This window comes from Niallia taxi (assembly GCF_032818155.1).
Lineage (GTDB): Bacteria > Bacillota > Bacilli > Bacillales > Cytobacillaceae > Niallia > Niallia taxi_A.
Window position 1 is genome coordinate 921889 of sequence record NZ_CP102590.1, and the last position, 230686, is coordinate 1152574.

208 protein-coding genes, 1 pseudogene, 3 riboswitches and 2 other annotated features (2 of these 214 running past the window's edge) are annotated in these 230686 nt (G+C 37.3%); of the genes and pseudogenes, 144 read left to right on the forward strand and 65 right to left on the reverse strand.

Going from position 1 to position 230686, the window contains the following annotated elements:
* The 18 genes from NQZ71_RS23705 to NQZ71_RS23790 form a co-directional block, all read right to left on the reverse strand.
* A protein-coding gene (locus tag NQZ71_RS23705) for a sugar O-acetyltransferase (RefSeq protein WP_144457952.1) crosses the window boundary here: on the reverse strand, positions 1-318 show its 5' portion. It extends 273 nt beyond the left edge of the window; the window shows 318 of its 591 coding nt (coding positions 1-318); its start codon is at positions 316-318; the stop codon falls past the left edge of the window.
* A 93-nt stretch (positions 319-411) separates the two neighbouring features.
* Complete coding sequence (locus tag NQZ71_RS23710) at positions 412-972, reverse strand: sugar O-acetyltransferase (protein WP_275008590.1); 561 nt, start codon at positions 970-972, stop codon at positions 412-414.
* Positions 973-1128: 156 nt separating this feature from the next.
* Complete coding sequence (locus NQZ71_RS23715) at positions 1129-2553, reverse strand: sensor histidine kinase (protein ID WP_275008591.1); 1425 nt, start codon at positions 2551-2553, stop codon at positions 1129-1131.
* Positions 2543-3217 carry a response regulator transcription factor gene (locus tag NQZ71_RS23720; protein ID WP_144457956.1) on the reverse strand — a complete coding sequence of 225 codons (675 nt, stop codon included), beginning with the start codon at positions 3215-3217 and terminating at the stop codon, positions 2543-2545. Before NQZ71_RS23720 ends, NQZ71_RS23715 begins: the two co-directional genes overlap by 11 nt.
* 128 nt (positions 3218-3345) lie before the next feature.
* Entirely contained in the window at positions 3346-4038 is a 693-nt protein-coding gene (locus NQZ71_RS23725; RefSeq protein ID WP_275008592.1) for a hypothetical protein, read from the reverse strand.
* 81 nt (positions 4039-4119) lie between these two features.
* Positions 4120-4788: a PspA/IM30 family protein gene (locus NQZ71_RS23730; protein WP_317011870.1), complete on the reverse strand. Its 669-nt coding sequence runs from the start codon at positions 4786-4788 to the stop codon at positions 4120-4122.
* Positions 4789-5217, reverse strand: a complete 429-nt coding sequence (locus NQZ71_RS23735) for a hypothetical protein (RefSeq protein WP_275008594.1) — start codon at positions 5215-5217, stop codon at positions 4789-4791.
* Between the two features lie 134 nt (positions 5218-5351).
* Complete coding sequence (locus NQZ71_RS23740) at positions 5352-7181, reverse strand: ABC transporter ATP-binding protein (RefSeq protein WP_394374139.1); 1830 nt, start codon at positions 7179-7181, stop codon at positions 5352-5354.
* A complete protein-coding gene (locus NQZ71_RS23745; RefSeq protein WP_317011871.1) occupies positions 7174-8901 on the reverse strand; it encodes an ABC transporter ATP-binding protein in 1728 nt (575 codons plus the stop codon). The genes NQZ71_RS23740 and NQZ71_RS23745 overlap by 8 nt, the downstream gene beginning before the upstream one ends.
* A gap of 33 nt (positions 8902-8934) precedes the next feature.
* Positions 8935-9300, reverse strand: coding sequence for a hypothetical protein (locus NQZ71_RS23750; RefSeq protein ID WP_260055041.1), 366 nt, complete (start codon positions 9298-9300; stop codon positions 8935-8937).
* A 734-nt stretch (positions 9301-10034) separates the two neighbouring features.
* Complete coding sequence (locus NQZ71_RS23755; protein ID WP_260055040.1) at positions 10035-10709, reverse strand: SOS response-associated peptidase; 675 nt, start codon at positions 10707-10709, stop codon at positions 10035-10037.
* A gap of 109 nt (positions 10710-10818) precedes the next feature.
* Positions 10819-12036 (reverse strand): pyridoxal phosphate-dependent aminotransferase, encoded by a 1218-nt coding sequence (locus NQZ71_RS23760; protein WP_222118291.1) that lies wholly within the window; start codon positions 12034-12036, stop codon positions 10819-10821.
* A 153-nt stretch (positions 12037-12189) separates the two neighbouring features.
* Positions 12190-12867 carry a zinc metallopeptidase gene (locus NQZ71_RS23765; protein ID WP_144457972.1) on the reverse strand — a complete coding sequence of 226 codons (678 nt, stop codon included), beginning with the start codon at positions 12865-12867 and terminating at the stop codon, positions 12190-12192.
* A gap of 19 nt (positions 12868-12886) precedes the next feature.
* Positions 12887-13936, reverse strand: a complete 1050-nt coding sequence (locus NQZ71_RS23770; RefSeq protein WP_144457974.1) for a hemolysin family protein — start codon at positions 13934-13936, stop codon at positions 12887-12889.
* A gap of 44 nt (positions 13937-13980) precedes the next feature.
* Entirely contained in the window at positions 13981-15312 is a 1332-nt protein-coding gene (locus tag NQZ71_RS23775) for a hemolysin family protein (protein ID WP_144457976.1), read from the reverse strand.
* 43 nt (positions 15313-15355) lie between these two features.
* A complete protein-coding gene (locus NQZ71_RS23780; protein WP_275008603.1) occupies positions 15356-15742 on the reverse strand; it encodes a MerR family transcriptional regulator in 387 nt (128 codons plus the stop codon).
* Positions 15743-16335: 593 nt separating this feature from the next.
* Positions 16336-16785, reverse strand: a complete 450-nt coding sequence (locus NQZ71_RS23785; RefSeq protein ID WP_317011872.1) for a helix-turn-helix domain-containing protein — start codon at positions 16783-16785, stop codon at positions 16336-16338.
* A 158-nt stretch (positions 16786-16943) separates the two neighbouring features.
* Positions 16944-18371: a right-handed parallel beta-helix repeat-containing protein gene (locus NQZ71_RS23790; protein WP_317011873.1), complete on the reverse strand. Its 1428-nt coding sequence runs from the start codon at positions 18369-18371 to the stop codon at positions 16944-16946.
* A gap of 391 nt (positions 18372-18762) precedes the next feature.
* On the opposite strand from NQZ71_RS23790, the gene NQZ71_RS23795 reads away from it, so the two are divergent.
* The 3 genes from NQZ71_RS23795 to NQZ71_RS23805 all read left to right on the forward strand — a co-directional run bounded on the left by NQZ71_RS23795 (position 18763) and on the right by NQZ71_RS23805 (position 21857).
* On the forward strand, positions 18763-19245 hold the full coding sequence (locus NQZ71_RS23795) for a hypothetical protein (protein ID WP_144457984.1): 483 nt from the start codon (positions 18763-18765) through the stop codon (positions 19243-19245).
* 343 nt (positions 19246-19588) lie between these two features.
* Complete coding sequence (locus NQZ71_RS23800) at positions 19589-21010, forward strand: NAD-dependent malic enzyme (RefSeq protein WP_317011874.1); 1422 nt, start codon at positions 19589-19591, stop codon at positions 21008-21010.
* Positions 21011-21128: 118 nt separating this feature from the next.
* Positions 21129-21857, forward strand: a complete 729-nt coding sequence (locus NQZ71_RS23805) for a YwmB family TATA-box binding protein (RefSeq protein ID WP_317011875.1) — start codon at positions 21129-21131, stop codon at positions 21855-21857.
* A gap of 347 nt (positions 21858-22204) precedes the next feature.
* Here the strand turns inward: NQZ71_RS23805 and NQZ71_RS23810 are convergent, their stop codons facing one another.
* From NQZ71_RS23810 to NQZ71_RS23825, 4 genes are all read right to left on the reverse strand, one after another.
* Positions 22205-23152, reverse strand: a complete 948-nt coding sequence (locus tag NQZ71_RS23810; protein ID WP_317011877.1) for a cation diffusion facilitator family transporter — start codon at positions 23150-23152, stop codon at positions 22205-22207.
* A 157-nt stretch (positions 23153-23309) separates the two neighbouring features.
* Complete coding sequence (locus tag NQZ71_RS23815; RefSeq protein ID WP_317011878.1) at positions 23310-23732, reverse strand: YhfM domain-containing protein; 423 nt, start codon at positions 23730-23732, stop codon at positions 23310-23312.
* Between the two features lie 109 nt (positions 23733-23841).
* Positions 23842-25089 (reverse strand): tyrosine--tRNA ligase, encoded by a 1248-nt coding sequence (gene tyrS / locus NQZ71_RS23820; RefSeq protein WP_144457749.1) that lies wholly within the window; start codon positions 25087-25089, stop codon positions 23842-23844.
* Positions 25090-25134: 45 nt separating this feature from the next.
* Positions 25135-25347 (reverse strand) — a binding site (T-box leader).
* 3 nt (positions 25348-25350) lie between these two features.
* Positions 25351-25836 (reverse strand): MarR family transcriptional regulator, encoded by a 486-nt coding sequence (locus NQZ71_RS23825; protein WP_311201009.1) that lies wholly within the window; start codon positions 25834-25836, stop codon positions 25351-25353.
* Positions 25837-26090: 254 nt separating this feature from the next.
* On the opposite strand from NQZ71_RS23825, the gene NQZ71_RS23830 reads away from it, so the two are divergent.
* The gene (locus NQZ71_RS23830) at positions 26091-26861 is read left to right on the forward strand and encodes an SDR family NAD(P)-dependent oxidoreductase (RefSeq protein WP_317011879.1); all 771 of its coding nucleotides are present in this window, start codon (positions 26091-26093) and stop codon (positions 26859-26861) included.
* 83 nt (positions 26862-26944) lie between these two features.
* Here NQZ71_RS23830 and NQZ71_RS23835 read toward each other — a convergent pair whose 3' ends face one another.
* Positions 26945-27910, reverse strand: a complete 966-nt coding sequence (locus NQZ71_RS23835; protein WP_317011880.1) for an NAD(P)H-dependent flavin oxidoreductase — start codon at positions 27908-27910, stop codon at positions 26945-26947.
* 208 nt (positions 27911-28118) lie between these two features.
* Here NQZ71_RS23835 and NQZ71_RS23840 point away from each other — a divergent pair, with 208 nt between their 5' ends.
* On the forward strand, positions 28119-28442 hold the full coding sequence (locus NQZ71_RS23840) for an iron-sulfur cluster biosynthesis family protein (RefSeq protein WP_144457741.1): 324 nt from the start codon (positions 28119-28121) through the stop codon (positions 28440-28442).
* Between the two features lie 54 nt (positions 28443-28496).
* Here NQZ71_RS23840 and NQZ71_RS23845 read toward each other — a convergent pair whose 3' ends face one another.
* Entirely contained in the window at positions 28497-29258 is a 762-nt protein-coding gene (locus NQZ71_RS23845) for a MerR family transcriptional regulator (RefSeq protein WP_317011881.1), read from the reverse strand.
* A gap of 331 nt (positions 29259-29589) precedes the next feature.
* Between NQZ71_RS23845 and NQZ71_RS23850 the strand changes: the two genes are divergently transcribed.
* From NQZ71_RS23850 to NQZ71_RS23865, 4 genes are all read left to right on the forward strand, one after another.
* Positions 29590-31005, forward strand: coding sequence for a hypothetical protein (locus NQZ71_RS23850; protein WP_317011882.1), 1416 nt, complete (start codon positions 29590-29592; stop codon positions 31003-31005).
* Between the two features lie 1206 nt (positions 31006-32211).
* Complete coding sequence (locus NQZ71_RS23855) at positions 32212-33651, forward strand: hypothetical protein (protein ID WP_260054963.1); 1440 nt, start codon at positions 32212-32214, stop codon at positions 33649-33651.
* A gap of 783 nt (positions 33652-34434) precedes the next feature.
* Positions 34435-34779: a hypothetical protein gene (locus NQZ71_RS23860; protein ID WP_317011883.1), complete on the forward strand. Its 345-nt coding sequence runs from the start codon at positions 34435-34437 to the stop codon at positions 34777-34779.
* Between the two features lie 58 nt (positions 34780-34837).
* On the forward strand, positions 34838-35155 hold the full coding sequence (locus NQZ71_RS23865) for a hypothetical protein (protein ID WP_317011884.1): 318 nt from the start codon (positions 34838-34840) through the stop codon (positions 35153-35155).
* Between the two features lie 437 nt (positions 35156-35592).
* Here NQZ71_RS23865 and NQZ71_RS23870 read toward each other — a convergent pair whose 3' ends face one another.
* Together NQZ71_RS23870 and NQZ71_RS23875 are read right to left on the reverse strand one after the other, a co-directional pair.
* On the reverse strand, positions 35593-36180 hold the full coding sequence (locus tag NQZ71_RS23870) for a hypothetical protein (protein ID WP_144457729.1): 588 nt from the start codon (positions 36178-36180) through the stop codon (positions 35593-35595).
* Entirely contained in the window at positions 36177-36602 is a 426-nt protein-coding gene (locus NQZ71_RS23875; RefSeq protein WP_260054966.1) for a hypothetical protein, read from the reverse strand. Before NQZ71_RS23875 ends, NQZ71_RS23870 begins: the two co-directional genes overlap by 4 nt.
* Before the next feature lie 1121 nt (positions 36603-37723).
* Here NQZ71_RS23875 and NQZ71_RS23880 point away from each other — a divergent pair.
* The 6 genes from NQZ71_RS23880 (at position 37724) to NQZ71_RS23905 (ending at position 43508) form a co-directional block, all read left to right on the forward strand.
* Positions 37724-38140: a hypothetical protein gene (locus NQZ71_RS23880; protein ID WP_127738405.1), complete on the forward strand. Its 417-nt coding sequence runs from the start codon at positions 37724-37726 to the stop codon at positions 38138-38140.
* Positions 38140-39576 (forward strand): cell division protein FtsZ, encoded by a 1437-nt coding sequence (locus NQZ71_RS23885; protein WP_144457727.1) that lies wholly within the window; start codon positions 38140-38142, stop codon positions 39574-39576. Before NQZ71_RS23880 ends, NQZ71_RS23885 begins: the two co-directional genes overlap by 1 nt.
* Positions 39577-40720: 1144 nt before the next feature.
* The gene (locus NQZ71_RS23890) at positions 40721-41671 is read left to right on the forward strand and encodes a PH domain-containing protein (protein ID WP_144457725.1); all 951 of its coding nucleotides are present in this window, start codon (positions 40721-40723) and stop codon (positions 41669-41671) included.
* Between the two features lie 210 nt (positions 41672-41881).
* Positions 41882-42307: a DMT family transporter gene (locus NQZ71_RS23895; RefSeq protein ID WP_144457724.1), complete on the forward strand. Its 426-nt coding sequence runs from the start codon at positions 41882-41884 to the stop codon at positions 42305-42307.
* Positions 42308-42320: 13 nt separating this feature from the next.
* On the forward strand, positions 42321-43022 hold the full coding sequence (locus NQZ71_RS23900; protein ID WP_317011885.1) for a Crp/Fnr family transcriptional regulator: 702 nt from the start codon (positions 42321-42323) through the stop codon (positions 43020-43022).
* 12 nt (positions 43023-43034) lie between these two features.
* Complete coding sequence (locus tag NQZ71_RS23905) at positions 43035-43508, forward strand: DMT family transporter (RefSeq protein WP_144457720.1); 474 nt, start codon at positions 43035-43037, stop codon at positions 43506-43508.
* Positions 43509-43538: 30 nt separating this feature from the next.
* On the opposite strand, the gene NQZ71_RS23910 is transcribed toward NQZ71_RS23905, so the two are convergent.
* Positions 43539-44447, reverse strand: coding sequence for a LysR family transcriptional regulator (locus NQZ71_RS23910; protein ID WP_317011886.1), 909 nt, complete (start codon positions 44445-44447; stop codon positions 43539-43541).
* A gap of 151 nt (positions 44448-44598) precedes the next feature.
* On the opposite strand from NQZ71_RS23910, the gene ssuE reads away from it, so the two are divergent.
* From ssuE to NQZ71_RS23980, 14 genes are all read left to right on the forward strand, one after another.
* Positions 44599-45129, forward strand: a complete 531-nt coding sequence (gene ssuE, locus NQZ71_RS23915) for an NADPH-dependent FMN reductase (protein ID WP_144457716.1) — start codon at positions 44599-44601, stop codon at positions 45127-45129.
* 5 nt (positions 45130-45134) lie between these two features.
* Positions 45135-46163 (forward strand): LLM class flavin-dependent oxidoreductase, encoded by a 1029-nt coding sequence (locus NQZ71_RS23920; protein ID WP_144457714.1) that lies wholly within the window; start codon positions 45135-45137, stop codon positions 46161-46163.
* A complete protein-coding gene (locus NQZ71_RS23925; RefSeq protein WP_127738396.1) occupies positions 46163-46420 on the forward strand; it encodes a glutaredoxin family protein in 258 nt (85 codons plus the stop codon). The genes NQZ71_RS23920 and NQZ71_RS23925 overlap by 1 nt, the downstream gene beginning before the upstream one ends.
* 71 nt (positions 46421-46491) lie before the next feature.
* Positions 46492-47823: an LLM class flavin-dependent oxidoreductase gene (locus tag NQZ71_RS23930; protein WP_317012528.1), complete on the forward strand. Its 1332-nt coding sequence runs from the start codon at positions 46492-46494 to the stop codon at positions 47821-47823.
* Between the two features lie 13 nt (positions 47824-47836).
* Positions 47837-48763 carry an ABC transporter permease gene (locus NQZ71_RS23935; RefSeq protein ID WP_127738394.1) on the forward strand — a complete coding sequence of 309 codons (927 nt, stop codon included), beginning with the start codon at positions 47837-47839 and terminating at the stop codon, positions 48761-48763.
* Positions 48764-48777: 14 nt separating this feature from the next.
* A complete protein-coding gene (locus tag NQZ71_RS23940; RefSeq protein WP_394374140.1) occupies positions 48778-49671 on the forward strand; it encodes an ABC transporter permease in 894 nt (297 codons plus the stop codon).
* Complete coding sequence (locus tag NQZ71_RS23945; protein ID WP_317011887.1) at positions 49671-51677, forward strand: ABC transporter ATP-binding protein; 2007 nt, start codon at positions 49671-49673, stop codon at positions 51675-51677. The genes NQZ71_RS23940 and NQZ71_RS23945 overlap by 1 nt, the downstream gene beginning before the upstream one ends.
* Before the next feature lie 39 nt (positions 51678-51716).
* Positions 51717-53351, forward strand: coding sequence for an ABC transporter substrate-binding protein (locus NQZ71_RS23950; RefSeq protein ID WP_317011888.1), 1635 nt, complete (start codon positions 51717-51719; stop codon positions 53349-53351).
* Between the two features lie 38 nt (positions 53352-53389).
* Entirely contained in the window at positions 53390-54454 is a 1065-nt protein-coding gene (locus tag NQZ71_RS23955) for an LLM class flavin-dependent oxidoreductase (protein WP_317011889.1), read from the forward strand.
* A gap of 242 nt (positions 54455-54696) precedes the next feature.
* A complete protein-coding gene (locus NQZ71_RS23960) occupies positions 54697-55260 on the forward strand; it encodes a GNAT family N-acetyltransferase (protein WP_317011891.1) in 564 nt (187 codons plus the stop codon).
* A gap of 18 nt (positions 55261-55278) precedes the next feature.
* The gene (locus NQZ71_RS23965) at positions 55279-56046 is read left to right on the forward strand and encodes an amino acid ABC transporter permease (protein WP_144457704.1); all 768 of its coding nucleotides are present in this window, start codon (positions 55279-55281) and stop codon (positions 56044-56046) included.
* A 23-nt stretch (positions 56047-56069) separates the two neighbouring features.
* Positions 56070-56903 carry a transporter substrate-binding domain-containing protein gene (locus tag NQZ71_RS23970; protein WP_317011892.1) on the forward strand — a complete coding sequence of 278 codons (834 nt, stop codon included), beginning with the start codon at positions 56070-56072 and terminating at the stop codon, positions 56901-56903.
* Positions 56904-56920: 17 nt separating this feature from the next.
* Positions 56921-57631, forward strand: a complete 711-nt coding sequence (locus tag NQZ71_RS23975; protein WP_260054974.1) for an amino acid ABC transporter permease — start codon at positions 56921-56923, stop codon at positions 57629-57631.
* Complete coding sequence (locus tag NQZ71_RS23980) at positions 57628-58368, forward strand: amino acid ABC transporter ATP-binding protein (RefSeq protein WP_144457698.1); 741 nt, start codon at positions 57628-57630, stop codon at positions 58366-58368. Before NQZ71_RS23975 ends, NQZ71_RS23980 begins: the two co-directional genes overlap by 4 nt.
* 61 nt (positions 58369-58429) lie before the next feature.
* Here the strand turns inward: NQZ71_RS23980 and NQZ71_RS23985 are convergent, their stop codons facing one another.
* Positions 58430-59143 (reverse strand): CPBP family intramembrane glutamic endopeptidase, encoded by a 714-nt coding sequence (locus tag NQZ71_RS23985; protein WP_275008618.1) that lies wholly within the window; start codon positions 59141-59143, stop codon positions 58430-58432.
* Between the two features lie 227 nt (positions 59144-59370).
* Here NQZ71_RS23985 and NQZ71_RS23990 point away from each other — a divergent pair.
* From NQZ71_RS23990 to NQZ71_RS24010, 5 genes and pseudogenes are all read left to right on the forward strand, one after another.
* Positions 59371-59454 (forward strand): annotated as a pseudogene (locus NQZ71_RS23990) (excalibur calcium-binding domain-containing protein); the annotation flags it as partial.
* Between the two features lie 439 nt (positions 59455-59893).
* Positions 59894-61483 (forward strand): catalase, encoded by a 1590-nt coding sequence (locus tag NQZ71_RS23995; protein ID WP_317011893.1) that lies wholly within the window; start codon positions 59894-59896, stop codon positions 61481-61483.
* Between the two features lie 140 nt (positions 61484-61623).
* Entirely contained in the window at positions 61624-63066 is a 1443-nt protein-coding gene (pdxR, locus tag NQZ71_RS24000) for a MocR-like pyridoxine biosynthesis transcription factor PdxR (protein ID WP_317011894.1), read from the forward strand.
* Positions 63067-63566: 500 nt separating this feature from the next.
* Positions 63567-63884, forward strand: coding sequence for a DUF975 family protein (locus tag NQZ71_RS24005; RefSeq protein WP_317011895.1), 318 nt, complete (start codon positions 63567-63569; stop codon positions 63882-63884).
* Positions 63885-64064: 180 nt separating this feature from the next.
* Positions 64065-64976 carry an ROK family protein gene (locus tag NQZ71_RS24010; RefSeq protein ID WP_144457688.1) on the forward strand — a complete coding sequence of 304 codons (912 nt, stop codon included), beginning with the start codon at positions 64065-64067 and terminating at the stop codon, positions 64974-64976.
* 73 nt (positions 64977-65049) lie between these two features.
* Here NQZ71_RS24010 and NQZ71_RS24015 read toward each other — a convergent pair whose 3' ends face one another.
* Entirely contained in the window at positions 65050-65703 is a 654-nt protein-coding gene (locus NQZ71_RS24015) for an HAD family hydrolase (RefSeq protein WP_144457686.1), read from the reverse strand.
* Positions 65704-65842: 139 nt separating this feature from the next.
* Positions 65843-67543, reverse strand: a complete 1701-nt coding sequence (locus tag NQZ71_RS24020; RefSeq protein WP_144457684.1) for a 2-isopropylmalate synthase — start codon at positions 67541-67543, stop codon at positions 65843-65845.
* A 76-nt stretch (positions 67544-67619) separates the two neighbouring features.
* Positions 67620-67846, reverse strand: a binding site (T-box leader).
* Between the two features lie 190 nt (positions 67847-68036).
* Here NQZ71_RS24020 and NQZ71_RS24025 point away from each other — a divergent pair.
* A complete protein-coding gene (locus NQZ71_RS24025; RefSeq protein ID WP_127738377.1) occupies positions 68037-68891 on the forward strand; it encodes a YitT family protein in 855 nt (284 codons plus the stop codon).
* 766 nt (positions 68892-69657) lie between these two features.
* Entirely contained in the window at positions 69658-71043 is a 1386-nt protein-coding gene (locus tag NQZ71_RS24030; protein WP_260054979.1) for a branched-chain amino acid transporter BcaP, read from the forward strand.
* A 91-nt stretch (positions 71044-71134) separates the two neighbouring features.
* Here NQZ71_RS24030 and NQZ71_RS24035 read toward each other — a convergent pair whose 3' ends face one another.
* Complete coding sequence (locus NQZ71_RS24035) at positions 71135-71611, reverse strand: GNAT family N-acetyltransferase (protein ID WP_317011896.1); 477 nt, start codon at positions 71609-71611, stop codon at positions 71135-71137.
* 443 nt (positions 71612-72054) lie between these two features.
* On the opposite strand from NQZ71_RS24035, the gene NQZ71_RS24040 reads away from it, so the two are divergent.
* From NQZ71_RS24040 to NQZ71_RS24055, 4 genes are all read left to right on the forward strand, one after another.
* Positions 72055-74391: a sensor domain-containing protein gene (locus NQZ71_RS24040; protein WP_317011897.1), complete on the forward strand. Its 2337-nt coding sequence runs from the start codon at positions 72055-72057 to the stop codon at positions 74389-74391.
* A gap of 252 nt (positions 74392-74643) precedes the next feature.
* On the forward strand, positions 74644-76032 hold the full coding sequence (locus NQZ71_RS24045) for a glycoside hydrolase family 1 protein (protein ID WP_317011898.1): 1389 nt from the start codon (positions 74644-74646) through the stop codon (positions 76030-76032).
* A gap of 36 nt (positions 76033-76068) precedes the next feature.
* Complete coding sequence (locus tag NQZ71_RS24050; protein ID WP_317011899.1) at positions 76069-76815, forward strand: MurR/RpiR family transcriptional regulator; 747 nt, start codon at positions 76069-76071, stop codon at positions 76813-76815.
* Positions 76805-78103, forward strand: coding sequence for a PTS sugar transporter subunit IIC (locus tag NQZ71_RS24055; protein ID WP_317011900.1), 1299 nt, complete (start codon positions 76805-76807; stop codon positions 78101-78103). The genes NQZ71_RS24050 and NQZ71_RS24055 overlap by 11 nt, the downstream gene beginning before the upstream one ends.
* Before the next feature lie 65 nt (positions 78104-78168).
* Here the strand turns inward: NQZ71_RS24055 and NQZ71_RS24060 are convergent, their stop codons facing one another.
* The 6 genes from NQZ71_RS24060 to NQZ71_RS24085 all read right to left on the reverse strand — a co-directional run bounded on the left by NQZ71_RS24060 (position 78169) and on the right by NQZ71_RS24085 (position 84409).
* Entirely contained in the window at positions 78169-79080 is a 912-nt protein-coding gene (locus tag NQZ71_RS24060; protein ID WP_275008623.1) for an ABC transporter substrate-binding protein, read from the reverse strand.
* An 18-nt stretch (positions 79081-79098) separates the two neighbouring features.
* Positions 79099-80109 carry a FecCD family ABC transporter permease gene (locus tag NQZ71_RS24065; RefSeq protein ID WP_275008624.1) on the reverse strand — a complete coding sequence of 337 codons (1011 nt, stop codon included), beginning with the start codon at positions 80107-80109 and terminating at the stop codon, positions 79099-79101.
* On the reverse strand, positions 80110-81144 hold the full coding sequence (locus NQZ71_RS24070; protein ID WP_394374141.1) for a FecCD family ABC transporter permease: 1035 nt from the start codon (positions 81142-81144) through the stop codon (positions 80110-80112).
* 184 nt (positions 81145-81328) lie between these two features.
* On the reverse strand, positions 81329-81805 hold the full coding sequence (locus NQZ71_RS24075) for a FixH family protein (protein ID WP_317011902.1): 477 nt from the start codon (positions 81803-81805) through the stop codon (positions 81329-81331).
* A 15-nt stretch (positions 81806-81820) separates the two neighbouring features.
* Positions 81821-83194, reverse strand: coding sequence for a PepSY-associated TM helix domain-containing protein (locus NQZ71_RS24080; RefSeq protein WP_317011903.1), 1374 nt, complete (start codon positions 83192-83194; stop codon positions 81821-81823).
* A 294-nt stretch (positions 83195-83488) separates the two neighbouring features.
* Complete coding sequence (locus NQZ71_RS24085; RefSeq protein WP_144457666.1) at positions 83489-84409, reverse strand: Ppx/GppA phosphatase family protein; 921 nt, start codon at positions 84407-84409, stop codon at positions 83489-83491.
* A 240-nt stretch (positions 84410-84649) separates the two neighbouring features.
* Between NQZ71_RS24085 and NQZ71_RS24090 the strand changes: the two genes are divergently transcribed.
* From NQZ71_RS24090 to NQZ71_RS24115, 6 genes are all read left to right on the forward strand, one after another.
* Positions 84650-86872, forward strand: a complete 2223-nt coding sequence (locus tag NQZ71_RS24090; protein ID WP_275008627.1) for an RNA degradosome polyphosphate kinase — start codon at positions 84650-84652, stop codon at positions 86870-86872.
* A 147-nt stretch (positions 86873-87019) separates the two neighbouring features.
* Positions 87020-87502 (forward strand): DUF2975 domain-containing protein, encoded by a 483-nt coding sequence (locus NQZ71_RS24095; protein ID WP_260054986.1) that lies wholly within the window; start codon positions 87020-87022, stop codon positions 87500-87502.
* A gap of 10 nt (positions 87503-87512) precedes the next feature.
* Positions 87513-87734: a helix-turn-helix domain-containing protein gene (locus NQZ71_RS24100; RefSeq protein ID WP_144457660.1), complete on the forward strand. Its 222-nt coding sequence runs from the start codon at positions 87513-87515 to the stop codon at positions 87732-87734.
* 34 nt (positions 87735-87768) lie between these two features.
* Positions 87769-88569, forward strand: a complete 801-nt coding sequence (locus tag NQZ71_RS24105) for a DUF817 domain-containing protein (protein ID WP_317011905.1) — start codon at positions 87769-87771, stop codon at positions 88567-88569.
* 176 nt (positions 88570-88745) lie between these two features.
* Positions 88746-89324, forward strand: a complete 579-nt coding sequence (locus tag NQZ71_RS24110; RefSeq protein ID WP_317011906.1) for a CBO0543 family protein — start codon at positions 88746-88748, stop codon at positions 89322-89324.
* 318 nt (positions 89325-89642) lie between these two features.
* Positions 89643-90863 (forward strand): MFS transporter, encoded by a 1221-nt coding sequence (locus NQZ71_RS24115; protein WP_144457655.1) that lies wholly within the window; start codon positions 89643-89645, stop codon positions 90861-90863.
* Positions 90864-90911: 48 nt separating this feature from the next.
* Here the strand turns inward: NQZ71_RS24115 and NQZ71_RS24120 are convergent, their stop codons facing one another.
* Positions 90912-91892: an aldo/keto reductase gene (locus tag NQZ71_RS24120; protein ID WP_144457653.1), complete on the reverse strand. Its 981-nt coding sequence runs from the start codon at positions 91890-91892 to the stop codon at positions 90912-90914.
* Positions 91893-92323: 431 nt separating this feature from the next.
* Between NQZ71_RS24120 and NQZ71_RS24125 the strand changes: the two genes are divergently transcribed.
* The 4 genes from NQZ71_RS24125 to NQZ71_RS24140 all read left to right on the forward strand — a co-directional run bounded on the left by NQZ71_RS24125 (position 92324) and on the right by NQZ71_RS24140 (position 97234).
* Positions 92324-93235 (forward strand): AraC family transcriptional regulator, encoded by a 912-nt coding sequence (locus NQZ71_RS24125; protein WP_260054989.1) that lies wholly within the window; start codon positions 92324-92326, stop codon positions 93233-93235.
* 207 nt (positions 93236-93442) lie between these two features.
* Positions 93443-94384, forward strand: a complete 942-nt coding sequence (locus tag NQZ71_RS24130) for a sugar phosphate isomerase/epimerase family protein (RefSeq protein WP_317011907.1) — start codon at positions 93443-93445, stop codon at positions 94382-94384.
* Between the two features lie 61 nt (positions 94385-94445).
* Positions 94446-95651, forward strand: coding sequence for a Gfo/Idh/MocA family protein (locus tag NQZ71_RS24135; RefSeq protein WP_275008630.1), 1206 nt, complete (start codon positions 94446-94448; stop codon positions 95649-95651).
* 155 nt (positions 95652-95806) lie between these two features.
* Positions 95807-97234: a sugar porter family MFS transporter gene (locus tag NQZ71_RS24140; protein ID WP_317011908.1), complete on the forward strand. Its 1428-nt coding sequence runs from the start codon at positions 95807-95809 to the stop codon at positions 97232-97234.
* A 59-nt stretch (positions 97235-97293) separates the two neighbouring features.
* Here NQZ71_RS24140 and NQZ71_RS24145 read toward each other — a convergent pair whose 3' ends face one another.
* The gene (locus NQZ71_RS24145; RefSeq protein WP_144457643.1) at positions 97294-97491 is read right to left on the reverse strand and encodes a MerR family transcriptional regulator; all 198 of its coding nucleotides are present in this window, start codon (positions 97489-97491) and stop codon (positions 97294-97296) included.
* A gap of 336 nt (positions 97492-97827) precedes the next feature.
* Positions 97828-97936: riboswitch (SAM riboswitch) on the forward strand.
* Between the two features lie 98 nt (positions 97937-98034).
* Between NQZ71_RS24145 and NQZ71_RS24150 the strand changes: the two genes are divergently transcribed.
* Genes NQZ71_RS24150 through NQZ71_RS24165 form a run of 4 tightly spaced genes read left to right on the forward strand, consistent with a single transcriptional unit; the run spans position 98035 to position 101818 of the window.
* On the forward strand, positions 98035-99054 hold the full coding sequence (locus tag NQZ71_RS24150) for a methionine ABC transporter ATP-binding protein (RefSeq protein ID WP_144457641.1): 1020 nt from the start codon (positions 98035-98037) through the stop codon (positions 99052-99054).
* A complete protein-coding gene (locus NQZ71_RS24155; RefSeq protein WP_144457639.1) occupies positions 99051-99713 on the forward strand; it encodes a methionine ABC transporter permease in 663 nt (220 codons plus the stop codon). Before NQZ71_RS24150 ends, NQZ71_RS24155 begins: the two co-directional genes overlap by 4 nt.
* Positions 99714-99745: 32 nt before the next feature.
* Positions 99746-100603 (forward strand): MetQ/NlpA family ABC transporter substrate-binding protein, encoded by an 858-nt coding sequence (locus NQZ71_RS24160; protein WP_317011909.1) that lies wholly within the window; start codon positions 99746-99748, stop codon positions 100601-100603.
* Between the two features lie 12 nt (positions 100604-100615).
* Positions 100616-101818, forward strand: coding sequence for a M20 family metallopeptidase (locus NQZ71_RS24165; protein ID WP_317011911.1), 1203 nt, complete (start codon positions 100616-100618; stop codon positions 101816-101818).
* 179 nt (positions 101819-101997) lie between these two features.
* Here NQZ71_RS24165 and NQZ71_RS24170 read toward each other — a convergent pair whose 3' ends face one another.
* Positions 101998-102882, reverse strand: a complete 885-nt coding sequence (locus tag NQZ71_RS24170; RefSeq protein ID WP_317011912.1) for a LysR family transcriptional regulator — start codon at positions 102880-102882, stop codon at positions 101998-102000.
* 118 nt (positions 102883-103000) lie between these two features.
* Here NQZ71_RS24170 and NQZ71_RS24175 point away from each other — a divergent pair, with 118 nt between their 5' ends.
* Complete coding sequence (locus NQZ71_RS24175) at positions 103001-104227, forward strand: MFS transporter (protein ID WP_317011913.1); 1227 nt, start codon at positions 103001-103003, stop codon at positions 104225-104227.
* 245 nt (positions 104228-104472) lie between these two features.
* Positions 104473-104652, forward strand: coding sequence for a hypothetical protein (locus tag NQZ71_RS24180; RefSeq protein ID WP_317011914.1), 180 nt, complete (start codon positions 104473-104475; stop codon positions 104650-104652).
* 105 nt (positions 104653-104757) lie between these two features.
* Here the strand turns inward: NQZ71_RS24180 and NQZ71_RS24185 are convergent, their stop codons facing one another.
* Entirely contained in the window at positions 104758-106146 is a 1389-nt protein-coding gene (locus tag NQZ71_RS24185; RefSeq protein ID WP_394374142.1) for a catalase, read from the reverse strand.
* A 253-nt stretch (positions 106147-106399) separates the two neighbouring features.
* On the opposite strand from NQZ71_RS24185, the gene NQZ71_RS24190 reads away from it, so the two are divergent.
* The 3 genes from NQZ71_RS24190 to NQZ71_RS24200 all read left to right on the forward strand — a co-directional run bounded on the left by NQZ71_RS24190 (position 106400) and on the right by NQZ71_RS24200 (position 109240).
* The gene (locus NQZ71_RS24190) at positions 106400-106645 is read left to right on the forward strand and encodes a hypothetical protein (RefSeq protein ID WP_317011915.1); all 246 of its coding nucleotides are present in this window, start codon (positions 106400-106402) and stop codon (positions 106643-106645) included.
* Between the two features lie 355 nt (positions 106646-107000).
* Complete coding sequence (locus NQZ71_RS24195) at positions 107001-108410, forward strand: GH1 family beta-glucosidase (protein WP_317011916.1); 1410 nt, start codon at positions 107001-107003, stop codon at positions 108408-108410.
* 122 nt (positions 108411-108532) lie between these two features.
* Positions 108533-109240, forward strand: a complete 708-nt coding sequence (locus NQZ71_RS24200; protein WP_260054998.1) for a GntR family transcriptional regulator — start codon at positions 108533-108535, stop codon at positions 109238-109240.
* Positions 109241-109352: 112 nt separating this feature from the next.
* Here the strand turns inward: NQZ71_RS24200 and NQZ71_RS24205 are convergent, their stop codons facing one another.
* Positions 109353-111047 (reverse strand): methyl-accepting chemotaxis protein, encoded by a 1695-nt coding sequence (locus NQZ71_RS24205; protein WP_317011917.1) that lies wholly within the window; start codon positions 111045-111047, stop codon positions 109353-109355.
* On the reverse strand, positions 111031-112680 hold the full coding sequence (locus tag NQZ71_RS24210) for a pyridoxal phosphate-dependent decarboxylase family protein (RefSeq protein ID WP_317011918.1): 1650 nt from the start codon (positions 112678-112680) through the stop codon (positions 111031-111033). Before NQZ71_RS24210 ends, NQZ71_RS24205 begins: the two co-directional genes overlap by 17 nt.
* Positions 112681-112800: 120 nt before the next feature.
* Positions 112801-112888: riboswitch (cyclic di-GMP riboswitch) on the reverse strand.
* Between the two features lie 464 nt (positions 112889-113352).
* Here NQZ71_RS24210 and NQZ71_RS24215 point away from each other — a divergent pair.
* Positions 113353-114009 carry a PspA/IM30 family protein gene (locus NQZ71_RS24215; RefSeq protein WP_260055001.1) on the forward strand — a complete coding sequence of 219 codons (657 nt, stop codon included), beginning with the start codon at positions 113353-113355 and terminating at the stop codon, positions 114007-114009.
* Positions 114010-114984: 975 nt separating this feature from the next.
* Entirely contained in the window at positions 114985-115365 is a 381-nt protein-coding gene (locus NQZ71_RS24220) for a hypothetical protein (protein ID WP_275008637.1), read from the forward strand.
* A gap of 51 nt (positions 115366-115416) precedes the next feature.
* Here the strand turns inward: NQZ71_RS24220 and NQZ71_RS24225 are convergent, their stop codons facing one another.
* Positions 115417-116034 carry a GntR family transcriptional regulator gene (locus NQZ71_RS24225; protein WP_144457617.1) on the reverse strand — a complete coding sequence of 206 codons (618 nt, stop codon included), beginning with the start codon at positions 116032-116034 and terminating at the stop codon, positions 115417-115419.
* Positions 116035-116277: 243 nt separating this feature from the next.
* Between NQZ71_RS24225 and garR the strand changes: the two genes are divergently transcribed.
* The 4 genes from garR to NQZ71_RS24245 all read left to right on the forward strand — a co-directional run bounded on the left by garR (position 116278) and on the right by NQZ71_RS24245 (position 120748).
* Positions 116278-117177: a 2-hydroxy-3-oxopropionate reductase gene (garR, locus tag NQZ71_RS24230; RefSeq protein ID WP_144457615.1), complete on the forward strand. Its 900-nt coding sequence runs from the start codon at positions 116278-116280 to the stop codon at positions 117175-117177.
* Between the two features lie 8 nt (positions 117178-117185).
* Positions 117186-118613, forward strand: coding sequence for a four-carbon acid sugar kinase family protein (locus NQZ71_RS24235; protein WP_260055031.1), 1428 nt, complete (start codon positions 117186-117188; stop codon positions 118611-118613).
* A 64-nt stretch (positions 118614-118677) separates the two neighbouring features.
* Entirely contained in the window at positions 118678-120000 is a 1323-nt protein-coding gene (locus tag NQZ71_RS24240; protein ID WP_144457613.1) for a gluconate:H+ symporter, read from the forward strand.
* 205 nt (positions 120001-120205) lie between these two features.
* On the forward strand, positions 120206-120748 hold the full coding sequence (locus NQZ71_RS24245) for a cysteine hydrolase family protein (RefSeq protein ID WP_275008745.1): 543 nt from the start codon (positions 120206-120208) through the stop codon (positions 120746-120748).
* An 81-nt stretch (positions 120749-120829) separates the two neighbouring features.
* On the opposite strand, the gene NQZ71_RS24250 is transcribed toward NQZ71_RS24245, so the two are convergent.
* Positions 120830-121723 (reverse strand): glycine betaine ABC transporter substrate-binding protein, encoded by an 894-nt coding sequence (locus tag NQZ71_RS24250; RefSeq protein WP_144457611.1) that lies wholly within the window; start codon positions 121721-121723, stop codon positions 120830-120832.
* A gap of 437 nt (positions 121724-122160) precedes the next feature.
* Between NQZ71_RS24250 and NQZ71_RS24255 the strand changes: the two genes are divergently transcribed.
* Together NQZ71_RS24255 and NQZ71_RS24260 are read left to right on the forward strand one after the other, a co-directional pair.
* Complete coding sequence (locus NQZ71_RS24255) at positions 122161-122994, forward strand: HAD-IIB family hydrolase (protein ID WP_260055005.1); 834 nt, start codon at positions 122161-122163, stop codon at positions 122992-122994.
* A gap of 84 nt (positions 122995-123078) precedes the next feature.
* On the forward strand, positions 123079-124074 hold the full coding sequence (locus tag NQZ71_RS24260; RefSeq protein WP_260055006.1) for an ROK family transcriptional regulator: 996 nt from the start codon (positions 123079-123081) through the stop codon (positions 124072-124074).
* A gap of 253 nt (positions 124075-124327) precedes the next feature.
* On the opposite strand, the gene NQZ71_RS24265 is transcribed toward NQZ71_RS24260, so the two are convergent.
* On the reverse strand, positions 124328-125716 hold the full coding sequence (locus tag NQZ71_RS24265; RefSeq protein WP_394374163.1) for a Na+/H+ antiporter NhaC family protein: 1389 nt from the start codon (positions 125714-125716) through the stop codon (positions 124328-124330).
* A gap of 271 nt (positions 125717-125987) precedes the next feature.
* Positions 125988-126809 carry a mechanosensitive ion channel family protein gene (locus tag NQZ71_RS24270; RefSeq protein WP_260055007.1) on the reverse strand — a complete coding sequence of 274 codons (822 nt, stop codon included), beginning with the start codon at positions 126807-126809 and terminating at the stop codon, positions 125988-125990.
* A 162-nt stretch (positions 126810-126971) separates the two neighbouring features.
* On the opposite strand from NQZ71_RS24270, the gene NQZ71_RS24275 reads away from it, so the two are divergent.
* From NQZ71_RS24275 to spoIIP, 10 genes are all read left to right on the forward strand, one after another.
* Entirely contained in the window at positions 126972-127961 is a 990-nt protein-coding gene (locus NQZ71_RS24275; protein ID WP_394374143.1) for an alpha/beta fold hydrolase, read from the forward strand.
* A 133-nt stretch (positions 127962-128094) separates the two neighbouring features.
* On the forward strand, positions 128095-130158 hold the full coding sequence (locus NQZ71_RS24280; RefSeq protein WP_317011921.1) for a methyl-accepting chemotaxis protein: 2064 nt from the start codon (positions 128095-128097) through the stop codon (positions 130156-130158).
* A gap of 385 nt (positions 130159-130543) precedes the next feature.
* Positions 130544-132397, forward strand: a complete 1854-nt coding sequence (locus tag NQZ71_RS24285) for a bifunctional homocysteine S-methyltransferase/methylenetetrahydrofolate reductase (RefSeq protein WP_317011922.1) — start codon at positions 130544-130546, stop codon at positions 132395-132397.
* Positions 132398-132484: 87 nt separating this feature from the next.
* Positions 132485-134776: a 5-methyltetrahydropteroyltriglutamate--homocysteine S-methyltransferase gene (gene metE / locus NQZ71_RS24290; RefSeq protein WP_317011923.1), complete on the forward strand. Its 2292-nt coding sequence runs from the start codon at positions 132485-132487 to the stop codon at positions 134774-134776.
* A gap of 377 nt (positions 134777-135153) precedes the next feature.
* The gene (locus NQZ71_RS24295) at positions 135154-136410 is read left to right on the forward strand and encodes a hypothetical protein (RefSeq protein ID WP_144457597.1); all 1257 of its coding nucleotides are present in this window, start codon (positions 135154-135156) and stop codon (positions 136408-136410) included.
* Positions 136411-136592: 182 nt separating this feature from the next.
* Complete coding sequence (locus NQZ71_RS24300; protein WP_186304153.1) at positions 136593-136766, forward strand: hypothetical protein; 174 nt, start codon at positions 136593-136595, stop codon at positions 136764-136766.
* Between the two features lie 15 nt (positions 136767-136781).
* The gene (locus tag NQZ71_RS24305; protein WP_317011924.1) at positions 136782-137639 is read left to right on the forward strand and encodes a MurR/RpiR family transcriptional regulator; all 858 of its coding nucleotides are present in this window, start codon (positions 136782-136784) and stop codon (positions 137637-137639) included.
* 27 nt (positions 137640-137666) lie between these two features.
* Entirely contained in the window at positions 137667-138179 is a 513-nt protein-coding gene (locus NQZ71_RS24310) for a kinase (RefSeq protein WP_317011925.1), read from the forward strand.
* Between the two features lie 162 nt (positions 138180-138341).
* Positions 138342-138881, forward strand: a complete 540-nt coding sequence (locus NQZ71_RS24315) for an RNA polymerase sigma factor (protein ID WP_317011926.1) — start codon at positions 138342-138344, stop codon at positions 138879-138881.
* On the forward strand, positions 138871-139788 hold the full coding sequence (spoIIP, locus tag NQZ71_RS24320) for a stage II sporulation protein P (RefSeq protein WP_186304152.1): 918 nt from the start codon (positions 138871-138873) through the stop codon (positions 139786-139788). Before NQZ71_RS24315 ends, spoIIP begins: the two co-directional genes overlap by 11 nt.
* Before the next feature lie 102 nt (positions 139789-139890).
* Here the strand turns inward: spoIIP and NQZ71_RS24325 are convergent, their stop codons facing one another.
* A complete protein-coding gene (locus NQZ71_RS24325) occupies positions 139891-140301 on the reverse strand; it encodes a MerR family transcriptional regulator (RefSeq protein ID WP_144457589.1) in 411 nt (136 codons plus the stop codon).
* A 328-nt stretch (positions 140302-140629) separates the two neighbouring features.
* Here NQZ71_RS24325 and NQZ71_RS24330 point away from each other — a divergent pair, with 328 nt between their 5' ends.
* Both NQZ71_RS24330 and NQZ71_RS24335 read left to right on the forward strand, forming a co-directional pair.
* On the forward strand, positions 140630-140887 hold the full coding sequence (locus tag NQZ71_RS24330; RefSeq protein ID WP_317011927.1) for an HPr family phosphocarrier protein: 258 nt from the start codon (positions 140630-140632) through the stop codon (positions 140885-140887).
* A 30-nt stretch (positions 140888-140917) separates the two neighbouring features.
* Positions 140918-141865, forward strand: coding sequence for an alpha/beta hydrolase (locus NQZ71_RS24335; RefSeq protein WP_317011928.1), 948 nt, complete (start codon positions 140918-140920; stop codon positions 141863-141865).
* An 81-nt stretch (positions 141866-141946) separates the two neighbouring features.
* Here the strand turns inward: NQZ71_RS24335 and NQZ71_RS24340 are convergent, their stop codons facing one another.
* The 3 genes from NQZ71_RS24340 to NQZ71_RS24350 form a co-directional block, all read right to left on the reverse strand.
* The gene (locus NQZ71_RS24340) at positions 141947-142258 is read right to left on the reverse strand and encodes a DMT family transporter (protein WP_317011929.1); all 312 of its coding nucleotides are present in this window, start codon (positions 142256-142258) and stop codon (positions 141947-141949) included.
* Between the two features lie 3 nt (positions 142259-142261).
* Positions 142262-142612 (reverse strand): DMT family transporter, encoded by a 351-nt coding sequence (locus tag NQZ71_RS24345; protein ID WP_275008747.1) that lies wholly within the window; start codon positions 142610-142612, stop codon positions 142262-142264.
* Between the two features lie 126 nt (positions 142613-142738).
* Positions 142739-143308, reverse strand: a complete 570-nt coding sequence (locus tag NQZ71_RS24350; RefSeq protein ID WP_144457583.1) for a TetR/AcrR family transcriptional regulator — start codon at positions 143306-143308, stop codon at positions 142739-142741.
* Between the two features lie 309 nt (positions 143309-143617).
* Between NQZ71_RS24350 and NQZ71_RS24355 the strand changes: the two genes are divergently transcribed.
* The 3 genes from NQZ71_RS24355 (at position 143618) to NQZ71_RS24365 (ending at position 148120) form a co-directional block, all read left to right on the forward strand.
* A complete protein-coding gene (locus NQZ71_RS24355; protein WP_144457579.1) occupies positions 143618-144121 on the forward strand; it encodes a MarR family winged helix-turn-helix transcriptional regulator in 504 nt (167 codons plus the stop codon).
* A gap of 413 nt (positions 144122-144534) precedes the next feature.
* Complete coding sequence (locus NQZ71_RS24360; protein WP_317011930.1) at positions 144535-146292, forward strand: ABC transporter ATP-binding protein; 1758 nt, start codon at positions 144535-144537, stop codon at positions 146290-146292.
* An 85-nt stretch (positions 146293-146377) separates the two neighbouring features.
* Complete coding sequence (locus tag NQZ71_RS24365) at positions 146378-148120, forward strand: ABC transporter ATP-binding protein (RefSeq protein ID WP_317012531.1); 1743 nt, start codon at positions 146378-146380, stop codon at positions 148118-148120.
* 347 nt (positions 148121-148467) lie between these two features.
* On the opposite strand, the gene NQZ71_RS24370 is transcribed toward NQZ71_RS24365, so the two are convergent.
* Positions 148468-148839: a VOC family protein gene (locus NQZ71_RS24370; RefSeq protein WP_127739522.1), complete on the reverse strand. Its 372-nt coding sequence runs from the start codon at positions 148837-148839 to the stop codon at positions 148468-148470.
* Between the two features lie 216 nt (positions 148840-149055).
* On the opposite strand from NQZ71_RS24370, the gene NQZ71_RS24375 reads away from it, so the two are divergent.
* The 5 genes from NQZ71_RS24375 to NQZ71_RS24395 all read left to right on the forward strand — a co-directional run bounded on the left by NQZ71_RS24375 (position 149056) and on the right by NQZ71_RS24395 (position 153404).
* The gene (locus NQZ71_RS24375) at positions 149056-149346 is read left to right on the forward strand and encodes a hypothetical protein (RefSeq protein WP_127739521.1); all 291 of its coding nucleotides are present in this window, start codon (positions 149056-149058) and stop codon (positions 149344-149346) included.
* A gap of 200 nt (positions 149347-149546) precedes the next feature.
* Positions 149547-149948, forward strand: coding sequence for a hypothetical protein (locus tag NQZ71_RS24380; protein ID WP_144457575.1), 402 nt, complete (start codon positions 149547-149549; stop codon positions 149946-149948).
* Positions 149949-150108: 160 nt separating this feature from the next.
* On the forward strand, positions 150109-150990 hold the full coding sequence (locus NQZ71_RS24385; protein WP_144457573.1) for a MurR/RpiR family transcriptional regulator: 882 nt from the start codon (positions 150109-150111) through the stop codon (positions 150988-150990).
* A 140-nt stretch (positions 150991-151130) separates the two neighbouring features.
* Positions 151131-152081, forward strand: a complete 951-nt coding sequence (locus NQZ71_RS24390) for an NAD-dependent epimerase/dehydratase family protein (protein WP_317011931.1) — start codon at positions 151131-151133, stop codon at positions 152079-152081.
* A 354-nt stretch (positions 152082-152435) separates the two neighbouring features.
* Positions 152436-153404 carry an alpha/beta hydrolase gene (locus NQZ71_RS24395; protein WP_317011933.1) on the forward strand — a complete coding sequence of 323 codons (969 nt, stop codon included), beginning with the start codon at positions 152436-152438 and terminating at the stop codon, positions 153402-153404.
* 113 nt (positions 153405-153517) lie between these two features.
* Here the strand turns inward: NQZ71_RS24395 and NQZ71_RS24400 are convergent, their stop codons facing one another.
* Positions 153518-154732, reverse strand: coding sequence for an ROK family protein (locus NQZ71_RS24400; RefSeq protein WP_144457569.1), 1215 nt, complete (start codon positions 154730-154732; stop codon positions 153518-153520).
* Positions 154733-155014: 282 nt separating this feature from the next.
* On the opposite strand from NQZ71_RS24400, the gene NQZ71_RS24405 reads away from it, so the two are divergent.
* The 6 genes from NQZ71_RS24405 to NQZ71_RS24430 all read left to right on the forward strand — a co-directional run bounded on the left by NQZ71_RS24405 (position 155015) and on the right by NQZ71_RS24430 (position 161119).
* Positions 155015-155833 carry a purine-nucleoside phosphorylase gene (locus tag NQZ71_RS24405; protein ID WP_260055019.1) on the forward strand — a complete coding sequence of 273 codons (819 nt, stop codon included), beginning with the start codon at positions 155015-155017 and terminating at the stop codon, positions 155831-155833.
* 41 nt (positions 155834-155874) lie between these two features.
* Complete coding sequence (locus NQZ71_RS24410; protein WP_317011934.1) at positions 155875-156330, forward strand: nucleoside deaminase; 456 nt, start codon at positions 155875-155877, stop codon at positions 156328-156330.
* Between the two features lie 268 nt (positions 156331-156598).
* Positions 156599-158131, forward strand: coding sequence for a PTS transporter subunit EIIC (locus NQZ71_RS24415; RefSeq protein ID WP_127739514.1), 1533 nt, complete (start codon positions 156599-156601; stop codon positions 158129-158131).
* A 21-nt stretch (positions 158132-158152) separates the two neighbouring features.
* Positions 158153-158845 carry an N-acetylmannosamine-6-phosphate 2-epimerase gene (locus NQZ71_RS24420; protein WP_144457561.1) on the forward strand — a complete coding sequence of 231 codons (693 nt, stop codon included), beginning with the start codon at positions 158153-158155 and terminating at the stop codon, positions 158843-158845.
* A 390-nt stretch (positions 158846-159235) separates the two neighbouring features.
* On the forward strand, positions 159236-160075 hold the full coding sequence (locus NQZ71_RS24425) for a MurR/RpiR family transcriptional regulator (RefSeq protein WP_317011936.1): 840 nt from the start codon (positions 159236-159238) through the stop codon (positions 160073-160075).
* A gap of 687 nt (positions 160076-160762) precedes the next feature.
* The gene (locus tag NQZ71_RS24430; RefSeq protein WP_144457755.1) at positions 160763-161119 is read left to right on the forward strand and encodes a VOC family protein; all 357 of its coding nucleotides are present in this window, start codon (positions 160763-160765) and stop codon (positions 161117-161119) included.
* Between the two features lie 250 nt (positions 161120-161369).
* On the opposite strand, the gene NQZ71_RS24435 is transcribed toward NQZ71_RS24430, so the two are convergent.
* Both NQZ71_RS24435 and NQZ71_RS24440 read right to left on the reverse strand, forming a co-directional pair.
* On the reverse strand, positions 161370-162293 hold the full coding sequence (locus NQZ71_RS24435) for an MBL fold metallo-hydrolase (RefSeq protein WP_144457557.1): 924 nt from the start codon (positions 162291-162293) through the stop codon (positions 161370-161372).
* Positions 162294-162338: 45 nt separating this feature from the next.
* A complete protein-coding gene (locus tag NQZ71_RS24440; protein WP_144457555.1) occupies positions 162339-162956 on the reverse strand; it encodes a TetR/AcrR family transcriptional regulator in 618 nt (205 codons plus the stop codon).
* A gap of 169 nt (positions 162957-163125) precedes the next feature.
* Here NQZ71_RS24440 and NQZ71_RS24445 point away from each other — a divergent pair, with 169 nt between their 5' ends.
* From NQZ71_RS24445 to NQZ71_RS24455, 3 genes are all read left to right on the forward strand, one after another.
* Positions 163126-164322: a YhgE/Pip domain-containing protein gene (locus NQZ71_RS24445; RefSeq protein ID WP_275008654.1), complete on the forward strand. Its 1197-nt coding sequence runs from the start codon at positions 163126-163128 to the stop codon at positions 164320-164322.
* Between the two features lie 636 nt (positions 164323-164958).
* Complete coding sequence (locus NQZ71_RS24450) at positions 164959-166002, forward strand: bifunctional transcriptional activator/DNA repair enzyme AdaA (RefSeq protein ID WP_375545223.1); 1044 nt, start codon at positions 164959-164961, stop codon at positions 166000-166002.
* A gap of 104 nt (positions 166003-166106) precedes the next feature.
* Positions 166107-166421, forward strand: a complete 315-nt coding sequence (locus NQZ71_RS24455; protein ID WP_144455486.1) for a DUF3892 domain-containing protein — start codon at positions 166107-166109, stop codon at positions 166419-166421.
* 54 nt (positions 166422-166475) lie between these two features.
* On the opposite strand, the gene NQZ71_RS24460 is transcribed toward NQZ71_RS24455, so the two are convergent.
* Positions 166476-167342: a LysR family transcriptional regulator gene (locus NQZ71_RS24460; RefSeq protein ID WP_144455484.1), complete on the reverse strand. Its 867-nt coding sequence runs from the start codon at positions 167340-167342 to the stop codon at positions 166476-166478.
* A gap of 124 nt (positions 167343-167466) precedes the next feature.
* Between NQZ71_RS24460 and NQZ71_RS24465 the strand changes: the two genes are divergently transcribed.
* The 9 genes from NQZ71_RS24465 to NQZ71_RS24505 all read left to right on the forward strand — a co-directional run bounded on the left by NQZ71_RS24465 (position 167467) and on the right by NQZ71_RS24505 (position 174236).
* Positions 167467-168375, forward strand: coding sequence for a DMT family transporter (locus NQZ71_RS24465; RefSeq protein ID WP_144455482.1), 909 nt, complete (start codon positions 167467-167469; stop codon positions 168373-168375).
* 109 nt (positions 168376-168484) lie between these two features.
* Positions 168485-169393: a DMT family transporter gene (locus tag NQZ71_RS24470; protein ID WP_317011938.1), complete on the forward strand. Its 909-nt coding sequence runs from the start codon at positions 168485-168487 to the stop codon at positions 169391-169393.
* A 228-nt stretch (positions 169394-169621) separates the two neighbouring features.
* Positions 169622-169870, forward strand: coding sequence for a hypothetical protein (locus NQZ71_RS24475; RefSeq protein WP_144455478.1), 249 nt, complete (start codon positions 169622-169624; stop codon positions 169868-169870).
* 124 nt (positions 169871-169994) lie between these two features.
* Positions 169995-170279: a hypothetical protein gene (locus NQZ71_RS24480; RefSeq protein WP_317011939.1), complete on the forward strand. Its 285-nt coding sequence runs from the start codon at positions 169995-169997 to the stop codon at positions 170277-170279.
* A gap of 13 nt (positions 170280-170292) precedes the next feature.
* Positions 170293-170913 carry an NUDIX hydrolase gene (locus NQZ71_RS24485; RefSeq protein ID WP_317011940.1) on the forward strand — a complete coding sequence of 207 codons (621 nt, stop codon included), beginning with the start codon at positions 170293-170295 and terminating at the stop codon, positions 170911-170913.
* A 164-nt stretch (positions 170914-171077) separates the two neighbouring features.
* Positions 171078-172016, forward strand: a complete 939-nt coding sequence (locus NQZ71_RS24490) for a ring-cleaving dioxygenase (protein ID WP_317011941.1) — start codon at positions 171078-171080, stop codon at positions 172014-172016.
* 89 nt (positions 172017-172105) lie between these two features.
* Positions 172106-172495: a DoxX family protein gene (locus tag NQZ71_RS24495; RefSeq protein ID WP_144455472.1), complete on the forward strand. Its 390-nt coding sequence runs from the start codon at positions 172106-172108 to the stop codon at positions 172493-172495.
* Positions 172496-172637: 142 nt separating this feature from the next.
* A complete protein-coding gene (locus NQZ71_RS24500; protein ID WP_317011942.1) occupies positions 172638-173621 on the forward strand; it encodes a ring-cleaving dioxygenase in 984 nt (327 codons plus the stop codon).
* A gap of 18 nt (positions 173622-173639) precedes the next feature.
* Positions 173640-174236 carry an NADPH-dependent FMN reductase gene (locus tag NQZ71_RS24505; RefSeq protein ID WP_260054365.1) on the forward strand — a complete coding sequence of 199 codons (597 nt, stop codon included), beginning with the start codon at positions 173640-173642 and terminating at the stop codon, positions 174234-174236.
* A 134-nt stretch (positions 174237-174370) separates the two neighbouring features.
* Here NQZ71_RS24505 and guaD read toward each other — a convergent pair whose 3' ends face one another.
* On the reverse strand, positions 174371-175738 hold the full coding sequence (gene guaD, locus NQZ71_RS24510) for a guanine deaminase (protein WP_317012532.1): 1368 nt from the start codon (positions 175736-175738) through the stop codon (positions 174371-174373).
* A 168-nt stretch (positions 175739-175906) separates the two neighbouring features.
* Positions 175907-176008: riboswitch (purine riboswitch) on the forward strand.
* 155 nt (positions 176009-176163) lie between these two features.
* Between guaD and NQZ71_RS24515 the strand changes: the two genes are divergently transcribed.
* The 10 genes from NQZ71_RS24515 to NQZ71_RS24560 all read left to right on the forward strand — a co-directional run bounded on the left by NQZ71_RS24515 (position 176164) and on the right by NQZ71_RS24560 (position 187326).
* Positions 176164-177507, forward strand: a complete 1344-nt coding sequence (locus NQZ71_RS24515) for a nucleobase:cation symporter-2 family protein (protein WP_144455468.1) — start codon at positions 176164-176166, stop codon at positions 177505-177507.
* Positions 177508-177534: 27 nt separating this feature from the next.
* Complete coding sequence (locus NQZ71_RS24520) at positions 177535-178524, forward strand: aromatic ring-hydroxylating dioxygenase subunit alpha (protein WP_127739581.1); 990 nt, start codon at positions 177535-177537, stop codon at positions 178522-178524.
* 118 nt (positions 178525-178642) lie between these two features.
* Positions 178643-179104 carry a hypothetical protein gene (locus tag NQZ71_RS24525; protein ID WP_317011944.1) on the forward strand — a complete coding sequence of 154 codons (462 nt, stop codon included), beginning with the start codon at positions 178643-178645 and terminating at the stop codon, positions 179102-179104.
* A 331-nt stretch (positions 179105-179435) separates the two neighbouring features.
* Complete coding sequence (locus NQZ71_RS24530) at positions 179436-180284, forward strand: hypothetical protein (protein ID WP_317011945.1); 849 nt, start codon at positions 179436-179438, stop codon at positions 180282-180284.
* A 182-nt stretch (positions 180285-180466) separates the two neighbouring features.
* Entirely contained in the window at positions 180467-181309 is an 843-nt protein-coding gene (gene licT / locus NQZ71_RS24535; RefSeq protein WP_144455462.1) for a BglG family transcription antiterminator LicT, read from the forward strand.
* Positions 181310-181432: 123 nt separating this feature from the next.
* Complete coding sequence (locus tag NQZ71_RS24540) at positions 181433-183298, forward strand: beta-glucoside-specific PTS transporter subunit IIABC (protein ID WP_260054369.1); 1866 nt, start codon at positions 181433-181435, stop codon at positions 183296-183298.
* 64 nt (positions 183299-183362) lie between these two features.
* Complete coding sequence (locus NQZ71_RS24545; protein ID WP_275008662.1) at positions 183363-184802, forward strand: glycoside hydrolase family 1 protein; 1440 nt, start codon at positions 183363-183365, stop codon at positions 184800-184802.
* A 102-nt stretch (positions 184803-184904) separates the two neighbouring features.
* A complete protein-coding gene (locus NQZ71_RS24550; RefSeq protein WP_317011946.1) occupies positions 184905-185639 on the forward strand; it encodes a polysaccharide deacetylase family protein in 735 nt (244 codons plus the stop codon).
* A 163-nt stretch (positions 185640-185802) separates the two neighbouring features.
* Positions 185803-186687: an anti sigma factor C-terminal domain-containing protein gene (locus tag NQZ71_RS24555; protein ID WP_317011947.1), complete on the forward strand. Its 885-nt coding sequence runs from the start codon at positions 185803-185805 to the stop codon at positions 186685-186687.
* Between the two features lie 15 nt (positions 186688-186702).
* On the forward strand, positions 186703-187326 hold the full coding sequence (locus tag NQZ71_RS24560) for a GyrI-like domain-containing protein (protein WP_275008665.1): 624 nt from the start codon (positions 186703-186705) through the stop codon (positions 187324-187326).
* A 43-nt stretch (positions 187327-187369) separates the two neighbouring features.
* On the opposite strand, the gene NQZ71_RS24565 is transcribed toward NQZ71_RS24560, so the two are convergent.
* Entirely contained in the window at positions 187370-187675 is a 306-nt protein-coding gene (locus NQZ71_RS24565; RefSeq protein ID WP_260054374.1) for a hypothetical protein, read from the reverse strand.
* Positions 187676-187828: 153 nt separating this feature from the next.
* Here NQZ71_RS24565 and NQZ71_RS24570 point away from each other — a divergent pair, with 153 nt between their 5' ends.
* From NQZ71_RS24570 to NQZ71_RS24580, 3 genes are all read left to right on the forward strand, one after another.
* Positions 187829-188026, forward strand: a complete 198-nt coding sequence (locus NQZ71_RS24570) for an acetyltransferase (RefSeq protein WP_317011948.1) — start codon at positions 187829-187831, stop codon at positions 188024-188026.
* A gap of 46 nt (positions 188027-188072) precedes the next feature.
* Positions 188073-188402 carry a nucleoside/nucleotide kinase family protein gene (locus NQZ71_RS24575; RefSeq protein ID WP_317011949.1) on the forward strand — a complete coding sequence of 110 codons (330 nt, stop codon included), beginning with the start codon at positions 188073-188075 and terminating at the stop codon, positions 188400-188402.
* 224 nt (positions 188403-188626) lie between these two features.
* On the forward strand, positions 188627-189085 hold the full coding sequence (locus NQZ71_RS24580; RefSeq protein ID WP_275008667.1) for an NUDIX domain-containing protein: 459 nt from the start codon (positions 188627-188629) through the stop codon (positions 189083-189085).
* A 47-nt stretch (positions 189086-189132) separates the two neighbouring features.
* Here the strand turns inward: NQZ71_RS24580 and NQZ71_RS24585 are convergent, their stop codons facing one another.
* The 4 genes from NQZ71_RS24585 to NQZ71_RS24600 form a co-directional block, all read right to left on the reverse strand.
* Positions 189133-189549 (reverse strand): DUF1284 domain-containing protein, encoded by a 417-nt coding sequence (locus tag NQZ71_RS24585; protein ID WP_144455445.1) that lies wholly within the window; start codon positions 189547-189549, stop codon positions 189133-189135.
* 329 nt (positions 189550-189878) lie between these two features.
* Positions 189879-191237 (reverse strand): MFS transporter, encoded by a 1359-nt coding sequence (locus NQZ71_RS24590; RefSeq protein ID WP_144455443.1) that lies wholly within the window; start codon positions 191235-191237, stop codon positions 189879-189881.
* Positions 191238-191269: 32 nt separating this feature from the next.
* Positions 191270-192799, reverse strand: coding sequence for an FGGY-family carbohydrate kinase (locus NQZ71_RS24595; protein ID WP_144455441.1), 1530 nt, complete (start codon positions 192797-192799; stop codon positions 191270-191272).
* A gap of 24 nt (positions 192800-192823) precedes the next feature.
* Positions 192824-193600 carry an SDR family oxidoreductase gene (locus tag NQZ71_RS24600; RefSeq protein ID WP_275008752.1) on the reverse strand — a complete coding sequence of 259 codons (777 nt, stop codon included), beginning with the start codon at positions 193598-193600 and terminating at the stop codon, positions 192824-192826.
* 215 nt (positions 193601-193815) lie between these two features.
* Here NQZ71_RS24600 and NQZ71_RS24605 point away from each other — a divergent pair, with 215 nt between their 5' ends.
* The 6 genes from NQZ71_RS24605 (at position 193816) to NQZ71_RS24630 (ending at position 200187) form a co-directional block, all read left to right on the forward strand.
* Positions 193816-194940 carry an ROK family transcriptional regulator gene (locus NQZ71_RS24605; protein WP_275008671.1) on the forward strand — a complete coding sequence of 375 codons (1125 nt, stop codon included), beginning with the start codon at positions 193816-193818 and terminating at the stop codon, positions 194938-194940.
* 398 nt (positions 194941-195338) lie between these two features.
* Complete coding sequence (locus NQZ71_RS24610; RefSeq protein ID WP_127739478.1) at positions 195339-196391, forward strand: sulfate ABC transporter substrate-binding protein; 1053 nt, start codon at positions 195339-195341, stop codon at positions 196389-196391.
* An 80-nt stretch (positions 196392-196471) separates the two neighbouring features.
* Positions 196472-197314 (forward strand): sulfate ABC transporter permease subunit CysT, encoded by an 843-nt coding sequence (gene cysT, locus NQZ71_RS24615; RefSeq protein WP_317011950.1) that lies wholly within the window; start codon positions 196472-196474, stop codon positions 197312-197314.
* A 16-nt stretch (positions 197315-197330) separates the two neighbouring features.
* A complete protein-coding gene (gene cysW, locus NQZ71_RS24620; RefSeq protein WP_144455433.1) occupies positions 197331-198206 on the forward strand; it encodes a sulfate ABC transporter permease subunit CysW in 876 nt (291 codons plus the stop codon).
* A gap of 25 nt (positions 198207-198231) precedes the next feature.
* Positions 198232-199305 (forward strand): sulfate/molybdate ABC transporter ATP-binding protein, encoded by a 1074-nt coding sequence (locus NQZ71_RS24625; RefSeq protein ID WP_260054380.1) that lies wholly within the window; start codon positions 198232-198234, stop codon positions 199303-199305.
* A gap of 120 nt (positions 199306-199425) precedes the next feature.
* The gene (locus tag NQZ71_RS24630) at positions 199426-200187 is read left to right on the forward strand and encodes a class I SAM-dependent methyltransferase (protein ID WP_317011951.1); all 762 of its coding nucleotides are present in this window, start codon (positions 199426-199428) and stop codon (positions 200185-200187) included.
* An 11-nt stretch (positions 200188-200198) separates the two neighbouring features.
* Here NQZ71_RS24630 and NQZ71_RS24635 read toward each other — a convergent pair whose 3' ends face one another.
* A complete protein-coding gene (locus tag NQZ71_RS24635) occupies positions 200199-200465 on the reverse strand; it encodes an HPr family phosphocarrier protein (RefSeq protein WP_144455521.1) in 267 nt (88 codons plus the stop codon).
* 176 nt (positions 200466-200641) lie between these two features.
* Here NQZ71_RS24635 and NQZ71_RS24640 point away from each other — a divergent pair, with 176 nt between their 5' ends.
* The 15 genes from NQZ71_RS24640 (at position 200642) to NQZ71_RS24710 (ending at position 224035) form a co-directional block, all read left to right on the forward strand.
* Positions 200642-201559: an AraC family transcriptional regulator gene (locus NQZ71_RS24640; RefSeq protein WP_317011952.1), complete on the forward strand. Its 918-nt coding sequence runs from the start codon at positions 200642-200644 to the stop codon at positions 201557-201559.
* 174 nt (positions 201560-201733) lie between these two features.
* Positions 201734-202951 (forward strand): MFS transporter, encoded by a 1218-nt coding sequence (locus tag NQZ71_RS24645; protein WP_144455425.1) that lies wholly within the window; start codon positions 201734-201736, stop codon positions 202949-202951.
* Positions 202952-203246: 295 nt separating this feature from the next.
* Entirely contained in the window at positions 203247-205952 is a 2706-nt protein-coding gene (locus NQZ71_RS24650; protein WP_317011953.1) for an alpha-mannosidase, read from the forward strand.
* Positions 205949-207280 carry a glycoside hydrolase family 125 protein gene (locus tag NQZ71_RS24655; RefSeq protein WP_317011954.1) on the forward strand — a complete coding sequence of 444 codons (1332 nt, stop codon included), beginning with the start codon at positions 205949-205951 and terminating at the stop codon, positions 207278-207280. Before NQZ71_RS24650 ends, NQZ71_RS24655 begins: the two co-directional genes overlap by 4 nt.
* A gap of 27 nt (positions 207281-207307) precedes the next feature.
* Complete coding sequence (locus tag NQZ71_RS24660; protein WP_127739469.1) at positions 207308-207931, forward strand: YesL family protein; 624 nt, start codon at positions 207308-207310, stop codon at positions 207929-207931.
* Between the two features lie 35 nt (positions 207932-207966).
* Positions 207967-209847, forward strand: a complete 1881-nt coding sequence (locus NQZ71_RS24665) for a beta-N-acetylhexosaminidase (RefSeq protein WP_317011955.1) — start codon at positions 207967-207969, stop codon at positions 209845-209847.
* Between the two features lie 24 nt (positions 209848-209871).
* Entirely contained in the window at positions 209872-212979 is a 3108-nt protein-coding gene (locus NQZ71_RS24670) for an alpha-mannosidase (RefSeq protein WP_317011956.1), read from the forward strand.
* Between the two features lie 192 nt (positions 212980-213171).
* A complete protein-coding gene (locus NQZ71_RS24675; RefSeq protein ID WP_144455416.1) occupies positions 213172-214101 on the forward strand; it encodes an ABC transporter permease in 930 nt (309 codons plus the stop codon).
* A gap of 48 nt (positions 214102-214149) precedes the next feature.
* The gene (locus NQZ71_RS24680; protein ID WP_275008685.1) at positions 214150-215133 is read left to right on the forward strand and encodes a carbohydrate ABC transporter permease; all 984 of its coding nucleotides are present in this window, start codon (positions 214150-214152) and stop codon (positions 215131-215133) included.
* A 21-nt stretch (positions 215134-215154) separates the two neighbouring features.
* Complete coding sequence (locus NQZ71_RS24685; protein WP_144455412.1) at positions 215155-216609, forward strand: ABC transporter substrate-binding protein; 1455 nt, start codon at positions 215155-215157, stop codon at positions 216607-216609.
* A gap of 213 nt (positions 216610-216822) precedes the next feature.
* Positions 216823-218277: an ABC transporter substrate-binding protein gene (locus NQZ71_RS24690; RefSeq protein WP_317011957.1), complete on the forward strand. Its 1455-nt coding sequence runs from the start codon at positions 216823-216825 to the stop codon at positions 218275-218277.
* 141 nt (positions 218278-218418) lie between these two features.
* Positions 218419-220209: a sensor histidine kinase gene (locus NQZ71_RS24695; RefSeq protein ID WP_317011958.1), complete on the forward strand. Its 1791-nt coding sequence runs from the start codon at positions 218419-218421 to the stop codon at positions 220207-220209.
* On the forward strand, positions 220202-221707 hold the full coding sequence (locus NQZ71_RS24700) for a response regulator transcription factor (protein ID WP_275008687.1): 1506 nt from the start codon (positions 220202-220204) through the stop codon (positions 221705-221707). Before NQZ71_RS24695 ends, NQZ71_RS24700 begins: the two co-directional genes overlap by 8 nt.
* 22 nt (positions 221708-221729) lie before the next feature.
* Complete coding sequence (locus NQZ71_RS24705) at positions 221730-223115, forward strand: glycoside hydrolase family 1 protein (protein WP_275008753.1); 1386 nt, start codon at positions 221730-221732, stop codon at positions 223113-223115.
* A gap of 23 nt (positions 223116-223138) precedes the next feature.
* The gene (locus NQZ71_RS24710; protein WP_317011959.1) at positions 223139-224035 is read left to right on the forward strand and encodes an ROK family protein; all 897 of its coding nucleotides are present in this window, start codon (positions 223139-223141) and stop codon (positions 224033-224035) included.
* Positions 224036-224236: 201 nt separating this feature from the next.
* Here NQZ71_RS24710 and NQZ71_RS24715 read toward each other — a convergent pair whose 3' ends face one another.
* Together NQZ71_RS24715 and NQZ71_RS24720 are read right to left on the reverse strand one after the other, a co-directional pair.
* Complete coding sequence (locus NQZ71_RS24715) at positions 224237-225532, reverse strand: GHKL domain-containing protein (protein WP_144455402.1); 1296 nt, start codon at positions 225530-225532, stop codon at positions 224237-224239.
* Positions 225529-226239, reverse strand: a complete 711-nt coding sequence (locus NQZ71_RS24720) for a LytR/AlgR family response regulator transcription factor (RefSeq protein ID WP_144455400.1) — start codon at positions 226237-226239, stop codon at positions 225529-225531. Before NQZ71_RS24720 ends, NQZ71_RS24715 begins: the two co-directional genes overlap by 4 nt.
* 482 nt (positions 226240-226721) lie before the next feature.
* Between NQZ71_RS24720 and NQZ71_RS24725 the strand changes: the two genes are divergently transcribed.
* The 5 genes in view from NQZ71_RS24725 to NQZ71_RS24745 are tightly spaced (at most 33 nt apart) and all read left to right on the forward strand, a layout consistent with a single transcriptional unit that may run on beyond the window.
* Positions 226722-227858 carry a ThiF family adenylyltransferase gene (locus tag NQZ71_RS24725; protein ID WP_144455398.1) on the forward strand — a complete coding sequence of 379 codons (1137 nt, stop codon included), beginning with the start codon at positions 226722-226724 and terminating at the stop codon, positions 227856-227858.
* A gap of 17 nt (positions 227859-227875) precedes the next feature.
* The gene (locus tag NQZ71_RS24730) at positions 227876-228799 is read left to right on the forward strand and encodes a hypothetical protein (protein ID WP_144455396.1); all 924 of its coding nucleotides are present in this window, start codon (positions 227876-227878) and stop codon (positions 228797-228799) included.
* Positions 228800-228832: 33 nt separating this feature from the next.
* Complete coding sequence (locus NQZ71_RS24735) at positions 228833-229756, forward strand: ATP-binding cassette domain-containing protein (protein ID WP_144455394.1); 924 nt, start codon at positions 228833-228835, stop codon at positions 229754-229756.
* 11 nt (positions 229757-229767) lie between these two features.
* Entirely contained in the window at positions 229768-230505 is a 738-nt protein-coding gene (locus NQZ71_RS24740) for an ABC transporter permease (protein WP_275008688.1), read from the forward strand.
* A 3-nt stretch (positions 230506-230508) separates the two neighbouring features.
* On the forward strand, positions 230509-230686 hold the 5' portion of the coding sequence (locus NQZ71_RS24745; protein ID WP_260054393.1) for an ABC transporter ATP-binding protein. 560 nt of this gene lie beyond the right edge of the window; the window shows 178 of its 738 coding nt (coding positions 1-178); it begins with the start codon at positions 230509-230511; its stop codon lies off the right edge, out of view.

A 230686-nucleotide genomic window follows, 5' to 3' on the forward strand; every position in this document is an offset into this window, starting at 1 on the left:
ATTTGGACCAATTAAGACATTATCTCCAATCGTAACTTTGGCGCAGTCCAAAATTGTACAGTTTGTGTTTGCATAGAAATTATCACCAACTGTAATGTTATATCCATAATCACAATTAAAAGGTGACTCAACCCATGCGTTTTCTCCTACAGAATGAAACAGTTTTTGAATGATTTGGTTTCTTTCCATGCGTTCAGATGGTTTTCTACTATTAAATTCATATACCAAATCTTTTGCTTTTTCTCTTTCTGCTGTTAACTCTTCGTCCCAACAAATGTAATATTCTTGATTTAACATTTTGTGTTTTTCCGTTTTCATTCTTTTCATCTCCTAGTTAGTTCATTACACGCATCTACAAGTTATTCCAAGCAAAATGGTTGCCCCGGAATATATACTAATGGTTTTGGTTTTCTATATTTCAATATGTTTAATGATTCTTGCCGGATTCCCGCCTACCAATACATTTTCTGGTACATCTTTAGTAACTACTGCACCTGATGCGATTACAACATTATCTCCTACTGTTACTCCTGGATTTATTATTGCACTGCCCCCAATCCATACATTGTTTCCAAACGTAATCGGTTTTGCATATTCCTTACCTGAATTACGTTCATCTGGATGAAGTGGATGTGTAACTGTATAGATTTGCACCCCAGGTCCAAGCATACAATTGTCCCCAAATCGCACTTCAGCAACATCTAAAATGGTAGAGTCATAGTTGGCAAAGAAGTTTTCTCCTACATATGTGTTATATCCATAATCAAATCGTATATTAGGACGCATATGTACATTTTCTCCAGTAGAACCGAGTAATTCTTTTAATAATGCAGTCCGTTTTTCACCTTCTGTTTCCAATGTTTTATTAAACATACTAACCATCGTTCTTGCTTTCCTTCGTTCCTTAGATAAATCTGGGTCAGCAGGATTGAACATTTCGCCAGCCAACATTTTTTCTTTCTCTGTTTTCATATGAATCTCCCTTTTATCCTGTGTATGATAGCGCATACATGTAGTATACTTGTATATACAAGTTAATTCAACAGTAAATTTCCTTTACCAACTAGAATTTCTTTTTTGGCAAATAAAAAAGGGACTCCTTATTAAAGAAAGTCCGATCCTTAAGCTCTATTCATACCCTTTTTGCATGGGGATTCTGATTGTAAATATGCTGCCTTTTCCTACTTCACTTGATACACGAATGGTTCCTTTATAGCTGTCGACAATCCATTTGGCAATGGATAATCCAAGACCGTGACCTCCGATTTGTCTTGTTCGTGATTTATCTGTCCGATAAAAGCGGTCAAAGATACGTTGCTGGTCTTCCGGTTCAATTCCGATGCCGGTATCTCTAACTTCCACAATAAGCTCCTTATCACCTGCTTTTAGTGCAAGCAGCACCTCTCCGCCGTTTGGAGTGTACTTAATAGCATTTTCAACCAAAATGTACAAAAGCTGTGTAAATCTTTGAGGATCACCACGAACAATCAAACCTTCTGGTGCATGGAAATTCAGTTTGATTTGTTTCGAACCGGCTAGTGTCTTTAATGAATCAATTGTTTTGCTTGCTAACGGACAGTAATCAAAGGTTTCATTTACCAGTTCAATGTTTTCCAAGTCAGAGCGCGCAATTGTCAATAAATCACCAACTAAGCCTGCCATTCTTTTCACTTCGTTTTTCATATTAACAAGTAGCTTATGGGAATAGTCTTCTTCCTTAAATTCCGCGGTCATTTCCATTGCATTAATGGAGGACAGCATAACACTTAAAGGTGTTCGCAATTCATGGGATGCATCTGCGACGAATTCCTTTTGTCTTGCAAAAGTCTTTGAAATAGGAATCATTGCTTTTTTGGACATATAGTAGCTAATATAAATCGCAACTCCCATAAACAATATAGCTATTCCAAGCAAAATAAAAGGCAGCATCTTAAAGAGCTGGTATGCAAAGGAGATTTCCTTTCCGATATAAAGAATGCCAATTTCTTCACCATGCTGATAGATAGGCTGTGCGGCAACAAGTAATCTGACTGTCTCCTTTGTTTGCGAAGAATGAAATTCCTCTCCTCTGTCTCTGTTTTTAAACCGTCTTTCTGTTGATATATTAGCTACCTTTATTGATTCAGTACGGATCTCATTTTCAACCGGGTCCCAGCCGGCAAGCTTGCTTAGTATAGCAGAGCGAGAGTCAGAAATCGTTTCATCCCCTAGAACAAGAGAACCAGATGTGTTAACAACATAAAAGAAAAATTGGTCTACATCCTTTTCAAGGGATTTCTGGTACTGAAATTCAACAAGGCTTGTTTGGTTTGTCTGGGTCAAATATGTCTCAATGTTTGCTGCTTCCTGCACTGCACTCGCTTTCAGCTCACGCTCTTGCTCCTTGAAAATAGTAAAATATAATAACAAATACACAACAACAATAAAAAGGAGCAAAAACAGCATAAGCAAGCCGCTGTAAAGCACTGTTAACCGATATTGAGTGCTTTTGAAGACATCCAGATTTTTACGGTCTTTCCATATAGAGAAAAGTGACAGCATTTTAGCTTTCAAATTTGTAACCAACCCCTCTAATGCTCTGAAGAAACCCCTGCTGACCGATCAAATCTAATTTTTTACGGAGAAGCTTAATTGTTGCATCGATTATTTTCATCGATACATCAGCGTCAAGACCCCAAATGCGATCAAGGATTACTTCCCTTGGCAAAACTTGTCCGCGGTTTTGAACAAGCAAGTCCAGCATCTGAAATTCGCGAGGGCTTAGCTGGATTTCTTCCGCTCCATTACTGATCGTCTGGCTGAGTCTATTTAAGTGCATTTCATGAATGGACAGCTTTTCTTCGAGGATAGGTGCATAATTGCGGCGGGAAAGAGCTCGCAAACGGGCAAGCAGCTCGTCAATTTCAAAGGGCTTTACAAGATAATCATCTGCTCCTGCATCTAATCCGATGATCCGGTCACCCACTGCATCCTTGGCTGTAAGGATAAGAATTGCTCCTGAGTAACCACCGCTTCTCAGTCGTCTGCAAACGGACACACCGTCCTCATGAGGCATCATCCAATCCAATATCAATATATCATAATGGGAGGCTTTCGCGTAATCGTATGCGTCCTCTCCATCCATGACCCAATCAATATTATAGCTGCCCTTCTTTTTCAGCATAAATTCCACTAGCTCACCAAGCTGCAAATCATCTTCTGCTAAGAGTATGTTCATGTAAAGCTCCTCCATTTCCATTGGCTTTAATCTAAATTTAAGTTAATAAGCTTTCATTTCTACTTATTTCGTCCTTGTATCTCCAACTGCTTATCCACTGTTTGCATACTACCTGTTCTTTCTTAACATTAGCTTAAGAAGGCTGTTACGATATAAAATCCTGCGTACAGAGATTGGCTAAGCAGTACTAAACTAAAAATCATTGCCTGAATCCATTTGAATTTACCGAAAAATCCTTTACCTCTGTTCATCTTTCTATCTGAAACACTACTCTTCAGTTCACCAAATGCCCGAAGAACAGACTGAACGAGAATGATAGAGCTGAGGAAAATCGCAACATGCATAATAATAATGCCATTACCATAATAAAGCGGTGCGGCAAGAAACGTGATTGAAGCTATTGCCCAGAAAAAACCTATAAACGTTCGAATCCAGAACAGCAAGGATAAAGCAAGCAGAGCAATTAACACGAATAGAATTAGCTCGTACTGCTGTCTCGAAACGAAGTAAAATAACCCGATTGCTGCCAATAAAGCTCCTGTATGCCCAACATATCTAGAAAAGGCATCCTTAAAAGCACTCCCTTCTGCCCCAGCCTCGAGCATTTTCTTATTCCGTAGCCCACGTATTTTCCTGCCTGCCGCTAGATCACTAAAAATGTTTAACAGCAGTGTATTCCATATGGATAAACAAGCCTTCACTAATGGAAAGATAGAAACAGCTAGTGCTAATGCTAGATAGACAAAAATAGGCAGTGATCTATCATAATCTAGAAATACACTTGGATCTGTGTGAAGTAGATTTTGGATTGTCTCTTTCATTTTTATACTCCTCTCTCTTTATATTAAAAAAGAAGCACCTTCTCTTAAATCCTGGTGCTTCCCACTCTTATCACCCAATCATTATAGGGTTTCTTTTTCAGCCACTAGCTTTACTATTTCTGTTGTGATTTCATCTTCACTCACATAGGAAAAGCTTGTCCTTTCATAGCCGCTGTAATGGGTGGATGTATAGCTGCCAGCCTGAACTTCTGCTTCCATATAGAGAATTTTCTCCTCTTGCTTTGCAATACCTCTAACGATATTATCAGCATTGAAATTTATGGAAACCTTTTGGATTTGTTTGATTGATTTTGCTACATTTACACGGGAAGCAAGCAAAATCTTCTTATGCTGAAGCTCATTATATGTCACTTGAAGTTCATTGAACCTTTCCTTCAGGACATTTTTTTGATCTTTAAGGACAAGCTGCTGCTGTTCATACAAATGCAGCTGCTGCTCAAGATTGATTTTTTCCTGAACTGCTAATTTAGCGATACCTTCGTCCCCTTTTTCAAGAGCCAGCTTTGCTTGGCGCGCTCTTAATCCGATAAGCTCCTTTGTTTGCGCAATAAGTGCTGCTTGTTTGTTTTCCACAAATATCTGTCTCGATAACGCTGCCTGTGCACTGGTCAGGCCCTGCTCCATTTTCCTGGTATACTCATTCAGCATGGCAATTGGATCTTCCATACTGTCCAATAAACTGTTGATATCTGCCTTTGCGATTGTTTTTATTCTTTTAAAAATGCCCATTTAAATTCTCTCCTTTTGCTCTGCTGTATTCTTTTCCCATTCGTCTAAAATCGCTGCATTGCTATAGTTAACAGATGGCTTTGGTGTATTCATAATCGAAGTGTCGATAAACTGCTGCATTGATGAAGCATGAGATTTCTTCCTGAAGAATTTAACTGCAAGAACAATCACAGTAACCAGGAAGAGAATAAAGAATAATGTCCAAATCCATGAAAATGATGGTTCATTATGATAGCTGACCATTACTTTTTCATGGACCACCATATCCTGGTGATGCATCACGGCTTCTCCTGGACCTCCTCTGTCGTGAAAGCCTGCAGCCATTGCAGTTGAAGCACCTCCAATCTGATTAAAGATAAAGCTAATCACAAGCGTCATAGAAGCAACCATAGCTCCCCAGAAAATACCTTTTTTTAAGCTAGCATTCACTGTTCTTATTCCTCCTTTCCTTTTCATATTCGTAGTTTAGTAGTCTTTGGTGAAAAGACGGTGAAAGCAAACTATCTTTTAACTCTATTAAAAAAATAAAAAAGACAGCACGATCTTTGTGCTGTCCTAAACGATTAAATCACCCTTTTAAATTGACTAGTATACAAACCATAATAGAAGCCCTTTTGTACAACCAATTCCTCATGGCTGCCACGCTCGATGATTTCCCCGCCATTCAGTACAAGTATCGTGTCTGCCTCTCTGATTGTGCTTAGTCTGTGGGCAATAACGAAGCTTGTTCTTCCTTTCATGAGCTGCCCCATTGCTGCTTGTATTTGCATTTCCGTCCTTGTATCAATACTGCTTGTTGCTTCATCCAGTATTAACACAGAAGGATCCGCAAGTATTGCTCGGGCAATTGTCAGCAATTGCCGCTGTCCTTGACTTAAGTTTCCTCCCTCTGCAGTCAAGACCGTATCATAGCCTTTTGGCAGCTTACGAATGAAGCTGTCAGCATTAGCAAGCTGTGCTACGTATTCTACTTCTTCGTCTGTCGCATCCAAACGGCCGTAACGGATATTCTCCCGGATAGTATCTGAGAACACATAAGCGTCCTGCAAAACAATCCCTAGCCGTTGACGAAGACTATCCTTACTGATAGATTGTAATTCGTTACCGTCAATCGTAATTCTTCCGCTGCTTATCTCGTAAAATCTCGTTAAAAGATTAACAATCGTTGTTTTCCCAGCCCCTGTTGGCCCCACAAGAGCAATCGTCTCGCCAGGTTTGGCAGTCAACGTGATATCCTTTAAGATAGAATGACCTTCCTGATAACCAAATGAAACATTCTCAAATATCACTTCGCCCTTTATTCCCTGCACATCATGAACTGCTTGCTTTTCATCATACTCTGATTCCTTATCCATTATTTCAAACACACGCTCTGCTCCTGCCACGGCAGACTGGAGCATATTAAATTGATTGGCAACTTGATTGATGGGATCATTAAATTGTCTAGAGTATGATAAGAAACTAACGACAACACCTATTGTGACCATATCTTCAAGAGCCATCCAGCCACCTGCTGCTGCAATAATTGCAAAGCTTGAATTCTTCATGACATTCATAACAGGACCAATAAATCCTGAGTAAATTTGGGCCCGGATAGACGCCTCCCGCAACTTTACATTGATGTCTTGAAATTCCGCCTTAACCTTTTCCTCACGGTGGAAAACCTTCACTGCCTTCTGTCCAGAAATGGTTTCTTCGATATAACCATTCAGTTCGCCAAGGTGCTGTTGCTGGCTTGTGAAGTATTTTCTAGTAAACTTCGCAATTTTCGAAGTCAGGAACATAACAAACGGGATTGTCACAAAACTCAACAATGTTAGCCATATATTCAGACTTACCATAAAGCATAATGCTCCGATAAGTGTGACTATGCTTGAAATAAGAGTTGTAAAGCTCTGGTTTAATGTGTTGGAGACACTCTCCATATCATTTGTAGTCCTGCTCATTAATTCTCCATGTGACTGTCTATCAAAAAAATTCAAGGGCAGCTTCTGAAGCCTAGCAAATAAGTCCTTGCGCATCCCTTGCACAGTATTCTGAGAAACTGCTGCCATGAAATAGGATTGAAGCCATGTTGTAACAGAACTGCATATATAAACTCCAAGCAAGCCTGCACAAAACAAGACAAGACCATTTGCGTTACGAGTAATAATATACTTATCTATGGAAGCACCTATTAAATAAGGACCTAAAAGGTTTAAAATAGCTGTCGCCATTGTCAGGACTACTACAAGCAATAATCCTTTACGCTGATTGCCAATATAGCGCCATATCCGCAAGCATGTTTCCTTCGTGTTATTTGCTCGTTGTACAGGCATATTGCCGCGGAAATGTTTGGGTCCTCCTCCTAATCCCATCTGTTGTGGAGGAATGTTGGTTTTTCTTTCACTCATAGACTACATCCTCCTTTCCAAGCTGGGAGCGGTATATTTCCTGATATACTTCACTATCCTTCATTAACTGTTCGTGTGTGCCTTCAGCACAAATCCGGCCATCCTCAAGCACCATAATTTTATCTGCTTCCAGCACAGAAGATATCCGCTGAGCGATGATAAATGCAGTGCTTTTTTCCAGCAATTCTCCAAGGGCCTTTTGAATGCGAGACTCGGTTCCCAAGTCTACCGCGCTTGTGCTGTCATCCAATATTAAGATGCTTGGCCGCACTAATAATGCTCTTGCAATGGAAATACGCTGTTTTTGACCACCAGACAAATTTATGCCCCGCTGACCAAGCATCGTATCATACCCATCTGGCATACTCATTATAAATTCATGAGCACAAGCTGCTTTCGCTGCTAATTCCACCTCTTCCTGTGCTGCATCAGAATTTCCATAAGTGATATTATCACGAATTGTGCCACTGAATAGTATGGTCTGCTGTAAAACCACACTAATAGATGTGCGTATATGCCCTAAAGAAATGTCACGGACATCTACGCCATCAATAGAAACACTACCTGCAGTTACATCATATAGTCTCGGAATTAATTGCACGAGTGACGATTTTCCAGAACCCGTTGCTCCTAAAATGGCAACCGTTTGCCCTGGACTAGCTACAAAACTGATATCCTTTAGTACGTCCGATTGTCCATCATAGCTGAAAGAGACACGATCAAACACAACTTCCCCACTTGTAACCGCCTGATGGTCTGCTTGCAGCTTGTCAGTTAGAGTAGAGTCTGTAGTAAGTACTTCCTGAATTCGGTCTGCTGATACTTTAGATCGGGAAATGGTAATCATCATCATGCCTATCATCATTACTGCAAACAATACTTGTGTCACATAGTTGATAAATGCAATCAAATCGCCAACTGGTAAGGCACCATTCCATGTCTCGTTTGCTCCAAACCACAAAATGGCAACTAAGCTGAAGTTAAGAATAAGCATTAAAACAGGCATATTTAACGCAACAATACGGGCTGCCTTAATCGCATAATTTGTGTAATCACCATTCACCCTCCCAAACCGGTCATTTTCAAAATCTGTCCGCACAAACGCCTTGACTACTCGTATCCCTATCAAGTTTTCTTGAAGAACTGTATTCACCTTATCCAGCTTTTCCTGGACAACTGTATATGTAGGAAATGCGTGACGAATAAGGAAATAGAGGACAATAAACAATATTGGAATTGTTACTGCGAATATGATTGCAAGTTTAAAGCTGATTGTAAAAGCCATGATGACACTTCCAATTGTCAAAAGTGGCGAACGAATGCTGCGAAGAACTGTCATGATAAACATTTGCAACTGGACTATATCTGCTGTCAGCCGAGTAATTAAACTTCCGCCCTTAAATTGGTCCAAATTTTGAAAAGAGAAGGTCTGAACTTTGTCAAACACACTCTGCCGCAAATCAGTCGCAAAATTTAAGGAAGCAGTACTTGAAAACACCGTACAACCAGCACCGCCAATTAAGCCAATAAAGGCTACAAGTATCATAAGCCCTCCTGTTCGCTTAATCGTCTCCAAATCCCCTGCTATAACTCCTTCATTAACGATTTTCGCCATTAATATTGGCTGAAGTAAATCCATCGAAACCTCAAGCACCATAAACAGTGGTGCAAGCAATGTGATTTTCCAATAAGGCTTAAGATAAACCATTAATTTCTTCATATAACTCCCCCCTTACCAAGAAAACGGATTGGATTACTCCAATCCGCCCCCATCCTCCAAATCCTGAGATTCCACCTTCTTTTGTAAAGGAAGTTCCTCTGCTACTATATCTTCTTGTACAGTTTCCGACATTTCATCCTCTTGAATTTCAAACAATTGAATAAACTCGTTTATTACCATATCAATAGCCTTCAATTCTCCAACTAAAATCGGCTGAATTGTTTGAAATTCAGGTGCCTCCAGCTGCTGTTTGATTGTGGAGCGCTTAAGATTCATCATCTCTAGAAAGGCAATTGCCCTGCCACGACGAAATGTTTTTGCGCCTTTATGCCCTCTGTCCTTCCGCTTATGATGGTCCCTCCCGTGATGCTTTTCTTTTCTGAATTCCTCATGCTTCATTTTCATCCCTCTTATCTGTATACATTTGTATACGGTTTTTATAATTATAATGTATACGTTTGTATACATTGTGTCAATAACCTTTTTGTTCAACCATTTTTCCAACAAAAAAACAGCTCCCAAAATAGGAAACTGTTAAAAGGAGGAAGACATGATCTAATTCCTAAACATAATTAAGGGTGTAAGGGGATGGAGAGATAAGCATTTATAACCTTTGCTTATTGGGAATTGCCAACCTTTAAGGCCTTATACTTAACGTTCGTAAAACAGAGCATTATTATAGACAAAATTTTATACCTACCGTTCTTACAGCCGTTGTCACAAAACATTTACAACGTCCTTTCCCAGGCACTTAGGGGTATGCTAGGAGTTATGTTTTTTCTCGGTCTGTTTAACGCAGCAAAGCGCCCAAAAGGCTAACAATCTCAATGCCTTTATTTTCCCAGAAACCCTTTGGCAATTAGTCCTGTTTCATTATAAATACTTCCCATTTCCAAAGCTAAAAACAGGAATCAAATCTTTAACAGACTTTCTGAGAATTAGTGATTACTAGCTACTTTATCACTTCTATTACAAATGCTTATCTCATACTTCCCCTGACAAACTTACCTTATCAATTCATCGCAAAAATTCCTATACCTTTAGCGGTTTGTTGCGATTATTGTCAATCTTTTTAGGACTTTTACTTTAAATGCTCCTAGTATTTTTTACTTAAAAGGTAATTTTTTTTGCGCTTACTTACTATTAAGTGGAGCAGTTAATATCTCACCATCATTTTTGGAAGAGTTAACAAGTGTTGAAACTTCATATTTTATCATTGCTTCTGTGTCATATGGAACGAGTAGCTGTTTTAGTTGTTTATAATCCACATTCTTCGGATTAAGCCACTGATTGTAGTCCTCCTTCTTTAAAATTACTGGCATTCTGTCATGAATATCCTTTGTTATGTCGTTAGCGTTCGTGGTAATAATAGTGCATGTCGCAAGCGACTGTGTATCGTCTTCTTTTTTCCACACCTCATATAATCCTGCAAAGGCAAATGGCTTTCTGTCTTTCATAACAAACCGAAAAGGCCTTTTTCCGCCCTCTGTCTTTTTCCATTCGTAATATCCATCAGAAACAATTAAACATCTTCTACTTTGAAAGGCTTGCCTGAAGGATGGTTTTTCATCAATACTTTCCATTCGAGCATTAATCAGCTTGAAGCCTACTTTTTCATCCTTCGCCCAAAATGGGACTAGTCCCCATCGCAAATAACTCCCAACCCTGCGTCCATTGTTATAACCTACTGCAAGAATATCCTGTCCTGGTGATATATTGTATCTTGGCGAAATTTCCTCGTAAAATTCGAAATCGATTTCAGCTTGTAGAAAGGCTAGCTCACTTATTAAGGAATATCTGCCGCACATTTTCACTTCTCCTTTTTTCTTTTTTAATAGTTTCGCCGAATTTAATAATAAACAAGCAAAAAATAAATAAAAGCTAGGAGCAAATTCAAATTGTCCCTAGCTTAGTACATTAAACTTTGGCAGTTAAATCTTGAATAAATCTTGCAATCCTATCAAAGCCTTTATGGATATTATCAACAGAGGAAGCATATGAGAGCCTCACATATCCTTCTCCCATCGATCCAAAGCAGTCACCAGGTGAAACGACTACATGCTGTTCGTGTAAAAGCTTAAGGGCGAATTCATCAGAGGTTAAACCAGTTTCCTTTATATTCATGAATACGTAAAACGCTCCCTTTGGCATAAGACACGAAATCTTATCAATCTGATTGATTCGTTCCACCATAATGCTTCTGCGCTCTTTATATTGCTCATTCATGTAGGTATAGGCATCTGTTGGACCTGTTAATGCCTCTATCGCAGCATATTGTGCTGGTGTGTTCACACAGGATAACATGAATTCTTGGATTTTTTGCATTTGTGCAATGATTGGTTTAGGAGCCAAACAATAGCCAACCCGCCACCCTGTCATTGCAAAGGATTTAGATACGGAATCAATAATAATCGTCCTATCTCTCATACCTGAAATCCTTGCAATATTAAAGAAAGGCTCATCATACGTCAAATATTTATATACCTCATCAAAAATGACATATATATCATGTTCAATCGCAAGCCGAGCAATCATTTCCATTGTGTCCGTGCTAGCGACTGCACCTGTCGGATTCGAGGGAGAGTTAAGTATAATAGCCTTTGTTTTAGGCGTTATTGCCTTCCTCAGACGCTCCTCTGTGAAATTGAAGCCTTCCTCCTCAAATACAGGAACCGTTACTGGCACAGCATTATTCATTTCAATCATGCCAAAGTAATTCGTATAACAAGGATCACTTACAATCACTTCATCACCTGGATTTGTGAGGATTAACAAGGATAAAGATAACCCCTGCATTCCACCAACTGTGATAAAAATTTCATTCTCTGGATTGTAGCTGACCTTATCGAATTCTTGAAAATGTTTGCTAACTGCAACGCGTAAAGGAAGTATACCTGCATTTGGCGTATAGTGAGTTTCTCCATTGTCCATCGCCTTCTTCGCGGCATCGATAATGTTTTTCGGCGTGTCAAACTCAGGTTCCCCTATTACAAAGCTGACTACATCATCCAAACCCTGTGATAACTCATACATCTGTCTAACTTTAGCAGCTTTAATTCCTTGAATTTTACTTGATAAATCCTTCATTGCCTTTCCTTTCCGAATGGAATCATTCTGCTTGTTTAATTTTTTCAATATTCAATCTTATATTTATTAGATTCTACCATATTCACTGTTATTAATTAATAATTATTTTTATAGTCAAAAGGTATGTCCCTTTATATTGCGTCTAATTCTTGTTACATAACAAAAAAGCACCTATCCAGTTAAGGATAGGTGCTTCACTTGTTAATCTTCGCTTCTTTGCATTCCTGTATATATAAGGATCAAACGAAGTAATTCAAGGACTGCAACAGCTGCTGCTGCTACATATGTTAACGCTGCTGCGTTTAGAACTTTTTTTGTTTCTCTTTCCTCGTCATTGCGTATAATTCCGAGGCCAACTACTTCGTCCATGGCTCTGCTGGAGGCATTAAACTCTACTGGCAATGTCACAAACTGAAATAGTACGGCTGCTGCCATAAATACGATTCCAAGTAATACGAAGTTGCTTAAGCCAGCAAACATCCCGATCAAAATTAAAATCCAAGAGAAGTTGCTGCCGATGTTTGCAACTGGAACAAGTGCATGTCGGAAACGCAGGAAGGCATATTCTTGCTGATCCTGAATAGCGTGGCCTACCTCATGGGCAGCAATTGCAGCTGCTGCCACAGAATGACCATGATAGTTGTCAGAAGATAGACGAACTACCTTTGAACGTGGATCATAATGGTCAGATAGTACTCCTCTTGTTTCTTCAATTGAAACATCATACAAACCATTTGAATCTAGTATTCTTCTGGCAACCTCTCTGCCAGACATATGTGAAGATGTGTTAACTTTTGAGTATTTCTTATATGCACTTCTCACTCGAAGCTGTGCAAATATAGGAACAATCAAGATTATCAAAAAATAGATAAGAAACATATTCCCTCTCCCTTTCCTTTTATTTAGCCGGTACAGCATCCATCAGGTCATCCCCGATTTCACCGACGATTTCTTCCAGAATATCTTCCATCGATACAATACCAACTGTTTGCCCGTTGTTATTTTTCACAATTGCTAAATGTGTGCTGCTTTGCTGCATTTTCAAAAGAGCATCCTTAATAGGAGCTGTCTCCATAAAGGTTGGTAGTTTATGGATAAATTCCCCCAACTTAATTTCTCTTCCTGCAACAATATTTGTCAGCATTTCTTTTGTGTTAATAAACCCGATAAATACTCCGTTTTCGGTAACAGGATATCTTGTGTATTCATGCTCATCCAAAATTGTAATTAATTCCGCAAATGGCATGCCTTTTTCTACAGAGACAATTCGCTCTTTCGGTATCATAATATCCTTCAAAATTCGCTCATCGAAAGCAAAGATATTTTCCAAGTATTCCAGCTCTGTTCTGTTGATTTCGCCACTTTCATAACTTTGTGTGACAATCAGCTTTAATTCTTCCTCAGAATGGACTGATTCATGACCAGCTGGTTTTACCCCGAACATTCGAAGAAGAGCACGGGAAGAGCCGTTTAAAGCAGCTATGAAGGGCTTTGTTATTTTACCAAACCAATATAATGGCGGCGCAAGCATAAGCGTCATTCTTTCAGCATATTGAATTGCCAATGTTTTAGGTGCTAGCTCTCCAAGAACCACATGGAGAAATGTAACGACTGATAAGGCAATCGCATAAGACAGCACTGTTGCTAAAGCTTCTGGAACATCAAACCTTTCGAATAAAGGATGAAGCATTTTCTCTACTGTAGGTTCGCCTAATGCACCAAGTACTAGTGCAGTTATGGTGATTCCCAGCTGACAGGCAGACAGGTAAAAGTCGAGATTTTGCGCAACCTTTTTTGCTATCAAAGCCTTCTTATTACCTTCTGCTATTAATTGATCGATCCGTGACATCCTTACCTTCAATATCGCAAACTCAGCACCTACAAAAAATGCAGTCAACCCGATAAATACGGCTACTAAAAACAAATTTAACACTATAAATCCGTCCAATTCATGCGCTCCTATTAATAAAGTTTTTCTTGCTAATTAACTGATTAGTTAAGAACCTCAATAGCATCCTCACTTGATTCCAAACGTGTCAATGCAACTTGTTTAATCTGATAATTATCCATTTCGGTGACTGTCCATACATACTTTCCATATTCGACTTGATCATCCAGCTGAACATTATCCACTAACTGAAACTGCATCCATCCTCCGATTGTATCAATCGTTTCCTTTTCATCAAAGCTGATGCCAAATTGCTCTTCCAAGTCTTCCAGTAATACTCGGCCATTTACTAGGTAACGATATTCTCCGATGCTTTGAATATCTTCCACTTCATCTGCATCAAATTCGTCCCTAATCTCGCCAACGAGTTCCTCCAGAATATCTTCCATTGTCAAGATTCCAGATGTACCTCCGTACTCATCAATGACCAATACCATATGAATTCTTTCTTTTTGCATTTTATACAAAATATCCTGAATTCGGGTAACTTCTAATACAATTGGTAAGTCACGGATAAATTCCTTGAGCTGACGGTTTCTACCTGTTGCCATATTGGATAACATTTTTTTGATGTTGACCATTCCGACGATATTGTCTTTATCACCATCTATTGTTACTGGATAACGTGTATAATTAAACTCATCCAATACTTTAATGATATCTTCTCTTTTCATATCTTGATCCAATGTAATTAAAGATGTCCTCGGCACCATAATATCCTTTGCAACACGCTCATCAAAGGCGAAGACGTTCTCCATATATTCTAGCTCTGTCTCGTTTAATTCTCCGCCTTGATAGCTTTGTGCCATGACTATCTTCAACTCTTCTTCTGAGTAGGCATGCTCATGTCCTGCTGGTTTTACACCAAAGATTCGCAGAATTCTCCCGGACGCACCGTTTAATGCCCAAATGAATGGGTACATAATTTTACCAAACCAATACAACGGTCCTGATAACATCAATGTCAGCTTCTCTGGAAACTCAATTGCTAATGTTTTAGGCGCCATTTCACCGACGACAACATGCAGGAAGGTTACCAGAATAAACGCAATTGCATAGGAAGCGATTGAAGATACAGACCCAGGCACATTCAACAAATCAAAAACCGGGTAAAGAATACGTTCTATTGCAGGTTTTCCGAGTGCTCCAAGTCCTAATGCTGTCACGGTAATACCTAGCTGACAGGCTGAGAGGTAATAATCGAGATTACCGGCCACTTTTTTTGCCATTACTGCTTTTTTGTTCCCTTCTGCAATCAGCTGATCGATTCGCGACATTCGAATTTTAACGACCGCAAACTCAGAGCCGACGAAAAATGCCGTAAGTACGATCAAGATTACAAGTATGAACAGATTTGTAAGAGTAATTATGTCCAATCAGTTCCCTCAAGTTGAGGGATTCACCTCCGTAAATAAATAGTTATAACAATGCTAACAGCGTCATAATTGCTGTCATTTTTGGTTCAATTCGTTTATATACCTTCAGTTTTTCTTCTGGTGGTACATTTTTAAGTTTTTCTTCAAGAAGAGACAGCTTTTTTTGTAAGCAGTTTATTTCATCCTGTACATCGCAAATAATCGGTTCGATGTCCCCTGAAACATCTGATTGGAGCACTTCCTTAATCTCCTCCATGGACATCCTTTGCTGTTTTAGTATCTTAATTCTTTTCAGTGTTTCTAGAACGTCCACTGGATATAGGCGGTAATTAGAGGAAGACCGCTGTACCTCCAGCAACCCAATTTGAGTATAGTAATCAATTGTCCTTGATGATAAACCACTTAATTCCGCCACTTTTCCGATACGCAATAACGCCTCCCCAAATTACTCACCCTTTCTATACATTATTATTTATATATAATGATAACATACTTTACAAAAACTGTACAGTATAACGTTACGGTTTTCGTTTTGGTTATTTACTTCTTATATTATATTTACCGACATATGCTGTAATAATGTATTTTTAGAGGCTGGGAGAAAACAACATTAGTAACAATGGCGCTTGGGATTATAATTAAAAAAGTTCGTTTCATTGCGCGAGGAGGTATGGTGTCTTTTCCTTTTGGGCTAATTCGTCTCTATTCCCTTAGTAGTCGAGTGTCTTGCTCCATTCCACTAAGATTTTTAATTATTGTATTCAAACCGAACCACAAAAAAAACTGAACTGGCATCGATAATCGATAAAATAGTTCAGTTAACCAAATCTTAAATACTTATGATACAACCTCCTACTCCTAGGTTGTTAATGTGCGTTTCTGAAATGAATCGAAATTTACTTTCTTCTTTCCAATATCCCATTATCCAACACAACATTTGGTTGAAAAATGATTGTTTCCATCCTTTCGAATTCGGTAGCTAATAATGATGTTGTCTGTTCAGAGATTGAACCATTAAACCAGTTAATCTATATATTTATTTTTCAGCTGATCTGCTCCAATTCCGCCAACAAGCATTAAAATTAATGGCAGGAAAGAAGTTCCCTTTGGAAACCCTTCTGAACTAATGTCTGTCAAACCAAAATGATTTAACAGCATGATTATTATTTTTCCTATTATCATCAGAACACCAATTGTAAATATGCTCTCAAAGAATACCTTCCATTTCGGATATGCGAGCTTCTTACTATCATTAATCACTTTGTCCTTCAATTCTTTATCACTCCTTAGCATTTCATCGATTGTAACACCAAATAAATCACTCAAATGAATGATTATTTCAATACTGGGATAGTTTTTGCCAGTTTCCCATTTTGAAACAGACTGACGGCTAACATGAATCTTCTCTGAGAGATCTAGCTGAGACCACCCCTTTTTTTCCCGTTCTTGTTTCAAACGTTCACCAAAAATCATCTTCTTGTTCGCCTGCCTTTACACTTTTTATATTATGAAAATTAGTTTAAAAGTAAAGATAGTTCTATGCGCATCAAGGCGCAACCTATGGTTGCACCTTGATATACTGACAAAAAAAGCTAATGCATAACAGTACTATGCATTAACTTTAATAGGATTTATTCAATCATGTCCTTCACAGGAGAGTCAGCGTTAAGCGTAAAATCACCATTTTCTGCATCTACAAAATCTGGATCTATATACTTGGAATTACTGTCACTATCTGTTGCTTCTTGGAAGTCAGTAATGCTTGTATATTCTTCATTTTTCCAAACCCAAAGCGGCTCCTTCTCCTCTTCCTTATCATAGATATTACTAGAGAGACTATTTTTTGTATTAGCAGTGAAATAATTAACAATGAATATTCCGTTATCACTTGACGAAAGGATATTTTGTTCGATTTTATTGCCGCTCGTATCATGCTGCAGCATTAATTGTCCGCCATCCAGTCCTTTGATATCATTTTTGTACAATATGTTATTAGAAATAGTTGAGTCCTTTGTGCCTCCTCGATCCGTATCATACCCACCAATAGAAATCCCCGTATAATTATTTTCATATACAGTATTATTGGTAATATCAATATTAATGGCATATTTCTTAAGATGTTCAGACGTTGCTTCAATCCCAAGGTCATTATTGTAGATAGTATTTTGGTCTATCGCAATATCCCTGCCACCATCAATATAAATCCCCCCTGCACTGTAGTCCTCTCCATAAGCAGGGTTTCCAAATGATGTATTGTTGTACACAATATTGTGATCAACCGTTCCATTTCGGACATAATCATTCTCTTTACTTGTGCCCTCATATCCAATCATATCAATTCCAATATTGTCATTGTTGCGGACAGTATTATGCGAAATTACAAATCCATCAATATTTCCGTTTAAAACAAGCGCTTCGCTCGCTCCAAGCTTTAAGTCTTCAACAAGATTATTTTCTATCCTTATGTCTTTCATAGCTTTTGTCGCATAAAAGGCAATTCCATGACCATTTCCATCATCATGAAGTATTTTAATATTTCGGACCGTATTATCTTTAATCGTAATATGACTACTGTTTCCTGCAACATATATTCCCATGACCGTTTCATCTGCTAGCCTCGTAGATAAGTCTGAAAACATTAGACCTTTTATAGTTATATAGCTTTTATCGATAATAGATGCGAGAGCAGTGTCCTCCTCTGCATCCTCCATATTTTCACCACTAATAATAACTTTTTCCCCCTTATAAGCTTCAAAAGTAATTGGGTCTGCTTTCGTTCCACTATGGTTCACATTTAAAGCCTCATAATAGGTTCCTTCCCGTATATACACAGTAGTTCCAGGGGTAGCTTCTTCACTAGACTTTTCCAATGTCTTGAATGGTTCTTCGATGGTCCCGGCATTTTCGTCGTCCCCATCTTCTGCTACATAAAGTATCTGTTTAGCTGCTGCTACCTTTATTTCTTGTTCTTCTGTGTCTGTATCATCCTGTTGTAAATAAACAACAAGACAGATAGCAGCGATAACGATCGCCAGTAGTAATAATATTTTTTTCATCATAACGTCCTTTTCCTTTTATATGCTTCTCTTTTTTATCTTGCAGGAAAACCTCCTGTTTGGCAAGGTAGGTTATATTTACAAATGACGAGTAACTCTTTGTTAATTACGCCACATACAGCATTAACAATGGTGGATAAGGTGGACCAAAAATTCCCCGTCTCTAAAGACAGTTTATTAGTCGTATATCCCAGCCTGTAATAATGTTCAAATCAGTACTAAAATGACAGCTCTCCGCATAAAAATATTTTTGTTCTATTTACCATATTTGTATAGCTAGCGATTTTTCAATTTACGAAAACATTTGTTTCTTCTGAGGCAACTATATAGGTTTTTTCATCACATAAGTATAATGTTTTTTCAATTAGTTTTATATGAAATGGAGGTAGTAATCATGATTAAATTTTATTCCTATCAAGGCATAGTCAGAAGTATAGATGATTATCATACTGGAGAAAATGATGGCTGTTATAAAATCTTTGCATTAGAGGACAGTTCAGGCGGTATTGTTAATTTTATCATTAGTCCCTCCACCTTCTTTGTAGATCAATTAATCGTGCAGCCTGGCGATCGCGTAACAGGATTTTATGATGGAAATGCCCCTGTTCCACTTATTTATCCCCCACAATATCAAGCATTGGCAATCGCTAAGGAGGTTCCTTATCAAAATGTTAAAGCTGACTATTTTAATAGTCATTTAGTAAGCAGTGATGGCAGTCTGAAACTAAATTTATCACCAAGCACCCTAATACTTTTGAAAAATGGCCAGCCCTTTTCCAAGCTGCCGATAAACCGCAATCTTATCGTTCTTTATGGTCCAGCCACAAAAAGTATCCCAGCACAAACTACCCCTTATCGAATTATCGTTTGGTGCTAAGTACTATTTTTCCATTTTAATAATTTTATAGACATACTTATCACCTTCTTTATAGGAATATTATTTGCGTTTTTTAAGCGCTTACATTATTATTTTTAATGAAGTGTACAGTTAAATTTCTCGTTCTTATTTTTAGCTTCTATTTCATAGCTAGAAAGACTCTTTGCTATTTTTTTAGCAAAAGGATTGTTTGGAAGGGAGCTGATTTACGAACTGGTTTGATAAGCAGCTTTTTTATGTAAAGCCTTATTGCTGGAACAAACACACTCTATTGATTACTTCTGCTATTGCCTGTTTCCAATGTTTGGCTTATAACACCTAATACTTAATGGGAGTGGATTTGATGTCGATACCGAGCGGAGCTAGCATGAATATTATTATTCGCATACAATTGGAGACTAATATCATTTCTTTAGGGGAAATCGTAAATGTAATCGGAGATGAAGCTGGAGATATTATTGGGCTTGACGTTATATCATCTAGCAAAACCAGTACGGTTCGTGATATAACCGTCCGTGTTCACAATAACAATCATGGACAACAGGTAGTGAGTGCCATTTCCAAATTGGCTGGAGTTAAAGTTGTCAATGTATCTGATAGTACTTTCCTTCTTCACTTAGGCGGCAAGATTGAAATGAAGCCAAAGGTTCGGATTAAAAACCGTGATGACCTGTCAAGGGTTTATACACCTGGAGTCGCTGCCATCAGTGAAGCGATACATGCCGACCCAAGCAAGGTTTATTCTCTCACCATGAAAAGCAATACGGTAGCGATTGTCACGGATGGAACAGCAGTGCTTGGACTTGGTGATATTGGTCCAGAAGCGGCCATGCCAGTTATGGAAGGGAAAGCAATGCTGTTTAAGCAGTTGGCAAATGTCGATGCATTTCCGATTTGCCTTGATACAAAGGATACAGAGGAAATCATTCGCATTGTCAAATCGATTTCCCCTACATTTGGAGGAATAAATCTTGAAGACATTGCCTCTCCCCGCTGCTTTGAAATAGAACAGCGACTGAAGAGTGAATTGAATATCCCTGTATTCCATGATGATCAGCACGGAACAGCTGTGGCCATTTATGCCGGTTTGCTTAATGCTTTGAAAATCGTCCAAAAAAACGTCAAAGATATTAAAGTTGTCATTAATGGAATTGGAGCAGCAGGAATTGCCTGCACGAAAATCCTTTTAGCAGCAGGTGTCAAGAATGTTATCGGTGTTGATCGAAATGGTGCCATTTATCGCGGCGGATCATACAGTAACCCACATTGGCAGGCGTATGCAGAAATGACTAATCCAGAGAACCTCCAAGGCAGCCTTTCAGACGTAATAGGTGAAGCCGATGTATTTATTGGTGTTTCTGCCCCAGGTACTTTAAAAGTGGAGGATGTCCAGAAAATGGCAACAGATGCCATTGTTTTTGCTATGGCAAATCCAGTTCCTGAAATTGATCCTGACTTGGCATCCCCTCATGTACGAGTAATGGCAACAGGACGCTCCGATTACCCTAACCAAATCAATAATGTGCTCTGCTTTCCAGGCATTTTCCGCGGTGCATTAGATTGCCGGGCAAGTGAAATAAATGAAGCGATGAAATTAGCTGCCGCAGTAGCAATTGCTTCGACCGTCTCTGACGAGGAATTAAGCGAATCCTATATTATCCCTTCTGTATTCAACAATAAAGTAGTAGATAAAATTCGCGATGCAGTTGTCAAGGCCGCTGTTGAAACAGGTGTAGCAAGGAAAATACCAAACTCAAATAAATAAACTGTACTAGTTTCAGGCTGTCAGGACTTCCTTTACAGCCTTTTATATATAATATATTAATCTAGTATAAATACTCTCCCATATGGTTATCCTTCTTTTATAAGGGAGAGTTGAGACGATGAAAAAAACAATATTAATGGTTATATGCTTTTTACTATTAGTTACGATAACAACAAAAGAAACAAAGGCTTTTTATGAGGATAATGAATTAAGTCAAATAACAAAAATCGCTGTTCAAAACAATATCCAAGTTAACACATGGTCTATGTATATTAAAGAACCAATTAAACAATTTACGAAGATAAGCGACCTTGATAAAGCAGTAGCAGTTTATATGGAAACGGAAAAAGAATTTACATGGTCTAAAGAGCAAGCAGAGAAAGGTTATTATAAGATTGAAGGACAAAAGAAGTCATCTAAATTAGGATTGAAAGAAGAAAAGGTTTTAATTACTATTTACTCTCAAAACAACAAATACAATTTAAGTATTACATATGATATAAAAGGAAAGTGGAATGAAAGTAAATGGCCTGCCATTTACAACTTATATAAGCAAAAAATAGAGGATTATTCCGTATTTTATACTATTCAAGGAACTGCCAATATAGATCAATCCTTGTATATAGAAGCATCCAAAGTTATGGCTAGCTTTTCAGGAGAGGAAGTTCAAAGCCTAAAGGAAGAAAACTTCATTTCCTTATCTGCTTACACGAAAAGATGGGAAAATAAACTATCTATTGGGAACAATGAATATATGAATCTTCATATTGCATACAGAGCGACTAGTCAGTCGACAGATCAAGTCGATGTTACAATTGGAACTCCTATTATTACTTCTGAGTATTAGGATTAGTAAGAGGCTGGGACAAAACAAAAGATAACCTTTCTAAACACGAATAATAAAATTACATCTAAATTGGAAAAATGAAGCACGTGACTAAATAGAATATGGGTTTAAAATTAGTTCGTTTCATTGCGCGCTCGTCCTCGCGCTTTCTGCGGGGTCTAAAGCGTCCTCTATTTCCCTTAGTAGTCGAGTGTCCTCCACTCCACTCCACTCCACTAAGATTTCTAATCATTTGTATCAAACCTAAATAAACCAAAAAAACCGAACTATTTAATCATTAGTAGATTAAATAGTTCGGTTTTTACGTAGATTCACATACTTTTGTCCCAGCCTCTTTTACATTCTTATCAATGATGATGATTGGCATGCACTTGCTTTGTCTTCGTCTGGCAAAGTATAGTATTCTCATGATTATGAGTGCCTGTTTCCAATTGAATGGTCATATGTGTAATGCCTTTATGTTCGAGTTCATGCTCTAGATGGCGCAGTATTTTTTCACTTTCGGCAACTGTTAAATCATTGGCCACGACAGCATGACAGGAAAGGGCATTTAGCTCACTCGTAATGGACCAAATATGCAAATCATGAATACCTTGTATTCCTTCTGCCTTTTCCATTATTTCAATGACTTCCTTTACATTTACGTTCTGTGGTGTTCCTTCCATCAATATATGCAGGGCATCCTTCATAACGAAATAACCGCTTCTCAAAATAAGGATAGCCACGATAACGCTGGCAAGGGGATCTGCCCAGCCCCATCCAAACACCATAATTAAAATGGCAGCTATAATTGCTCCGACAGACCCGAGCATGTCACTTATTACATGGAGAAAGGCTCCTCTCATATTTAAGTTATGCTCTGTATCGCCGCCGCGCAGCATAATCCAGGCAACAATCACGTTAACCAATAATCCAATAATGCTGATTATCAGCATCCCTGTTGTTGCAACCTCTGGAGGATTAGCAAAGCGGCCTATTGCCTCATAAATGATATATAGCGAAATGAGTATCAATGTCACACCATTAATCATAGCTGCGATAATTTCAAAGCGCTTAAAACCATACGTATTGTTAAAACTTGCCGCCTTCTCACCTAACTGGAAGGCAAGGAGCGCAATCACTAAAGAGATGGAGTCGCTTAACATATGGCCTGCATCGGACAAAAGTGCAAGACTATTTGTAATAAAGCCTCCTATAGCCTCAATAAGCATATAACTCGTAATAATGATAAAAGAGAGCAGCAGTACCTTCTTATTTGAACTATGACCATGGCTATGACTGTGATTATGTCCCATTTTAAATCCCCCCTAATTACATTATGCCGCTTATCTCTAATAACATAAGCGAACAACCCTGATTGAGAATCTTATATTTGTTTATATGAGCATCTATTCATATATAGAATACAGCTAATAAAGCTGTTAGTCAAAATAATTTCTTAGTACTTTCCCCCTAATTACTTCTATTTAAACTTATTGCCAATAAATCATTTAAAGTAGCTGTTACTTTTGCTGAAACAGTAAATATTGTGTGCGTATCATCTTCTACCATCAAGGAGCTAGTTTCTCCTGTTTCCCCTATCCAAAAATATATTTGCTCAACATCCGCTTTCGTATACAGCTTAACCATATATTCTGGGGACGACATATTTACGATGCCTTCTTGCTTTATTGCATGGTGAGATATAACTTCGATTAGCTTTTTAGCATCTTGACCATTTAATTCAGCAAGACTTCCACTGTCTTCTATCCTTGAAACAGCAATTTTTTCAACGTCTTTTTCCATGGCAAGTTTAGATGAGATTGTGTCCTTTTGATAACAACTTGTTAAAAGGAAAAGGATAAAGGCTACTGACAACACGAGACTTTTTCTCATTTTGAATTCCCCTCCTCTTTATATTCCTTTAGACGATTTCTTACAAATAATGTTTCATTTAGAAAAAAAAGAAAGAAGTGCATCTAACATCACACCTCTTTCCTTCACACTAAACTGTTTTAATTTCTACGAATTTACGTTTACCAACTTGAAGAATTAAACCATTACTTATCGTCACCTCAAGTTTTGTATCGGTTGCCTTTACTCCGTTTATTTTGACCCCTCTGTTTTCAATCATTCTGCGAGCTTCACTTTTAGAGCTTAATAATTTCAATTCCACAAGTAAGTCAATGAGAGATATTTCTGTATTTCCTTCCCATTGAACTGCTGGAATTTCCTCTGGCATGGTGCCCTTCTGGAAAACAGAAATAAAATGCTGTTCTGCTTTCTCTGCTGCCTCAACTCCGTGGTACATCCTTACAATTGTCTTGGCAAGGAGCATTTTTGCATCTCTCGGATGAAGTGTGCCTGCTTCTAATCGGTCTTTCAACTCTTTAATCTCAGCTGGTTTCAGATCTGTTATTAATTCAAAGTATTTCGCCATCAATTCATCTGGAATAGACATTGCTTTACCGTACATTTCCTGTGGGCTTTCATCGATGCCAATGTAATTTTTCTTTGATTTGGACATCTTTTCAACACCATCAAGCCCCTCTAATAATGGCATTAACAGGGCTACCTGTTTTTCACTTCCGTACTTCTCTTGAAAATGTCTCCCCATTAAAATGTTGAAGTGCTGGTCTGTTCCACCAAGTTCAATATCACATTTTAAGACAACTGAATCATAGCCCTGCATTAACGGGTAGAAAAATTCATGTAAGGAAATAGGTTTATTAAATGCCATTCTTTCTTCAAAATCATCTCTTTCCAATAATCTTGCTACAGTGATTTTTCCTGCGAGTTGAATAACATCCTCAAAGTTTAGCTTAGAAAGCCATGTCGAGTTGTAATGAAGCTCGACCTTATCCATATCAATAACTTTGGCGAATTGTTCGAAATACGTTTTCGCATTATGCTTGACCTCTTCATCTGTTAATTGCTTTCTAGCAACCGATTTGCCTGTCGGATCTCCAATTTTCCCTGTGAAATCTCCGATAATTAATTGTATCGTATGACCATTTTCTTGGAATTGTCTCATTTTATTAAGAACCACCGTATGGCCCAAATGGACATCTGGTGCTGATGGATCAAGCCCCAGCTTAATTTTCAGTGGCTTATCTTCCAAAATAGACTTTGCTACTTTCCTTTCAAGCTCTTCTGTCGGAATAATCTCTTGCACTCCTTGGCTATAAAGGGTCATTTGTCGCTTTACTTCTATTCGTTGTTCCTCTGTCAATTGTTCCATTAACTTCTCCATCTCAAATTCCTCCTAAATGAAAATATAAAAAAACCACATCCCCAAAAAAGGGACGTGGTTTCTTGCACGCGGTACCACCCTTATTAAAGGACAAACTAGTCCTTCCACTCAAACGATTAACGGCTCGCCCGGTCTTTGCTTAAACAAAGACAGCTCCAGGAATGTAATTCGTGTTATCTTTGTGTCGATTTGCACCAACCATCGACTCTCTGTCAACAGGGAGATAACTACTACTGGGTTTCCTTTCATTGCATTTCTATATTAAAAATTATTTTCGCGAATTACATTTCTAAGCAATGCTGACATAGATTTTTGTTCATCCACTGACATACCAGCAACAAGCTCTACTTCCCCAATATGAAAGCGTGGATACAGTTCTTCCATCACTTGCTTGCCTTTATCTGTAATGGCAACATAAGTAATTCTTCTATCTCTCATGTCACTTTTCCTGTAGCATAGCTCTTTTTTCTCGAGTGTTTTTGTAATATTGCTTATCGTTGCTTTTGAAACACCGTTTGATTCGGCTAATTTCTTTGTCTCTATAGACTCCCATACCCATAAATCATAAAGCATGGAAAATGCTGTCCATGATAAGCCATATTCAGATAACACTTCCTGCTCCATTTTATTTCTCAACCCTTGTGCTACGCGGTAAATGTTCGTAACGACGGCTATCGCATCAAGGTTTAAAGACTCAATCGGAATATTAGTGATTCGATTGATTGTGTCCACTTCTTCAGGAAGCAAATCCCCTTTTTCATCAAATGAATAAATATCGAACCACCTCTTTGAATTTTCATAATCATTAGCTTTGAAACGATATTATCAGATTCAGTCAATGAATGCAATATTTTTTGTTTAAGTTATTTGTATTTGTGATAAAAGATAGAAAGCAAGAGAACAAGCTCTAGGCAAAATAAATGATTCGAAATGCGAAAAGTTTTATAATAAGATATGTCATAAAATCAAAAAATACTTTTTATTTTCTGGAGGGATTTGGGATGAGTTTTTCAGGAAAAGTTGTTTTAATTACAGGAGCTGCCGGGGGTATCGGTATCGCTGCTGCTAAAAAGTTTGCTAATGAAGGTGCAAAACTTGCGTTAGTTGATTTAAAAAAAGAAAATTTAACGAAGGTTGCAGCAGAGGTCACTAGTGATCATATTCTTTTGCTAGAAGGAAATGTTGCAGTTGAAGAAGATGTAAAAAGCTTTGTTGAAGCAACAAAAGAACATTATGGCCGAATTGATGTTTTCATTAATAATGCTGGAATTAACGGCAAATTTGCTAATCTAGTGGATCAAACAGCAGAAAATTTTGATGCGGTAATAAATGTTAATCTAAAAGGTGTTTTCTATGGTCTCAAGTATGTACTTAAGGTAATGAATGAACAGAAAAGCGGCGCGATTGTTAATACTGCTTCAAACGGCGGGCTTCTTGGAGCTCCAGGAATGGGACTTTATGTTGCATCAAAACACGGTGTTATTGGGTTAACGAAAACAGCAGCACTTGAAGGTGCTCCATACAATGTTCGTGTAAATGCAGTAGCTCCATCTGGTGTTGATACGCAAATGATGCGATCTATTGAGACAAATGCTATGCCAGGCAATGAAGATAATGCTAAAGAGCAATTTGAAGCTTCTGTCCCAATGAAACGTTATGCTACAGCAGAAGAAATCGTTAACTTGATGGCCTTTTTGGCATCAGAGGATGCATCGTTTATTTCCGGCTCTTATTACCGTATAGACGGTGGACAAGGTGCTACATCAGCTTAAATAAGAAGCAATAAAGGGGGTACCAGTTTATAATGGCATCCCCTTTTGTATACTTTTATGCCAGCCTATGTGGGTCGGCTCATTTATCCCTTACATATACTTTGAAGACGTACCGCTCCTTCTGTTGCATCCTTCATTATTTTATCCATTAAATGACTAACTGTGGGTACATCATTAATTAGCCCCATTACCTGTCCAGCCCATGCAAATCCATTTACTTGATCATCGTCATAAATAAATTTCAAATTGGATTTACCGCTTATCTTATCTTTTAAATCCTCATATTTGGCTCCTTGCCTTTCCTTCTCTATGATATCCAACGTATAATTTGATTTTAAAACCCTTCCTGGAGTACCAAATGTGCGTTTTATAACAACAGTGTCCATCTCTGTGCCTTCTACAAGTGCAGCTTTATATGTTTGAATAGCGTCGACACATTCAGCTGTCGCTATAAAACGGGTTCCCATTTCAATTCCTTGTGCACCAAGTGCTAATGTAGCGAGAAAACCTCTACCATCACCAATTCCACCGCTAGCAATAACAGGGATTGAGACAGACTCTGCAACTCGTGGAATCAGAACCATTGTGCCAATATCATCCTTGCCAATATGTCCCCCGCCTTCTTGCCCTACTGCAATGACAGCAGACGCTCCAAGCAGCTCTGCTTTAAGTGCTTGTCTAACAGTTGAAACAAGCACAAGTGATAAAATACCTTCCCCTTTAATTCGCTCTAAAATAGGCTGTGGATTACCGCCTGTGATGGAAATGACTTTCACTTTTTCTGCTATTGCCATTTCCAAAAGCTCCATATAAGCCCCATTATAAGAACCAATCGCAAAATTGACTCCAAAAGGCTTATCTGTCAGCTTCCTTACTTTTTGAATCTCTTCCTTCAGTCTTTCTGGTGTGTTTAGTGTCATTGCCGTAATCTGACCAAGTCCGCCAGCATTTGAAACTGCTGCAGCAAGCTCTGCATTTCCTAAATACGCTAAGCCACCTTGAATGATTGGACGCTCTATTTTCAGTAAATCCGTTATTCTCGTTTTCATTTTTCCCCTTTCTAACCTAAAATTCACTTCATTTTAGCATATTATTAATTCAGCCCGCTTCTTTATGGCACTTTATTATGTTTTAAAGATTCATTACTGGGAAAATTAATATAGAGCATATTCAGGCAGAATAATTTATTAAACAGTTCTGTTGAACTATAATTATTCTTATAATCCAATTACATGTTTCTCAGGTGAAGGAGCGATTATGATGAAGTTAACAATTACAGATAAAGCAGCTGAAAAACTGCGTTCATATGATCAGCCAGAGGATGCTGCATTCAAATTAACAAGTGTTTTCAGCGGCGGCTGCAGCTATACTTATAATTATGATCTTGCTATCGATCATAAAAAAGAAGAGGATACAAAATTCGAGGACAATGGGATTGTTCTATATCTAGATAAAATGACAATCAGTCACATTAACGAGGATTTAAAATTAGACTATAATGAAGGCCAAGGCTTCCGCCTTGTTGGCGCAAGCCAAATTTATACCTTCAGACTCGATGTGAAAAATAAAGTTAAAGCATAAAACAGTGGGATTTTTTAGTTCCCACTGTTTTTTTATGGACCCCTCTGTATCTGTCTAATCTTCAAGCCCCATATTATAAATGATGGCTTCATGCAGCCATTTTTCCTCCTCCTCTGTAAAGGGAGAATGCGTCAGCTCCTCAAGCTCATCAATATTTATGTTTTCCAGATCAACCTCAGCCAAATTTTCTAATATATCCTCCCCGAGAAAGGCAAACGATGCTTCTAAATAAGATGTGATCATTTTCTGTACTTCTGGGTCCTTTACCGGTCTACCATAGAGTAGCTTTAATTCCTTTGCCAATTGAATATAAGTTTTATCAAGATTCTGTATTTCTTTCTCTGTTTTTTGATACAGTTTTTCCCCTATATCTGCTAATTCATTTTTTGCCATCCAATATTTTTGAAGGGGTTCTGTTTTAATAGCATGTATTAAGGTAAATAAAACGCTGCTGTCAATTTCAGCCTCCATCTCCATTAAGGAGACAACTCTTTTTATGGCATGTATGGACTGCTCCACTTTTTCCTTCTCTTCCTCCAGCACTTGTAAATGAAGCTGCAAAGTATCATTTAAACTAACAGTAAAACTTTCTTCCCCTAATAAATTGGCGATTTTCTCTAAGCTATAACCTAAAAATTTCAAGCTTGTAATCTTTTGGAGCGTGATAATATCTTGATTTTTATATATACGATGTCCAGATATAGGATGTTTTTCTGGCTTCAATAAGCCAATCTCATCATAATAATGTAAGGTGCGAATAGATATACCAGATTTAGCTGAAATTTCTCCGATTGCAAAGCTTTCTTTTCCTTTCATTTACATACCTCCCATAATTAGTATGTTTCTATTATAAATCCTGACGTTACTGGAGGTTCAAGAGGTAAAAATGAAAAATCCACCTAAGCAAGGTAAGTTTTTGTGTTATATTTCTACCCTTGAGCCCATTCATAATTTTTGTGTATAATAAAATGGGTTAGACTATGGTATGCCTGTGTTTTTTTGCAGGGAATGTACTTCCCTATAACTATTTCATTTTTTATATCATTTACACAACAAGGATCTGACACATTATCTTTAATTTAAATGGAGGCAAGCAAACATTGCGGTTTATAATAGAGCTATGGGAGCAACAAAGGAGTTGGTATTATTGGCCTTACCAAAAAACTATCTAGTAGACGCAACACTTGAACGTTTGGGAACATCCTTTCTGGATTTATATAACAGCAAAATAGGCGATGATGTTAGAGAATTTTTAGCTGTCATCTTTTTTGAAGAACTAATTGAGCCAGAAACCGGCAGGCAAAGGAACTTAAAAGAGCTGCGCTCTCTCTATTATCGAGATAAGTTCAAACGAACGAAGAAAAACTGGCATTCTGCTCTAATTAAAAGCATAAACAAAACAAGCAAAAATCCAAAGGAATTGATGGCTGAAGTAAAATTCATCCGTGAAGGAATTGAGAAAGGATTTATTGACTTAGCAAATAATTACCATGTTACAGATATCAAGGACTTAATTGCTGATCGCTTAAGCGAAGTCGATAAATGGGTCAATGATGATACAAAGCTCTTGTCAGATTATAAATATATTAAAGACAAAACCAAAAACCAAATAAAAAACACTTTGAAGATTGACTCCATCATAACCGTAACAAGCCTTGTAATTGAAGAGTTCGGCGGTGATTTTAACCGAATTGTTAAAGAAGTGAATGATCTTTTCAGCGAGCTTCCCCTGCCAGGAAAAACAGGCAGAACCAAATTCATGGATTTTCACGAGGATCTAGCTGTTGAAAATAGTGTAACTGCTGAAATCTATGAAGATGGCAACTTGTCTATCCGGACACTTCTTGGCAAAACCTTGATTGAAGAAAAAAATTCAATCGCTTTGACTCCGATGGATTACGAGATATTTAACTTTATTCTTTCCAGAAGAGACTATGAATTTGTGGAAAAACAAAAAATCTATGTCGATATTGGCGACATTGTTAAAAACATGTATTCCTCAAGAGGTGTTAAGGAATATAAACGAATAAGAGAACGTCTTGAAAAACTAAAGCATCTTAGCTTTGACATTAAGGCCGATGACGGCAAAAAGTATATATTTGACCTTTTTGACCATATTACTTATTTAGATGAAGCAGAAACAAAAGCCGAAATAAAAATAAATGAATTCATGCATCAACGGTATATCGACAATCAAGTGACGAAAATCTATAGTGATAAAATCCAGAATTTCCAGCTTGAACTATCTGAGAATATTGTATTCATTCTGCAAAAAGAGCGATTTGCGAAAAACTCCCTTCTTGATGACTCCATTGATCGAAAGAAAGGTATTGCCTATCCTCTCGCCTTTTTTACTAGACGCCTACGATTACCTACAAGAAAAAAGGATGCTTTAACGAAAGTGGAAAACTCACTTCATGAATTAGTGAACAACCAGGTGACAATAAAAAGCTTCCGCCGTGTGAATGATGTGTTTCATATTGAGTTCCTTCCTATTACGGAGCATGAAGCCGAGGATTTAATCGATGCTAAGCATCAAAAGGTGTTATTCTTAGAAACATAAAACAAGAGCATCCCCAATGCCTAAACGCTTGGGGTGCTCTTTTTCTTTACGACTACCTAATTAAAGAAACATCTTATTGTTAGATAAAAAAAATTTACACCATTTCTTCGTGCTTTTTTCAGTGTTGACACCTTCATTTTTTTTCACCATTTCTTCGTGCTTTTTTAAAACATCTAAATGACCAAAAAACCTTCATTTTTTTTCACCATTTTGTCGTGCTTTTTTACCTTAGGAGCTTAATAGCCAAAACCACATTTTTTTTACACCATTTTATCGTGCTTTTTTAAAACCTATAAATTTTTTCACCATTTTATCGTGCTTTTTTTATTTCACTAAAATAAAACTGCTATTAAAGCTCTTTTTTTGCTATTTAATGGTTTATAAACAAGACTGTTATCGTCCAAACAGGTTCTAAGTAATATGCAAATCTCTTTTGATGAATGCTCTATACGGAATACTTTTTATTAAAACGCAAAATTTTTTCACCATTTCTTCGTGCTTTTCTTAAAATACAATAAATTTTCACCATTTCTTCGTGTTTTTCTCTATAAATGCGCCTAAATAATAAAAACAGCATTTTTTTTTCACTATATTATCGTGCTTTTTTTTTATATATTAGCCATTATAATGTCAATGTACTAGATGTCTGGGTTTATCCACTTCCAACCTCGAATTTTTACACCATTTCTTCGTGTTTTTTTGTTTTTTTCCCAATTATGTCGTGCTTTTTTTTCTCGCTTATCTAAAGTATAAAATTTTCACCGATTTTTCGTGCTTAAGAACGAAAATACTAATTTTGTTTTCGACAATATTCGACAAACATAATACCGTTCTTCGCTTTTTTTCACCATTTTATCGTGCTATTTCACTTTATTGTTTTTTACTTAGAGTGAATGTACTATCTTTTCACCATTTCTTCGTGCAAAAATTTTTTTCCATTATCAAAAAGACTTCAAAAACCTTGCTATTATAGTCTCCTTTAAAAATTTTCACCATTTCTTCGTGCTTCATTATTTGTTGTATTATAGCCTTCTACATCATTTTTTCACCATTTCTTCGTGCCATTTACACCTCTTTTTTTTGGTGTATATAATAAATGATATATAAATATAGATATTAATTTAAAGACTATGAAGTACATAATTGTTACACAGCTTTTATACTCTTATGATGATCCAATTTAATGGGAAAGGAGGTTACAATAAAGTGATTTACGAGGAAACGTATCAGTATTTATTACATAATGTATCATCTAAAGAATTTGATGTATGCCTGTATTCCCTTCTACACACTGATTGGGATGGTATAATCCAAGCACCAGATTCTGTCATTGCTGCAAAAGCAGGCACAAAAAAGAAATATTTACGGCAGATCATACATAAATTTACATCCTTTAAACGTGGAAACATCTATATTCCTGTTGAAACAACAGAAGGAACTAAATATAAATTTAAGCGTGGACTTACACGGAATTTAGGCTTTAACAGTAAAACAGATCGTTATTGCAAAAAGTATTCCTTCTTTTATGAAGATTCGTTTCAAAGGTTATCAATAAATTCTAAAAGATTGTTGTTAATGGCTGCATATCGTATGTCTGTTCAAAAAGCGGAATCTGTTATGTTTGATTATCACGATATTGTGCCTTCCAAATATACATATGGACATCCCTATTTTACAAAAGGCCGCCTTTATGAAGCCATTAGTGAACTCAATAACTCTGAACTTTCCAAAATAGTGAAGGTTCATTTAGTGAGCAATATTTACACTAGAAAACTAGCTGTCTCCTTTGAATTTAAACAAGGAACATTAGATGAATTCGCAAGCAATTATACAGAAAGGCAGCTTTTGCGCAAAAAGATGTTCGAATCTGGCTTCCATGGATATCTTAATGACAGTTTTTGTATGGAAATTGAAAGTGTCGGCAAGTATTTATACAACTCTCTCTTTAGCAATGAAAAAATAATGGCTAAACAGGGGGTTATTAGTGATGCAAAGGATGAAATACTTTCACTAGCCAGATTTATTTATGATACGGCAATCGAACAGCTGGCAGCCGTACTCCCTTCCAATATACATTTTTTGACTGAGCCTAAACAGGCTTCAGCTTATTTCAGCACGATTATTTATAATGTACTATTAGATGAAATGGGCAAATATGGTCATCAGGCAGAAAGCATCAAATCACTGTTAGATAACCATTACCTACATAAAACGATTGTAGAGAAAGAAACTGGCATCGATATTATGCATATAGGCATTGAAGATCATGTTAAACCGATAAAACAACGCTTTGAGAAAGCACAGCATATTTATCTTGTCCTGAAAAATTGGTCTGAAAACTGGGTTATTTCTCGTACTAAGTCAATAATTGAAGACTCAGAGACACTATTAACCTCAAGTAACGAAGATAAAAAACAGGCAATTCAACAAAAACGCGGCTGGAGTGATATAGAATCGGCGAAAAACCAATTACAACTATTAAAGGAGCAGTCATACGAGCAAATTAACAAGCTAATAAATCAATGTTTAACATATGGTAACAAAGCCATAGACATGAGTGAGCGCATCCAGTCTTTAACAAATGCAAAGGACTCATTAGCTTCATTTTTTGCCATACATACCGAAAAAATTTTCAAAACTCCATAATGACACGGGTTAACACTGGCTATTAGGCGAGTGGATCTTGTGCTACAAAAAAAAATCTTCTTTTATATTTTTGCTTGTTAAGACGTACTTTTTCCCCTTCTAACATTTTTCAACCATAGCGAAATAACCATATGCTGGAAAAGCATATTTTTTTTGACTTTTTTTTAGGCTGTGAATTGTAGTTTTATAGTTGTTAATAAATTTTTTTACTATGTTATTTGTAATCTAATAATTGTTATTAGTGGTGATTTAGTTGTTATTTACTTTTTATTACTTGTGAAAAAAAACTTTTTACTGTTAGCGTCTATTATTTACCTGTTTATTTTAAGCTTGTACATGTGATATGCCGACTTGAGCTTTTTTTTATTTTCGGAAACTTGATAAAATGAGGGTTTTTAGAGGTTTTTTGTTAAAGGTTCTAAATAAATGTTCTAAATAAAGATCTAAATATTATTCTAAATACTTATCTAAAATAAGGAAATAAAGCTTACCACCTATTTTATGTAAAAATAATAAAAAATATTATATTAAGTCAATTTCCATTCTTCGGCTAATTACTTAATAGTGAACACAAAAATACAAGCAGTTAAAATATGTCTCTATGTAGCATATTCGTCTACCAATTTATTTATTCCTTTTTTTAAAAAAATTATGTAATAGCAGAAAATTTGATTAGCCCAAATAAATTATCTAAAAATCCATGCTTGTCCTATTATATTAATCTAGTGCTCTTTTTCACCTGTGCATAGAATAAAAATAAATAAAGATTAGGAGGAAATAATAATGAGTAACGTATGGTTTCCAGGTGGAAGAAGTGACGATAACAATCAAAAAAATAACTCTAAATCCCGTTCAGGTGACAGCGATAGTCGTTCTAAATCAGATGTAGATTTTGATTCTGATAATGACTTAAGAAATGACACTAATGTCGATAACCAAAATGATTTAAAAAACGTCGATAAGAACACTAACATTGCGAAGGTAAAAGACTCTGGAAATGCTAAAATCGACTTAAATATCGATGTAGATTCAGATTCCAATGCACGTGTACGCTCTCGTTCTAGAGCTAATGCTGATACAGAACAAGATCAAGATAATAACCAAGAAAATGACCAAAACCAAGAATAAAAAAACAATGGCGAGCAGGATCAACTGTTTCGCCATTTTACTGTAAGGAGAATTGTTCATGTCTCCCCAAAGAAGGTTTACAGATAGGGAAAATAATATCTATCCGTTCCGTAATGACGAGAATTATGAAATTGATTTGAACAACGCAGAAATAAACAAAAGCGGTAATTCCGATGTGGATGTATATGTTAATGTAGAAATAGATACAAAACCAATAGCTCATGCTATGCTGTGTACTTTATTAGCAACAAAAAAAATCAGCAAAAAAGAATTTGAGGAAGCATTAATTAACTTAGAAGAAATCACCAAAAATCATAAAAACAGAATTCCTGGATTACGACTGTTTGGTCCATTAAGTAAAAATGACAATATTTAAATAAGATCTATAATACTATGTTACTTCTTGATTACAACTATAATTTAGCGGTATCATCATGCCCATTCTTTGGCTTATAGCACTTTTAATTCTCTCCATTAGATGATTTAAGAATCTAAACACTCCCTCTTACTCACCGTTTATACCTCATTTGCAAGCCCTTCGCCATTTCATAATCGGGAATCGAATACAGCAACATTCTATTTATGTTTACACTCTTACAAAATTTAAAATCCACACATCACATTACTAAGGGTCATTATAAGTCACTAAAGGGTGCTACATGCCTTCTAAATAGTTCTGAAGGAAAAGATACCATTAATAGTCACTGCTGCCGTTTTAAGAGGATTTGGTGTATTGGTTGGTGGAAAAAAGCCAAAAATAAAGGATAATAGCTGCCTATTTTAATAGCACTATTATCCTTTTTCACTCGTACATTATTGTGACAGCCTTTGTATGATATTATCCACCACATTGGACAAGTTACCATTTTTATATTGAAGAATGAAATCACTGTACAGCATTCTGAGCACATCCTTTACTTCAAAGCTATATTCTAAATCTAGCTCTGCAATATCACTCAGCATGACCTCTAATCTCAAAGCCTGCTTTCTATTTATAAGACATTTAATCATCTTCTTTTTTGGTGAATTTGCCGGGATTAAAATGGCATCCTCTTCCTCGTGATAAGAAGTGATTTTTATTGCCTTTTGACTTCTCGTTGTGAGCTCATGGTAAAGCTCAACTGGATTGCTTCTCCTTTTAGCCTGGTACAAAAAATCATCTAAAAGCAGTGTCACTAAATCTATATGTGTAAATTGTTCGTTAGCTGCTTCTGTAACATCATCACAAAACAGCTCACCACGTAAATACTCAGAAACAGGAACGTAAAAAGTATATGAAAGTAATGTAGGTGTTGTTAATTTCCTTGTAGCCTTCATAAACCATTTATCAAAGAAATTATATGGGCTATATGAGAGCTCCCTTATTTCATCATCGTAAATAGGAAATCTGCTTTTTTTCACCGGTTCCTTTTCACCTCTTCCTCCAGCATAAAGGCAAGAATCCGATATGCTGCTTCTTTTAAACTGCAATCCCATTTAACTTTCATTTCAAATAGTAAATCGTGATACACCCTCTCCAACTTTGCTGGATAAGGCTGTCCCTTTGGATCGTATATACGTATTGGGAAATCCTGATATTCCTCTAACCCCTTCTTCACCAATAAAGAGCAATACGGTGTGGGTTCAAGTCCTCTTTTTTTGGCTAAAATTTTTAGCAATCTCCTTTCTTGTGGTGTGAAAGGGATTTTCACATCCTTCTTTTTATCAACTCGTTCTTTACGTCCCTCTGTTTTGGTAATTGTTTTTTTCCGAACTATTTCCTTTTTCGTTTCTATTTTTGGTTTATCTATTTTGGTCGTAAATATAGGATTTATAGGTTCCATCTTCTCCCTCTCTCCTCCCTTTTGCCTCTTTTTTCTTTATTATCTCAGTGTCAAATTGTCAAAAAGTTATATTGCTAGATTATGAAGGAGGCTATGAAAATAGAACGTATAAACTTCAATTTTTTGGACAAACTATGTAACAACGAATATTGAATAAGTTGGAGGAGGAAAATATATGACTTCTGGAAAAGGAAAAAACACAGGAATAGAAAATGAGAAATTAAAAAAATTAGCAGAGTTAGCAAAAAAGTCAAAAACAATAAAAAAAAGCATCGTAAAATAACATAAGCTTTATGATTAACATTATCTTTACGATGTGAGAACTATTATAAATACGCGTCGGCTTTACGCCATTACAAGCATGTACGAACCAACTGAAAACATAAAAAAAGAACTAATAGAAAGAACAGAATAAACTAGTAATCTAGATCATAGTATTAAATTAAGTGCTGAAAATCAGTTCGTAAATGACTTGTAAAAAAGTGATTTACGTAAAAAACACAGCAGATAACATGTAATTTACGTACATACTTTTCGATTGTTATATTGATTTTTAATAAAGCAATGTCGTTTTTACGTAAAGGTTTGTAGTTTACTGATTTAATAATTTGAGATAGTAATTAATGGGGGAATTATTGACTAACTTTAAATTGGTCCGTGTATCTCTGAAAATCATATACATTTAAAATAGGCAGACACTATATAAGCCCACTATTAATAGTGGGCTTATATAGTGTCTATAGAAAAATATTTAATCAATATTACACTTAAACACCTATATAACAATATTTCTTTATAGACACTATATATAGTCACTATAAAGAAATTTCTTAGCATTTATTCTCTATTTTTACGTCGGAAAAATGATGAAAACCACCCGTTTTCCCCAAATTGAGCATTTTTAACCTAATAAGATATGTATTTTACATTGGATTCGTGCGCAAAATCGTAAATTACATATATAGTGTCTTTAAAGAGACACTATTAAAATCCCCCTTTGATAAAGGGTTTTACATAAAAATATAATTCTAAAAGTCATAAAAACTGCTATATAGACACTTGTATTAGAGACTATATTTAGTTATTATATAGTTTATAAGTATATGATAGGAGGAAGATTCTTGGATCATACCCTTCATGAGTTACATAAGCATGTTAAGTTTAGTGATGAGGTGCTGGAAATGTTCATTGATATTATTGGACAGGATCCCGGCTTGCTTAAGGTATTCCAGTACATAGCAATTGAAGAACAAAAGAATAAAGAACGAGGTGTTTCTATAAGCCATATCATTGAAAATGTTAAGGTGGAACGTCTTGTTAGAAAAAATGTTGGAAAAAACAAGTACGTATATGAAGAAGTATTTACGAACATTGAACGTAAAAACGTCGAAAAAATGGTCGATAAGCTTATGTTTATGTCGCTTATTTATCATGAAGCAATCAAACCTTATAAGTTTCTATTTCTAACAAATCGTGGAAAACAACTTATAGCCAAACTAGTAGAGAATAAATCGAAGAATAAGGAGCTGCGTAAATAATGGCAAAAACATTTACAAAGAACCAGCCTGCAATAAACATTACAATGGTAGGTTTTGGACAAGCTGGAACAAGAATGGCAGACCGCTTTGCTGCATTTAAAAAAGAAGATAATACATCAGTCTACAACTGTATCGCTTTAAACAGTAATGATGGTGATTTGGCTGGCTTAAAGAACATTTCAACAAATAACAGAGTAAGCTTGGAGCTTGGTGGATTGGGTAAAAACCCAGAAGAAGCTATACATATATTGGAGAGAAATGAAAAAGCGAAGGATAAGCTGAAGTCTTTTATACAAGAAAGAATTAGACCGCAAGATGATCTTGTTATGTTTTTCGCTGGCCTTGGCGGTGGAACAGGTACTTCTACTATTGTGAAGGCAATTGAGGAATTTTATGATTTCAATAATAAACCAAAAATCATTGAAGAATTTAACCTTATTCGCAAAGAGCTTGGTGAAGCTGAAGTTAAAACAAATCCAAAGAAATATTTAAAAGAAGCTTCTATCCGTGCAAGAAAAAAATTCATTAAGATTGGTATCGTTGTGACGATTCCTACACGTGCTGACGGTCCTGATGCCCTTCGACAAGTGAATAACTTTGCTCAGCAGATCTGGGATATTGCGAAAAACCCGAATAAAGGTGTTGCTTTCGTGGTATTTGCAGACAATCAGCATTTCTATGATGAGTTTAAACAGCTGCCAGAGAACAGCAGAAATGGCATTGATAACTACAGGGATTATGCTAACAATGAAATTGCAGAGATTTTCCATGAGCTTAATACAGCTACAACTGGTGGTGGAACTGCGGTTACCTTTGATAGTGCTGACTTTAGACGAGTTATCCTTGAGCACACAGGTTCACTTGTAATCAGCAGATTCTCAAAGTCTAGCAATACTGTTAGAAACGGCCATGATGTGACAGCAATGTTTAAGGAAGCAATTGATAGCAGTAATCTTCACCAGCCTATCCAGTTATTTGATAAAGAAACCAACACATCAGCTCGAATCCATCATATTGGACTACTTGCTATCCTTGATAAATCAAATGATATTGGCAGTTCTTTCATTGATGATGCGAGAGAAGAAATTATTGAAAAGCTTCCGTTAAATGGTACAGTGTTTAGCGGGTATTTAGAGGAAAAAAACAATTTTTCAACTAGTGTTTATACGTTCTTTAAGGCAGATGCCCTTCCAGAGCGTCTTGCTAAAGGTTTAGTAAAGGAATATGAAGATTTTAAAGCAAGACAGCAAGAAGTAAGCTACCAGCAATCTGTGATCAGTTCTATTGCTGCTGCAAGTGATGATGAGGAATTTGACCTTGATTTTGCTGAATTAGGCCTATCTGAGTACTTGGGGAATGATAAACCTGCAGAAAAAACAGAGCCAGAGAATGATATTGACTTAGATGATATCGATTTAAGCTTGCTTGATGATTAATTTAGGAGCAAAAAACTCATTTAATCCCCTTTTTTGGTTTAATTAAGAGTAAATTTGCTTTAAAAAATAGAAAAAGATGCTTTAGGAATGCTCCTGAAGCATCTTTTTTACGTGTAGTTTTATATAAATCCCACAATAATGTATTTTTCGTGAATGCCCGTATTAAGTGGTAATGAATTTTTGTCTATAGCTCCTATAAGTCTTCTTTAACAACCTTTTTTTGTGTTGTAAACGGTTCGTAAGCCCCCTCTTTTATGTAAATCCATAGATTTATACCAATAATATCCATAAAATAATATTATTCCTCGTATATCTACGTAAATCTTGCTTATATGTATATAATAATTACATTATTTCTATGATTTATGTACGTTAACTACGAGAAATACGTGTCGTAAATAAATAGTAAACCAGTAGTTTACGAAAAACACTATCAGATAAAAGGGTAAATATATGTAAAAGTTACGTTCAACTTACATAAATACAGTAAGTGTAACCGTAATTTTTACATAAAGATTGTATACAGTATTTATGTATATTTATAAATAAAGATTGTACATACTTCGTAAATACACAAAGTATGTAAAAGTCACATGACAATTTACGTAAATAGATAAAATATTTATCATAAACAAACACCGCAGTTACGTAAGCAATCCGTAAATTAATTCGTATTAACGTAAACAGAATGTATATTCACGAATGTTTATTATCGTAAAAGAGTCGTAAAAGTAAAATTTACGACTCTAATCAATAGATAAATGTAAGAATTACGTCAATTAACATAGGTTGTTTTTCATAAGATTATACATATTACGTAATTAGTACGTAAATATAAAGATACTTAATGAACTTTTCTTGTCGTAAGCGAGTTGTAAATAGATGTATTTACGAAGATTAGAACAGGATAAAAGTTTTTTCTGTGAACTAAACGGAAATTTACGTAAGAATACAATGTACTTTAACTATATTTTCAAGTACATTAAATTTGTTGAACGTAAATCTAACGTAGTAATTATATTAACAAGACAAAGGGATAGTCGTAAATGATTCGTAAAAATAGCCTTTACAAGCTTTGATTTTTTGCAGAACTAGGTGTAAAATCAAATAAAGTGTATTTTTTGAGCAACTGGAGGTGAGCAAGGTGGAAGACAAACATCAACGTGAAGAGTTGAGAGAATTATTATTAGAAGAATTTCAATATGATCAAATATATAATCTAGCATTATCGCATACTTCGGAAGAGGATATTTGGACAGATTCCATTTTATCCATAAATCCTGATACTCATTATGTAGCGATAAAAGCAAGTGAATTCATAGGCAGGGATGATGCTACGATTAGGCATTATTTACGGAGTGAGCTTTCTGATATATACATTAAACCACAAAAGCACGGCAGATATTACCGCCTTAATTACATAACAATTTTTAGAATACATCTTATTTCATTATTAATGGAAAAGGTAGGAATGACTACAAACCAGCTGTTAGTGGAATTAGGTGCTGAGCCGACATTTGAATCGAATAGGAAGAGTTCAAATGATGCTTTGATTGAACAAATCTCGAATTTTAAAGAAGCTGTTAACTATTTGTATAACAGCAATATGAATTATCAGAACCTGCTGCTTGAAATTTTAGCAATGGATCGTTCTGTTAATCAACTAAAATATGAAATTACTCAGCTCGAAAGGGAAATGAGTGAAAGCAATCAAGAAATTAAACAGTTAGAATCGGCTGCCTACCAGGATTATTTGCTAGACAGGCAGAATCATATTATGGTTGCAAGTTTAAGGAAAAAACAAAAAACTTCTATTTTTTCTTTGTTTAAAAAAGATACAGATGATGAGCCGCTTATTACAGAGGAAGTTGATAAGCAACTTAAGGATAAGCGCTTGGATGCCATTAAAGATCAAATTGCCCAGCTAAAATCAGATATTGAAGCATTTAGCGGCAAAAGAGAGAACCTTGTCAAGAAATTGACAGAGGATGAGAAGAAGCTGCTTGTACTTACGGAGCAGCAAAAGTATATGCTTTCTGACAGCAATAGTGGCAGAATGATCGAAGCTGCAGCCGATTTTGAAACAGTTGAATAAATAACTGCCAATTAATATGGACCCAGATGATGGATAAGAGACAGTAATTCTCTTTATATTCATTCTGGGTTTTTTATTTTCTCTAATTCCATAGTATGCTATAAGATTCTTGGTTATGATAAAATGAATCATTTTTTCAAAAAAGGGACATATGTCCTTTCTAACTTTTCCATTTTTCTTTTTAATAAGAAGAGAAGGGTGGAAGGATAAATGAAAGGCGTACTTTTTGCTTTACTTGGTGGAATGTTTATAACGATTCAAAATATAGCTAATGCCCATATTCGTGAGGATATTGGTATATGGCAAACGGCAAGCATAACCCAGTTTTCCGGCTTTTTATTAGCAGCGGTAATCCTTTATGCTTCTAGAGATATCAAATGGAAAAGTATCGGAAGTGTTAATCCAATCTATTGGTTTGGAGGTGCATTTGCAGCCTTTATTCTTTTCAGCAATATGGAAGCAATTCTGCAGATTGGGGTTACATTTACGGTTTCCTTTGTGTTAATTTCACAGCTAATAATAACCTTTATAATTGATATTAATGGATGGTTTGGGATAAAGAAACGGAACTTAAAAATTGCTGACATTCTAGGTATCGTGATGATGATTGGCGGTTTACTATTATTAAAACTTTGACTGGCGGGAGAATATGAAGGAAATCAAGGACGTAAGGGAGCTTCATTCCTATTTAGAGCAACATCAGTTAACAACTATTTTTAATGACCGCTTAAAAGAACATGCTGTATTATGTGAATTTGAGCAAGGAGAAAGAATTTGCACACAAGGTGAGTCTGCGCGCTCTCTTTACGTTCATGTTAGTGGGAAGATAAAAGTATATACAACCTCACAGGACGGAAAAATTCTGATCTTATCATTTAAGCAGCCTTTAGAGATAATTGGTGATGTAGAATACGTCAATGGTGCTGAACTCCTTAATACAGTAGAGGCTACCTCTACAAAAGTAAAAATGATCAGATTTGATTTTGAATGGTTAAAAAAGCACGGGAATGAGGATGCTGTATTTCTTCTATTTCTGCTGGACATAATTGCTCATAAATTTTATCGGAAATCGACAGCTATGAGTTTTAATTTAATGCATCCGGTTGAAGTGAGACTCGCAAGCTATTTGCTATCTGTTTCAGCACTGAAGGAGCATACATTTAGTGATAGGCTTGATTGGCTTGATTTAAAAGATGTAGCAAATTTTATCGGCACGAGCTATCGTCATGTGAACCGAGTAATAAAGCAATTCTGCATGGAGGGGCTAATTGAGAAGAATAAAGGAGTTATCGTCATTAAAGACAGAGCAGGACTTCAAATAATGGCAAAGGATAATATATATGAGCAGTAAGGGGGAAATGTAATGCTGGGAATTTTGTTGGCTATAATGGCTGGAGGATTAGTTGGGGTCCAAAATATATTTAATAATAAAGTGATGGAGAAAGCAGGCTCTTGGACAACGACAACACTTGTGCTTGGAATGGGGTTTTTGGCTTCTTTTATTACTGGACTTGTTGTCGAGGGCGGAAAGCTGTTTGTTTTCACAAACATGGAGCCGTGGTATTTGGTAAGCGGCTTTATCGGTGTAGGAGTAGTTTATTGTATAACCTCAGGTGTTAAGCTGCTTGGACCAACATATGCCATTGCAATAGTAATGTTTGCACAGCTTGGCTTTGCTTTAGTTTCTGATACTTTCGGCTGGTTCGGCACAGATCCAATCCCATTCACACTTAAACAAAAAATCGGAGTCTTTATCATTATTGGGGGGATTCTTATGTTTAAGTTAGGCAATTTAAAAGGACGTGAAACATCTTCAGTGTTAAAGAAAGCAAGCTAAAGGGCTATAAACAGCCCTTTTTTTGTTTTTTTATAAATACGTTTTTTCTTGCAGTGTGTGTTTTCTGGAAAAAGACTCTTCTATTAAAGCTAAAAGATGGGAAGAGGCCTTTCCATTTAAATTATTAGTCCTTCTTAACAATCCGATTACTGGAGCGGCATCTATTCCGTTGATTTCTAATACCTTTGTTCCAGAAAATGGGAAGGAATGGGCAGTGCGTGTAAAGAGAGAAATTCCCAGTCCTGCTTGAACATAGTGTTTATGCGCCATGCTACTGGATATCTCCAATTTTTTATAATTAGTGCCGATAGTCTCGACAATAGTTTGCTCTATTTTAATCCGAATTGGGCAATTATGAGGTGTAAACAAGATTGTTTCGTTTTCGAGATCCTTTAAGTCTACTATTGATTTTGTGGATAGAGGATGGGACTCGGAAACAAGAAGCACGATATCATCATAATAGAGTGGCTTAAAAACATTCTCCATGGAAACTTCCGGTGCGCCGCAGATAGCAAAGTCAATTTCATCTTGATAAAGCATTGTACTTAAAGTATTCGCGTCAGCAACATGAAGGGAAATTTCTATTTTAGGATATTTTTGGATGAAATCTGCCATTATTGTGGGCAGTTCAAGACTAGCTGTAGGCTCGGAAACCCCAATCCGAATCAAGCCTGCTAAGCCTCCCTCCAAGTCTTGTAATGTTTTATCTAAACGGTCGTATTCGCGTAACAGTGCGTTGGCTCTTTCATAGAACAGGCGGCCAGCCTCTGTCATCTTCAATGTTTTTCCTCTTTCCAACAGCTTCTCACCGACTTCTTCTTCCAGATGTTTAATATGAAGAGTGATGGTTGGCTGTGAATAGTTTAAAGCTTCGGCAGCCTTAAGGAAATTGCCGTATTTAACAATAGTTGTGAATGTGCGAATTGCACGAATCTCCATGTATAAACACCTCTTTTAAGTTTTAATTTAGTAATTCTGAATCCTGGCATTAATTTTACTGATTATACTTTCTGAATTATTTGCTTTATTATAATCTATATTATCAACTAATCCAAGTGGTTTAGAAGGAATTTTGGAAGGGGACGTAAAAATGCCAACAATTACGATTGTAGCTGGTGGAAATTCCATCCACTCTCGCCTAACGGGTGTATTAAATTATGCAAAAGAATTTTTAGAAAAGGAAAACATTAATCCAACTACTATACAAGTCCATCAGCTCCCAAGTGAGGCACTAATTAAAGCCGAATTTAATAATGAAAAAATTACAGAAGCAAACCAAATAATTGAAAATAGTGATGGGGTAATTTTCCTAACTCCAGTATATAAAGCTGCTTATTCAGGTATTCTCAAAACATATATTGACCTGCTTCCACAAAAGACGCTTAAGGATAAGGCAGTGTTGCCGCTGGTATTAGGTGGCACATATGGTCATTTATTGGTGATAGATTATGTCCTTAAACCTGTTCTTATTAACTTAGGAGCTTCCAATATTAATAGTGGCGTGTATATCCAAGACACCCAAGTAACAAAAAACGAGGATCATTCCTATAGTTTGGCGGATGAAACAAAAGCAAGGCTTAATGATGCATTAACTCAATTTATAAAATCAATCGTGAGGTGAGAAATTTGACAATTAAATTAAGCATTCTCGATCAGAGTCCAATTGGCGAAGGAGAAAAAGCAGAGCAAGGTCTCCAAAACACGGTGAAATTGGCTCAGGCTGCAGATTCTCTTGGATACAATCGTTTTTGGGTTTCGGAGCATCATAATAATGACCAATTAGCAGGTTCTGCCCCAGAAAGTTTGATTGGATTCCTGCTGGCATCGACAAAAAATATCCGCATCGGATCTGGCGGAGTTATGCTGCAGCATTATAGTCCATACAAGGTGGCAGAGGTATTTCATGTATTATCCGCACTGGCACCTGATAGAGTTGACCTAGGTGTTGGCAAAGCACCAGGGGGACTTAATCTTTCAACAAAGGCATTGCAGGAAGATAAACGAGAGGAACAAAAGTCGTTTGAAGAAAAACTGGCTGATCTTCATTCATACATAAATGAAGAAGAGAATGTACTTGAGTTAAAAGCAGCTCCTGCACCAAAAGTAAAACCAGATATATTCCTGTTAGGTGGTAGTGCAGAGAGCGCTGAGCTTGCAGCAAAGCTAGGAATTTCCTTTGTGTTCGCTTACTTCATTAACGGAGAAGAAAATATTCTGAAAGAAGCAAGAGCTAGGTTTAAACAGTTTTCACCAAATGGAGGAGGTGAATTTCTGCTGGCATTAACAGTTGCTGTCGCTGACAGTGATGAACAAGCAGATTCTTATATCAAGCAAAGAGAATCTGTCAAAGTCATTTTTGCTGATGGCAGGAAGTTGAATGTAGGGTCATTGGAGCAGGCAGAAAAAGTAATTAGTCAAGCAGGAGAATCAGAATATCAGCTGCTTGTTCAAAAAGCAGGCTATGTGGCTGGTTCAAAGGAAAATGTTGGAAAAGAACTAACTTTGCTTGCCGAAAAGTATGAAATCGATGAAATAATTTCGTTATCACCAATTGTAAATATTGAGGATAGAATTTATTCTTATAAGCTACTCAAAGAGGCATTTGCAGAAGATAGTAAGTTGAAACAAAAAAATAATCAAGGAGTGGGAATATAATGAGTCAAAATAAAAAAGTAGTTGTGTGGAGCAAAGTTGGATGCAGTTATTGTGAACAGGTCAAATCTTATCTATCCGAAAATAATTTTGAGTATTCTACGATTGATGTAACAGAAAATGATTCTTTAAGAGATGTACTTGAAGTGAAATATGGCATTCGTTATGTACCTGTAGTTGAAATCGGTGATGGTGTATCACCAGAGTATAAAGCAGTCTTTAAAGTAGACTTAGAAGCATTAAAAGAAGCACTAGTTTAATTTTTTAACTTAATACTGAGTATTTTTATAGGAATAATTAATTTTTAAAATAGAAGAAGGGTGGCTAAATGATGGCAAAGGATAAAAAAATAAAGTTTGGTGCAATGATTCACGGTATTGGCGGAACAACAGATGGATGGCGTCATCCATCTGTTCCTGCAGATGCTAGTGTCAGTCTACCATTTTACAAAGAAAGGGCAAAGCTTGCTGAATCAGCAAATTTTAGTTTTATCTTTGTTGCAGATGGACTCTCTATAAGTGAAAAATCTTTACCTCATTTCTTAAACAGATTCGAGCCTATTACGTTGCTTACTGCCATAGCGGGAGCAACAGAAAAGATCGGACTTGTCGGCACATTATCCACATCCTATAGCCAGCCTTTCAATGTTGCAAGACAATTCCTGTCATTAGATCATATTAGTTCAGGAAGGGCAGGCTGGAATGTTGTTACATCTCCATCAGCAGGAGCGGCTCAAAATTTCAATGGCAAGGACCTTCCATCACATGAGGACCGTTATAACAAAGCGGCTGAGCATCTGCAAGTCGTAAAGGGGCTTTGGGATTCATGGGAAGATGGCGCCTTCGTCAGAAATAAGGAAACAGGGGAGTTTTTTGACAAAGAAAAGATGCATGAATTAAATCACGAAGGGGAGTTCTTTTCTGTCAAAGGACCGCTGAATTTGGAAAGATCACAACAAGGCTATCCTGTCATATTTCAAGCAGGTTCATCAGAAAGAGGAAAATCCTTTGCTGCAGAGTCTGCTGACGCTATTTTTACAGGACACGAAACGTTGGAGGAAGCGATTGAATTTTATCGCGATGTAAAAGCAAAAGCAGCACAAACTGGACGCGGACATGAAGAGATTCTGATTTTTCCGGGAATTAGCCCGATAGTTGCAAGCACAGTTGAGGAAGCACACAAAATATATGAGGATTTTATCAGCTTAGTTCCAATCGCTAATGCCATTACCTATCTTGGCAGGTTTTTTGATCATTTCGATTTCAGTACTTTTCCACTAGATGAGCCATTCCCGGAAATTGGGGATGCAGGTAAAGAAGCTTTTCAGAGTACTACTGACAAAATCAAGAAAATGGCAAAGGAGCATAAGCTGACACTTCGTCAAGTAGCCCAGCAGGTTGCTGTACCGAGAAGTACATTTATCGGTACTCCGGAAATTGTTGCAGATAAGATTCAAACCTGGTTTGAAAGCGGTGGAGCAGATGGTTTTATTATAAACTCTGATATTCCAAGCCAATTTAGAGAGTTTGTGGAAAAGGTTGTGCCTATTTTACAGGAAAGAGGCATTTACGAGAAGGAATATACAGGCAGCACACTACGAGAGCATTTAGGAATTAAAAAGCCAAGCAATCAAAATAGTACAAATACGGCACTAGAAGTATAAGCGGGAATCGTCTATGGGGAAATTTATTGTAAATAGAATGATTGCTGCCGGTTTTGTACTGCTAGGGTCTTTGTTGTTAGTGTTCTTCATCAATTATTCCCTTCCAGGAGATGCGGTGGATCAAATGCTGGAGGGAACAGGTGCCACACCTGAAATGGCCGCTAATTTACGGGAAGAGCTAGGTTTAGACCTGCCTTTTCACACTCAGTTTTTGGAATATTTAAAAAATATTCTACAAGGAGATTTTGGGCACTCCATTGTTAACAACGCGCCAGTTTTAGACAAAATCATTACACAGTTTCCTGCCACCATTGCCCTAACCATCGTAAGTGCGATACTTTCCATTATTTTTGGTATTACATTAGGTGTTTTTTCAGCCATTCACCATAACAGTGTTATTGATTATGTTGCTAGATTAATAGGTTTATTTGGCATTTCAATGCCTACCTTTTGGTCAGGTATTTTATTAATTCTAATTTTTTCTGTCACACTCGGCTGGTTCCCTTCAATAGGGTCAGACGGCTGGATTACGCTTGTTCTGCCTTCTATTGCATTAGGACTTGTCGGTTCTGGGGCGATTGTCCGCATGGTAAGAAACAGCATGCTGGAGGTTATGAATGAGCAATATATCCTCACATTAAGATCAAAGGGGCTATCAGAAAAAACGGTTATGTATAAGCACGCATTAAGAAATGCGTTAATTCCATCGATTACGATTATCGGGATGATGATCGGGGATATGCTGGGCGGAGCAGTTGTTATTGAAACTGTATTTTCAAGACAAGGAATTGGGAGATTGGTTGCAGATGCGATAACTGCGAAGGATTTGCCAGTCGTCCAAGGAGTAGTGTTTTTTTCAGCCATCGTATATATAACCATCAATTTTTTAGTAGATATCTCTTATTCGGTTATTGATCCTCGTGTCCGAAAATCATTCTAGGAGGTGTAAATCACTTGAAAGAAACGGTATTAGCCGGCCAAATCAAAAAGTTTTCGGTTATTAAAAAGAGAAAAAGGATTTTTCTCCCTGAGCATGCTTTTATTTATGCGGCTTGCGGCATTATCCTTTTTTTAATGATTTGTGCAGTTTTTCCACAGTGGATAGCACCATACGCACCAACCAAAATGTTTACAGAAGAAATAATGCAAGCACCTTCAGGCATTCATTTCTTAGGAACAGACTATTTTGGCCGTGATGTTTTCAGTTTAATTGTCTATGGAAGCAGAACGTCGTTAATAATTGGTTTTCTATCAGTAATTGCTGCCGCTGCTACAGGGATGATAATCGGTTCTGTTGCTGGTTATGCAGGAGGAATAGTTGATCTTATTTTCATGCGGATTATTGATATATTAATGACAATCCCAGGAATGCTTCTATCCCTTGCTTTTGCAGCCGCATTGGGACCAAGTCTTAAGAATATAATACTTGCCATATCCATAGCAGCTGTACCGGGATATGCAAGATTGATGCGCGGCCAAATACTTACTTTAAAAAGCCGAAACTTTGTTATTGCGTCAAAATCAATTGGGGTAAGCAATTTCGTCATCTTTTTTCGCCATATCCTTCCTAATGCCTATTCTCCACTGCTAGTCATGGCAACAAATGGGTTAGGTTCTTCCATCCTACTTGGAGCAGGGTTGAGCTTTTTAGGCTTGGGCGTTGTCCAAGAGGTTCCTGATTGGGGCACATTATTGTCACAGGGTAGAGGCTATTTGGCAGCCGCATGGTGGATTGCTACATTTCCAGGTATTGCAATTACATCATTTGTGTTATCAGCAAATATCATCGGCGACAGTCTCCGTGACTTCCTTGATCCGAAGAAAAAGCAGAAAGGAGACAATGCTTAATGCTTGATATTAACAAGTTAAACATAGAGTTTAAGACGAAAACAGGCAGCATAACTGCTATATCTGACCTTAATTTGTCTATTAAAGCTGGTGAAACGGTCTGCTTAGTCGGCGAATCAGGAAGCGGAAAGACAATCACATCGAAAGCCATTATGAGATTAATAGAATATGAAAATGGAAGAATTTCCAATGGAGATATCTCTTTTCAAGGAACTAATCTAACTTCTATCGATGAAAAGATGCTCCAGCATATAAGAGGAAAGAAAATCGCGATGATTTTCCAGGAGCCGTTATCTGCCTTTGACCCAGTTTTTACAATTGGCTACCAAATAACGGAAATGATAAGAAAGCATCAAAAATCATCGAAACAGGCAGCTTGGCAAAAGGGAATCGACTTACTCAAAAAAGTAGGTATTTCTGAGCCAGAGCATCGGATGAAGCAATATCCTAATGAATTTTCAGGAGGAATGCTGCAAAGAGCCATGATTGCTATGGCCATTTCCTGTGAGCCTGATTTGCTAATTGCTGATGAGCCAACTACAGCATTGGATGTAACAATTCAACTGCAAATCATTGAGCTATTAAAGTCATTAAAGGATGAATTTAATATGGGCTTGCTTCTGATTACGCATGACTTAGGAATTGCAGCAGAGCTTGCCGACAGAATTGTCGTGATGTATGCAGGCGAGGTTGTGGAGAATGCAACTGTCTCTCAGTTATTTCACACACCACATCATCCTTATACAAGAGGACTGCTGAAATCTATTCCTAAGATGGACACTGCAAATAAAGGAAAGCTTTACTCAATTGAAGGCAGTATCCCAAGCCTAAATGAGCTGCCAGAAGGATGCCTATTTCATCCCCGCTGCCCATTTGCGAACACACAATGCAAACGAGTGAGACCAAATCTCGAGAAAGTTAATGACCGCTATGCTGCTTGTTTTTATTCTGAGGAATTAGTTACAAAGCCGGAATGGAGCTTGAGTTATTCAAAAGAGGAAACACTGGAGAAGATTAATGTCACCAAACCGGAGCCAGTCAGCACTGAAATATTGGTGGATGTTCAGCATGTCAGCAAGCATTTCCCAATTGGCAGAGGCCTTTCCTTAGCAAAAAAACAGGTGAAAGCTGTAGATGATGTGTCATTCGCTATCAATAAAGGCGAAACATTTGGGTTGGTTGGAGAATCTGGGAGTGGCAAATCGACACTAGGAAGAGCCATTCTGCAATTAGAAAAATTGACTGGGGGAGAAGTCTTATACGGTGGCAGTCCATTATCAGGCCTCAGCAGTAAAAAAATGGGCAAATACCGCAAAGAGATGCAAATGATCTTTCAAGACCCATATAGCTCTGTCAACTCTCGTCTTAAAATAGGTGAGATTATCGCAGAGCCCTTAAAGTGGCATTTAAAGCTGTCTAGAGAGGAAATACAATCAAGGGTGGAGGAGCTGCTTGAACAAGTCGGATTAAAGCGAGAATGGGTATCCAGATATCCTCATGAGTTTTCAGGTGGACAGCGACAAAGAATTGGAATTGCGAGAGCGATAGCGCTAAATCCAGCCTTTATATTGGCAGATGAGGCTGTTTCCGCCTTGGATGTTTCTGTACAGGCTCAAATAATCAACTTGCTTCAAGACCTACAAGCAAAAATGGGTTTAACTTATTTGTTCATCGGTCACGACTTAGGTGTCGTCCAGCACATATCTGACAGAGTAGGTGTGATGTATTTAGGCAAGCTTGTGGAGATTGCTCCAAGTAAAGCCATCTTTCAGGAGCCAGCCCATCCATATACAAGAGTGTTGATTGACTCTATTCCAAATGGAAAAAGGACAAATAAGCTAAAAGCAGAAGGAGAAATTCCGTCTCCTGCAAATCCGCCATCAGGCTGCCGATTCCGAACAAGATGCCCTTTTGCTACTGAGAAATGTGCAGAGGAAGAGCCGGCATTAAAGGAAATTCAAAAAGGTAGATTTACAGCTTGCCACTATCCTTTACCAATTAATTAGTGTTAAAAGCGAAAAAACAATTGTTCAAGGGGGAAGAAGATGATGAGAATAACTCGATTGCGAAGATCAATTTTATTTTATATGCTTGGAGTTTTGCTGCTGTTGACAGCATGCCAGCAATCAAATGAAAATACATCTGCCAGTGGAGATGCAGTACCTAAGGAAGGCGGAGAATTGGTTTATGGCTTAGCAACACCCCCTGATAGTCTTGATCCTCATACTAGCGGAATGGCTGTTTCAACAAGGGTGAATAACAGCATTTATGAAAAGCTTGTTTACCAGACAGAGGATAACAAGATAGAACCATGGCTTGCAACAAGCTGGGAGGTCTCTGATGATCAAAAAACCTTCACCTTTAAATTAAGAGATGATGTTACCTTCCATGATGGAAGCAAATTTAACGCAGAGGTTGTCAAATATAACTTTGACCGTATCGTAAATCCTGAAACAAAGGCTGCAAGTGCATATGCACTTATTGAAAATTATGAGTCATCTGAAGTGGTAGATGAATATAGCGTGAAAATTCATTTCTCTGAACCTGCAGCAACCTTCTTAAGTAATTTAAGTCAGCCTAAATTAGCGATTGTTTCCAAAGAAGGTGCTGAAAAGTATGGATTGTCTCTAGCGACAAATCCAGTTGGTTCTGGTCCCTTTAAGTTTGTCAGTCAGGATGAGAATAATGAAATTGTGTTGGAAAGATATGCTGATTACACAGGGAAAGCACCATTTGCTGAACATGAAGGAAAAGCATATTTAGATAAGCTCACATACAAAATTATCCCAGAAGAGGCAACAAGAATCGGCAGTGTACAAAGCAACCAATTGAATGCTGTTGAAACAGTACCACCTCAAGACTTGAAGTCTATTAAAGCAAATGGCAACCTGAAAATTTTTGAAACAGAAACAGCAGGCATGCCATATGGATTGTTTATTAACCCAGAAAATGCACCATGGAACGAGCTTGATGCCAGAATTGCATTGCAAAAAACAATTGATGTCGATAATATCGTCAATACGCTTTATTTAGGAACATATAAGCGGGCATGGTCTGTTATAACACCAACCATATTAGGGTATGACAAATCGCTTGAAAATACAGGCAAGGTTGACGTAGAGGATGCAAACAAACGATTAGAAAATCTTGGCTGGAAGAAAAACAGTGAAGGAGTAAGAGAAAAAGATGGTAAAGAGCTGGTACTTCGCTTAATAGACAGTAATGTCAACAGGGAGAAGCGTCACGATATTGCTACAATCATTCAGCAGCAAGTAAAGGAAATAGGGGTTAAGCTAGAGATTACTACATCAGCAGAATACTATAATATCACAAAAAACGGGAAGGATTATGATGTTATCGGCAACAGCAGGGTAGCGGGAGATCCGGATGTTCTTCGTCTATTCTTCCACTCTGAAAATCTTCCTGAAAATGGTGGATCGAGTCTAGCGAGACTTCATGACGATGAAATTGATCAGTGGCTAGAGGAAGGCGAGCTAGAAACAGATACAGAGAAAAGAGTGGAATTATACAAACAGGTCCAGCAAAAACTGATTGGGCAAGGATATTTTATTCCTATCTATGTATTCCCATATACTGTTGCAACCTCTAATGATGTGGAAGGTTTAGCATTTGATTCACAAGGATATCCACTTTTCAATGATGTTTTTATTAATAAGTAAGGATAAACCAAAACAAAAGATGAAAATGGGGGAGGATTATGAAGTTTATCTTATTTTCGTTAATTAGTAATAACACCAATCCAATCAGCAGGGAAACATTTACTACCCATCAGAAGCTGGAAAATGTCATTAATCAAGCTGTATTGGCTGAAAAGCAGGGCTTTGACGGCTTTGGGGTAGGGGAAAGGCATGGTTCGCCATTCCTTTCTTCTTCACCTGCTGTAATGCTTTCTAATATTGCCGCAAAAACAACGAAAATACGTTTGTTGACAACTGTTACTGTTTTAAGTGTGTTGGATCCAGTCCGAGTTGCCGAGGATTTTGCCACGGTAGATCAATTATCAAAAGGCAGACTAGATTTGATTATAGGAAAAGGAAATGATCCACGCCATTATCCTCTATTTGGAATTACTGAGGAAGAACAATGGGAGTCCCTTGCAGAAAGGTATGATTTGTTAAAAAGATTATGGGCAGAGGAGTCTGTCAATTGGAGTGGCAAGTACAGAGCTCCATTACAAAATGTCACAATTGAGCCAAGACCATACCAGAAGAGCATTCCTATTTGGCATGGAAGTGCATCAAGCACAGCTTCTACTGAATTAGCAGCCAAAAACGGCGAGCCGATATTTTCTTCCAATGTCTTTCATCCAATTGCAAAATATAAGCAGCTAATTGACCATTATAAAGAAAGATTGGCATTTTACGGTCATGACCCGCAAAAGGCCATTATCGGCTCTGGGGCAGGCAGTTTATATATTGCTGACACAAAGGAGGAGGCAATCAATAAATATCGGCCATATTATGATGCTTTTATGAATACGGATGCTTCTAAACATAATAATTCACCATTTAAGAATTTAGACGACTATGTTGAAAATGGGCCATCCTTAGTCGGATCAGCAGATGCTATTATCGAAAAAATTCTGTTATACCATGAAGCATATGGCCATCAAGTGCAAGGGTTGAGCGTTGACGGTCTTAGTGAAGCAGAACAGAAGGAGCAAATTCAGCGGTTTTCCGAGGAAGTACTGCCTGTCTTACGAAAGGAAATACCTAATTTTATCTGGGAAGAGCCAAAAAAAGTAGCTTCAAACGGACTATAAACCAAGTAAAAACATAGGTTTTAATTGATATTAGTTTTATTGAATTAACACTTTATTAATACTAATTAGTCAAGAAGCGAAAAACATATTATATTATATATATCCAATAAGAATACATGGATATAAACAAAGGCAAGGAAGGAGCGGAGGCTTAATCAAGGGATTGGCATTATGCTACTTGACTTTTAATAACTAGAAGTAAACCAATATCTTTTAAAAAATACACAGAATGGAGAATTTGTATGAGTGAAGATATCTTTCGAATCGCAACAAAAGAAGACGCCCCAGCATTTCTAGAATTATTGTCTAGTGCATTCAAGTCGGTTGGAGAACTTGGCATCAACTGGCCATCCACAAGAGCCACGCTAGAAATGGTAACAGAGAATATCGTCAATTCTACTGCTGTTGTTTTAGAACGGGACGGCAGACTTATCTCAACTTTAACGATCCGCTTTCCTTGGGAGAGTAAAGCACCAGTGTCAGGCTATCCATTTGTTTGGTGGTTTGCAACTGCACCAGACTTGAGCGGACAGGGAATCGGAAATAAATTATTGGAATATGTAGAAAACACATTGCTGCGAGACACATTTAAGGCACCTGCTTTTACGCTTGGAACTTCTGGCAAAAAGCATCCTTGGCTTTTGGATATGTATAAACGGAAAGGGTATAAGCAATATTTTCAGCATGAAAACGATGGCGACATTGGGATTCTGATGTATAAAGTATTGATTCCAGAACGCTTCGATGAAAATATTCTCGGGACACCGCCGTTTAGCGATGCTAAAGCGGAAAAGACTTCTGTATAACAAGAAAGGAGGCAGCCCATGGGAGAGTTTTTTAAATGGGAATACGTTATTACCCTCTTCCCGAAAGTGTTGAGTGCCCTTCCTACGACCCTTTTGATCGTATTATTCGCAACCTTAATTGGAGCTGCTATAGGTTTACTGATTGCTTATCTTCGGATAGAAAAGGTGCCTGTTTTAAGCCAATTATGTATTGTATATGTTTCCTTTGTAAGAGGTACACCGATACTTGTGCAAATGTTCATCGTTTTTTACGGTCTTCCCAGTTTGCTCGGTTCTATTGGGATTGACCTATCACAGTGGGAAAAAATCTATTTCATCTATATAACCTATGGCTTGAATGCAGCTGCGTTCTTTTCTGAAATTTTCCGTTCTTCCCTATTGAGTGTTCCTGCATCACAGTATGAAGCAGCAGCCTCAATAGGATTAACAAAAGGGCAGACATATCGAAGAGTGCTGATACCCCAAGCAAGTAAGATAGCAATGCCGAGCCTTGGAGCGTCTATTATCAACCTGCTGCAAGACACTTCTCTTGCCTTTTCTTTAGGTATATTAGATGTCATGGGCAAGGTTCAGACTTTAGGGGCTTTATACTATCGAGTCATGGAGGGATATTTCATTGCCGCTGTTATCTTTATCGTATTGAGTATTGGCTTAGAGCAGTTGTTTGGTTTGGTAGAAAAGAAATATCGGTACCCGAAAAGAAGCAAAAAAAGCATCAGAACACCAATCTTACCTAATGCTAAGAAGCTGCTGCTGTTGCCAAATGGAAAAAACAAAGTAAATTAAAACAGATGAAAGTGGGAAATAGCATGAGAATCGTGCCGAAACATAAGACTTGGAAGATTATTGGATTAACTGCTGCGCTTGGATTAGTACTTGCGGGCTGCGGTAACGGTGAAAGTACAGAAAGTGCCAGCGCAGGGAACAATGATTCTGATGCAAAAGAAATTATCGTCGGAACTGGAAATGCATATCAGCCTTTTGTCTATTTAGATGAAAACGGAAAACTGACAGGCTATGAAAAAGCTGTTCTTGATGCAGTTGATGAAAAGCTGCCACAATATAAATTTAAATATGAGTCATATGAATTTAAAAATATTTTACCAGCACTTGATGCAAATAAAATTGATTTGGCAGCACATCAGTATGAAATCAATGATGAAAGACAGGCCAAATACTTGTATGGGAAAGTAGGCTACACAGACTATACAAGTTATATCGTTGTTGACGCAAACTCAAAAAACAACTACCAGTCATTAGATGATTTGGCAGGAAAAACAGTTTACACATCAACAGGAAGCAATCATGCCTATATATTGGAGCAATACAACAAAGAGCATGATAATAAGATCGATATTGTGTACGGCAGCGGATCAAATGAAGTACTTGTCAAGGATCTTCAAACAGGAACAATAGATGCAACATTGCTGACTAAGTTCGATGTAAGCAAATTAAATGAGCAATTTAAAGCAGATTTAAAAACATTAGGAGAGCCTGCCTATGTTTCTAAAACATATTATCTTTACAGTAAAGACGATACAAAGCTTCAGGAAGATATAGACGGTGCCCTTGAAGAATTAATTGATGAAGGAAAGCTTTCCGAGATATCTCAAGAGGTACTTGGAGCAGATTATACGAAATAAGAAAGGAGGAGGTATAAATGGACTTCGATTTCCCATTTATGTTTAAGGCATTTTCAGCTGCATTGCATTATTTGCCAACAACGCTGCTGTTAGGGTTCGTGCCGCTCCTGCTAGGATCTGTTATTGGTCTTGTTATTGCACTTGTACGTTTTTATAAAATTCCTGTCCTTTCCACATTTTTCAAATGGTTTGTGACTGTTTTTAAAGCAATTCCCGTTATTCTTATCTTATTGGTCACGTATATTATCAGTTCAGATATGCTGGAGCAGCTAGCAAAGTCCATGTCCTGGGACATAAGCTTTAAGAATATTGATAGGAGGTGGGTTGCGATTTTTGCTTTAACCTTATACGCAACAAGCGGTCTGTCAGAGATATTCAGAGGGGCGCTAACAGCCATTCCGAAGGGCCAGTTCGATGCTGCCTATTCGGTAGGATTATCAAGAGTGCAGGTCATTAAGAGAGTAGTGATTCCACAAGTATTTCCTATTGCCTTCCCGATGATAAACAGCACATTAATTTCTCTTATTAAGGCTTCTTCACTAGTTTCCATGGTTTCCGTTGTGGATATATTAAACGGTGCTCTGATTGAGGCAAATGTTAACTACCGTTTCCTTGAAGCGTATGTGGCTGTATCGTTAATCTACTGGCCAATGTGTGCTGCACTTGAAGGAATATCATCCGGCTATGAGCGTTATTTCAGCCGCAGCAAAAGGAGAAGCTTCGCATGATTACAATTAAAAATATCTCCAAAAGTTTCGGGAAGAATGAAATTATTAAAGGTGTTGACTTGGAAATTAAAAAAGGTGAGGTTGTTGTCATTCTAGGTCCAAGCGGTTCAGGCAAAACCACTTTTTTAAGATGCTTGAACTTTCTTGAACGAGCAGATGACGGTGAGCTAACCATTAGTGATAAAAAAGTCCACTTTAAAAAGGCAAGCTCTAAGGATATCCTGGAAATTCGCCGAAAAACAGCAATGGTCTTTCAGCAATATGACCTTTTTCTTCATAGGACAGCAATAGAAAATATTATGGAGGGTCTTGTAATCGCAAGAAAGGTGTCAAAGGCGGCAGCATATAATAAGGGCTTAGAGCTATTAGAAAAGGTTGGTTTAAAGGGGAAGGAAGACGCCTATCCACACCAGCTTTCCGGGGGACAGCAGCAGCGTGTCGGAATTGCAAGAGCATTGGCTCTAAACCCGGAGGTTATCTTGTTTGATGAGCCTACATCGGCTCTTGATCCCGAACTTGTCGGAGAAACATTAGAGGTAATTAAAAAGGTTGCTGAAGAAGGAGTAACGATGGTGATCGTTACACATGAAATGAGCTTTGCCTATGATATCGCAGACAGAATCATTTTTATGGAGGATGGTGTCATCGTTGAACAGGGTACTCCAAAAGAAGTGTTCGAACAAACAAAAGAGGAACGGACAAAGCAGTTTCTAGCCCGTTTTGCTTATGAAAGATAATAAACAAAGCTTTATTTCATTGGAAATAAAGCTTTGTTTTGTTTGAAGAAAGGGAGTTCTTTCATCGAATTAACAGCACTAATAAGTACGATACCAGGTTATTGAAACCATGAGCAATAATTGACGTTTCAATACGGTTTGTTCTTATATAAACGAGTCCTAAGAAAAACCCTAAACCGCTATACAAAATCATTCCAGTTAAAGAGAAACCAGCCATCATATGCATTCCGCCAAACAAAAGGGAGCTGAAAATAAGGCCCACATATTTATATTTGGAAAAAACATGGCCAATTATCACTTTACGGAAGAAAAATTCTTCAATAATTGGAGCAAGTATGGTCACTTGAATAATCGTAATATAGCTAGTATGAATTAATACCTCTACAGCTTGTTGATTTTGGGGAGCTTCCTCCATATTTAGTCCAAACAACAAAGCAATAATGACCATCACAATGACGGTTACAAATTTCCCTCCGAAAAAAACAAAGATGGCATAAAGGAAATCCTTCCCCTTTACTTTCGGTTTTCTCCATTGAAATAAAGATGTTTTGAAATAAAGGAAAATGATAAAGCCTAGAATAATAAACAAAATGAGAAAGTTAAGGATAACGCTCAGCATTGCGGTACTGATTTGATAGTCTCCAAATGACATGCTTTTTGTTGTCCCCACTCCAAACAAGTCCAAAAGCAGTTGGATTCCGATAGGCAAGATTGTCATGATAAACAGGTATGTCACAAAAGTCCATATATATTTATTCTTGATGAGTTTCTTCAAAAGCATATCTCCTTCAATCTAGAATAATACAATTATACTAAATTGTTTTTTCAGATGATAGAAAATAGTATGTAATGACAGAATGCAACAGAAGTAAATAGTTTTATCGAAATAGTTTTTTGCCTTTCTGCCAAAAAATAGAATCGTAAAAATAGCAATAAAGTAACATGTAAGATAAATTTTACCATATTACTAAATTTTATTGGGATGCTTAATTTTGAGCAGTATATCTAAATGGAGTAGATTCCTCACATCCAGCGTATCAGTCTAAAATGGATAGAGACAAGGATAACTATGCTTGTGAGAGATAATAGTTAGGTAAAAAGAGGCTGGGACAAAACAAAAGATAATCTTTCTAAACACGAATAAAAATGAAGCACTTGCCTAAATAGAATATGGGTTTAAAATTAGTTCGTTTCATTGCGCTACAGTCACTCGCTTTCCGCGGGGAGGAAGCTGAGCCTCCTCGTCTTCGCCTGCGGGGTCTAAAGCGTCCTCTATTTCCCTTAGTAGTCGAGTGTCCTCCGCTCCATTCCACTAAGATTTCAATCATTGTATTAAACACAATAAACCGAACGATTTAATCATTTGTTGATTAAATCGTTCGGTTTTTAAACAGATTCACATACATATGTCCCAGCGTCTTTTTTATATTTATTATTAAATAAGGATTATTTTAATAAAGATAGGGTAGTAGTTTCGTAGTGACGAGTTATGTCCAAATAATGTTGGAGAATGGGAGGAAGAAAAATGGATAAAAAGCAGTCAAAACATGAAAAGAATCATGAAAAAGACAATACTTTGACAAACAGGCAGGGTCACCCTGTAACGAATAACCAAAATATTCGGACAGTAGGCAATAGAGGTCCAGCCACATTGGAAAACTATAATTTCATCGAAAAGATTAGTAATTTTGACAGAGAACGAGTTCCTGAACGGGTAGTTCATGCTCGCGGTGCCGGTGCTCATGGCTATTTTGAGGCATATGGAACAGCAGGAGATGAACATATTTCTAAATATACACGTGCAAAGCTTTTCCAGGAAAAAGGCAAGCGTACACCAGTATTTGTCCGTTTTTCTTCTGTAATCCATGGCGGTCACTCACCTGAGACACTTCGAGATCCACGGGGCTTTGCTGTTAAATTTTATACAGAAGACGGAAACTGGGATCTTGTCGGTAATAATCTGAAGATATTCTTTATTCGCGATGCTATGAAGTTTCCTGATATGATTCATGCCTTTAAGCCAGATCCGGTAACAAATATCCAAAGTCCAGAAAGGTTCTTTGATTTTTGTGCGAGCTCACCAGAAACATTTCATATGGTGACATTTGTTTATTCACCTTGGGGAATTCCTGCTAATTATCGCTTGATGCAGGGTTCTGGTGTTAATACATACAAATGGGTCAACAGTGAAGGTGAGGCTGTTTTGGTGAAGTATCATTGGGAACCAAAGCAAGGCATAAAGAATCTTACACAAAAGGAAGCTAATGAAATCCAGTCTACAAATTTCAATCATGCTACACTAGACTTATATAATGCGATTGAACAAGGAGATTACCCAGAATGGGAGCTGTTGGTGCAAATCATGAGCGATGATGAACATCCTGAGCTGGATTTCGATCCACTTGATGATACAAAGCTATGGCCAAATGACCAGTTTCCTTGGATTCCAGTCGGGAAGATGGTGTTAGACAAAAATCCAGAGGACTATTTTGCAGAAGTAGAGCAGGCAGCCTTCGGTACAGGTGTCCTTGTTGACGGATTAGAGTTCTCTGATGATAAAATGCTGCAAGGACGCACCTTCTCTTATTCCGATACACAGCGCCACCGTGTAGGAGCGAACTATCTGCAATTGCCGATTAATGCACCAAAAAAGCAGGTTGCCACTAATCAAAGCGGCGGTCAAATGCAATATCATGTAGATCGAAAGGACAAGCATATCAATTATGAACCATCTATTCTCGGCGGTTTAAAAGAAGCAGAACCTGCCGGCAAGGAATACACACCGACGGTTGCGGGCAAGCTTGTTCGCGAGTCGATTGACCGCAATGACAATACAAAACAAGCGGGCCAGACGTATAGAGAATTTGAACAATGGGAGAAGGATGAATTAATATCCAATCTTGTCGGAGATTTGTCTCAATGCGATCAAAGAATTCAGGATGCAATGATTGCTCTTGCAGTAGAGGCAGATGAGGATTACGGCCGCCGTCTGCGAGAAGGATTGATCAATGCCGCCAATGAAAATCAACAGAGCAGCCATCCATTAGGAAACAAAGATAGTGAAATAGCATCAGAAAAAGCAGTTGAAAAAGGTCATGAGGTAGATTCTTATTGATGATAAAAAGATCAGGTTATTGAAACCTGGTCTTTTTTTTAATTGGCGGGTCTATATTATCCTAAATTGGATGGTTAAAACAATGGGTGATATATTAAGATAAGTATATAAAAAAACTATTTAAGCTGGAGAATTAATTGATGGAATGGAAACCAGATAAAAATAACAGTAAGGCAGTATATAAACAAATTGCTGATTATATGGAAAAAGGCATCCAAAATGGACTGTTTCCGATTGATAAACCATTGCCGTCCGAGCGCAAGCTTGCAGAGGCTTTTAAGGTTAATCGTAGTACGATTGTTGCTGCATATGCGGAGCTTGAGGCAAATGGACTTGTAGAAAAAAGAAGAGGCAGTGGCACGGTTGTCAGCAAGGATATATGGGGACTGGCGAAAAAACGGATTCCGAGCTGGAATAAGTATATTGAAAGAGGGTCTTTTCAGGCTAATATGCCTGTTGCTCAGCGCATTAGGAATATTTCTGAAGAGGAAAGTCTTGTGAATTTTGCCAGTGGTGAGCTGTCCGATGAACTTATGCCAGATGAATATGTTCGTAAGATTATTAAATCTGGAGAATTTTCAGGGCATTTAGGCTATGATCATCCTCAAGGGAATATCGGCCTGAGAGAAACGATTGGAGAGCATGTGAAGCGATATAAAGGGATTAATGCCGAACCAGAATCTATTCTCGTTACCTCAGGAGCACAGCAGGCAATACACTTGATTATTGAGTGTTTGCTTAAGCCAGGAGATGCAGTTGTGATCGAAAATCCGTCTTATCATTACAGTCTCCCGATATTCAAGTCAGCAGGGCTGAATGTGTTCCATTTGGATATAAATAAAAATGGTATTAACCCAGAGGACCTAATTGACCTGCATAAAAAGCACCAAATAAAAATGATTTTTCTTAACCCTATTTTTCAAAATCCTACAGGAACATTGCTGTCTGTCGCAAAACGAAAAAAAATATTAGACCTGTCCTCTGAATTTGGCATACCGATTGTGGAGGATGATCCATACAGCCTCCTTAACTACACAGGGGAAGATACAGCAACATTGAAGTCTTTAGATGAAAATGGAAATGTATTGTACATAAGCTCCTTAACTAAAATTGCCGCATCAGGCTTTAGAATTGGCTGGGTAATCGGACCTCAGCCAGTTATTGAAAGACTTTCCGATGCTAAACAGCAATTTGATTTTGGACATTCTATCTTTTCACAGTGGTTAGGCAATGAATTTCTTCGTTCTGAATACTTTGAAACGCATATTCAATCCTTAAAAATTAGGCTCGAACAAAAAAGAGATAAAATGATAAAGAGCATAACAGAGTTATTGCAAGACCAAGTTGATTATTTCTTTCCACATGGCGGAATACACTTGTGGTGCAGGTTAAAGAAGGGCATTGATGAAATTAAACTATTGGAACAGTCAATAGAGGAAGGAGTTATATTTACACCAGGCTCTATCCTTGGCACAAAGTCAGGCTTTATGCGTCTTACATATGGAAAAGCTAGTGATGAGGAAATCCCTATTGGTATCAAAAGACTAGCGAAGGCATTGGGGAAAATAACCAGCCAAGCATGATTGGATGTTTAAATTATTGGTAATCGCTGAGTGACTAATTTAGGTCATTCGGCTTTTTTGTGTTCAATAATGCTTAGTATTAGTGAAATGGAACGTTTTAGAAAAGAAACTTTGTTGTAGGAGTGAAACAATAAAATTAACATAAAAGAATTTGAGGTGAATGATGCAGATAATGAAACAAGAAGCATTGGATGCATTGAAGAATAATTGGGGAGTGGCTGTGTTAGTTTGGTTTATTTTAGCTATAGGTTATGTGTTAGTATTGATTATTTTTTTTTACAATTAATTTATTTATACCATTCTATTTGATATACCCGTGAAAGAGAGACTTCTAATTTACCATTAACTACAGTACTTTCCTTTGCAGGGGGAGTGGTGTCTTTGCTGCTGATACCATTATCTATTACTATCACCTGGTTTTTTTTGATATAACAAGGCGAAATTCACCGCAGATTAGCGAAGTATTCAAACCGTACAATAATATAATTTTCGTTTTAAAGATGATAAAATTAGCGATTGCTCAAATAGTACTCATAATTCTATGGTCGTTCCTTTTCGTAATACCAGGTATTATTAAAGGAATCTCCTATTCTCAAGCGTTTTATTTGCTTAAAGGTCATCCCGAATACACGATATTTGAAGCACTTGCAGAAAGCAGGAGGCGGATGCACGGTTATAAGTGGAGGTACTTCATGTTGAATCTTAGGTTTATTGGATGGGGAATTGCTGTCAGCTTTATTTTAGGGATAGGCAGTCTTTGGCTTTGTCCTTATCTTTTCACAACACAAGGTGTTTTTTATGATAAATATATAGCTTAGGAGTTAGGGAACTAGGTTTATAAGTATGCTACTTTGAGGATAAGTAACCAAACTTTTTGGCAAGGATTGAATTCTATTCATTAAAAAAGGAAAAACCCATTTCTGCGGCGAAATATTATAGTACTTCAACTATTCAGATAAACACAATTAAAATCATCAAAAAGACTAGGAGAATTATATATGTATTTCGTACTTGATATCGGTGGAACGTTTATTAAATATGCATTAATGGATACTGCTGGGAACATTTCTTCAAAAGGAAAAATGCCCGCTCCTCGAACGAATTTGGACGATTTTGAAGAGGTTCTGTTTGGAATTTTAGATGAACACGATTTATCGGCCGTAAAAGGGATTGCTGTAAGCTGTCCAGGGACGGTAGATGTAGATACAGGTATGATTTATTATGGAGGGTCCTTTCCATTTCTTCATGAAGTGAATCTTGCGAAAAGAATTGGGGACAGGTATGAAAAAGATGTCTCCATTGAAAATGACGGGAAGTGTGCCGCTTTAGCTGAATTGTGGCTTGGAAGTATTAAGGGTGCCAAGGATGCAGTCGTATTAGTGCTTGGAAGCGGTGTAGGCGGTGGTATTGTTGTTGACGGCAAACTGCATCGTGGAGTGAATCTATCTGCTGGTGAAATGAGCTTTGTGATGGATAAAATAGACATGACAAGCAGGAAAGCACAGTTTTTTGGCTCCGATTGTTCGGCAGTCCGAATGGTGCGTCTTATCGGAGAAGCAAAGCAGCTTGATGATCCAACAGATGGCGAAGCCGTATTTGAATACATAAACAATCAGGATGAAGAAGCTAATGAAATATTCAATGAGTTTTGTTTTTATCTAGCTTCCCAAATATTGAACCTGCAATATATTTTAGATCCGGAGATATTTGCAATAGGCGGTGGAATCAGTGCCCAGCCTATCTTAATTGAAAGAACAAAATGGGCAATTGAGGAAATAAAGACAGCTAATCCTCCTCATATGGCTAATCCGAAAATAGAAGTTTGCAAGTTCCGAAATGATGCAAACCTTTACGGGGCACTTTATCATTTTTTTGTCAGCAAGGAAAAGGAAATAGTGACTAAACAGTAGGTAATGTAAGGCAAAATTAAATATAAAAAAGGAATAGCCTCATGTGAGGTTATTCCTTTTTGTGGTTCTTATATTACTTATATTTGGATATTAAATCAGCTAGTGGCATTGCCATCATGGAATCAAAGCGGTAATCCACATCGCAGAATTGCATAGCATTTGTCACTTCATTTGGGAAAATAACAACATTCAAGCCTGCTGTTTTAGCTGCTTGTGCACCGTGAGCAGAATCTTCAAATGCTATGCATTCATTTGGCTGAAGCTCCAGGCAGCGGGCTGCTTCTATGTATAAAGCTGGATCTGGTTTTACTTTTTCTACATCGTCAGAGGTTTTGATGCAGTCAAAATAATCAAATAAACCTAATCTCTTTAGATGCTTGGAAACCCAATCATAATTGGAGCTAGAAGCAAGACCAATTTTCAAACCTAATGATTTGGCTGTATCAAGATAATCTTTAACACCAGGTCTTTCTTTTTCCAGTTCGAGCTTGCGAAGAAAGTTTTCTTGAAAAGCTGTTTCTAAAATTTTTAAGTCGAGTTTTCTTTTAGCCTGTTCTTCCAGGTAAACAAATGGGGAGAAATCTGTGTGTGTGCCTATTTCTTTTTGCCATAATTCTAAAGGCAATTCACAGCTGTGTTCTGTAAATAGCTCTTGCAGTAAGTGATACTGATGTGTTTCTGTGTCAAAAATAAGCCCATCAAAGTCGAAAATGATTCCTTTTATCATATGTTCCTCCTTTAAGATACTGTTGCTGTTTAACATGTGGATTATTGGGAAGCAATGAGTTCCCCATCCACTTAATAATATTAACATAGTTTAATGAAACATAAAGAACCCTGCATAAACAGGGTTCTAAATTCCTTTATTATTTAGACAAGGAATATCCTTGCTCTGCAGCAGGCTGTTCACTTCTGACCATATTGTTAACGGCACTGAACAGGGCTTTAATGGAGGATGTCATAATGTCTGCATCGATTCCACATCCCCAGTAAATGGAGCCGTTTGCGGCTGTAAATCCAACGTAAGAAACGGCTTTTGACTCAGAACCTGTTTCAAGGGCATGCTCTGTATAAACTAAATCCTTGTATTGGATACCCAATGACGATTGCAGGGCATTACTGATAGCGTCAAGTCTTCCGTTCCCTTTGCCACTATATTCATGGACAGTATTGTCCTTTTTCACTGCCACTGTTGTGTCATAGCTGTTCTTTTGCGAGAATTGATATTCAATGAATTCAACTGGAGCATCTATATTGACATATTCATTCAGGAAGATATCATGAATTTCGTCAGGCATAAGCTCCTTATGAAGGTTATCGGATACTTTTTTAACAGCATATCCAAAGCTTTCACGCATTTTAGCAGGAAGATCAAGACCATAATTTTGTTTAAGGATATAACCGATGCCACCTTTACCGGATTGGCTGTTAATGCGGATAATATCTCCTTCATATTGTCTGCCAATATCCTTAGGATCAATTAATAGGTAAGGCACTGTCCAATAATCGCGATTCTTTTCCTCACGCCATTTCATGCCTTTAGCAATTGCATCCTGATGGGAGCCTGAGAATGCTGTAAAGACAAGCTCACCACCATACGGATGTCTTTCAGGAACCCTCATTCTTGTCAATTTTTCGTATTTTGCTAGGATGCCAGGAATATTATTGAAATTCAAATTCGGCTCTACGCCGTGTGAATACATATTCAGTGCAAGTGTGACAATGTCAACATTTCCTGTTCTTTCCCCATTTCCGAACAATGTTCCTTCCACCCTTTGTGCGCCTGCAAGGACTCCAAGCTCGGCATCTGCAACACCTGTACCTCTGTCATTATGTGGATGAAGCGATAGAATGACGTTGTCCCGAAAGCTTAAGTGCTCACTCATGTATTCGATTTGGCTTGCATAAACATGTGGCATTGACATGGATACTGTTGCTGGTAAGTTGATGATAACCTTGTTTTCCAAAGTTGGCTGCCAGATGTCTAGTACACTGTTACAGATGTTTAGTGCAAATTCCATTTCTGTTCCTGTGAAGCTTTCTGGAGAATATTGAAACTGGAAGTTGCCTTCTGTTTCTGCTGCGTATTTTTTCAATAGCTCAGCACCAGTAACGGCAATATCTATTATTTCTTGTTCTGACTTTTGGAAAACCTGTTCCCGCTGTGCAACAGATGTGGAGTTGTACAGATGGACGACTGCTTTATTAACACCTTTAAGAGATTCAAACGTCTTTTTAATAATATGCTCTCTTGATTGTGTCAGCACTTGGATTGTTACATCCTCTGGAATCAAGTTTTGTTCAATTAATGTCCGCAAAAAGGCATATTCTGTATCAGATGCTGCCGGAAAACCAACTTCAATTTCCTTGAAGCCTACTTCCAATAGCAATTGAAAATATTCCAGTTTTTCTTCTAGGCTCATTGGTACAATTAGCGCTTGGTTGCCATCACGAAGATCCACGCTGCACCATGTTGGAGCTGCTTCAATGTACTCCTTCTCTGTCCATTTCAAACTTTTTGCGGGAGGGGTAAAATAACCTCTGGAATATTTTTCGGTATTTTTCATCACTACTGACCACCTTTTTGGATTAATTTAATAGGGAGAATCTTTGTAAGGAAAATAAAAAAAGCCCGTTGTCTCTATAAGAGACGACAGGCTTTACCTTCGTGGTACCACTCTTTTTGATTCACCTTAAATAGAAATAAGATGAACCCACTTTACGACTTGATTACGGCAGTCAGCCGTTAAGACTTACATTTCAGCCTTACCACTCCTGGGCGAGTTGGGGGAGTTTATTGTCTGTCTTTCACCAGCCGACAGCTCTCTAAGCAATAAATATCCCTTAATACTCCCAATCCTAGCGTTTCGTTTTCTTAATTTTCTCCATTTTATAATTAATTTCGAATTCAGTCAACAGACGATTTTTGTCATTTTGAAACTTTTCTAAATTGTCTAGTAACTTGTTATATTTTCTGACATTATTTTTCTCTATTGTCGGAAATCTATTGTTCGGTTATTATTAAACCTTATATTCAGTATAAGAAAGGATTTTAACATAATGCAAAGTAAGCAAGAATTTCGTTCTTATAGTTTAATTATTCTTGGAACATTTTTAGTAGGGTTGGCATTTAATATTTTTCTATTGCCTGCATCTATCACGGCAGGAGGAGTAGCAGGAATAAGTATCATTTTGAACAAACTGAATGGCTGGAGCCCAGCAGTTGTGCAATGGGCAATCAATATTCCTACATTTGTATTAGGCTATTTTCTTCTTGGTAAAGATTTCAGCATCCGCACCTTTGTTGGAACTACGCTGCTGCCAACATTTATTTGGCTGACATCTTATTTGCCGTTTTCAGTAGAAGATCCATTGCTGGCTTCTATTTACGGGGGAATACTTAGCGGAATCGGGATTGGTCTTGTATTCCGTGGTAAAGGCTCTACTGGTGGGACAACAATATTTGGACAGCTCATTAAAAAATATACTCGTTTGTCGAGTGGTTATTCCCAATTTTTGATTGACGGCTGTATCGTTATAGTAGCCATGTTCGTTTTTGATTTTGAAAGAGCACTATATGGAATGATAGCCATGTTCATCATTGGAAAATCAATAGATGTCGTCCAACTTCGCTCATCCACTTCTAAGCTTGTCTTAATAGTGACTGAAAACGAACAGAAAATTACAGATTTAATTCGTAATGAAATTGATAGAGGCTTCACGAAGGTTTGGTCTGAAGGAGGGTACAGCAATCAGAAGAAAGCATTACTATTCAGTGTAGTAGAACAATCTGAGGCTGTATATTTAAAAGAACTAATTCAAAGAAGCGACAATAGTTCCTTTGTAATTTTCTTAAATGCTTCAGATATAATCGGCAGAGGATTTTCATTGCCGAGAGATTTTCCAAGAAGCTAATCGATATTGAGGCTGGGACATAAGTAAGTGAACCAGCGTAAAGACCGAACTACTTAATCGACCATGATTAAATAGTTCGGCTTTTTTTGTTTTTTAGTTTTAATACACTGATTAGAAAACTTAGTGGAATGGAGCGGAGGCCACTCGACTACTAAGGGAAATAGAGGAAAGGATGAGACCCCGCAGGCGAAGACGAGGAGGCTCAGCTTCCTCCCCGCGGAAAGCGCGAGGACGAGCGCGCAATGAAACGAACTAATTTTAACTCCATATTCTATTTAGTCACAAGCTTCATTTTTCCAATTTAGATGTAATTCTATTATGCGTGTTTAAAAAGCTTATCTTTTGTTTTGTCCCAGCCTCATCTTTTATTTAAAGATAAAAAAATAAAGAAAGTTTTTCGAAGGATAAGTTATAGAAGAATAACAAAGTCGAGGATGCTTATGAAACAGTTTTTCTGCTATAGGAAAGTATTAATTACTACTATTATAATGTGAAATCCCCAACAAGTTACTAGCACATAATCTAGTAGGACATATATAAGGTTAGTAAACATACGGAAATAATAGGAGAAAGTACTAATACTATTGTATTAAAGTAATGTTTTGGAGAAAGTGAAAAATACAAGAAAACTTCCATTGACATAATGTATTTATACCTTTTATAATCAGCGGAGTAAAAATTTCGAGCAATTAAGAGAGTATACCTAATTTAGAATAAATTGTTTGAAAATTTTAATTTTAATTAACATTCTGGGAGGATTACAGCTTTGAGTCAACTTTTTCGTAGAAAATCTGTGAATGTGATGATTTCGCAATCTCAAAATAAAACGCTGAGCCGATCGATGGGTATTATGGATCTCATCTTTTTGGGTGTCGGCTGTGTAATTGGTACAGGTATTTTCGTTGTAACAGGAGTTGTAGCAGCGGAAAGTGCAGGTCCAGCCATTATTCTTTCCTTTGTACTTGCAGGTATCGCTTGTGCACTTGCAGCATTTTGTTATGCAGAATTTTCGTCTGCAGTACCGCTGTCGGGTAGTGTGTACACATACACTTATGCAACACTAGGTGAGTTATTTGCCTTTTTAATTGGCTGGGATTTGATGATGGAATATGTTCTCGCCATAGCAGCAGTTGCAACAGGCTGGTCAGCTTACTTCCAGTCCTTGATCGCAGGCTTTAATATTAACTTGCCAGCAAGCATTACGTCAGCTCCAGGAGTAGGTAAAGGTGGGCTTGTCGACCTTCCGGCGATGCTTATTATTTTAGCCATCACTGCATTGGTCTCAAAAGGTGTAAAAGAAAGTATTAAGTTCAACAATATTATGGTTTTCGTTAAACTAGCAGTTATCCTATTATTCATTATTGTCGGTGTTTGGTATGTGAAGCCAGATAACTGGACTCCATTCATGCCATTTGGTTTCAATGGGGTAATTACCGGAGCGGCAACTGTTTTCTTTGCATATATCGGCTTTGATGTTATCGCAACAGCTTCTGAAGAAGTGAAAAACCCAGGCAAAACAATGCCTATTGGTATTATCGGGTCACTGGCAATTTGTACAGTATTATATATTGCGGTATCAGCTGTCTTAACTGGAATGATTCCATTCACACAACTTGGTGTAGGAGCGCCAGTGTCACTTGCATTAGAATCAGTAGGACAAGATGCGATTGCAGGGATTATATCGATTGGGGCAGTAATGGGGATTACAACAGTTATTCTAGCGTTGATTTACGCACAAGTGCGTTTAAGCTATGCAATGAGCCGTGATGGTCTTCTTCCGAAGATGCTTTCTTCTGTAAACAATAAGACAAAAACACCATTCAAAAATACATGGCTGACAGGAATTATTGCTGCATGTATCGCTGGTTTTGTAGATTTGTCTACACTGGCTCATTTAGTAAACATGGGGACATTGGCAGCCTTTACGTTAATTTCAATCGCGATTATTGTATTGCGTAAAAAATTCCCTGAGCTTAAAGGTTCCTTCCGGGTACCATTCGTACCTGCATTGCCAATCATCAGTGCCCTTCTTTGTATTGGTTTAGCAATCAGCTTGCCAGGAATTACTTGGATTGCTTTTGTTATTTGGCTGGCAGTTGGAACGGTCATTTACTTCGTATTTTCAAGGAAAAATAGTAAATTGAATAATTAATTGGAAAGCAGCCATTGGCTGCTTTTTTGTTTTGTATGAAGGCAAAATAAACGACAGCTGCTAATATTTGCAACTGTCGTGAGTGTTAAGCCTAATTAAGCTTCTTTATGTACCATGCATCCATCGCTGAGTGCTCTGACCCATCTAATGGCTTCGCTAATAGCTCAAATTCAAACTTTTCATAGAGAGCACACGCAGCCTTTAATTGTTGGCGTGTCTCCAAATAGCAATTATTATAATGCTTTGCAGCAAAGTCCAAGGCAGTTTCCATCAGAAGGTTAGCATAGCCTTTTCCTTGGGCTTTAGAGCTTAAATACAGCTTTTGTAATTCACAGGTCCTGCTTTCTTCATTGAAAGGGGCTATTCCTATGCCGCCGACCACTTCACCATCATGTATTGCCACCCAGTAGGCAGCAGATTCCAACGAATTGTAGTAAGAGGTCAAATTATCTAAAGATGGATCAAAATAAGCAGTGCCTTTAATATTTAAACCGACAGACTCAAGTGAATGACGGATGATGGCAGCTATTGTTTCATTGTCTTGATGTTCTATCTCTCTAACAATCATTTAATATTCCCCTTTGTTCTATGTGATAAGTAAATGTTACCTCATTTTTTTGAAAATACAAATAGTTTTACAGGTGGTTTATTGTAACACTAAGTTTAACTGAAGGAGGAAATGGGTAAATTGAACTATAATTTTTCTGGAATGAAGGAAGCTCTTTGTTATTTTTTATTACTTTGAAAGTAAGAAATTGGTGATAGAAAAATAAGATCTATACACAAATATACTCCTCTGAAGGTGTTAACTGATTGTCAAACATTAACAAATGCGTATATCTTCCTTTCTTGATTAGTTGCAATATATAATAGGTCTAAAGTAGTGTGTTCGGGTCTTTAGTGGGAGGTTAGTTATGATTAATCCAATTTTGTATTTTTCTATGTTGTATTATTTGTGTGCCGTTGCTAAATATAAATATGTTTGTAACTACAACAGTTGCAGGGAAGAAAATGCATGAAGCATTATATACTTTATTTTTAGCTATTATATGTGGTTTTATCATTTCTATTATTCCTTATATAGGTCTATTAAGTATAAGAGCTATGGAATTGTCGAAAGTAAGTTTACTGCTTACTTTTAAAAATACTGTATATACAATTTTATTCTGTTTTGTAAGTTTTTTGCTGCTGAGTACTATTGGAAAGGTTGCGGTTAAGCCATCTAGGTATAATACAAACAAAAAGAAGGGGATTATTCCTTATTTAGTATTGAGTGTTGTGGTTGCTGCATTTATCTTACTTTATATTGTTTATTTATTAGATAGAGTTTACTCCATTCCTTTATATTTAAATAATATTAATGTTTTTTATTCTGTTACACTTTTAACAACCTCTATTTATAATATAGCGCGAATTATTGAGCATCTTCATATAGATCAATTAATGATTAATAGGGGAATAACTTATACGAAGAGTTCCATTTTCTTTACGGTATTCAGTATTTCTTTTGGTTCAACCATCTACATGTTTATACAAAGTTTATTCCAAGCTGCAGGTTTCTCTATCGTTATGGTCTCTATTATCAGTTTACTTGTATTATTTATCATAACGATTAATTATATTGAAAACCAAATGATTTATCAGAATGGTACAGTAGAGAATCAAAATATGAAACTTAAAATAAATGAACAGCAATTCAGATCATTATTTCAGTATAATCCGGATGCGATTTTTATTTTAGATTTGGAAGGGAATTTCAAAGAAGTAAATCCTTCTGCTTTAACGTTAACTGGTTACACATTAAGAGAGGTTCTCCAGCTGAAAATAACAGACCTTGTGTTAAAAGAAGAAACGGAAGGATTAACGGCATTTCTTCATGAGGTTATAAAAGGAAGCAGTATCTGCTTTGAGACCTTTATCTACACTAAAGATGCTCAACGTGTAAATCTCAATATTACAGCAACACAGATTAAAATAGATGATTCTATCACAGGTATATATGTCATTGCCCAGGATGTAACAGAACAAAATCAAGTGCAAGATAAGGTAAACTTCTTAGCGTATCACGATGAGCTTACAGGACTGTTGAATCGTCGTGGGATTTATGGACAGGTAGATGAGCAAATAAATAAGGGGACTAATTTTGCGACAATTTTAATTGATGTTGATATGTTCAAGGACATTAATGACCATCTTGGTCATGCAGCTGGGGATACATTGCTTAGCCTTATTGCAAAAAGGTTCCAAAATACCATTAAGGATAGAGGGTTAATTGGAAGACTTGGTGGAGATGAATTTCTAATCTGCTTTACTGAGATGAAAAGCTCAGCAGAAGTTAAATGTTTGATAAAAGATATTCAAACAGATATGAAGCGCCCCTTTAAAATAGCAGGTGTGCAAAAAGAAATCACACTGAGTATCGGTGTTTCTTATTACCCAAATGATGGCGACGATTGTGAAACGTTAATAAAGCATGCCGATATGGCGATGTATGCTGCCAAAAAAGCTGGACGGAATAACTATTCAGAATATGAATCATGCTTAGAGCATGATATGCTTTCGAAAATTACGATGTACGAAGAAATCAAAAATTCTATACAGGAGGAACAGTTTGAACTCTATTATCAACCTAAACACAGTGTAAAAGATGAGAATATTGTTGGTGTTGAGGCTCTTATACGTTGGCCGCATCCCGAAAAGGGATTTATCAGCCCTGGAGAATTTATACCTTTAGCAGAGGATACAGATTTAATTATTCCGTTAGGTAACTGGGTAATTAGAAAAGCCTTTAGACAGTATAGAGAGTGGAATACAATTTCTCCAATTGACTTGCACTTGTCAATAAACATTTCACCAAAACAGTTTATTGACGATAATTTTATCCCGTTTTTATTAAGAAGCGTAAAAGAGTTTTCCGTTTCACCAAAAAAAATAGATTTAGAGATAACTGAAAGTTTAGCTATTGAAAATACCGAATTAACATTAGAAAAAATCAATCAATTAAAAAAGATTGGTTTTAAAATTACTATGGATGATTTTGGTACCGGATATACGTCATTAACGTACTTATCTAAATTTCCATTGGATAGAATTAAAATAGATCAATCCTTTATTAGAGATATTACAAGCAATAAGAACCATGCTGCTATCGTTCAATCATTAGTATCAGTTGCTAAGAATCTTGATATCAAAGTAACCGCAGAAGGTGTTGAAACAAAGGATCAACTACTGTATTTGCAAGAATGGGATTGTGATGAAATTCAAGGATATTATTATAGTAAACCAATACCTTCTAATTCTTTCGTTGAATATCATCATAAAAAAATGAAAAGGTACTTAATGACATAAGATTTTATTTATAATTAAAGCTAAAGAAGCTGCATTTTGCAGCTTCTTTGTTAGTTATTTGAGCTTGGCAGCAAAAAATTACATTAACGAAATTTTCCAGACCTATCATTTTCTGAGGATGGCGATTATCTGAGCAACAGAGCCAATATCTTCTAAAAAGAGTACAAAAAAGAATACGATAGTACAGTAAGCCTTATAGTCATTTACAAAACTCCTCCAGAAAAATATAGTGGTGATAGGAGGTGCAACAACATGAATAAAATACAATTTCCGAAAGATTTTTTATGGGGAACTGCTTCAAGTGGTCCTCAAAGTGAAGGATATAAACATAAGACAAATGACTCTATATGGGATTATTGGTATAAAAAAGAACCAGAAAGGTTTTACAACCAGGTTGGGCCGGAAATGACTTCCAATGTGTACGAACAATATACGGAGGATGTAAGCATAATGAAAGAGCTAAACCTGAATTCCTTCCGTACGTCAATTCAATGGTCGAGGTTAATTAAGGACTTTGAAACAGGTGAAGTCGATCAAGAGGCTGCTCAATTTTACAACCGTTATATTGACGAAATGATTGCAAATGGCATTGAACCGATGATGAATCTGTTTCATTTCGACATGCCATATGAGCTGGAACAAAAGTACGGTGGTTTCAAAAGCAGACATGTTGTGGATCTGTATGTAAAGTTTGCAGAGGCAGCGTTTGCGTTGTTTGGGGATCGCGTTAAGTATTGGATTTCTTTTAATGAACCTGTAGCTTATACAAAGGGAGCGTATTGGCATAATCTTATTTATCCAAATGAAATGAGTATGCAATCATATGTTCAAGCAAACTATCATATATTGCTTGCCCATTCATTAATTGTAAGCGCATACCGTAAGGGTAACTATAGTGGTGAATTTGGTATTGTTGTTGATTTGCTGCCACCAATACCTCGAAGTGAAAACCCTGCAGACGTGGAAGCAGGCAGGATTGCTGATTTGTTTATTAACTTAATTTTTATGGATCCATGTGTAAGAGGGGAATATGATCAAGATTATTTGAACATCTTGAAAAAGCATGACTGTATGTTTCATTATCATATAGAGGATTTAGAGGCAATTAAAGAAAATACAGTAGACTTTATCGGCATCAATTACTATCAGCCGATGCGCGTTAAAGCTAGGGATAGTATGCCGAACCCATTTTCACCCTTCACACCAGAATGGTATTATGATCCATATGAAATGCCGAACAGAAGAATGAATGAATATAGAGGTTGGGAAATATATCCGAAAGCCTTATACGATATTGCCATGCGTGTGAAAAATGAATATGGCAATATTAAGTGGTATGTTTCGGAAAACGGCATGGGTGTGCAAGGTGAGGAAAGATTTAAAAACAAGGATGGCTTCATTGAAGATGATTATCGAATTGATTTCATCAAGGAGCATTTGGGATGGCTGGCAAAGGCTATTGATGAAGGATCTAATTGCTTTGGCTATCACCTATGGACATTTGTCGATAACTGGTCATGGACGAATGCTTATAAAAACAGATATGGTCTTGTATCATTAAATCTTGATAATACGGAGAGAACGATTAAAAAGTCTGGTAACTGGATAAAAGAAGCTATAAAAAACAATGATTTCTCTTAAAATAATTTAAAAGACCTTTTAAAGGAATGATTAACTTTGTCTATCAAAGTGAACTTAGCAGAGTTTAGCGAAATTGAAAAACAGGCCTATGAATTTATGGTCAAGCATCCAGACAAAGTGATCCAGCTTTCAGCAGATACTTTAGCAAAAGAGATGTTTGTCAGCAAACCGACAATATTTAGGGTGTGCAAAAAATTAGGATTTACTGGCATTGTGGAATATAAGCATTTTTTGATAAAAAGCAAACAAGAAAAAATGAAGGAGTTGAATCCTACCTTGCAAATGGTCGAACTGCTTCTTAAGGAATTTGACAATGATTTCACTCCTGGAAACATTACAGTATTTGAGCAGTCAAACATAGTGATTTTATATGCAACACAAGCAAGTACGATTGCGGCAAGCTTTCTGTCGAGACAGCTTACTAATCTAGGGTATTTTACAAGAATTGTTGAAGATGAATATGAATTTATCCAAGTTGCAGAAACGATTCCTGACAAATCAATTATTATTGCCATAAGCAATACAGGCGAAAATCATCTGCTTACACAGCATTTGTTAAAGGTCACTAATAAGGTCCCAATCTTTGCGATAACAAAAAAGAATTCATCTCTGGCAAGAATTGCAGATTATGGTCTTTTTCATAATCTTGATATTAAAACGGCATCAAAAACGGTTGATAGGGAGAACCAGCTGCCATTAATGATTCTTATTCATGAGCTTGTTGAAAGATTATGGTCATCAATGCAGGAAAGAAATTTACCAAGGGGAGATTATGATGAATAATTTGCTTTCCAAACTAGAAAGTAAACTAGTTCCACTAGCAACGAGAATTAGCAGCAATAAGCCTTTAAATGCCATAAAGGATTCAATGATAACAATCATGCCATTTTTGATTGTCGGTTCCTTATTCCTCTTGGTTGCTTATTTGCCTATTCCTGGATATAGTGAATGGATGATTGGCATATTCGGGGAAAAATTCCAATCAACATTAACGAAGGTAACAGATGCTACATTTGGTATTATAGGTCTTTTTACGCTTATTAATGTTGCATATCAATATGCAAAACAACTGGACATGGAACCGATTTTTCCAATTATGTCCTCAGTTATGTCCTTTATTATTTTAACAACTGTGACAGATGGAAGCTTTGGATTGGAATGGCTAGGAACAAAAGGTATGTTTGTTTCAATTTTAATTGCACTAGTTGCAACTCGTTTATATAAGAAATTTTACGAGTTTGGTATCGGGCCAAAAATGCCTGAAGGAGTTCCGCCAGGCGTTATCAGATCATTTTCATCCTTAATTCCTGTAGGGCTGATTGCTGCGATTGTTCTTGCATCGCAAATTGGATTCAGCTTTACACCATACAAGGATATTCATCAATTTATATACCATATTGTACAAATGCCGTTATTAGGTTTAGGAGATAGTCTTATTTCCATTATTATCGCTGAGGTAATCGGCCAGCTGCTTTGGTTCTTCGGACTTCATGGTAATGCAATTGTAAACGCTATTATGGATCCGATTTGGCTTGGTTTATCTGCAGAGAACTTGAACGCTTTCCAGCAAGGACATGAATTGCCTCATATCATCACGAAGCAGTTTAAAGAGATATACATGCAAATAGGTGGCTCTGGTTCTACCATTGCATTAGCATTGTGTATGACACTATTTTCCAAATCAAAGCATTTAAAAACACTTGGTTTGCTTGCATTGCCTGCCAGCATCTTTAATATCAATGAGCCAATCATCTTTGGTTTATCTATTGTATTGAACCCAATCATGTTTATCCCTTGGTTGATTATGACACCAATCTCTGCTGTTATTTCATTCACTGCAATGAGCACAGGGCTTGTATCAGCAACAAGCGGTGTCATCATCCCATGGACTACACCATTGTTCATCAGTGGTTACTTAGTTTCGGGTGTAAGTGGAATGGTTCTGCAAATTGTCCTGCTTCTTGTTGGCTTCCTAATCTACATGCCATTCTTCAAGCTGCTGGATAAACAGCTGTTGGCTCGAGAGCTGGAGGAGGCTAATGGTTCCGGGGGCTTAAAAATGTTTAAGTAATTCCCAAAAATATTTATACAAAAGCAAAAAAAAATCCTATGGATATCCATAGGATTTTTTACTGTTTACTTCGAAAACAGCTTCTTAGCTTCCTCCATTGCAAGCTTGTTACCGAGTGCTGAGTAGTCAAGCCAAGGCTGATCGGAAACAACATAAACATGCTTGTTTTTGACAGCATTTAAACCTTGATAAATTGGGGATTCTTCGAGCTGCTTGAAGGCTGTTTGGGCTTTGTCGTCACTGTTTACAACGACAAAAATAGCATCAGCATCGAAATCAGGTAAAACTTCCTGGGAAATGACTTCATATGGCTGTGTGGAATCTAATTCTTCTATTCCTGCTGCTGGCTTAAATCCTAAATCATCAAATAGTATTGGGCCAAGTGGACGTTTTGTCGTAAATACACGAAGCTCTTTAGCAGTTACACGGATAGCCATAACTTTACTGTTTTCCCCAAGTTCATCAGTAGCCAATGTTTTCACTTCACTTGTCAGGCTTTCATAGTCTGCAATGAAATCTTCCGCTTCCTGGGTGCGGTCGACGAGCTTGCCGATTGCCTTCAAATGATCGCGCCAAGTTCCCTCATCAAGGTTAAAGCTTTCTGTTGGAGCAATGTCTTTGAATTTTGAAATATCCTCCCCTGAAATTCCTTCATCAATATATATGACAGAAGGATCTAAGGCGATAACTGCTTCCATATCAGGGTCTTTTGCAGGACCAAGCTTTGTTGAATTCTTTAATCGATTCTTAACATGTGGAAGAAAATCATTTAGCTCACCGCCGACAACAGAGCCGACAGGAGTTATTCCTAATGCAAGGAGGTCATTTGTAAGATGGATTGAAAGAGACGCGATTTTTGGTTCGTCTTTTTCTGTTTTAGTGTCACTTGCCTTACTGTCAGTTGAGGATGTTTGTCCGCAAGCAGCAAGAATTAATAACAGCATTGCTGTGAATACCATAAGTAGTTGCTTGTTCATTGTGTTCTCCTCGGTGAATTATTTTGTTTTTGTTAATAAGTAAAGAAAATAAGGTCCGCCTATCGCTGCTACAACAATCCCAGCTGGTATCGCATTTGGTTGAAAGATCGAACGCCCAACAGTATCCGATAAGACAAGTATGACCATACCGAGAAGCCCTGCGACAGGAAGAAAATGCTGATGTCTAGGTCCGACTAAACGGCGTGCAAGATGGGGGGCCACGAGCCCTATAAAGCCAATCCCTCCAACCATTGCTACACTTGCACTGGATAAGGCAACAGCAATTGCTAGCATGCTCAAGCGAGTGCGGAGCACAGAAACACCGAGCCCCACCGCCGTACTGTCTCCAAAAGATAAAGCATCTAGCTTTCGTGATTGCAGAATGCCTATAGGGGTCAATATAACAATCCATGGTAGTAGTGCGATAACATGTATCCAATCCCTGCCCCAAACATTGCCGACTAGCCACCTTGATGCAAATGTGTATGTATCCTCATCAAGACGCAGGGACAGAAACAAGGTGATAGCATTAAAGCAGGCTGCTATCGCAATCCCGACAAGGATGAGTCGAATTGGCAGTATCCCTTTATAGCGATCATATGTAAGTAAGATGATGATAAATGCCGTCAAGCATCCACCAATAAAAGTGAATAATGGAATAAGCAATGCGGCTTTATCGTTCAAGGAATGAAAATAGGTGACAAACATGATTAGCCCAAATGAAGCACCTGCATGTAATCCGATAACGCCTGGGTCTGCCAATGGATTCCTTGATACGCCCTGCAGAATTGCACCTGATATACCAAGACCTATGCCTGCCAACATTGTAATGATGATGCGAGGCAGGCGATAGTCAAACAGCACAAGTGAGGATTTGTTATCACCAAACCCAAGCAAAGTTCGCACTACTTCAAGTGGTGCAATCCGCAGTGAGCCTGTATTCAAACTGATTAAAATGACGATAACATTTATAAGAACTAACGCGAGAGCGACTGTAAGGGTTTTAGAGCTGCGTAAGTTTGCTTTCATCTATAAATCCCTCCCAACCTTACGTGCTGTATAAAGAAAGAAAGGAACACCTACTGCAGCGACTATTATCCCTATTGCCAATTCTCGCGGAGGATTAACAGTACGTGCTCCTAAATCGGCAAGCATTAAGAGAATTGCCCCTAGCAAGGCTGACATTGGAATGATAAAACTATAGTCAGAGCCTACAAGCTTGCGAGCAATATGTGGAATAACTAGTCCGATAAATCCGATAGAACCGACAGCCGACACAGATACGCCTGCCAAAATGACTGCGGCAATGATGGATAGGAGTTTAATCAGATTCACTTTTATGCCGAGATTCATGGCGGTTTCTTCACCTATTGCAATAAGGGATATAGAGCGTCCCATGCTAACAGCCCATATAATTGTGAGCACAATCACAGGAACTAGCACCTTCAATTGGTCCCATTTAATGCCTGCAACCCCTCCTGCATACCAAAAGGCAAGATCTTGGCTTAAATCGAAGTATATCGCGATGCCTGCACTTAAAGAGTGCAATAGAGCAGCAATCACTGCTCCTGATACGGTTAATCTCATTGGGGTCAGGCCGCCAGGAACAGAAGCACCCATTATAAAGATTAATAGTGTACTAAGGGCAGCCCCAATAAAGGAAAATACCATTAATAGCGAGTAGGAGATGCTCGGAACAAAGGCAAAGCATAGAGTTACAACAAACATCGCTCCTGCGTTAATGCCAAGTACCCCTGCATCTGCTAAAGGATTACGTGTTACGCCTTGCATAAGTGCTCCGGCAACAGCAAAAGCAGCTCCGACAATGGCAGCACCAATCACTCTCGGTAGTCGCAGTTCATAAATGATTTGCTGTTCAGTAAGTGAGGAATCATAGTTGAAAATCGCTGTCCAAACATGATGAAAGGTGATATCCTTTGCTCCGAAAGAAACTGCTGTTACTAATGTAACAATTAATCCAGCTAGGAAGAAAATGAATAATAGTAGCCTCCACATGTTGTGTAAACGATTATTTAAATGTTTTAGATGAGGGGTTTGCAACATATAAGTAGCCTTTTCCTTTTCTTAATTACTAATAATGAAAATCATTATCATTTTCATTTCCCTATTATATGGACAATATTTCCGTAACGCAATCTTTTTTTAGTTAATTAAATAGGCTAATAGAATTAAATTTAGGTTGGAGGGGAAAAGAAAAAAGAGCTACTCAGCTCTTTTTTCTGAAACATTAATGATGGTGCTCATGATTTTCCTCTTGCTTTGGAAGATTCTTCTGTAAGTAGTTTAAATCACCTTCAGAAAGCTCACCAACAATAAATTGCTTTTGCGGCATAATGATAGAGTCATTATAGCTTGCATGCACTTTTACATAATAAAGACCATCACTGCTTAAAATCTTTTTTATGCTATAGACGCCATTGCCTTGTTTCTCCGCCTCTTCCATAATTCTTTCGGCAGAGCCATCTTGCTTCCATACTTCAAAATGTACATAGTCAGCATTATTAACTTCTTCGCCATTTTGATGAAGGGTAACTTTTATCTCAGCCACTGCATTTGCTTTTATGGAAGCAGGAAGAGCTATTTCGGCTTCAAGAGATGCTTCTTTTTTATAAAGGGAAGCGGCATCCTGTTTAAGAAGGGAGCAGGCACTCAACAGCAGGCATATAAAACAAGCTAATAATAGGACTAATAATGTTTTTTTCACGAAACAAGCCACCTTTTATGCATTTAGAAACCTTTTAGCTTTAGGCATTCTTTGAATAATCAACCAGTCAATAAGCCAAACAAAGATAAGTGATAAGCCTACTAAAGGAAACAATATTCCTAAAATAATAAGCAGGAAGAGCAGAGGTTTCATATTTTTTATCTTTGGTGCTTTTGGAGCTCCTAATCCTGTGTTAGGCTTGCGTTTCCACCACATATAAACACCTGTGAAAGCTACTAAAAGAGTACCAAGACAAATAAGGAGGCTAACTAATTGATTAAGGAAGCCGAGTTCTGTTCCTTTATGCAAAGTAATCCCGACAGCAACTATCTTGCCGATAAGGCCGTAATTATCATAGCGATAATCGGCTAAGACCGCTCCAGTATATTGGTCGATATGGATGGTTGCTTCATCCTTTGCTTTTGGCGGAAAAGCAGACAGAGTGTAAACACCTTCTTTTGAGGAGGGGAAAATAACAGAATAGCTTGGATGCATTCCCTCCCGCTCAGCAATTTCGACTATATCGTCAATAGAAACAGGGATGAAGCCTTCAAGCTTTGATTTTGGTACATCCAAAGTTTCAGCAGCCCAAGGGACCTCTGCAATATCTTTTGTTTTTATATTAGATGTCGGTGCAGCTCCAACCCACACAGATGGAGGATAGCCTTCTCCTGTATTTGTTACTAAAGCTTGAAAGTTTGTTCCCCAAAATCCTGACCAAGGCAACCCAGTCAAAATAAGAAATAACAACCCACCTGTAACCCAAAAAGCAGGTACAGCATGTAGATCTCTTCTAAGGACCCTGCTGCCTTTTGTATACCGTGGTATAAGGGTACCTGCAAAGCTTCTCTTCTTTTGCGGAAACCATAAGTAAATTCCAGTTACAATTAATACAATTGCCCAGCAAGCGGCAAGTTCTACTATTCTATCACCAGTGGTACCTGCCATTAATTCACCATGAATTTCTTCTATTAAATCCATAACTCGATTATTGCTGTTTAATTCACCGAGTATACTACCATTGTATGGGTCAATAAAAACTGTCAATGACTCGGTTTGGTAGGTGATATTTACTTCACTTGAACGAGTTGCTTGTTCTCCAGGACGATAGCTTGTAACCTCTGCTCCAGCGTAATGATTTGTCACAATATCAAGCTGTTCAGACGGAGCTATTCGCTCTTTCTGCTGTTTAACTTCGTAAAAATCCTGATAAAGCATCTGTTCAATTTGTGGCTTAAATAAGTATACAGAGCCAGTGATTGCAAGAATAATTAAAAATGGCGCGAAAATTATCCCAGCATAAAAATGCCATCTCCATATTGCTTTATAGAGAGCGGCTTGTTTTTTCTTCTGATCTTGAGTTTGCTTGTCAACAGTCGCAGGCTCCACTCTTATCTTCCTCATTCCTTTAAATTAAGTAGTTAGTTAGCTTAAAGCTATCTTAAAATATATCGGATTACTTAGTAGTTTTGTTAAGAATTCTATATATCCTTCAAGCTAGAAGTATAGTATAGAGAGCAGATTTATCACCATATTATATACAGAATTTACAAAATCTTAAAACATGGATAAGGATTTTTATCTTATAATGAACTTAATTCCTAATTTCAGCATGTCTTGTTCGACCTTCCATTGAACAAACAACAGTAGAAAACCACCGGACAAACGTGCGGTGGTTTTTTTCTAAGAGGCATTATTCGTTTTTTCAAGCAAGTCATAAATGAACCCATCTCTAACTGATTGAGTGCAATAAGCAAAGTAGGGAGACTTGGTCATTTCCATTAAAGTAGAGATAATTTGGATGGCTGGTATGATAATATCTTTCCTTTTTTTAGATAAGCCTTTAATATCAGAACGCTCCGTCACACTTAAGGAGGATAATTCTTTGAATACATTGTCGATATCTTCTATTGACATATTTAAAGAGTTTTTCTTATCTTTCGCTTTATGTATACGGGATAGATTTTTAGCACTGCCACCAATTCCAATAACAGGAAGTCCAGCTGCAGATAACCACGGAAGTGTTTGCAGTTGTTCAGACAGATAAGCTTGTAGGTTATCAATTTGCTCTGCTGTGACTATCTCACCTTTTGTGAATTTTTCATTTAAGTTAACTGCACCGAATGGGAAGCTGTAATACTCAATTAATTGGCGATTTCGGAATAAAGTGATTTCAGTGCTTCCTCCACCAATATCAATGGTAATACCATCCTGCAGGTCGATTGCTTGAATGATGCCAAGATAACCAAAATAGGCTTCTTCATAGCCGCTTAAAATAGAAAATGGAATAGCTGTTTTCTGTTGGATTTCTGCTAAAACCTCTTCCTGGTTAGCAGCATTCCGAATCACGGCAGTGGCAAAGCCAATCATTCTGCTTACGCCATTTTCTGCGCCGATTTTTTGGAAGTCTTGTAAAATTTGTAATGTTAAGTCTATGCCTTCCCTTGTGATATTTCCTTGCTTATCTATGTAACTGATAAGTCTTGCAGCTACTTTAACTCGCTTTACTTCCTCTGTATGAACAGAATTGTTTTCAATGTTATAGATAGCAAATTGAATCGAATTAGATCCGAGGTCTATGATAGCAATTGAATTCTCTTTCAATTATCGAATCCTCCTTATGTAAATGGTGATATGTATATCTTATAAGAAAATGTAAAGAAAAAATATTAAGCTTTTGTAAAGTCATCTAACCATTGTACCCTATAGTATAAAAACTTAATCTTACGAGCTACACATCTGCATATTTCTACAAAAATTTACAAAAATTTTACAAAGTAATCAGATGTACACATGTTATGCTATTAATAGAATATTAGCAATAATCGTTAAGGGGATGTAATAATGCAAACTCATCAAGAGAATTGGAACACCGTTAATTTAGATAATCCTTCCTATTACAATAATCGAGAGTTAAGCTGGCTCGATTTCAATAGTCGAGTGCTTGAAGAAGCGGTGGATGACCAAAATGCCTTATTGGAAAGGTATAAATTTTTATCAATTTTTAGTTCAAATCTGGATGAGTTTTTCATGGTACGTGTTGCTGGACTCCTGGATCAAGTGAAGGCTGGGTTTAATAAACCTGAGAATAAGGCGGGGCTTACTCCTAAAGAACAGTTGAGTGCTATTTCTGAAAAAGCGCGTTTGCTAGTAAAAAGTCAAGATAAAATATACAGTGATTTGTCCAGCTTATTAGAAGAAGAAGGCGTACGCATCATTTCCATCGATGAGATTTCCTCGAAGGAAATGTCGATTTTGGAAAACTTTTTTGATGAACAAGTTTACCCGGTGTTGACTCCAATGGCAATAGACGCGTATCGTCCCTTCCCAATGCTGTTAAATAAATCCTTAAACTTAGCGGTAGTTATCGAAGAAAAATCGTTAGAAAAAAGGAAGGAATTAGAACTTGATGGCAATTTAGTGATTGTGCAAGTTCCTGCAGTAATTGGCCGTTTTGTAGAGATTCCACAAAAGGGGCAGGAAAGAAAATTTGTTTTGTTAGAAGAAGTTATTTCTCGTTTTATTGAGAAGTTATTTACAGGATTTAAAGTGAAATCTGTGACATCATTTCGGATCACCCGTAATGCTGACTTAACAATACATGAGGATGAAGCAGAAGATTTACTGCAGGAAATTGAGGAAGAATTGAAGAAGCGGAAAAGGGGAGCAGCAGTCCGCTTAGAATATCAGCAGCAGCACAGCAGTCAAGAGGTGATTGATTACCTTAGACAGGTGCTTGAAATTCATTCAAAAGACGTTTTTGATGTACAAGCTCCTTTAGACTTAACATTCCTGTTTTCGTTTTGCAAAAAAATCGAAGCAACACATGAGCATATTGCAGCAAGAACATTTATTCCACAGCCGCCAATCGACTTGGAAGGGGAAGGAACTATATTCGAGAAGATTGCAAAGCAGGACGTTTTGCTGCATCATCCATATGAGTCATTCGAACCAGTTATAGAATTCATGTCACAGGCAGCAGATGATGAAAATGTATTGGCAATTAAGCAAACCTTGTACAGAGTGAGCGGTGATTCCCCGATTATTGAAAGTCTTAAACGAGCAGCAGAGAACGGCAAGCAGGTAACGGTTTTAGTTGAGCTAAAGGCGCGGTTTGATGAGGAAAATAATGTTCAATGGGCGAGGGAATTGGAGCAAGCTGGCTGTCATGTAATTTATGGGATGACCTATTTGAAAACACATAGCAAAATTACGCTCGTTATCCGCAGAGAAAAAGGCAGGGTTCAAAGTTATGTCCATTTAGGGACAGGCAATTACAATGATGCCACGGCAAGAATCTACACAGACATGGGATTGCTGACATGTAATGAAAAAATAGGCACTGACGCGATTAATTTCTTTAATTATTTGAGCGGGTATATGGAAAGACCGTCCTATGAACATTTATCTGTCTCACCATTTGGAATTCGTGATACGTTTATTGAGTTAATTGATAAGGAAATGGACTATCATAAAAAGCATCAGAATGGTAGAATCATAGCAAAAATGAACTCCTTGACAGATAAAATAATTATTAAGAAATTATATGAAGCATCGATTGCTGGAGTAAAGATCGATCTTATCATCAGAGGAGTTTGCTGCTTAAAACCTGGTATTAAAGGGGTCAGTGAAAATATAAGAGTTCGAAGCATTGTGGGAGCATTCTTAGAACATACGAGAATCTTTTATTTTCATCAAAACGGTGCAGAGAATGTATCTTTATCTTCGGCTGATTGGATGACAAGAAACATGGAAAATCGTGTGGAAATACTTTTCCCAATATTAGAAAAACATATAAAAGATAGAATTCATGACTGTTTGCTTTTAATGCTGAAAGATAACTGTAAAGCACGTGAACAGGACAGTAATGGAAGATATCGTTATATACAGAGAAACGATAACCAGAAACAGATAAACAGTCAAAAAATACTCTGTGAAGAAGCAATCCAATATAGAACGAAACTAATGACAGCAAACTTGAATTCAGTTAAAAAATCTAAATTCTTTAATTTTACAGAATTCTCTTTGTTTCGCCTTAAAGCCTTTGTTCCTATATTTAAAAAATAATCTTTTACCGAGCATTCCTTCGAATAGAAGGAATGCTTTTTTACTGATTAAACAATAAAAATAAATTTAAAAACAATATTAATTTATTGTAAAACGATAAAACTTGTGGTAAATTAAACACATAATTAATGAGTGAGGTGTATTTTTGTGAACCAAGTGTCCACGCTGTTTTTAAAGATAGCTGTTATTTTTATTGGTCTACCCATTTTGGCATTATGTGTCTTTGTTGTTCCAGAAATTGGGAGATATGCAGGAGAGCTGCTTTCAAATATAACTTATATAAAATATCTTGTTATTAGCTTTTTTTATGTTTCTGCCATTCCTTTTTTTATTGCGCTTTATCAAGCATTCAAGCTGCTAATTTTTATCGACAAGAATAAAGCCTTTTCGGAGTTATCTGTGAAAGCTTTAAAGGTAATTAAATACTGCGCAATTATCATTAGTGGACTGTTTGTTATCGCAATGCCGCTCTTTTATTTCATGGCTGATGCAGATGATGCGCCTGGAGTTATTATTATTGGTTTGGTAATCATCTTTGCTTCTATGATAATTGCGGTATTCGCAGCAGTGCTTCAGAGGCTTTTACAAGAAGCTATTGAAATAAAATCAGAAAATGATCTAACGGTCTGAGGTGAAAACAATGGCGATAATAATAAATGTTGATGTAATGCTGGCTAAACGGAAGATGAGTGTAACAGAGCTTTCAGAAAGGGTTGGCATAACAATGGCTAATTTGTCGATATTGAAAAACGGCAAGGCAAAAGCAATTCGCTTATCAACTTTAGATGCGATTTGCAAGGCTCTCGATTGCCAGCCTGGCGATATTTTAGAATACAAAGATGAAGATGTGACAGAAGAGTAATAGGTTATGAACTAAACTAATAGGAGGCTTTGCCATGAATACATCATCATTGGTAAAACGGAGCTATAAATCATCTATAAAACAATTGCTTGTGTTTGGGTGGGAGCAGGCTTTGTCTTGCTTGTTTCCAGTCGTTATCTTCGCCTCTTTAGCAATTACACAGTATATACCGCTTCCGTTATTGCCTCGGTATGATTGGCTGCTTCTCATTTGTCTTTTCATGCAATGGCTGATGGTAATGTCTGGTTTGGAAACGAAGGATGAATTAAAGGTTATTACGTTATTCCACATAATCGGACTTGCTCTCGAACTGTTTAAAGTACATATGAGCTCCTGGTCCTATCCAGAGGAAGGATTTACAAAATTCTTTGGTGTTCCATTGTACAGTGGGTTTATGTATGCAAGCGTAGCAAGTTTTCTTTGTCAGGCATGGAGGAGACTGAAGGTAGAGCTAGTTAAATGGCCACCATTTATTGCAGTTGTTCCACTTGCTGCTGCCATTTACCTGAATTTCTTTACACATCATTATTGGATAGACCTGCGCTGGTGGTTATCCGGGTTGGTGATTATCATTTTTTGGAAATCATGGGTAACATATGAGGTCGATGGAATACGGCATAAGATGCCGCTATCGCTTTCTTTTGTGCTGATTGGATTTTTTATCTGGGTAGCCGAAAATATCGCGACATTCTTCGGAGCTTGGCAATATCCAAATCAAGCCGAAGCTTGGAGTCTCGTACATTTTGGGAAGGTAAGCTCATGGCTGTTATTAGTGATTGTCAGCTTTCTAATTGTCGCGACATTAAAGCAGTTGAAAGGAAAAATAACGGAATAAGTGGATGGAAAAGCAACATGTGAATATTGCTTTTTTTAGTGTTTTTGGAAAGTTGATTCGTATAAATTGATGAAACATAGGTTTTTTATCATGAAATTTAGCTGGAAGGGCAAGATAAATTTGGATAAATATTGGAGGGAATCTACAAAATTTTAGAATGGGTGAAGGTGTTTGCGATGGTTTTTCATACATATGCATGTACTGCTGTTATTATCCTCTCTGCTATAGGTTGCTTATCTATTATACGGTTTGACTGGAAGCGTTACGGTCTGATTTTTATCATCAGTGCGATTTCAGGTAACCTATTATGTTTTGCGTTAACGTATATAGGGTTCTATACTTTTTACAACTATTTACTAGAGGATATTTTTATAACCCCAATATTGCTTGTATCGACGTTGTTTCCATTTATCGCTTTATTTGGAATCAGGTACAGCCCTGAGCAATGGATATGGAAAATTCCTTTTTATTGGGGAATTGTCCATTTAGGAGTTTTAGGGGAAGTAATACTGAAATACTCTGTTTTATTTAAATTTGAACCAGAGTGGGATTTATGGGACAGCTATACGTTATGGTGGATAAACTATTTGTTGTTTGAAATGTTAGGCGGGAAAATCATTCCCCCTGAAAGAAGAAATCCGCTAAAGGCATCACTCTTTCGTTATGGTGCATGGGCATGGATCGTCTTACACGTAATATTTATTACAACCATTTTTTTCGCAGGTGTATATGTGGGAGTAACCGTCTTTAAATAATGCTTTCGTATATTTATTTTATACTTATTAAATTATTCATATAGTCATAAAGCTGATTTATAAAGGTTTGAAGTGCTGTATGAGATAAACTAATAAAAATACGTCTGTAAAAAAAAGATTGTCAGAAGTTAATAGAGCATGATACTATTAGTTAAAATTAATTCCCTTTAATCTGGTCCAGAGAGTCCAAAAAGGCGAAAGAGCGGTCAGACATATTATATATGTCTAAGTATACCCTTTTGTCCTTTGGATGAAAGGGTATTTTTTATAACTATACTTTAATTAAGTCCTGTGAGGCTTGAAAGGAGAATGACAACATTGGATTATCGCAAAAAAACAGTAGTTGCATCAGTAGCTGGATTAACATTAGAGGGTATGGACATTATGTTTATTTCCTTTGCAATGTCGTTGATTATTGCAGATTTTCATATCGGTATGACTGCAGGAGGACTTATTTCATCTATTACCAATATAGGAATGCTAGCTGGAGGAGTAATTTTCGGGATTTTAGCAGATAAATTTGGAAGAGTAAAAGTTTTTACTTACACCATTTTACTGTTTGCAGTAGGAACAGCCTTAACCGGGCTTGCACAAAATATTGAGCAAGTATACATCTTTAGATTTATTGCAGGATTAGGAGCAGGCGGAGAATACGGCATCGGTATGGCGCTTGTTGCAGAAGCATGGCCAAAGAATAAACAAGGACGTGCGTCTTCCTATGTTAGTGTCGGTGCACAGTATGGTGTTATTTTAGCAGCATTGCTCAGTGCGATGATCCTTCCTGCATGGGGATGGAGAGGGTTGTTTTTCGTAGGTTTAGCACCGGTAATTTTCGCGTTTATTGTTCGTAAAAAACTGGACGAATCGCCAGAATGGGTTGCGTCCCAACAGAAAAAACAGCCTGCACAAAAGAAAGAAGGCAAATTAAAGCAATTGTTTGCAACTCCGAGAATTACAGCAACAACTGTTGCGTTGGCAGTAATGGCCACAGTACAAATCGCAGGATATAACGGCTTAATGATTTGGCTTCCATCGATGCTTCAGCAATCTCAAGGATTGTCCGTATCGAGCTCTGCCCTTTGGACAATTAGCACTGCTGCTGGAATGATTGCAGGTATGCTGACATTTGGACAAATTATTGATCGCCTTGGCATGAAACGCTCTTACGGAATCTTCTTATTCGCTTCAGCAATTGCAGTGTTCTTATACTCCTATGCGTCTGGAAGCATTGGTCTGTTAGTAGGTGGAGCAATCGTTGGCTTCTTCTCAAATGGAATGTTTGCAGGGTATGGGGCATTAATAAGCAAGTATTATCCAGTAGAAATACGCAGTACGGCTACAAATACGATATTCAATTTTGGGAGAGCCTTAGGCGGCTTATCTCCGATATTAGTAGGGTATATTTTACAGCATTCAAACGTAGCAACAGCAATGGGATATTTAGCACTGCTTTATTGCATTTCCTTTGTAGCGATGATCAGCTTGCAAAAAGGAAAAGGGAATGGACAAGCAGTAAACTCTTTATCAAAAGCAGTATAATCAAAAACCGCCATCCTCATTTTGAGAATGGCGGTTTTTTTTGCTTGATTAGCTATGACCGACGATTGAATGTGGTATATAGGGCTCTTCAAGGAAGGCTATTTCATCTGATGTCAGTTTAAATGACAAGGCACCAGCAGCATCCTCAAGATGAGATAATTTTGTTGCACCAATGATAGGAGCTGTAACCTGTTCCTTTTGCAACAGCCATGCAAGTGCAATATTGGTGCGAAGGACACCGTGCTTGTCTGCTAATGCTGCCACACGCTCTATTACTAAGCGATCAGCCTCTGACGTCGCATCATATTTAGATTTCTGGATTTGATCTGTCTCAGAGCGATGTGTTGTTACAGATAAGTCACGCGTTAACCGCCCTGATGCAAGGGGACTGTATGGTGTGACAGCGATATTTTCCTCCTTACAAAGTGGGAGCATTTCTCGTTCTTCCTCCCGGTAAATTAAATTTAGATGGTTCTGCATGGACACAAACTTTGTCCACCCATGTTTTTCTGCAGTATGCAATGCTTTTTGAAATTGCCAAGCAAACATGGCAGAAGCACCAATATACCGTGCTTTCCCTGCTTTCACCACATCATGCAGTGCTTCCATTGTTTCTTCAATAGGAGTGTTATCATCCCAGCGATGGATAATATATAGATCTACGTAATCAGTTCCTAATCTGTTAAGGCTTTTATCGATTTCACTCATTATGGCTTTGCGGGAAAGTCCAGAACCATTAGGACCTGTATGCATTTTTCCATGGACCTTAGTTGCAATGACAACCTCATCACGATTTGCATATTCCTTTAATGCACGACCAAGGTATTCTTCACTTGAACCAAGAGAGTATACATTTGCTGTATCAAAAAAATTAATTCCCATTTCAAGCGCTTTTTTGATAACAGGGCGTGAGTTCTCTTCGTTCAGCACCCATTGATGCAGCCATTTACCTGCATCACCAAAACCCATACATCCAAGACATAATCGAGACACATCTAATCCTGTATTACCAAGCTTTACATACTCCATGTAGCATCCTCCCTAGATAAATTAGCCACTAATACGTGCTGTGTTCATTATGTCATAAAGAAGGAAGGAGTCTTTAGCTTATTCCTATCAAGTGTTTGCCTAATCCTCGCAATTTAATAACAAACACAGCGAAAAAGCTCCTGCTGCCTTGAACTCCGTTAGTTTGCATATACCTTTAGCGGCAAATTAGTCATTCGCTGAATTGTTGTTAAAGGGTCAGGTTGACTACCAATTTAAACTCCTTCGACAGGTTTAATCCAAGAGAATTTTCATAGTAGTAGATAGTGATTTGCTTACAAAAATAGGTAATATATCCCGTCATGTTGCAAACTAGTAAGCTTGTTATTGTAAGCGTATTCTTTTATAATTCAATATGAAGATATTGGAAATGATTTAATTATACATCTTGGTTAATGGAGAGGAGTGATTTGGTGGATTTGACGAAATATCTGTCCGGAAAAATTTCACTGAATGATTTTGTTCATCGCATAAACCAAAGTGGCGCAAGCTTTCATGTTCACTATTGGGGCGTTATGCCGAGGCATTATGACAATCAACTGCATAAGCATTCTTTTTTTGAAGTTTGTTTTGTTGTCGACGGAGAAGGCACTTATATGGATGAACAATCCAGTTACATTCTTCAAAAAAACACAATCTTTTTATCAAGACCAGGAGTACTACATCAAATAAAAAGCGAGCATGGCCTGTCACTGCTTTATGTTGCCTTTGAACTGATTGATTCAGAGTCAAATGAAAGCTGGGTTCAAATTATGGAATCAGCAGAAAAATGTGAGAAGGTTGTTTTATATAATAATAGTGAAACAGAAACAGAGCTATTATGGAAGTCTTTGCTTATACAGGCGACAAGGCATAAGCAACATTTTTTTGAAGAAATGCTAACTAATATCGCTGGCTCCCTTATTATCTCTATTCTTCAAGACTTTGTTTCTGACTTAAATAGAAATAATAATCATAAGCATGATCCTGAACAGCATTCTTTTTTACTTACTCAAGCTCGATTATATATTCACGATAATCTTTCCAACTGCTTAAAGCTGACAGAGGTAGCGCGCCATCTTCATATCTCAGGCAGGCACTTATCGAGGATTTTTATGACAGAATTAGGGGTAAGCTACTCTAAATATGTTCAAGATGAGAGAATAAAAAAGGCAAGCATGCTGCTAAAAAGAAGTGACTTATCATTAAAAGAAATTGCGGAAGAAACTGGTTTCATGAATGTCCAGTATTTCACTAGAGTATTCACTACCATGATGCAAACCTCACCAGGCCGGTTTCGGACCATGTTTATTGATATACATACAACAACATATTCTGATAAATGACCTCCAGCCTTCTGGAGGTTTTTTTGTGATCAATAAAAGATGTCTTCAAAGTATAAAAAGATGTCTCCAAAATTTAAATACTAATCTAGGCGTTTTTAATATAATTACATACGTAGACAACGTAATAATCTTTTTAAAGCAGGCGGTATTTTCCGCTGAATGTAAACGGATTCAATAGAAGTTGATTTAATAGAGGAGGAGAAATCGATGAAATTATCTTATGTAACAGACAGTCTAGCACATCTGCCTTTTGAGGAAATGCTTGATCAAGTGTCAGAGCTAGGAATTGATACAATAGAAATGACAACAGGAGGATGGTCTCCTGCACCGCATTTAAGATTAGATGAACTATTACAAAGTGAGCAAAAAAGAGCGGATTTCTTAAATAGTCTAGCAAAGCGCAATATCAGATTATGTGCATTAAATTGCTCTGGGAACCCATTGGATCCAGGAGAACTAGGGAAACAGCACAGAGAAATTACAGATAAAACGATGGAGCTTGCAGAACTGCTAGGAGTGAAAAAGGTCATTATGATGAGCGGACTGCCTGCAGGAAGCCCTGAAGATAAAATTCCTAACTGGATAACGTATACGGTTAGCTGGCCGCCTGTGCTAAAGGAAATCTTAGATTACCAATGGAACGAAGTAGCGATTCCATATTGGAAAGAGCTTGTAAAAAAAGCCGAAGCTTGTGGTATTGAAAAAATTGCTTTAGAAAATTTTAGTTCCCAATTAGTGTATAACCCGCAAACACTCTTCAGACTGCGGGATGCTGTCGGACCAATGGTAGGGTTGAATCTTGATCCAAGCCATCTAATATGGATGGGAGCAGATCCAATTTTGGCAGCGAGAGAATTGAAAGAGGCAATCCATCATGTTCATGGTAAAGATGTAAGGATAGAGAGACATTTATCTGGTGTTAATGGCATTTTGGAAACGAAAGAAATCACGGATGTTGCTAACAGAGCTTGGAACTATGTAGCAGTAGGCTGTGGGCAAGACTTGCAATGGTGGAAGGAGTTTTTCTCTGTTGTGAAGATGATGGGATATGATGGAGACGTTTCGTTAGAGATGGAAGATTTAACTATGTCAGTGGAAGCAGGTATAAAAACCTCGATTGATGCATTAAAGCAAACACTTAGTTTCTAATTCTTTTTCAATGTCTTTGTAATATAAAATCGGAAAATTCGGATAAAAAGGAGTGTGCCACATGTTGAATGGAGAGAGAAGAATTGCAAGACCGTTACGCTGGGCAATGGTTGGCGGAGGGCGGCTTGGCCAAGTCGGCTACAAACACAGAATTGGAGCATTGCGTGATAATACAGCTTTTCAATTAGTTGCAGGGGCATTTGATATTGAGCCGGAGAGAGGCAAGGATTTCGGCGTAAATATTGGGGTTTCAGAAGGTCGCTGTTACCCTGACTATAAAACAATGTTTGCTAGTGAGGCACTAAGAGAGGATGGGATCGAGGTAGTTTCCATCGCAACTCCAAATGGCACACATTATGAAATATGCAAGGCAGCACTAGAAGCAGGCTTACATGTTATTTGTGAAAAGCCATTATTTTTCACTTCTGAGGAAGGAGAAAAAATTAAAGCACTTGCTAAGAAAAAAGACAAAATAGTCGGGGTAACATATGGATTCTCTGGAAATCAGATGCTTCTGCAAATGAGAGCGATGATTGAACAAGGAAAAATTGGCGATATTCGTGTTGTTGACTTGCAATATACACATGGTTTTAATTCCAATGACAAGTCGGACAAAACGAGCGATGCCCAAAAATGGCGCATTGATCCGAAGGTTGCAGGACCAAGCTTTGTTTTAGGAGATCTGTCTACACATACTTACTATATGTCTCAATTAATCATGCCAGAAATGAAAATTAAAAGGCTGCTATGTGATCGTCAAAGCTTTATTGAAAGTCGTGCTCCACTTGAAGATAATGCTTTTGTAATGATGCAGTATGAAAACGGAGCTGTAGGCAGGCTTTGGACATCCTCGATTAATGCAGGCTGTATGGATGGCCACCGAATCAGAATAGTTGGAACGAAAGCAAGCCTAGAATGGTGGGACAGCAAGCCTAATGAGCTAAGGTATGAAGTTCAAGGTGAGTCGATTCAAACCCTTATACGTGCAATGCCTTACTTGGATGAAGCCTGCATGGCGGATGAGCGATTAGGTGCACTTCATCAGGAAGGTCTTTCTGAGTCCTGGGCAAATATTTACCTGAAATTTGCAATTGCTATTGATGCGAAAAACCGCAAGGATGAAGAAGCATTAAGCAACTTGGTATACCCAGATATTGATGCTGGAATTGCAGGGATCCGCTGGATTGAAAATTGTGTCCGATCTGCCGACAATGGTGCAGTTTGGGTAGAATTTGAGGCAAATAAAGAATTATCCTCCACAAAATAATGACTATCCTCAGGGTCATCATAAGAACTGGTCCCTGAGGAAGAAATCGATTTCATTAGTCTATTAATGAAAGCGCTTCATTTAATAATTGTTAGGTCCTCAGCAGGAAATTTACAAATGGCATTATCCAATATTGTATAAAGGGGTAGTCAAGTATGGGAAATGCAAATATTTCTGAACAACCAGTTCAAGCAAATCGTCCCGAACAAAAGGACCCGAAAAAATTTCTGAAGCTAATAACAATCGTTTCGACTTTTGGCGGACTGTTATTTGGGTATGATACAGGTGTAATCAACGGTGCTCTGCCCTTTATGGCTCAAGCAGATCAATTAAATCTTACACCTTTCACAGAAGGGCTTGTAGCAAGCTCATTAGTGTTAGGAGCTGCCTTCGGTTCTATTTTTGGCGGAAAATTGTCAGATACAAAAGGACGCAGGAAGGTCATATTATATCTTGCCGTACTTTTTTTCTTTTCAGCAGCCGGTTGTGTTATCGCTCCAAATATATCTGTAATGGTCGGCTTCCGCTTTTTGTTAGGTCTTGCTGTCGGTGGTTCTTCTGTCGTCATTCCCTCCTACTTGGCTGAAATGGCTCCTTCAGATAAACGGGGGCGGCTCGTTACTCAAAATGAATTAATGATCGTAACAGGGCAATTTCTCGCCTATATATTTAATGCATTAATCGGCAATATATTTGGAGATACAGGACATGTATGGCGTTATATGCTCGTCATTGCTACATTGCCAGCAATTGCCTTGTGGATTGGTGTCCTTATTTTACCAGAAAGTCCTAGATGGCTTGCATCAAAGGGCAAAATGGGAGAAGCACTGAAAGTCCTTAATCGTATCCGCTCAGAAAGAATTGCCCAGCAGGAATTGCAGGAAATTCAAGCAAACCTCTCAAAAGAACAGAAGCAAGAAAAAATGAGCTTTAAAGATTTAGGCATACCTTGGATTCGCAGGATTGTGTTATTAGGCATTGTACTAGGCTCTATTTCCCAGTTAGTCGGTATTAACTCTATTATGTACTATGGAACTCAAATCCTTGAAAACGCTGGTTTTGGCACAAAAACAGCTTTAATCGCAAACGTGGCAAATTGCTTGATTGCTGTCATAGCTGTTATTGTTGGCATGTCCTTATTAAATAAAGTCAATAGAAGACCGATGCTGCTTACAGGCTTGGTTGGGGTAACAATTGCACTAATATCAATTGGTACATCCGCACATTTTCTAGCAGGCTCTCCCATTCTTCCATACATCGTTTTATCAATGACAGTTATTTACCTAGCCTTTTTCCAAGGAGCTATTGCTCCATTAGTTTGGCTAATCCTTGCTGAAATTTTCCCAATGCGCTTGCGCGGTGTCGGTATGGGGATGGCAGTACTGTTTTTATGGCTGTGTAATTTCTTAGTCGGGCTGTTCTTCCCTATTTTGCTTGCTGGTATTGGTCTTTCTGCAACGTTTTTCTTATTTGCCTTGTTTGCGATTATCGGTGTGATATTTGTAGGCAAAAAGCTGCCAGAGACAAGGGGACTATCATTGGAGGAAATTGAAGGGATTTTTAAAAGCAAGAGTGCTAGTTAATAGTGAGTGTAAAGAGGAAAAAGAGCTCTGCAGTACAGGGCCCTTTTCCAGATGCAATATTATTCTTTCTGATTGTTCTCTGCTGTTTTTATCCAAGAATCAATATAGTCTAGGTTGAAAATAATTGTTTTGCCAAGTAAACGCTGATGCGGAATGCGCTTTGCCGCAATCAATTTCTGCACTGTTTCTTCGGATAAGGGATAGTTTACCGATTGAAGGTAAGCTACTAAACTTTGTATTCCAACTGCCTTTCTCAAGGGAAATCACCTCCTACAAATGCCTCCTTAAATTTTGATAAGGAGAAATCAGTTGAAGGTACTTCTCTAAGAAAGGTTGCTATATAAATACCCTAATAAAAAAAATATAATCTTTTTTAACTAGCTGTAAAAGTGAAAAAAAAGACAACCGTTTTACTATAATTAACCGTTGATATATAAGCAGTAAACAGGGAATTCTATTCCTTTTAGTTTTCTTATTTTTATCTTTTGTTTTCACTAATTTCTTAAACTTTTTTTGAAAGTGCTGTTGACAATCTTCAAAAACAGCAATATAGTAATAATCAAATCTTAACAAAACAAAACCGAATAAATCATTTCTTATCCAGAGAAACCGAGGGACAGGCCCTATGACGTTTCGGCAACGGGTTTAATTAACACCGTGCTAATTCCTGCAAATGTGTTTTACACATTTGAAAGATGAGAATTGAGGATTTTATATGAAAACCCTCTTTTTTTTCTTCTGGATATAGAAAAAAAAGAGGGTTTTTTGTTGTTTATGAAGCAAGAGGAGAGTGAAGGAGCTTGATAGAATTCAGCCAAGTGGCTAAGACATTTGTATTGGGAAAAAGAAGAGTGGAAGCTGTTAAAGACGTTTCCTTAACCATTCAGAAAGGAGAAATATTTGGGATTATCGGCTTTAGTGGTGCTGGTAAAAGCACATTGCTGAGACTTGTAAACTTACTTGAAAGTCCGTCAAACGGCTCCATTAGTATTCAAGGCGAGGATTTATCAAGCTTTAGTGCAAAAGAGGTGCGTAAGCTAAGAAGACGGATCGGCATGATTTTTCAGAACTTTAACTTATTTACTTCAAGAACAGTAGCAGGCAACATCGCCTATCCTTTAAAGCTTGCAGGCAAGCCAAAGGGAGAAATCAAGGCAAGAGTCGATGAGTTATTACAATTTGTTGGATTGACAGATAAAGCGAACGATTATCCTGAACAGCTGTCTGGCGGGCAGAAGCAAAGGGTCGGCATCGCAAGGGCACTTGCGAATTCTCCAGATATACTGATATGTGATGAAGCAACTTCGGCTTTGGATCCTGATACGACAAATGAAATATTGCGTCTGCTAAAAAAAGTAAACAAGGATTTAGGAATTACGATATTGCTGATCACACATGAAATGAATGTTATTCAAACGATTTGTGACAGAGTTGCTGTTATGGAGAATGGGGAAGTCATTGAATCAGGTAATGTATTTGAGACTTTTACAGACCCGCAGCATCCGACGACAAAAAGATTCATTCAATCTGTACAACAGGATCGTCCGTCAGAATCCTTGCTTCAGCAATGGCAACAGAGTGGTGGTAAGAATCTGTATCGAGTCATTTTTAAGGGAGAGCTGGCAAATAGGCCATTACTATCACAAATTTCACGAAAGAATAATGTGGATGTCAATATAGTGTATGGTTCTGTGCAAGAGCTGCAAGAAAAGTTTTTTGGAAATTTATTAGTCTCTTTTGAAGGAGAAGCATCAGCTATCCATACAGTTATAGCTGAATTAGAAAAGGAAGTCTCTATTGAGGAGGTGCTTATAGGATGAAGGTCGATTGGGCAACGTTTTGGCCGCGAATTGTAGATTCGACAGGCGAAACCATTTTAATGGTCATCATGACTTTGATTTTTGGTTCAATTCTGGGTATTTTGATTGGATTACTTTTATTTGTTACAAGAAAAGGCAATATTTTGGAAAATAAACTAGTTTTCCGATTGCTGAATTTACTTATTAATATTATCAGGCCTATTCCATTTATTATTTTCCTTGTTGCAATTAGTCCTCTTACTCGGTCAGTTATTGGTACAACAATTGGCACATGGGCAGCGATCTTTCCAATGACAATAGCTGCATCATTTGGTATAGCAAGGGTAGTTGAAAATAATCTTATTAGCATTGATCCAGGTGTAATTGAAGCAGCAAAAGCAATGGGTGCAAGCCCGTTCCAAATCATCTTTACTGTGTTAATACCAGAAGCACTGGGTCCGCTTATTCTCGGATTAACCTTTGTAACTATTAGCTTAATAGATTTCTCCGCAATGGCAGGAACTGTCGGCGGCGGCGGATTAGGCTATGTTGCAATGACATATGGCTATCAACGGTTTGATGGCAGTGTCATGCTGGTGACAGTCATCATCTTAATATTGCTTGTGCAGATAGCGCAATGGATAGGCAATACATTATCTAGAAAAATAATGCGCAGATAACAAAAAACAGAAAATGAAGAGGGGAAAAGAACATGAAAAAATTAGCGAAATTATTTATTGTATTACTTGCAGTTTGGGCTCTTGCAGCATGCGGAAATGAATCAGCTTCAGGCGATTCAAAAACAGTGAAAGTAAAAATTGGTGTAACCGGCACAGATGGTGAAGTATGGCCACTTTTAAAAGAAAAAGCGAAAAAAGAGGGAATTGATATTGAACTAGTGGAGTTCTCTGATTATACACTTCCAAACCAAGCACTAGCGAACAAGGAGATTGATATTAACTCATTCCAGCATATTGCCTTCCTTAGTCAGTTTGCCAAAGAAAATAATGCAGATTTAGAACCAATTGGTGCTACAGTTATTGCTCCTATGGGTATTTACTCGGAAAAAATCAAGGATATTAAAGAATTGAAAAAAGGCGATAAAATTGCTATTCCTGATGACCCATCAAATCAGGCGCGTGCATTAAAGCTTCTTGAATCAGCAGGCTTAATCAAACTTTCAGATGACTTTGGACTTTTCGGTGATCCTACTAAAATTGTTGAAAATCCAAAAGACCTAGATATTTATCCAGTTGTTGCACAGCAGACTCCACGCCTTCTTCCAGATGTAGCAGCATCTGTCATTAACAACGGTGTTGCAGGCCAGGCAGGGTTTGACCCAGTTAAGGATCCAATTTACTTAGAAGATGCAGATGATGAAAGTGTTCTACCATATGTAAATGTTTTTGCGGCACGATCAGAGGATGCAGACAATGAAACATATAAGCGCATTGTGGAGCTATACCATGAGGCAGACATGATAAAAGCAGTAGAAGCAGATACAAACGGTGGCTCCATCGTAGTTGATACACCGAAGGAAGAGCTAGTAAAACAATTTAAAGGACTATAGGAGGGTATTAGCATGAGCAAAGTGGATACAGGTTTAGATGTAATTAATAATTCCGTTGAGAGCAAAAAGGATCTTTATGTACAAACAAGTCAAGCAATACATGCCAGACCTGAAATCGGCAATCAAGAGTTTTTTGCAAGTGAATCCTTAGGAAATTTATTGGAGAGCGCAGGATTTACGGTAGAAAAGGCAGTAGCTGGGCATGAAACTTCCTTTTATGCAGTGAAGGACAGCGGAGTATCTGGACCAACTATCGCTTTCCTTGCAGAATATGATGCTCTTCCAGGTCTTGGGCATGCGTGCGGTCATAATATCATTGGTACAACAAGCACAGCTGCAGGAATCGCACTTGCAGAAACACTTGCAGAAACAGGGGGGCGTGTTCTTGTATTAGGAACTCCTGCAGAAGAAGGCGGACCAAATGGCAGTGCAAAGGGCAGCTTTGTAAAGCATGGCTATTTAAAGGATGTTGACGTTGCATTAATGCTGCATCCTGCTGGAAAAACATCCTTGACGAGTGAAACACTTGCTGTTGATCCTTTAGATTTTCATTTCTACGGAAAAGCAGCACATGCTGCAGGCTCACCTGAAAAAGGTATTAATGCATTAGATGCGGTCATCCAGCTTTTCAATGGTATTAACGCACTACGACAGCACCTCACAGATGATGTAAGAATACATGGAATTATTACACATGGCGGAGATGCTCCTAATATTGTTCCTGAATATGCTTCAGCACGCTTCTTTATTAGGGCTGAAGCATGGAAAAAAGCAGAAGAAGTGTCATTAAAGGTCCGTGCTATTGCTGATGGTGCTGCACTCGCAACTGGAGCGACTGTTAAAGTAGAAAGATTCCAAAATGAAGTGAAGGATTTTGTGCTAAATGACGTATTGGATGATATTTTAAAAGGGGAGCTAGAAGCAGTTGGCGAAAAAGTTTCGTTAGAAAAAGCGACTGGAAAAGGGTCAACAGATGCTGGTAATATTAGCTATGAAGTTCCGACAGCTCACGGCCATATTAAAATTGGGCCAGATGATTTAATTGCACACACAAATGAATTCAGAGAGTCTGCACGTTCAGAAGTTGGCGATAAGGCAATTATTAGCGGAGCAAAGGCATTGGCGGCAACAGGCTACCGTCTGCTGAAGGATTCTGTGCTGCTTCGTCAAGTTAATAAGGCATTTGATACAGCTAAAGCGGCAAAAAACAACTAACAGCTAATAGCTTTAAGAAAAGACATAGAGCTTAGGTAAATGCCGTTTCTTAAAATACGATGAATCATATACTCATAGTGAGGATATCGTCCATTCTCATTTCAATTGGATCCATCATCATATTATTATTTCTTTTAAGCGCACCGTTATAGAAGGTGCGCTTTTTTTTGATTCTAGTATTAGTTACCCTCTGCAAAATAATCGAAAATAAAGCCTTTAAACTGTAAGGCAGCAGGGGAAAGATAACGTCCATCAACCCAAGCTAAAGCAATAATTCTTTCATATTCAGGAGGATTAATGGTTATCTTGACAATGTTATTCATGTCGGTTCCTTTCATATCTGGCAGGATGGAAATGCCTAATCCTGCTGCGACTAAACCTGCAATAGTGTCTGCTTCATCCCCTTCAAAAGCTATCTTAGGCTGTATTCCTTTTTCCTGTAACATTTCCTCTGTTAATATCCGCAGTGCATAGCCCTGCTTTAACAGAATGAACGGTTCTTCTGCTAACAGGTGCAAATCGATGCTAGCATGCTCAGCAAGCATATGTGTTTTAGGTACATAAACAAATAGCTGTTCACTAAAAAGCTTCGTCCATTCGATTGGTGTAAGTAATTCAATCGGACTTACTAGACAAAAATCTAATTCTCCTTTTTGCATATCATCCAGTAGGGAGTGTGAGGGGCTTTGCTTTAAGGTGATATTAATATTGGGAAATTTGCAGCGGAAAGCTGCAATTACATCTGGGATTAAATTCGTACTTAATGTATGCAAAAAACCAAAGGAAACGGCCCCTCGTCCAGGCTCTAGAAATTCCTGTATTTCCTTTTTACCAAGTTCAAATTCCTTCATCATAATGTCAACACGCTGTAAAAACAGCTTTCCATACTTATTAAGTCTGATTGAACGTCCTTGTCGTTCAAATAATGGAGCACCTATCTCTTCTTCAAAGCGGGCAATCGACCGACTTAAGGCAGGCTGTGTAATGCAAAGTGCTTCGGCTGCTTTTGTCACATGCTCCATTTGGGCAAGCGTTCGGAAGTATTCAAATTGTTGCCATTCCATTTCGGCTTCTCTCCTTATTACATTAATGCATTAATATTATTATTATTATGAATTATACATCATAATTGACAGATGATAACATTAAGTCGAAAACATTAGAAGGAGATGTACTTTTGTAATGGCCATAAAATACGGTACACCGATATTTCGTAAAACAAGCTTTGCTTTTTTTGCGGCAGGCTTCAACACTTTTGCCATTCTGTATTGTGTTCAACCATTGATGCAGGACCTTGCTTCAGAATTTCAGCTTTCTGCAACAATGGCTAGCTTAGCTTTATCACTTTCGACGATTTGCTTAGCGGTTAGTATGCTGCTTTTTGGGTCATTGTCTGAAGTATGGGGACGAAAGCCTACTATGGTTTATTCGATGCTTATAGCTTCCATTCTATGCTTATTGACTGCCATCACTGATAATTTTCATGTTTTGCTTTTTTTGAGGATTTTAACAGGAATTGTTTTGGCAGGAGTGCCGTCTGTTGCAATGGCATATCTGGGAGAAGAAGTGGAATCTGTTAGCTTAGGAAAAGCGATGGGACTTTATATTAGCGGCAATGCTATAGGAGCAATGGGTGGGAGAATTATTTCAGGAATCCTGAGTCATTATTTTGGCTGGCATATTGCGATAGGTGCTGTTGGGATTATTAGTATTGCAGCTACCGTTATTTTTGCTTTAACGCTAAGACCCTCGCACAATTTTAATGCAAAAAGCTTCGGAATATATAATCTCGGCAAGTCATTAACTGCTCATTTAAAGGACCCAGGCCTGTTATGTTTGTTTGGATTAGGGTTTTTGCTGCTTGGAGGTAACGTAGCACTGTTCAATTATATTGGCTATGTGCTGACAAGTGAACCTTATTCGCTGCAGCAAGGCGTGGTGAGCTGGATTTTCCTATTATTTGTTATCGGGATGTTCAGTTCGATTTGGATTGGCAGACTAGTAGACCGCTATGGACGTCAATATATTCTGCTAATGAATCTTGTGCTTATTATAGCAGGAGCCTTACTTACGATTAATGAGAGTTTACTAGGTAAAATTATCGGCTTAGGCATGACAACATTCGGTTTCTTCGGAGGCCATTCGATTGCAAGTGGCTGGGTCAGTCAAAGAGCAGTAAATAATAAAGCCCAAGCATCTTCGCTGTACTTATTCCTGTATTATGCTGGCTCAAGTGTCGGCGGAACACTTGGTGGAGTGTTTTGGACATCTATTGGCTGGAGTGGAGTAGTCTCAATGGTTATTGCCTTTTCCATTCTAGGTATTATTCTTGCTGCAGTGCTTCTTAAGATTACAGGAATCAGACAGCAGCCAATTAAGAAAACAAAACATCTGCAAATAGATAAGTAAGGAGGCTGAGGCTGAGACAAAATCCTAACTTAACACAAAAAAGGGATACCTTCTGCCATAAACAGAAATATATTTGCCACAGCTTCCTTATAAGAAGCGATCAAATTATCTTAAAGAAACCGATAATAAAATAATTAAAGACTCTTTCACTTAATCCTCTCTTCTTTAAAATTTAGTTAGTCTAGATTCTCTAAATCATGTAAAATAAGGATAAGTTTTACAAAAATAGATAAGGACGTGTTTAAATGAAATTATCTTTAATGGAAAAACTCACTCTTATTATCTTAGGTATTTGTACTTTAATTTTTATTTATGGGTATATAGAGAATAAAGACTGGATAAATATTGCATTTTTATTAATTCCTGCTGTGTATGTTATTAGACTTATTATAATAAAAAAAAGAGAAAATGACATGGTAGATTAGGATAATAGAATGATAGCTTAGAATTGCCAGATTTAAATAAAGAAAAAAATAGTGGGTAGTCATCCGTCGATGACTTTACCCACTATTTTTTGTACATTTTACTTATCAGTCATTTGATTTCATTTCAATTTGACGTAATACTCTTCCACCTAAAGTAGAGGAGGCATTATATAAATATTGGAGAACAACACTTCTCGTTTCATCAGCAACCTTTGCAAGGTCATTGGCCAGATTCTCAACTAAATGGTCCTGCTGTATGGAAGGAAGTGTATGAAAGTACTGGCCGGCCTGTGTAAAGTCGTCTTGTTTTGGAATACTGGAGCGTTGGAGGCGACCTTCTACATGCCTTCCTTTACCGCTTGTCACGAGCGCTGATGGCTCCCAGTCCTGCTGGTTGTTAATGGGTATTGATCGAAAACCAGAGCCTAGACGGTGCCGCTGAGAATCCCAGTATATATTGGAGCGCCCCTGCAGCATCTTATCATCAGAAAGCTCTGCCCCTTCTAACAGATTGGAAGGGGAAAAGGCCACTTTTTCGACCTGTTCCATATAATTGTATGGGTTGCGATTTAAAATCATCCGACCAACAGGAAGAAGGGGGTACTGCTGTTCATCCCATACCTTCGTGTCATCAAGTGGGTCATATGGCAAGCGAGCCTCATCAGCTGTTTCCATTAACTGAACATAGAGAATATATTCGACCTTTTTGCCTTTTTCAATTGCCTCAAACAAATCCTTCCCAGCAATATCAGGATCCGAACCATTCCAATAAGCAGACTCTTTACTGTCAATAAATTTGATGCCAGAGGACGGAAGCCAATGATATTTTACATAACGTCTTACACCTTGGGCATTTCTCCATACATATGTACTCACACTGTGGCCAGGGATATGCCGGAGACTCTTAACTGTACCTGCATCAGAATATAAGCGGACAACGAAATGTATGGACTCAGGGGCACGGGCAACAAAGCTCCAGAAGCGATTTGGATCAAGCAGATTGTTCACTGGGGAAGGAAGAAAGGCTTTAATCGACTCAGGAAAGCGAATCGCATCACGGACAGAAAAAACGGGAATATGATTGCAAATCAAATCGAAAATACCTTTTTCTGAATAAAACTTTGTAGAAAACCCTCTCACATTCCGCGACGTATCCGGAGTGCCTTTCGTACTGACAGCAAGCGAAAACCTTACTGTAACTGGCACCTGCTGTCCTGGCTCCTGTAAAAAACATAGCTTCGTATATTCGCTCATAGAATGAATCGTTTGAAAGTAGCCAAAAGCACCATAGCCTTTTACATGTACGGGTCTTTCTGGAATTTTTTCATGGATAAAATTTTCTAATGTTTCATGAAGAATATTATCCTGTTCCAAAACAGGACCTCTTTCTCCAACCGTCTCTGAATGCAACGCCCCAGGTAAATCATCCTGCCAGTTCGAGAGGTCTGTGTGATTCGCTTTTTTACTGTAAAAATGTCGTTCCTTTTCTTTCAATATAAACCAACCCCTGATTATTTATTGGAAATAATCCTTTATAAAAAGGAATGCTTAATCTTAATAACGATACAAGTTATTCCGCAGTTTGCTAATATATGACAGACTTAAGCTGCTTTATTAAGAATGGGGTCAAATCCTCCTAAACTTTAGAACTTAGCTTTACAAAATAAACACAAAAGGTTTTTTTGTTTCCTTTTGTGTAATTTTATCCTAGATGTGTTAAGGTAATTAAAAAAAGTGGAGGTTTTCTATGAGAAAATATGCTGCTGGACTTTCCATTGTTTTAACATTAATAAGTATCAGTCCCTTTTTTTTAAATGCTATTGATGAATGGCTAGTGGAAATATTTATTGTTTCTTTCCTAGCATCATTAATATTAGGATTGTATGCAAAGAAAAGTATTTTGAGAAAGCTTGCTCTTTGGTTTTTATGCATAGTATTTCTAGTCCTTGTACTATTTTATGTTGTGATGACCTTGCTGTGGAATAAACCATAAAACTGGAGACAAGCGGTATATTTTCTTGGTTTATTGCTTGTTGTGACTTCTCTATGTAGTTTATTAAGAAATCGTATAAAACTGGTGCTATTAATACTTATAAGTCTTTATGACAAAGAGGAGGGATCACCTAGTGAATCTTCCTTTTTTGTCATCAAGACTTTTTCATTCATAAAGAATAGATTTTCATAACCGCATTATCCGATTAATTTCTTTGAACATACTTCAAATGGTGTTAACTGATTTCTTATTGCCAGATATGAAGAGACTAGATATAATAGTTTTATAATTTGTATGTACAAATTTAATAAATATACAACAATTAGATAGATAAGTATGAATGAGGAGGGCAATAATGAAATTTCCACATGATTTTTTATTTGGTGCAGCATCTGCTTCTTACCAAGTGGAAGGAGCATGGAATGAGGATGGTAAGGGGGTAACAAACTGGGACGTATTTTCGAAATTACCAGGAAAGACTTTCGAAGGGACGAATGGTGATGTCGCAATTGACCATTATCATCGCTATAAAGAGGATATTAAATTAATGGCTGAGATGGGTCTTGAATCCTATCGTTTCTCTGTGTCATGGGCACGCATTCTGCCTACAGGTGATGGAGAAGTTAATGCTAAAGGCTTGGAGTTTTATAATAATCTTATCAATGAGTGCTTGAAATTCGGCATCGTGCCATTTGTGACATTGTATCATTGGGATTTGCCACTAACTTTAGAAGAGGATGGCGGTTGGACAAATAGACGTACAGCAGATGCATTCGTTAAATATGCAGAAGTTTGCTTCCGTGAATTTGGGGACCGTGTTAAACATTGGATCACTTTCAATGAAACGGTCATGTTTACAGGGTTAGGCTATTTAAAAGGTGCACATCCACCAGGCATTACGAATGATGAGAAGAAATATTTCCAAGCAACACATTATGTGTTTTATGCTCATGCTAAAGCAGTAGAAGTGTATAAGAGCTTAAAGCAATACGGTGAAATCGGAATTACACATGTGTTTTTGCCTGCCTACAGTGTGGACGGCAAGCAAGCAAATATCAATGCTGCACAGCATGCGAATGAATATGAGACTTTTTGGTATTATGATCCGATTTTACAAGGAGAATATCCATCTTATGTTGTGAAGCAGCTAGAAGAAAAGGGTTGGACTCCTAGCTGGACAGAGGAAGAACTAGATACATTGAAAAGAAATGCAGAAAGTAATGATTTTATCGGCTTGAATTATTACCAGCCAATCCGTGTTGAAAGAATTGCAGAAGGTTCGCTTGCAATGGAGCATTCAAGAGAATCCTCCACACTTGCTCCTGGTAACCCATCCTTTGACGGATACTATCGAACAGTCAAAATGGATGACAAAACATATACAAAATGGGGCTGGGAAATCTCTCCACAAGGCTTCCTTGACGGCTTGCATATGTTAAAAGACCGCTATGGAGATATTAAAATGTACGTAACTGAAAATGGCCTTGGCGACGAGGATCCAATCATTGATAACGAAATAGTCGATGTTCCTCGAATTAAATATATTGAAGAGCATTTAAAGGTTGTGAAGCGTGCAATAGAAGAAGGAATTAACTTAAAAGGCTATTATGCATGGTCTGTTATTGATTTGTTAAGCTGGCTTAACGGTTATAAGAAGCAGTACGGATTTATTTATGTCGACCACGCTGATAATCTGAACAGAAAGAAAAAGCTTTCGTTTCATTGGTACAAGCATATCATTGAAACGAGAGGGGAAGAGCTTTAATATAAAACGAAACCTCCTATTGTAAATAGGAGGTTTTTTTGCTGGTGAATCATTTTAATCAAGTCATTTATTGTTTACAATAGAGTCAATACACTAACTGTTTTTTTATGAAGGAGACTTTTATGGCAGTAAAATATAGAGAGATAGCGGAGTTCTTGGAGAAGGAAATTACAGAAGGGAAATTTGACGAGACGAATAAACTTCCAACAGAGGAGGAGCTTGCCAAACAATTTGAGGTAAGCAGGAGCACTGTCAGAAAAGCAGTCACACAGCTTGTTAATCGGGGCTATATTTACCAGGTTCAAGGGAGCGGGATGTTCCTGAGAAAAAAATCGGAAACAGATTATATCAACTTAGGGAGCTTGCGTGGTTTAACAAAGGATTTGCCAGCTAAAATAATTGAAACGAAGGTTTTAGAACTGCATGTCATGGAGGCAGATGACGAGCTGGCAAGTAGACTTCAATGTGAAACAGGAGCCAAATTGTACTATACAAAGCGTTTGCGCATTGTCAATGAAGAGCCTTTTTCCATTGAAATCAGCTATTTTAAAAAGGATATTGTTCCATATTTAAATGAGGAAATAGCTGTACAATCAATTTATACCTATTTAATTGAAGACTTAAAGCTAAGCATCGGGTTTGCAGACAAGGTGATAAATTGTGCGTTGATGGAGGAAGACACAGCCAATTTGCTGCAATTAAAAAGCGGCGATCCTGGATTGATAATCGAAAACACCGTATCACTTACAAATGGCATCATATTTGAACTGTCGAAATCGATCTTTCATTTTCAGAAAGCAAAAATATTGAATAGAGTTAGCTTTAAATAAGAAGCAGATTAGTCGGATATTTAGGTATTCCTGCTCATAAATGATAACAAAACAGTCCCATTTCCTAAAAGGAAATGGGACTGTTTTAATAAGTGTTAACGATATTTAATTATTACAATTTAAATTTCTTAACACTATCACGCAGACTTTCCGCCATTGTAGACATAGTCGAAGCAGAATTTGCGATTTCTTCAAATATTGCAGTTTGCTCTTCAGAGGTAGCGGCAATTTGTTGAACATTGCTTGTTGTTTCAACAGATATTGCACTTAGCTCTTCCATTGATTTAGATACTTGTTGAACACCATTATTCATGTCTTCAATCGCAGTATTAACCTCTGTGATTTGCGTATTAACACCTTCAACTGATTTCTTGATATCAGCAAAAGCACCTCTTGCATGCTCAAACGTTGTAACACCATCTTCTAATTTGCTGTATCCAGAGTTCATTGCCTCAACAGCATTTGAAGATTCTACTTTAATAGTTTCAATTTTATTTGTAATATTGTTTGCAGCAGTTCTAGATTCCTCCGCTAATTTACGCACCTCTTCAGCTACTACTGCAAATCCTTTACCATGATCCCCGGCTCTTGCTGCCTCAATCGAAGCATTAAGCGCCAACAGGTTAGTTTGGTCTGAAATGGCAGTAATCAATGAAATAATTTCGCCGATTTCATTCGTTTGCTTGCTTAATCTATTAACAACCTCAGAAGTATGTTTCATAGATTGGTGAATTTCATCCATTTGCTCAAGCGCGGAATCAATAACCATGGAACCATTTGTTGCAACCTTAGAAGTTTCATTAGAATTTGTAGACACGTCCTTAACATTTGCAGCAATAAGCTGCATACCATTAGAAACATCAAATATCCCTTTGTTCATTTTATCGATATTTTGAGTCTGATTTTCCACACCACTTGATACTTCCTGAATAGATTCAGTTACTTGAACAACGGAAATATTTGTTTGCTCAGCACTTGAGCTAAGTTCTTCAGCAGTTGTTGAAACCTCTTGGGCATTATGAGCGATTTTATTAATTAAAGTGTTAAGATCCAATACCATTTGCTGTGTTCCAGCTGCTAGCTGACCAATTTCATCTTCTCTATTAATATTCAGGTCTTTTACTTCTAAGTTACCATCAGCAACTTGGTTTACGTAGTTCTTTATAGCAATGATAGGATTTGTAATTCGTTTGCTAATAAAGTAGGCAATGATTATTCCTAAAATAATAAAGATGACAGTTAAAGCTAATGACGTATAAAGTGCCTGTGATTTCAGTGCATTGATAAATGATGCATCCATATCAATACCAGCAATCATATCTGTTCCCTTTATAGGAGCAAAGATAGATTTATGAACCCCGAATTCATCCTTATAAATATCACTATATTGAATTTTTCCTTCTGATAGTGTTTGTTTCATAGCATCAGAAAAAGTGTAATCCGACCCTTGCTCGTCAGAGTTACTTAATGCAACAATGTATTCGTTATTCCCTTTTTTTGCAAGAACATAAGTGTTTTCAACCTTATGTTTTTGCTGGTAATAATTCACTTTGTCTAGTAGTTCTTTATATGTATCTGCATTGCCACTATCAGCACTTTCTACAAGAGTAGGATCAATGTTTTCAACCATGTCATTAAGAACTGTTTCTAAACGATTCTCAAACTGGTCAATAACATAATTGTTAATAATATTCATTGAAAAAGTATAAAGAGTTGCACTAAATATAACGGAAAAAATAGCAATAGGTATAACAAAATCTAAAATGTTTTTAAATAGTATCGACTTTTTTCTAGAGGGTAACTTCAACTTTCATACCCTCCATTTTCATTATGGATTTCTCAATAGCTGTTATCATATGGTCTAAATGTTCCACTTCTGTATATGGTGAAATCGAGAATAATTTAGAAACATAAATAGGAAGACGCTCAATTGAATCACTTACATCTACTAAGCATTGCTTTTTAGTATCACCGAAAAATACATCTTCACGTTGTTGACCAAGAATTTCAAATAATTCATAGTTTAATTCGTTTGTAAGATTTATTTGTTCAGCAGTTGCTTGACCGCTTTGTTCAAGATCCCATTGTACAGTGTCTTGGTAAATACGGAATGTAGTAATAGGACCGATATTTTTTTCGTTAGTAATTCCCATATTAGGGATTCTTTCTTTTAGCATTTTTCTGAAGGCGATATTAACGCGAACATAATTTGCCAGAATCTGTTGGTAGCCTTCAACACCGAACGCTAATAATGCTGCATAAATAGCAATTGAGCTTCCCATTCTTGAGCATTCTAATGTATAACCTGTATGGTAGCTTCCATAACCACGATTACCAACATAAGGAGTTTCAAACTCTTCAAGGTCAAGAAGACCAAGGCTCTCACCATTTTTCACTAGGAAAAGACTTGTTAAATATGGTGTTTGACCAAGCTTTTGGAAGTCAAAGCATAGGCTATCCGCGATTGAGATATACTGCATTCTTTCATTAATTTGCATTAAACCTTCCAATACATCCTTTTCAAAGTTAAGAGGATTGTTAGTGAAATTGTAATTGGCAAATAATGAATAGAATCCGCCTAATGCAGAATCTGCATGAATATGTATTGGTTTTAACTGATGTTTTTTCTCTAATTCAGTCGTAATTTCTTTAATACTTTTCACATCGTCAATACCGAAGCTATCAGTAGTTCCAGTTGTAGCTACAACATAGATTGGAATACCGCCTTTTTGAATAACAGCTTCCATTTTCTCTTGAAGATCTGTTATGTCCATTGCAAAGTCGCTTCCAGCTTTAACGCGAATTAAATGGTTGCTGCCTATTCCAGTTGCTTCAACAGATTTTAATAGACTATAATGGGCATTTTCTGAAGCGAAGCAGTAAAGATTATTTGGTACGCCTTCCTCTTTAGCATTTGGAAATTGCTTAGCAATTGCTAGACGCAGACCGCTGAAAACGGCACCCTGTCCACCCCAAGTAGTGTATCCCCAGCTTTTTGTGTAATCATACCCAACAAGCTTAGACATCATTGAAATTACTTTAACCTCTGCTTCTGCTGCTGCAGGGCCATATACATCCCATAGGTTGTTTCCATTTAAAATCGAAGTCGTTAGTAGTCCAATAATTCCAGGAATACTTGCCATTGGTAAAACATTAGTAACGAAATTTCTAGTATGGTAAGGATGTCCATCAGAAAGAGCGATCAGTTTATTTACTATTTCCTCCATATTAATTCCGGAGTTTGGAGTAGCGGCATTTTCAACTATTTCTTTGTACAAATTGTCACTTTTCTCTTGAATAGGACCTAATGTAGATTTGTTAGGATCCTTCTTGCTATCAATTCCACTTAATAATTGCTCGATATAACCTAATAATTCTAATTGCTGCTGTTTATTTCCATCTTCACTAGGAAATAACTGCTGTACTTTTTTAAAATCCATAATTTCCTCCAAATTATTTTTTGCTAATAAGATAAATACTTTAGAATCTAAAAAAGAGGTTCAAAAAAAAAGGCCCTATGTAAATAAGGGCTGCAAACAAAAATACATTAATAATATGTATGTTGCAGCTCAGCCATCATAGCTATAAAAATGCCTTAGACCCGAAGCTTTGCGTCTTCACTTTTCAGTGAGTTTGCCAGAGATATATAAAGAATTTATCCTACTAACCTATGTCAAAATTATCGGTCGAATTTCCTATTTTTTTAGCAAAATTTTAAAGTTGTTAAATTCTGAAAGTTCAACACTTTTAATTTTCTTTAAACCTTTAAATGTTCGTTTGCTAAAGTACATACTTCTTTTACAAAAACTTAATTTATTGTTTTTATAGTTCTTTTATTTATTAAAGATATTTCACCATGTTTTCACTAAACATTATTAAACTGCAAATATCGAAAGGAGGAAAAAAACAGTCAACATTAGGTTTAGGAAATGTTCTGGGTTTTCTTTTATAGCAACCAGTTATCATCTTTCACAGTTTTATTAGGAATAAGGAAGTTAGACAGGAAGAACACAAATTTGTTTATCCTTTCCAACTAAACCATCTATAAATTAATGAAATCCACGCTTACTTATAAAATGAAAAAATAATACTAACAACAAGGAGCGAATAAAATGGGTATTTTCAAGCGAATTAAAACAATTACAACTTCAAGTATAAATGGAATATTGGATAAAGCCGAAGATCCAATTGCGATGCTGAATGAATATTTACGAGAAATGGAGCAAGAGCTAAATAAAGCACAATCTGCCATTTCCAAACAGCTATTTGCTGAAAACAAACAAGCTGCATTAATAGCACAAACGAAGGAATATATTGGGCAAAGAACACGACAAGCAGCATCGGCTCTCCAGAAAGGAGATGAGGCCGCTGCTAAATTGGCGCTCCAGGAAAAAATCAATCTTGAACAACAGCTTAGCCTGTATAATCAACAGCTTGATGCAATCAAGGAGCAGACGATTATACTGGAGGACAAGTTTAGAGAGCTGCAGAACACACTTAATGAACTGAAGCAAAAGAAAACGGTGCTTGCATCTCGTGCAAATGTTGCGAAAAACGCTAAGCAAATCCAAAACATTACTGTATCCTTCGGTGCAGATAATATTTTGCGAGGTGTTACTAGAATGGAGGAGAAAATCCTCTTTTTGGAAGCAGAGGTCCAAGCTGGAGGATATACAACGACTCCATTGAACGGTGTTGACAACACTGTTAGTGAAGAGGCAATAGCTGCTGAGCTGAATAAGCTTAAGGGTGAAAAAGAGGCTATATAATTTAGGGGAAAGCACCTGGTTTGGTGCTTTTTCTTTTTGCGATGAAGAGAGAAAGTGCTTAATAAACAGACGGAAATCCGCAGAACGGTTCTTTAACAGAACAACGGAATAAGACAAGGACACATAATGGCGGCAGGCTTTGTCGGGCATGAGAGTGCACAGGTTTGAATATTGCTTTTGTGCATGAAGGTAAGTGTTTCAGATAAACTTAACAATAATCATTGTCTTTACGAGATTTTGCTTAGATAGGAAATTAATGCCAAGTCTATCATAAGGGTAGATAATTTCTGCCTTTTACGCTCTTTTCTTATTTTTAAAAAAATAGGTGTGTCCATGGGGAGAAGCGGTTTCTGTTAAGCACTTTCGCTAATATATTATAAGGTATTAAGAAATCAAGTTTGGTAAGGGAGGCGGCGGTTCAGTTGGAGTCAATCGTAATGGAGAAGGACAAGCTGTAATTACCATGATAACGGAAAAAAAATAATGGTGTACAAGCCTGTGATAGGAAGATAATTACAGATAGAAATAAAAATATGATGATGTATCTAAATGCCAACAAGCAGGGCAATGAAAGAAAAAAAACCATTGCATGTTGAAACAATATACGAAGTAATTAACATTCTATTATTAGTTTAAGGAATCTTATTGTGCATACCAATGGCTTGTCTTCACAGGTTAACGCAGGTATCTTCTTAATTTATGTATTCTTCGATAAAGTGACTGGGCTCATTACCAAAAGCACCTCTTAATACAATCCCCTATAATACCATTAAAACCTCCTTCTCACTTACTTGAAAGGTGTACTCATTAAAAGAGTGCACCTTTCTCTATTCACATCATAGACTGATATATTTAAGTCAATTCATCATTTTTCATCACTGTCTCATAAATCGGTATCTGTATTATAACAGAAAAGGACGAGCTGCAATATATTGTTAAAGAAGAAATAATTAACAGATGGAAGGGGAAATATTTATGAAGCTTCATTTAGATTTCATGTTATTTCATAAGCATAATAAGAAAAAGGACTGCAAATGCAAGGATAAACACAAACATGGTCACAAATGTGACGGCAAATGTGTAGATGGCATTAAAGACGAACTTAAAAGACTTCATGGTCGTCTTGTAAAGATTGTTACAAATGGCGGATATTTTATTGGTGTGGTAGGTAAGGTTGATTGTGACACAGTAGCAATAGGACCTGCACCATGGTATTATCCTATCACTGTTTCCCTTTGTGAAATTAATGCAATAATTGAATTGCCATATTATCCTTATTACGGCGGTTCAGAAATGACTGTTGCTGATCAGCTGGCAATGAACTATGCTGGTACTCTAGAAGTTGACGCTGACTAATTGGCTAATGTAAAAAGGGTGTACTCTAAAAGAGAGTGCACCCTTTTTCTATTATCCGATTAAGTGAAGGCAAAACTCGAGGTCTGCTTGTAAATGGCTCTTCATCAGCTGTTCTGCTTTCTGGCCATCTCTTCCTTTAATTGCTTCATATATTTGCTCATGTTCATCAATAAGATGTGGGCGGTTATAGAAAACAACTGTTTTTCTGAAAAGATAAATAGTGGATTGCATGCGGTCAATAATGTCAATCATGACAGGGTTATTGCTTGATTGCACAATAATTTCATGAAAGCGCTCGTTCGCCTTCATGATTTCTTCTACCTCCCCATTCTTACCGATTTCAACACATGTCAATAATTCCTCGAGTTCTTTTTCTTTTATGTATGAGGCTGCACATTGAGCGGAATATCCTTCCAAAAGAATGCGGACTTGGAACATATTTCGTAAGTCTTTCTCTGTCGGTTTCACAACTCGTTTGTTGACGATTAGTCCCTCGTACTCCAACTTCCGAATAGACTCCCTGATTGGTGTTCTGCTCACACCCAGCTCTGCTGCAATTTTTTCTTCGACAATCTTAGTACCACCTTGCAGCTCACCATTTAGTATCTTGTCCCGTAAGATTTCATAGGACTGATGCGAAGCAGAACGTGAACGTTCACTTCCATACATAGTTTCACCTCCAGTACATTAGCTATTTATCTGTATCTTACCAAAGAAAAGCTAAAAATAATATATAGAAAAATACCTGACAAGAAATTTTGTATACAAAAAATAAAAAAATGTATACATTTTTTATGTAATCGTGTACAATGAGTTTGTGGAAAGTTGAAAACGATTGCATTAGTTTCAATATTTTAAAAAAACATATGTATACAAATTTGCAAATGCTTACAAGCCTGAGGAGGAATATAGATGGAACAAAAAGTTGGTTTTATTGGATTAGGAATTATGGGGAAGCCAATGTCGCTGAACCTTATAAAATCAGGACACTCTCTGACTGTATTAGATCTTAATAAAGAGGCAGTTGCACAGCTAACAGCTGCTGGAGCGGAAGCTGCTTCTACTCCAAAGGAGCTTGCAGAGAAAGCAGATATTATTATCACCATGCTACCGGCGTCAAAGCATGTAAAGGACGTTATTGTTGGCGAAAATGGAATTTTGAAAGGTGCTAAGCCAGGTACTGTAATAATAGATATGAGCTCAATCACACCAAATGTGTCGCGTGAGCTTGCTGCAACTGCCGCAAAACAGGGCGTAGACATGCTTGATGCGCCTGTAAGTGGTGGAGAGCCGAAAGCAATAGATGGAACATTATCGATTATGGTTGGAGGAAAGCCAGAGGTTTTTGAAAGCGCTAAAAAAGTTTTAAGTGGAATGGGCAAGGACATCGTTTTAGTTGGAGACAATGGCTGTGGCGTAACAGCAAAGCTTGCTAATCAAATAATTGTAAACCTTAACATTGCAGCAATGTCAGAGGCGTTAGTTCTTGCAGCAAAAGCAGGTATTGATGTTGAGAAGATGTATGAAGCAATTCGTGGCGGACTTGCAGGCAGTACAGTATTAGATGCTAAGGTACCAATGATTCTGGAAAGAAACTTCACTCCTGGCGGCAGTATCGCTATTAATATGAAGGACATTACAAATGTGATGGACACAGCACATGAAATTGGCGTGCCATTGCCTTTATCTAGTCACCTGTTGGAAATATTCCATGCATTAAAAACAGACGGAAAAGTGAATGATGACCATTCAAGTATTGTTCGATATTACGAGAAGCTTGCTAATACTGAAGTAAAGAAGGCGGAAAAATAATGGAAAGCATGCGTTTAAATGCAGAATACCTTAAGCAGCTGCCAGCGGTAGATAAGAAGGAAGCAGATAAGGTAGCAGCAGAGGCACTCAAGGAATTAAACAAAAAAATCATCGTGCTTGATGATGATCCGACAGGTGTGCAGACGGTGAATAATATTTCTGTCTTCACGGATTGGTCAGAAGAAGCAATAGAGGCTGGTTTCCAAGAAGCTGCTTCCATGTTCTTCATTTTGACGAACTCAAGAGGGCTGACAGAAAAAGAAACAGAGGCTGTTCATCGTGAAATTGCTGAAAATATCCTAGCAGTCGCAACAAGACTAGATAAGGAATTTTTGATCATAAGCAGAGGAGACTCCACTCTAAGAGGGCATTATCCTCTTGAGACTACTGTCCTTCGAGATACACTTGAAGCAAATTCTGCTCTTAAGATAGACGGAGAAGTAATACTGCCATATTTCAAAGAAGGCGGTCGGTTTACACTGAATAATGTCCATTATGTCCAAACAGGTACAGAGCTTGTTCCAGCTGGAGAAACGGAATTCGCAAAAGACCGTACATTTGGCTATTCCAGTTCTCATCTTGGAGAATGGGTCGAAGAAAAGTCAAATGGGGCATTTTTAGCAAAAAACACCTTATATATTTCGATTGAACAGCTTCGTGCAATGGAAGTAGAAGCTATTGCTGAACAGCTTACTAATGTACAGGATTTTAATAAAATAGTTGTCAACGCTGCTGATGAAGCCGATGTGAAGGTCTTTACAGCAGCACTTGTAAAAGCAATTCAGGCAGGCAAAAACTTCTTGTTCCGAACAGCTGCAGCACTGCCGAAGGTTATAGGAGGAGTTCAAGACAAAGGTCTTTTAACAAGGAAAGAGCTAGTGAACGAAGAGACAACAAACGGTGGGTTAATTATTGTTGGTTCTCATGTGAAGAAGACGACAGAGCAATTAGAAAAATTAAAAGAGTTATCTTCCATTGAATTTATTGAGTTTAATACAAACCTAGTTTTAGAACCTAATAAATTTAAAGAAGAGTGTGAACGGGTAATTGGCGCAGTAGAGGATTTTATCACGGCAGGCAGGACAGTAGCTGTTTATACAAGCAGGAAAAGGCTTGATCTGGGAGAAAACAAAAAAGAAGAAGAATTGAAGCTGTCTGTCTCCATTTCGGATGCTGTTACGTCCATTGTCACTAAATTAAAGGTGCGACCGAATTTCCTAGTAGCAAAAGGAGGCATAACTTCTAGTGACGTTGGCACAAAAGGCCTCGCCGTAAAAAGAGCAACCGTTGCTGGTCAGATTAGACCAGGAATTCCAGTGTGGATTACAGGAGAAGAAAGTAAATACCCAGGTATGTCCTATGTAATCTTCCCGGGGAATGTTGGAGCAGTAGATGATTTAAAAACAGTTGTTGAGCTGTTGAGCGGTAAGGATTAAGCAAATATAGTCACGGAATGCCTTTATGGCATTCCAAAACTCAAAAGGGAATCGAGGGAGAAATATGCCGATTGTATATATATGTATTGGGGTAGCGCTTTTGCTCTTATTGATGGTGGTCTTTAAGTTAAACGCTTTCATATCGCTTGTGATTGTGTCTCTGCTAGTAGGTGTTATGGAAGGCATGGCACCAACCGAAGCAATGGAATCTATTACAACTGGTCTCGGCAGTACATTAGGCCATCTTGTTTTAGTTATCTGTTTTGGGGGTATGCTCGGTAAATTAATGGCCGATTCTGGTGGAGCCCAGCGAATTGCAACAACGTTGATTAATTCATTTGGGAAAAAACGAGTCCAGCTTGCTGCCGTTCTAACAGCAGGGATAGTTGGGATTGCATTATTCTTTGAAACAGGTGTAGTTGTATTAATTCCGCTTGTGTTTACAATTGCAGCACAAGCAGGTGTGCCAATTCTTTATATCGGAATGCCAGTCATTTCTGCTTTAATCACAATGCATGGCTTTGTACCACCTCATCCAGGACCAACAGCAGTTGCTGCTGTTTATGATGCTAATATTGGCAAAACATTGTTATATGGTGTGCTTATCGCGATACCAGCTATTTACTTAAGTGGTCCACTTTATGTGAAGACGTTTAAGAAAGCAGATTTAGAAGTTGAAATACCAAAAGGGTTATTCACGCCAAAGCATTTTAAAGAAAGTGAGCTTCCAAGCTTTGGTATCAGTGTGTTTACTGCACTTATTCCAGTTATTCTTATTGCATTCCAGGCAATAGTTGAAATAGCGATGCCTAATTCATCATTGCTGCCTGTTGCACAGTTTTTAGGTGATCCTGGCTTTGCTTTACTGGTAGCGGTTATTGTTGCCATTTTTACATTTGGCTTAAACAGAGGCAGAAAAATGCCGGAAATTATGAATTCCATTTCTGAGTCAGTAAGCAGCATTGCGATGATTCTGTTAGTTATTGCAGGGGGCGGGGCATTTAAGCAGGTTCTGATTGATACACATGTAGATCAATATGTCGCTAACCTGATGGAAGGCTCCACAATGTCACCATTAATTCTGGCATGGCTTATCGCTGCAATCCTGCGGGTGGTTCTAGGTTCAGCAACAGTTGCAGGCCTAACAGCAGCCGGCATTGCAGCTCCATTAGTCGGAGCGGCACATGTGAGTCCAGAGCTGATGGTATTAGCGACTGGGGCAGGAAGCATGACATTCTCCCATGTTAATGATGCAGGATTTTGGATATACAAGGAATATTTCAATCTTTCCATTGGAAAAACAATCCGTACATGGTCTGTTATGGTTACAATAGCTTCCTTAGTTGGACTCGCTGGTGTGCTGATTATTAACTTCTTTATTAGTTAAATAGTTTCTACTATAAAATTGGTGTTAAAGGTAAATATTCATATGACTGCATTCTAAACATATTTAGAATGCAGTTTTTTTGCGTATGCATATGTAATAGGTTCAAAGCTATGTATGCTCGGGAAAACAATAGGAATAATAAAAGGTAGATAACTTAAATGTGAGGAGAGTTGTATTGGCAAATTTTAAAGGTCTCCCGGCACTGATGATATTGGATGTACAAAAGGGATTTGATGATCCATATTGGGGAAGCAGGAATAATGAGCAAGCAGAAGAAAATATTGCGCGGCTTTTGAAGGAATGGCGAAACAATAACGGGAAGATTATTTATTCTCAACACCTGTCCGTTCAACCGCAATCTCCACTCCACTATAAGAATAAGGTTGGTATACAGTTTAAGGAAATAGTACAGCCGAAAAGCACTGAAAAAATTATTCAAAAAAACGTTAACAGTGCCTTTATTGGTACAAGTCTGGAAACCTACCTTCAAGAGCAACAAATAGAAGAATTATTGATAACAGGTTTATCAACACAGCATTGTGTTTCAACGACAACACGAATGTGTGGAAACTTAGGGTATAAAACATTCCTCGTAGCTGATGCTACTGCTGCATTCGAAATTACCGATCATAACGGAGTTCCATATGGTGCAGAAGCAATACATAATCATGAGTTAGCGATGCTTCAAAAAGAGTTTGCGACAATCCTAACGACAGATGAGATTATCGGTGAGTTAAACAGTTTATAGTATATGAAATGTAATGTAGTAATTATCAAAGTTAAACTAGGAACCAGCCACATGTAGCGGCTGGTTCCTGTTTTATCCTTATTATAAATCCTGTAAGTCTTCAATAGAGTCTATATCCATATATGCCGGAACTACAAGACCATTTTTTAAACCAGTAAAGTTTGGTCCTAAGTCAACGAAGTCACCTTCGAATTTCTCATAATAGGCAGCATGTGTAGTCGGTAATGCGGCGCCTATCATCGCATCGACACTGCCGTCAGAAACACCTGCCCACATTGCTCCTGGCTCAACTTGTATTAAGTTCACGGAATATTCCAATTCTTTTTCTAACACGTATTTAACGACATTATTACTTGCGATGGAATCCGCCCATGCAGCATATGTCATACTTATTTCTTCACCATTACCAGGCTTGACACCTTCTGTCCAGGAATTCACTAAATCCGCATTTTCAGCGACCCATTCCTCAGCTGCTTCCTGTTCAGATTTTCCACTTTGAATTTTTACCATTACATCCTGCATTTCTTCAGGGCCCCATTCGAATTGGTCAAGGAACTTATATGCTTCAGGTAAATCGTCTTGCAAGCCATGTCTAACAAGTGTATGTATGTATTCCTCCCCGCCGTAAAGTTCTTTTGGATCCTCCAGCATTTTTAAATCGAACTCATTAAATATCCAGTGTGGAACCCAACCAGTTACAATAATCGGATCTTCATTTTTTATGGCTTTTGTTAATTCAGCTGTCATGGCAGTATCTGATCCTTCGATTACTTTCCATTTTTCATCAAGTCCATATCCAGGTAATACATTATTTTGGGTAGCATTCATAAGACCAGATCCAGGGTCTATACCAACAATTTCATAATCTAACTGTTCTCCAAGTGACCCACTCCCACTTGTTTCACTTCCTCCACAAGCAGTTAATCCAATCGTTACAGCCATTGCTAATGTTACTCCGCTAAGTTTTTTTAGCACCAAAAAACTCCCCTCTGCATTCATTTTTAGGCTAAATAAAGTGTAACTGTATAACAAATTGAATACAAAGGGCGTAATTGGGGTTAATCCTCTGTAAACTATGTACAGACGAAACTGTATGTTCAACATGTACTGTATACTTAGTAATCCTCTTGTTTCCTCCAGATTCCTTTTGAGAATTTAAAATAGTCTGTGTATTTCCAACCTCTTTTTCGGGAAAAAAATTAATTATTTATAGTTGTACTTATGATTTAGCCAGGAAAAAAGACTATTATTCATACATAAAACCAATAATGCTACTCCAAATGAGACCAGTTTCATTCACTAAAGAATAGTATAATAGACAGGAAGTTAAGTAGGTAACAGCACTTATTAAACTAATTTAATAAGTGCTGTTACCTAGAGCTAAATAAATTAACTATTATGGAGGGACTCAAATGATTAAATTAGTTATTTCTGATATGGATGGAACATTTTTAAATAATAATGGAGACTTTAACAGGGATTTATTTAAAAAAACAAAAAAAATCATGAAGGATAAAGGAGTCTTGTTTGCTCCATGTACTGGAAAGCAATGTGAACGGATAGAAGAACTATTTGGAGAAGATGCGAGTGATTTGTGGATATTAGGTGATAGTGCTACACGTATAAAGCACAACGACCTTTTTGTGTATGAATCCTTAATTGTAAATGATCTGGGCTTGAAAATAATTGATCTTCTAGAGGAAATAAATCTAGATCATACAATAATTGCTTGTACAAAAACAGGGGCGTATGTAAAAGAAACAATTTCTCCTGATGAGTTTGCGATTGTACGCCGTTCCTTTGCTAAGCTTAACCGTGTAAAGGATTTTCATAGTATTTCTGAGAACTTTATAAAAATAACAGTACATGATCCAGCATTGCAATGTGTGGAAACAAGAGAAAGGCTAGCGACATTTTTTGACCATGCTTATATTGTTGCATCAGAAGCAGCATGGATTGATATTACAAATGCAAATGTTCATAAAGGTACGACGATTGATCATTTGCAGAAGCTGTTGAATGTGACACCAGAGGAAACAATGGTTTTTGGTGATGGATACAATGATTTAGAATTAATGGCTTCTGGGGCTTACAGCTTTGCGATGAGAAATGCTTTTCCAGAAGTACAGGCTGCAGCTAATTTCATTACTGGATCAAATGAAGAAGATGCTGTTATGAAAACAATTATGCAATTTCTTTCCTTGCAGAGTGATAAGGAAGAATCAGCTTCGGTCAAGGATATTTAAAAGATTGTGATAAAAATGTATTTATGCTATATTAGCACCATGCTTTTTTAAGTAATTTAAAAAGGTTTATTGGTGGTGAAAGTAATGAATGAATTATCAGCTACTCCAAAATCTATGAAAAAAGTTATCCATACTGGTATTCGCAAATCATTGTTGGAATTGGGGAGCGCTACTAAGGTTGAACTTAGTAATACATTAGATATCAGTTTTCCGACTATAAGCAAATTTTTGTCCCAGATGGAAAGGGACGGAGAGATTTATTTAGTTGGGCTAGATGATTCTAGTGGTGGAAGAAGAGCAAAAAGATATTCATATAACGCGGAATATATGTTAGGTTTGTCCATATTTTTGGAACGAACCGAAACGAATTATACAATATTCAATTGTGCGGGTGAAATAAAAGAAACAGGAACTGTTCAAAGTGTGTTAAAAGATGATGACTTAACGTCCTTGAATGGCTGTATCGAAAGCATCATGGCTAAATACCCGAAAATAAGCTCTATTGCAATTGGAGTTCCAGGTTCTGTTGATAATGGCCGAATATTTTATATACCAGGTTATGATTCCCTTCAAAATTTTGACCTGAAAAAGTATTATGAGGATCGTTTTTCTATCCCTGTAGTTGTGGAAAATGATATGAATGCAGCTGTGCTTGGATATCATTTCAATATGGGCATGACCGAAAAACACTCGCTCGTATATTTGTATTTTGGTCAAAATGGACCAGGAGCCGGCATTATGATTAATGGAGATGTAGTTAGAGGAAGTACATTTTTCTCTGGAGAAATCTCGTTGATTCCTCAGTATAATGATAAGAATTTTCAAGAGGCATTGAATAATGAAGCTATTAAGATTGATGCAATCAGCAGGTTAGTAGCCTCATTTGTATCCATTCTTAATCCACATGCCATCATATTCAACAAGGCTGAGGTTGAACAACAGCTATTAGATGAAATTGTAAATAATAGCTTAATATATGTACCTGCAGAACATCTTCCAGAACTTACATGGAGCGATTGGAAAAAGGATTACTTATACGGGCTGCAAAGTCTTGCTCTTGAGCAAATTATGAAGGAATAATCAAAAAAAGGTGCTGTACTGCTATTTTGCTTCTATCCATTTTGAGCAAAATAGCAGAAGTACCTTTTTTTCTATTTAGTCACTTCTAATAATTTTCAAATGTAATGGCAATAAAAAACCAAAGGCAATTACAAACGCAATGATCGAAAAATAGCCATTCCACCATTTAAATTCAATGGTATTTTGGGTTGGAAGGTGGCAAAATAAGGGCGCAGTTATCATGATGATAACTGCGCCCTAAATATAAGCTATTTTAAAGCTTCTTCGTTTTAGGTAATGATATGCCTGTAAAACCATAAAATAACGTAATTAATGGTGATAAAAGGCAGAAGAATGCAAATAGAGCATACTCTGTCACAGTAACACCGAGTACAGTTGACAGAAATACCCCACATACACCCCAAGGAACAAGTGGATTAACGACTGTTCCTGCATCTTCAAGCACACGTGACAGATGCTTTGGTTTTAGACCTGCCTTTTTGAAGTTTTCTTTAAAAGCATTCCCCGGCAGCAGGATGGATAAGTACTGTTCACCAATTATAAAGTTAACAGCAACTGCCATGCCTGCAGCAGAGCATACTAGTAAGGAAACGCGGTTAAGTATGCGTTGCACTACAGATATAAGGGCAGGAACGATTCCTAGTTTAAATAACAGGCCTCCCATGCTTAAGGCAAGTAGAATAATGGAAATACTGAACATCATGCTTTCGATGCCACCCCTTGATAGCATGGAGTCTACTTCTGTAATTCCACTATTTGATTTGTATCCTGAGTAAAGTAATTCTAATATCCCTTTAAATCCTAAGCTGTTATTCACCCAAAAGGAAATAATAAGTGCAGAAATTGTACCAGCGAATAATGTGGCAATAACAGACACCTTTTTAAGTGCGAGCACTGCTAAAATAATAAATGGGATGATAGAGTACCAGTGGACAAGGTTCTGATCCAGCAGTGTCCCTTTAATCGCATCTATTTTCTGAATGCTTTCACTTGTTGTCTTAGGTGATATCATTAAGTAGACAAAGAAAGAAATAATAAATGCAGGAACAGTTGTCCATGCCATATCCTTAATATGTTCAAATAAATCAGTATCAGCAACACTTGCTGCTAGTGTAGTAGTATCAGATAATGGCGACATTTTATCCCCAAAGAATGCACCTGAAATTATCGCTCCCGCTGTGATAGCAGGCGAAATGTCCAATGCAATGCTTGCTCCCATAAAGCCAACTCCAATGGTAGCTGCAGTAGTGAGGGAGCTTCCAATACAAAGACCGATAATCGCTGTAACAACAAAAACTATTGCATAATAAAATTTTCCAGTAACTAGTTCAACAGATAAATAGATAAATGTTGGGATTGTGCCGCTTGCCATCCAGCTGCTTATAAGCATTCCTATGAAAAAGAAAATCATTACAGCACCTAATCCTGGTTTAATGCCATCCACCATCGCTTGCTCTAGTTCACTAAAGCCAACTTTTTTGACTGCGCCATAAGTTAATAAAAGTGCAATTCCTGTCATTATCGCAATATGAGGAACAACCTTAACCCCAATGATGAGGTATCCAAGTATCCCCATTAATAATATAGTAACAATCGCTGCTTCAATCGGGCGGACTGTCAGCGTGTTTTTTTCTAACTCCATCATTTTTCCTCCAAAACTCTTAATACTTCGTTCTTACTAAAAAGAGATTGTTTAAATTGTCACTCTTTTTCAAACAAACGCTTTTAAGCGTTAAAGCGAACATGCATTACATTACACGATTTTTTTTCTTATGTCAAAATAATTTATTTTAACTAGTTAAGAAAATAGGAGGTTTTGACCAAAAAAAGAGAAGGGTGTTTACCGTTTTTGGAAGCTAAAAAATAAATACATAACAAACAAGCAAGGTAAATGACCCTTGCTTGTTTCTATATTAATGGCTGGTGCTTGTGCTCTCTGCCATTATTAAATCGCTATTGTAGGCGGCAAGTGCTAGCTCGTACCGCAACCTTTTACTTGCTTCCACATAATCAGCTTCCTTCACAAGACCAGATATAGAATATTTATGGCCCATGAAATCAACATTTAGCTCGGTTATCTCGTTAAATTGAAATCTTTCAACGGAAACACCGTTTTCATCCTTTAATAAATATTCGCCATATTTTTCATTACAAATTCGAGCTACTTCCTCCATTACTTTGAAGGCAGCATCTGGATTTTGTCTGTAATTGAGGATAAGGCTTTCATTTACCCTGCGTCTGCCTCTTGTCCCATTTTGAAGCTCTGTTATATTGCTATAGGAAACAGTATACAGGTAGCCATCGTATTGGCGGATTTTGAGATGGCGCATGCTGATTTCTTCAATTTTCCCCTGGCGCTCGCCATTAATAATAATATAATCGCCGTAATTAATTTGGCGTTCAAACAGGTATGTTAGCCCCATTATATAATCCCTGATAATATGCTGAAGAATAACAGCCAAGGCACCTGCCACAACAACGGAGCCAGTAACAAGCTTTTCAAGATCAAAGAAGTGGCTAAGTAAATAAAGGAGGAAAAAGACTACTCCTATTACCTTTGTCGCCTGATTGGTGAAATGGATAATGGTCTCTTCACGATTTTCATCTAAAAAGCTTGTTTTATCAAAGAAAATCTTAATAAATTTACGGATTAAATAAACAATTAGTATAATAAGCAATGCTGCTACAGTGATTTTAATAGGAAACTTTTCAAGCAGCTTCGAAATATCATTCATTTTTTCACCCCAATATTTAATGCAGAGGATTACAGTCTAGGAGAAAAAACTCCTAATAAAAATTAACAATATCATGATTTCGAAAAAAAAAGAAGTTTTATCTAGGCAGGATGGAGAGCTGACTGGTAGGAATACAGGGAGTTAAATACTATTTTTTGCAAAATGTATTTAAAAGGGGAATGTAAAGTGCTTTTTTCTAAGTTCATTGACCACTACGCTTTAAATCAGTTACATAAAAAGAAAAGTAAAAAATCGCAGTTTTCTGTGCCGAAAGAGATATTAGAACCTATACGGAGAGAGGATTTTTATCAAGTTGATACAAAGGATGTACAGGTAAATATTGATTATGACACAGGCATTTATCGCTTTAAGTCAATAGTTACATCGGAATTTCCTATAAATGATCTAGTAAGTGGCGAGGTATACTTGCATGCCGAAGGGGCAGCTAATCCGAATGTTATCTTTGTTCATGGCTGGAGAATGAACTCATACAGTAAGTTAAAAAGTATGTACCATAGCCGCATGTCTCAGTTAGGCTGGAATATGTATTACTTTCCACTGGCATATCATATGGATCGTACTCCGCCACACTCCCTTTATAATGGAGAATTAATGATAAGTGCAAATATCGATCGAACAGTTGCGGCGGCTAGACAATCAATCATTGATTTAAGGACATTAATTCATTCAATCAAACAAATAAATGATGGGCCGATTATTTTAGTTGGGGTAAGTTTAGGAGGATGGATTACAAATTTAATCGCAACACTTGAATCAGAACTTGATGCAGTTGTTTCTGTGTTTTATGCAAATAGGCTAGCCTATTCCATTTGGAATACTATTCCTGGAAGGTATATTAAAGAGGATTTATTGCAGAACGGGATAGATTATAAAGCTTTATTAAAACACTGGGAAATAACTGATCCAAGTCTTACACTTCCTAAAATAAAGAAGGATAATATCCTATTAATTTCTGGTAAATATGATCAGTATATCTCATTAGAAGATGCCGATTATTTATGGGAGTCATGGGGAAAACCGCCAAGAAAGTTATATAATTGTGGTCATTCTGGCATAGTGTTACAGCAAAAAAAAATAGCGGAAGATACGATTACTTTTATTCAAGAGCGTATCAAAAGCGGATATAGTTAGATCGTGCAGGACTGCCTTTTTTTGGTAGTCCTTTTCGTATAGTCAAATATTAGTCATTCATCTTTATAAAAATGGACCGATAATATTATTAAGTTCTAACTGCTTAAACAAATTCTTAGAAGGAAGGCTACTAATGAAAAGAATGTCTATAAAAGTAAAAACACTGGTTTTTCTTATGCCGTTAATTTTTATAACGCTAGTGGTGATGACGACTGTTTCTTTTAAAGCATCCCATAATTATATATCCAATGAAACAGATCAAAAGCTGAAATATCAGTTAGATTCCATAACTAGTAACGTGCAAGGAGTTATTGATACACATACTGCCTTTTCAAAAGGTATTGCTAATGCATTAGAGAGAAAGGCAACAAGCTATACACTGCAAGATTTTGACTCCGTGTTTAAAGCGGTGCTTGAGGATAATCAAGATGTATACGGAATAGGAATATATTTTGATCCTTATAAATATAAAGAAGACACAAAATACTTCAGTACGTACAGCTATAGAGAGGGCGGCAAGATTACATCCACACAAGCTTATAATGATCCAGGTTACGATTATCCAAATCAAGCTTGGTACAAAGCTGGTGTTGGGTCAGATAACACTGCGAATATTGCTTATACAAAGCCATTATACGATGAAAGTACTAAGGCAACGTTGATTACTGCAGCAATGCCAATCTATAAAGAAGAGAATGGAAATAATACTTTACAAGCAATTGTAACGAGTGATATTGATCTTGGAGAAATAAAAACACTAATATCTGAAACAAAAGTGGGAGAAAAGGGTTGGGCGTTTCTCTTGGATAAAGACGGGCAATATATTGCAGCAAAAAATGAAGAAAAGGTAATGAAGCTAAACATAAAGGACGAAAAAAGCAAGGAATTAGCTGGACTATCAACATCGATGCTTTCTGGTAAAGAAGGTGATGGCTACTTTACTGAAAATGGTCAAGAATACTATGTGCAATATCAACAAATTCAAGGTACTGACTGGGTATTAGGGTCTGTTGTGCCTAAGCTTGAGCTTACAAAAGCATCTCAATCTATTTTAAAGTATTTAATAATAATTGGCATTGTCGGTATCATTATTATTGCTGCTGGAATCATATTTTTCTCTACGTATTTATCTAAGAATGTGAAGAAGGTCAATGATTTGTCTGTAGATATGTCCAATGGCGATCTGACAAAGGAGCTGCATATTAAAAGCTCTGATGAATTCGGTGTAATGGCTAGTAATTTTAACAAAATGATTAGTAATCTTAGAGAGATGATTTCACAAGTAGCTGCAAATTCTGAAGCAGTATCCACAACCTCTTTTGAATTGAGAGAAGGAGCAACAGAAACAACGAAGGCTACAGAACATATAGCTGATGCTATTCAGGAGGTTTCTGAAGGTTCACAAGCACAAACAGAAAGCTCTCAGCAAATCGTTTTGGCAATGGAAGAAATGAGCTCTGGTATTCAAAGAATTGCGTCTTCTTCTGTAGAAATGCTGGAGAATTCTGCAGACGTAATGGAAAAAGCTAAGGATGGTCGCCGTTCATTAGAAAACTCGTCAACACAAATGAACTCCATTCAGCAAAGTGTGTCTCAATCAGCTGAAGTAGTAAGAAGATTAGGCGAGCATTCGAATAAAATTGGGGATATTGTCAAGGTTATTTCCGATATTGCTGATCAAACGAATCTTTTGGCTCTTAATGCAACAATTGAAGCAGCACGAGCTGGGGAAGCCGGAAAAGGATTCGCTGTAGTTGCAGATGAAGTTCGCAAGCTCGCAGAAGAATCTAGTCAATCTGGTAAGGAAATAGTAGAGATAATCTCAATAATCCAGCAAGATACAAAGCTAGCTGTTGACGTAATGGATAATGGAACAAAAGAGGTTCAAGCAGGTATAGTTGTAGTAAATGGAGCAAACACGGCATTTTTGACAATATTAGAATCTATTCAATCCGTGGATAGTCTAATTCAGGAAGTGTCCGCTTCTTCTCAACAAATGTCCGCTGCATCACAAGAAATCACAGCATCTGTTGAGCATTTATCAGATATTGCAAGAAATGCGTCTGATAATACGCAAAACGTTGTTGCAAGCACAGAGGAACAACTAGCTACCATGAACAATTTGAAAAATGCAAGTGGCCATTTACAAAGCATGTCACAACAGCTGAAGGAACTAATTTCTCAGTTTAAGATATAAATAAAGTCAACAAGGCATGAATCCGATATACAGGAATCATGCCTTTATTTAGTTTTTTCCTTTTCCTGCTGCGTATATTTAATTAATGATTTCCTCACAGTGGCTATAACTGTTCTTTATAGCCACTAATTACTTTTATCCGTTACAACTGTTCTTTATAACCACCGATTACTTTTATCCGTTACACTATAGCTCTTTAAACATGATAAGCTACAAACAACGTTAGAGATAAGAAAAAAAGGAGGCAGTTTAGATATTTAAAAATTAGTATTTTTAAAATTGGGAGTATAGGAATGACCCAATGCTAGCTGCAGTCCTGCTTTTACTGCCATTTAACTTCCTGTTCTAAAACATTGAAAGTGAGGCTCTTGAAGGAGGGGAATTGATGAATTTCAGAGATGAATTGCAAAAGCGAATTTTAATCGGTGATGGGGCGATGGGAACTCTTCTTTATTCAAATGGAATTGATAATTGTTATGAAGAGTTGAATATTACCCACCCAGACAGAATCGAAACAATCCATTCAGCGTATTTAGAGGCTGGTGCTGATATTCTCCAATCCAATACATATGGGGCGAACTATTATAAACTTAAGCGATATGGTCTGGAGGAAGAGGTTAGCACTATTAATAGAAAAGGCATTGCTATTGCCAGAAAAGCAGCAAACGGGAAAGCCTTCGTCTTTGGAACTATTGGTGCTTCTCGAAGCTTTCGGAAATCTGACCTCGATTTGGATGAGATTAAAAGATGCTTTCGCGAGCAATTATACAGCCAGCTTATTGAAAATCCAGATGGGTTGATATTAGAAACCTATTATGATTTAGAAGAACTAGAAATGGTATTAAAGATTGCCAGAAATGAAACAGAGTTGCCGATAATTGCAAATGTTTCGTTACATGAAACGAGTTATTTGCAGGAAGGTATTCATTTAAATGAAGCCTTACTAAGGCTCGAAGCGTTAGGTGCAGATGCGGTTGGTGTGAATTGTCATTTAGGTCCGCACCATATGATACGCTCACTTGAAGAGGTTCCGCTTCCAAAGAAAGCGTTCCTGTCTGTTTACCCAAATGCGAGCAGTCTTCCTGAATATGTTGACGGGCGCTTCATATATGAAGCTGTTCCTGATTATTTTGGATATAGCGCAGTTAATTTGCGTAATCAAGGAGCACGCATAATCGGAGGCTGTTGTGGCACAACGCCAAACCATATTGCTGCAGTTAAAAAGGCGCTTGGCAATATAGCTCCAATAAAGGAAAAGAAAATAATCAAACGTAAAGTTGAAGTGATAGAAGCAGCAGTTAAAGAAACGAAAAAAGGTCTTTATGAAAAAGCAAAATTGGAACGAACCATTTTAGTTGAATTAGATCCGCCGAAAAAATTGGGTATTAAGGAGTTTATGAAAGGGGCAAAAGCACTGCATAAGGCAGGAGTAGACTCTATCACACTTGCTGATAATTCCTTAGCAAGCCCAAGAATTAGCAATGTTGCTCTTGGAACGATTTTAAAAAAGGAAATTGGCTCAGAGCCACTGATGCATATCACCTGTCGTGACCGAAACATGATTGGCCTGCAGTCTCACTTAATGGGCTTGCAGACACTTGGCTTAAATGAAGTGTTAGTCGTGACCGGAGACCCTTCCAAAATCGGTGATTTTCCAGGTGCGACAAGCGTTTATGATCTTTCTTCATTCGATTTAATCAGCCTTGTGAAGCAATTTAATGAAGGGTTATCCTACTCTGGACAAAGCCTTGGTCAGCGAACAAATTTCAAAATTGCCGCTGCCTTCAATCCTAATATTCGCCATATGCATAAAGCAGTAGAGCGGATGGAAAAGAAAATTGCTTGTGGCGCACAGTCATTTTTGACACAGCCAGTTTTTTCAACCAGCCAAATAGAAGACGTTTATGAAGCCACAAAGCATCTCGACACACCGATATTTATGGGGATCATGCCACTAACAAGCACACGAAATGCTGAATTTATTCATAATGAGGTTCCTGGAATTAAGCTTCCTGATACTGTAAGAAAGGCAATGGCTTCGGCAGGTAATGATCCTATAAAGGCCAGAGCTGAAGGAATTGCGATTGCAAAAGAGTTAGTAGATGCAGCTTCAGAGAGGTTTAAAGGGATTTATTTAATAACACCTTTTCTGCGGTTTGAGCTGACAGAGGAGCTGTCAAAATATATAAGAGAAGTGGATAATAAACGAGTTGTGGAACTAACAGCAAACGAGCAATAAGAAGCAAGGCATATAGAGGAAACAATAGTATGTTAATACCGATTAATAATATAGGAAAACTTTTAATAATTTAAGGAGGAACAAATAATGAATTTAGTTAGTACAGTGATTGGCTATCCTTATATTGGTGGAAATCGTGAATGGAAGCGTTGTGTGGAATCTTTTTGGAATAAGAAAATATCTGAGGAACAATTTACGACAGAAATGAAATCAATCCGTTTGAATAACTTAAAGCACCAGCAAACTCTTGGTCTCGATCTACTGACTGTCGGGGATTTTACCTTTTATGATCGTATGCTTGATGTTGCGGCAATGTTTGGATTGGTCCCAAACCGCTATAAATGGACAGGAGATGAAGTAGACTTAACAACATACTATACAATGGCTCGTGGCGGTAAAGAAGCAGTGGCATGTGAAATGACTAAGTGGTTTAACACAAACTATCACTATATTGTACCTGAGTATGAAGGCAAGCAGCCACAGCTAACAAAAAACTATATTTTAGATTATTTCATTGAAGCGAAGGAAGAATTTGGTGTTATTGCTAAGCCGACTATTATCGGTCCATTTACTTTTGTACAATTAGCAAAAGGATATGATGGTAAATCGAAAAATTCGTTTTTAGTTAAATTATTGCCTCTGTATGTACAGGTTTTTCAAGAGCTGCTTGAAGCTGGAGCTGAATGGATTCAAGTAGAAGAACCTGCATTATGCCTTTCTTTGAATGAGGAAGACATAAAACTTGTACAGGAAGCTTACACATACTTGGCATCAGAATTACCTGAAGCAAAATTGATGCTGCAAACATACTTCGAAGCACTATCAGCATACAAAGAACTAACACAGCTCCCTGTTGCAGGATTTGGCCTTGATTTTGTCCATGGGGCAGAGGAAAACATCCTTTCTATTCGCAAATACGGCTTCCCACAGGATAAAGTATTAGGAATAGGTCTAATAAATGGAAGAGATATATGGAAGGCTGACTTAGTTGAAAAAGCTGCGGCAGCACAATCATTACTACTATTAAGTGGTGTTAAGGAGGCTTGGATTCAGTCATCATGCAGCCTCCAGCATGTACCTGTTACAACGAAAACGGAAAAAGAGCTTGATGCAACATTAAATGCTGCGCTGTCATTTGCTGATGAAAAGATAGAGGAGCTGACACAAGTAACAGCTTATTGTGTTGGAGCAGGAACGTCTGATAAAAATAGCCTCAAAAAAAGCAAACAAGCAATTGAAGCACTTGCACAGCATAAAACGAGAAATAATACGAATGTAAAGCAGCTTGAAGCTACAGTGAAGGCAGCGGATTTCTCACGCCCGCTATCATTTAAGGAGCGTCAGTCACTACAGCAAACAGCATTGAATTTACCGGATTTCCCGACAACAACAATCGGAAGTTTTCCTCAATCAGACCAAGTGAAGCGGACACGAACTGCTTGGCGTAAAAAGGAAATTACAGATGCTGCTTACGCGGAATTTGTAAAAAACGAAACAGCTCGCTGGATTGAAATCCAAGAGGATATAGGTTTGGATGTGTTAGTAACTGGTGAGTTTGAGCGTACAGATATGGTAGAGTATTTTGGAGAAAAGCTAAGTGGTATCGCATTTACTAAATTCGCTTGGGTTGTTTCCTACGGTTCCCGCTGTGTAAAACCACCAATTATTTATGGAGATGTAGAATGGACATCTCCAATGACAGTGAAGGAAATAGTAGAGGCCCAAGAACTAACGGAAAAATATGTGAAAGGAATGCTGACAGGTCCTATTACAATCTTAAATTGGTCTTTCGTCCGTGATGATATTTCCAGAGAACAAGTTGCAAACCAGTTAGCATTAGCTTTAAGAGAAGAGATTCAAGCACTAGAAGATGCAGGTATCGCCATTATTCAAGTAGATGAGCCGGCACTGCGTGAAGGGCTGCCATTGCGAAAAGAAAAATGGAATGAATATTTGCGCTGGGCCGTTAACGCGTTTAAGCTAGCGACATCAAGTGTGCAAAATGAAACGCAGGTGCATACTCATATGTGCTATTGTGAATTTAATGATTTTATTGATACAATTCGAGCACTAGATGCTGATGTTATATCAATTGAAACATCAAGAAGCCATGGTGAATTAATTCATTCACTTAAACAAAATTCCTATGAGCTTGGCATTGGTTTAGGCGTTTATGACATCCACAGCCCACGCGTACCGAGTGTAGCAGAAATGGAAAATATACTTAATGATAGTCTTGAAGTTATTTCAAAGGAACAGTTTTGGGTTAACCCAGACTGTGGCTTGAAAACACGCCGTGAGGAAGAAACAGTTAAATCGTTGAAAAACATGGTGGCCGCAACACAGAAACTACGCGAGCAGCTGTCACAAACTGTATAAGGTGAAAGGAGCAGACCAGACTGGTTTGCTCCTTTTTAAGGTGGTTATTGGGGCGAACTATCCATTTAGTAATTACTGCACAGATTAAGAGTTTATGAAAAACAGACAAAAAGCCTACTATGTACCAACAACATAGTAGGCTCCCTGTTTGGGTTGGTTATTATCTTGCTAAACCATTTTATCAGAACACTATTATATCAATAAAAACGCGAAAAAAAGGATTTACGAAGAAAAGTAACGATATAGTAACCGTATTGTAATTCAATGAAGAAAATCTTAAAAATGGGTGAATATAGCAGTTGTAGAAGTAAACCGAATGATGCAAACAATTGTTGGTAATATTAAGTAGAGAGTTAGCCAGAGGAGAAGGATAATTTATGCCACATCAAAGGTTCCAGTCAGCTAATATAAAACCTCGCTATACAAAGGGCCTAATTTCAGCATTAGGAGTAAACTCGGCATATCCCCGAATCCCTTGGATTGCCGCATGGTGGTCTGCAGCCTTCCCAGGTTTTGGTCATATGTTTTTAGGAAAATATCTACATGGATTTATTCTGATCATTTGGGAGCTTGTTGTAAATAGTCAAGCCAATTTAAATAAAGGCATAGCCTTATCAATGCTTGGCAGGTTTGAAGAAGCCAAGATTCAAATAAATGAAGACTGGTTTTTACTGTATATGGCAGTTTATGTATATAGTATCTGGGACAGTTATCGCTGTGCTGTTGAGGTCGCTAAAAGTCATGTTTTAGCAGAAGTGGAAGATGCACCGGTCACACCCTCAGAAGTAACGTTTTTTGATGTTGTTATTCTCGACAAAAAGAACCCTTGGGTAGGTGCTATCTGGTCCTTATTGTCTCCTGGTCTTGGCCAATTATATGCTGGCAGTACTGTTGTGGGGACACTTGTTTTAGCATGGTGGATATATGTCGCATATAAAGCAGAGGCCGTTCGGATGTGGCTTTACTCTTTCCTCGGTGATTTTAATGCAGTAGTTGAAATGGTAGATTGGCAATGGTTTCTATTTATGCCTTCTATGTATGCTTTTGCTATTTATCAGGCATATACAGCCGTAATTGAAAGTAATACACTTTACGATATTGAGCAAATTCGTTACTTAAGAGTGAGGGATGCGAACTTGTCACAGCAAAAAACATTTGTGAACAATAAAGTCCAAATAATAGCTACATTTGAACACTCGCCATTTGTAGAAATCGTCATTCACGAAATGGAGAAAATAGGGATACCACAGGAGAATATAGTTGCAATGCCATTAGAAAATCTTAAGGCATCAACTCATATCCTCGATTCTCTTCATAGCGTAGATGGCAGAAGTCTATTGGACGGAGCAATGCTTGGAGGAACAATAGGAATGGTTTTAGGATCAATATACGGTTTTGTTTTATACTTAGGGCCGATAATTTGGGGCTTACTGGGACTTGTCGGCGGTTTTACATTGGGTCTGTTAATCGAAATAGCCATAAGTAAAGGGCAATTAAAACTCTTTTCCCCCAAAAAAAGCGAGGTTATCATACAGGTAACATGCAATGACACTCTTCAGGAACAACTGATTAAAATCCTTAAATCACGGAAAGCGATGGGGTATCTAGTTCTTCCGCAACGGATAGATGTTTAGGTTAAGTAAATTTAAAATTTGGTTTATGGCTGCAGGTAACTGCAGTTTTTTTATGTTATGTGTATTGTTTTATTGCAGTTTAATGATAGGCATTTAGAAACTAGCAGGCTGACTGAAATTATATTGTCATATCTTAATTGTACAGAGTTTTCCGAAAAGAAGAAGCTAATGCAGGTGAAAGGTTGGCCGTTAAAATTGCAGTAAAAGGCAGTATTTTAACAAAAATCCCTATTGTCCAGTCAGTATTTATTGATAAAATAAAAGAAAAACTTCCTGAAACAAAATTCATTACAGATGATGTATCATCAACATTAGGGGGTTATTATTTAGCCTTGAAGAAGCTAAAGGAATACTAGGAAGGAGGTAGAATAATGGTTTCCGTTAATATATTAGTGAGAATTGAGAGTGTTATTGATGAGCTGCCTAATTCAGAAAGAAAAGTTGCTCAATACATATTAGAAAATGCAGACCATATTGTTAGAATGTCTGTTCACGAATTAGCGACCCAAGCAAATGCAAGCAGTGCTGCTGTTATACGTTTATGCCGTTCTATTGGGGTTGAAGGGTACTCGGAATTAAAGCTCTCCTTATCCTCTCAATTATCACATTCTTTAAAAAGTGGCTTTTACGATATAGAACATAATGAAACAATCCAATCTATAAAAGGGAAGATTGTTTCAAATTCTGTACAGGTGATCAAGGAAACAGCAATAGAGTTAGATGAGGAAATCATTGGTCGAACCATTGAAAGTATTAAAAATGCTGATGTTGTTTATGTGTATGGATTAGGAGCCTCTTCTCTAGTAGCCGATGATATTATGCAAAAATGGTCTCGCCTTGGGAAAGTAGTTGTTGCTATTCAAGACGCACATATATATGCTTCAATTCTTTCTGGCGTAACAAAGAACTGTATCTTTTTCTGTGTTTCCAACACGGGAGAAACCTCAGAGGTTTTAAGCTTAGTTGATATTGCAAAAGAAGCTGGCTGTCAAACAATTGGATTATCAAGATTTGGACAAAATAGCCTTTCACAAAAGGTCGGATTGTCACTCCAGTATGTTCGGGCACCAGAAGCACAATTCCGCAGTGCTGCCACTAGCTCTATCCTTGCACAATTTACAACTGTAGACATTATCTTTTATGCCTATGTTTCTAAGTATTATGAAGATAGTATGGAAAAAATCGTTAATTCACGAAACGCTGTCTTAAAATTTTCACAAAAAAAGTAAAGAATATGACATTTTTAGGTGCGAAGTATGACAATCTCAAATACGGAATCAAAGCTAATTATTCTGCGCGGGAATTCAGGGAGCGGGAAAACCACGATAGCCAAAAGTCTTCAAGACCATTTTGGTGCAGGTACTCTGTTGGTTTCTCAGGATACAATTCGTCGCGATATGTTAAAGGTTCAAGATAGAGAAGGCAATCTTTCCATTGATTTAATCCGTCAAGTTGCCGAATATGGTAAAGGCAAATGCGAATATGTAATAGTAGAGGGTATATTATATAAAAAGCGTTATGGCGACATGCTTGCTAACTTGATTGATTTCTATGAAGGAAGGGCATTTAGTTATTATCTTGACTTAACCTTTGAAGAGACAGTCAAACGTCATAATACTCGTTCAAAAAAGACGGAGTTTGGAGAAGATGCACTACGCTCATGGTGGATTCCAGAGGATTATTTAGGTGTTGATGGAGAATGCAAGTTTACTAATGATATGACACGTACCGAAATAATGGAGCTACTATTAACTCAATTAAAGGAATAGCACAATTTTATTTTTTAGTAGAAGGTAAATAATTCCTTTTGAAGGAATAATACATAATACCGTAAAGGTCGTCCTTGCTGGACGGCCTTTTGTTTTGAAAAAAAGTGTAACTTTTCATGGTGCTCATACGATTAATAATTGAAATAAAAAAGGGGGGATAATGTGTTTCAATCTAATGAGAAAGAAGAAAAGATACTAGAAATATATAATATGTACTATTTAGATGTATACCGTTTCTTAATTGTTTTTACAGGAAACCGCAGTGATGCAGAGGATTTTACACAAGAGGTATTTATTCGAGTACTTCATAATTTATCCGAGCTAAATCGAATCAGCCATTTAAAAGCATGGGTTATGTCGATAGCAAAGAATGTAGCGATTGATCATTATCGAAAGAGGCGCTGGCTTGTTTATCTTAGTGAAAAAGTATTATGGAATGAAATAACAGCCGAAAAGGAACCTGATGTAATGCTTGAGCAGGATGAATTGAAAAAATATGTTCATGCAGCAATTTCAAAATTAAAGCCTCCATTTAGAGCAGTTGTTATATTAAGAGGAATTAATGAATTTTCTATCAAAGAAACTGCAGAGATACTTCAATGCAGTGAATCAAAAGTGAAGGTAAACTATCATCGAGCATTAAAGGAGCTTAGAAGAAAGCTGAATGTTGAAAATGTGGAGGTGTTTATTAATGCGAACTGAAAAAGAGCTAATGGAATTAATAAAAAGCTCCTATTCACTTGAGCCAAGGGAAGATTTCATTCAAGAGACAGAAAAAAAATTAAGACTTAAAGCAAGAAAATCTCGCAGCAAAAAGGCTGTTGGATTTCTAACAGTTGCAGTAAGTGTTTTTATCTTAGGTTTCTTTGCTTTAACCTCATTCAATCAGCAGACAAAAGAACCAGCAATCCAGCTTTCCACAAATACGAATCAGTATCAACCTTCCACCATACTAACAGACGATCCTCTTGTGTATATAAGTCAAACACATAATTACGAATCCTTTTTACCTGAACTAACGGCAATTTACCCTGAAGAAACTTTTAATGTAAACGATAGTATCCATGAAACAATTAATATGACATTAGTCGGCCAAAGGCTAAGCAGCGCTTTAAAACAAAGGAATATCAATAATATTCTTGATACTAATGATAATACAAAGCAGCTCCAGGAAAAGGAATTACCTTACCAAGATGCCTATAAAATATCGAGGATAAATATGCAAGACGCACTTATGAAGAATCAAAGCATTCAAATGGCATTTGATTTACATAGAGATTCTGCAAGAAGAGAAGTAACAACCTTGGAGATTGATGGCAAAGCTTATGCGAAGATTACCATTGTTGTATCAGAAGGAGATGCGGGAAATTCTAATTATGAAAAAAACCAAGAGTTTGCGAGACAGCTTCATAAGAAAATAAATGACAAATATCCTGGAATATCGAGAGGTGTATTCTCGAAAAGCTATGACACTTATCAAAATCATTATAATCAGGATTTATTAAATCAATCTGCCGTCATTGAAATAGGTGGTTTTGAAAACACGTTAGAGGAAGAGTATAACACGGTGGAGGCTTTGGCGAATGTGATTCAAACATTGGTTAAGTAGATTTTGAGTGAATATTTATACGGAATTTAAGGTTCATAAACAGGAAAATAATCTAAAGCCGCCTATCCAGAACAAAGTATTAGATGGATAGGCAGCTTTATGTTAATTTAGGCTACCAATTTTATCGTCTTTATGAATATCTTCCGTTCCTGCGTCTAAAGCAGTTTTATAATAATCACATTTATGATTAATGATCTCCATTGTCTTGTTCAATTCTGCCATCTGTGCTTCTACAGCAGCCTTTCGTTCTAAAAACATATCAAATCTTTGCTGCAAGGTGGAATCTCCATCCTGACACCAATCAATGAAGCTTTTAATCTCTTTAATAGGCATTCCAGTGGATTTAAGGCATTCAATAATTCTTAAAGCACCAATATCAGATTCTTTAAACAGTCGTGTTCCGTTAGGTGTCCGTTCCACAAAAGGCAAAAGGCCTTCCTTGTCGTAGTACCGTAATGTATAGGTTGTTAGGTTCAATTCCTTTGCCACTTCACTAATAGAATAAGTACTCATCTTTTTCTCTCCAATTCTCCTAAAGATAAATTTCGAGTTAACTCTAACATATGCGAAAATAGTAACACGGGTATCGGTGTATGTCAAAATCACAAATAACTAATTTAAAATAAAACGATAATGATGGTTTCCTGCCTAAAATAAAGATGAAGTAATCGCTTGACTTCGAGTTAACTATAAGGTTTAAGATTGCTTTTGCAAGAGAATGAAAATTGAAAACGGAAGATTTCTCATTCGCACCAGTGCCTCTTGAAAATATAATAATGGATTAGTATTCAGCCAAGTATCATCCTGAAGAATTAACAAGTTTAACATTAGGAAGGTGAATATGGTGTTTGTAGCAAAGGAAAAAGTTAGACTCTACCGTGGACTTCAAGCAAGAAATACTACCATATTTGTTGCTAAAGCTCGAACGTTTAGCAGTGATGTGATACTAACTAAAAATGGTAAATCCTCTAATGGGAAAGAGATTATGAAGGTAATGGATTTAAATGTAAATAGTGGCGATGATATAACCTTGCTAGTAAGTGGGACAGATAAACAGATTGCCATTCATACATTAAAAGATTTTCTGTTAAATAAATAAAAATAGCAGAAGGAGGAGGAGAAAGATAAAATGACAGATAACTATATTTTTGAGTTAAGCAGTAATGTTACAAGAAAGTCTGTTTTATACAAAAACAGGTTCGGAATTAACATTTCAGCAGATCTTTACATTCCAACTAATTTTGATGAAACAAAAAAATACGCAGGTCTTATTATAGGGGCTCCATATGGTGGTGTAAAAGAGCAGGGTCCAGGTATTTATGCTCAAAGCATGGCAGAACGAGGGTTTGTGGCACTTACATTTGACCCGTCCTATAACGGATACAGCGGTGGAGAGCCACGACATATTTCTTCACCTGATTTATTTGTTGAAGATTTCAGTGCAGCTGTTGATTATCTTGGTACTCGTTCATTCATAGATAGAAATAAAATTGGCGTAATCGGAATTTGTGGAAGTGGTGGTTTTGGAATTAGTGCTGCACAGGTGGACAGACGAATTAAGGCTGTTGCAACTGTAAGTATGTATGATATTTCTCGCGTTGCGTCAAACGGTTGGAAAGACTCATTTACTGAAGAAAATCGCAATAATATACTCGATTCAATTGCAGAGCAACGTTACGAAGATTTTGAGGCAGCACAGCCAACGCTTGCTCAGCGTGGAGCACCAATCGGATTTGATGAAAATACAGACCCTATTGGCCGTGAGTTTGGTGAGTTCTATTCAACTCCGCGTGGTTACCATCCGAATTCAATTACTCAATTTACGGTAACAAGCAGTATGTCATTTATGAACCTTCCTCTGTTAACACATATTAAATCCATTTCACCACGTCCGCTGTTATTAATCATTGGCGAACATGCACATTCACGATACTTCAGTGAAGATGCTTTTGAGCTGGCAGCAGAACCAAAAGAACTTTACGTCGTTCCAAATGCAGGACATGTTGATTTGTACGACAAAACAGATTTGATTCCTTTTGACAAGTTGGAAGCATTCTTTACCGAGAATTTTAGATAATAGCCAAAAACCAACAGGAGTGTGATACTCCTGTTGGTTTTGTACACAGCTGACTTGTGAAAATTTGAAGCTTTATATTAGTTAAGCAACAAGCTTCAATCCTACCGCAGAAAACAATATAACACCGATACATGCTAGTCTTTTCCAATCCTTTGGTTCACTAAATAAAAGCATTCCTAATAGTGCAGACCCGATTGTTCCAATTCCAGTCCAAATATCATAAGCCATTCCCATTGGAATTTCTGTCATAGCATATGATAATAATAGAAAACTTAAACCAAAACAAAATATCATGTAATAAAGAGCATTTTTCTGTTTTTCACCAAGTCTTTTTACATTTAAAACACCAACAACCTCAAAACCACCTGCTGCTATTAATGCTAACCAAGTCATTTTTCAGCCTCCTTTTACTTCCATTTCTGTTGTTTCTTTTGAACTACTTAATATTTTCAAGCCAACAACTCCACAGAGAAGTGTCGCAATAAAGATAATTTTGTACATATTAAAGGGTTCTCCGAAAACTACCATTTCGGCTAAAACAGTACCTGCTGTGCCAATTCCTGTAAAGACCGCATATAACGTACCTACAGGTAAACTCTTTGAGGCATATGTTAACAAACAAAAGCTAGTAGCAATTGCTGTGATGGTTACTATCCATTCAAGGGAGTTATCTGCGTGCTTAAGACCAGATACCCAAAATATTTCTAATACTCCTGCTATCAGGACGAACAGCCAATTTCGATTCATCATAATCACCTTTTCTTGAATATTCACCTTACGAATGTTCGTAAGGTTTAGTTTGCAATGACAGAAATAATGTCATTGCTATGCCTACACATTATAATTTAACTCTATTATGTATAGGCATATTACTTATATATCATTGGAGATTCCTCTCCAGTATATCTTCCAAGAGATGTTCAGCCTATTATCAACATTATTTGCATAAATTAATTCCACAAGTATTCCATCTAGAAAATTCAAGAATGAAACAGTGCCTTCTTCGGCAGTTACATGGATATTTGTTGCTTTTACAAACACCTCGAGCAAATGCTGTTCTAAATTATGGTTATAAAAGTTAAATTGGTCTATGACAAAATCACGCAAATGATACGGTGGGATGAAGGCCATCCGCAGCAAAAATTGAATGTTTTTATCTTCTCGATGCAAATACCTTTCTTTATACTTTACTAACAGTTGAAATAAAACCTCTTCAAGTTCAGCCTGTTTGCGCTCTTGAAAAAAGTTCTTCAAAAAAGATATTTCTTCATCAACGACATCCTTCATCACTTGAAGAAAGATATCTTCCTTGTGCTTGAAATGTGAATAAACAGATTGTTTTTTAATACCTATACCAGCCACAATATCGTCTAAAGATGTTGCTTCATACCCTTTGTTAACAAACTGTGCTAAGGCACTTTTTTTTATTTCGGTTGCTTTCATGATAAACCTCCCTGACGAACGTTCGTAAGTTAGTATATGTGAGAAATCCGAACATGTCAATCACCTTTTATAGTGTGATAAGTTACACTTAAGTTGGCTATAAAGTCACCCAAAAATCTGTTAACGATCCGAGCTTTTTTTAGCAGTTTGATTACAACTAGAGTAAGGGTATATGTTTTTCCTAAACATGCTCCCGGTTTCCACTGTTGGCAGTCAATTGACATGAACAAATACATCGTGTAAGATGTTTTTTAATTAATATATCTAATGCGATGTATCGTAACCGATGTTAATGAGAGGAATGGAAAAATGTTAGAAAGAGCTGATTATCTTCGCGAATCGATAGATTTTTTACAACGCTTTATAGCAAAAAGTATGCAGACAGAAGCTGAGGGGTATGGCCTTACAGTCCCGCAAATTAGGGTTATTGCCGAAGTAGTGACAAATAAAATTACAAACATTAAATTATTAACATATAATTTGAAAATGACGCAAAGTACTGTTTCAGATATTGTTGATAGGCTTGTAGGAAAAGGCATACTCGAGAAAAGTCCTAATCCTAAAGACAAGCGCTCGGTCGTTATTACATTAACGAAGGCTGCTGAAGAAGGCATAAACAAAAAAGATTACACTTACTTAAATAAAATGATAAATGGTGCACTAGATCAGTTAAAAGCAGAAGAGCAAGAAATCGTTATGAAGGGAATGCAGCTTCTCGTTGGCGCAGTAAAAGAAAAAATGACAACAGAAGGTATAAATTATAAGGAATCCTTTGATGTAATGCTTTTTCCCGATAAAGATAATAATCAATAAAATTATCTGAGGTCTATGTATCTAAATAAACTATTGTTATGTTTTTTATGATACTTTTATTGATTAAATTTTATGAGTTATAAGTAGTCGGGAAGCTTGCTTGACTAGATCATATGTGTACACTAAAAGGAACTAAGCTGAATATATGGATTTAGAAACGGAAACTAAACGGGTTCCGTTTTTTTTTATTTTTCAAGCAGAAAAAAACCATTTATTAAAAATTGACAAGGTAAAATATATCGTATAAGATGCATGTTATACGATATATCCTGTACGATGTAGTTTGCGAATTGTAAACTATGTCTCTCAGTAACAATAGAGACGTACGTGGATAATTATGGATTATAAGATCATTTTTCACTTAAAATTATACGGACCTTAAGAAGCGGGTTTTGCAAAAAGGAGGACATTTGATGTTAAAAATATTTAGCCATTTTCAAAGGAAGGATTGGCTGTTAGTTTTTTGTGCATTGATATTTATTGTTATACAAGTATGGCTTGATTTGAAGCTTCCTGATTATATGGCGGAAATTACTAAGCTTGTTCAAACAGAAGGTAGTGAAATTAGTGATGTTCTTTCCCAAGGCGGTTTTATGCTATTGTGTGCGGTGGGAAGTATGGTAGCATCCATTATCACTGTCTATTTTGCTGCAAAAGTGGCGGCGAAATTCTCAAACCGTTTAAGAGGAAAGGTGTTTGACAAAACCCTTTCGTTTTCGATGGAGGAACTCACTGGTTTTTCGACAGCAAGTTTAATTACTCGTTCTACCAATGATATTATGCAGGTTCAAATGCTTATTATTCTTGGTTTGCAGGTTGTTTTGAAAGCACCTATACTGGCTGTTTGGGCTGTTTTGAAAATTATGGGCAAAAGCTGGCAGTGGACAGCTGCAACAGGAGTCGCAGTCTTCGTGCTGTTAGTATTAATTGCTATCATCGTATTAGTGGCATTGCCTAAATTTAAAGTGATCCAAACATTAACAGATAATCTTAATATGGTTACAAGAGAAAATTTAACAGGAATTCGTGTAGTTCATGCCTACAATTCTACTAAGTTCCACCAGAATAAATTTGAAAAAGCAAACAACGAACTGACAGAAACAAATCTATTTACAACGAGAACAATGGCGATCTTAATGCCGACTATTTCTTTAATAATGTCTGGAATCAGTCTTGCTATCTATTGGATTGGTGCTGTCTTAATAAACAATGCACCGATAACAAGTAAGCTGACTATATTCTCTGATATGGTCGTATTTTCATCTTATGCGATGCAGGTTATTATGGCCTTTATGATGGTTTCCATCACCTTTGTCTTGCTCCCTCGTGCAGCTGTGTCTGCAAAACGAATTAACGAGGTCCTCGATACGGAAGTAAGCATAAAGGATGGAAGTGCAACAGACGGCATATCAGAAGCTGAAATCGAATTTCGAAATGTCAGCTTTAAATATCCTGGCGCGACAGAATATGTTTTGCAAGATATAAGTTTTAAAGCATCTAAGGGAGAAACGCTGGCCATTATTGGTTCTACAGGCAGCGGAAAAAGCACGCTAGTTAATCTAATACCTCGTTTTATGGAAGCAACAGAAGGAGAAATTTTAGTGGATGGTCTTAATGTAAAAGATTATAAGCTAGAATCACTCAGAGACAAGCTTGGTTACGTCTCCCAAAAAGCAGTTATGTTCAGCGGGTCCGTTTCTTCCAATGTTGCTTTTGGTGAACCCGACAAAAAGTCAGCAGAAGAAAATAATATGAAAAGAGCAGTAGAAATTGCTCAAGGAAAAGACTTTATTGAAAATATGGATCAGCAATACGAGTCAATTATATCTCAAGGAGGAACAAATCTTTCAGGTGGACAGAAGCAAAGATTATCCATTGCACGTGCCATCTATAAGTTACCTGAAATATATCTATTTGATGATTCCTTCTCTGCCTTAGATTATAAAACAGACCGTGTCCTGCGCTCCAAATTAAAGCAAGAAATAAAGGACGCAACCTCAATTATTGTTGCTCAACGAATAGGTACGATTAAAGACGCTGACCGCATCCTAGTATTAGATGAAGGTAAAATAGTCGGAATAGGCACACATGCTGAATTAATGCACACATGTGATGTTTACCAAGAAATTGCGTATTCACAATTGTCAAAGGAGGAACTGGAAATTGGATGAAAAACGTCAAGCTGAACAGGAGCATACTAACAGAAAATCTGATGAAAAGCTAAAGGATGCTAATATTCAAGGCCCTAAAAAAGGCATGAACGTTAAAAGCTTAAAAGAATTAGCAATGTATTCCAAGGTTTTCTTCCCAGCAATAATCATTGCCTTAATTCTTGCTATGGCTGCAGCAATCTTTAGTATTGTTGGCCCGAATCAGCTAAGCAAGATGACGGATCTTATCACAGAAGGATTAATGGGAAGCATTGATTTAGATGCTGTGTTCGATGTTGCCATTTTACTTGTATTTTTATATGGATTGGGTTTTATATTTAATTACGTTCAAGGCTTTATTATGGCTACCGTTACCCAAAGAGTTTCTAAGCAATTACGACAGGATATTTCCGTGAAAATAAACCGTCTGCCTTTAAAATACTTCGATTCTACTACTACAGGAGATGTGCTAAGCAGAGTAACTAATGATGTAGATATGGTCGGACAGACAATGAACCAGAGTATCAGTGGATTAATTTCAGCAATTACGATGTTTGTGGGATCATTGATTATGATGTTTTACACAAACTGGATTATGGCCATATCAGCAGTGCTGTCAACCTTTATTGGATTTGTATTGATGGTTTTTATCATCTCAAAATCACAGCGTTTCTTTGCACAGCAGCAAGCAGAACTTGGAAAGCTGAATGGTCATATTGAGGAGACATATTCAGGGCATAATGTGGTGAAAGCATATAATGGGGAGAAGCAGGCAAAACATGATTTTTCTCTAATTAATACAAGATTATATGATAGTGCATGGAAATCGCAATTCTTGTCAGGTCTAATGATGCCATTAATGATGTTTATTGGTAACTTTGGGTATGTAGTCGTTTGTATTGTTGGTGCTGCCCTTGCAGTCAATGGAACGATATCGTTTGGGGTAATCGTCGCATTTATGCTGTATATCCGCTTATTTACACAACCACTTCAGCAGCTCGCCCAAGCAGCGACTAATCTGCAGTCTACAGCAGCAGCAAGTGGAAGGGTCTTTGAATTTTTAAATGAAGAAGAGCTTGTTAAGGAAAGCAATAGGTTAGAAAAATTGGAAAATGTTAAAGGTGATGTGGAATTTAAGCATGTTCAATTTGGTTATGACGAAAACAAATTAATTATTAAGGATTTTTCTGTCAAGGTGAAAGCAGGCCAAAAAGTAGCGATTGTTGGTCCAACAGGAGCAGGAAAAACAACCTTAATCAACCTATTGATGCGTTTTTATGAATTAAATGGAGGAGAAATTACCATTGACGGTATCCCTACTAATCATATGACGAGAGAATGCTTACATGATCTCTTCTGTATGGTGCTTCAAGATACATGGGTTTTTGAAGGGTCAATCCGAGATAATATTGTTTATGCAAGGAATGACGTATCAGAACAAGAGGTAGTGGCAGCATGTAAAGCAGTAGGACTGGACCACTTCATAAATACGCTGCCAGATAAATACGATACCATCTTAAATGACAAATCAAGCTTATCAGCAGGACAAAGACAGCTGATTACAATCGCTCGAGCTATGGTGAAAATGGCACCATTACTTATTCTGGATGAAGCAACTAGTTCGGTTGATACACGCACAGAAGTACTTATCCAGCAAGCAATGGATAAGCTCACAGAAGGAAAAACATCCTTTGTTATCGCCCACAGGCTTTCTACAATAAAAAATGCAGACTTAATTTTAGTGATGAAAGATGGAGATATTATTGAAGCAGGCAACCATCAAGAATTAATCAGCAAAGACGGTTTCTACGCGGAACTTTATAATAGCCAGTTTGAAGAAGCTTCTTAATAGTTATAAGAATAAAAATCTAGGCAACATAGAGTAAGAGGTTGGAAATAAGTTTTATTCAAAGTAAGTCCGAACTAATAGTTGGAAATTTATTTAAAAGTAGGGTTTAGTTTGGGTTCTTTATTTGTCTTGTTCAATAAAGTTTGTAGCTTTAGAATATCTCTTATAATAAAAAATCTTAGTGGAATGAAGCGGAAGCCACTCGACTACTAAGGGAAATAGAGGAAAGGATGAGACTCCATAGGCGATGCTAGAGGAGGCTCATCTTCCTCCCCGTGGAAAGCGCGAGGACGTGCGCACAATGAAACGAACATAATTTTATAGCTGGGCTCCATCAGTAAACCTTTTCAACGATGCTGATCTACAAGAATTTGATTCCCGTCTGGATCTTCAATGAAAAAATGAGCAGGTCCCTCTTTTGTTTCAACAGCTGCAGAAAGCATGGTTATTCCCTCAGTCTTTAGTTGGTTATGAATTTCTCGGACATCTGTAAACGATTCGAGATTTTCAGCGTTTTGATCCCAGCCTGGATTAAAGGTTAGAATATTCTTTTCAAACATTCCTTGGAATAAGCCAATGATGCTATTTTCATTCTTCATAATAAGCCAATTATTAGCTATGTCACCACCTAAAGCTTGGAATCCTAATTTTTCGTAGAAAGCTTTGGAAACATGAATGTCTTTTACGTTTAAACTTACAGAAAATGCACCTAATTTCATTTGTCCTTCTTCTTTTTTGTGAATTTTCGGAAAAATTTTATTTCATTTTACTATAAAGGAATGATGGAATACTAGCGTGGTTAAAAGTTTTATGTAAAAGCCTCATTTCTGCCACTGAATAGTTTCTATACTGAATAAAATTCAGCAATTCTGCTATATTTTTCCCTTTTCAGGGTAAAATAAAAGGGTTCATTCCAACTAAAAGGGGAGTTTCATTTGACTAACATTTATAATCTTTATAGTTCAGACGAAAACCATTTAGGCATTAGTAAATCCTATCATATTCAATGCGATTTACCTCCGCATAAATTCCGTCAAATCCTGATGGAATTCCGTCAAAATAACAATGTTGGCAACGACATTCAGGCATTTGTTGATTATTTAAAGGAAACATTTCCGGAGAGTTTACACACCTTTGATTATGATGATGTTGTCCAGTTTGACGCAGACCAAGAAAATAGTGCAATACTGACTAATTTGACCGATCAAATGAACAAGCCAGTTTAACCAACAGATGATTTTAGAAACTTGAATTTACCCATCGCCAGTACAAAACACCAACCCACGCGGGTTGGTGTTTTGTGTTTTTTTACATCCATGTATTCATTTTAGTTTGCATTAGTGTATCTATCAAAGCATAAAGTTAATATCGATACTGTACTCATATATATTTTCCATATCGGTAAATGAAGAAGTGAGGTTGAGATATGTTAGAAAAAATAAGGTTAATTAAATGGAAAACAGCTGTAAATATGGGGATTTGGTTTTATACATTGACATTGCTGCTGCATGTTCTTATTCTGTGTGGTGTTATTCCATTCACGATTGTTAATGGCGGACGCTCTCAAGACTTCGAAGCTCAAGTGCCAATCTCTATTCTCAATATCATTATTAGTTTAATTGGCGGAGTTTTTACACTAGTTATTGGAGGGAATCTGATTAAACATAAAAGGGGAATAACCGTGGTCTGCTGGTTTTTTGTTGCTCTATGGTCCTTCGGATTCGCACAGCAGCTTTTTGGAACGACATTTGAAAGGCTGTTTTGTTCCATCCTTTTGCTCCTTGGAGTTATAGCAAACTTGCGGATGGCAATTGAAAAAAAGCAGTGAAATCGGTGTCTGCAACTACTTTTTCTTATAAAATAAAGGTAGACAGAATTTTTGCCCCGATTTGGGACAGCAACAGAATTTCCAGTATAGACACTTTACAAAAACTATTTTATTTTAAATAATGAATGTAACAAGCAGTTTTTTAGAAAAGGTGATCGCAGTGTTACTACAAGAAAAAATGAAAACTTTAAAGTTCTCACCTAATGAAAGGATTGTTTTAGATTTTATTCTAGAAAAACAAGAACTTATTGATGATTATTCGACAACAATGATTGCTGAAGAGACATATACCTCCCCATCCATTTTAGTAAGAATATCAAAAAAATTAGGCTTTAACGGGTGGAATGAGTTGAAAAAGGCCTTTCTTAAAGAAGTGGATTATTTAAAAACAAATTTCACGGATTTAGATGCAAATACTCCTTTTACAGAACAAGACTCTATGATGAATATTGCCAGTAAAATTACACAGATACATATTGAAAGTGCGAAAGACACTTTATCTCTTATTCACCATGACTCCTTGAAAAAGGCAGTTAGATTATTAAGTAACAGTAGTGAAGTAAAGGTTTTTACCATATCTAATTTAACTTTTTTAGGGCAAGAATTCGTCTATAAATTAAGGCATATTGGCAAAAAAGCAGACACTAATCCTACAGAAAGCATGATGTATCAGGAAGCAGTTATGACATCTGCAAATGATTGTGCAGTTTGTATTTCTTATTCAGGTGAGTCTGCATCCATTTTGGAAACAGCGAATTACTTAAAAATGAATAAGGTCCCTATTATCGCTATTACTAGTATTGGAGAAAACAGTTTGTCCAGACTTGCGGATGTAACATTACATATCACAACAAGAGAAAAATCGTATACTAAAATTGCTGGATTTGCCTCACTTGAATCGATTTCTCTTATTTTAGATATTCTATACTCTTGCTTATTTTCTGTTGCATATGATAAAAATTATGACTTTAAAGTGAAATTAGCTCAAAGAACGGAAACACGACAAATTAATAATCAGATTATTAAAGAGGATGAGCAATAAGATTAAGAAAATATTGAAAAGCTTTTTACGTTTTATCGTTATTAACACAGAAAATAATAGAAAACACTTCGAAGATGATTGAAAGCCATTTCATTTTTAGTTAATCTCTGTTAAATTCAATTTCAAGGGAGGAATGATTGATGAAGGTCGTAGTTATCGGTGGATGCGGGCATATAGGATCTTATTTAGTTCCTAAGCTAGTTAAAGCGGGATTCAATGTTTTTAATATAAGCAGAGGGAAAAGCAAGCCATATACAAGTGATTATGCATGGAATGAAGTTACCAATGTTATTTTAGATAGAAGCAATGATGAAGCATTTGCTGAAAAAGTCGCAGCTATGGAAGCTGATATTGTCATCGATTTAATCAATTTCACTTTAGAAGATACGAAGAAAATGGTAGAAGCACTTCATAATACAAGATTGTCTCATTATTTATTCTGTTCCTCTATTTGGGCACATGGTCGTGCTGAAATGCTACCTGTAATAGAGGATTGTGTTAAAGAGCCGATTTGTGAGTATGGAATCGAAAAGTACAAATGTGAACAATATTTGCAGGAGCAATATCGTGTAAATGGCTTCCCTGCAACTACGGTTATGCCAGGACAAATCTCTGGTCCAGGATGGAATATCATTAGTCCGTTAGGAAATGTCAATCCTGACATTTTCCAAAAAATTGCTGACGGAAAGGAAATTTTTCTTCCTAATTTAGGCATGGAGACATTACATCATGTTCATGCAGATGATGTTGCACAAGTTTTTTTGAATGCGATTACACATAGAAACCAAGCTTTAGGTGAAAGCTTCCATGCAGTTGCTGCAGATTCCATGACCTTATATGGATATGCAAAAGCGATGTATCGTTTCTTTGGCCAAGAACCGAAAATCAGTTTTCTTCCATGGGACAAGTGGTGTGAGCATGTCGAAAAGGAAGATGATATTAATTCTTCTTATTATCACCTTGCACGCAGTGGTCAATTTAGTATCGAAAAGGGAAAACGGCTTATTGAATATCAACCAAGATATACTACATTAGAAACAGTTGAAGAAAGTATTAAGAATTATATGGAGAGAAATCTTGTTATTAATTAGTGCGGGAAGCTTAAATTAAGCTTTCAACTAACTAGAAGAAAATACTGACTATAGTGTTGAGATTTTATCAGTGGCTGCCTTACATTGGCAGCCTTTTTTGTATCAAAAATAGTGCGGCTATGTAACGAACGTTATTGACTGAGTAATTGAAATGAAAAGAAAAAAGGATTGAATTAAACAACGTACCGAAATAATAGCTTTTTACAAATTAATACATCTTAAGGCTGACAAGGATATATTACTTTAGGTTGATTACTTTATTTAAGATGTAAAGTAATATGGACTAAGAGTTATTTAGAAAATAATGTAAAAATCATGTGCTGAAAAGTTAAATAAGAAAAAGGGAGTGAGGAATTGAGTAAAAAAAAGAAACGAAGATTTTTAACTGTTTTGAAAACTATATTGTTAGTGGTAATTTCGGCTCTCGTTATTTGGTTTGTATGCAGTAATTTACTAACTATTTACGAGAAAAAGAAATATCCTCCAATAGGAGAGCTAGTCGAAATAGACGGAAAGAATATGCATGTCTATAAAAAAGGGGATGGAAAAAATACAATTGTTTTATTAAGTGGACTTGGAACGACCGCACCAGTTCTTGACTTCGAGCCGTTAGTTAATGAATTAGCAAAGAAAAACAAGGTCGTTGTAGTAGAAGCTTTTGGATACGGTTGGAGCGATTTAACAGGGAAAGAGCGAACCGTTGAAAACATAATTGGGGAGTTGAGAGCAGCTTTACAGGCAGCTAATATAAATGGGCCATATGTATTGATGCCCCACTCCATATCGGGTATTTATAGTATGTACTATGCTAATGCATATCCTGAGGAAGTTAAAGCAATTATCGGAATTGATCCCACATTACCTCAGGCATTGAATTATTTCGGTGAATCAGCTCCTTCTATGCCAAAATATATGAGTTATTTAGTCCCAACTGGTGTGGCGAGGTTAGCTTCCTATATAACTCCAGATAGCTTTCTGCCGATTGCTGAAGATGGTACATATTCCAATACAAACTTAAAAACAACAAAAGCTGTCACAGCCTGGAAAGGCTACAATAAGAATGTAGTGAGTGAAGCAAACGAGATTAAAGATAACATCAATAAAACAGAAAAAATGACTTTTCCGGCTGATATACCAGTTCTGATTTTCACTACGAAGGAGGACTTGAATAATCAAGGTAAGTCAAATATCACCTTTTATAAAGACCAACTAAACAATGTAGCTAATAAAAAATTAGTTAGCTTGGATGGCCATCATTATTTACATTGGACTTATTTCAAGGAAATGTGTAAAATGGTTAACGAGTTTTTGAAAATTCAATGACATGAATTTTTTGATTATCTGACTCAGAGAAACAGAGCTGCAAATTATCTGGAAATAAGGGGTATTATCCTTTTTCTAGATAATCCCCCTCGAAATAGCAGCTATTAATGCCATTATACAGGTGTATCCTCCGTGTAATGGTCTAATACCATACAGCCTGCGCCTTGTGCGACAATATTGTATGCATCAGATGATTTTACCATTTTGATTTTTGCACTTGAATAGTGTGTCAGTCGGTTGCTTGCTGCTTTAGCAGCTGCTTCAAAGAAAAGAGGTTTCGGAACTAAAGTTCCTCCGAAGATGACAATTTCCGGACGTAACAGGAAGATTAGGTTACTTAAGCCGACACCAAAATAATAAGCAGCTTCCTCCACAACTTCTAGACAAAGTGAATCATTTTGTTCTAGCGCGTATAAAATATGGTGAAAATTAATATCCTCCATGTTACTCAGCTTTTCTTGCAGGAGAGACGCTTTCCCACGTTTTAATAGACGTATTACTTCATCACGAATGGCTGGCAAACTACTGTAAGCTTGCAGACATCCGTATGCCCCACATGAGCAACGACGCCCATGAATATCTATGATGATATGCCCAAAAGCATCCTCCATTTCAAATTTGTTAGTAATCAATCTCCCTTGAGAAATAGTTCCACAACGAATACCGATATCACTTGATACAAAAACTATATTGTCAGTATCCTGCCAGTAATTCATCCTATATTCGGCTAGTGCTGCTAAATCTGTTCCATTATCAAGGAAAACGGGGACATTATTAGTTTGTTTTAAATAGTCTACCAAATTTATGTCCCATCCACCTGCAGGAAAGGAATGAGTGGATGTAATCATTCCTTTTTCTGCATCAAAACGGTCAAGCACCCCAACGCCAATACCTAATAACTTATCCTTTGGAATGTTATTTTGGATCAGCAGTTGATCAACGCAGGCAGTTATATAGTTTAATGTATATTTCCCCGTACATTCAGCAGTCATTTTTAGCTTTTCAACGCTTACAATATTCAGTTTTAAATCAAGTAGTAATACGGTTGTGTAAAAACTGGTGATTTCGACACCAATTAAGTAATAAGCATCTGGCTTGATTACGTACATTAACGGCTTACGGCCACCACTTGATTTGCCTACACCACTATCATAGATTAGCCCTTCATCAACAAGCTCCTCCAGTAAACGAGCACAAGTGACATGTTTAAAGCCTGTGAGCTCCGTTAATCTATTTATTTTAACTGGCCCCAATTTACGGACCAAGCTATATAAGAGCTTTAGGTTTCTGGCTTTTGGCGAAGATAATTCGGTAAATTTTTTTAGCATGTGTTTCCCCCATAATTTGGCCCTGTAAAGGCTATCGCTTATGTTCATTTTATCTAAAATGAACATAAAGAAAAAGGTAATCTGTAAAATACTTTTTTTATAAAAAAAGAAAAGATTTAAATGTTAGTTTCATTTTATATTAGTTAATCAGATTATTTATTATACTTTTTATAAAAATGATAAAAAGTCATTTACATCTCAAGACTAACCTATTAAACTGACCATAGCAGAAGTATTTTAAACAATAAGAATTTAGATATTTCATTCAAGGAGGAATTAGTAATGCACAAGACACATGAAATTTTCGAAGCAAGAGATTTTATCATGACTAAGACGGCTTATCGCCCGACGATTGGTTTAATTCTAGGGTCTGGCTTAGGGAATCTGGCAGACGAAATAGAAAACCCCTTTATCATTCCGTATAGTGAAATTCCTCACTTTGCAAAATCTGAAGCAGTAGGGCATGCAAATGAATTAGTTATTGGAAGCTTAAATGGGAAAACAGTTTTGGCGATGAAGGGACGTTTTCATTATTATGAAGGATTCACCTTGGATGAGGTAACTTTTCCTGTACGTGTTATGAAGGCGCTTGGTGTAGAGGAGTTAATAATTACAAATGCTTGCGGTGCCATTAACACAAGCTTTAACCCAGGCGACTTAATGCTAATTACAGACCACCTTAATTTGGTCGGTACAAATCCACTAATCGGACCAAATAATCCTGAATTAGGCACTCGTTTTCCTGATGTTTCGGAAGTGTATAATCGCAATTTGCGAACAATTGCTACTGAGGTTGCTAATGATCAAAATACGACTTTGCAAAATGGAGTTTATGCATGGTGGAGCGGACCTGCTTATGAAACACCAGCTGAAATCCGCATGATTCGTACATTAGGCGCAGATGCTGTTGGTATGTCGACCGTTCCAGAAGCGATAGTAGCTGTTCATGGACAAATGAAGGTCCTTGGTATTTCCTGCTTAACAAATATGGCATGTGGAATTCTTGATCAGCCGCTAAGCCATGAAGAGGTAATAGAAACAGCAGCAATGGTGAGGGAGAAGTTTATTCAATTAGTTAAAGGGATTATCGAGAAAATGTAAGTGTAAATCAAAAAAAGGTTATGTGATTGGAGCTTCTAACTGTGACAAATAAAGATGAATTGTTTATGAGAAAAGCAATTGATATAGCTAAACAAGCCCGAAAGGAAGGCAATGAACCTTTCGGAGCTATTTTAGTCAAAGACGACGAAATTGTAATGGTCGGCGAAAACAAAATAAATACTTTCTGTGATCCTACACATCATGCCGAAATTGGGCTAATCAGAAGGTATTGCTCTGAGAACAATATCTTTGATTTGAGCGAATACACGTTATACACAAGCTGTGAACCATGTGTGATGTGTTCTGGGGCAATGGTTTGGGCGAATTTAGGAAGATTAGTATTCAGTGTCACACACGATCAGCTATCAGAAATAGCTGGCAGTAATATAATGATTTCATGCAGCGAAGTGTTCGAAAAAAGCCCAAATACACCATTAGTAGTAGAAAAAACATTAAATGAAGAAGGCTTAAGTGTTTTTGAAGGATATACGTTTTAAACATAAAGGCTCATGCATTGATAGAAAAAAATAGTAATTTTTTTAAAAAGTCCAATCAGTTTTTATTGGGCTTTTTTTTTGTGAGAAAAATAGGAATGGAGATTACCTTTGGTGGTGGCGAGCTAATTAACTGAAACAATTTTCATAGTTTGGAAGAGATGGATGAAAATGCTTGAAACCGTTTGAAACCCCATTGAACCAGTCTATTTGCGGATATATGATAACGATATAGAAAGAACAAAAATCAAGATAAGGGAGGGGAACAGCAATGAAAAAAGCTTTTGAAAAAGCTCAGCAATTTGGTAAATCGTTTATGCTGCCGATTGCTGTATTACCAGCAGCGGGTTTGTTATTAGGTATAGGTGGTGCGCTGTCAAATCCAAATACTGTTTCAGCATATCCATTTTTAGATATTAGTTGGTTACAAGCTATTTTTACCATTATGAGTGCTGCAGGCTCCATTGTATTTGGTAACCTGCCTATTATATTCGCAGTAGGTGTAGCGATTGGGTTAGCTCGTTCCGATAAAGCAACAGCAGGTTTAGCTGCAATGATTGGTTATTTTGTCATGAATAGTACCATCAATGCCTTACTTTTTTTAACTGGTGACCTGGTGCACGAAAATTTGACTGGGGCAGGGCAAGGAATGTCAGTTGGAATACAAACATTAGAAACTGGGGTATTCGGTGGCATTATTGTTGGTATTGTGGCAGCTGCTTTGCACAATAAATACAATAAAATTCAGCTGCCTCAAGTATTGGGATTCTTTGGAGGCTCGCGCTTTATTCCGATCGTTGTGTCGTTTGCTTCCATTTTTGTAGGAGCAATTCTTTTTCTAATTTGGCCTTATTTCCAAGCGTTTATTAACCAATTAGGATCACTTGTAACAAGTACCGGAGAAATTGGAACCCTTTTTTATGGATTTCTTTTGCGTATGCTGGGACCGCTTGGGTTGCACCATATTTTCTATCTTCCATTCTGGCAAACGGCTCTTGGCGGAACATTAGAGATAAGCGGGAAAATTGTAAGCGGTACTCAAAATATCTTCTTTGCCCAATTAGGTGATCCTTCGACTGAACAATATTATGAAGGGGTCTCAAGATTCATGTCTGGCCGATTTATTACGATGATGTTTGGTCTGCCAGGTGCCGCACTAGCTATCTATCATTGCTCTAAAAAGAAAAATAGAAAAGTAGTAGCAGGAATACTACTATCAGCGGCGCTAACTTCATTCTTAACTGGAATTACAGAACCACTAGAATTCAGCTTTTTATTCGTGGCACCGCTTCTTTATTTAGTACATTCCATTTTTGATGGTTTTGCTTTTATGATGGCAGATATTTTTAATATTACTGTTGGTCAAACCTTCTCAGGCGGATTTATTGATTTTATTTTATTTGGAGTATTGCAAGGTGTTGATAAAACAAATTGGCCATATGTGTTATTGGTAGGTATTCCATGGTTCTTCTTATATTACTTTACATTCAAGTTTTTGATAAGAAAAAGGAATTTTAAAGTCCTTGGACGCGAAGATGAGGAGCAGGTTACTGAGCAAGTAGCAGCGACAGAGCGGGCTAAAACGATTGTTCAAGGATTAGGCGGAGAACAAAATATTGATGTTGTCGATTGCTGTGCGACACGTTTACGTATAACCATTAAGGATGAATCCTTAGTGAATGATGATGTCATTAAACAGACTGGTTCAAAAGCAATCGTGAAAAAGGGAACAGGTGTCCAAATTATTTATGGGCCTCAAGTTACTATTATTAAAAACGAAGTAGAGGAGTATTTAGGTCAGTAATAATTAAAGGAAGTGTTTGGAATGTATCAAGTACTAGAACAAATTAATAAAGGATTAATCGTTTCATGTCAAGCTTTAGAAGGGGAACCATTGCATAGTTCGTTTATCATGGGCCGTATGGCAATAGCCGCAAAGGAAGGCGGTGCAGTTGGAATTCGGGCAAACTCTGTCTCTGATATTATCGAGATAAAGAAGCAAGTATCTCTTCCTGTAATTGGCATCATCAAAAAAGTGTATGGGGACCAGCCTGTTTTTATTACGCCAACCATGCAAGAGATCGATGCATTAGCCAAGACAGGTACCGAAATAATTGCGACTGATGCAACGAATCGAATCCGCCCTGATGGTAGTGATTTACAATCATTTTATCAAGAAGTTAGAAGGGCGTATCCTCATATACTTCTGATGGCTGATGTTTCAACAGTTGATGAAGCTATTTTCGCTGATGAGTTAGGATTTGATATTGTGGCACCCACGTTATATGGATATACGGAAGAGACAAAGGGCTTAAAAATTGATGATCATGATTATGCTGTTATTAAACAAATTATCAAAGAAGTGAAAAAAGCAAAGGTTATCGCAGAAGGGAATGTATTAACCCCAGAAATTGCCCGCTCCTTGTTAAATATGAACGTCCATGCAGTTGTTGTCGGAGGTGCGATTACAAGACCACAGTTAATTACGAAAAGATTTGTGGATGCTTTGCAAAGATAATAAACTTAAGCGGTTTCGCGAATACTAAAAAGTCTGAAAATTATTTAGGCAGTAGAAGGTTTATTACCATTAAACCTTCTGCTGCCTTTTTATTTCTAAATACAAAAACTATTTCTAATTCTGGCTTTCCAGACATAATCATCTCAAAACCGAAGGATATCTCAATAAATAAGAAAACATGTTAAATAAAACAATAATGGTGAATGCCACTCAAGCAATAGTAAGTTATAATTAATCATCACCAAACTAAAAAACTTAATGTAATCAAGGTTTATGGGGTTATTTTATTATCAATTGCCAGTGATGCATTCTAATTGCTTCAAGCACTTTGAATAAGGTCATCAGTGTGTTTATAGAATGAATATTATATCTAAAAGAGGAGAAATCATTATGGAATATCTCGGTGAGAACCTTCTTAATGGTATAGCTTCCACCATGGAGAAATTTACAAGCTCTGAGGCGGACTTAGCAAATTATATTATTAAAAATCCTGATGAAATCAGTCAATTAACAATTAGTCAAATTGCAAAAAAAATTCACATATCACCTGCTACCATTACTCGTTTTTGTCAAAAAATATCTTTTTCCGGATTTAATGAATTTAAACATGAGTTAAAACGATATATCGACCTAAGAAACAAACCTACGAGGAATACTGATATTAAAGAGATTGATTATTTTTCTAATCTCTATCAAAACCATTTGGAGATTATTGAAACAACCTTCCGAAAAATGAATGTTTTGGATATTCAAGAAGCCGTGTCACTTATAAACAGTGCACATAAAGTTCATGTTTACGGTATCGGTAATTCAGGGATTGCTGCTCAAGAGTTTAAATGGAAATTTTTTCGAATCGGTATACATGTTGAATCCATCACAGATCCACATCAAGCTGTGATGGATGCCGCTTTAAGCACAAAAAAATGTCTCGTCATTGGCATTTCTGTTTCTGGTAAAACGAGAGAAGTTACCGATGCTATTAATATTGCCAAGAAGCAGGGGGCGTCTATTCTTGCAATTACAAGTGATAAAAAATCGCAGCTGTCTCAGTTAGCAGATCTGACACTTTTGGTTACAAATAAAAGTAATATGCATATGGGTCAAAATATTTCTCCAACTTTACCTCTATTTTTACTTTTTGATTTAATTTACACAGAACTAGTGGCAAAGGACTATATGAACCGTATTCAGTTTCGCAATAAGACTTTAAATGCTTTGAAAGATATTTAAGCAGTCACTTTTTACATATTGTTAGCAATACCTAGACAAATAATTGGTTTAAGACTTAAGTCAAAAACGAGTTATAAGTGGTAGAAAGAAAGGAAGTTTAAATTACTATAAAAAGTGTAATTTAATGTTAATAATTTGTTTGTTTTCAACAGACAGAATAATCGGCTTTAGAAAGTAATTAGGTAATAATTACTTTAAATACCAAATATTAAAAGCGAATTTTGGTAAACATAGTGAAGGAATCGAGTGCTGGGACATAAGTATGTGCGTAAAGATCGAACTACTTAATCAACTATTTATTAAATGGTTCTGTTTTTGTTTTTAATAGTTTTTAATACAATAATTAGAAATCTTAGTGAATGGAGCGGAGGCCACTCGACTCCTGCGGGAAATAGAGGAAAGGCTGAGACCCCGCAGGCGAAGACGAGGAGGCTCAGCTTCCTCCCCGTGGAAAGCGAGTGGGTGTAGCGTAATGGAACGAACTTATTTTGAAACCATATTCTATTTAGCCACAAGCTTCATTTTTCATTTTTTAAATATTGATGTAATTTTATTATTCGTGTTTAGAAAGGTTATCTTTTGTTTTGTCCCAGGCTCTTTTTATTGAAGAAGGAATTTATATTTATTTCTTGAATTTCTATTATGAGTAGAAAAATGAAGTACATGGAAGAAGGGAATGATGTTTTTATGATAAAAGGTTTTGGCGGGATATTTTGGAGGACTAATAATATAGATGTCGTGAAAAAATGGTATAATGAGGCGTTGAAATTGGATATAGGAGATTGGAACGGGACTATTATTAAACCGCAATCAGGAAATGAAACGATTTTTTCTTTGTTTGCTGAAGATGACCAGTACTTTCCAACAGAACAGCAAGTAATGTTGAATTTTCAAGTATTTAATCTAGACGAGACGATAAAGCATCTTGAACAAATTGGTGTTCCGCTTGAAAAAAATAAAGAGACTAGCGAATTTGGTGAGTTTATATGGATTAAAGACCCTGAAGGCAGGCTAATTGAGCTATGGGAGAAAAGTGAGCTGTAATTAGACAAACTCGAGCAGCTTCTTAAGGTATGACAGGACAGGATTAAGAAGGAAAAAACGAGAACTTTCGGTAAATGATAGAAAGTCCTTTTCAAATGTATCCAGTTTGCAGGCGCAGGTGGAGATAGGATGATTGCCGAAATAAGCTTTCCGCAATTGAAATTTAAAACTGATGTGGTAGTCCGTCTGTAATCCCCTTGTTAGAAACCTTATGATATACAAAAAGAGCACTTCAATTTGAAGTGCTCTTTTACTCAAGCCAAAATGTTTCCCCAATAAGCAGTTTTTTTAATTGCGAAGCATCTACATTTAATCTGTGCCACTCTGCATCTAATCTTGCCAAAGCCTCTGGACCAGTATCATCAGCTAAATGATATGTTCCATAGTGCATGGGGATAAAGGTGCTTCCGTTTAACTCTAAAAAAGCACGAACCGAGTCCTCTGGGTTTATATGACTTACTTTCATAAACCACTCTGGTTCGTAGGCTCCAATTGGCATTAAGACTGTTTGGATGTTAAATTTCTCAGCTACTTCTTTAAAGCCTCTAAAATAACCTGTGTCACCGACAAAATACACGGAATGCTCCTTTCCTTCAATAATCCAGCCACCCCAATGAGATGTATTTGTGTCAGTAATAGTTCTTTTTGTCCAATGCTGGGCGGGGACAAAGGAGAAGGTTAGATCATGCTGCTGGAACGAATCATACCAATTACTTTCGATGACTTTAATTAAACCGCGCTTTTTAAAAGCTTTGCCTAAACCGATCGGAACATAATAAGTAGGATTGCCTTTTAGCTTTTTTAATGTTGGGTAATCGAGATGATCATAATGTCCATGGGAGATAAATACTACATCAATTGCAGGTAAATCATCTAGTGGAATTCCTGGCACAGTAAGTCTTTTTTGAAACCCCATTCTATTAGCCCAGACAGGATCTGTTAACATATTCAGACCATTCATCTGTATCAAAAAGGTAGAATGTCCAATCCATGTTATAGAAGCACTCCTATCATTATTATGTAATTTCTCTACTTCTTTAATGGGTGCCTGTTCAATCTTGAGCTTTAAATCCTTTTTATTACTTCTGCGTTCCTTTTGCCAGCGTCGAAAATCATTAAATGTTTTTTTCGTATCAATATTATCTAAATTTGCATAGCGTTGTTTCTGTTTCATCATTACCTCCACTATATAATCGTTATCTCTTTATAGTTCTTAAGGTTATTTTTTTAACCCAGCAGCATAGAAGGGACCATTGACATTAATAATAGTCAGGATTCGAGCCATTTCTTGAGGAGATTCTTTTCGGCCGCTATTAAGCCATTGTTGAACAACTCCTATTAAGGCAGTTCCCATGTAAGAGGATAAATATTGACCAGGTACAAGAAAGTTTTCTTCCTTTACAAGGGCAATTGGATTATTTCCGTAAAGTGTGTCCCACATAAATTCTTTCAGTCTTGTTTGAAAGGATAAATCTCCTTTTGGACCTAATAAAGCTTTCATAATATCACTATTTTTATTTAGATATTCAAATAAAGAAACAGTGAGCGGGAATGGTGGTACATTTGAAGAATCCATTTCAAGTGAAGCGATAACGTTTGGGAAGTTTTGCTTTGCAATACTAGAAATTTCTAGCATCACTTTTTCTTCACATTTTGCCATTAAGTCGAATTTATCTTGATAATGTGCGTAAAATGTTCCTCTATTTATATTTGCCCGATTCGTTATATCTTTTACTGTAATTGTTTCAAAGCCTTTTTCCTCTATTAAATCAATTAGAGCAGTAAGGATGGATTCTTTCGTGCGAATTATTCGTAAATCGGTTTTACTATCAGCCATTTTTTCCTCCTATCCACTTATCCCACACATTTAAGGAATGTGTTCTGTAACCAACACATTTTGCATTTTTGCTTATTGAAGGGATTGTCATTCACATTTATAATTTAGAACGTAATAAAACAACACGGTGTTCTTTTATTATAACTTATTATTTTGGAGGAGCTCAAATATGTTTAAAAACAAATTATTGTTGCTAACACCAATCATTGCATTGGCTATTATATTTATTTTTTCCTTAACACTAATTCCATCTGTTCAACCAGAGCCTAAAAACTTACCGATTGCTATCGTTAATGAGGACGAAGGGGTAGAACTTCCTAATCAGGCAAAAATGAATATGGGCAAACAGCTCGTGGAAATGATTAAAGAAAACTCAAAAGCGTCATCAGATCAAAAAGACCCAACAGTAAAGTGGGTTGAAGTGAAAAACACAGAAGAATTGCAAAAAGGCTTAGATAATCAGGAATATTACGCAGCATTAGTTATTCCAAAGGATTTAAGTGCGAAGCAAGCTTCCTTACAAACTGCAGCACCGTCTCCTGCAGGAATTGAAATATACGTAAACCAAGGTATGAATACAATGGCATCAACTTTGGCAGGACAAATATTGAATGGAATTGTTGATAATATGAACAATAATGTTCGTACACAGCTTCTACAAGGATTAGAACAACAAGGAGCAACAATAACAGCAAAGCAAGCTGAAATTCTAGCAGCACCTATTACAAGTAAGGTCACTAATGTCAACGAAACAGGTACTAATAGCGCAAACGGAAATGCTCCGGTTTCTTTATTCCAGCCACTTTGGATGGCGAGCTTAGCAAGTGCTGCTATTATTTATGTCGCTCTTAGAAAAATAGCTAATACTGCTAATAGAAAAAGAAACTTTGCAGTAAAATTAGTGCAAATTCTAATTGGTGCGATTGCCACGCTTGTCGTTGGATTTGGATTAACTTGGATTGCAAGTGACCTGGTGGGACTTCACATTCCAGATTTCACAAATACAGCTCTGTTTTTATCTTTAACATCCTTTAGTTTCTTCCTTATGATTTCAGCAGTTCTGTCTCTGATAGGACTTCGAGGGATGCCATTATTTATCTTAATGCTTTTCTTTGGTGCTCCATTACTTGCTATGGCTCCGGAAATGATGTCACCATTCTATCATGATTGGGTGTATTCTTGGTTGCCAATGCGCTTTATGGTAGGTGGATTACGTGAGCTTCTATTCTTCGGAAAAGGATTAACTTGGGATTCTGTTTCACATCTTGTTTGGATTGGAGCAGGTGGCTTAATTGTTATGCTTGCTACTGCATTAAGAGTTAATGAAGCAAATAAAAACCCACAAAATCAAAATTTAGAAGGATAATCTTAACGAGGCTGGGACAAAAGTATGTGAATTTATGTAAAAACCGAACCATTAAATCGACTAATGATTAAATGGTTCGGTTTTTTGGTTTCTTTAGGTTTAATACAAATGATTAGAAATCTTAGTGGAGTGGAGCGGAGGACACTCGACTCCTGCGGGAAATAGAGGAAAGGCTGAGACCCCGCAGGCGAAGACGAGGAGGCTCAGCTTCCTCCCCGCGGAAAGCGAGTGGCTGCAGCGCAATGAAACGAACTAACTTTAACTCAAAAATTCTATTTAGACACAACCTTCATTTTTCAAATTTAGTTGTAATTCTATTATTCGTGTTTAGAAAGCTTATCTTTTGTTTTGTCCCAGCTTCGTTTTATTTTTTTCTTTATGGCTTTCTAAAACAGCAAATAAAAAATTACTTGTTCATTTTTCGAAAGTATTTCTCTCTTTGGGTCTTTATAATGAATAATACAAGCTAAGAAAAGACGGGAATCCGTTAATTATTCCTTAAAGTATGGGCATAGATGAAATGATGCAGAAATGTGTACTTTGAACAGTTGAAGAGACTATTAAAGACATGGAAGACATCTTTTGTCTGTTTATTTTTAAAAATTAAATCAAAAATGAGGTGAGCCGACTTTGATTATGTCTGAAAGAAAGAAACAAGAATTCTATAAAGCGTTAGTAGAAAAAAATCCTCAATACGATGGTATTTTTTTTGCGGGGATTAAAACAACAGGAATATTTTGTCATGCAACATGTACTGCGAAAAAGCCGAAATACGAAAACTGTGAATTTTATTTAACCGCAGAAGAAGCGTTATTAGCAGGGTTTCGTCCTTGTAAACGATGTAATCCGCTCCATTATCCTCACAGTATCCCAGAGGAAGTCGAGATATTAGTTGCGGCAATTGAAAATAATCCGGAGAAAAGATGGAAGGAAGCAGATTTTCATGAATTAGGTATTCATTCTGCAACAGCCAGAAGAAAGTTTAAAGAAGTGTATGGAATGACATTTGTACAATATGCCCGCTCTCGTCGCATGGGAATGGCATTCAAAAAGATAATTACTGGAAAAAAAGTAATTGAACAGCAAGTATCTGTTGGCTATGATTCTCCAAGCGGATTTAATGATGCATTTACAAAAATTATGGGTAATCCGCCAAAGAAAACCTCTATTTCGATTATTCATGCGAACATCTTTTCCACACCGCTGGGAAATATGATTAGCTTGACTGATGCAGATTATTTATATTTGTTAGAGTTTACAGATAGAAGAGGGCTTGAAAGGGAAATAGAAAAATTGCGGGTGAAGCATAATGCAAGAATCCTACCTGGAAATACGGATGTTCATACAAGCTTAGTACACCAGTTGAATTTATATTTTTCCAATAAGCTATTTCAATTTTCCATTCCTATTTTAAAAAACGGTACTCCTTTTCAAATGAGGGTATGGGATATTCTTTCGTCCATTCCTACAGGCCAAACGATGTCCTATCAAGATATTGCCTCTAAATTAGGAGATAAAAATCTTGTTAGAGCTGTTGGCAATGCGAATGGTGCAAACCAAATTGCCATCATTATTCCTTGTCATAGAGTAATAAATACAAACGGGGAATTAGGCGGGTATGGTGGTGGAATAGAGCGGAAAAAGTATTTACTTGAGTTAGAAAAACCAATTGGAAATTAAAAAGGACGGTTTGCCTTCATATGCAAACCGTCCTTTTAATTATCGCTAATACATAACACTTTTAACTAGAGTACAAACTAATAAAATATTTTGGAGGTGATTTAATGGAAAGTAAGGACTTTCAAAAAACATATGATGAATACATGCAACAAGGAAAAGATCAGGCTCGAATGGAAGCAGCTGAGGAGGCAGCATCTGGAACTGAACAAATTATTGCGGTACGCAAAAACGAGGATGAAGATATTATCGCTTTTAAAACAAGCAGTGGAAGAGAGTTAGATTATTTAACTGCACTTGAGGAAGCTAAAGCAGGTAAGTTAGCACATATAGATGTATTTCATAAGTATGGCAGGGATATTATTCGAAGTGAGCCTGATGGTATTACTGAAAATAACTTAGATAACCTACCGTCTTTTTAGGAAGATAGAAAGTAAGGACGCCTTTCTCTCTAAAGGCGTCCTTACTTTCTAATATCATTGCTTACGGTATCTCTGCAAAATAAAATCAATAAAATGCCTACAGGCGATTGGCAGCACTCTTTTGTCCTTGTATGCAAGGCTAATGGTCCGGACAAAGGGCGGGTTTATTTGCTTCGTTACAATTTGATAAGGGCATCTTTGCAGCACGAGCTTTGGCAGGATAGAGATGCCAAGTCCTTGTTCTATCATGGACATAATGGTGTAATCATCATGAACGTGATAGTGAATGTTTGGTTCAAAATGATAATGATTGAAAATCGTTAATGCCTCGCTAATTTCCCCATCTTTTAAAAGAATGAACGGATCATTTGTCAGCTGTTGAAGCGGTACTTTATCAAGACTTGCCAATGGATGATCTAAAGGTAAAACAGCAAGCATGTCATCCTCCTGCAGCTTTATTGTTGTCAGGTTATTGATGCCGTATGGATTTACGAAGCCAAAATCAACACTTCCCTCTTTAATCCAATTGGAGATATCAGTGTAATCCCCTTGATGTAATTCAAAGTGAACGGCAGGATGCTGTTCCTTAAAATCCTTCATTAATCTTGGAAGCCAATGGCTGGAGACGCTGGAAAATGCGCCAATCCTGATAAGTCCGCTTTCAAGACCCTCCATCTCCTTACGCCTTTCAAGCAGCTCCCGATGTGAATTGCATATTTTCCGAATGAAAGGTAACAATTCCACTCCATCAGGTGTTAAGGTTATGCCTGTTCTGGAGCGAATGATTAAGGTTGCAGAAAGGTCCTTTTCAAGCGTATGGATCATTTGACTAACGGCGGATTGTGTGTAGCCAAGCTCTTCTGCCGCTTTTGTAAAGCTGCCTGTTTCAATCGCTTTAATAAATGCGTAATATTGATTCATTTGCATTCTCCCTTTAGATTAGGAATTCTAATGGTTAAATTATAAATATTCGTTTTACTAATGTAAATGCTGTTGATAATATTAAGCCGAAAGAATATTTAGAAGAGGGAAGGGCTTAGGCACTATGACACAGAAGCAAGCAAACTTAATATTGGCGACAGTCTCAATGGGATGGGGAACTTCATATATTTTTATGAAGATTTGTGCTGATTCCATGTCACCGATGACAATGGTGGCATTTCGATTCGGTATCGCATTTTTTGTCATGATTGCGTTATTTTCAAAAAGAATTTTTCCAATTGATGTTAAAACATTAAAATACAGTATGGTAACAGGTTTGCTTTTATTAGGGATATTCATCTCCCTCTCTTACGGGATGAAAACCACAACTGCCTCTACTGCAGGCTTCCTCACAAGTACGACAGTAATACTTGTACCAATGCTGCAAGCACTTATATATAGAAAATGGCCGAGTACCATGATTTCTGTAGGAGTAATTATAGTTGCTATTGGCTTGGCACTTCTGACAATTGGCGATGACTTTGCACTTGCAACAGGCTCTCTCTATTGCTTGGCAGCTGCTGTTTTTTATGCATTGCATATTATCGTGACAAACCGTTTTATAAAGAATGTTGATCCGTTAAAGCTTGGTGTATATCAGCTTGGGTTTGCAGCCTTATTTGCAGCAATTATCGGGATATTCGTGTTTGGTGATCTGTCACTGCCAAATAACGGTTTAGATTGGTTTGCTATCCTTGGTCTTGCGCTCATTTGCTCAGCATATGGGTTTGTGATGCAGCCTATTGCCCAAAAGCATACAACACCTGAGGTCACAGGCTTTATTTTTGCGCTCGAACCGATTTTTGCAGCAATATTTGCAGCCATTTTTCTGCACGAAAATATTGGCTTGCAAGGATATGCAGGAGCATTACTTGTATTAGCTGGTGTAATTGCGGCAAGTCTCAAGTCTGAGAAGAAGGAAGACGAGGCAATCAGTCAGCCTGTGATGAAGATAAAGAAACAAACGATTTAAAAAATCAGCCAGCTAAGCGAGGACGTTTTGATTGTAGATTAAATGGTTATGAGATAATCTTTTCATGGAGACTTTCAGTCAGAGTAAGATATAGGAGAGAGGTCACAAAATGAAAAAATTATCTCAAACAAAGACGATATTGCTTTTGACTTTTCTCGTTATAGTATGGGGAGTCAACTGGCCGTTATCAAAAATGGCCCTTGAATACACACCACCACTGCTTTTTGCCGGGATACGAACCGTCCTTGGAGGATTAATATTGCTTGTGTTTGCATTGCCACGTATCAAGCAACTAAGATTTAAGGAAACATGGCACTTATATGTTATTTCTGCTGTATTAAACATTATTATTTTTTACGGATTGCAAACAGTCGGGTTAGGTTTTATGCCGGCAGGCCTATTTTCTGCAATTGTATTTATAGAGCCAGTTCTTCTTGGCATTTTTTCATGGCTTTGGCTTGGGGAATTAATGTATGGATTGAAAATTGTTGGATTGATATTAGGGTTTGTTGGCGTTGCTGTTATAAGTATGGGCGGTCTAACTGGTGATATCTCTGTCATTGGAATATTCCTTGCCCTTGGTTCAGCGGTTGGCTGGGGCTTAGGCACGGTTTTTGTGAAAAAAACAGGCAATCGAGTTGACTCGATATGGATGGTTACCATGCAGCTTCTGATAGGCGGAATCGTCTTATTAACGATTGGATCAGGAACAGAAAGCTGGTCCAGTATTGATTGGCAGCTTCCTTTCATTGCTAACCTGTTGTTCATTTCCATATTTGTGATTGCATTTGGCTGGCTCGTCTACTTTACACTTGTTGGCGCTGGTGAGGCAAGTAAAGTTGGTTCGTACACCTTTCTCATACCGCTAATTGCCATTTTCTGCAGCTCTATTGTTTTAAATGAATCGATAACCTTCAAGCTAGTATTAGGACTAATATGTATTGTTATCAGCATATGCTTTGTGAATATTAAGCTAAAACCTAGAAGTGTGAAAACACAAATAAATGAAAGATTATAGTATTTTGTAGAAAAGAGTCTTTTGCTTACAAAAGGCTCTTTTCTTTTGGGGATTTGTCAATAAAATGAAATTGACTGAGGCGGAAATGTTGAAATTTATATAAATTAACAAATTGTGGTTTATTATATGAAAAATCCTTAAAAAATTCAATGAAGATGCTTGCATCCGACTGGAGAAAATAATAAGGTGTATGTAGCAATTTTATAAGTATTATTTCGGGGGTACTAAATGTCACATGTAAAACAACATGTAGTGAGCATACTAGATTATGAAAAAACAGGGCATCAAACCATTTTTGTGCAGTTTTCAGGAATGGATGCCATTACAGGCAAAAACTTTGCAGGAGAGGTCAAGTTTGTCGGCTCTATGCCATATGGTGATTTAATTCATCCAAAAAGAACCTTTTTATCAACAGAATGCAGAGAACATGTACAAGCATGGCTAATAGATAAGTATTGTTCAGGTGCATTTAACTAAATCATTTAAGGGAGTGGGAAGTATCGACAGTATAAAAGTGAAAAGTCCAAAAGACTGCGGTAACTCACCTAAAAAAAGATTTATTAACGAACATATTATTGCTTTAGCAAGGAAAGACATCGGTATGCTAGAGACTACTTTTACTAATAATAGTAATTGGATTTTAGTCGGACAAGAATCAGCTACTGGGAAAAAAGAGGTGCTTGAGGCGATACTAGACCGCTTCAATAGAGAAATAGCAGAAATAGAGGTTCAGCAAATCATTACACACGGCAGTACCGCTGCTGCTCATGGCAGCTTTAAAACAGCAGAGGGCAGTGAGTTCTCCTTCGGTCATTTATACCAATTCGTTAGTGCAGGAAAGAATGTAATTAAGGAAATGACTACATATTTGATAATGACAAATTGATTGGGGGCATATAATGAAGGAGTCTGAATGGCTGAAATGGGCGAAGGAGCTGCAAGCAATAGCCCAAACAGGATTGACTTACTCAAAGGATGTATATGATAAGGAAAGATTTGAATCAATTCGCAGAATAAGTGTGGAGATATTGGCTAAGTATACTAATATGGATGCTTCCATCATCAAGGACTTGTTTGCAAATGAAACAGGCTACGCAACTCCAAAGGTTGATATAAGAGCAGCTGTGTTTTTAGATAAGAAGATTTTGTTAGTAAAGGAAAAAACAGATGGCAAATGGGCATTGCCTGGCGGTTGGGGAGACATCGGCTTATCTCCAAGTGAAGTTGCTGTTAAAGAAGTGAAGGAGGAATCTGGTTTTGACGTAAAAGCATTGAAATTGATTGCAGTGTTTGATAAGAAATTTCATAACCATCCTCCATCTCCAATACATGTGTATAAGCTGTTGATCCAGTGTGAAATTATTGGTGGTCTTGCAGCAGAAGGGATAGAAACAAGCGCTGTTCAGTTTTTTGCAGAAAGCAATCTCCCGCCGCTGTCATTGCCAAGAAATACAGAGGCACAGATTCAACTTGCTTTTAAGCATTTATATAATCAAAATGAGCCAGTATATTTTGATTAATATTTTTTTTAAAAAGCTGTTGACATCTAACGATAAATATTTTATTATTATCTCATATTCAAGATATATTAATTCGAGATATTGTTAATCAACTTCATTTTATTTTTTTAAATAAATATCTCGAATTCAAAATAAATTAATTAGAAGAGTGGAGGAAAAATGAAATGAGCAAAAAAACAATGGGAATTCATCATATTACAGCAATTGTCGGGCATCCACAGGAAAATGTTGATTTTTATGCAGGTGTATTAGGATTAAGATTAGTGAAACAAACGGTTAACTTTGATGATCCTGGAACATATCATCTCTATTTCGGTAATGAAGGCGGCAAGCCTGGTACAATTATTACGTTCTTCCCATGGGCTGGAGCAAGGCAAGGGAAGATTGGAGATGGTCAAGTAGGTGTCACTTCTTATGCTGTACCAGTCGGAGCATTAAGTTTCTGGGAAAAAAGACTAGAAAAATTCAATATTCCTTTTGAAAAAGCGGAGCACTTTGGAGAAATGTATCTTGAATTTAATGATCCACATGGCCTTCAGCTACAATTAGTTGAAAGAGCAGAAGGAGAAGAAAATACTTGGACATTCGGCAATGTGACTCCAGATGTGGCCATTAAAGGTTTTGGCGGTGCAACATTGTTGTCTGCACAACCAGAAAAAACGGCTGAATTGTTGGAGCATGTAATGGGACTTGAAGTCGTCGGAAAAGAAACCGATATTATCCGATTCCGCTCAACAGCTGATATCGGTAATATTATTGATCTAAAAACAACGACTATTGGCAGAGGTGAAATGGGAGTCGGCACTGTTCATCATATTGCTTGGCGTGCTACTGATGATGCAGACCAATTAGACTGGCAGGAATATATCGCAGATAAAGGATATGGTGTAACAGCTGTTCGTGACAGAAACTACTTTAATGCTATCTACTTTAGAGAGCATGGAGAGATTTTATTTGAAATTGCTACAGATCCTCCAGGGTTTGCTCATGATGAAACGCTTGAAACAATGGGAACAAACTTGAAGCTGCCAGCGCAATATGAGCAGCATCGTGCACAGCTTGAGAAAGTCCTTATCCCAATTGAAGTAAAACAGCTAGATTAACCGTGTGAAGCCATAGGTAATATGGCTTCACAGGAGGGTTATTTAAGTCACATAAAAAAATGAAGAAATAGTAGAGGAGAAGATAAAAAATGGAAGATTTAGGTTTATTATTAATTCGAGTAATGGTTGGAATTGTGTTTATGTTTTATGGATCACAGAAGCTGTTCGGATTATTTGGTGGACACGGAATAAAAGGAACAGGCGGCTGGTTTGAGTCTATTGGTGTGAAACCAGGGGTACCTGCAGCAGTATTGAGCGGCCTTGGTGAGTTCTTAAGTGGAATTTTGTTTATTATAGGTTTATTTTTACCATTGGCAGCAGCTATCATTACGATTATTATGGCAGGAGCAATTGTAAAAGTTCATGGTTCGAAAGGCTTTGCCAATGGTGCAGGCGGTTATGAATATAATTTAATGCTTATTGTTGTGGCAATTGGAATGGCTTTAGTTGGACCTGGAGCATTTGCATTAGGCTTATAAGAAATTAAGTAGGTATACTGTTATTGACCTTTATATATGTAAGTGATATAATTATCACGAATTAAAGATATCTTAATTAAAAATAAAAATATATTTTTTCGCTCATATCTCGATATCGAGATAAAAATAGGAGGACTATTCCATGAATGAATTAAAAGGACTTCATCACATTACAGCAATTACAAGCAGCGCTGAAAAAATTTATGAGTTTTTTACTAATGTTCTAGGATTAAGACTTGTGAAAAAAACAGTTAATCAGGATGACATCCAAACATATCATTTATACTTCACTGATGATGTTGGCAGTCCTGGTACAGACATGACATTTTTCGATTTTCCTGGTATCCCAAAAGGAGTGCACGGCACGAATGAAATTTCAAAAACCTCTTTCCGTGTGCCGACAGACGCAGCTCTTGCATATTGGGTGAAACGCTTTGACAAATACGATGTAAAACATAAAGGCATTCAAGAGCAATTTGGTAAAAAGACGTTAGCATTTATCGATTTTGACGACCAGCAGTACCAGTTAATTTCAGATGAACAAAATGAAGGAGTTCCAGCAGGTACACCGTGGCAAAATGGTCCAGTGCCATTAGAATTTGCGATAACTGGTTTAGGACCAATTTTTGTTCGAACATCTTATTTTGATTACTTCAAAGAGGTATTGGAGAAAGTGTTCCTCATGAAGGAGGTAGGGCAGGAAGATTCATTCCATCTATTTGAAATGGGTGAAGGCGGGAATGGTGCACAAGTAATCGTCGAATTCAATAACATTCTCCCTCAAGCGCGACAAGGATTTGGGACAATCCACCATGCTGCATTTCGTGTGGCAGATCGCGCTGAATTGGATGAATGGACAAATCGGTTATCAAGCTTCCAATTACCAAATTCAGGTTTTGTGGAGCGATACTATTTCGGATCCTTGTACTCTAATGTGGCACCACAAGTATTGTTTGAATTGGCAACAGATGGACCAGGATTCATGGGTGATGAGCCGTATGAAACGCTTGGAGAAAAATTATCACTACCGCCATTCTTTGAATCAAAACGAGATGAAATTGAGCAGCTTGTCCGCCCAATCAACACCGTTCGCAGCAATCTAAAAATAGACAAAGAATATTTGTAATAAAAGGGGATTATGTTAATGGGTTTTTTCAGTAAACTATTTGGAACAAAACAAGAGGAGGAACAAACAATGGAAAAATTAAATATCGGTATTATACTTGGATCTACTAGAGAAGGACGTGTAAGTCCACAGGTTGGCGCATGGGTGAAGGAATTAGCAGATAAACGCGGTGATGCAAACTATACAGTTATTGATATCGCTGATTATAAATTGCCATTCTTAGGTGAGCCAGGTGCGGATGCTTCAGGAGCTGCTGCTTGGTCTGAAATTATCGCGAAACAAGACGGCTTCGTATTTATCGTGCAAGAATACAACCACTCTATTACAGCAGCATTGAAAAATGCTTTAGACTTCCTTCGTGATGAATGGAATAACAAAGCTGCAGGTATTGTTTCTTACGGTTCAGTTGGTGGCGCTCGTGCAGCAGAGCATCTGCGTGGAATACTAGGAGAATTGCTTGTGGCAGATGTTCGTGTACACCCAGCATTGTCTTTATTCACTGATTTTGAAAATGGGACAGAATTCAAACCGAAAGAAGTTCAAGGAGAGTCAGTTAACCAAATGCTAGACCAAGTAATACCATGGTCAACTGCATTGAAAACTATCCGTAAATAATAGTATGAAGATAAGCCTGTGCATGCTGCACAGGCTTATTTGTTAATATAGGGCAGTTTTTTTATATTTACAGAGAATCAATTCAAGTCAACACGCACCTTGCTATGCAATGTTCGTGTTTTGCTTGTTTTTTATTACACTCGAGAATGAACTCTTTCCCCTTGAACCCAAACCTCTTTAATGTTTTCTGGGCGAACAAGATAAATGATCTTTTGGAAAATGTCATCTAAAGCTTCATGAGCATCAAAAATAGGAAGCTTTGCTGATGGCGTCTTTGTATCAATAATTTGGACGTCCCACGTATAGTTTTCTTCTAATTTTCCAATAGGCAGGCTTAAGCTTTCACCACCGCCAGCAGTAGCTAAATAAAAGGCTTCATGAATGGAAATACGAGAATCTGCCACGCCACGTTCTTCTGTACAAAGAGCGGTACTGACACCATCCTCTAGCATTCTAGACGAGACGACTGCTTGTTTGGCATTGTCATAAATACTCGGTGTAGCACCTGCTGAAATGTCTGTTCCAAGCCCTACATCGATTCCCATCGCTTGAAACCTTTTCAACGGCAATACACTGTTGGCAAAGTATGCGTTTGAGAGTGGACAGTGGCTAATGGCGGTACCAGTGCTAGCGAACAATTCAGCATCCTTGTCATCAAGGAAATTACTATGTGCCATGACAGATTTATCGCCTAACAATCCGAAGTCATGAAGTGCGAAGGCATCATTTTTCTGGAATCTATCCTTCACATATTGATGAGCCCAATCACTTTCACTGCAATGTGACTGGATATGAGTGTCGTATTTAGCTGCAAGCTCACCAAGTCCTTTCAATGCTTCATCTGAACAGCTCGGGATAAAACGCGGAGTTACAACAGGGTAGACACCTTGCTTTACTTCCTTGGCTAAATCCTTCATTGCAAGGATAAACTCCTCCGTATCTTTTATAGCTGTTTTTGGATCTGCATCTCGGTAGTAATCTGGATTTTGGTCTGGATCATCCATGACTACCTTTCCAACAAGACCGCGTTGACCCTTTCTTGCACAAATTTCTGCTAATAACAAGCTTGCTTCCTTGTGGACTGTCGCAAAATACAGGACAGTAGTGGTTCCGTTAGCGAGTAATGTACTAACTAAATCCTCATACACAGTTTTGGCAAATGCCAAATCCGCATATTTTGCTTCAAGTGGAAAGGTATACGTATGCAGCCAATCATACAGCGGAAGATCCAGGGCAGTACCTGATTGAGCCCATTGCGGAGCGTGAACATGTAAATCGACAAAACCAGGTAAGAAATATTGGCCATCTTCCAACTGATGAAAGTTAGCTTCTTCTTGATGTTTAGCTAAAAGGGATGTGTAATCCTCTTGTTCAGGACTAACAATCTTTTCGATTATCCCATTGTCATTTACAAAAAAGAGATGATTCTCCAAAATATTTACTTTTTCAGGAGAGTAACTGGTAAATGCGGTCCCATGAAAAATATACGTATAATTAATAATAAACACCTTCCTATCGTTCGTGTTTTATGGTAATATAAATATTGTAATAGATGATTAATAGCTAGTCTACAGGAAATCAGATAGTTTTACTAGATTTTAAATATTAAGAAAAAACTATTTTTGAAAAATATCTTGCACTAAAAAAAAATCGTGGTATTGTAGTAAAAAACAAAACTAAATAGTGTTTTTCATATAATCGTGGGGATATGGCCTACAAGTTTCTACCTGTTTACCGTAAATAAACTGACTATGAAAAGCAAAAAGAATGGTCTATGGGTTTAGTCTATTCTTTTGATACTTTGAATCTATAAAGCTCGAAGTACATGCTTTTCTGTTGTCTGGAAAATTATGTATTTCGAGCTTTTTGCGTTGGTAGAAACTTTTGATTATATGAATGTCTAGTAACCTACAGGGGGAATGGGAGAATGGCAAAAGGTATGAAGGAGAATATGACGGGAGAAAAAGAAAATATTTCCGTTGGTAAGTCGATATTTTTAGGGTTACAGCAAGTATTAGCAATGGATTTATTTATTCCGCCAATCATCTTGGCAGGCTTACTTTCATTTTCTGTATCAGATAGTGCTTTGTTGATTCAAATGACATTTATTGCTTGCGGTATTGCCACAATTATTCAAGCAGGATTTGCAATGAGGCTTCCTGTTATGCAAGGGCCGTCATTTGTGCCATTAAGTGCACTGGCAGCAATTGGCACAACATCTGGTATTGGGGCGATGATTGGCAGTTTAATACCAGGTGCGTTAATCGTTGCTTTATTAGGTTATCCGCTTAAGGTTTATAGTAAGGTCGTTAGAAAAATCATTCCACCTATCGTTGCAGGGACGGTGATTGTGGTTGTTGGACTTTCATTAATGCCAAGTGCCATTAATTCTATTTACTCAGCAGAAGGCAGCTTTGGAGAGAACATCCTTATTGCTACAATTACAGCTGCTATTCTTATATTTTGTATGTATGTTGGCGAAAAAGCGAAATCCAAATGGAAATATATTAAAGTTGTGTCCGTTGTATTAGCACTTATTATAGGTTCAATTATTGCTTCCTTCTTTGGATTAGTTCATTTTGATTCGCTTAAGACTGCTGCATGGTTCCAAATGCCAGGTCTATTTTCATTCGGTATGCCAGAGTTTAATCTCCATGCCATTATCGTTATGATCGTTGTTTACCTTATTGTCACTATAGAAACTACTGGAACTTGGTTTACTGTAAGTAAAGTAACTGGCGAAGAGCTAGATGACAAGCGTTTAAATGGTGGAGCACTTGGTGAAGGGTTAGGCTGTTTTGTTGGTTCCTTCTTTGGAGGAACACCCGTAACAGGTTATTCTTCTAATGCTGGTATTATTGCGATAACTGGAGTGAAGAGCCGTAAACCAATTATTGTAGGTGGAGTTATTTTAGTATTACTTGGCATGATGCCAAAGCTCACAAGCTTAATCGCATGTATTCCTAGTGTGGTTGTGAATAGCGTATTTGCGATTTTATGTGTTGTTATCATGATGAATGGTTTTAAAGTTATTAAAGATGAAGCATTCACTGAAAGAAATATGCTTGTTATCGGTGTCCCAATTATGCTTGCATTATTTGCTGTATTGATGCCTGCTGATGTGCTAGCAGGATTGCCGGAAATCGTTACTTATTTTGTATCATCTGGAACAGCTATTGGAGCAATTGCTGCATTGGTACTGAACCTAGTGTTACCACAGAAAAAAGACGATAAAGTTAAAGTTAATGATGTTTCCATGAACGTAAACTAGGAAGAAAAAAGGAGAGTCAACACTATGATGCAACAGGATAGACTATGGAATGAATGGCATCCAGTATGTAAAGCAGAGGAGCTATTAGAAGATCCCAAGCAAGTATTTGTGCTTGGCGAAAGAGTCGCTATTTTCCGAAATGAAAAGGGAGTTCATGCCTTTAAGGATTTATGTATCCACCGTGGTGCTGCCCTTTCGCTTGGAAAGGTGAAAAACGGGAATTTAGTGTGTGCCTACCATGCTTGGGAATATGATTGTGTAGGAGCATGTGTAAAGATACCTGCCCTTCCAAATGGCAGAGCGATTCCAAAAAAGGCTAAAGCGACTGTTTATCATTGTGAAGAATATCTTGGGCTGATTTGGGTGAACTTAGGCGACAATCCGTCGCCGCTTATTTCTTATCCAGAATATAACATGGAGAATCACCGTACTGTCATTTGTGGCCCATATGATGTAAATGCAAACGCACCAAGAATTATCGAGAACTTTCTTGATGTGTCACATCTTATGTTCGTACATGAAGGCTTATTAGGAGACGAGGAACATGCGGAAGTAGTAGATTATAAAGTAGATTTTATCGATAATCGCTATATTACAAGCAAAATTCCTGTTTACCAGCCAAATCCAGATGGCCGTTCAAAAGGCGGGTATGCAGACTATGTATACGAAATCTTAAATCCAACAACAGCTCGATTTACGAAAACATCTGAAGGCTCTGATGATGCATTAACGATTCTGCTAATTGTTAATCAAGCGGGAAATGAACAATCACAGGCTTATATGCTGTTAACAAGAAACTATGATTTGGATATGCCTGACGAACCATTTGTTGAGTTCCAAGACACGATTTTTTATCAGGATCTTGATATTGTACAAAGTCAAAAACCAGAATTGCTTCCGTTAGATTTACAAGCGGAATTACATCTTAAATCAGATGCGTTAACAATTGCTTATCGCAGATGGTTAAATCAATTGGGTGTTGAGAATGGGACTACACCAGTATTAGAGAGAGTGTAAGCGCGGGGATACCCGTGCTTTTTTTATTGCGGGCAGGTGGAAACAATTATTATACGTTTTTAAGATTTATTTTGTCCGATCTTTAATATAATGAAAAAAAAAGACAGGAGTTAGGACAATGACTGAATTTCACGAAATAAAAATTATCAACACACAAAAAAATAATATGATAGATATTATATATTTTCACGATGATTTTTTTGGATATCTTGAAGAAGCACATCCTCGTCAAATAGAACTGTTAAATAATCTCCCGGTTTTTTATCCAGATAATATAGATTTCAATCATTTATCTGTACAAGATTTTAAGTTTTTAAAAAAATTCCATACAAAGAAAGCAACAGAAAAAGGTATTTCTTTAGCAGGAATAAGTATAATCAATGGTTGTTCTTTTGAAGAATTATTAGACATAAGTAAACAGTTAATAATAGCTGAAAATTCAGTTGATTATACACCTAATAAATTCGTTAATACTTTTACAAAAGATGAAACGAAAAGTAATCTTGAAAAATTATCAACTATATTGAGTAATATATCGCTACATAAAACAGAATATATATTGCTGTGGGAAGGTATTTAAAAGGAATGTTTAAGGTGTAGCGGTACACAAAAAGGCTGGAGCAAAAGTATTTAAGGTTAGGTTAAAACTGGGCTGTTTAATAGAATATTGTTTGATAGTTCAGAGATTTATTTGGGTATTTTCTGCTACCAAGAGGAGGCTCCATCCTCCCTGCGGAAAGCGAGTGGCCGCAGTGCAATGAAACTTCCATACTCGATTGTTTCAAAGCTAGATGATACGTTATAGCTGGTTCGTCTCGACCTCTTACTACATAATACAGATAAAAAGGTACAAGCACTCAATCACTTACTGAATATCATATAGGAAGTTTATGAAAAAGAGTGTGATGAAAATGAATAAACAAAGAAGTGGTAATTCGGGCTCTAACCGTACTCCGTTAACCCAATCTAGTTTACAGGCAACGTCAAGCTATACTGTCAACATAGCAGTTATTGGGGATAGTCATGTAGGCTATTTGAACAGCCAAAGTATTTTTAATAATTTTCTCCCAAGGGCGATAAATAGTGGGACGAAAAGGTATGTCATTTTTGGCGGAGACAATGCCCATGCATTAGGAGCTTTTACAACAGCAGAGGCGCGAAGCTATTATCAGCAGTTCAAAAACATTGTGGATCACAATTTAGGACCGAAAAATATCTACTATCGGACATCAATAGGAAACTGGGAGGATACGAGCAGAAATGATAGTAGGAATTTATTTCTGCAATATTTTAACCCGTTAACAGGCAGGGTGAGTATTCCGAGAACTCGAGGGTTAGTGCAGCATGTATGGCTTGATAATGGGACGGGGACATTCAGCCAAGACAGTATTAATCTATTAAATAATTTAGATCCTAATCATTACTATATTATTGATACACATTGGCCTCTTTATGTACCAGGAATCTATAATACAGTTAGTTCTGATCATGTCGTGAGCAGACAAGAAACAGACCGGTTTTTTAATGCAATTCCAGCTAATGTAAGGAGCAGAATCCTTGGTATCTTCACACATCATGCCCATGTTTTTTATTCAAAGCTAACAAATATTCATGCTAACTTTCCGAATACCCCATTTTTTGTGACTGGTTGTTCTGGTGATTATAAATGTTCTTCCTTTGAAAGTGGATACTATGATGCAGACATAACCATCCAAAGTAATAACCAAGCATCCTTACAGGTAAGAGAAGTGATTCTTTAATTTTGTAAAATAATGGGCTGAAGTACCCTTGATAAAAATATTCTTGCTATTTTTTATTTTATTTGATAAGATATAGGAAGCGTATACAGAACGGATTGTAACTGTTAAATCAGGCAAAACCGATTACCTTATTTTTAAAGGGTGGGTTTTGCCTTTTTCTCTATATATCGGAGGGTAATAAAGTGAAAATCGAGAAAATATTAAACAACAATGCGGTTATCTCTTTAAAAGATAATCAAGAAATTATTATCATTGGTCGCGGGATAGCTTTTCAAAAGCGAGCTGGTGATCAGATTGCTGAAGAGCAAATTGATAAAATTTTCACTTTAGAAAACGAAGATATGATGACGAATTTCAAAACCTTGATAGCTGATATGCCGATTGAATATATGCAATTATCAGAGAAGATTATTGCTTATGCAAAGATGAAGCTTGGTAAGAAATTAAACGAAAGCATTTATATTCATTTAACAGACCATATTTATTATGCGGTGGATCGCTTTAAGAACCACCTTCCAATAAAAAATGGATTACTTTGGGAAATTAGACAACTGTATAGAGATGAGTATGAGGTAGGACTAGAAGCATTGAATATGATTTGTGATCAATTTGGTGTAATCTTGCCAGAGGATGAAGCAGGATTTTTGGCACTTCACTTCATCAACGCTGAGTTGAATGAAGAGATGCCAGTTGTTCATGATATGACAAAAATCATGCAGGAAATCTTAACACTTGTAAGGTATCACTTTAAAATTGATTTTAATGAAAATTCGCTGCATTTCTACCGCTTTATTACACATCTTAAGTTTTTTGCGCAGCGTTTAGTGAAAGGTAATCACTATAACAGCTCAACAGATGACGATTTATATCAAGTAATTCAAATGAAATACCCTGATGCACATACATGTGCCCTGAAAATAAAGAAATTTATTGAAAGCATGTATACCTATGTGTTAACAGACGAAGAAATGATTTATTTAACCATCCATATAGAACGAGTTGTCAAAAGCAATAATGACAAATAGGGTTGTAACCTAGCGGGCAAAACCTAAATCAAACAGAGATGTTTTGATTTAGGTTTTTTTGTTGGAAATTTTTACGTCAATAGGGAATGAATATAAGTGTTATAAAGAAAAGGAGAAAAGAAAATGAGTAATACTAAACTTGCTAATGACATTGTCGATTTAGTAGGCAAAGAAGAAAATATCTCAAGCCTTGTTCACTGTGCAACACGCTTGCGTTTCAAATTAAACGATAGCAGCAAAGCGAACAAAGAAGCTTTGCAAAACTTAGACGGGGTGCTTAGTGTTGTAGAAAGTGGCGGCCAGTTCCAAGTAGTAATTGGCAGCCATGTTCCAGAAGTTTATAAAGAGATAAATAAGATTGCCAATATTGGCAGTTCAGAGCAAGCTCCAGCAAATGCACCGAAGCAAGGAATTGGTGCACAGATTTTTGAAGTTATCTCACGCAGCTTCTCTCCATTAATTGGAGCACTTGCTGGTGCAGGTATGTTAAAAGCAATCTTAACGGTCTTAACAATGTCAGGGCTGTTATCAACAACAAGTGGTACGTACTCGATTCTGTCTGCGGCCGGAAATGCAGTATTCTATTTCCTTCCGATTCTTTTAGGGATTACGATTTCTACTAAACTTGGTGCAAATCCATATGTTGGTGGAACAATTGGGGCAGCGTTACTTGAGCCTAATTTCACTGGGTTAATGACAGAGACAAGCAATGTGTCTAGCTTTATTGGAATTCCAGTTGTACTAATGGATTATTCCTCAACCGTATTCCCTGTGTTTATTGCGATTTGTATTTATGCACTTTTAGATAAATTCTTAAAGAAAATTATTCATAAAGACCTGCAGTTATTCTTAGTACCAATGCTTTCTTTAATGATTATTGTCCCATTAACTGTGTTGGCATTCGGTCCATTTGGAGTGTATGTAGGAAACTGGATTGGTGATGGAATTAGCTTCTTAAGTTCGAAGAGTGGTTGGTTAGCAGGTGCTGTTATGGGTGCAGGCTGGACATTCTTAACAATACTTGGACTTCACTGGGGTCTTGTGCCGCTTATCCTTCAGAATTTGGCAGAAGGTTATGATCCATTAATGGCGATGCTTTCTGCAGCTGTATTCGCCCAAATGGGATTAGCAGTTGGTATTTTCTTGAAAGCAAAAGACAAAAAGGTCAAAACAGTTGCTGGTTCAACTTTCTTGCCAGCAGCATTAGCAGGTGTAACAGAACCAATTATCTATGGTCTATTGCTTCGTAATAAAAGAACAATTCCGTTTGTGGCGATTGCTGGAGCAATCGGAGGGGGAATTAGTGGCGCGCTTGGAAATAAAGCAATGTCATTTGCTTTCCCAGCCTTCTTAACAATCCCAGCGTACACACCAATTGTTTCCTTTATCATTCCGATGCTAATTGCCTTTGTCATTGCTTTAGTACTAGTATTAGTACTTGGTTTTGAAGATAAAAAGAATAAAGAAGAAGTTCAAGAAGAAGTAGCTGTAAAAGAAGTAGAAAAGGTAGAAGTGCCTTCCCAGCCACTTTTAAAACAAGAAGTAATTCTTAGTCCATTAACAGGATCTGTTCTTCCATTATCAGAAGTCGATGATGTTGTATTTGCTTCTGAAGCAATGGGAAAAGGGATAGCGATTGAGCCAACAGTTGGGAAAGCTGTTTCTCCAGTGAACGGGACTATTACAACTATTTTCCCAACAGGTCATGCGATTGGTATTACGTCAACAGATGGAGTAGAAATATTAATTCATATTGGTATAAACACTGTTCAATTGAATGGGCAGCACTATACACCGCATGTTAAACAAGATGATGTAGTAAAACAAGGCGATGTGTTAGTAGAGTTTGATATTGAAAAAATTAAAGAAGCTGGCTATCCGGTAACAACGCCTGTGATTATTACAAACACAGGTCAGTATGCAGAGGTAGTTGGAACAATGGAAGAAAATATTGTCCAATCTGAAAAATTATTAACTGTTATTGTATAAACCAATGTGAATAAGGAGAGAGTGTTACACTATTCTCTCCTTTATTATAAAGGAGGAAACAATTATGACATCAACATTTAAGTTCCCAGAAGGCTTTCTTTGGGGCGGAGCTACAGCAGCAAACCAATTAGAAGGTGCATCTAATGAAGGCGGAAAAGGACTAAATACACCAGACGTGTTGCCAGGTGGAAAAGTTCGCTTAAAAGTACTTTCAGATCCAGGCTTTGACTTTGAGCTGGACACAGAGAAGTATACATACCCAAATCATGAGGCAATCGACTTCTATCACCGTTATAAAGAAGATATCGCACTTTTCGCAGAAATGGGATTCAAGACATTCCGTATGTCTATTGCTTGGTCAAGGATTTTCCCAAATGGTAATGAGCTTACTCCAAACGAGGAAGGCTTAGCATTCTATGACCGTGTATTTGATGAGCTACTAAAATACAATATTGAACCAGTTGTGACAATTTCTCACTATGAATTGCCGATTCATCTAGTAAAAGAATATGGTGGCTGGAGAAGCCGTGAATTAGTAACATTCTTTGAGCGTTATGTAACTGTTTTATTCAACCGTTACAAAGACAAAGTAAAATACTGGATGACATTTAATGAAATCAACAGCAGCCTTCATATGCCAATCCTTGGCTTAGGGTTTGCAATCCAAAGCGAAGAAGACCGTTACCAGCCAACATTCCAAGCATATCATCATCAGTTTGTAGCAAGTGCAAGAGCGGTTCAGCTTTGCCATGAAATCATTCCTGGTGCACAAATTGGCTGTATGCTTGTTTATCTGCCAACATATTCAGTAGATTCCAATCCAGAAAATGTTCTTTTCGCATTGCAAGAAGAACAAATCTTTAATTATTTCTGTGGAGATGTGCAAGTGCGAGGTCATTATCCAGCATTCATTAAGCGCTACTTCAAAGAACATAATATTGAGCTAGATATTCAAGACGGCGATTTAGAGCTGATTAAAGAAAATACTGTTGATTATGTAGCACTGAGCTACTATATGTCACGTACAGAAAAGAAAGACAAAAAACCAGAAGAAGTCGGCCAAGGAAATATCTTGGGCGGAATCAAAAATTCCTTCTTGAAAGCAAGTGATTGGGGCTGGGAAATTGATCCTACTGGATTAAGAATCTCACTAAACCAATTATATGATCGCTATGAAAAACCATTATTCGTTGTCGAAAACGGATTAGGTGCTTATGATAAAGTAGAAGAAGACGGAACTATTAACGATGATTACCGTATTGATTACTTAAGTGAGCATATTAAAGCAATGGGAGAAGCAGTACAAGATGGTGTTGAGCTTATGGGCTATACACCGTGGGGCTGTATCGACCTAGTAAGTGCTTCAACAGGCGAAATGTCAAAACGCTACGGTTTCATCTATGTAGATAAACATGATGATGGAAGCGGAACTTTAGAGCGCAGCAAGAAAAAATCATTTGACTGGTTCAAAAATGTGATTGCCACAAATGGTGAAGAGCTATAATAGTAAAAAGCATGGGACTTGGTCTCATGCTTTTTTTGTATTCAATAAGTTAACATAAGAAACCATAATTGGAGGGAAAATAAGCAAAAAGGAGGTTGTTTTATGGTGAAATATTCGGCAGTTATATGGATGCTTGTGTTATTTTTTCTTCCTTCTCAAGCTTGGGCGCAGCAAAAGGTGCCAATCCTTATATATCACTCTATCGATGAATTTAAAGGTCAAGGCTCTAAGGAGCTATATGTAACACCTGAAAACTTTGAAAAACAAATGATATATTTACGAGACCATGGTTTTACGTTATTAACATTCGAACATTGGCAGGACACTTCAAAGGTTAAAAAGCCAATTTTTCTTACGTTTGATGATGGATACAAAAACAATATGAAAGTTTATTCTATCTTTGAAAAGTTGGAAACAGACCAGTTTCGACCGACTGCTACATTTTTTGTTATCTCAGACTTTATCGGCCGTTCCAACCGCCTATCAAAGACTGAATTGAAAAAGCTGGCTGATAGTGGAATGGTCTCTGTCCAATCACATACGGCGACACATCCCGACTTAACGAAGATAACAAATTATAAGGAAGAGCTGGAGGGTGCAAGAGATGCTATTAAGAGTATTACAGGCAAACCAGTTATAGCAGTAGCCTATCCATACGGCAGCTTTAACAGCAAAGTGATGGAGGAAGCGAAAAAATATTATTCATTCGGATTAAGTACAACACCCCAATATTATTCCGAGAATGGTCTTAAAAACGAGTTGTTTCTACTGCCGCGTATATATATTAAGTACTCCACTTCAATCAGTGATTTTGAAAAAATAGTAAACGGTGGATAGCCTTTATTAAAAAAGGCAGATGACGAAAAAACTACTAATGAATATTGGAAAATAATGAGATATAATTTATGAAAGTTATATGTCATTCTTTGGGGTTTTGAGACGCTTTTTCATAAATAAGATATGATAGAAAAAAACATTGAAAGGGGAGGGGAAAAATTCAATGAGTTTAACTGTTAATATATCTAAACAGGACGACAAGCGTAAAACTATACGGTTTTTGACAGTGGGTATCATTATTGCTGTAACCGCATTATACATAGTAGCTTATTTCAATTTAAAGCATGATGTAGAGAAAGAAAATATGCTCTTAAATTCAGTGCAAGGCGCAAATACACAGTGGAAAAGCTCAGGTAAGGAATTTCATTTGTGGAGTGCGATTTCCTATTTCCAAGAAGAAAAAACGATTGGCGAACAAAAAGTTGTCACAAGTTCATTGAAGGAGAAGGTTAGTGTTCTTGGCAATATGGAATCGAATTTAGAAGTTTCCATTTTAGCAGACAGCAGCTATGAAGATGACGGAAGCAAAGAACTGTTTTTTTATGATCCGAAAACAGACTATGAGAATCTACCGCAGGAGCTGAACATGCTGGCTGACATGAACAGCAATACAATGGCAGAGGTTGCACTTTCCTTCGATAATTCCTATTCTTTAACAGAAATAGAGGATATACTTGGCTCCAAGCATGTTAATTGGCTGTGGGTAGACACAGCAACAGATGCAGAATTACAAGAAATGAATATGTCGCTAATTGAAGATAATGCTTACGCTGGGGATACAACAATCGGTTTTCAAGTGAAAGGGGCCGGATTTGTTAGTCATGGACAAGTATTCCTTGATAAACTAAAAAAACTAAGTGATGATGAAGCATATCGAAAAGAAGCTGAACTCGTTTTATCTGGAATAAGTAAAAGTACTTTTCCGTCCGTAAAAGATATCAAAGTGAGAGGCGCTGTTATTTCAGGCACGCCAGAACAGTTGGCTGCCTTTATGAAAGTAAAAATGATTAAAGCATCCACGATAGGAACAAAAATACACCAGATATAAAGGGAGGCGAGAGGCTTGAAACATGAATGGAGAAAGCATGAAAAGAGCTTGTATTTGCCCAAAGCAACACCAGATCTTGTCGAGGTACCAGCACAAAAGTTTTTTATGATAGATGGCCAAGGAAATCCTAATGGAGAAGAGTTTGCCGAAAGGGTTAAAGTTTTATATTCAATGGCGTATGCTGTTCGTATGATGCCTAAAGGAGGAGTTACTCCTCCTGGTTATGTAGAATATACAGTTTATCCGCTAGAAGGAATATGGAGTTTAACAGAGAAAGGCAGGAAACTGAAAGAACTGAATAAAGATGAATTCCTCTATACAATCATGATAAGACAGCCCGAGTTTGTGACAAAGGAAGTTGCACAAATGGCATTAGAAAAAGTAATGAAAAAGAATCCTCATCCCTTCTTAGAACGAGTGTATTTCCAAACCTCCGAGGAAAGCCTTAATATCCAAATGCTGCATATCGGTCCATATGATGACGAACCAGAAAGCTTTGCCAAAATGGACGAGTTTGCGCAGGAAAATAACCTCCTAAGAATTGAAAAGGAGCACAGAGAAATATACTTGTCTGATGCAAGGAAAGTGGCTCCAGAAAAACTAAAAACCGTTTTGAGATATAAAGTCCAACCTAAATGAAGTTAATAAAAAGGGAACTTGATTAAGTTCCCTTTTTCGACTGTTATTGTGGGATAAAGTCATAAACAATTAAACCAATGGAAAGTAAAGAAACGGTAAAAAAGAGTATGGTATTACCGAATATGGAGATTATCTTAAACACTGATTTCTCCCCCTTAAACCCGAAAACAACCCCGAGTATTGGTGTGATAATCATAGGTGCGAAAAACAAATATCCTAACCATTCAAATCCAGTAAAATATGAATTGCCTGTTGGAGAGTATAGACTGCCAACCATATATGCCAGTAATGTCCATCCTATTGTTCCTAAAAAGCAATAAAATGAGAAGGAAGTATAAATATTTCTCAAAGTAAAAAACCTCTTCCAATAATTGTCTTATCGGTTCATAATATACAAATAATGGTATCGTTGAAAGTGCAATATTACCTGATTGAAGGATCGCAAACTAAAAAGGCTATAAGCAAGTTGGCCTATATATGAAACTAAAATGGAGTGATGACAATGGCTGAAACAACATGCCCTCAATGCAACAGCGACAATATAAACAAGGGAGTTATTGTATCAGGAGTTAATAACTTGCATATGTATGCTTATGATAATAGAAGACGCGGGTCTTCCCCAATTTTGTCTTATTACTGTGAGAAATGTGGCTATATTATTGGATCGTTTGTGGAGAATCCCAATAGACTAGCAGACTAGCAAGGGAATATGCCGCCAGCCTACTACAAAAATCGAGGTGGTAACTATGGGCAAATTTCCATTAATTTTGTCAATTTCAGCAATATCAGGTGGTGGAAAAACGACAGTAGCAAAAAGGCTGGCTGCTCATCTAAATGAAGGAGTAAGAATAGTACATTATGATGAATATCAGTTAACCGGACCAAGTGACTTCGGCAATTGGGCTGTGAGTAGCGGAGATTATAATGATTGGGATGTGTCGCCAATTGTTAAAGATATTAATTTACATATTAAAAATCCAGAAGTAAAATACATTATTCTGGATTATCCTTTTTCTTATCTTCATGCTCAGTTGAAGGATATGATTAGCATCTCTATTTTCATTTATTTTCATTGATACGCCATTAGATATAGCTATGGCAAGAAGGCTTATCCGTGGAAATTACATAACAGTGGATATGATAAAAATAGATTCTCAAATCTATCTGGATAAGGGCAGAAAAGCATATCAAATCATGATTGAGAAGGTAAAACCAAGTGCTGATAGAGTTATAGATGGAACTCTGTCAGTAGAAGCTATCACGCAAAAACTAGTAAATATAATAAGGAGCAAAAGCCTAAATGAACGTTAGAATATCAGCAAAAGCCATTATTATAGATAATGATAGATTATTGTTAACAAAGAATAAAGACGACGAAGGGCATTTTTATTTATTCCCAGGGGGCGGACAGGAGCATGGAGAAACATTACATCATGCTGTGAAAAGAGAGTGCTTAGAAGAAATTGGCGAAGATGTCGAGGTTGGAGAGCTGCTGTTTATCCGAGAATACATCGGGAAAAATCACGAGCACGCATCCTTTGATTCAAACTTTCATCAAGTTGAACATTATTTTATATGCCGTTTGTTAAATGAAAATGATATTCTGCCATCAAATCCAGATAGTCACCAAGTTGGAATGGAATGGCTGCCTATTCAACAATTACAAAACTACAGGATTTATCCGAAGGAACTGCTTCCGTATCTTATCAAATATACAAAAAATAGATCAACTCCTGTTTATTTAGGGGATATAAATTAAGCCTGAATACTGAGTCTATCTGTTTTGACAAAGTTTAAGACTATTTATTACTTAATTTCTCTTAGTGACTTACCTTCATGGAGCTCCTGGATTCCTTCTTCACATACTCCGTATGAACGCCAGGAGCATGTTTCACAAATAATTGGGATATCGGAAGGCACAGCATGTGTTAGAATAGCTGTTTCAATATCTCTCCAACGAATAATCTCACCAACATGAAGTCCTAGTTTTTCTAAAAAAGCAGAATCTCTATCATATATATGACTGTCTAAACAATGGTACTTTCCTGAATTAGGATATTTCTCGCATAATTGATCAGGACCTTCTACAATTTGAACCAATGTTTCGGGATTTTTCCGCAATGTTTGATGCAGCTTGGTCATGTTTTGTACGTACTCTGCTGAATAGCCCATCCCCCGGTATCCTAACAGACAGAAAAGATGATGACCCCGAAGTTTATACATGAAAATCCTCCTGTATTTTTGATATGTAAACTATAATTATATTTTAGTTAACTTATTATTAATATAGCATTTATTTCATACAAGCGTAAATAAAGAATTTTCTCGAATCTATATATTTCGGGAATTGCAAACGAAAATGCTCAAGGATAATAAAGTGAAAGTGGAGAGGGCGAGATATAGTCTTATAGATAAGTTAGGTGGTGGACTGTTCAACAGAGCTTTCGCAAATAAAAGCAAGCTGTTTCCTATTGTTTTTTAATGGATGTCTACCCGAAGCTTAGAGGAGAACTATAAAGGGCCAGCGACTTTGCTAGCCCCTGTTTCATATATCAATGGTTAACGATACTTTCCTCAACATCTTTAGCTGCTAATGCTCGCCTGCGACCGAGTTCAACATCCATATCTGTCCGCTTCTCATCCAGTTTATAAAAGAACATGGTAATTCCTATCAGTACACAAATAATTAATGGAACCCAGATAAAGCTGATTTCAATATAATGCAAGGCAGTTGTCGTTTGGGTGGCATTTGGCACATAGCCGCCCAATTTCAAAAACACACCTACAAGCGCACTGCCGAGACCTAAGCTGACTTTAACAAAAAAGCCTTGGAAAGCAGCAATCATGCCGGAAATACTGCGATGGTTTTTGTACTCTGAATAATCAATAACGTCTGGCTGGATGGAAAAGGTCGTGCCGAATATTCCATAAATCCCAAGTCCTGTTATTGTTAAGCCAGCAATCAGCATGGAAGGGGAGGTTTTTCCGAAATAAATAACTAAATCGCCAATGATATAAATGACAGTACTTAAAAGCAATACGGTTTTCTTCGGCATTTTCTTTTGCAGCCATGGTAATAGAAGCAGCATTGGCAGACCTGATAATATCCCGAATAATCCTACAAATGTGAGCCAATCCGTCCGTCCGAGATTGTAAGTGAAATAGTAGATGACGGTTGTATTGCGAATAACAAATAGGCCAAAGTAAAGAAAATTTAAGATGAAGAAAATAACAGCAGGTCCGGTTAATCCTTTAAAATCTTCTTTAAAGGAGGATTTGCCTGGCTGGACGGTTGGTGGCACAACCTCCTTCGTATTTAAGAAGGTAAACACAAATACAAACACAGCTGCGATACCGTATATAGTCATTGTTACTAAATAACCCTTTTGATCATCTCCTTGACCAAAGTAATGAACCATTGGTGTCGTAATCGTCATAACTAAAGCGCTTCCAATTAATGCGCAAATCATTCTCGTCGAAACTAACCAGTTACGCTCATGATTATCCGACGTTAATCTTGGCACAATGGTGTTTAAAGGGATATTAACGACCGTATATGCAATGTTTAATAAGCAGTATGTGACATATGCCCAGAGAATCTTACCTGACATGCCGACATCAGGAACAATAAAAGTCATGATCGTAAAGACAGCGAATGGTATTGCTCCAATGATGAAATAAGGTCTTCCTTGGCCCCATCTCGTTTTTGTTCTGTCTACTAATAATCCCATGCCGGTATCTGCAAAAGCATCGATGATTTTGGTTACTAACATTAACGTACCAGCAACCGCTGCGCTAATACCAAACACATCTGTATAGAAAAAAAGGAGATAAGATGCCATTGTACTAAATACGAGGTTGCAGGCGAAATCGCCTGCACCGTATCCAATTCTCTTTTTCCATTTATCCATTTTGTCACAGCTCCTTTTGCATATTTACTTAGTCAGCGTACTGAAATGCTTGTTAGTGTTTTCATATCTGTCTTTAAGTTTTGATAGATTGATTTATATACCTTGTAATAGTCATTATATTTACGATGATTTTCTTGATTAGGCATAATTTTATCATCTAATACCTGCCACTTTTTGACATCGTCATAAGAAAGAAGGCCTGTGCCAATACCAGCGAGCATGACATCCCCCATATTTGCTTCTACATCATGGATAGGGCAAACGATTGGATATCCGGTAACGTCTGCGAAAATTTGTCTCCAAAGCTTCGACTTTGTAACACCGCCGGCAAGGAGAATATATTCACCTAAATATTCTCCAGTTGCTTCAATTGCATCTCTTAAGCTGAAGGCAACCGCTTCCAAAAAGGCTCGATACATATGTGCCTTCGTATGTGCCAGCGAAAGTCCGACAATGGTGCCTTTTGCATCAGAATCCCAAATCGGACTTCTTTCCCCCATAAAGTAGGGGAGTACAACCAAGCCATCACTTCCTGCCGGAATGTTAGCCGCCTGTTCATTTAATACATCATAAGCATTTTTGCCGCCGGCTTTTTCTGCTTCCAATTCAAATTGACATAAGGTTTGCCGGAACCATTTTACAATCGCACCTGCAGTCGCACCTCCTGCAAAATAGTAGGAGAGACGTTTAGCATCATATAAATATGGCCAGACAATTAAGTCTTTTCCTTGCACAGGTTTATCAGAAATTAAAGCTGCACACATCGAGGTACCAATTGCTGCTGCATAAATCCCTGAATCGAAAACACCAAGTCCGATAGTTGCTGCACCGCAGTCAATTCCACTTGCAATAACAGGCATACCTGCAGTCAGTCCTAATTCGGCTGCCGCTTCTATCGTTAATCCCCCGACAATATCTGTTGATTCGACGATTTTTTCAGGCATCATGGAGAAAGGAATATCCATTGCAGCCATCATTTCCTTTGACCAAGCCCGATTATTCATATCGAAAATTCCACCAATATTTCCTGCAGAGGAATAATCAATGACAACTTCGCCAGTTAGTTTATAAATGACATAATCATTTGGCGGTAGGAAGAGCTTCGTTTTGCGCCAGTTTTCCGGCTCATTATTTTTCATCCACAATATTTTCGTATATCCATAGTAAGGATCTGCCCCATTATGGGTAACCTCAAGCAGTTTCTCTTTTCCAATAGATTCTAGAACCCAATTTGCTTCTTTTTCTGCTCTGCGGTCCATCCAAATCATACAAGGTCTGACAGGCTCCATATTCTCATCCAATGGGATGCCAGAGCCACCGTAAAGGCCGCTGACAGCAATCCCACGTATATTCTCAGGGGGGATTCCCGATTTTAATACAGTGTTTTTAATAGATGCTTTCGCCGCATCAAGCCAAACAGATGGCCATTGCTCTGCCCACAAAGGCTTTGGTGTTAACACATCGTATTCCTGCAGATCTTGAGCAATTAGATTGCCATCTGTGTCCATTAGTATTGTTTTTGTGCCAGATGTGCCAATGTCTGTGCCGAGTAAGTAGTTCATCGTTCATGACCTCCTAGGAATCTATTAAATCGCAGTGAAAGCTCCATCAATGACAAAGTCTGATCCAGTCGTAAAGCTGCTTGTGTCTCCTGCGAGATATACACAAATGGATTGAAGTTCCTCAGGTCTGCCCATACGCTTAAGCGGTGCCATTTCATTCCATTGTTCAATGAGTGGCTTTAAGCTTGGTGAGTTTAAAGTAAGCTCTGTTCCGATGTATCCTGGGCTGATACAGTTAACACGAACATTTCTTGTTGCCCATTCAACTGCAAGTGATTTCGTCAGCTGTATGACACCTGCTTTTGAAGCATTATAGGAGGCCTGTGGCTGCGGTACATTTACAATATGTCCTGACATGGAAGCAGTGTTAATAATAGAGCCGCCGCCTTGTTTTAACATAACCTTTCCAGCAGCTTGAGCTGTTAGGAAAACACCTGTGAGATTAATATCAATGACTTTCTTCCATTGGTCAAAAGTCATTTCCTCTGCAGGTATATTCAAGCAGATTCCCGCATTACAAAAAGCAACATCCAACCGGCCGAAATTTTCCAACACAGTATCAATCATAGCGCTTACATCTTTTGGGTTAGTAACATCTGCTTTAATGGCAATCGACTTAATGCCATTATTTTCTTCCAATTCCTTCGCAGTTTTTGTAGCTTCGTCGATATCTAAATCAACAATGGCAATATCTGCTCCAGCTTCAGCGAAGGCAGTCGCAACGCTTTTACCAATACCTCTTGCACCACCAGTTACAAAGATTTTTTTCCCGTCTAAACGCATTTTTTCAATAATACCCATCATTATCATTCCTTTTCGTTAATGTATTTTGTAAAATACTTTTATAAAATATATTTACATAATAAATCCTGTTAAGCGAATAGTCAATAATTAGAATAGAAAAAGTTGGCAGAAGGTTTTTGACAAAGCTGTGATTGTATACGTATATATGGTATATTTAATGTGCTAACATAAAGGTTTTTTATAAAATTAGTTTGTAAAAATGGGGTATTATCATGGAAAATAACATCACATTTAAAGATATAAAAAAAAGTAATTACTCCTCGATCTATCATCTAATCTATCATCATGAAAAGCTTTCCAAACAAGAAGTAGCGAATCAGCTTAATCTAAGCTTGCCAACAGTTACCCAAAACCTTGTTCGCTTAGAAAATGAGGGACTAATAGAAAAAAGCGGGCAATTTGAATCCTCTGTAGGAAGGCGGGCTGCTGCATATGCGATTTGTCCGCAAGCAAGAGTCAGCATTGGTGTTGAAATTGAAAAGAAAACGGTGCAAATAGTGGCGATTGATTTGCGTGGACATGCTGTTCAGCAGGAGAAATTAGTGATGAAGTATGCAGAAGAGGAGCATTATTATAAAAGCTTAAGTCAAGCAGTTCAAGCCTTTATTTCGAATCTTGAACTAAAGAAAGAACAGGTACTTGGGATAGGCTTTGCTGTACAGGGGTTAACATCAAACAACGGACAAAATATTACGTATGGAAAAATATTAATTTCAACCGGATTGAATATTGACGTATTTGCACAATATCTTTCATATCCTTGTAGTTTTTTGCATGATGCTAAATGTGCTGCAACGACCGAGCTATGGGTAAGAGATGATATTGGCGATGCTGTCTATTTGTCAATTGGTCCCCATCTTGGTGGAGCGATAATTATTAATGGTCAAATTTACATGGGAAAAGAAGGGCATAGTGGCACAGTTGAGCATATGACAGTGAATGCTGAGGGTCCTGCCTGCTACTGCGGGAAAAGGGGATGCATGGAAACATATAGCTCTGTTAATGCATTGCTGAAAGAGGAGGAATCATTACCATTCTTCTTTGAAAAAGTTCGTTCAAATGTCCCTTCCTATACAAATAGGTGGGATGCCTTTTTAGAGTATTTAGCCATTTCCATAAACAATATTCACCTTGTCCTCAATAGAGATTTTATATTAGGAGGACATTTATCGCCTTACTTAACGGAAGAGGATATAGATACTCTACATGAAAAAGTAAATGGAAAAACAGCATTCCCAAGCAATGAAGCATTTATTTTTATAAGTCGTTCTGCCGCAAATGGTGTACCTATGGGTGCAGCTATTCCATTCATACAGACATTTTTGAACAAAATTTAGAAAAAATCAGAAAGCTAGATACTTCACTGTGTCTAGCTTTCTTCCTGCCTGATTGCTTAATTTTCTTTGTTTTAATTCCGATTGGTTTAATCTCGGAGTTAACCTTAATATTCACTATTGAGCTTCTTTTGTATATATCCATTTATTTATAGTTTGTTAATTAGTGAGAGAGTATGAGTAGTATTTTGGGAGGCTGTAAGGGGAATAGAGAATAAAGAAAAATTGTAAACTTTCCAATCCCTAGTTGACAGATGGGTAAAATAAGTATAAATTACGAATTAGAAAACTTAATTTTAAAAATTTTATAAAAATGACGCTGATCAGATAACTGAAAGCTGCTACTTTTTTCTTAAAAAGTTGGCAGCTTTTTTTTATAAAAAAAAGGGGGAGCTCTAACTATGAAGAGAAAAAAGAAATCATTTTTTAAAGCAACTGCACTAATATTGGCCGCTTTTGTAACCCTTGCTGGGTGCAGCAGTTCGGAAAGCAGCGGGGAAAGTTCTGATTCCAAAAAAGTAGAATTATTGAATGTTTCCTATGATCCAACGAGAGAGCTGTATGAAGAATATAACAAAGCGTTTGCAGATTATTGGAAAGAGAAAACAGGGCAGGAGGTAACCGTTCAGCAGTCACATGGCGGATCAGGAAAACAAGCACGAGCTGTCATTGATGGGATTGAAGCAGATGTCGTGACATTGGCTCTAGCTGGAGATATTGATGCGATTGTGAAGGAAAGAGGAATCATTTCAGAGGATTGGCAATCGAAGCTGGAGAACAATTCCACTCCATACACTTCGACTATCGTATTTTTAGTAAGAAAGGGCAATCCAAAGAATATTCAAGACTGGAATGACTTAATAAAGGACGATGTTTCGGTCATTACTCCAAATCCAAAAACATCAGGCGGTGCTCGGTGGAATTACCTTGCAGCTTGGGCTTATGCCGACAAACAATTTAATGGAGACGAAACTAAAATTAAAGATTTTGTGAAAAAGCTATATTCAAATGTAGAGGTTCTTGATTCAGGGGCACGGGATTCTACTAACACATTTGTACAACGGGAGATTGGTGATGTATTAATTGCTTGGGAGAACGAAGCGTACTTAGCGATAAATGAATTAGGGAAAGAAAACTTTGAAATTGTCAGCCCATCCTTGAGTATATTAGCAGAGCCACCAGTTGCTGTAGTTGACGATATTGCTAAGAAAAAGGGAACAACAGAAGTTGCTACAGAGTACTTAAAATATTTATACAGTGAAACAGGACAAGAAATTGCAGCGAAGAACTACTATCGTCCTCGTGATAAAGATGTACTGGCAAAATATGCTGACCAATTCGAAGATATTGATTTAGTGACAGTCGATGATGATTTTGGCGGCTGGACAAAAGCTCAGGAAACACATTTTGCTGATGGAGGAACATTCGACGAAATTTACGTTCCATCAAACTAATCAATGAATCATCATTACCTTTGTCATTCGTGAAAAGGTAATGATGATTTACGATTCTTTACAATAAAAGAGGTGAGTAAATGAGGAAAGAAACGAAGCAAAGGAAAGGGAAAAAAAGTAATGTTCTTCCTGGTTTTGGCCTTTCATTAGGATATACGATGCTATACATAAGCATCCTTGTTATTTTGCCATTGTTTATGATATTTTTTAACACTACAAAAATGGGCTGGAGTGACTTTTGGGATACTGTCCTTGATCCACGCGTCGTTGCTTCTTATAAATTAAGCTTCGGAGCATCATTTACAGCAGCACTAATCAATGTTGTATTCGGTGTTCTCCTTGCATGGGTGCTTGTTCGGTATCCATTTCCGGGGAAAAGAATTGTGGACGGTCTTGTTGATTTACCTTTCGCTCTACCAACAGCGGTTGCTGGGATTGCTTTAACGACTTTGTATGCACCAAATGGATGGATTGGAAGTTTGCTAGGCTTTAAAGTGGCCTTTACGCCTATTGGTGTAACGATTGCATTGACATTCATCGGCTTGCCTTTTGTAGTGAGAATGGTTCAGCCGGTTCTGCAAAATCTTGAGCGGGAAGTAGAGGAAGCATCTTCGAGTCTTGGGGCTTCTAGACTGCAAACCTTTACAAGAGTCATCTTTCCAGAGCTGCTTCCCTCCATTCTTGCTGGTTTCACGTTAGCATTCGCCAGATCTTTAGGAGAATATGGATCAGTTGTTTTTATAGCAGGCAATATGCCGATGAAAACGGAGATAACCCCATTGCTGATTATTACAAAGCTAGAACAATACGACTATACGGGGGCGACGGCAATTGCTTCTGTAATGTTGTTTGTTTCCTTTCTCTTACTTTTCTTTATAAACCTTTTACAGTGGTGGACAAACAGGAATATGACAGCAAATTAAGAAAGGAGGAAAACCATTGGCAGGAAATGTACCATTACAACCAAATACAGCACCAGCATCGCAAAAGAAAACGGCTGCCTCAGAGCCGGTGTGGGTGCGAACTATTTTAATCACCATATCACTTGTTTTTTTAGGATTATTTTTAGTTCTTCCATTAATCACTATTTTCATACAAGCATTTGATCAGGGTGTGAAGGTCTATCTTGCTGCAATCACGGACCCTGAAGCAATGTCTGCAATTAAGCTGACATTATTAGTTATTGTAATAGCAGTCCCTTTAAATGCCATTTTTGGCGTTGCTGCAGCATGGGCTGTTTCCAAGTTCCAGTTTAGAGGGAAAAACTTGCTGATTACCATTATCGACCTACCGTTTGCAGTGTCACCGGTTATTGCTGGTTTAGTGTTTGTTCTGCTGTTCAGTACACACGGCTTGTTTGGGGAATGGCTCTATGCTCACGACATTAAAATAATCTTTGCTGTTCCGGGAATTGTTCTTGCAACCATTTTTGTAACATTACCATTTGTAGCAAGGGAATTGATTCCATTAATGCAAGCGCAAGGAACATCAGAAGAAGAAGCTTCTCTGACATTAGGTGCAAATGGCTGGAAAACCTTTTGGTATGTGACCATTCCGAATATAAAATGGGGCTTGTTATATGGAATTATCCTGTGTAATGCAAGAGCCATTGGCGAGTTTGGCGCAGTATCCGTTGTGTCAGGACATATCAGGGGCTTAACAAATACAATGCCTCTTCATATCGAAATTTTATATGGGGAGTATCAATTTGCAGCAGCCTTTGCAGTTGCCACATTAATGTCTATTTTAGCCATTATTACACTGATTATAAAAAGTGTGCTGGAGTGGAAAACAAAAAAACAGTTCAGCAATTAAGTAGGAAGCAAAGGGGTGGTTGGAAATGAGTATTGTCATAAATAATGTTTCAAAATCATTTGGCTCTTTTCAAGCATTACAGGATATAGATTTGGAAATCCAAACAGGAGAGCTTGTCGCGTTATTAGGGCCGTCCGGATCTGGAAAGACGTCACTGTTAAGAATTATTGCAGGTTTAGAATATGCCGATGAAGGCTCGATCTATTTTGGCAGTGATGAAATAACAGATATAAGTACAAAAGACAGGAAGGTAGGCTTTGTTTTTCAGCATTATGCATTGTTTCGCCATATGAATGTGTTTGATAACATTGCCTATGGTTTGAAGGTAAGACCGAAAAACACAAGACCAGGTAAAAAGGAAATAGAAAAAAAAGTGAATGAGCTCCTTCAGCTAGTGAAATTGGAAGAATTGGCAAAACGCTATCCTGCTCAGCTGTCAGGTGGGCAAAAGCAGCGTGTAGCTCTTGCCCGTGCTTTGGCTGTAGAACCGAAAGTATTGCTTTTGGATGAACCGTTCGGAGCGCTAGATGCAAAGGTCAGGAAGGATTTAAGACGCTGGTTAAGAAATCTTCATGATGAATTTAATATCACGAGCATTTTCGTTACACATGACCAAGAGGAAGCGCTTGATGTCGCGGATAGAATTGTCGTGATGAATGATGGGAGGGTGGAACAAATCGGATCACCTGAGGAGGTGTATGAGCACCCGAAAAACCCTTTTGTGTATGATTTCCTTGGAAATGTTAATTTGTTTCATGGCAGACTTGAAAACGGAAAGCTAAGTCAAGGTAAAGCTCAGTTTCCAGTTCCAGGAGTGCAGCATGAACAGGACCAGAAAGCAGTTGGGTATGTCCGCCCACATGATATAACAATAACAAAAGAGGAAAGTGGTCAGGATTCTATCAAGGCAACGATTACACATATTCACGTCGTTGGTCCTATTGTTCATATTGAGTTGAAAAGAATTGATAATGACGAGTTTTTAGAAGCAGAAATAACAAAGGAGCTTTATCGTACACTTGGCTTACAAACTAATAATAATGTATATGTTAAACCAAGTCAGCTGAAGGTGTTTTTTCCTGACGATTACTCTATATGATAGGATGAAGCTGCATTATGCAGCTTTTTTTTATGAAGCCAAACCCTTCCTCCAAAAAATTGCTCGTTACTTGTCTACCATTTTCCAATAGTCTATTCTAAAAAGAAGGAGCTGTGATAGATGGATAATAATACGAAGTTCAATGGAAAGGCGAAGGTGTATGCAGCATTCCGACCAGACTATCCAGAACAGCTGTTGAATGATTTATGCACAGAGTGTGGGCTAAGTATAAATTCAACAGTAGCTGATATTGGGGCAGGAACCGGAATCCTAACAAAACAGCTTTTAGATTTAGGGCTAACCGTGTTTGCTGTTGAACCAAATGAAGACATGCGGCAAGCTGCGATAAAATTACTAAAAGACTACAAAGGCATTACTTTAGTAAATGGAGCGGCAGAAAACACGACGTTACCGCAACATAGTGTTGATCTAGTTACAGCGGCTCAAAGTTTTCATTGGTTTAATGAAGACGAATTTCATAAAGAAAGTCAAAGAATACTTAAAAAGGATGGGAAAGTCTCTATAATTGCAAATGAACGGGTGAATGAAGCGTCAGTGAACTTGGAAATTGCTGATGTATACAGACGTTATTGTCCAAATTTTAACGGGTTTTCAAATGGATTGAATGGTTCACAGGAGATTTATGACTCCTTCTTTAATAGAAATTACCATGAAATAGTGTATGATTATCCGCTAAAGTACAATAAAGCAACTTTTATTGGCAGACATTTATCATCATCATTTTCCTTACAGGAAGGGGATAAGCAGTACCCTCTGCTTGTTGAAGCGTTAGCAGCTTTATTTGACAAGTATGGCGAAAACGGACTGTTATCAATACCTAATTTAACAAAATGCAGATACGGCGTAGTTCAGGCAAAATAACAAGCAGAAAGTCAAGAAATTCTCCAAGTCTCTATGAGAGCTTTTTCAATTGACTTTATTGCTTGATGTTCATCTACACCATCTGCCCAAATCTTAAAGGTTGTGCCAGGTTTAATTTCCAAAGACATGACGTCCATAATCGATGTTGGCGAATTTTTGAGACTAACAGACCGGCCTTTATATTCTAAATGGATGCTGGATTGGAACAAGGAAGCTGTGTTAATTAATAAGCATGTGGGCCGGGCAAATCCTGTGACGGCAATAATGTTGAATCGCATTTCGGTCAATTTTCTAGTTCCTCCGTTCAGTTATAAATTATTATTTTCATTATCGTATAGGATGAAAGGAAAGTGATAACCCATTCATCGCAAAAGGTTGCCTATTCCTATCAGGACACTTATCGAATCCGTATAAATCCTTTATAATGCAAGTAGTTAAGTGCAAAGGAGACAGTATGACAGTGCAAACGACAAATCAATTGAGTGAATTAGGCAAGCTTGTAGAGCGGTTTACAAAAGAAGAAGGCTTAAATAAAACAGCTGTGCCATCCTTGTTTTTTATTCGGGAATCACAGGTAACAGAGCCAATACATGCAGTCTTTAAGCCATCGATTTGTATTATTCTTCAAGGTGAAAAAGAGGTCCTGCTTGCTCAGGATCGCTTTCAGTATGGACCACAGGATTATATTGTTTCATCTGTTCATTTACCTGTTGTTGGGCAAGTAATCAAGGCATCTAAAGATGCTCCTTATTTAGCCTTTAAGCTTGAGTTCACACCGAGAGAGATATTTGGCTTGATAAGCGATTCTAACAGCCAATTCGAAAGAAAGAAGAATATGAATAGAGCCATGTATATTAGCAAGGCAGATCATCCTCTGTTAGATGCGGCAACAAGGCTTGGCCAATTGCTGGAAAAGCCAGAGCATATACAAGTGCTTGCGCCATTATACAAAAAAGAAATCCTGTATATGGTCTTACAAGGTCCGCATGGAGCCATTCTGCGGCAAATGGCGATAGAAGGCAGCCAAACATATCGAATTAGTGAAGTGATTGACCATATTAAGCTTAATTATGTCAGTGCCTTACGCATAGAAGATCTTGCAGATAAGGCAAACATGAGTGTGGCAACACTTCATCGTTATTTTAAACAAGTGACAGCAATGAGTCCGATACAATTTCAAAAGAACTTAAGGCTGCAGGAGGCAAGGCGCAGATTACTCGCCGAATCTACCGATGCAGCCGAAGTAGCATTTCAAGTTGGATATGAAAGCCCCTCCCAATTCAGCCGTGAGTATTCGAGGATGTTTGGACTTCCGCCAAAAGAAGATATAAAGCAGTTAAGAGCGAATCCTGTCCAAAGTAAAAATGCATAAGTCATACTAAAAATGTGGGGAATCTATATTCAACCACATTTTTTTGTATTTGCTTCCCTTTATAGGTAATAATAATTGCCGATAACACTATAATTTGGTATGATAACTAACGACCGGTCGTTAAGTTGATCGAGATAAAAATAATGATTTCATCATTTAGGGAAGTGAGTTCACATGCAAAAACCAATTAAGGAACAAAAAATGGTATTAATCATTTTATTAAGTAATCTTTTCATCGTATTTTTAGGAATTGGTCTAATCATTCCAGTTATGCCATCATTCATGAATATGATGCATATAACAGGAAGTACGATGGGCTATCTTGTTGCTGTATTTGCTTTTGCCCAGTTGATTGTGTCTCCGTTTGCAGGCAGATGGGTAGATAGTATTGGCAGAAAGAAGATGATTGTTTTTGGTTTAGTGATATTTGGAATCTCAGAGTTAATTTTCGGTCTGGGAACCAATGTTTCCGTATTATATATATCAAGGATACTAGGCGGAGTCAGTGCTGCCTTCATTATGCCTGCTGTAACGGCATATGTAGCCGATATTACGACAATCCAAGATAGATCAAAAGCGATGGGCTATGTTTCTGCCGCTATCAGCACTGGGTTTATCATTGGACCAGGAGCGGGTGGCTTTATCGCTGATTTTGGAATTCGCGTGCCGTTTTTCTTCGCAGCAGTGATTGCCTTTTTAGCAGCGTTCAGCTCTGTCTTTATCTTAAAAGAGCCATTATCTAAAAGTGAGCTTGCTGAACTTGCCGCAAATACACAGAAGTCTAATTTCTTTAAAGACTTGAAGAAATCGACACAACCGATTTATTTAATTGCTTTTATTATTGTCTTTGTCCTAGCATTTGGTTTATCAGCCTATGAAACAGTATTCAGCTTGTTTTCTGATCATAAGTTTGGCTTTACACCGAAGGATATCGCCACAATAATTACAATCAGCTCGATATTTGCTGTTATTGTCCAAATTCTTTGGTTCGGTAAATTGGTAAATAAGCTGGGAGAGAAAGCAGTCATCCAGCTTTGCTTAATCATCGGTGCTGTTTTAGCATTTGTATCAACGGTAATGTCTGGATTTATCGCTGTTTTACTTGTCACCTGCTTTATCTTCCTAGCCTTTGATTTGCTGCGACCAGCATTGACGACATTTCTGTCAAAAACTGCCGGGAAACAACAAGGCTTCGTGGCAGGAATGAATTCAACCTACACAAGTTTAGGGACAATTTTTGGACCAGCACTTGGCGGAATATTATTTGATATAAATATCAATTTTCCATTCCTGTTTGCAGGTGTTGTGATGATTGTTGGCTTGGGTCTTACGATGATATGGAAAGAGAAAGCTGATGGCGTAGTTTACGACGTTTCGAATAATACTGATTAAACCTCCGCTTTTGTAGTGGAGGTTTTTTTATACTTAGAGAATGTAAAAGGAAAGGGCATTGTGCTTAGTTTTATGTAGTGTACAAATTTAAACGCCGAAAGGAGCAGTCTTCATTGCTGAAAATGAGACCTGCTCTTTTTTCATGGACTAATATTAGATACACTGTAAAATCCATAGAACTTACTTCCAATCTATTGCCCTTAAATGCAGGAGGATTAAAATGAAAGAAAAGCAATTATAATAAAATGGCAGCGTTTTCTTATTGCTGGTATATAGAAAGGCGGGTAAAGAATTAATGAAAAAAACGGCGCATATTATCTCCCACACCCATTGGGACAGGGAATGGTACCTGCCTTTTGAACAGCATCGTTATTATTTCATAAAATTGATGAATAACCTGTTAGAGCAGTTTAAAAAAGAGGGAAATGCTTTTCAATCATTCCATCTTGATGGCCAGACTGTTCTGTTGGAGGATTATTTTGCTGTTCATCCGGAAAACCGGGAGGCTGTTACACAATTAATTACAGAAAGAAAGCTGCATATTGGGCCATGGTATGTTCTGCAGGATGCTTTTTTAACAAGCTCAGAAGCGAATGTCCGTAACCTGCAAATCGGGTTACATGATGTGAAACAGTACGGCCATGTATCAAAACTTGGTTATTTCCCTGACACCTTTGGCATTTATGGGCAAGCACCACAGCTATTAAAGCAAGCTGGAATTGACACAGCTGCCTTTGGAAGGGGAGTAAAACCAACAGGCTTTAATAATATGGTGTCAGATTCTCCAAACTTTGAATCACCATATTCAGAGATGATTTGGAAATCACCAGATGGCTCCAATGTATTGGGTATATTATTTGCTAATTGGTATTCGAACGGTAATGAAATACCTGTCGATGAAGAGGAAGCAAAAATATACTGGAACCGAAAATTGCAGGATGCCGAAAAGTATGCTTCTACCAATCAGTTATTGTTTATGAATGGATGTGATCATCAGCCGCTCCAGCATACAATTCCACAGGCCATTAATGCTGCAGCATCTCTTTTTCCTGCGTATACCTTTAAGCATTCAAGCTTTGAAGAATATATAACAGCCCTAAAAGAAAACCTGCCTGAGCAGCTTCAGGTCATAGATGGTGAATTACGTAATCAAAGGACAGATGGATGGTCCACACTTGTTAATACGGCGTCCAGTCGTATTTACTTAAAACAGTGGAATAATCGCTGCCAAACACTGTTGGAAAAGATTGCAGAGCCACTTGCCGTGATGGACTTTTTAGCAGGGGGGAAATACCCAAGGGAATATTTGCGTTTTATGTGGAAATCATTGATGAAAAATCATCCGCATGACAGTATTTGCGGCTGCAGTATTGATGAGGTGCACCGTGAGATGGTGACTAGATTCGAAGCAGTATCGCAGATGGGAGAGGTATTTGTGCAGGAGCATGCAGCAAAGCTTGTTGATAAAGTTGATACCTCAGGCGCACCAGAGGGTGGAATTCCCCTGATTGTTTTGAATACAACAGGATGGGATAAAAACGAAGTTGTTACGAAAACGGTCGATTTAAAAGTAGTGTATTTTTCAGAAATGCATTTTGAACAAATTCCAGCCTATCTAAACGAGGAAGAAACGACAGCATACAGACTCGTTGATGAAGCTGGCAATATTATCGAGTGTTTTATGGAAAAACCAGTTGTTGAGTTTGGATATGATTTACCAGATGATAAATTCCGTCAGCCGTATTTTGCCAAGCGAGCAAAGCTGTCCTTTGTTGCGGAGGATATCCCTGCATTCGGATACAAAACCTTCTATCTTTTTCCAATTGAGCAGTCAGTAGGGGGGATGCAGGAACAAGCTGTTAATGACGATATGGAAATGGAAAATGAATATGTTCACATCCTCTTTCACGAAGATGGTACATATAATTTAACAGACAAAGCAACAGGAAAGACCTTAACACAGCTTGGTATTTACGAGGATACTTGCGATGTTGGCAATGAATATATGTTTAAGGAAGCAAAAAACCATCCTCCGATAACAACAAAGGGTGTCCGAGCCGAATTTCGTCTCATGGCACGAACAGCTCTTAGAACAGTGGTTGAATTTACACATACTTTAACAATCCCAGCCTCAGCAGATGAGCAACTAGAAATGGAAAGAAACAGCTTGATTTGGCATAAGGAAAGGCAAGCAGGCAGATCTTCCGAAACAAAAACCATCACATTAAGGACAACAGTAACGCTTGAAAAGGGAATGAAGGGTCCAATTTTTAAGCTGATAATTGATAATCAAGCAACAGATCATCGTTTACGTGTTCTTTTTCCAACAAAATTGAAAACGGATACACACTTTGCGGATAGTATTTTTGAAATTGTATCACGCCCAAATACACCTGATCCAGAATGGGAAAATCCAAGCTTTTGTCATCATCAGCAGCGCTTTGCCAGCATTGCCGATAACGAGGTCGGCTTAACCGTCGCAACAGATGGACTTCAGGAATATGAGATTTTACAAGCAGACGGAACAATTGCGGTCACTGTTTTGCGTTCCGTTGCAGAATTAGGTGACTGGGGTTATTTCCCGACACCTGAGGCGCAATGTTTAGGTATTCATTCAGCTGAGTGGCAAGTGCTCTTACATGAAAAGGATGTTATAGGAGCTAATGCATATGTTGATGCGTATCAATATAAGGTTCCTCTTCAGGTTATTCAAACAAATGCACATAAAGGAATATTGCCGAGCGAACATAGATTTGTGAAGTGGGAGTCAGAGGGTCTTGCGTGGACATCGATGAAATTGGCAGAAGAAAGTGATGATGTAATGCTTCGGTGGTTTAACCCTGCCGCGTCAAGCGTACATCTTAAAGCATCCTTAGAAACAGCTGCCAATTCCTATAAAAGTACGATTATCGAAGAACAAAGCAATCATTCTAGCAATCAATATATTGTTGCTGGCTATGAAATTATAACACTCGGCTTTCGAAAAGGAGAGAGACTATGACAACTGTAATTCCAGAATCATTACAAAAATTAATCCAGCATGTAAAAGATTATTTTCCAGAGGATGAAAAGCTGCACAATATGTTCGAACAATGCTTTGTTAATACGTATACAACAACATTAAAAAAGCAGGCAGACGGAAAAACCTTTGTCGTAACAGGAGATATTCCGGCGATGTGGCTAAGAGATTCGGCTGCGCAGGTGCGTCCATACTTGCTTGCAGCTGAAGAGGATGAAGAGCTTGCTGATTTACTCGAAGGTGTCATTCGTCAGCAATTTGCCTTTATCCTTCATGATCCATATGCAAATGCATTTAATGAAAGCGCAAATGGCAGGGGGCACCAAACAGATCATACCGATATGACCCCACATATTTGGGAACGAAAGTACGAAATTGATTCCTTATGTTATCCAATCCAGCTTGCTTATCTATTTTGGAAGTCGACTGGACGTACGGTGTTTTTAAAGGAAAGCCTCCAGGAAGTGCTCGAAACTGTTATCCGTGTCTGGCGGACTGAGCAGGATCATGAAAATAACTCTGCTTATTTGTTTGAAAGGGCGGATGTGCGCCAATCCGATACATTAATTCGTCAAGGGAAAGGGGGCCTTGTCGTTCCAACTGGCATGACTTGGAGTGCTTTCCGGCCTAGTGATGATGCCTGCACATACGGCTACCTCGTGCCAGCAAATATGTTTGCTGCTGTTGTGTTAGGATATGCCGCTGAGATATGTGAAGAGGTGCTGCAAAACGCTTCCTTAAAAGAAGAATCCTTAAAACTGCAGGAGGAAATCAAAAAGGGAATTGAGCAATATGCAAAATTGGAGCATCCCATTTATGGAGAAATGTATGTGTATGAAACAGATGGAAAAGGCGGTGTTCATTTAATGGATGATGCCAATGTGCCGAGCTTGCTGGCAGCACCGTATTTAGGTTTCCAGCCATTTAATGACCCTACGTATCTCAACACAAGAGATTTTCTGTTAAGCAGGGATAATCCATATTATTATGAAGGGAAATTTGCCAATGGCATAGGCAGTCCGCATACACCAGACCACTATATTTGGCATATAGCCTTGGCTATTCAAGGAATGACTGCGGTTAGCGAAGAAGAGAAACAGCAAATATTAACAGTATTCAAAAACACAGATGGCGGTACCAACTTTATGCATGAAGGCTTTAATGCAGATTGTCCTGAGGAATTTACGAGAGATTGGTTTGCATGGGCTAACACGATGTTCAGCGAATTTGTCCTCAGTTTAACAGGAAAAGCCGTTAAAGGAAGTCCCCTGTATCAACATTTGCAACAAAATACTAGTAAGCAGGCATAGGCTGTTGTTTAGAAAGGGTGGTGCCGAATGAAAAAAGACTCTTGGATGATTGTTGGCTGTGAATGGTTATGGCGGGGTATCTTTGTCAATTTATGCTGGATAGCCTTTACCGCCTTAGGATTAGGGGTTTTAGGGTTTTTCCCTGCTTCTGTTGCCTTGTTTACGATAGTCCGGAAATGGCTGAGGAAGGAATCGGATTTCCCTGTATGGAAAACGTTTAAGCAAGTGTATGTGAAGGAGTGGAAGCGAACAAATGGAATAGGCCTTGTTTTTTATAGCATTGGCCTGTTTCTTTATATGGATCTCAGAATTATTGATAGCTTTATGTCCGGCATGCTTGCAAGCTTTCTCACTATCCTAATATCAATAATGCTGCTGTTTTTATTATTGGTTGTGTGCTATTTCTTTGCCGTCTATGTACATTATGAGCTGTCCAATAAGGAATATATCAAGCAATCGCTGCTGTTCACGCTAACAAGCTTACCATCAACAATAGGAATTGCTGCAGGCCTTTTTGTGATTAGCAGTCTGATAAATCAGATGCCAGGTCTTATCCCGTTTATTTCTGCTGTGGCCCCGGCCTTTTGGATGATGAAGGTTTGTCTCAGCAGATTTGCCTTTTTAGAAAAAAGGCTACAACAGCAGTATTAACCCAAATATCTCTTGGAAGAAAAGGAGGAAATCTTGTGGAACTGTTCTTAAAAGGTGATACAGAAAATGTCGCTGCAGGTCTTGAATACATGGCAAAAAGATTAAAGGTGCAGCTGAGTGCTAATGGTTATCCTATTGAGCTGAAGCAGCAGAAGGGACCGTTAAGGGTTGTCAATAAAAGTGGTGCTGGTGAAATTTCGTTTGAAAAGCCTATCCATTTTTTTCGAGCATTAGGATTATGGCTGGAAAACTATCAAAAAAGCAAAGAGTTCGACAAACAAGAGACTCCGCAGTTTACTATGAGCGGTGTCATGCTCGATGCATCGAGAAATGCAGTGCCAACAGTTACCGAGGTGAAAAAGCTGCTGGAGCATATGGCACTCATTGGTCTAGATACCCTAATGCTTTATACAGAGGATACATATGAGGTGAAGGAGTATCCTTATTTTGGATATATGCGTGGAAGATACACTCATAAGGAGCTCAAGGAGTGTGATCAATATGCGGAGAAGCTAGGAATTGACATGATTCCTTGCATTCAAACATTAGGCCATATGCGGGAGGGCATAAAATGGAACTATGCTTCCGCGATAAAAGATACGGACGATATTCTCCTTGTTGATGAACCGAAAACCTATGAGTTTCTAGAAAGCTGTCTTAAGGCAGTATCTGAGCCATTTCGCACGAACCGGATTCATATCGGCATGGATGAGACATTTCAGCTCGGCTTAGGGAAATATTTAGAGAAGCATGGCTATGAACACCATATTGATTTAATGACCCGTCATCTCAAGCAGGTTGTAGGGATTACAAATAAGCTTGGTCTAAAGCCAATGATTTGGAGCGATATGTATTTTCCTTTGTTTGCTGATAACAGCCCGTATATGGATGAGGATGGCAACATACGGAAAGATATTCTAAGGAATATTCCTGACGTGGAATATGTTTATTGGAATTATTACCGCAAGGAGCAGGAAGTGTATGAAAAGGATTTTCAAAAGCATAAGCTGCTTGGCACAAAGCCAATCTTTGCTGGAGGGGCATGGACCTGGAACGGACTTGCGCCAAACTACGGCAAGGCGATTGTAACGACAAATGCCGCACTTGCTGCCTGTAAAAAGGAAGGGATTGATGAAATCTTTGTGACATTATGGGGAGATAATGGGGCAGAAACACCGATTTCAACTGCTTATCCGCTGCTGCAATTATTTGCCGAGCATACTTACCGCAATGGTGTGACGATGGATGAAGTTGCAGAACGTTTTGCCTTTTGCGGTGAAGGGAATTTTGAGGATTTTATGAATTTCAAATTATTAGACGAAACACCTGGTGTTATGGAAGATAACTTGAATAGCTCGATGACGTCAAAAGTGCTCCTTTATCAAGATATTTTAATAGGTTTATATGATGAGAATATTCGCGGCTTATCTCTTGGAAAGCATTATCAGCGTGTATGGGAAATGCTCAACAAAGTTAAAAAGAAGAATCCGAACTGGGAGGCTTTATTTAACTTTTATGAACAGCTTGCTGCGGTTTTAGCGGATAAAGCTGAAATTGGAATTCAAGTGAAAGCGGCATATGAGCAGAAAGATTATGAAGAGATGAAAGCACTACTGCTTACCTTGGATAAAATAAGTGCGAATGTTGACCTGTTAAGACAAAAGCATCGCAGTCTTTGGTTTCAGGCAAACAAGCCATTTGGCTGGGAAGTAATGGATGTTCGTTATGGCGGTGTTTTGGCTCGAATCGCTTCCGCTAAATTCCGCTTGCAGGAGTGGATTAATGGGAGAATTTCCTTCATAGAGGAGTTAGAGGAAGTACGACTGAAGCATGAAGGACCATGGGAAATGGCTGATGGAATAGTGGGCGGCAATGTTTATCATCGCATTGTCACTGCAGGCAGCTTTTCCATTTAATCTTGTGATGTAGGGGTGAAAAATATGTTTTTAATAGAAAGAAAATTTGAAGAGCGCATAAAGGAACTGGCAGGTTACCGCTATAGAAATTTTACAGAAATTACTTCATTTCACATACAGGAGGATAATGGAGAAATAGGTGCCTATCCGCCAACAAGCTATGAAAGTCAAAATACTATGAAAATCGGTGACTACTGGAAAGGACGCGATCGCTATCTTTGGCTTCATGCAGAGATCGATACTCATTTGCCATATGCCGATCAGCAGGTGGCAGGTCTCTTTTCCTTTGGAAAAACTGGCGGCGGTAATAATTCCGGCTTTGAATCTTTGTTATTTGTTAATGGCAAACCTTATCAAGGCGTTGATTCCAATCATGAAGAGGTACTTTTTGATGAAGAAACAGCAAAAGGACCGATTGAATTAGATTTCCGGCTTTGGTCAGGGCTTGAAGGGGGAGGTGTCCCTGTTCAAAATGAATTTAAGCTTGAAAGTGCTGGAATCGGTTGGCTAGATCGCCGTGTAGATAACTTATATTACACACTTTTAGCGGCATTTGAGGTGCTAACAGAAACAGGTGAATCAGACTCGGCTTATACGATTTTAAAAAAATTGATTTCTGATGCCCTTAAGCAAATTAATTGGACAGAGCCAGGCAGCAATGAGTTTTACCAGTCTTGTTATACGGCAGACGAAAGTGTTACTGAGGCGCTGCAGACTATATCTAAAACCTCTGATATCACAATCCATACTGTCGGTCATACCCATATTGATGTAGCGTGGCTTTGGCGCTTAAAGAATACGAGGGAGAAATCTGCTCGTTCCTTTTCAACAGTATTGCATTTGATGAAACAGTTCCCTGATTACTTATTCCTGCAAACACAGCCTCAGCTCTATGACTATCTTAAATGCGATTATCCTGATATTTATGCTCAAATCAAAGAAAGAGTTGCAGAGGGCAAATGGGAAGCTGGCGGTGCGATGTGGCTGGAGGCAGATTGTAATATTCCGAGCGGAGAATCACTTGTCCGCCAAATTCTCCACGGCAAAAATTATTTCAAAGAAGAGTTTGGTGTTGACTGTGAATACTTATGGCTGCCAGATGTGTTCGGCTATAGCTGGGCATTGCCGCAGATTTTAATAAAATCGGGTATCAAAACAATGATGACGACGAAAATCAGCTGGAATCAGTATAATCGAATGCCACATGATACCTTTTATTGGAAAGGTATGGATGGAACAGAAATTTTAACACATTTCATTACTACACCAGAGCCTTGGAATTCTGCTGACTCTTGGTTTTATACGTATAATGGCTTTATAACAGCGAAAACAGTAAGTGGTGCTTGGAAAGGATACAGAGACAAGGAATTATCGAAGGACTTGCTTCTTTCCTATGGCTACGGTGATGGTGGCGGCGGCGTTAATCGGCATATGCTGGAAATGCGCAGGCGCTTTGATAAGCTGCCAGGTATGCCGAATGTGAAAACATCGACAGCAGGAGAATTTTTTGAAAAGCTGCACCAAAATGTTGTTGAATCTGATGGCTATATTCATAAATGGGATGGTGAGCTATACCTGGAATATCATCGTGGTACCTATACGAGCCAGGCATTTATGAAGCAGATGAATCGGAAATTAGAGCTGTCATACAGACGAGCCGAATTCCTGACAGCTTGGCTTTCTGAAAGTGGTCAGTGGTACGGAAGGGAAGAGCTTAATGATGGCTGGAAAATCATCTTGCGCAATCAATTTCATGACATTATTCCTGGCTCCTCCATCCATGAAGTGTATGAGGATGCTAGAGAAGAATACAAAGAAGCGCGAGAGATAGTTCAGAATTTGGAAAGCAGTATTATTGAAAATAATATGGTGAAGAATGACCGCTCTGTTGTGTTAGTTAATGCAGCCGGAAGCTTTGGAAAAAGAAATGTAACAGTACCTTCCATTCACGGTGTTAAGGAAGGTATTTGGAAAAACAGCAATGGAGACATCTTGCCACAGCAAAAACAAAATAATGGCTGGATGATCGAGGTTAATAACCTGCCATCCTTTGGTGCAATGAACTTATATTTTGAGGAAAATACAGTTCCGGAGAAAAAATCGAACTTCTCCTATCAAAATCAAAAACTAGAAACACAGTATTATACAGTGGAGTGGAACGAGTATGGTCAAATAACGTACTTGTTTGATAAGCAGGCAAATCGTCAAGTGCTTAGCAGTGGTCAAAAGGGAAATGTGCTGCAAATATTTGAGGATAAGCCGCTCGCCCATGATGCTTGGGATATTGATATCTTTTATCAAGAAAAAATGGAAGAAATCCGTCATTTGGATGTGTTTGAGGTAGTCGAAAATGATGAATTGTCGTTTGCTATTCATGCGAAGTGGTCCTATCACCATTCTGACATTTCCCAGCACATCGTTTTTTATCACAATGACCGCCGAATTGATTTCGAGACAACGGTAAATTGGCATGAAAAGCGCAAATTACTGAAAAGTGCATTCCCTGTTGATATTCGTGCAACAGAGGCAACCTATGATATACAATTTGGCAATGTGAAGCGACCAACCCACTGGAATACTAGCTGGGATATGGCTAAATTTGAGACGGTCGGCCATCAGTGGGCAGACCTGTCAGAACCGGATTATGGGGTCAGTCTGCTGAACGATTCTAAATATGGCTATGACATTAAAGAAAATACGATGCGAATTACGTTGCTAAAAGCAGCCATACATCCAGATCCCCATGCAGATCAAGGGACACATTCGTTTGTGTATTCACTCTACCCTCATATTGGTGATTGGCGCGAAGCAAGGATCGTGGAGAAAGCATATGATTTGAACGACCCTGTTAAGGTATTTGCAGGCACAGAGACAAAAGAAGCGTCCTTTTTAGAGGTGGATGCCAATCATGTTTGGGTAGATGCGATTAAACCAGCATACGATGGCAATGGAATGATTATTCGTCTGCATGAATACGAAGGGCGAAGAGGCAATGTGACACTAAATGTCTTAAAGAACAATTCGTCTTGGGTTGAAACTGATTTGATGGAGGAACCGATTGGAGAATATGCTGTTTCTCCTATTAAGTTTGACATCAAGCCATATGAGATTAAAACCATTAGAATTTTATAAATGCATAGAAATGGCCGGCATGAGCATAAAAGCCGGCCATTTTTGTGTTATATTGTCTATTTATTGAATAATTTTTTAAAAATTCTTAGATTTTTGCACTTAATCCTAAATTAGTCAACTATCCTTGAAACAATTTTCCCTATAAAATAAGATTATGTAAGTGCTTACATTAATAGTGGGGGGAGGGAAAATATGAAAAGTGTATTAAAAGACCTATATAAAAATCGAATCTGGCTGCTTATGGTTTTACCAGGAACAATTTGGCTGCTGTTATTTTCCTATCTTCCGATGTTCGGGCAAGTGCTGGCTTTTAAAAAGTTCCGAATAGATCCTGATGGCTTTTTTGCAAGCGTCATAAACAGTGAATGGGTAGGCTTTGACAACTTTACCTATCTATTCAGTACGAATGATGCTTGGGTTATCACAAGAAATACCATACTTTATAATCTTGTCTTTATTGTATTGGGATTAGTGACTGCAGTTGCAACCGCGGTTCTGCTCAATGAGTTAATTAATAAACGGCTGTCAAAGGTCTACCAGACGTCTATTCTGTTTCCTCATTTTATTTCATGGGTTATCGGCAGTTACTTTGTTTTCACGTTTTTGAGTACAGAGCATGGCTTGTTAAATATGATTCTCGGATGGTTTAATGCTGACCCTGTTTCTTGGTATAACGAGTCTAAATATTGGCCGTTTATTCTGGTCATCATGAGCATTTGGAAGGGCGTGGGATACGGAAGTATCGTCTACTTAGCCTCCATTGTCGGGATTGACAAAACATATTATGAGGCAGCAATGATAGATGGTGCTTCGAAATGGAAACAAATAAAACATGTTACTTTACCAATGCTTAAGCCGTTAATGATTATCTTAACAATCATGAATATTGGCCGCATTTTTAACTCCGATTTTGGATTGTTTTATCAAGTTCCAAGAGATTCAGGTTCCTTGTATGGGGTAACAAACGTTATTGATACATTTGTTTACCGAGGACTCATGAATTTAGGGGATATCGGGATGAGTACGGCAGCGGGTCTTTATCAATCGGCAGTTGGATTTATCCTCGTTATGATTACTAACTACATTGTGCGTAAAGTGGATGAGGAAAGTGCACTGTTTTAACATTCATTTCTTTATGAAGGGAGGAAAAGTCGCCCTGCGGCTAAATATATGCCAAAACTAGACCAAACAGAATCAACGCTTGAAATAGCCTCCACAAAAGGAATAAAAAAGGGAAAGACTAACTTCTCCAAAAAGTTTCGGGATCCGCATGCTTTGCATCCGGCAGCTAATGCCGTAATTAGTGTACTGCTTGGAATCCTCGCGTTTTCATGTGTATTTCCTTTTATATATGTTATTATCATTTCCTTTACAGGAGAGGAAAGTATTGTAAGAAATGGTTTTGAGCTTATTCCAAAGGAATGGAGTATCGATGCCTATAGGTATTTATGGGGTATGAAGGAAGCATTATTCCGCTCATATGGTGTTACAATCCTTGTAACCATTTTGGGGACTGTCATCAGTGTATTTATGATAACCTTTTATGCCTATGCAATCTCAAGACCTCAATTTAAATATCGAAGATTCTTCACATTTCTTGCTTTTTTCACGATGCTGTTCAGCGGCGGGCTCGTGCCGACATATATCGTTGTCACACAATTTTTGCATCTAAAGAATTCGATATGGGCTTTGATTTTACCGCTTGCTATGAACGCCTTTTACATTATCATCATGAGAACTTTCTTTCTGAAGTCTGTTTCTGAATCGATTTTAGAATCTGCAAGAATGGATGGGGCAAGTGAATGGAGAATATTCTTTCAAATCATCTTCCCACTTTCCTTGCCGGGAATTGCCACAATAGCCCTGTTTAGTACACTAGGCTATTGGAATGATTGGTTTACAGCATTGCTGTATATAGATAACCCCAATCTCGTTCCACTCCAGGCTTTACTCATGAAAATAGAGGCAAACCTTGAATTTATGAGAAAAAATATGGATGTTGCCATCCTGCAGAAAAGTTTATTCGATACGATACCGCAAGAATCAGCCAAAATGGCAATGGTAGTAATCGCCACATTGCCAATTGCAGTCTCCTATCCATTTTTCCAAAAGTACTTTATTAGTGGACTGACAATTGGTGGCGTTAAAGAATAATCAAAGAAAGAGGGTAAAGTGATGAAGAAGAAGAAATTAGGTCTTATGCTAGCATCCGTTTTGGCAGCTGGAGCAATTCTGTCTGCCTGTAGTAAGGACAGTTCTACAGATGGTGGCGGTGCTGATGGTGACAAGCCATATGAAATCAAATGGTATACGATTGGAACACCACAAAAGGATACCGATAAAGTTTTTGAAGAAGTAAATAAATATACAAAAGAGAAAATCAACGCTACAGTCAAAATGACGCAAATTGACTGGGGTGATTGGGACCAAAAATCACAGGTAATGATTAATTCAGGTGAATCGTTTGATATTATTTTTACAAATGGTACCGCTTACGTTCAAAATGCCCAAAAGGGTGCATTTTTAGCTGTAGATGATCTGTTAGAAAAGGAAGGTAAAGCACTTAAAGACGTAATCAATCCTGATTTGCTGGAAGGAAATAAGGTTGACGGAAAACTTTATGGTATCCCTGCAAACAAAGAGGTTGCCAGACAGGATGTTTATACATTTAACAAACGTCTTGCAGACGAATATGGTTTTGATCTTTCAAAGGTTAAAACATTGCAAGACCTTGAACCAATGCTGAAAACAATCAAAGAAAATGAATCTGGAATCACACCGATGGCAACATTTAAAGCACCATTACGTTACGACTATGTTGTCAATAATGAAATGCCTTTTGCCTTCCCGTTTGAAGGAGACACAGACAAGGTTATTAATCCATTTGATACGGATGATGCGATGCAGCAATATAAAACAATGCGGAAGTACTATAAAGCAGGCTACTTAAAAGAAGATGCAGCTACAAGCAAAGACAGCTGGCCGATGGATGTGGAAAACTGGTTTGTCCGTATGGGCGGTTCCCAGCCGTATGCTGATTTACTATGGTCACGTTCTGCTAAGTATGAAGTAGTGTCTGTTCCTTCTGAAGAGCCGACAATTATTAATGATTCTGTTTCTGGTTCGATTCAGGCAATTTCTGCAACATCAAAAAATCCTGAAAAAGCGATGGAGTTTTTAACACTGCTTAATACAGACCCATATCTTCGCAACCTTGTCGATAAAGGAATTGAAGGAACTCATTACAAAAAGAATGATGACGGCACGATTGAAGATTTGCCGGCACGTATTGACGGTTATAACATGCCATCGTATTCTTTAGGAAATCACTTTATCTTAGATTTATATAAAGATGATCCAAAGGATAAATGGGAGAAATTTAAGGAATTTAACGCTTCTGCTGTAAAAGCTCCGTCACTAGGATTTAAGTTTAATAGTGATCCAGTGCGCTCAGAGCTTGCGGCGATTACTAATATTTCACAGGAATTTTACCCAGCCTTGGCAACAGGCTCTGTGGACCCAGAAGAATACTTGCCGAAATTCAATGAAAAATTGAAGGAAGCAGGGTTGGAAAAGGTACTAACAGAAATTCAAAAGCAATTTGATGACTGGAAAGGCTCTCAGCAATAAGAAATATACTTCAAGCTGGATTATTCTTTCCAGCTTGATCTGTATCCATCCATATAGTTATATGTCTTCGATCCTTCCTATTGTATAATCCATGAACTGTTAACTTGAATAGTGGAGGGATTGGACTTAAACACCACACTCATCTGTTTTTTTATTACGATAGTTGGATGATTGCTGGCAATAGAAATATTCAATAGGAAGAGGAGAAGAGTAGTGAAGAAAAGAAGATTAAGTCTTATTTTATCAGCGTTTTTGGCAATCGGAACCCTTTTGTCTGCATGCAGTAAAGAAAGCGCTACACAGAGTGACAACGGTAGCGGAAACCAACCATATGAAATTAAATGGTACACACTTGGAACACCACAAAAAGATACAGAAAAGGTTTTCGAAGAGGTTAACAAGTATACGAAGGAAAAAATAAATGCCACAGTCAAAATGACACAAATTGATTGGGGAGACTGGGACCAAAAATTTCAAGTAATGATTAATTCTGGTGAAGAATTTGATATAATTTTTACATTTGGTAATAATTATGTTCAAAATGCTCAAAAAGGTGCATTCTTAGCTATTGATGATTTGTTAGAAAAGGAAGGGAAGGCCCTTAAAGACATAATTAATCCTGTCCTTCTGGAAGGGAATATGGTGGACGGAAAACTATATGGTATTCCTGCTAATAAGGAGGTTGCTAAACAAAATGTTTATACGTTTAACAAACGCCTTGTGGACAAATATAAGTTTGATCTTTCCAAAGTTAAAACATTGCAGGATCTTGAACCAATGCTGAAAATAATGAAAGAAAATGAATCTGCCATTACACCAATAGCAACATTTATGGCACCAGTGCGCTATGACATTGTGTTTAATGGTGAAATGCCTTTTGCCTTCCCATTTGAAGGAAAAACAGACAAAGTTATTAATCATTTTGAAACAGATGATGCAATGAAGCAATTTAAAACAATGCATGAGTACTATAAAGCCGGCTATTTAAAGGAAGATGCAGCAGTAAGCAAAGAAAATTGGCCAATGGATGTCGAAAACTGGTTTGTTCGTATGGGCTATTACCAGCCTTATGCCGAGTTATTATGGTCACGTGAAGCAGAGTATGAAGTAGTGTCCATTCCTGCCGAACCAGCAGCGATTGTCAATGATTCTGTATCTGGTTCGATTCAGGCAATTTCTGCAACATCAAAAAATCCGCAGAAAGCAATGGAGTTTTTAACACTGCTTAACACAGATCCGTATCTTCGGAACCTTATTGATAAAGGTATCGAAGGAACACACTACACAAAAAATGAAGACGGTACCATTGAAGACTTGCCTGCACGTATTGAAGGCTATAACATCCCGTCCTACACTTTGGGAAACAACTATATACTGGATTTATATAAAGGTGATCCAAAGGATAAATGGGATAAATTTGTGGAATTTAATGATTCTGCAGTAAGAGGACCGTCACTTGGCTTCAAATTTACCAGTGATCCTGTACGCTCGGAGCTTGCCGCAATTACAAATATTACAAAAGAATTTTACCCAGCCATTGCAACAGGTTCTGTAGACCCTGAAGAATACTTGCCGAAATTTAATAAAAAATTAAAAGAAGCAGGAGTAGACAAGGTGTTAACAGAAATTCAGAAGCAATTTGATGAGTGGAAAAGCACTCAGAAATAAAGGAGAAAATATTAGGCTGAGTAATGGATATTCTGTTTCCAAACGAATTTATTTGTAACAGCAGAGAAAACATTCTCATCTTCGATCCTTAACCATTTGGATAACTAAAACTGACATCTTAACATAATTGAGGGATTGAAAATGAATTTGAACCAGAATAGCCGCTTTCATGAAAAAATATTTAATAAATTGTTTTTAGCCTCATCTATCACTATTGTTGTAACCGTTATTATATTGATTGTAACCATCACTAACTATTATTCTGAAATAATTATCCAGAAGGAAGTTAATGTTACTACAAGAACAATAGAAAGGGTAGAGGATTATTTCTCTGCCAAAGATTCAGATATAAATAAAGCGATAAGTGATATTTATGTTCAAGGTGATTTAATCGATGATATCTCCTTTGCTCTTCATAATGGCTATGGGAAATATTTAGAATACCGCCTTGATCGATTTACAGAGGATCAGTCTTATTTTCCTAGTAATCTTGATACGTATTTTAATGGTTTTTTTAGTCAAGATAGTGATATTAACGCCATTAGTTTACGTTCATTAGATAATGCCGGAGTTGAATATTTGCTCATCAATAATTATCTTCGCTGGAATAGTAGTATTAATGAGGAAAAAGCAACAGATACCCTGCAGGAAGGGGACACTAACTTAATTGAGGCAGGTCTTCCGAAAGGGCGGATATTAAAGGATACAATCACGAAAAGGGTTGTCATTAATAATCCCGTCACATTGGAGAAAATAGGTGAAATCTCCATCTATTATTCTACGGAACATTTAAATAAGATGGTCAAAAGGGATGAAGGAGCACCTGCCTCTTTCTTTTTAATCGATGCAGAGGGACAAATTATATATTCACATAATGAAGGCGTGCCTCCCGCAATTGTTGATCAACTGCGTCAAGAAACAAATGAAACAAAAACAAGTTATAAATCTAAAAAATTTTATATAAATACTGTTGCGAATAAGGGTGACTATACATTCGTCAGCGTCATAACAGATGAAGGCTGGCAAAAGCTATCTATTGTTAGAGGAACGATGTGGGTCGTTATCATCCTTCTTATAGTAGCAGCGATTTTAATGTCTTATACGTTTATGCGCAATTATTCGCAGCGTATTAATAAGATTGTTACAACGATTCGCCAAGTAGAAAAGGGCAACCTGGCTGCACGTGTTCCAGAATCCCAAGATGAAGATGAGTTAGCTCAGATTGCACTAAATATTAATACGATGCTAGATGAATTGAATAATTACATTGAACAATTTTACCTGCTTACTATGAAGCAGCAGCAAGCGGAATTAAAAGCACTTCAAGCACAGATTAACCCCCATTTTTTATTTAATACGCTTGAAGCAATTCGCATGGTTGCAGTCTTGGAGGGCTCCAAGACCTCCAGCAAAATGATCGTCCATTTAGCAAAGCTATTCCGCTATTCATTGGAATCGAAGGATATTGTACCGTTCTACACCGAAATTGAATATGTCAAACAATATTTAACCTTAATGCAGTTTAAACATCCTGATAAGCTGAAGATTCAGTTTCATATTCCAGACGAATTAGAACACACACCTGTTCAAAAGTTAATCCTTCAGCCGATTATAGAAAACTATTTTGTTCATGGCTTTAAAAAGGATCGTGCCGATAATGAGTTAATTATTTATGCGGTGAATCGTGGAGAAAAAATAGATATATGTATTGAGGATAACGGCAAGGGAATGTCTGAGGAAGAACTGGCCAACATTGTTCACCATATTAATTGTGAAGAGGGCGATGAAATGAAGTCAATTGGATTGAGGAATATTCATCAGCGTTTGAAAGTAAAGTACGGAGAGCAGTACGGGCTTTCACTAGAGAGCACTAAAAACACTGGAACAAAGGTCACTTTGTCCATTCCGGTTCAGGGGATTGCCTATGTATAAGGTGCTGCTTGCGGATGATGAACCGATCATTACTAAAGGACTGTCAGCCATACTCGATTGGGAAGATTACGGATTTGAGATTGTGCATACTGCAGAAAGCGGCGAGGAAGCACTTTCCTATATTAAACAACATTCTATCGACATTTTAATTTCGGATATATTAATGGGCGAAATGTCGGGTCTTGACCTAATACAAGAGGTGAAAAGCATTCGGTCTGAGATTAAAAGCATTGTTTTAACAGGCTACCAAGAGTTTGATTATCTTAAACGAGGGCTGTTATTAGGGATTGAAAACTATTTGGTTAAACCTGTAGATGAAGAGGAATTATTGAAAACGCTTCAAGCGGTGGGGATGAAGTTAAAGGTTGCAATGGCAAACAGCAGGGCTAAGGAATCAACCACAATGCTGGATAATACGATGTGGAGCTATTTGACTGGAGAAATAGACAAGCATGATTGTCTGGAGCGATTAGCATTATACAATATTCACTTAAACCAGCCATATTACAATGTGTCTATTTTAAATATTGAACATTATCATCAGCAGGATGTTGTAAATGACATTCGCCACTTCCTTGAAACTAACTACTCTTCTTTATGTTTTAATAATCCTAATCAGGAAATAGTGATTATTTTTGGCGGTGCAAGTGAGGAAGAACTGATAAATTATAATCAGCGCTTAGTAGAGGACCTGCAGCAAGAAGATAGAGGGATTGGCTCCTTTTATTTAACAATGGGAAAGCCAGTCCGTTTGATTGATGAATTGGAAGATAGTTTTTCATTAGCAAGAGATTACAGCATGATGCAGTTATATTTAGAGCCGAATATACTTATTTCCAATAAACTAACTATTGATCGACAAGAAGAGCTAAAAAAGCAGCAGCAATTAAAAGAAATTATAGTAAAACGACTCATGAATGCAGAGGAAGAATCATTAGAGCTGATTGACTTATATTTTAAGAATTTAACAGAGAAGAACAATATCATTTCACCTCAAGTGGCGAAAAAATATACATTTGATTTGATCTCCTATATTCATCACTCCCTGCAAACAGAGGAGCTTTGTTTATATTCAGCTGTTGTGGAACGGATCGTGTATAGTTCAGATATCAGGCAAATGAAGGATATATTAATGGAATATTGTTATGAGTTGATTCTCACCATTCATGACCATGTTCATTTACGAAGTCCAATTGTTCAAAATGTCCTTACATTTATCCATACTCACTTTGACCAAGGCTTGTCCTTAAAGACGCTAGGGCAGCAATTTCATGTGAATGCTATTTACTTAGGACAATTATTTCAAAAAGAGGTTGGAGTCGTCTTCTCTGAATATATAAATCGGTACCGCTTGGAGAAAGCGAAGGAACTGTTAAAAACAACCCATTATCGAGCAGGAGATATTGGCAAAAAAGTAGGGTATTCTGACACAACTTATTTCTATAAGCAATTTAAAAAAATCGTAGGTACAACACCAAGTGAGTGGCGGAAAATTTAAGAAAGCGGTGATTATTATGAAAATAGATTATTCTTTTCCTGAAAAGTTTTGGTGGGGAAGTGCAGCATCAGGACCACAAACGGAAGGTGCAGCGCTAATGGATGGCAGAAAGCAAAGCATTTGGGATTATTGGTACAGCATTGAGCCTGAAAGCTTTCATAATGGTGTCGGTCCTGAGCAGACATCGGATTTTTATCACAGGTTTAAAGATGATATCCAATTAATGAAAGAAACAGGGCATAACTCCTTTCGCACCTCCATTCAATGGTCACGGTTAATTCCAGACGGAACTGGACAAATAAATGAGAAAGCGGTTGATTTTTATAATCAAGTTATTGATGAGCTGCTGGCAAATGATATTGAACCGTTTATAAATCTTTACCACTTTGATATGCCAATGTGTATGCAGGAAAAAGGCGGCTGGGAATCTCGGGAAGTAATCGATGCTTATGTCCAATATGCGAAAGCCTGCTTTCGTTTATTTGGTGATCGTGTCAAATATTGGTTCACATTTAATGAACCAATCGTTCCTGTTGAAGCCAGTTATTTATACAATTTGCATTATCCACATATCGTAGATTTCAAACGGGCTGCCGTTGTTGCACATCACACGATTGTTGCACACGCTAGGGCTGTTGAAGCATTTAAGGAATCGAATGCCCTTGGCCAAATCGGTATTATCCTCAACTTAACTCCTTCCTATCCAAGAAGCGAGGATAAAAAGGACAGAGCTGCCGCCCATATTGCTGATTTATTCTTTAACCGCAGCTTTCTTGACCCTGTCACAAAGGGGGAATACCCTCGTGAATTAGTTGATATTTTAGCAGACAAAGAGCTGCTTCCAATTGTCGAAGCAGGTGATTTGGAAGTAATTCGTAATAACCCGATTGACCTTTTAGGTGTGAACTATTACCAGCCCCGCCGTGTTAAAGCAAAAGAGAACCTAGAGCCGGACAATGTACCGTTTATGCCAGAACATCTTTTTGATCCTTATATTATGCCAGGGAGAAGGATTAACCCCCACCGTGGCTGGGAAATTGCAGAGGAAGCTGTTTATGATATCATGATTGACCTTCGTGATCATTATCGTAATATCCCCTTTTTTATTTCCGAAAATGGCATGGGGGTTGAGGGGGAAGAGAAGTTCCGCAACGAAGAGGGCTATATTGAAGATGAATACCGGATTGAGTTTGTGAAGGAGCACTTAAAATGGGTACATAAAGGCATACAGGAAGGCGCCAATTGTCTCGGATACCATATATGGACATTCATGGACAACTGGTCTTGGGCAAATGCTTATAAGAACCGCTACGGTTTAGTAGAAGTAGATTTGAAGAATGGTAGAAAACGAACTGTAAAGAAATCAGGGAAATGGTATAAGCTGCTGGCAGAGAATAATGGATTTTAAACTGACTGGAGAGTGGTAATCTGATGGAAGCCTTTATGGTAATCGATATTGGCGGCACCTATATCAAGTATGCTGTCATGGATGAAACAGCAAAAAAACGGAGAAGCGGCAAACTAGCAACACCTAAGGACGGATTGGACAGCTTCTTGCTGACTGTACAAAAAGTAGTTGAAGAAAATGCTGCTGACTTTAATCTTCAAGGATTAGCGATAAGCTCTCCAGGTGCAGTCGATGTAAAAACAGGTTTTATTGGCGGAGCAAGTGCAATTCCCTATATACATGGAGTTAACATGACTGGTCTCATCAAGGAGAGGACCGGACTCGAGACAACGATTGAAAATGACGCAAATTGCGCAGCCTTGGCAGAAGGCTGGTTAGGAGCAGCAAAAGAGGTTGATTACTATATTTGTATAGTGATTGGAACAGGCATTGGCGGCAGCATCGTTCTAAACAAATCAATCCTACGCGGTGCTTCCCTTCATGGCGGAGAGTTCGGCTGCATGATTATGGGCACCTCCTTTAACGAACCGCTGCAAGCGACATGGAGTCTTAACGCTTCAACAAATGCCCTTGTGCAAGCAGTGAAAAATCAACAGTCACTCAGGAAAGAAACTCTAGGTGGAGAAGACGTATTCAAAATGGCTGAAGAAGGCGACCCAATTGCCCAACAAGCTCTTAGCAACTTTTATAAAAGGCTCGCAATCGGAATCTACAATTTACAATACGCAATAGATCCAGCGAAAATCCTGATTGGCGGTGGAATCAGTTCCCGTAAGGACGTCATAGCCGGAATTAACCACGAATTACAGAAATTACGAAACGATGTTTCTACATTAGAGATAGAAGTAGAAGCATGTCAATTTGGAAATGATGCTAATTTAGTAGGAGCTTTGTTCCATTTTTTGAATTCTAAGCATTGATTAGAAAAGCGTATAAATATGCTGATAGCATGTAATGGTCTAATGCGAAGGGATTTATTAGGGAATAACTTCAACCTATAAATGTGCAAGCTAAAACTCACCTTTTATAGGTGGGTTTTTTTAATAGAATATTAAAATCCGAACAACTAGCGATGAAAGAGGATTCAGATACACACCAGTTACAGCGCACTTAAATCCTTGTTATTCTTGATACGTTATATTCAATAAAACGATGCTCACAATATAGAGTTCTCCCTTAGTCCATTGCTCGTATATCCCACCATTCTCCTCAACTGCTTTAATAACATTTCTAATTCCCATACCCTCAATCAACCGATTTTTACGAGTTTCGATTTCTGCTGTATTGAAATGGTTGGATATTTCAATTGCTAAGTTATTTTTGAAGTAATCTACTTCTAAATTTACTTCCTTCATTTCAATTGATGTTAATCGTTTGCATGCATTAATGGAATTATCTAATAGATTACCGAATATTGCCACTAGCACATCGTCTTGTAAATTGATTTTTCTTGGCAAAAAGGCTTTAATATTGAATTTTATTCCTTTTGATAGTGCATATGTATTTTTTTCATTTAACATGAAGTTCAAGGTATGGTTTTCAGTGAAAATTGTACTGTGTTCCTCTGTCAATGTGGAAAGGGAACGGCGGATGGAATTGATAGCATCTTCAACTTCTCCTTTTTGTAGTTTGCTTAAAAGCACCAAATATTGATTTTTTAAATCATGATTAATAGCCTGTATTTCAGTTTGTGATTGTTTTACTTGATCATAAAATTTCATTTCATTCTCTAGGGTTTTGTTGTGAATGGTAGTTTGTACAAATTTTTCATAGTGATTAGATAAACTCACATAAAGATATAGGATGCACAAGTTCATATATACAGTTCCGACAAACATAAGTGGAATTATAATATGAGGAAGGTTTGTTGAGCTTACTTCATTGATGAATGCTACACATAAAGTGAGTATGGATACAGAGGGGATAGAAGTAAGAGCAATTACTTTAAATAAATCTAACTGATGTTTGGACCAACTCCTTTTATAAACTTTAGTTTTTAAAAGTATAATGCAGATAATTTCAATTATTGTTGAAACGCTGGTGCTTGCTGAAACAAATATTAGATTATAAGATGAAATTTGCTTTAGTGGAAAGAAACTAGAGAGAATTAAGTAGGAAAGATATTCACATCCTAATGATACAACTATGAGGACAGATGTCCAAAAAATTGATTTCTTTAAAGGAACATGGTTTTTGATACCAACTGTTATTAAGATAGCTATGGTTAGTGCAATATTAATGAAAGGGACAATTTGAAGAGATACAATAAATCGCATTATACTAGAAGTGAGAAATAAAGCCAGTAATAATATATTTATTTTAGAAATGTACCGTCTTTTAATTTTACCGTAACTGGAGAAAAAATAATTTGCTAGAATAATATTAGCACATAAATTTAAAATCGTTATTATAATCATCGGATTTTTTCTCTCAATTTCATCAAGATAGATTTTCTTGCTGCTAACTTATAGTTTTTACTGATAGGAATCCAAATATCTGGACTTTTGTCCTTATCAAGTGTTAGATAATCATTCCGAATTTCACGAACAAAACGTATATTAATAACGTAAGAATTATGCACTCTAACAAAGTTATCATCTAAATTTGCTAGTAAATCTCTAGTTGTCATTATTACGGTGTAATCTTCTTCTAGTGTGTGGATTAATACTTTTCGCATGTTTTTCTCAAAAAACACAATTTCTTGAAGAGGAAGTGTATAGTTCACTTTATTAAATTGAAATACGAAGTGTTTCTCATCAATATTAAGGTACTTTATCACCTTATCTAAAACGGGAAATAGCTTCTCCTCATTCAAAGGTTTTAAGATATAATCGAATGTATGCAGTTTAAATACTTCCATTGCATAACTATCGAAGCTTGTTATAAAAACAATAGGAACTTGGGCGTTTAACTCACGAATCCTACTTGCAATTTCTAAACCAGAACTGTCAGGAAACTCAATATCTAAAATGAATAAATGATAGTTTGATTTTGAAAGAAATTCTATTAGTTTTATTGGATTATGAAAAACATCAATAGAAAAAGTTGGATTGTATTTTTTAATAAGGGCTTCTGTCTGACTAGTAACCTCAAAAATATCATCGCATATTGCTATGTTTATCAATCAAACCACCTCCGTTAATATTCAATTCCATTTTACCTTCCGTTCATTAAATATAGCAATTAATATTATGTGATTAATCTCACAAGTTTATTTATACATGTAAACAACACTAGTTATTACTTATAAATGACCAAACATTACATGTAGGTTAAAGGGTGAATTACGTGTGATATCTTTCACATAAGGACAAGGTATTTTTCGTAAATGTATTTTCTTTTAAGAAATCTATTGACGAGCCATAAAATACCTTTGTTACAAATATACAAATCCTTCTGTAGAGGATGGGGTGGTGATTTAAATGAAAAAAGTTACAGTTCGTCGTGCGACCAAAGTAGAAGCAACAACGTGGTGGATTATTATCTAATTTAGAAAATAGTCCAAAAACTAGCACTAAGTTAGTATATCTGACCTTAATTTTTATTGGGGAGATATTCTTCCTTAGTGTCTTTTTAATCATATGAAATAATTATTGGAGAGGAAATATGAAATATAAACAACCACGAGTAAAACCAATCTATCCATTGTATAGGTTAAATGAAAACGAATTTAGAATTGGAGCGCAACTAGGTATTACAGCAGAATTTAATGATCCAGAAAAACAAATGTGGGAGTTAGCCAAAAGGTTGGATGGACGCAATCTTAGGGAAGTCATTAATGAAGTTAGAGAATTATTTCCAGAACTAACTGTAGAAGATATTTTAGAGGGAGTTCAGTTGTTGGATGAAGAAGGTTTTATTGAAGAAACCTTTAAAGATAACGGAAAAAAAGTACCTGAACGTTACAAACCCAATGTAAATTATTTTAGTAGATTTATTGGAACTGAAAAAAATCGTTATGACATTCAACAAAAAATAAGTAATACAACAATTTTATTATTAGGACTTGGAGGCGGAGGTTCAAACATTTTAACTCTTCTTGCTGGATTGGGTCCAAAGAAAGTTATCATCCTCGATTATGATATCGTCGAAGAAGGAAACTTAGGTAGACAACTATTATATCGGGAAAAGGATATAGGTAAACTTAAAACAGAAGTAGCACTACGAGCTTTAAAAGAAATGAACTCAACAATAGAAATAGAAGCACATAATTTAAAAATTACAACCCCAGATGATGTGCTAGCTTTTGCTGAAGGAATAGATTTAGTAATTTGTGCTATTGATGAACCGCCATTCATAGCACAAAGAATTGTGAATCAAGCAATAGTCCGTGCTAATTTACCTTGTGTTTTTGGTGCTTCTCAAGTAAGTCGCGGAAGAGTTTATACAGTTATACCTAAGGTTACAGGCTGTTTCGATTGTCTAAACTTGCAATACAGCATAAATGATCCACAATTTGTTGAACAATTTATAGGTTTTAGAAATATTAATTTTTCCCCACCAACCGTTGCATATGCACCTGGAATTTACCAGCTGACTGCAGCAATAGTTGATGAAGCAGTTAGAGTTATAACTGGTTATGCCCAACCGAGAAGTTTAGGAACACAATATGAAATTAATTTTGAAGATGGTTCTTCTTTTACTCATCCTACTTGGAGTAGAAATGAAAAACAATGTCCAACATGTGGGAAGGGGAATATTTCTGACTGGGAAATATTCCAATATTATGAGAATAAGAAATAAGGAAATGAGGTGAAAGTATGCCAAGCAATATGATTGTAAAACACATAGCTAGTAGAAATTTAAAAAATGGAAAAGCAGTTATTATTGCTTCCGATTCAATTCCACTCGTTGTTGAAAGTGAAATTGCTGACATGTTAATAGAAGATCCCATGTATTTAAATAACTTTAATCAAGATGTGAAATTAATATTTGAACAAAGTGGGTATTTTCAGAAACCTGAAGAAGAAGCGAAAACAATGCCAATAGAACAGACAACGACTAGATGGAACTTATATCGCAAGCTATTTTTATTTGTCGGTATACTTTCACTTATTATTATTATTTCTGCTCTTCCTTTTACAGAGGGAATCCCAACAGGAAATAAAATATTGGCACAAAATGTGCCCTTTTTTTATACATTACTGTGTGTTCTCCTTGTTGCAGTATTAACCAGTCTCTTACATGAGTATATGCACATTTTTTTCTCGCACTCGGGTAAGAGATTAAAAAATATTATTAGGGTACAATTTATAAACTCGACAGCAACCGTTTCAATGTCACATATTTGGGTATGGTCACTATTTTCCAGATTAATTGCGTTATCAGCTGGTTTAATTTCGGATTTATTTCTATTAGCTATGGTTACAATAACACAAATTTTTATTTCGTATTGGGTTTTAATAGTGACGTCGGCTGTTTTGTGGGTTCGGATATTATGGCAATTTCGTTTTCAAAAAAAATGTGATGGTCAATTACTCATTCAAACATTGATGGACAACCCGTTATTTGGTGATGTGATAGAACTTACTGATAATCCTTTAGAGCAAAGGAAAGAAAAGAATATATTTAGGATACTTAAGACTATAGGTTATACCATCAATGCTCTTCTCTTAATATTCTGGTGTTTACCATTTATTTTGAGTATGTATAGATACTTAATTAACTATGTATCTATGAATTAGCAATTAATAAGTCAAATATTTATCGAGGTGGTTATGACACAAAAAGATAATAAGTTACAAATAATTTCGCTGAAAAAGGTTTATAAAAAAAATAATATTGTAGCTAATTCTGACCTTACAATGTCTTTTAAGGCTGGTGAGGTTATTGCAATAATTGGGCACAATGGTGCTGGGAAATCGACATTATTAAATCAAATTTTAGGATTGGTAAAGCCAACTTCTGGAGTCATCCAATATGATGGAGTTAATTTTGTTAATAATCCTCAAAAAGCTAGAGCTTGCGTTTCTCTAATGCCTCAATTTCAAGCGCCTTTAACTGGTGTTACGATGAAACAAGCAATTGAATCGATATTTTTAATTCGTGGTGGAAGAAAAAAAGACATGAAAACAATAACGAATATTCTCATGAAGAATCTGCAAATTGAGAATTATGCAGTACATTCGGGGGATAAGCTTTCCGGAGGTTTACAGAGACTAACTTCCTTTGCTATGACGGTAGTTTTTCCATCACCAATTTTATTATTTGATGAACCGACAAATGACGTTGATCCAATACGTCGAAAGTTAATCTGGCAATATATGAAAAAACTCGCTTCTAATGGGCATATTGTTATTGTAGTATCACATAATTTACTTGAAATAGAGCAGTATGCGGATAGATATATCATGCTAGAAAAGGGACAAATATTAAGAGAATCAGCAATCCTCACGAATCCTGCAATATCCGTAAGTATTTTAAGTATTTTTATTCAAGATACGGATGTTTTATGTGAGATACCTATAAATATAGAGGTTAAATATATTGAAAAAGAGCATAAAGTAGATTTAATTTTAAAACCAGAGCATGTTTTAAGTACATTGGAATGGACCCTGCAACAACTTCGGATAGGGAGGATTTCTAATTATAAACTTTCTCCTATTTCTCTTGTATATGCTTACGAAGGTCTTAAAACATGAGAGGAAATCTGATGGTTAATCCGATTTCTAAACAATTAGTAGGTTTGATTCGTTGGAGTTTATTGCGGCATAAGCATCTTTTAGTTGTTTTTTCGTTTACGCAGATAGTTCTTTCATTAGCGATAGTATACGGATTAGCACTCATGCTTCCAAATCTAGATGGAGAATCAACTATCTACTTATCTTCTGGATCAATTACATTGGGGATAATAGCTGTTGGTTGTGTTCTATCAGGCCAAATTGTAAATACAGCCAAGCTAGAAGGAATAATTTATTATCAAAAAACTTTACCAGTCTATCGTTTAAATATTATTTTGGCTGACATTATTATATGGGGATTTGCTTCGATACCAGGAATTTTTATGAGCAGCATAGCAGCAATTTTTCGATTTCGATTAAATATTGATGTTTCTTTCCAAAGTTTATTAGTTATAGTTTTGGTGCAAATTAGTATGATTTGTATTGGATTTGCCATAGCATATTGGTTTTCGGCAAATACGGTTGCTTTAGTAACTCAAATAATAATGATTGGAGGATTACTTTTTTCGCCCATTTTGTATCCAACCGATAGATTGCCGAATTGGACAAAGATTATTTACGAAAATTTGCCGTTTGTGCCAGCAAGTAAGCTTATTAGATCGACTTTATTTAACAATGGGTCAGTTTCTATTCGGGAAGTAATTGTGGTATCGATCTGGGGAATAGTTACTTTGTTGTTATCATTAATTGCATTGTCGAGGAGAGAGTAAGTAATGGCTAGAATCAATGTAACAAATTTATACAAGACAATTGAAAACAAAGGGTTGGTGAACAATGCAAATTTAAGGGTTAATAATGGCGAAATTTGTGCAGTAATCGGTCCTAACGGAGCAGGGAAAACTTCCTTAATAAAATGTATTTTAGGACTTTTGAAGCAAGATGTTGGAGACA

Excerpts from the sequence above, each read along its gene's own strand:
- NQZ71_RS23710 (WP_275008590.1), bottom strand. The coding sequence starts at position 972 with ATGAAAACAGAGAAAGAAAAAATGTTGGCTGGCGAAATGTTCAATCCT.
- NQZ71_RS23720 (WP_144457956.1), bottom strand. The coding sequence starts at position 3,217 with ATGAACATACTCTTAGCAGAAGATGATTTGCAGCTTGGTGAGCTAGTG.
- NQZ71_RS23725 (WP_275008592.1), bottom strand. The coding sequence starts at position 4,038 with ATGAAAGAGACAATCCAAAATCTACTTCACACAGATCCAAGTGTATTT.
- NQZ71_RS23730 (WP_317011870.1), bottom strand. The coding sequence starts at position 4,788 with ATGGGCATTTTTAAAAGAATAAAAACAATCGCAAAGGCAGATATCAAC.
- NQZ71_RS23740 (WP_394374139.1), bottom strand. The coding sequence starts at position 7,181 with ATGAGTGAAAGAAAAACCAACATTCCTCCACAACAGATGGGATTAGGA.
- NQZ71_RS23745 (WP_317011871.1), bottom strand. The coding sequence starts at position 8,901 with ATGAAGAAATTAATGGTTTATCTTAAGCCTTATTGGAAAATCACATTG.
- NQZ71_RS23750 (WP_260055041.1), bottom strand. The coding sequence starts at position 9,300 with ATGAAGCATGAGGAATTCAGAAAAGAAAAGCATCACGGGAGGGACCAT.
- NQZ71_RS23755 (WP_260055040.1), bottom strand. The coding sequence starts at position 10,709 with ATGTGCGGCAGATATTCCTTAATAAGTGAGCTAGCCTTTCTACAAGCT.
- NQZ71_RS23765 (WP_144457972.1), bottom strand. The coding sequence starts at position 12,867 with ATGTTTCTTATCTATTTTTTGATAATCTTGATTGTTCCTATATTTGCA.
- NQZ71_RS23785 (WP_317011872.1), bottom strand. The coding sequence starts at position 16,785 with ATGATTTTTGGTGAACGTTTGAAACAAGAACGGGAAAAAAAGGGGTGG.
- NQZ71_RS23790 (WP_317011873.1), bottom strand. The coding sequence starts at position 18,371 with ATGATGAAAAAAATATTATTACTACTGGCGATCGTTATCGCTGCTATC.
- NQZ71_RS23795 (WP_144457984.1), top strand. The coding sequence starts at position 18,763 with ATGATTAAATTTTATTCCTATCAAGGCATAGTCAGAAGTATAGATGAT.
- NQZ71_RS23800 (WP_317011874.1), top strand. The coding sequence starts at position 19,589 with ATGTCGATACCGAGCGGAGCTAGCATGAATATTATTATTCGCATACAA.
- NQZ71_RS23805 (WP_317011875.1), top strand. The coding sequence starts at position 21,129 with ATGAAAAAAACAATATTAATGGTTATATGCTTTTTACTATTAGTTACG.
- NQZ71_RS23810 (WP_317011877.1), bottom strand. The coding sequence starts at position 23,152 with ATGGGACATAATCACAGTCATAGCCATGGTCATAGTTCAAATAAGAAG.
- NQZ71_RS23815 (WP_317011878.1), bottom strand. The coding sequence starts at position 23,732 with ATGAGAAAAAGTCTCGTGTTGTCAGTAGCCTTTATCCTTTTCCTTTTA.
- tyrS (WP_144457749.1), bottom strand. The coding sequence starts at position 25,089 with ATGGAGAAGTTAATGGAACAATTGACAGAGGAACAACGAATAGAAGTA.
- NQZ71_RS23830 (WP_317011879.1), top strand. The coding sequence starts at position 26,091 with ATGAGTTTTTCAGGAAAAGTTGTTTTAATTACAGGAGCTGCCGGGGGT.
- NQZ71_RS23835 (WP_317011880.1), bottom strand. The coding sequence starts at position 27,910 with ATGAAAACGAGAATAACGGATTTACTGAAAATAGAGCGTCCAATCATT.
- NQZ71_RS23840 (WP_144457741.1), top strand. The coding sequence starts at position 28,119 with ATGATGAAGTTAACAATTACAGATAAAGCAGCTGAAAAACTGCGTTCA.
- NQZ71_RS23845 (WP_317011881.1), bottom strand. The coding sequence starts at position 29,258 with ATGAAAGGAAAAGAAAGCTTTGCAATCGGAGAAATTTCAGCTAAATCT.
- NQZ71_RS23860 (WP_317011883.1), top strand. The coding sequence starts at position 34,435 with ATGAGTAACGTATGGTTTCCAGGTGGAAGAAGTGACGATAACAATCAA.
- NQZ71_RS23865 (WP_317011884.1), top strand. The coding sequence starts at position 34,838 with ATGTCTCCCCAAAGAAGGTTTACAGATAGGGAAAATAATATCTATCCG.
- NQZ71_RS23875 (WP_260054966.1), bottom strand. The coding sequence starts at position 36,602 with ATGGAACCTATAAATCCTATATTTACGACCAAAATAGATAAACCAAAA.
- NQZ71_RS23885 (WP_144457727.1), top strand. The coding sequence starts at position 38,140 with ATGGCAAAAACATTTACAAAGAACCAGCCTGCAATAAACATTACAATG.
- NQZ71_RS23895 (WP_144457724.1), top strand. The coding sequence starts at position 41,882 with ATGAAAGGCGTACTTTTTGCTTTACTTGGTGGAATGTTTATAACGATT.
- NQZ71_RS23900 (WP_317011885.1), top strand. The coding sequence starts at position 42,321 with ATGAAGGAAATCAAGGACGTAAGGGAGCTTCATTCCTATTTAGAGCAA.
- NQZ71_RS23905 (WP_144457720.1), top strand. The coding sequence starts at position 43,035 with ATGCTGGGAATTTTGTTGGCTATAATGGCTGGAGGATTAGTTGGGGTC.
- NQZ71_RS23910 (WP_317011886.1), bottom strand. The coding sequence starts at position 44,447 with ATGGAGATTCGTGCAATTCGCACATTCACAACTATTGTTAAATACGGC.
- ssuE (WP_144457716.1), top strand. The coding sequence starts at position 44,599 with ATGCCAACAATTACGATTGTAGCTGGTGGAAATTCCATCCACTCTCGC.
- NQZ71_RS23925 (WP_127738396.1), top strand. The coding sequence starts at position 46,163 with ATGAGTCAAAATAAAAAAGTAGTTGTGTGGAGCAAAGTTGGATGCAGT.
- NQZ71_RS23930 (WP_317012528.1), top strand. The coding sequence starts at position 46,492 with ATGGCAAAGGATAAAAAAATAAAGTTTGGTGCAATGATTCACGGTATT.
- NQZ71_RS23935 (WP_127738394.1), top strand. The coding sequence starts at position 47,837 with ATGGGGAAATTTATTGTAAATAGAATGATTGCTGCCGGTTTTGTACTG.
- NQZ71_RS23945 (WP_317011887.1), top strand. The coding sequence starts at position 49,671 with ATGCTTGATATTAACAAGTTAAACATAGAGTTTAAGACGAAAACAGGC.
- NQZ71_RS23950 (WP_317011888.1), top strand. The coding sequence starts at position 51,717 with ATGATGAGAATAACTCGATTGCGAAGATCAATTTTATTTTATATGCTT.
- NQZ71_RS23955 (WP_317011889.1), top strand. The coding sequence starts at position 53,390 with ATGAAGTTTATCTTATTTTCGTTAATTAGTAATAACACCAATCCAATC.
- NQZ71_RS23960 (WP_317011891.1), top strand. The coding sequence starts at position 54,697 with ATGAGTGAAGATATCTTTCGAATCGCAACAAAAGAAGACGCCCCAGCA.
- NQZ71_RS23965 (WP_144457704.1), top strand. The coding sequence starts at position 55,279 with ATGGGAGAGTTTTTTAAATGGGAATACGTTATTACCCTCTTCCCGAAA.
- NQZ71_RS23970 (WP_317011892.1), top strand. The coding sequence starts at position 56,070 with ATGAGAATCGTGCCGAAACATAAGACTTGGAAGATTATTGGATTAACT.
- NQZ71_RS23975 (WP_260054974.1), top strand. The coding sequence starts at position 56,921 with ATGGACTTCGATTTCCCATTTATGTTTAAGGCATTTTCAGCTGCATTG.
- NQZ71_RS23980 (WP_144457698.1), top strand. The coding sequence starts at position 57,628 with ATGATTACAATTAAAAATATCTCCAAAAGTTTCGGGAAGAATGAAATT.
- NQZ71_RS23995 (WP_317011893.1), top strand. The coding sequence starts at position 59,894 with ATGGATAAAAAGCAGTCAAAACATGAAAAGAATCATGAAAAAGACAAT.
- pdxR (WP_317011894.1), top strand. The coding sequence starts at position 61,624 with ATGGAATGGAAACCAGATAAAAATAACAGTAAGGCAGTATATAAACAA.
- NQZ71_RS24005 (WP_317011895.1), top strand. The coding sequence starts at position 63,567 with ATGATAAAATTAGCGATTGCTCAAATAGTACTCATAATTCTATGGTCG.
- NQZ71_RS24010 (WP_144457688.1), top strand. The coding sequence starts at position 64,065 with ATGTATTTCGTACTTGATATCGGTGGAACGTTTATTAAATATGCATTA.
- NQZ71_RS24015 (WP_144457686.1), bottom strand. The coding sequence starts at position 65,703 with ATGATAAAAGGAATCATTTTCGACTTTGATGGGCTTATTTTTGACACA.
- NQZ71_RS24020 (WP_144457684.1), bottom strand. The coding sequence starts at position 67,543 with ATGAAAAATACCGAAAAATATTCCAGAGGTTATTTTACCCCTCCCGCA.
- NQZ71_RS24025 (WP_127738377.1), top strand. The coding sequence starts at position 68,037 with ATGCAAAGTAAGCAAGAATTTCGTTCTTATAGTTTAATTATTCTTGGA.
- NQZ71_RS24035 (WP_317011896.1), bottom strand. The coding sequence starts at position 71,611 with ATGATTGTTAGAGAGATAGAACATCAAGACAATGAAACAATAGCTGCC.
- NQZ71_RS24040 (WP_317011897.1), top strand. The coding sequence starts at position 72,055 with ATGCATGAAGCATTATATACTTTATTTTTAGCTATTATATGTGGTTTT.
- NQZ71_RS24045 (WP_317011898.1), top strand. The coding sequence starts at position 74,644 with ATGAATAAAATACAATTTCCGAAAGATTTTTTATGGGGAACTGCTTCA.
- NQZ71_RS24055 (WP_317011900.1), top strand. The coding sequence starts at position 76,805 with ATGATGAATAATTTGCTTTCCAAACTAGAAAGTAAACTAGTTCCACTA.
- NQZ71_RS24060 (WP_275008623.1), bottom strand. The coding sequence starts at position 79,080 with ATGAACAAGCAACTACTTATGGTATTCACAGCAATGCTGTTATTAATT.
- NQZ71_RS24065 (WP_275008624.1), bottom strand. The coding sequence starts at position 80,109 with ATGAAAGCAAACTTACGCAGCTCTAAAACCCTTACAGTCGCTCTCGCG.
- NQZ71_RS24070 (WP_394374141.1), bottom strand. The coding sequence starts at position 81,144 with ATGTTGCAAACCCCTCATCTAAAACATTTAAATAATCGTTTACACAAC.
- NQZ71_RS24090 (WP_275008627.1), top strand. The coding sequence starts at position 84,650 with ATGCAAACTCATCAAGAGAATTGGAACACCGTTAATTTAGATAATCCT.
- NQZ71_RS24100 (WP_144457660.1), top strand. The coding sequence starts at position 87,513 with ATGGCGATAATAATAAATGTTGATGTAATGCTGGCTAAACGGAAGATG.
- NQZ71_RS24105 (WP_317011905.1), top strand. The coding sequence starts at position 87,769 with ATGAATACATCATCATTGGTAAAACGGAGCTATAAATCATCTATAAAA.
- NQZ71_RS24110 (WP_317011906.1), top strand. The coding sequence starts at position 88,746 with ATGGTTTTTCATACATATGCATGTACTGCTGTTATTATCCTCTCTGCT.
- NQZ71_RS24120 (WP_144457653.1), bottom strand. The coding sequence starts at position 91,892 with ATGGAGTATGTAAAGCTTGGTAATACAGGATTAGATGTGTCTCGATTA.
- NQZ71_RS24130 (WP_317011907.1), top strand. The coding sequence starts at position 93,443 with ATGAAATTATCTTATGTAACAGACAGTCTAGCACATCTGCCTTTTGAG.
- NQZ71_RS24135 (WP_275008630.1), top strand. The coding sequence starts at position 94,446 with ATGTTGAATGGAGAGAGAAGAATTGCAAGACCGTTACGCTGGGCAATG.
- NQZ71_RS24140 (WP_317011908.1), top strand. The coding sequence starts at position 95,807 with ATGGGAAATGCAAATATTTCTGAACAACCAGTTCAAGCAAATCGTCCC.
- NQZ71_RS24155 (WP_144457639.1), top strand. The coding sequence starts at position 99,051 with ATGAAGGTCGATTGGGCAACGTTTTGGCCGCGAATTGTAGATTCGACA.
- NQZ71_RS24160 (WP_317011909.1), top strand. The coding sequence starts at position 99,746 with ATGAAAAAATTAGCGAAATTATTTATTGTATTACTTGCAGTTTGGGCT.
- NQZ71_RS24165 (WP_317011911.1), top strand. The coding sequence starts at position 100,616 with ATGAGCAAAGTGGATACAGGTTTAGATGTAATTAATAATTCCGTTGAG.
- NQZ71_RS24170 (WP_317011912.1), bottom strand. The coding sequence starts at position 102,882 with ATGGAATGGCAACAATTTGAATACTTCCGAACGCTTGCCCAAATGGAG.
- NQZ71_RS24175 (WP_317011913.1), top strand. The coding sequence starts at position 103,001 with ATGGCCATAAAATACGGTACACCGATATTTCGTAAAACAAGCTTTGCT.
- NQZ71_RS24180 (WP_317011914.1), top strand. The coding sequence starts at position 104,473 with ATGAAATTATCTTTAATGGAAAAACTCACTCTTATTATCTTAGGTATT.
- NQZ71_RS24190 (WP_317011915.1), top strand. The coding sequence starts at position 106,400 with ATGAGAAAATATGCTGCTGGACTTTCCATTGTTTTAACATTAATAAGT.
- NQZ71_RS24195 (WP_317011916.1), top strand. The coding sequence starts at position 107,001 with ATGAAATTTCCACATGATTTTTTATTTGGTGCAGCATCTGCTTCTTAC.
- NQZ71_RS24200 (WP_260054998.1), top strand. The coding sequence starts at position 108,533 with ATGGCAGTAAAATATAGAGAGATAGCGGAGTTCTTGGAGAAGGAAATT.
- NQZ71_RS24210 (WP_317011918.1), bottom strand. The coding sequence starts at position 112,680 with ATGGATTTTAAAAAAGTACAGCAGTTATTTCCTAGTGAAGATGGAAAT.
- NQZ71_RS24215 (WP_260055001.1), top strand. The coding sequence starts at position 113,353 with ATGGGTATTTTCAAGCGAATTAAAACAATTACAACTTCAAGTATAAAT.
- NQZ71_RS24220 (WP_275008637.1), top strand. The coding sequence starts at position 114,985 with ATGAAGCTTCATTTAGATTTCATGTTATTTCATAAGCATAATAAGAAA.
- NQZ71_RS24225 (WP_144457617.1), bottom strand. The coding sequence starts at position 116,034 with ATGTATGGAAGTGAACGTTCACGTTCTGCTTCGCATCAGTCCTATGAA.
- garR (WP_144457615.1), top strand. The coding sequence starts at position 116,278 with ATGGAACAAAAAGTTGGTTTTATTGGATTAGGAATTATGGGGAAGCCA.
- NQZ71_RS24235 (WP_260055031.1), top strand. The coding sequence starts at position 117,186 with ATGCGTTTAAATGCAGAATACCTTAAGCAGCTGCCAGCGGTAGATAAG.
- NQZ71_RS24240 (WP_144457613.1), top strand. The coding sequence starts at position 118,678 with ATGCCGATTGTATATATATGTATTGGGGTAGCGCTTTTGCTCTTATTG.
- NQZ71_RS24245 (WP_275008745.1), top strand. The coding sequence starts at position 120,206 with ATGATATTGGATGTACAAAAGGGATTTGATGATCCATATTGGGGAAGC.
- NQZ71_RS24255 (WP_260055005.1), top strand. The coding sequence starts at position 122,161 with ATGATTAAATTAGTTATTTCTGATATGGATGGAACATTTTTAAATAAT.
- NQZ71_RS24260 (WP_260055006.1), top strand. The coding sequence starts at position 123,079 with ATGAATGAATTATCAGCTACTCCAAAATCTATGAAAAAAGTTATCCAT.
- NQZ71_RS24265 (WP_394374163.1), bottom strand. The coding sequence starts at position 125,716 with ATGGAGTTAGAAAAAAACACGCTGACAGTCCGCCCGATTGAAGCAGCG.
- NQZ71_RS24270 (WP_260055007.1), bottom strand. The coding sequence starts at position 126,809 with ATGAATGATATTTCGAAGCTGCTTGAAAAGTTTCCTATTAAAATCACT.
- NQZ71_RS24275 (WP_394374143.1), top strand. The coding sequence starts at position 126,972 with ATGTATTTAAAAGGGGAATGTAAAGTGCTTTTTTCTAAGTTCATTGAC.
- NQZ71_RS24280 (WP_317011921.1), top strand. The coding sequence starts at position 128,095 with ATGAAAAGAATGTCTATAAAAGTAAAAACACTGGTTTTTCTTATGCCG.
- NQZ71_RS24285 (WP_317011922.1), top strand. The coding sequence starts at position 130,544 with ATGAATTTCAGAGATGAATTGCAAAAGCGAATTTTAATCGGTGATGGG.
- metE (WP_317011923.1), top strand. The coding sequence starts at position 132,485 with ATGAATTTAGTTAGTACAGTGATTGGCTATCCTTATATTGGTGGAAAT.
- NQZ71_RS24295 (WP_144457597.1), top strand. The coding sequence starts at position 135,154 with ATGCCACATCAAAGGTTCCAGTCAGCTAATATAAAACCTCGCTATACA.
- NQZ71_RS24305 (WP_317011924.1), top strand. The coding sequence starts at position 136,782 with ATGGTTTCCGTTAATATATTAGTGAGAATTGAGAGTGTTATTGATGAG.
- NQZ71_RS24310 (WP_317011925.1), top strand. The coding sequence starts at position 137,667 with ATGACAATCTCAAATACGGAATCAAAGCTAATTATTCTGCGCGGGAAT.
- spoIIP (WP_186304152.1), top strand. The coding sequence starts at position 138,871 with ATGCGAACTGAAAAAGAGCTAATGGAATTAATAAAAAGCTCCTATTCA.
- NQZ71_RS24325 (WP_144457589.1), bottom strand. The coding sequence starts at position 140,301 with ATGAGTACTTATTCTATTAGTGAAGTGGCAAAGGAATTGAACCTAACA.
- NQZ71_RS24330 (WP_317011927.1), top strand. The coding sequence starts at position 140,630 with ATGGTGTTTGTAGCAAAGGAAAAAGTTAGACTCTACCGTGGACTTCAA.
- NQZ71_RS24335 (WP_317011928.1), top strand. The coding sequence starts at position 140,918 with ATGACAGATAACTATATTTTTGAGTTAAGCAGTAATGTTACAAGAAAG.
- NQZ71_RS24340 (WP_317011929.1), bottom strand. The coding sequence starts at position 142,258 with ATGACTTGGTTAGCATTAATAGCAGCAGGTGGTTTTGAGGTTGTTGGT.
- NQZ71_RS24345 (WP_275008747.1), bottom strand. The coding sequence starts at position 142,612 with ATGAATCGAAATTGGCTGTTCGTCCTGATAGCAGGAGTATTAGAAATA.
- NQZ71_RS24350 (WP_144457583.1), bottom strand. The coding sequence starts at position 143,308 with ATGAAAGCAACCGAAATAAAAAAAAGTGCCTTAGCACAGTTTGTTAAC.
- NQZ71_RS24355 (WP_144457579.1), top strand. The coding sequence starts at position 143,618 with ATGTTAGAAAGAGCTGATTATCTTCGCGAATCGATAGATTTTTTACAA.
- NQZ71_RS24360 (WP_317011930.1), top strand. The coding sequence starts at position 144,535 with ATGTTAAAAATATTTAGCCATTTTCAAAGGAAGGATTGGCTGTTAGTT.
- NQZ71_RS24365 (WP_317012531.1), top strand. The coding sequence starts at position 146,378 with ATGAACGTTAAAAGCTTAAAAGAATTAGCAATGTATTCCAAGGTTTTC.
- NQZ71_RS24370 (WP_127739522.1), bottom strand. The coding sequence starts at position 148,839 with ATGAAATTAGGTGCATTTTCTGTAAGTTTAAACGTAAAAGACATTCAT.
- NQZ71_RS24380 (WP_144457575.1), top strand. The coding sequence starts at position 149,547 with ATGTTAGAAAAAATAAGGTTAATTAAATGGAAAACAGCTGTAAATATG.
- NQZ71_RS24390 (WP_317011931.1), top strand. The coding sequence starts at position 151,131 with ATGAAGGTCGTAGTTATCGGTGGATGCGGGCATATAGGATCTTATTTA.
- NQZ71_RS24400 (WP_144457569.1), bottom strand. The coding sequence starts at position 154,732 with ATGCTAAAAAAATTTACCGAATTATCTTCGCCAAAAGCCAGAAACCTA.
- NQZ71_RS24405 (WP_260055019.1), top strand. The coding sequence starts at position 155,015 with ATGCACAAGACACATGAAATTTTCGAAGCAAGAGATTTTATCATGACT.
- NQZ71_RS24415 (WP_127739514.1), top strand. The coding sequence starts at position 156,599 with ATGAAAAAAGCTTTTGAAAAAGCTCAGCAATTTGGTAAATCGTTTATG.
- NQZ71_RS24420 (WP_144457561.1), top strand. The coding sequence starts at position 158,153 with ATGTATCAAGTACTAGAACAAATTAATAAAGGATTAATCGTTTCATGT.
- NQZ71_RS24425 (WP_317011936.1), top strand. The coding sequence starts at position 159,236 with ATGGAATATCTCGGTGAGAACCTTCTTAATGGTATAGCTTCCACCATG.
- NQZ71_RS24430 (WP_144457755.1), top strand. The coding sequence starts at position 160,763 with ATGATAAAAGGTTTTGGCGGGATATTTTGGAGGACTAATAATATAGAT.
- NQZ71_RS24435 (WP_144457557.1), bottom strand. The coding sequence starts at position 162,293 with ATGAAACAGAAACAACGCTATGCAAATTTAGATAATATTGATACGAAA.
- NQZ71_RS24440 (WP_144457555.1), bottom strand. The coding sequence starts at position 162,956 with ATGGCTGATAGTAAAACCGATTTACGAATAATTCGCACGAAAGAATCC.
- NQZ71_RS24445 (WP_275008654.1), top strand. The coding sequence starts at position 163,126 with ATGTTTAAAAACAAATTATTGTTGCTAACACCAATCATTGCATTGGCT.
- NQZ71_RS24450 (WP_375545223.1), top strand. The coding sequence starts at position 164,959 with ATGTCTGAAAGAAAGAAACAAGAATTCTATAAAGCGTTAGTAGAAAAA.
- NQZ71_RS24455 (WP_144455486.1), top strand. The coding sequence starts at position 166,107 with ATGGAAAGTAAGGACTTTCAAAAAACATATGATGAATACATGCAACAA.
- NQZ71_RS24460 (WP_144455484.1), bottom strand. The coding sequence starts at position 167,342 with ATGAATCAATATTACGCATTTATTAAAGCGATTGAAACAGGCAGCTTT.
- NQZ71_RS24465 (WP_144455482.1), top strand. The coding sequence starts at position 167,467 with ATGACACAGAAGCAAGCAAACTTAATATTGGCGACAGTCTCAATGGGA.
- NQZ71_RS24470 (WP_317011938.1), top strand. The coding sequence starts at position 168,485 with ATGAAAAAATTATCTCAAACAAAGACGATATTGCTTTTGACTTTTCTC.
- NQZ71_RS24475 (WP_144455478.1), top strand. The coding sequence starts at position 169,622 with ATGTCACATGTAAAACAACATGTAGTGAGCATACTAGATTATGAAAAA.
- NQZ71_RS24480 (WP_317011939.1), top strand. The coding sequence starts at position 169,995 with ATGCTAGAGACTACTTTTACTAATAATAGTAATTGGATTTTAGTCGGA.
- NQZ71_RS24485 (WP_317011940.1), top strand. The coding sequence starts at position 170,293 with ATGAAGGAGTCTGAATGGCTGAAATGGGCGAAGGAGCTGCAAGCAATA.
- NQZ71_RS24490 (WP_317011941.1), top strand. The coding sequence starts at position 171,078 with ATGAGCAAAAAAACAATGGGAATTCATCATATTACAGCAATTGTCGGG.
- NQZ71_RS24495 (WP_144455472.1), top strand. The coding sequence starts at position 172,106 with ATGGAAGATTTAGGTTTATTATTAATTCGAGTAATGGTTGGAATTGTG.
- NQZ71_RS24500 (WP_317011942.1), top strand. The coding sequence starts at position 172,638 with ATGAATGAATTAAAAGGACTTCATCACATTACAGCAATTACAAGCAGC.
- NQZ71_RS24505 (WP_260054365.1), top strand. The coding sequence starts at position 173,640 with ATGGGTTTTTTCAGTAAACTATTTGGAACAAAACAAGAGGAGGAACAA.
- NQZ71_RS24515 (WP_144455468.1), top strand. The coding sequence starts at position 176,164 with ATGGCAAAAGGTATGAAGGAGAATATGACGGGAGAAAAAGAAAATATT.
- NQZ71_RS24520 (WP_127739581.1), top strand. The coding sequence starts at position 177,535 with ATGCAACAGGATAGACTATGGAATGAATGGCATCCAGTATGTAAAGCA.
- NQZ71_RS24525 (WP_317011944.1), top strand. The coding sequence starts at position 178,643 with ATGACTGAATTTCACGAAATAAAAATTATCAACACACAAAAAAATAAT.
- NQZ71_RS24530 (WP_317011945.1), top strand. The coding sequence starts at position 179,436 with ATGAATAAACAAAGAAGTGGTAATTCGGGCTCTAACCGTACTCCGTTA.
- NQZ71_RS24540 (WP_260054369.1), top strand. The coding sequence starts at position 181,433 with ATGAGTAATACTAAACTTGCTAATGACATTGTCGATTTAGTAGGCAAA.
- NQZ71_RS24545 (WP_275008662.1), top strand. The coding sequence starts at position 183,363 with ATGACATCAACATTTAAGTTCCCAGAAGGCTTTCTTTGGGGCGGAGCT.
- NQZ71_RS24550 (WP_317011946.1), top strand. The coding sequence starts at position 184,905 with ATGGTGAAATATTCGGCAGTTATATGGATGCTTGTGTTATTTTTTCTT.
- NQZ71_RS24555 (WP_317011947.1), top strand. The coding sequence starts at position 185,803 with ATGAGTTTAACTGTTAATATATCTAAACAGGACGACAAGCGTAAAACT.
- NQZ71_RS24570 (WP_317011948.1), top strand. The coding sequence starts at position 187,829 with ATGGCTGAAACAACATGCCCTCAATGCAACAGCGACAATATAAACAAG.
- NQZ71_RS24575 (WP_317011949.1), top strand. The coding sequence starts at position 188,073 with ATGGGCAAATTTCCATTAATTTTGTCAATTTCAGCAATATCAGGTGGT.
- NQZ71_RS24580 (WP_275008667.1), top strand. The coding sequence starts at position 188,627 with ATGAACGTTAGAATATCAGCAAAAGCCATTATTATAGATAATGATAGA.
- NQZ71_RS24585 (WP_144455445.1), bottom strand. The coding sequence starts at position 189,549 with ATGTATAAACTTCGGGGTCATCATCTTTTCTGTCTGTTAGGATACCGG.
- NQZ71_RS24590 (WP_144455443.1), bottom strand. The coding sequence starts at position 191,237 with ATGGATAAATGGAAAAAGAGAATTGGATACGGTGCAGGCGATTTCGCC.
- NQZ71_RS24595 (WP_144455441.1), bottom strand. The coding sequence starts at position 192,799 with ATGAACTACTTACTCGGCACAGACATTGGCACATCTGGCACAAAAACA.
- NQZ71_RS24600 (WP_275008752.1), bottom strand. The coding sequence starts at position 193,600 with ATGGGTATTATTGAAAAAATGCGTTTAGACGGGAAAAAAATCTTTGTA.
- NQZ71_RS24605 (WP_275008671.1), top strand. The coding sequence starts at position 193,816 with ATGGAAAATAACATCACATTTAAAGATATAAAAAAAAGTAATTACTCC.
- NQZ71_RS24610 (WP_127739478.1), top strand. The coding sequence starts at position 195,339 with ATGAAGAGAAAAAAGAAATCATTTTTTAAAGCAACTGCACTAATATTG.
- cysT (WP_317011950.1), top strand. The coding sequence starts at position 196,472 with ATGAGGAAAGAAACGAAGCAAAGGAAAGGGAAAAAAAGTAATGTTCTT.
- NQZ71_RS24625 (WP_260054380.1), top strand. The coding sequence starts at position 198,232 with ATGAGTATTGTCATAAATAATGTTTCAAAATCATTTGGCTCTTTTCAA.
- NQZ71_RS24630 (WP_317011951.1), top strand. The coding sequence starts at position 199,426 with ATGGATAATAATACGAAGTTCAATGGAAAGGCGAAGGTGTATGCAGCA.
- NQZ71_RS24635 (WP_144455521.1), bottom strand. The coding sequence starts at position 200,465 with ATGCGATTCAACATTATTGCCGTCACAGGATTTGCCCGGCCCACATGC.
- NQZ71_RS24640 (WP_317011952.1), top strand. The coding sequence starts at position 200,642 with ATGACAGTGCAAACGACAAATCAATTGAGTGAATTAGGCAAGCTTGTA.
- NQZ71_RS24645 (WP_144455425.1), top strand. The coding sequence starts at position 201,734 with ATGCAAAAACCAATTAAGGAACAAAAAATGGTATTAATCATTTTATTA.
- NQZ71_RS24650 (WP_317011953.1), top strand. The coding sequence starts at position 203,247 with ATGAAAAAAACGGCGCATATTATCTCCCACACCCATTGGGACAGGGAA.
- NQZ71_RS24655 (WP_317011954.1), top strand. The coding sequence starts at position 205,949 with ATGACAACTGTAATTCCAGAATCATTACAAAAATTAATCCAGCATGTA.
- NQZ71_RS24660 (WP_127739469.1), top strand. The coding sequence starts at position 207,308 with ATGAAAAAAGACTCTTGGATGATTGTTGGCTGTGAATGGTTATGGCGG.
- NQZ71_RS24670 (WP_317011956.1), top strand. The coding sequence starts at position 209,872 with ATGTTTTTAATAGAAAGAAAATTTGAAGAGCGCATAAAGGAACTGGCA.
- NQZ71_RS24675 (WP_144455416.1), top strand. The coding sequence starts at position 213,172 with ATGAAAAGTGTATTAAAAGACCTATATAAAAATCGAATCTGGCTGCTT.
- NQZ71_RS24680 (WP_275008685.1), top strand. The coding sequence starts at position 214,150 with ATGCCAAAACTAGACCAAACAGAATCAACGCTTGAAATAGCCTCCACA.
- NQZ71_RS24685 (WP_144455412.1), top strand. The coding sequence starts at position 215,155 with ATGAAGAAGAAGAAATTAGGTCTTATGCTAGCATCCGTTTTGGCAGCT.
- NQZ71_RS24695 (WP_317011958.1), top strand. The coding sequence starts at position 218,419 with ATGAATTTGAACCAGAATAGCCGCTTTCATGAAAAAATATTTAATAAA.
- NQZ71_RS24700 (WP_275008687.1), top strand. The coding sequence starts at position 220,202 with ATGTATAAGGTGCTGCTTGCGGATGATGAACCGATCATTACTAAAGGA.
- NQZ71_RS24710 (WP_317011959.1), top strand. The coding sequence starts at position 223,139 with ATGGAAGCCTTTATGGTAATCGATATTGGCGGCACCTATATCAAGTAT.
- NQZ71_RS24715 (WP_144455402.1), bottom strand. The coding sequence starts at position 225,532 with ATGATTATAATAACGATTTTAAATTTATGTGCTAATATTATTCTAGCA.
- NQZ71_RS24725 (WP_144455398.1), top strand. The coding sequence starts at position 226,722 with ATGAAATATAAACAACCACGAGTAAAACCAATCTATCCATTGTATAGG.
- NQZ71_RS24730 (WP_144455396.1), top strand. The coding sequence starts at position 227,876 with ATGCCAAGCAATATGATTGTAAAACACATAGCTAGTAGAAATTTAAAA.
- NQZ71_RS24735 (WP_144455394.1), top strand. The coding sequence starts at position 228,833 with ATGACACAAAAAGATAATAAGTTACAAATAATTTCGCTGAAAAAGGTT.
- NQZ71_RS24740 (WP_275008688.1), top strand. The coding sequence starts at position 229,768 with ATGGTTAATCCGATTTCTAAACAATTAGTAGGTTTGATTCGTTGGAGT.